This window comes from Paraburkholderia fungorum, from assembly GCF_046027215.1.
In the GTDB taxonomy this organism is placed as follows: Bacteria; Pseudomonadota; Gammaproteobacteria; order Burkholderiales; family Burkholderiaceae; genus Paraburkholderia; species Paraburkholderia fungorum_D.
The window spans coordinates 2,699,762-2,930,447 of the sequence record NZ_JAQQEN010000001.1 but is presented as its reverse complement, the minus strand read 5'-3'; the positions used below and the strand labels follow the sequence as shown (position 1 = coordinate 2,930,447).

Sequence of the window (230,686 nt, the reverse complement as noted above, 5' to 3'; positions counted from 1 at the left end):
TGGACGCATGCATGGTGAAGTTCGATCTCAAGGACGAAACTCGAAAGCGTGGAACTCGAAAGCGCTACGGGCTTCCCATTGTAGGTGTTGCATCCGGCGACGTTGCATAATGTCCCGATTGCACCGACCCCCGAGGAGAACCCCATGAGCTTTGCCACCGCGGACTTATGCGACGCGCACGAGGACCAGCTGGCGCTGGGCACATTGCGTGTGCTCGAGCCGGTGTTTCATCTGTTCAGCCGCGCCGAGTGCTTCAGCGGCGAGGCGGTGACGCTGAAAGTGTTCGAGGACAACGCGCTCGTGCGCGCCACACTCGAAGAGAAGGGCGCGGGCCGCGTGCTGGTGGTCGACGGGGGCGGCAGCCTGCGCTGCGCGCTGGTCGGCGGCAACCTCGCGCAGATCGCGGAACAGAACGGCTGGGCGGGTATCGTGCTGAACGGCTGTGTGCGCGATACGCTCGAACTCAATGAAGTCAACGTCGGCGTGGCGGCGTTGGCCACCTGCCCGCGGCGCGGTCAGAAGCTCGGCGTCGGCGAGCGCGACGTGCCCGTGCAATTGCCGGGCGCGATGGTGCGCCCCGGCGAATGGATCTACGCGGATATAGACGGCGTGCTGGTGGCCAGCGCGCCACTGAACTGAAGCGCTACAGCGGTAGCAATCGAAACACACTTTCAAAGGAGAGCAAACGACGATGCAGAACGTCTTTGTATACGGCACGCTGCGCGCCGGTGAGGTGAACGATATCGCCGAGGCCGCGGCGCGGCACGAGATCGCTGAGCCGGATTGGCTCGGCACGGCCACAGTCCGTGGCCACCTGTTCGACTTCGGCTCGTATCCGGGCCTGGTGGTCGATGAAGCAGGCGTCGATGTGAAAGGCGACGTGTACGAAATCGACGATGACCTGGTCGCGGTGCTCGATGAGATCGAGGCGGTCTATCCGGGCGTCGAAGGGCGGTTCGTCGCGCGCGAGGTCATGGTGAAGGTGAACGACGACGTGGTGAATTGCCGCTTCTATCCCGTCGTGCCCCATGCGGTGAAAGGCCTGCAGGAAATCAAGTCGGGCGACTGGGTCGTGCACCGCAGCACGCGCTAGCCGGGCGCATAAAAAAACGGCCCGGCAAGCAAGCGCCTGTCGGGCCGTCCGGTCGGTCAGCCTTGCGACCCAAGCTGCTTTCACGCCATGCGTGATGGGTGAGAGCGGGCTTGCTACTGCGTCGTCCGTTAGTGATGCATGGGGCGCGCCAGCGGCCTCAGATTTCCTCGTACAGCGGCAGCGTCAGGAAGTCGGTGAACTGTTCCGAGGTCGACATCTCTTCGAAGATCTGCGCGGCGCGATCATACGGCGCGGTATTGCCGCCCACCGCCTGCTTCACCTTGTCGAGCTCCTGCGCGGTCAGCGCGCGCACCAGTTCTGCCGTGACCTTGCGGCCGTCTTCGAGCTTGCCCTTCGGCGAGCGGATCCATTGCCACACTTGCGAGCGTGAGATTTCCGCGGTGGCCGCGTCTTCCATCAGGTTGTGAATCGGCACGCAGCCATTGCCCGTGAGCCACGAACCCAGGTAGTGGATCCCCACGTTGATGTTGTTGCGCAGGCCGCCTTCGGTGATCGGTGCTTCCGGGCGGAAGTCCATCAGGTCGGTGGCGGTGACGAGCACGTCGTCGCGTTGCTTGCCGATCTGGTTCGGCTGGTCGCCGAGCACCTTGACGAACTCTTCCATCGCGATCGGCACGAGGCCCGGGTGCGCGACCCAGCCGCCGTCATAACCGTCGCCGGCGTCACGCGCCTTATCGGAGCGCACACCGCCCATGGCCTTGTCGTTCGCGGCCGGATCGTTCCTGATCGGGATCAGCGCGCTCATGCCGCCGATCGCCGGCGCATTGCGGCGATGGCAGGTCTTCAGCAACAGCAGCGCGTAGGCGCGCATGAAGGGCGCGGTCATGGTGATCTGCGAGCGGTCGGCGAGGCAGAAATCGCGGTCGTTCCTGAACTTCTTGATCGCCGAGAAGATGTAGTCCCAACGGCCGGCGTTCAGGCCCGAGCTATGTTCGCGCAATTCGTACAGGATCTCGTCCATTTCGAACGCGGCGACGATCGTCTCGATCAGCACCGTCGCGCGAATGGTGCCGCGCGGCACGCCGACGGCTTCCTGCGCCGCAACGAAGATGTCGTTCCACAGGCGCGCTTCCAGATGGCTTTCCATCTTCGGCAGATAGAAGTAGGGCGCCGTGCCGCGCGCGACCTGTTCCTTCGCGTTGTGAACCATGAAGAGGGCGAAGTCGAAGATGCCGCCGGACACGCGTTTGCCGTCCACGGTCACATGCTTCTCGTCCAGATGCCAGCCGCGCGGACGCACGATCAGCGTCGCGATCTTGTCATTCAGCGTGTACGACTTGCCGTTCTGTTCGAGCGAAATTGTGCGGCGCACCGCGTCGCGCAGATTGATATGGCCGGTGATCTGGTTATCCCAGCTCGGCGCATTCGAATCTTCGAAATCGGTCATGTACGAGTCCGCGCCCGAATTCAGCGCGTTGATGATCATCTTGCGCTCGACCGGACCAGTGATCTCCACGCGGCGGCATTGCAGGTCCTGCGGCAGCGGCGCGATCTTCCAGTCGGCTTCACGCACGCTTTTCGTCTCGGCGAGGAAGTCGGGGCGTTCACCGGCGTCGAGCCGTTTGGTACGTTGCGCGCGCGCCTGCAGCAATTGCTGACGGCGCGGTTCGAACGTGCGGTGCAGCGCAGCGACGAGTTCGAGTGCTTCGCGTGTGAGGATCGATTCGAAACCCGGCTTGATGTCGGCCGTGATGTTCATGCCTTGCGGCAACTGCGACGATGAAAGCGTGTTCGCCATGTTTTCTCCCTGGTCGGTCAGATTGCAAAGATGCAAATGTTGAAAGTGCGGTTGAGGTGCGTTGCGTGGTCCAGTGCGGTTGCCGTTATGCGCCAGGGCTGTGGCGCGTGCGGCTGCCGCTGGCGCCGCCCTTGCGGGCGGGCGATGGCGAGTGCGAGGACAACGCGGGGGTCTTCAGAAAAGCGAGCAGATCAGTCATGCCTCCGCCCGCGCCATGCGGCGTGACGCCCAGTTCTTCGGCTGGTGCGTTTTGCCGGTTGAGCCAGAAAGTGGTGAAGCCGAACCAGCTGGCGCCCGCAACGTCCCAGCCGTTCGACGACACGAAGACGATCTCGCGCGGCTCTGCGCCGAAGGCTTGCGTGCCGAGCGCGTAAGCGGCGGGCGAGGGTTTGTAGGCGCGCACGGCGTCGACCGATAGAACCCGGTCGAACAGGCCGGTCATGCCGGCGCTCTTCACCGCGATGTCGAGCATCTGCGGATTGCCGTTCGAGAGGATCGCGAGGTTGCGTTGTGCCTGAGGCCCCTTTGCCGTGCGCGCCGCGGGCGTCTCGCGCAACTGGCGCAGTGCGGGCACGGCATCGGGAAAGGCGGAGAGGCACGCGTATTCGTCCATCAGGCGCTTCTCGGCGGCGCGTCCGAGCGTGAGTTGGAGCTTCTTCGCGGCGAAGCGCAGCGCGTCGAGCGTGATCTCCCAAAACGGCCGGTAGCGTGCGCCCGCCGGGTCGGCGAGGGTACGCAACTGCGTGTATTCGATCTGTTTTTGCCGCCACAACTGCGACAGCGCATCGCCGTGGCCCGGGAACATCTGCTCCGCGGCAGCGATCACCGAATGCACGTCGAAAAGCGTGCCGTAGGCGTCGAAAATCACTGCTTTAGGGGAGAGTGTCGTTGTGGCCGACATTGCCGTGCACTCCTATCAGAGGTCAGGACGGATTGTATTAGTGGTGATATGCGCTAAAAAAGAGGCTAAAGATCACTTGATCTTTTACTTTCATCCACCTAATCTGACGCGCACCGACCACTTTCCCGCAGCGCCTCCCGAGCGGACTTCCTTCGGGGCATTGCGGCTCCTCCCTTATGGACCGTTTCAAGCAGATCGAAACTTTCGTGACCGTCGCGGCCAAGGGTAGTCTGTCCGCCGCGGCATCGGCCGAAGGCGTCGCGCCCGCGATCATCGGTCGCCGCATCGACGCACTGGAGGAGCGCCTCGGCGTCAAGTTGCTGGTGCGCACCACCCGCAAGCTCACGCTGACCTTCGAAGGCTCCGCGTTTCTCGAAGACTGCCAGCGCGTCATTCACGACATGCAGAACGCCGAGGCCAGCGTGTCGGCGGGCGGCGTGAAGGCGAGCGGCCACTTGCGGCTGTCGGCGCCGGCCGGCTTCGGGCGCCGGCACGTTGCGCCGCTGGTGCCGGCCTTCACGGTTGCGCATCCGGACGTGTCGATCACGCTCGATCTGTCCGACCGGCTGGTTGATCTGGTCAACGAGGGTTTTGATTGCGCGGTGCGTCTCGGCGAGTTGCCGGACTCGTCGCTGGTCTCGCTCAAGCTCGGCGAAAACCGCCGCGTCTGCGTGGCCTCGCCCTCGTATCTGAGCCGGCGCGGCGCGCCACATACGCTGGCCGATCTTGCGCATCACAACTGCCTCGCGCTCGGTGCGAGCGCCAACCAGCAGCGCGGCTGGATGTTCCAGCAGGGCGACAAGGTCGTGTCGATCAAGGTGTCCGGCACGATGGAATGCTCGGATGGCGCGGTGCTGCACGAGTGGTGTCTCGATGGGTATGGGCTTGCGTGGCGCTCGTGGTGGGAGGTCGGTTCGGATATCGCGGCCGGACGGCTGGTGAGCGTGCTCGACGAATTCGCCGCGCCGCCGATCGGCATCCATGCGGTATTTCCGCAGCGCCGCCATTTGCCGCTGCGGGTCCGGCTGTTTCTGGACTTTCTCAAGCACACCTACGGGCATCCTGGTTACTGGGGCTGACGCTGGCCGCGTCCGGGCGACCGGCGCAGCGGGTTTCCGATATGCGGACAGACCCGGAGGTTTTTCTTACCGGCCATTTCGGCGCACTACAATCGATTGCAGTGGCTTGCATGCCGAGCCTTGTTGGACGCTGACACCGTGCTGCGCGCAGCCGGCGACGGAGGACATCATGTTCAGGCACATCCTGGTTCCGACCGATGGTTCAGACCTGTCGCGCAAGGCGATGGACGGCGCCATCGATCTCGCGCAGGCCGTCGGCGCACGCGTGACCGCCTACGCGTGTCTGCCGCAATATCCGTACTCGCCGTTCTCCGACGTGGTGATCGAGCCGCCGGTCGAATTCCTGCAGCGCAGCGAGCGCGAAGCGCAGGTGCATCTGCGCGAAGTCGAACTGGCCGCGCGCCGTGTGGGTGTGGCATTCGACAGTCGCACCAGCGTCCATCCCGCGCCGTATCTCGGCATCATCGAAGCGGCCGAGCAGGGCGGCTGCGACGTGATCTTCATGGCTTCGCACGGGCGGCGCGGTCTCGGCAGCCTGCTGATCGGCAGCGAAACGCAGCGCGTGCTCACGCATACGAAAATCCCGGTGATCGTGTATCGGTGATACGTGGCAAAAAAACGCGCCGGCGAATCAGCCGGCGTGCGGTGTGCGAGAGGCGCACGATCACTCGTGCAGGTTCTGTCTCCCAGATCCCGGCCTTCTGCGGCCTGTCGTATTCCTGATGGTTCTTCCTCCCTGACGGCGGCCCTCTGACGGGGCCGCTCTGATCAGTCTGCCTTGTCGTTCCTGCAATCAGACCGCGTGGTGAATTACGCGACCTTCTTGTCGAAGAACTGTTCGTCTTCCGTCGAGCCGTGCAGCGCGGTTGTCGATGCGTCGCGTTCGACCGTTTGCGTCACGGCGTCGAAGTAGCCGGTGCCGACTTCGCGCTGGTGCTTCACGGCGGTGAAGCCCTTGTCGGCCGCGGCGAATTCAGCCTGCTGCATTTCGACGAAAGCGGTCATCTGGTTGCGGGCATAACCGTGAGCCAGGTTGAACATCGAGTAGTTCAGCGCGTGGAAGCCGGCCAGCGTGATGAACTGGAACTTGTAGCCCATCGCGCCGAGTTCGCGCTGGAACTTGGCGATCGTCGCGTCGTCGAGATTCTTCTTCCAGTTGAACGACGGCGAGCAGTTGTACGACAGCAGCTGGTCCGGGAACTCCTTATGGATCGCGTCGGCGAATTTCTTCGCGAACTCGAGGTCCGGCTTGCCGGTTTCGCACCAGATCATGTCGGCGTACGGCGCATAGGCGAGGCCACGCGAGATCGCCTGTTCCAGACCCGGCTTCGTGCGATAGAACCCCTCCACCGTGCGTTCGCCCGTCAGGAATGGCTTGTCGTTGTCGTCGATGTCCGAGGTGACGAGGTCGGCGGCTTCAGCGTCCGTACGCGCCAGCAGGACGGTCGGCACGCCCGAGACGTCGGCGGCGAGGCGCGCGGCGGTCAGCTTGGCGATGTTTTCGCGGGTCGGCACGAGCACCTTGCCGCCCATGTGGCCGCACTTCTTCACCGAAGCAAGCTGGTCTTCAAAGTGGACGCCCGCCGCGCCGGCTTCGATCATCGCCTTCATCAGTTCGAATGCGTTCAGCACGCCGCCAAAACCGGCTTCAGCGTCGGCCACGATCGGCTGGAAGTAGTCGATGTAACCTTCGTCGCCCGGATTCTTGCCTTCCGACCACTGGATCTGGTCAGCGCGGGTCAGCGTGTTGTTGATGCGCTTCACGACGAGCGGCACCGAGTTCGCCGGGTACAGCGACTGGTCCGGGTACATTTCGCCGGCGACGTTCGCATCGCCCGCCACTTGCCAGCCCGACAGATAGATCGCCTTGAGGCCGGCCTTGACCTGTTGCATGGCCTGGTTACCGGTCAGCGCGCCCAGCGAGTTGACGAACGGCTCGTTGTTGACGCTTTCCCAGAGTTTTTCCGCGCCGCGCTTGGCGAGCGTGTGTTCAACTTGCACCGAACCGCGCAGACGCACCACATCTTCAGCCGTGTAGGTGCGCTTGATGCCCTTCCAGCGCGGATCGGTTGCCCATTGTTGCTGGAGTTGCTGTGCTTGTTGTTCGCGGGTCATGGTGTGCTCCTTGGTTGCCTGTTAGATGTGAACTCTTTCTTCGTCGAAGCGGCTGGCCGGTTGGGCGTTTCGTTTCGTGAAGTCTTGTATAAGAGTCTAGGCAAATCGATCGCCGCGCAACAGTCGCCGGGAAGCGTCTTTTGAATATTTATTGTTATTTAAAATCAGTGTGTTATGAAGTTCGTTCCGCATTAAGAAACGTCTTCTTCCATCTTGCAATAGGTGTTCTTGTGCCGTGCAGCACGATTTTTTACGACGCAAAAAAATTTTCCACATCGTGAAATATGGGCGTTGACCAGCCATTGGCCACTCATTGACCACCGTACGGGCGAAAAAAAACCGGCGCCTGAGCACCGGTTTCTTTCGACTAACGGACGGCGCGGGGCCGTCCAGGTCATTTCAAGCTGATTTCCGCGTTACTTCAACTGCACGTTGGGCCGCTAATTAGCTGCCGCGACGTGCCGTACGGGGACCATCGCTGCGGCGTGCGCCGTAGCCGCCGTCACGCGAGCCGCCGTAGCCTTCGCGCGAACCGCCACCGAAGCCGCCTTCACGCGAACCGCCGCCAGCCGACTTGCCGGCCCAGCCGCCGCCATTGCCGCTACCGCTGCGCGAACCGCCGCCGTTACCGGCCGGCTTGCCAGCGCCGCTGCCGCTACCGAAGCGACGGCCACCGCCGTTGCCACCGCCCGGACGGCCACGGCCGCCGAAGCCAGGACGGCCACCGCCTGACGGAGCCGACTTGCGCGGCTCGAAGCCTGCAACGACGTTGACCGGCAGCGGGGTGCGCACGAAGCGCTCGATGCGCTTCAACGCGCCTTGTTCGGCGTGATGCACGAGGCTCACGGCGATGCCCGAGCGACCAGCACGGCCGGTACGGCCGATACGGTGCACGTAGTCTTCAGCGAACTTCGGCAGGTCGTAGTTGAACACGTGCGTGATGCCCGGGATGTCGATACCGCGAGCGGCGACGTCCGTTGCCACCAGCACGCGCACACGGCGCTCGCGCAGGGCGCGGATGGTGCGGTTACGTGCGCCTTGCGGCAGATCGCCGTGGAGCGCTGCCGATTCGAAACCGGCGTCGGCCAGACGGCCGGCCAGTTGGTCCGCGTCCATTTTGGTTGCTGTGAAGACGATAGCCTGGTCGAGGCCCTCGTCACGCAGCAAATGGTCGAGCAGACGATCCTTGTGATCGCGGTCGTCAACATAGTGGACGGTTTGCGCGATGTTGGTGCGCTGTTCGAGGCGTTGAACGATCTCGATACGTTCCGGATCCTTCAGCAGGCGGCCGGTCAGCGAGCTGATCTTGCCGTCGAGCGTAGCCGAGAACAGCATGGTTTGACGCGAAGCCGGCGTAGCCGCGACGATCGTTTCGATGTCTTCGATGAAGCCCATGTCCAGCATGCGGTCGGCTTCGTCGAGCACGAGGATCTGCAGTTGCGACAGATCGATACGGCCGCGTTCCAGGTGGTCGATCAGACGGCCCGGCGTAGCAACCAGGATTTCCGGGTTCTTTGCCAGCAGCATCAGTTGTTGACCGTAAGCGACGCCGCCCAGGATGCTGACGGTGCGCAGACGCTTCAGGTGCTTGCCGTACGTGGCAGCGGCGGTGGTGACCTGCATGGCGAGTTCGCGGGTCGGCGTCAGAACAAGCATAGTCGGACGGGCAACCGGTTGCGGGCGGCGCGTGCGGGCGCCGTCAGCCGGACGCGGCTCACGCGGCTGGCTGGCTTGTGCTTTTTGCAGTTGCGAGAAACGTTCGATAGCGGGCAGCATGAACGCGGCGGTCTTGCCCGAACCGGTCGGGCTCGAGACCATCAGATCGCGGCCGGCGATGCCAGCGGGGATCGCGCGTTGCTGAACCGGAGTCGGGTTCTGATAACCAGCGGCGGTCAGGGCGGAGACGACATCCGCCGAGAGACCGAGCGACGCGAACGACGGGCCGGCCGGTGCTGCGGCTTCTGCGGCGACAGCTTCCGGAGCGGCAGCAACAACTGCGGCTTGTGCGGGGGTGTCGGCGAGACCGAGGGCTTGGTCGGCGATGGCGTTCAACGGGCTGCTGGGGGTATTGCTCGAAGTCATGAGAATCCTTGGTAAATCCTTGGTACACACGGAATTAAAACGTCGGCGCCAATCGGCATACCCAAGTCGTCGGATTCAGCGAGCAAAGAAGCAGCGAGCAAATCGAAAAACGGGGGCAGCTCGCGACAATGAAGGCGAGCTTTTCGTTAGAAGCTGTATCGGATGCGACATGCCAACACGGCGTGCCGCCAGCCTGGGACATGATCGCCCGTAGGGGGCTAGGCAGGAGGGGACAGGTTCTAAACTGGATTGGAGCAAAACGCTACGAGGCGCTGCGCCGCAAAGGCCGCTAGAGGAAAGCCGGGCAAAGCAGTGAAGCGCAGGCAGCATTGTATAGGGTTTTGTTGCACTGCGCCACTATTAGGACATTTCCTGGCGGAAATTGTGGGATCGACATGAACCGGTCACGGGGCCGGTGTCGTCGCCATGCGGTGGGGTTCAGGCGGAAGCGCCGCTTTTCAGGGATTCGACGAGGTCGACGTATTGCTGTTTTGCGGTGTCTTGTGCAGTGCCTTTCAGGGCGGCCCATGCGTCGTATTTGTATTTGCCGACGATGTCGGTGAAGCCGGGCTTGTCGCCGTGGACGTCGCCCTCGGTGGCCTGCTTGAAGAGCGCGTAAAGGCGCAGGAGGGTGAGGTTGCCCGGACGCTCCGGGAGTTGCTTGACGTCTTCCTGCGATTGGGCGAATTGAGCGTTGATATCGGTCATTTGGGTTTTTTGCCCTCCGGGTGGGTTTGGGTTTTTTTGCTGCTGTTTCTGGTGGCCGATGATCATAGCAATTGGGGGCTGAGGCGGGGCTGAGGGGTTATTCCAAATGGAGTTGGGTTCGGTTTTTTGCCTACGGCGTTTTTTTGGCCTTTCCTTGTTTGCTTATTGGTCTATTAGCGTTCCCCCTGTGCGGGGGGGCACCTACTTTTCTTTGTCCACCAAGTGGACTTCCTTCGGGGCGCCGGCCGCAAAGAAAAGTAGGCAAAAGAAAGCGGCTCAAACCGCTAACTCTTAAGCAGGTCCCCTGGCTTGGAGGGGATTGTGGTGCGATTAACGGATCACACCGCGGTCCATTAGGGCCAGTGACACAGCCATCATCCGCTCCCACTCCGCACTGCGTGCGTCGCGGACGGGTTCGCGAGGGAAACCGGGTGCTTCGTTTGACCGCGGTGGGGGCCATCGGCTTCGCCTCGGCGAGCCGCTGAAAAACACGGATGGTTTTGGAAGTGCTGGTGTCAGCACCAAAGTAAGCGAGCCAGCGCATTGGGCAAGCCGCATATGTAAATCCGGGGGGCGGTTTGATGAAGTACCGCCTCGGCGCGCGCAGCGCCGCCGGAAGCATGACGGCCTGGTCACTCAGGCGGGAAGGTGCGCGGGCCCAATCTCTACGGAGCCACTACACCCTCCAAGCCAGGAGACTCGCTTAAGAGTTGGCGGTTTGAGCCGCTTTCTTTTGCCTACTTTTCTTTGCGGCAGGCAAAGAAAAGTAGGTGCCCCCCCGCACAGGGGGAACGCTAATAAACCAGAAACAAAACAAGGAAAGGCCACCGTCGCAGGCAGAGGAAAATGCCGCCGCCAAAGGCAAAAAAGACCAAAACCCCATCGGCACGCGCAGCGCCTATTACAATACGCCTCATGACTCAAACAGTGCTCCTCGCCCTCGATACTTCGACTGAATTCTGCTCGGTAGCGCTGCTATCCGCCACCAGCGAACCATCGCCCGACGCTCCAGCGGGACCCCACCTTTGGGTCCGCCACGAGCAAACCGGCGCAGTCTCCAGCACGCGCCTGCTCCCCGCAATTCGCGAACTCTTCGCCGAAGCCGGTCTGCAACTGGCCGCCTGCAACGCCATCGCCTTCGGTTCCGGCCCCGGTTCGTTCACCGGACTTCGCACCGCAACAGGTGTCGCACAAGGCCTCGCGTTCGGCCTGAATCTGCCCGTCGTGCCGGTCAGCACCTTGCTAGCCTGCGCGGAAAGCGCCCGGCTACGCGATCCGTCGGCCACCCGGGTGCTCGCCGCCCTCGACGCCCGCATGGACGAAGTCTATTGGGCCGACTACGCATGGGACGACGCACAAGGCGAATGGCGCACGCTTCACCCGGCTTCGCTCGATGCGCCCGATCGCCTTGTCTTGCCCGACACGCCCTTTACACTCGCCGGCAATGCCGCCGCGGCCTTCGGCGCGCGTCTGCCCGCGCTCGCCGCGGCGCGGACCGTCGACGGCGAAGCGCTCCCGCATGCGTTGCCAGTCGCGTATGCCGCGCTGCGCGCGTTCCGCGCCGGTCGCACGGTGCCCGCCGACCAGGCCGCCCCGGAATACATCCGCGACAAAGTCGCCCAGACCACCGCCGAGCGCGTCGCCGAAAAAGCCGCCAAGGCGGAGCAGGCCGCGAAGGTCGCGCACGACGCGCAGCAGGGCGAGGGCCGGTGATGAGCGGCGTGTTGCTAGCGGACCGCTACATGTCGCCCATGACCGATGGCGATCTGGACGAAGTGGCGGCCATCGAAAAAATTGCTTACGAATTCCCCTGGAGCCGCGGTAATTTCGGCGACTCGCTGCGCAACGGCTATTTCGGCATCTGCCTGCGTCATGTGACTGGCGCGCTGATCGGCTACTGCGTGCTGATGCCGGTTGTCGATGAAATGCATCTGCTCAATTTATGCGTGACGCCCGCCGCGCAGGGCGCCGGTGCCGGGCTCTCGCTGTTGCGCGAAGCCGTGCGCATCACGCGCGCCGAAAAACTCGACGGTCTGCTGCTGGAAGTGCGGCCGTCAAATCATCGGGCGATCCGGCTCTACGAACGCTTCGGCTTTACGTCGATAGGCCGGCGCAAAAACTATTATCCGGCGCGGCACCGCAGCCGGGAGGACGCCATCGTGATGCGTTTCTCATTTGCCACGGAGGGCGCGGATGGCGCTGCATGAATCGGTACTGGAAGAGTTCGGACTCGCGCCATTGTGGGTGCGTCGCGGCATGGCGTCGCCCCAGCAACCCGTCGCTGGAGACGTCGCCGCGGATGACGCTGCGGTCTCGCCGGCAAAGATAGTCGACCGGGCCGGGCCGCGCGTGAGCGCGCCTGAGTCGTCCGCATCAGTCGACGAACACGACGACCGGCGGCCCGCGATGCCAGCCGGCGAGGGTCAGCAAGCCGCTTCCGTGAAAGCGCCAGTTGAACGTCGGGCGCCAGTTCGCATGGACGAAATGCAGCAGCCGGCCCAGACGCAGAACCAGCTTGAGCGCCAGGCACCGGTGCGCGCGAACGAGTCTTCGCGAGCTGGGCAGGGGCAGCGACTCGACGAACGTCGCGCACCTCCCGAGCAGAGCGAAGCTCGCCCGCCCGCACAGCAGCCTCGCGAGCCTGAACCACAGGCATTCGACGCTCCATCCGACGACGATTTCGCCTGGTTCGACGATCTGCCCGCCCATCCGCCCGGCGAAACGCACCGCGAGGCCCCGCAACCACCGGCGATCCAGACGCTCGATTGGAACGCGTTGAGCGAACGCGTCGCGGCCTGCCAACTCTGCCGCCTGTGCGAGAAACGCACGAACACGGTATTCGGTGTCGGCGACCGCAATGCCGACTGGATGCTGATCGGCGAAGCGCCCGGCGAGAACGAAGACCGTCAGGGCGAGCCGTTCGTCGGTCAAGCCGGCAAGCTGCTGGACAACATGCTGCGTTCGCTCGCGCTCGCACGCGACACCAACGTCTACATCGCTAACGTCATCAAGTGCCGCCCGCCTGGCAACCGCAATCCCGAGCCGGACGAAGTCGCGCGTTGCGAACCGTATTTGCAACGCCAGGTGGCGCTGGTCAAGCCGAAGCTGATCGTCGCGCTCGGTCGCTTCGCCGCGCAAAGTCTGCTGAAGACGGAGGCGAGCATTTCGTCGCTGCGCGGCCGCGTGCACGAATACGAGGGCGTGCCGGTAATCGTCACGTATCACCCGGCCTATCTGCTGCGCAGCTTGCCCGACAAGGCGAAGGCCTGGGCCGATCTGTGCCTCGCGCGCGACACGTGGCGCGCGGCGGGCGGCGCCGCACCGAACGACGCGAAGTGATGCCTGTGACCGGGCCGGGCGCTCGTCACGTCGCGGCCGACCCATCCGCCGGATTGCTCGACGCGCTTCTCCCCTCCTTGCGCGACCCGCTCGTGCGTGATCTCGCGTGGTTGCTGCTGAGCGCCGATTTGTTGCGGGCACAACCACCCGTCGGCGTGCTCGCCCATCCGTTCGACACGCCCGATGAAGCCACGGCAACACTCGCCTGGTTGCGCGCGCTCGACGCCGATCCGGTCGAATTGCATCGCGACCTCATGGCCACGCGCATTACGCGTCTGGGCCGGTACGCCGAACGTCTGCTCGCATGGTTTCTTCAGCATGGGCCGGCCGCGCGCCTGGTGGCGGCCGGCGTCCCGCTGCGGCGCGCGGGCGTGACGCTGGGCGAAGTCGACTTTCTGGTGCAGACGCAGCAGGGCGCGCGGTTGCATTGGGAGTTGGCCGTGAAGTGCTACCTGCATGCCGGCGAAAGCCGTGCGCAATTGGCGGACTACGTCGGCCCGAATCTGAAAGACCGTTTCGACCTGAAGCTCGCGCATGTGTTGAGCCATCAGTTGCCGCTGAGCGCGCGCGAAGAGTTTGCGTCGGTTGGCTATGTGGGTCCGTGGGCGCCGCGGATGTTCATCAAAGGATGGCTGTTCTACCGGCATGGCGAGATGCCGGCCGATCCCGTCGAGCTCGATCCGTCACACGGACGCGGCTGGTGGGTGACGCGCGGCGACTGGCCGGATTTCGCGGCCGCGCATGCGCAAAGCTGGCGTGTGCTGCCGCGGCTGGAATGGCTCGCGCCGCGGCGTCATGAACCCGGCGGAGCAGAGGCAGCAGGCATGGCGTTCGTCGACGCGCAAACGCTCGTGGCGCAACTTGCGCATCTGCATGGGCCGACGATGGTTGCCGCATTTACTCACGACAGCGCCGGCAATCGCATTGAACGCTCGCGTGGTTTCATCGTCCCGGACGAATGGCCGCAGCAGGCGCAGGCCTACGCTCGGCAATAGGCGAAGCCGACCTCAGCGGCTCGCCAGCTTCTCACCACCAGCGGTAAAAATGATGCACAGGCCCGACGCCGCTGCCGACGTCGAGCAGATCGCTCGCCTGCAACGCGCCGGTCAGATAGAGCTTCGCATCGGCGACGGCGCTCGCCAGATCGCTCCGTTGCGGAATCAGCGCGGCAATCGCCGACGACAACGTGCAGCCTGTGCCATGCGTATTCTTCACCGGCACGCGCGGGCCGCCCAGGCGCAGTGTGCCGCTGTCCTGCACCAGCCAGTCGGGACTGTCCGCCGCGCTCAGATGGCCGCCTTTCATCAGCACCGCGCGCGCGCCGAGCGCACGCAGCGCTTCGCCTTGCGCGATCATGCCGGCTTCGTCGGTCGCGGCGCTCACGCCAAGCAGCGCGGCCGCTTCTGGCAGATTGGGCGTCAGCAGACTGGCGAGCGGCAGCAGCTCTTCACGCACCACCGCGACGGCATCAGGCAGCAGCAACGCGTGATTGCTCTTCGAAATCATCACCGTGTCGAGCACGATGTGTTTCGGTTTGTGGCGCCGCAGCGCATCGGCAACCGCGCGCGCGATCGGCGCGTTCGCGAGCATGCCGATCTTCACGGCGTCGATGCGGATGTCGTCGAATACAGCATCGAGCTGCGCGGTGATGAAGTCCGGGTCGGGCGTGTGGATGGCCGTGACGCCGCGAGTGTTCTGCGCCGTGAGCGCGGTAATCACGCTCGCGCCATAGACGCCGAGCGCCGAGAAAGCCTTCAGATCGGCCTGAATACCGGCGCCGCCGCCGGAATCGGAACCGGCGATCGTCAGCACGTTGGAAATGGGTTGAGTCATGGCAAAGCGGGAGTGAGGGAAGGCGCGGGCGGCCGGACGAATCCGGGCACGCCGCGGGTCAGTGCTTGACTTCGCCGATCAGCGCGACCGAGTCGAACGCGCGCTGGTTCGCCTGGTGGCGACGCATCACGAACCACATCATCAGACAGACGAAGGTGCCGAACAGCACGATCACTGCCGCGACCGGTACGTCGAGCCACACCAGTACCGCGTACAGGCACAGCATCACCAGCACCGAGAGATTCTCGTTGAAATTCTGCACGGCAATCGAGTGACCGGCCGACAGCAGCACGTGCCCGCGATGCTGGAGCAGCGCGTTCATCGGCACGACGAAAAAGCCTGACAGGCCGCCGACGATCATCAGGAAGATATACGCGACGATCAGATAACCCGGCACATGCACGCGGCCGAAATACAGACCCCAGTGCGCGGGGAACATGTTGCGCGTGTAGAACGCCATCAGCATCACGGCGATACCCATCATGATGCCGACCGGCAGGACCGACAGCGACTTCTTCAAAGGCACGCGCGAGGCCGCGAAGATCGCGCCGGCCGCCACGCCGACAGCCACCACCGCCTGCAGGATCGCAGCCTCGGAGAGCGACATGTTGAGCGACACCTCGGCCCACTTCAGCACGATGAACTGCAGTGTCGCGCCGGCGCCCCAGAACAGCGTTGTCACGGCAAGCGAGATCTGACCGAGCTTGTCACGCCACAGGACGAGAAAACAGTCGGCGAAATCGGTAACGAGCTTGATCGGGCCGCGTTCCTGTTTCGGATAACGCGCGCCGGTGTCGGGAATGCGCAGATTGAAGAGCGCGGCGATCACATAGATCGCCATGATCACCAGCATCGCCGCTTCAGCGGGCGTATTGACGGTGGGAATGTGATACTTAAGGATCGGCGCGGCAATATGCGGACTGATCAGGGCGCCGCCGAGCACGGTGCCGAGAATGATCGAGCCGACGGTCGTGCCTTCGATCCAGCCGTTCGCGGCGACCAGCCGGTCAGGTGGCAGCAGTTCGGTGAGAATGCCGTATTTGGCGGGCGAGTAGGCCGCCGCGCCAAAGCCGACGATCCCATAAGCGAGCAGTGGGTGCGCGCCGACCAGCATCGTGATGCAACCGACCACCTTGATGGTATTGGTGATGAACATCACGCGCCCTTTCGGACGGGAGTCGGCGAAGGCGCCCACGAAGGCGGCAAGGACGACGTACGACAGCACAAAGAACAGCTTGAGCAGCGGCGTCATCCAGTTCGGGGCGTGAAGATCTTTCAGCAGTGCGATAGCAGCGATCAGAAGCGCATTGTCGGCCAGCGACGAAAAAAACTGCGCGGCCATGATGGTGTAAAAGCCTTTTTTCATCTGATGCGATGCTGTCCTCGCTGCGGTCTGTCCGCCCCGGCCGCTGGTTGAGCGTCCGGGCTTATGCCGTTCGAAATGGGTTGTGCGCACGGCTTTATATCACGAAAATAGCTGGATTCGGACTAGCAGAATCCTTGATCGCACCGCCCAGCGGGCTACCGAGCGCTGAAAACGCCCTGTAAGCTGCTGATTCGCAAGCGTCTTTACTAAAATTTCCCATGCCGCGCCCCCTTTCAGCCACGATTCACACCTCCGCACTCGCCAATAATCTCGCCGTCGCCCGGCGTTACGCGCCGAAATCCAAAATCTGGGCCGTCGTCAAGGCAAACGCCTACGGACATGGCCTCGCACGCGCTTTTCCAGGCTTGCGCGCAACTGATGGCTTTGGGTTGCTGGACCTCGAAGAAGCCGTGAAGTTGCGTGAATTGGGCTGGGCCGGCCCAATTTTGCTGCTCGAAGGCTTCTTTCGTCCGACCGATATCGACGTTATCGACCGCTACAGCCTGACCACCGCGCTGCATTCCGACGAGCAGTTGCGAATGCTGGAAATGGCGCGCCTGTCCAAGCCCGTCAATATCCAGCTGAAGATGAACACCGGCATGAACCGTCTCGGCTACACGCCGGACAAGTTCCGCGCCGCATGGGAGCGCGCGCGCGCCTGCCAGGGCGTTGGCCAGATCACCCTGATGACCCATTTCTCGGACGCCGACGGCGAGCGCGGTGTCGAACACCAGATGGAAGCATTCGAACGCGGTGCGCAGGGTATCGCCGGCGCGCGCAGTCTGGCGAACTCGGCGGCCACGCTGTGGCACCCGGCCGCGCACTTCGACTGGGTGCGCCCGGGCATCATCATGTATGGCGCGTCGCCCTCGGGCGTGACGGCGGCCATTGAGGGCACCGGCCTGCAACCGGCCATGACGCTCGCGTCGGAACTGATCGCCGTCCAGACCCTCACCGAAGGCCAGACGGTCGGTTACGGCTCGTCATTCAAGTCGCGCAGTTCGATGCGCATTGGCGTGGTGGCCTGCGGCTATGCCGACGGTTATCCGCGAGTCGCGCCGGAAGGCACGCCGGTGATCGTCGACGGCGTGCGCACGCGGGTCGTCGGGCGGGTGTCGATGGACATGCTGACAGTGGACCTGACGCCGATTCCAACGGCCAACGTCGGCTCGCGCGTCGAATTGTGGGGCAACTCGCTGCCGATCGACGACGTCGCGCAAGCCTGCGGCACAATCGGCTACGAGCTGATGTGCGCGGTCGCGCCGCGTGTACCGGTGCGCGCCGAGTAAGGCGCGGTAGCGGCCGGTTATTCCAATAGAACAGCAAGACAGGCAAGGGCGCGTGGCTAAACAGAAGACGTTGTACATCTGCAGTGAATGCGGCGGGCAATCGCCGAAATGGGCCGGGCAGTGCCCTTCATGCAATGCGTGGAACACGCTGGTGGAATCGGTGGCGGAAGCGCCGTCCACGCATCGCTTCCAGTCGCTCGCGAAGAGCGCGCCGGTGCGGCGTCTCGCCGATATCGAAGCGTCCGACGTGCCGCGCTTTTCCACCGGCGTGAGCGAATTCGATCGCGTGCTGGGCGGCGGCCTGGTGCCGGGCGGCGTGGTGCTGATCGGCGGCGACCCGGGGATCGGCAAATCGACGCTGCTGCTGCAGTCGCTCGCGGAAATCGCCGCGGACAAACGCGCGCTCTATATCAGCGGCGAAGAATCGGCGGCGCAGATTGCGTTGCGCGCGCAACGGCTTTCATTGCTGGAGCCCGGTTCGAAAGCCAGCGAGTTGCAGCTGCTCGCGGAAATCCAGCTCGAAAAAATCCAGGCGACCATCGCGGATCACCAGCCCGATGTCGCCGTGATCGACTCGATCCAGACGGTCTATTCCGACGCGCTGACCTCGGCGCCAGGTTCGGTCGCGCAGGTGCGCGAGTGCGCGGCGCAACTCACGCGTATCGCCAAGCAGTCGGGCACCACCATCATCATGGTCGGCCACGTGACCAAGGAAGGTGCGCTGGCGGGGCCGCGCGTGCTCGAGCACATCGTCGATACGGTGCTGTACTTCGAGGGCGACACGCACTCGTCGTATCGCCTCGTGCGCGCGATCAAGAACCGTTTCGGCGCGGTCAACGAACTGGGCGTTTTCGCCATGACCGAACGCGGTTTGCGCGGCGTTGCCAATCCGTCGGCGCTGTTTCTCTCGCAGCATGAGCAGTCCGTGCCCGGTTCATGCGTGCTGGTCACGCAGGAGGGCACCCGGCCGTTGCTGGTCGAGGTGCAGGCGCTGGTGGATGCGGCGAACGCGCCCAATCCGCGGCGGCTCGCCGTGGGCCTCGAGCAGAACCGGCTGGCCATGCTGCTGGCGGTGCTGCACCGGCATGCCGGCATCGCGTGTTTCGATCAGGACGTGTTCCTGAACGCCGTGGGCGGCGTCAAGATCACCGAGCCCGCCGCCGATCTCGCCGTGCTGCTCGCGATCCATTCGTCGATGCGCAACAAGCCGCTGCCCAAGGGCCTCGTGGTGTTCGGCGAAGTCGGGCTGGCAGGTGAGATCCGGCCTTCGCCGCGAGGTCAGGACCGCCTGAAGGAAGCCGCCAAGCTAGGTTTCTCGATTGCGCTGATTCCGAAGGCCAATGCGCCCAAACAGCCGATCGACGGCTTACAGGTCATCGCGGTCGAACGCATCGAACAGGCCATCGACCGGGTCCGCACGCTCGAATAGACGGGGCCGCGGCGCTTTCGGGCGCCGCGCGTCGCGTAATGGCCGGTAAATATCCCCATATTGGTTGTAACCTGGCCGACATCCCTTTTTTCTAAGCTGGGAGGGTTATTGCATCCCTTCTGATGCCGAAAAAAGGATCGCGTCTTGAAACAGTCATATGAAACCGTAGCCGAGCGGCCTATGCAGGTGCGCGGCTGCCGCGTCTCCGAGCCGATTCGCCAGCCTTGGGGCGGCGCTTGCCGGATTGTCGAATGGATCGACCCGGCGGGGCAGATTTCGCTGCGGGTGGTGGCCGAAGATGTAACGGCCGCAGAAGTGCGCGCCACTATCAACCGCCACGTGGAGGGCCGTAAACACCTGCTCTACGATGACGAAAAGACCCCGCGCCAGACCTTGCCGCGGCAAACGGCGGCGCGGCGCTGACCTGACACGCAGATATTGAGCTTCTGCCTGCGCGGGTCCTTGCCTTAACCGGCAATCATGCTGTCATCGCCATGAGCGGTGCTTTCGTCCGCGGTCGTCCAGGCTTGTGGATTGAACAGCGGGTGCTGGGCGGCTTCCGCGGCGGTCAACACGGGGGAGACGCAACAGTCGAGCGCTTCCAGCAACTGCACCCATTCCTCCAGCGGCTGCCTCGCGATCGTGTCGGCCAGTTCCTGCGTGAGGGCGACGGCATCCGGACCGCCGATCGCCTGGCCGAGGCTCCAGTGGCGCGTTGCCCACTCGGGCCGGTCCAGCGCCATACACAGCGTTTCCCAGAACTTCAGTTCGAGCGCGCCGACCGCGAGCCAGCGGTGATCGAGCGTCCGGTAGAGGTTGTAGCAGGGCACACCGCCGTTCAGCAGGCCCTGGCCCGCCGCCGGCGCCGCCCCTTCATTGGCGAGCGCGACTTGCGCGACGACGTTGTGCGCGTGCGTGGCATGCGTCATTGATACATCGACGAAGCGGCCAGCGCCGCCGCGCGACACGTGCCACAACGCGGCGAGAACCTGCGTGACCGCGCTCAGTGCACCGCCGAGCAGGTCGGCGATCTGGAAGTTCGGCAGGATCGGTGCGCCGTCGTGGCTTGTCAGCTGATCCAGCACGCCCGCATAGCCGATGTAGTTCAGATCGTGGCCGGCGTGGTCGGCAAACGGACCGCTCGTGCCATAACCACTGATCGCACAGTAGACGAGCCGGGGATTGACCACACGCAGGGTGTCGTAGCCGATGCCCAGACGCTCCATCACGCCGGGACGAAAGCTCTCGATCAGTACGTCCGCCTCCGCGGCGAGCGCCCGCAGCACGTTGCGTCCCGCTTCCGATTTGAGGTCGAGCCGCGTCTCGCGCTTGCCGCGATTGACGAGGCGATAAAACGCGCCGGGCCGGCCGGCCACACGGTCGCCTGACGACTGCATCATCGTGCGGGTGGGATCACCCGCACCGGGCGCTTCGATCTTCAGCACGTCGGCGCCCATTTCCGCGAGCCGCAACGCGGCGACCGGACCGGGCAGCAGACGCGTCAGATCAAGCACGCGCAGCCCTTGCAGCGCGGCGGGCGCTGCCACAGACGATGACACGGATGAAGTCGCAACTGGCAAGTCCCACCTCTCATCGATGCCGGCGCGGACCGGAAACAGCGTGCCGCTAGCCGATTTGTTCGAGTTCCTCGTGAGTCTCGAGCCATTCGGCCTCGAGCGCTTCGAGGCGCGCGTTCACATCTGCCTGACGGCGGATCGCCTCCGTCAGTTTGCTTTTTTGCTCAGGCTCATAACTCGCCGGATCGACGACGAATGCATCGAGCGTCGCCTTTTCCGCGTTGAGCGAGTCCATTTCCTTTTCGATCTTCGTGATGCGGCTTTGCAGCGGCTTTTTCAGATGCGCGAGCTTCTGACGTGTTTCCGCTTCCAGACGGCGCTGCTCCTTGCGATTGACGCCGTTATCCGCGCTCTCGGCATTGTTCGACACCGTGCCTGCCTTCAATGCGGCGCGCTGCTCAGCCGCATGCTGCAGCAACCAGTCGCGGTAGTCGTCGAGATCGCCGTCGAATTCCTGCAGGCGATGCTTCGCGACCAGCATGAACTGATCGGTGGTGGCGCGCAGCAGATGCCGGTCGTGCGACACCAGAATCAGCGTGCCTTCGAACTGCGCGAGCGCCATGGTCAGCGCGTGGCGCGTTTCGAGATCCAGGTGATTGGTCGGTTCGTCGAGCAGCAGCAGATTGGGTTTTTGCCAGATGATCAGCGCCAACGCGAGGCGGGCTTTCTCGCCGCCCGAGAAGGGGGCGATTTTTGCCGTGGCCATCTCGCCGGAAAAGTTGAAGCTGCCGAGGAAATCGCGCAGTTCCTGTTCGCGCGTGTCCGGCGCGAGCCGTGCGAGGTGCTGCAGCGGCGAGTCGTCGGGGCGCAGCGTTTCAAGCTGATGCTGCGCGAAGTAGCCGATGCGCAGGCCTTTGCCCTCGCGCACATGGCCGCCGAGCGCTTCGAGCGTGCCGGCGAGCGTCTTGATCAGCGTGGACTTGCCCTGGCCGTTCGCGCCGAGCAGGCCGATGCGCTGACCGTTCTGGATCGACAGCGTCACATGGTCGACGATCGGAATTTCGATGCCTTCGTTGCGGTAGCCGCAGCGCACGCCTTCCATCACCATCATCGGATTCGGCGCGGAATCGGGCGTGCGGAATTCAAACGTAAATGGCGAGGAGGCATGGGCCGGCGCGATCAGCTCCATCTTTTCCAGCGCCTTCACCCGGCTTTGCGCCTGGCGCGCCTTGGTGGCCTGCGCCTTGAAACGGTTGATGTAGCTCTGCAGATGCTCGACCGTGCGCTGCTGCTTCTCGTACGCGCTCTGCTGCAACGCAATCTGTTGCGCGCGCAACACTTCGAACTGCGAGTAGTTGCCGCCGTACCGCTTGACCTGCTGATACTCCAGATGCAGCGTGACATTGCAGACGGAATCGAGAAATTCGCGGTCGTGCGAGATCACGACCAGCGTACCCGGGTAACGGTTTAGCCAGTCTTCCAGCCAGACGATGGCGTCGAGGTCCAGGTGGTTGGTCGGTTCGTCGAGCAGCAGCAGGTCGGAGCGGCACATCAGCGCCTGCGCCAGATTCAGCCGCATGCGCCAGCCGCCAGAGAAACTACTGACCGGCTCGCGCGTCTGCTCCATGGTGAAACCCAGACCGAGCAACAGCGCCTCCGCGCGCGCCGGCGCCGTGTAGCCGTCGGCGTCCGCAAAGGCCGCGTGCGCTTCACCTTCGGCGGCGCCGTCATGCGCAGCGGAGGCAGAGGCAATGCACGCCTCGATCGCCCGCAACGCGGCGTCGCCGTCGAGGGTGTAGTCGAGCGCGGTTTTGTCCGCGGCGGGGGTTTCCTGGGCGACGTGGGCGATCTGCCAGTTCGGCGGGATCGAAAAATCGCCGCCGTCCGCGTGCAGTTCGCCGAGCAGCACGGCAAACAGGGTCGACTTGCCCGCGCCGTTCGCCCCCACCAGGCCGGCCTTTTCGCCGGGATTGAGGGTGAATGTGGTGTTTTCGAAGAGCGGCTTGGTGCCGCGCGCGAGGCTGAACTGATTAAAGCGGATCACGAAGAGGCCGGCGGAAGAAAAACGCTATTTTAGACTGCCGGGGCTGACGCCGTGCGCTTAGCGGGGATCGGCCATTCGGCCGGCTGTACCGGCGAGGCATTTGGCTTAGACTAAAGGCTTTCCCGGGGAGAGCACATGACATCGATTTATTCGTTTTCGGCAAACACGCTGGGCGGCGAGGACGTGAGCCTCGAACGCTACCAGGGCAAGGTACTGCTGATCGTCAATACGGCAAGCGAATGCGGATTCACGCCGCAGTACGCAGGCTTGCAAAAGCTATTCGACACCTACGCGGCGCGCGGCCTCGCGGTGCTCGGTTTTCCGTGCAACCAGTTCGGCAAGCAGGAGCCGGGCGATGCCACGCAAATTGGCAGCTTTTGCGAAAAGAACTACGGCGTGACCTTTCCAATGTTTGACAAGGTCGACGTGAACGGCGCGAACGCGCATCCGCTATTTCGCTATCTGACGGGCGAGGCGCCCGGTTTGCTCGGACTGGAGGCGATCAAATGGAACTTCACCAAGTTCCTGATCGGCCGCGACGGCAGCGTGGTGAAGCGCTATGCGCCGCTGACCAAGCCCGAGGCGATTACCGAGGACATCGAAAAGCTGCTGCAAGCGGCGCCACGCGGTTAAAGGATCGGCGAGAACAGCCGCGCCACGTGCATCAGCACGCGCCGCAGCGCGCTCGCCCCCCGGTACTCGTTGCGGTCGATTTCGAGCGACAGGGCGAAGTCATTGAGCAGCATCGTCTCGACCTCTTTGGCAAAGCCGCGGTCCACGGTCAGCACCATGATCTCGAAGTTCAGCCTGAACGAGCGGTTGTCGAGATTGGCGCTGCCGATCGCGGCGGCCACGCTGTCGATCAGCACGACCTTCTGATGCAGGAAGCCCGGCTGGTAGCGGAAAATCCGGATGCCCGCGCGTAGCGAATCGTACGCATACAGTTTCGAGGCCTGGAATACGACCACGTGATCGCGCCGGCTTGGGATCAGAATGCGCACGTCCACGCCGCGCAGTGCGGCGAGCCGCAGCGCTGCAAACACTGCCTCGTCGGGCACGAGGTAGGGCGTGGTGATCCAGATCCGTTCGCGTGCCGCGTTGATCGCTTCGACGAAGAAGAGCGAGCAGGTCTCCTGCTTGTCGGCCGGACCGCTTGGCACCACGAGGCAATGCATGCCTTCGGCGGCCGGATCGAACGGCGGCATGTCGAATTCGGGCAACTGCTGGGTCGCCCAGTGCCAGTCCTCGGTGAACACAAACTGGATGCTGGCCACCGCCGGGCCGCGCACTTCGATATGCGTGTCGCGCCACGGCGAGAGTGGCGGCTTGCCACCGAGATATTCGACGCCCACATTGTGTCCGCCGACAAACGCGCGCTCGCCGTCGACCGAGACGATCTTGCGGTGATTGCGGAAGTTCAGTTGCAGCCGGTTGACGAAGCGGCGGTTGGTGGCGAACGGGTGCGTTTCCACGCCGCCCGCGCGCAGCGCCGCTACATAGCGGTGAGGCAGATCGTAACTGCCGATGCTGTCATACAGGAAGTAGACCCGCACGCCTTGCTGCGCTTTCGCGATCAGCGCGTCTTTGAGCATTTCGCCGAGCGCGTCGTCGCGCACGATGAAGAACTGCACGATCACATAGCGGCGCGCGTTTTCGATGGCGTCGAAAATCGCCTCAAAAGTGGCCTCGCCGTTCACCAGCGTGCGAACCGAGTTGCCGGGCAGGAACGGCATGCCGCCCAGACGCGTCAGCGAATGCACGAGACGCGGGCCCAGCGTCGTGGTGGGTACGCCGGCTGACGAAGCCTGCGTGTCCCATTCGGGAGGATGGGCGCGGGTCCGCAGCAATTCGTTCTCGACGCGGCGTGCATCCGCATAACCGGCAAATTTACTGCGGCCGAGGAACAGGTACGGCACCAGCGTCAGATACGGCATGGCGACCAGGGATACGGCCCACGCAATCGCGCCTTGCGATGTCCGGGTGTTCAGAATCGCGTGGCACGCCGCCACCACGCCGAGAATATGGGCGAGGGCGACCAGCGTGCCGATGTGAAGCAGGTCGAATTGCATAGGCGGGCGCAGGGTTGGCGAAGTGCTGCCGCGGCGGCCCGAAGGCGTCGCGGGCAGCCGACCGCGCCCATCTTACCGAACGTGCGTGCGTTGAGGTGGAGCGCAGCGTCAGACCGGCAGATCGGCGGCCTGAATCAGGAACACGTTGTCGTCGCCCGCGCTGGTCGACAGCCAGACCAGATCGAGACCGCCGAAAGCGGCTTCGACATTCGCGCGCTCGTTGCCGATTTCGACGACCAGCACGCCGTCTTCGGTCAGCCAGTTACGCGCTTCGCCGATAATCCGGCGCACGATATCCATGCCGTCCGCGCCGCCGGCCAAAGCCATATCCGGCTCGTGCTTGTACTCGGCGGGGAGTTCCTGCATCGAAGCCGCGTTCACATACGGCGGATTGCTGATGATCACGTCATAGCGGCGCTCGGCGAGCGGCGCGTACAGATCGCCTTCGAACAGGGCGACGCGGTCGTCCAGCTTGTAGTCCGTGACATTGCGCGTCGCGACTTCAAGGGCGGGCGCCGACAGGTCGACCGCATCGATATCGGCATTCGGGAATGCGTGCGCCGCAAGAATGGCGAGGCATCCGGAGCCAGTGCACAGTTCGAGCACGGCGCTGACCTGTTCGGGATCCTCAACGTACGGTTGCAGGCCGTCCTGCAGCAGTTCGCCGATGAACGAACGCGGCACGATCACGCGTTCATCCACGTGGAAGCGGAAGCCGTGCATCCACGCTTCCTGCGTGATGTAGGCAGCCGGCACACGCTCGGTGGCGCGGCGCTCGATCACGTTCAGCACGGCGTCGATTTCGGCCGCGCTCAACCGCGCGTCGAGGAACGGCTCGAGCAGATCGAGCGGCAGATGCAACGTGTGCAGCACCAGATAAGCGGCTTCGTCGTAGGCGTTAGCCGAGCCGTGGCCGAACGAAAGTTCGGCCTGGTTGAAGCGCGACACCGCAAAACGCAGCAGGTCGCGGACGGTGGAGAACGGGAGCGTCATCGCAAATAGTCCTTGGTCAGGCGATCAGTTGTTCGAGCACGCGGCGATACACGTTTTTCAGCGGCTCGATGTGTGCGACTTCGATATGTTCGTCGATCTTGTGGATGCTGGCGTTCAGCGGACCGAACTCGACCACCTGTTCGCAGATGCGGGCGATAAAGCGGCCGTCGGAAGTGCCGCCGGTGGTCGACAGTTCCGTGGCGATGCCGGTTTCGTCCTTGATGGCTTTCGCGAGCGCGTTCGACAGATCGCCACGCGGCGTGAGAAAGGGCAGCCCGCTCACGGTCCACTGCAGATCGTATTCGAGATCGTGCTTGTCGAGGATCGCGTGAACGCGCGCCTGCAGACCTTCTACCGTGCTCGCGGTCGAGAAACGGAAATTGAACAGCACGTCTGCGTGGCCCGGAATCACATTGCTTGCACCAGTGCCGCTGTGAATGTTCGACACCTGCCAGGTGGTGGGCGGGAAGTATTCGTTACCGTCGTCCCAGCGTTGCGCGACCAGTTCGGCCAGCGCGGGCGCGAGCAGATGGACCGGATTTTTCGCCAGATGCGGATAGGCGATATGGCCCTGCACGCCCTTGACGATCAGCTTGCCGGACATCGAGCCGCGGCGGCCGTTCTTCACCGTGTCGCCGAACTGCGCGCTCGAAGTCGGCTCGCCGACGATGCAATAGTCCATGCGTTCGCCGCGCGCCCGCAGCGCTTCGACGACCTTGACGGTGCCGTCGGTGGCGGGGCCTTCTTCATCGCTTGTGATCAGGAACGCGATCGAGCCGCGGTGCGCCGGGTGCGCGGCGACGAATTCCTCGCTCGCCACCACGAAGCCGGCAATCGACGTCTTCATGTCCGCCGCGCCGCGGCCATACAGTTTGCCGTCGCGATGGGTCGGCTCGAACGGCGCCGAGTTCCATTGTTCGAGCGGGCCGGTCGGCACCACGTCGGTATGGCCCGCGAACGCCAGCAGTTTGCCGCGCGTGCCGTCGACGCCGCGTTTGACGGCCCACAGGTTGGTCACGCCATTCGATTCGATCGTCTCGTGCTCGAAGCCGAGCGCGGACAGGCGTTCGATCAGGAGGCGCTGGCAATGCTGGTCGTCGGGCGTCACGGACGCGCGTGCGATCAGTTGTTCGGTAAGGGCGAGGGTGCCGGACATGGATTCAGTACAAGCCACTTTGAAATGAAAAAATGCCGGCTGGCGGTGGAGCACCGCAGCCGGCAACAGCTTTTAAGCAACGCGGCGAAGCCGCGTTTTACCGCTTGATACGTTCGCTTGATGCGTTCGTTCGACGCGTTCATTTGACGCGTTCGTCGCCTCTCGCGCTGCCGCTCAGGCAAACAGCGCGGTGTATTCGTCCGCGGCAAAGCCGAGCGATTTGACTCGCCCGTTGACCACCAGCACGGGCCGCTTGATGACCGACGGCTTGTGGATCATCAAGGCGATCGCGCCCGATTGCGTGTCCGCCGCCGCCTTCATGTCGTCGGACAAACCGCGCCACGTGGTGCCGCGACGGTTCAGCAGCGCATCGAGCTTGACGTCTTTCAGCCAGTCCTGCACGAGCGGCTCGGTCACGCCATGCTTCTTGAAGTCGTGGAACTCGAACTCGACGCCGTGCTCTTCCAGCCACACGCGGGCCTTCTTCACGGTGTCGCAGTTCGGGATGCCGTAGACCACGGTTTTGGTGCCGCGTGCCATCAGTCGCCTCGCAGCAGCTCGTTCAGGCCGACCTTCGCGCGCGTCTTCGCGTCGACCTTCTTGACGATCACGGCGCAGTACAGGCTGTGCGAACCGTCTTTCGACGGCAGGTTGCCCGCCACCACCACCGAGCCCGCCGGAATGCGGCCGTACGTGACTTCACCGGTTTCGCGATCGTAAATCTTGGTGCTCTGGCCGAGATACACGCCCATCGAGATCACCGAGTTTTCTTCGACGATCACGCCTTCCACCACTTCCGAACGCGCGCCGATGAAGCAGTTGTCTTCGATGATGACCGGATTGGCCTGCAGCGGCTCCAGCACGCCGCCAATGCCCACGCCACCCGACAGGTGGACGTTCTTGCCGATCTGCGCGCACGAACCGACCGTGGCCCACGTGTCGACCATGGTGCCTTCGTCCACATAGGCGCCGATGTTGGTGTACGACGGCATCAGCACGACGTTCTTCGCGATGAACGAGCCGCGGCGCGCGATGGCCGGCGGCACCACGCGGAAACCGCCGGCGGCGAAATCTTCAGCGGTGTAGTTGGCGAACTTCGACGGCACTTTGTCGTAGAACTGGGAATAGCCGCCAGCGGGCATCGGCGCGTTGTCTTCCAGACGGAACGACAGCAGCACGGCCTTCTTCAGCCATTGGTTGACGACCCAGTCGCCGTCCTTCTTTTCGGCCACGCGCAGCGCGCCTTTGTCGAGCTGTTCGATTGCATGCGCAACGGCTTCGCGCACGTCGGCCGGTGCGGCCTTAGGCGAGAGCTCGGCGCGGTTTTCCCAGGCGGTATCAATGATCTGCTGAAGTTGTTGCGACATATGCGTGCTTTATCGAAGAGTTGAAGTCTGAAGAAGGAGGTGCGGTGCGCGTGGGCTTTGGGCGATCAAGCCTCAACCCGCGAGCGCGCGGCAAAAATCGACGATCCGTTGCGCGCCTTGCGTGCATTCGTCGACGTCGGCGACCAGCGCCATGCGCACGAAATTGCGGCCGGGGTTCACGCCGTGCGCAGTGCGCGCGAGGAACGAGCCGGGCAGAACCGTCACATTATAGTCGGCGTAGAGGCGCTGGGCGAACTCGGTGTCCGACAGGCCCGTGCGCGAGACGTCCGCCCACAGGTAGAAAGCAGCGTCGGGCAGGCGTACGTCGAGCACCCCGGCGAGCATCGGCGTCACCGTGGAAAACTTCTGCACGTACTTCGCACGGTTCTCGCGCACGTGCGTTTCGTCATTCCAGGCCGCGATGCTGGCACTCTGGAACACCGTCGACAAGGCCGCGCCGTGGTATGTCCGGTATAGCAGGAAGGCTTTGAGGATCGCCGCGTCGCCCGCCACGAAGCCCGAGCGCATGCCCGGCACGTTCGAGCGCTTGGACAGGCTCGACAGCATCACGAGACGCTCGAAGCCGCGGCCGAGCTGGTGCGCGGCTTCCAGGCCGCCGAGCGGCGGGTTGGCTTCGTCGAAGTAGATTTCCGAATAGCATTCGTCCGAGGCAATCACGAAGCCGTAGCGGTCCGACAGCGCAAACAGTTCGCGCCAGTCCGCGAGCGTGAGCACCGCGCCGGTGGGGTTGCCGGGCGAACACACGTACAGCAGCTGCGTGCGCGCCCAGATCCCGGCCGGTACCGCGGAATAGTCGCAGGCGAAGTTGCGCGCCGGGTCGCTATTGACGAAGTAAGGCTGGGCGCCGGCGAGGATCGCCGCGCCTTCATAGATTTGGTAGAACGGGTTCGGACAGAGTACGATCGCAGGCTCGCCGTCAGCATTCTTCTTCGGGTCGATCACCGTTTGTGCCAGCGCGAAGAGCGCTTCACGCGAGCCGGAAACCGGCAGCACCTGGGTGGCCGGGTCCACCGCTGGCAGGTTGTAGCGCTGCGTCACCCATTTCGCAATCGATTCGCGCAGCGGTTGTGAGCCGATGGTGGCCGGATACGCCGACAAGCCGCCGAGCGAGGCGACCACCGCGTCGCGAATCAGCGCCGGTGTGGGATGTTTCGGTTCGCCGATGCCAAAGCTGATGTGCGCGAGGCCGGCCGGCGGCGTGACGTCCTTGAAAAGCGCACGCAGCTTTTCGAACGGGTAGGGCTGAAGGGAGTCGAGTAGCGGGTTCACGGGGCGGATCGAGCCTGATCGAAGATGGGCGCAGATGGATGCTTTGTACGCGCTGACGGCCAAACGCGAAAAACCCACGAAACGCACGTGGATGCGCGGCAGGACGGCAGCGAGGACGGGGCAGCGGCGAACGGATGATTATAGCGTGGCCCAACGGCCACGCGGCGCGGGCAACGGCGCAACCCGCCAGGTAGCGCACGCAATGTGCCGCAGCGGGAACGACACGGACCATACACGGCCCGTGAGCAGAGAAGCAGGAGCAGCAATGTACGTAGCAACCATCCGGAGCGGTGTCGGACGAAACGCGCACAAGGACGCCGTGGTGCGGGGCAAACACACCGCGGGCGGCTCCGCCAGGAGCACCACGCCATGACCAACTGGTTTCGCAATGGCTGGCCGACGCTCGCGATCATGCTGGGCGCATCGGTGTGGGGAATGATCTGGTATCCGTTGCGCATGCTCGCCGCACTCGGTGTGACCGGCACGGCGGCGAGTGCGCTCACGAGCGGCGCCGGCTGCCTGTTCGTCCTGCTGGTGCGCCACCGCGCGCTCAAAACCGTGCGCTGGCACTGGCTGTTGCCGGCGCTTGCGCTGGCGGCCGGCATCACCAATCTCGGCTTCGTGTGGGGTTCGATCCACGGCCAGGTGATGCGCGTGCTGCTGCTGTTCTATCTCACCCCCGCATGGACCGCGCTGTTCGCGCATTTCATCCTGCACGAACGGCTGACGTGGGCCGGTGCGGGTCTCGCCGGGCTTTCGCTGGCCGGTGCGATGACGATGCTGTGGTCGCCGCAGCTCGGCCTGCCGATGCCCGGCAACCTCGCCGAGTGGGCGGGCCTCGCCGGTGGCATGGGCTTCGCGATGAGCAATGTGCTGATCCTCAAGACGAGCCGCGTGCTGCCCGACATGAAGCCCGAAATGCGCACCGCGACGATCTTTGGCGGCGCAGCGCTGTTCAGCGCCTGTGCGTCGCTGTTCGAAGCAATGCCCACGCCGCCCGCTGGCGCCCATCTTGGCACGGCCGCGCTGCTGGTGCTCGGCCTCGGTTTTCTGCTGGCGTCGAACAATATGCTGGTGCAGTACGGCCTTGCACGCGTGCCGGCCAATCGGGCCTCGATCATCATGCTGTTCGAGATCGTGATCACGGCGTTGTCCGCCTGGTTGTTCGCCGGCGAAACGCCTGGCCCGCGCGAATGGGCTGGCGGTGCGTGCATCGTGTTGGCGTCCGCATTGTCGAGCTGGGTGCATCGGACGAGAGCCGGCGCGGCTGATCAGACCCATGCGGAGGCGGGCCACGATGGCGGCCATGGCGCCGACCACGATACAGACCGTAAGGACGGTAAAAACCGCCCACGCGCGATGGTATGATTGCCCCTCATTAGCCGCCGCACGTTTTGCCGCGTGCGGTGGGCGCCCGTCTCGCGGGGCTTCTCAAGCTGGCTTGCCGCATCGGCAAACGGCTTGCGCGGCCAGCACGAGCCACCTTATTTTTCCCTTTTCAATCAGCGATATCGCCGTGCGTCTGACCTCGATCAAACTCGCTGGCTTCAAGTCATTCGTCGATCCCACGCATTTCCAGGTCCCGGGCCAGCTAGTCGGCGTGGTCGGACCGAACGGGTGCGGCAAGTCCAACATCATCGACGCCGTGCGCTGGGTGCTCGGCGAATCGCGCGCTTCCGAGCTGCGCGGCGAGTCGATGCAGGACGTGATCTTCAATGGCTCGACCGCGCGCAAGCCGGGTAGCCGCGCCAGCGTCGAACTCGTGTTCGACAACGCCGACGGCCGTGCCGCCGGCCAGTGGGGCCAGTATGCCGAAATCGCCGTGAAGCGCGTGCTCACGCGCGACGGCACCTCGAGCTACTACATCAACAACCTGCCGGCGCGCCGCCGCGACATCCAGGACATCTTCCTCGGCACCGGCCTCGGGCCGCGCGCCTACGCGATCATCGGGCAGGGCATGATTGCCCGCCTGATCGAGGCGAAGCCGGAAGAACTGCGCGTGTTCCTCGAAGAGGCCGCGGGCGTGTCGAAGTACAAGGAACGCCGCCGCGAGACCGAAAACCGTCTGCACGACACGCGCGAGAACCTGACGCGGGTCGAGGACATCGTCCGCGAACTGGGCGCGAATCTCGAGAAGCTGGAAGCGCAGGCGGTTGTCGCGACCAGATACAAGGATTTGCAGGCCGACGGCGAAGAGAAGCAGCGTCTCCTGTGGCTGTTGCGCAAGAACGAGGCCGGCGGCGAGCAGGAACGCCAGCAACGCGCGATCGAACAGGCGCAGATCGACCTCGAAATGCACACCGCGAAGCTGCGCGAAGTCGAAGCGCAACTCGAAACGCTGCGGGTGGCGCATTACTCCGCCAGCGACGCGATGCAGGGCGCACAAGGCGCGCTGTACGAGGCGAATGCCGAAGTCAGCCGGCTCGAGGCCGAGATCAAGTTCATCGTCGAATCGCGCAACCGCGTGCAGGCGCAGATCGCGGCGTTGACCGCGCAGCGCGAGCAGTGGCAGTCGCAGGCCGAAAAGGCGCGGGGCGACATCGAAGACGCGGAAGAACAACTGGCCGTCGCCGAAGAAAAAGCGGCGCTGGCCGAAGACGAAGCCGCGGCGAAGCACGACGCGTTGCCGGCGCTCGAAGCGCGCTGGCGCGATGCGCAAACCGAGTTGAACGCCGAGCGCGGCGGTATCGCGCAGACCGAGCAGGCGCTCAAACTCGAAGCCGCGCATCAGCGCAATGCCGATCAGCAATTGCAGCAGTTGCAACAGCGCCACGAGCGGCTGAAGTCTGAAGCGGGCGGTCTCGACGCGCCCGACGAAGCGCAGCTCGAAGACCTGCGCATGCAGCTCGCCGAGCACGAAGAAATCCTGCACGACGCACAAGCCCGTCTTGGCGAGGCGCAGGAAACGCTGCCGCGTCTGGACGGCGAACGCCGCAGCGCGCAGGAGCGCGTGCAGACGGAAAGCGCGCAGATCCATCAGCTCGACGCGCGCCTCGCGGCCCTCAAGCAGTTGCAGGAAAACGTCCAGACCGAAGGCAAGATCCAGCCGTGGCTCGAAAAGCACGAACTGGGCAGCCTGCCGCGTCTGTGGAAGAAGCTGCATGTCGAGGCCGGTTGGGAGACCGCCCTCGAGTCCGTGCTGCGCGAGCGGCTCGCCGCGCTGGAAGTCTCGAATCTCGACTGGGTCAAGGCGTTCGCAACCGATGCGCCGCCCGCCAAGCTCGCGTTCTACGCGCCGCCGCTGGCCGGTCAGCCGGCTGCCACGCCGCCTTCGCTGCGTCCGCTGCTGTCGCTGGTTCGCATTGACGATGCAGGCATCCGCGCGGTTCTGAACGACTGGCTCGGCCTGGCTTTCGTGGCCGACGATCTGCAGCAAGCCCTCGCAACGCGCTCGCAGTTGCCGGAAGGCGGCTCGTTTGTCGTCAAGGCCGGTCACGTGGTGACGCGCGTCGGCGTGCAGTTGTACGCGGCGGATTCGGAGCAGGCCGGCATGCTGGCCCGTCAGCAGGAAATCGAAAACCTGGCGCGCCAGGTGCGCGCGCAAGCCTTGCTCGCGGATGAGGCCAAGTCCGCTGCGATCCGTGCTGAAGCCGCCCACACGCAAGCGGCGCAAGCCTTGACGGATGTGCGTCGGCAGTCCGAGCGCGCCACGCAGCGTGTGCACGCATTGCAGATGGACGTGCTCAAGCTCACGCAGGCGCACGAGCGCTACATGCAGCGCAGCACGCAGATTCGCGAAGAACTCGAGGAAATCACCGCGCAGATCGAAGAGCAGCGCGCGATGCGAACCGAGTCGGAAGCGAACTTCGAGCGCCACGATGCCGAACTCGCCGAATTGCAGGCGCGTTTCGAAGATCATCAGATGGCCTTCGAAGCACTCGACGAAGCACTCACCGCCGCGCGCGCGCAAACGCGCGATTTCGACCGTGCCGCCACCGACGCGCGTTTTGCCGCGCGCAATATGGCGAACCGTATCGAGGAATTGAAGCGCAGCATCCAGGTCGCGCACGAGCAGAGCGAGCGCGTCGCGGCGTCGCTGGAGGATGCGCGCGCCGAGCTGGAAACGATCAACGAGCAAACCGCGCACACCGGCTTGCAGGACGCGCTCGATATCCGCGCGGTCAAGGAAGAGTCGCTGCACGCCGCGCGTCTCGAACTCGACGATCTGACCGCCAAGCTGCGTGCCGCCGACGAAACCCGTCTGAGCGCCGAGCGTGCGTTGCAGCCGCTGCGCGACCGCATCAATGAATTGCAGTTGAAGGAACAGGCGGCGCGCCTGAACGGCGAGCAGTTCATCGAGCAACTGGCCGCGGCCGGTGTCGACGAAGCCGAACTGCAGGCCAAGCTCACGCCGGACATGAAGCCGTCGTATCTGCAAGGCGAAGTCACGCGCATCAACAACGCGATCACCGCGCTCGGTCCGGTCAATATGGCCGCGCTGGACGAACTGAAGGCGGCGACCGAGCGCAAGACATTCCTCGATTCGCAATCGGCCGACCTGAACAACGCGATCGAAACGCTCGAAGACGCAATCCGCAAGATCGACGGCGAAACGCGTACCTTGCTGCAAGGCACCTTCGACGAAGTGAACCGTCATTTCGGCGAACTGTTCCCGCGCCTGTTCGGCGGGGGCCAGGCCAAACTGATCATGACCGGCGACGAAATTCTCGACGCCGGCGTGCAGGTGATGGCGCAGCCGCCGGGCAAGAAGAACTCGACAATTCACCTGCTCTCGGGCGGCGAGAAGGCGCTGACCGCCACCGCGCTGGTGTTCGCAATGTTCCAGCTGAATCCCGCGCCGTTCTGTCTGCTCGACGAAGTGGACGCGCCGCTCGACGACGCCAATACGGAACGCTTCGCGAATCTCGTGCGTGCGATGTCGGACAAGACTCAGTTCCTGTTCATCTCGCACAACAAGATCGCGATGGAAATGGCGCAGCAACTGATTGGCGTGACGATGCAGGAGCAGGGCGTGTCGCGGATCGTGGCTGTGGACATGGAATCCGCCGCTGGTTTCGCCCAGAATATCGTTTGAATTTTCGGTTAAGTTGATCATCGCGGGCGTCCGCGTTCACCGCGGCGGCCATCGGCCGCGCGACACGTGGGGCGGGCGCATAGCCGCGCAGACAGAAGAATTGCTGATGGAGCATGCATGGACGAGTTGACCCTCGGTTTGATCGGCGCGGGCGCCGTGGTGGTCGGTGGCGTGGTGGTGTACAACGCCTGGCAGGGCGCGAAAGTGCGCCGCAAGATGCCGCGGCCAATGCCGGCCGATGCCGCCGAAACGCTGGCGCGGGACGATCAGCAGGAACAGAGCCCGTTCATCGAGCCGGCCCGGCCGACCACGCGCCGTGAGCCGGTGGTCGGCTCCGATGCGCCGCAAACGTCTGCTGCGCGGGTCGAACCGACCTTCGGCACCGCCGCGCCGCTCGATACGCCGGCCGATATTCAGGCTGAGACGACCACACCGAATGGCTATCCGGAAGCTGAAGGCGTGGCGGCCGCCGAGGCCTCGACAGATGTGCAGGAACCGGCCGAGCCGATCCTGCCGGCGGCCACGACCATTTCGTCGGCGCCGCCGGCCATTGTCGATCGCCGCATCGATTGCATCGTGCCGATCCGTCTGAACGGCCCGGTAGCCGGCGACAAGGTGATTCCGTTTGCGCAGCGTCTGCGTCGCGCGGGCAGCAAACCGGTGCATATCGAAGGCAAGCTCGAAGGTGGTGCGTGGGAACTGCTGCAAAACGGCGCGCGCTATGAAGAGTTGCGGGCGGCCGCGCAACTGGCCAATCGCAGCGGCGCGCTGAACGAACTGGAGTTTTCGGAGTTCGTGACAGGCGTGCAGCAATTTGCCGACGCGCTGGACGCTGCGCCGGAATTCCCCGACATGCTCGAAACCGTGGCGATGGCACGCGAGCTCGACGGCTTTGCCGCGCAGTGCGACGCACAACTGTCGATCAACGTGCTCTCCGACGGCGCGCCGTGGTCGGCCAATTATGTGCAGGCGATTGCCTCGCAGGACGGCCTGCTGCTCTCGCGCGATGGCACGCGCTTCGTCAAGCTCGACGCGAAGCAAAGCCCGGTGTTCATGCTGCAATTCGGCGACACCAACTTCCTGCGCGACGACCTGACCTACAAGGGCGGCCAGATGATCACGCTGGTGCTCGACGTGCCGGTGGCCGATGAGGACATCCTGCCGTTCCGCCTGATGTGTGACTACGCGAAATCGTTGGCCGAGCGCATCGGCGGACGGGTGGTGGACGACGGGCGGCGGCCGTTGCCGGAAACCGCGCTGCTGGCCATCGAAAAGCAGCTGATGACGCTCTACGCGAAGCTCGAGCAAGCCGGCATTCCGGCGGGTTCGCCGGCCACGCGGCGCCTGTTCAGCCAGTAACGATTCTGTTTATCCTGTTGTACGCGACGGCCGCACGATGTGCGGCCGTCGGCGTTTGCAGCAACGCTTTCGGGTAGCGCCGGGCGCGGCGATTGCGTGCGTGAAATTGGCCATGACTGGCCATTCGGCCGATGTAAAGGGGCACGCTTTCCTGCGATAATCCAATGTCTGAATCTCACCAAAGAACCTTCCGACAGCATGGCCCGAACTTCCGCCTCACATTCCGCAACCAGCGCTCCGGCAGAGCGGGCCGCGTCGTTGCGCGCTGAACTCGAACGCGCCAATTACGCGTATTACGTGCTCGACCAGCCGGATCTGCCGGACGCGGAATACGACAAGCTCTTCAAGGAACTGCAGCAGATCGAGACGGAGCATCCCGACCTGATCGTTCCGGATTCGCCCACCCAGCGTGTGGGCGGCGAGGTGTCGAGCGGGTTCGAGCCGGTCGTGCACGATCAGCCCATGCTGTCGCTGAATAATGGCTTTGCGGATGAAGACATCGTCGCGTTCGACAAGCGGGTGGCCGACGCGCTGGGCAAGAGCGCGGCCGAGCCGCCCATGCCGGTGGATTACGCCGCCGAGCTGAAGTTCGACGGTCTGGCTATTTCACTGCGTTATGTCGACGGCACCTTCGTCCAGGCGTCCACGCGCGGCGACGGCACGACTGGCGAGAATGTCACGGAAAACGTCCGCACGATCCGCTCCATCCCGCTGAAGCTCAAGGGCAAGCGCGTGCCGCACGTGCTCGACGTGCGCGGCGAAGTGCTGATGTTCAAGCGCGATTTCGAGCGCCTGAACGAACGGCAGCGGGCCGCGGAGCAGAAGGAATTCGCCAATCCGCGCAACGCCGCCGCGGGCAGTCTGCGGCAACTCGATTCGAAGATTACCGCGCAGCGGCCACTGTCGTTTTTCGCTTATGGCATTGGCGTGCTCGAGGGCATGGACATGCCGGCCACGCATAGCGAATTGCTCGACTGGTACAAGGAGCTTGGCTTGCCGGTGAATGGCGAGCGCGCGGTGGTGGAAGGCGCCGAAGGCTTGCTGGGGTTCTTTCATGCCGTAGGCGAGAAGCGCGAAAGCCTGCCCTACGATATCGACGGTGTGGTCTACAAGGTCAACCCGCGCAATGAACAGGAGGCGCTCGGCTATGTATCGCGCGCGCCGCGTTTCGCGCTGGCGCATAAATTCCCCGCGCAGGAAGCGCTCACCAAACTCGTTGCAATCGACGTGCAGGTTGGCCGCACCGGCGCGATTACGCCGGTCGCGCGGCTCGAACCGGTGTTCGTCGGCGGCGCAACGGTGACGAATGCCACGCTGCATAATGAAGACGAAGTGCGCCGCAAAGACATCCGCATCGGCGACACGGTGATCGTGCGGCGCGCCGGCGACGTGATTCCCGAAGTGGTGAGCGCACTGCTCGACCGCCGTCCGGACGACGCCCGCGAATTTGTCATGCCCACGCAATGCCCGGTGTGCGGTTCGAGCATCGAACGGCTGCCGGACGAGGCGATCGCGCGTTGCACGGGGGGCCTGTTCTGCCCGGCGCAGCGCAAGCAGGCGCTATGGCATTTCGCGCAACGCCGCGCGCTGGATATCGACGGGCTCGGCGAAAAGATCATCGATCAACTGGTCGAGCAGAACCTGGTGCGCACACCCGCTGATCTGTTCAACCTCGGCTTTGCCACGCTCGCGGAACTCGATCGCTTTGCTGAAAAGTCGGCGCAGAACCTGCTCGATTCGCTCGAAAAAGCCAAGCACACCACGCTAGCGCGCTTTATTTATGCGCTGGGTATCCGGCACGTGGGCGAATCGACGGCGAAAGATCTGGGCAAGCATTTCGGGTCGCTGGATCCGATCATGGATGCTTCGGTGGAAGCGCTGCTGGAGGTGAACGATGTCGGGCCGGTGGTTGCCGAGTCGATTCATCAGTTTTTCGCCGAAGAGCACAACCGCACGGTGATCGAGCAACTGCGCGCGCCAGGCAAGGTCACATGGCCGGAAGGGCCACCCGCGCCGAAGGCGCCGCAAGGCGTCCTGGCCGGCAAAACGGTGGTGTTGACCGGTACCTTGCCGAGCCTCGCCCGCGAGGAGGCGAAGGAAATGCTTGAAGCGGCCGGCGCGAAAGTCGCGGGCTCGGTGTCGAAGAAAACCGACTATGTGGTGGCCGGCGCCGAAGCGGGCAGCAAGTTGGCGAAAGCGGAGGAACTCGGCATCCCCGTACTCGACGAAGATGGTATGCGTAAGCTCCTGGAGGGGCAGTCATGATCCGCGAAATTCTCAAGATGGGCGATCCGCGTCTGTTGCGTATTGCCAATCCGGTCGATCACTTCGACACGCCCGAACTGCATGAACTCGTCAAAGACATGTTCGAGACCATGCACGACGCCAATGGCGCGGGGCTTGCCGCACCGCAGATCGGTGTCGACCTGCAGGTGGTCATTTTCGGCTTCGGGCACAACGAACGCTATCCGGATGCGCCACCGGTACCGGAGACGGTGCTGATCAACCCTACGGTCACGCCGATCTCGCAGGATATGGAAGAGGGCTGGGAAGGCTGTCTGTCGGTGCCGGGACTGCGTGGCGCGGTCAGCCGGTTTTCGATGATCCGCTATCACGGCTTCGATCAGTACGGCAAGCCGATCGACCGCGTGGCCGAGGGCTTTCACGCGCGTGTCGTGCAACACGAATGCGATCACCTGATCGGCAAGCTTTATCCGATGCGGATCAACGATTTCGCGAAGTTCGGCTTTACGGAGGTCCTGTTTCCGGATATGGACCCCAATAGCGACGATTGAAACCCTTGATGAAGTTGCTGTTCGTCCGGCGGCTGCGGGTTCGTTCGGCGGCCGTCGGTGGCATAAAAAAACCCACGCATGCGTGGGTTTTTTGTTGAATGGGCGTTAAACCCCGGGCGTTAAACCCCGGACATTAAAACGCTTCGTCCGGCGCCAGGTAGCGCCATTGCCCCGGCGGCAGGGCGCCGAGCATCACACGACCCATTCGCACGCGCTTCAGGCCGATCACTTCGAGGCCGACCAGTTCGCACATGCGGCGGATCTGGCGCTTCTTGCCTTCGCGCAGCACAAAACGGAGCTGTTCGCCGTTCTGCCAGCTGACCTGTGCGGGCTTCAGCGGCACGTCGTCGAGCGAGAGGCCGTGGCGCAGCAACGCGAGGCTTTCGGGCGGGAAGTGGTTTTCGACGTCGGTAGCGTGCTCGCCATACGACACGCGCACCAGATACTCCTTGTCGATCTCCGAATGGCCGCCGATCAGTTGCTTGGCGATGCGGCCATCCTGCGTCAGCACCAGCAAGCCCGTCGAATCGATGTCCAGACGTCCCGCCGGCGCGAGCTGGCGCAGATGCGACACCGAGAAGCGGATGTCCGAGCGATCGCCTTCCCAGCGGTTTTCCGGCGTGACCAGCGTGATGGCCGGCTGATAGCCGTCTTCCGCCTGACCGGACACGAAGCCGACGGTCTTGTGAATCAGCACCGTGACCTGGCTCGCTTGCGCGGCTTCTGCGGCAGGGTCGATTTCGATGCGCTGGTCCGGACGGACCTTGGTGCCGAGCGTGTCGATTCGCTCGCCATCCACCAGCACCCAGCCCTTCTCGATCCATTCATCGGCTTCACGGCGCGAGCACAGGCCGAGTTCGGACATCAGCTTGGACAGGCGCAGGGTGCCGGGTGCGTCTTCGTAATCGCGACGCGGCGTGCGCGGAGCGGCATCCGCGTCGCGCTCGGCTCTGGCCGGCGCGGGGCCGCGCGGCTTGTCGGCGCGAGCGGGGCGCTCGTTATCGCCGAAGCGGCGTCCGGCAGCCGGCAGTGTCTTGTCGAAGCTACGGGCAGGGCGCTCACCGCGGTCCGTACGCTCGCTCCGTTCGGCGCGCGCCGGACGGTCGCCGAACTCACGTTTGGCGGGGGCGCGCTCACCGCGGTCGTCGCGCGGTGCACGTGCAGGACGCTCCGCGCGATCGCCGTAGCCGCTTTTCACGGGTTTCGCGAAGCTGCTGCGCTCGCCGCGCTCGGACGCGCCGCTACGTTCACCTTCGAAGCGGCGTGGTGCGCTTTCACTGCGCGGCGCGCGCTCGCCTGTACGGCGCTCTGACGGGGCGCCACGGTCGCCGCCGAAGCGCGGCCGATCGGACGCGCCACCTTCCCGGCGCGCGGGGCGCTCGCCACGCGGGCCGCCTTCCGACGGGCGGCCTGCGCCCGGGCGGGGACCGCTGAACGAGCGGCGTTCGCCGTCGTCCCGGCGCGGTGCACGCTCGCTACGATCCGCGCTGCCCTCAAAGCGACGCGGGGCTCGCTCAGCGCGCTCACCGGAGTCGCGACGAGGTGCGCGTTCGCCACGGTCCGAGCTGCCTTCGAAGCGGCGTGGCGCTCGCTCACCGCGATCGCCGCCACCTTCAAACCGGCGCGGCGCGCCCTGGCCGCCGCGTTCACCGTCCGCGCGTCGCGGGGCGCGTTCGCTACGGTCCGTGCTGCCTTCGAAGCGGCGCGGAGCACGCTCGCTGCGCTCGCCGTTATCGCGACGCGGAGCCCGGTCGCTATTGCCTTCAAATCGGCGCGGAGCGCTCTGACTGCGTTCGCCTTCGGCACGCCGCGGACCACGTTCGCCTCGCTCGGCACCGCCTTCGGCACGCCGCGGACCACGTTCGCCTCGCTCGGCACCGCCTTCGGCACGCCGCGGACCACGTTCACCTCGCTCGGCACCGCCCTCGAAGCGACGCGGCGCACGCTCACTGCTACCCTCAAAACGACGCGGCGCACCTTGAGCTCGCTCACCTTCAGCGCGGCGCGGCGCGCCAGCGGCACCCTCACGCCGTGGCGGGCGATCCGAAGCCGGCCGACGCGACGCGCCGGCGCTGCCTGCATCCCGCTCGCGCGAAAACGACCCTTCAGCCCGTGGCGGACGCGCGCCAGCGCCCGCTGCCTTGCCGGCCGGCCGCTTGCCAGCGCCCGCGGCAGCGCCTTCACCCCGCGCCCCGCTAAAACCCGCCGTGGATGGCGATGGTTTCGGTCCGGCCGGACGCGTCGGCTTGCGCGCCGAGGTGCTTCCGGTACGGACAGGGGCGCGTTCGGACGAAGCCGGCCGCGGGTGCTTGGCTGTTAATTTGACTCGCATGAAATCTCACACTGCAATCGCGCGCAGCAGCTCGGTCTCGACCTGAATTTGCAGGCGGTTGTCCGACAGGCCGTGTCCATCTAGCAGGAACACGTCTTCGACGCGTTCGCCGAGCGTATTGATCCGCGCCGAAGCGACGCCGACCCGGTGCTCGGCCAGCACGCGCGCGATCGAATAAAGAAGGCCTGGCCGGTCATTCGCCGACACGGACAGGATGTAGTATTGGCCGCGCTCGTCGGCCCGAAGATCGACGCGCGGCGTAACAGGGAAGGTCCGCGACAGCCGCGACAAACGGCCTTTCGACGGTCCCGGAAGCAGGGTGCCGTCGCCGGTGAGGCGTGCGGTCAGTTCTTGTTCGACCAGATTGGCAATATCGCGATAATGCACGTCTTCTTCGGTATGCGCGACGAGGAAATTATCGAGCGCGTACCCGTGACGGGTCGTGCTGACTCGCGCATCGAGCACCGACAGGCCGTTGCGGTCGAAATAAGCGCAAATGCCGGCAAACAGATCGGGCTGGTCTTTCACATAAACCAGCACCTGCAACGCTTCGCCGATCGGCGACGGACGCGCTCGCACGATCGGCGTCGCGGTTTCGACATGGCGGTACAGCACGCGGGTCTGCCACGCGATATCCGCCGCGTCGTGACGCAGGAAATAGCCAATATCGAGCTTGTCCCACAGGGCCTTTTGCGCGCCTTCCGGCACGGTTTCGAGGCGCAGCAGCGCCAGCGCCTCTTCCTGCCGCGACTTCAGTTCCGAATGCGCGTCGGGCCTTGCGCCGCCGAGCACCGCCAGGGTGGCGCGGTACAGATCTTCGAGCAGTTTGCCTTTCCACGTGTTCCAGACTTTCGGGCTGGTGCCGCGAATGTCGGCCACGGTCAGCAGATAGAGCGCGGTGAGACGGCGCTCCGTGCCGACCAGTTCGGCAAAGCGCTTGATGACCTCGGGGTCGCTCGTGTCCTGCTTCTGCGCGACCTGGCTCATGGTCAGATGCTGCTGGACCAGCCACACCACCAGTTCGCCGTCGTCGCCCTCGATGCCGTGATTGCGGCAAAAGCGCCGTGCGTCGGCCATGCCGAGCGTGGAATGGTCGCCGCCACGGCCCTTGGCGATGTCGTGAAACAGCGCGGCCACGTACAGCACCCACGGGCGGTCAAAGTTGGCGATCAACTGGCTGCAGAACGGATATTCGTGCGCGTGCTCGGCTACCGCGAAGCGGCGCAGGTTACGCAACACCATCAGGATGTGCTGATCGACCGTGTAGACGTGATACAGGTCGTGCTGCATCTGCCCGACGATACGCCGGAAGTTCAGCAGGTAGCGCCCGAGTACGCTGGTCTGGTTCATCAGGCGCAGCGCGTGCGTGATGCCGGCCGGCTGCTTCAGGATCTCCATGAACAGGCGGCCGTTTTCCGGGTCGCGCCGCCAGTGCTGGTCCATCAGGTCGCGGGCGTTGTAGATCGCGCGCAGCGTGCGGGCGGACAACCCTTTCACGCCAGGCGTCTGTTCATAGAGCAGGAAGGCCTCGAGGATCGCGTTCGGCTCGCGCTCGAATACGTCGTCGCCGGCGATTTCCAGCATGCCCTGCTTTTCGACGAACCGATCGGACAGCACGCGCGTAATGCCGCTCGTGCTGGGGAAGAGTTGCGCCTCGATGTTCTGGATCAGAATGGTGGCGAGCTGCGTGACAGCCTTGGCGGACCAGTAGTAGCGGCGCATCAGCTGTTCACTGGCGCGCTTGGTGGCGGTCGGTTTGTAGCCGAAGCTTTCCGCCACTGGCGTTTGCAGATCGAACACCAGAATGTCCTGACGACGCCCGGCGGTCACATGCAGGCGGGCGCGCAGCGCCTTCAGGAAGCTCTCATTGCGGCGCAGTTCGCGTGCTTCGCGCTCGGTAATCAGGCCGCGGGCTTCGAGCTCGCGCCAGCTGCTGCCGAAGCCGGCCGCCTGGGTGATCCACAGGATCAGCTGCAGATCGCGCAATCCGCCCGGGCTTTCCTTGATGTTCGGTTCGAGCGCATACGGCGTGTCCTGAAACTTCGCGTGCCGCTGACGCATTTCCAGCACTTTCGCCTGGAAGAACGCACGCGGGTCGAGCGCTTCGCGGTAACGCTGCACGAAGTCGTCGAATAGCGGGGCGCTGCCCGTGATGCGCCGCGCTTCGAGCAGCGAGGTGCGCACGGTGACGTCGTTCGCGGCTTCTTCGAGACATTGCGACACGCTGCGCACGCTGCTGCCCAGTTCGAGCCCCAGATCCCACGCGAGGCTGATGAAGCGCTCGATGCGCGCTTCGAGATGCGCGATCGGCGCGTCCGGCAGCAGTACCAGGATGTCGATGTCGGAGTGCGGCGCGAGTTCGCCGCGCCCATAGCCTCCGACGGCCAGCAGCGCCAGCTCGGACGGCAGCTCGCAGGTGTCCCAGGCGGCACGCAGCGACGCGTCGGTCGCGCGCGCCAGCGCGGCCATCAGCGCGTCGACATTGGTGGCGGTCTTGAAGCGTTCCAGCAACTGGGCTTTGGCCACTTTGTAGTCCGCCTTGAGCGACGTGGCATGGGATTGGGCGACGGCTGGAACACTACTCATTGGCAGGTGGACGAGTGAAGGCGGAAGTCGGTCAGGCCGTGGCGGCCACGACCGGCGGGCGCGCGGGCGTGCCGGCGGAGACGGTCAGCACGTCGTAGCCGGTTTCCGTGACGAGCACCGTGTGCTCCCACTGCGCCGACAGGCTGCGGTCTTTGGTCTTGACGGTCCACTGGTCCGGCATGGTGCGGATATCGCGCCGGCCGGCGTTGATCATTGGCTCGATCGTGAAGATCATGCCGGTCTGCAGTTCGAGCCCGGTGCCTGGGCGGCCATAGTGCAGAACCTGCGGATCTTCGTGGAACACCGTACCAATGCCGTGGCCGCAATATTCGCGCACCACGCTGTAGCCCTGGCCTTCGGCATGTTTCTGGATCGCATAGCCGATGTCGCCCAGATGGGCGCCCGGGCGCACCTGGTCGATGCCGAGCCACATGCATTCGAAGGTGGTCTGCACGAGGCGTTTGGCCATGATCGACCCCTCGCCGACAATGAACATGCGGCTGGTGTCGCCGAAATAGCCTTCCTTGATCACGGTGACGTCGATGTTCAGCGCGTCGCCGTTCTTCAGCGTCTTGTCGCCCGGAATGCCGTGACAGATCACGTCATTCACGGAGATACAGGTGGCTTTCGGATAGGGCGGGTAGCCAGGCGGCTGATAGTTCAGCGGCGCCGGAACCGTTCCCTGTTCCTTGAGCATGTATTCGTGACACAGCCGGTCGAGTTCGCCGGTCGTGATGCCGGCCGCGACGAACGGCGTAATGTAGTCGAGCACTTCGCTAGCAAGCTTGCAGGCGACGCGCATTTGCGCGATATCGTGTTCGTTTTTGAGCGTAATAGCCATGAGTCGGGCCTGAAATGCGATTTATTGATTGTCGGATTATCGCACCATATTCCCGCTGCCGCAGGCTTTTGCAATAGGGCTGGCGCTGTTTGCAGGGCTGTTCGCGGCGCCTGGCGGGCCTCTTGTACGAGCCGTCGGGCCGGGTTTCGCGGGTTTGCGGCGAAACTGTCACTTAGTCGTGGTTCCATTCGGATAAAGCCGTGAGCAACGGCCCGGGTGCAACCCGGCGGCAGTAACTGAGAGCTGCCGTGCAGGTTGAGTCGGCTGATAGTCGCGTGCTATAATCGCTGGCTAAGTCGATCTTTGTCTTATCTACTGTTGATAAGCACAAGGCGAGGCCGCTCGCGGTGATAGTTGCCTGCGCCGGGAGTGAAAGCAGTATCAAGGCAGCAGACTCGCAAGCCGGCGCACCCAGGGTGTCTGTCGCGTCCAGCCAATAGATGGAAATGGCGGCGCGGCCGATACGGCAGCCGGCTTAAGACCCAACCCTCGCGGAGAATTTCATGGCAGTTACCATGCGTCAAATGCTGGAAGCCGGTGTCCACTTCGGTCACCAAACGCGCTTCTGGAACCCGAAGATGGCTCCCTTCATTTTCGGTCATCGCAACAAGATTCACATCATCAACCTCGAAAAGACGCTGCCGATGTACAACGACGCGCTGAAGTACGCGCGTCAACTGGCAGCGAATCGCGGCACGATCCTGTTCGTCGGCACGAAGCGTCAATCGCGCGACACGATCGCTGAAGAGGCGCAACGCGCTGGCATGCCGTATGTCAACGCACGCTGGCTCGGCGGCATGCTGACCAACTTCAAGACGCTGAAGGTCTCGATCAAGCGCCTGAAGGACATGGAAGCAGCGCTGGAAGCAGGCGAAACCGAACGCATGAGCAAGAAAGAAGCGCTCCTGTTCGAGCGCGAAATGGCCAAGCTGCAAAAGTCGATCGGCGGCGTGAAGGACATGGGCGGTATTCCGGACGCGATCTTCGTGGTCGACGTCGGCTACCACAAGATTGCCGTCACCGAAGCAAACAAGCTCGGCATTCCGGTCATCGCAGTGGTCGACACGAACCACTCGCCGGAAGGCATCGACTACGTGATCCCGGGTAACGACGACGCCAGCAAGGCTGTCGCTCTGTACACGGCTGGCGTGGCTGACGCAATCGTCGAAGGCCGTGCAAACGCGGTCAACGAAGTGGTGCAGGCTGCCCGTGGCGGCGACGGCGACGAGTTCGTCGAGGTCAACTCGGAAGCGTAAAGCTGCCCCGTGTCCGGCAAAAAAGGGGGCTTTCTACAGGCCCCCTTTTTTTAAGCCGCGACATTGTAGTGGTGTGCTATGAGCAGTGCCTAAGCGTTGTTCGTAAAAAAGTACGCATAACGCTGAAACGAATTCTTGCCGCCGGTATCGAAGTCCGGGCGGCGTGTGACAGACGGAACTCAAGGAGCAAATGATGGCGGCAATTACCGCAGGCATGGTTGCAGAACTGCGCGCAAAGACCGACGCGCCGATGATGGAATGCAAGAAGGCGCTGACGGAAGCCGAAGGCGACATGGCGCGCGCTGAAGAGCTGCTGCGCGTGAAGCTGGGCAACAAGGCCAGCAAGGCAGCGTCGCGCGTGACGGCTGAAGGCGTGGTCGCATCGTTCATCGGCGGCAACGCCGGTTCGCTGGTCGAACTGAACTGCGAAACCGACTTTGTTTCGAAGAACGACGACTTCCTGGCTTTCTCGAAGACGATCGCTGAACTGGTCGCAACGCAAAACCCGGCTGACGTCGCTGCCCTGTCGGCACTGCCGCTGGAAGGCTCGACGGTCGACGCAGTGCGTCTCGCGCTGGTCGGCAAGATCGGTGAAAACCTGTCGATCCGCCGTTTCGTGCGTTTCGAGACCTCGAACAAGCTGGCAGCGTACTTGCACGGCACGCGCATCGGCGTGCTGGTCGAGTACACGGGTGCAGACGAGCAGATCGGCAAGGACGTGGCAATGCACATTGCCGCCATGAAGCCGGTTTCGCTGTCGTCGGACGACGTGCCGGCCGACCTGATCGCCAAAGAACGCAGCATCGCTGAGCAAAAGGCTGCCGAATCGAACAAGCCGGCTGAAATCGTCGCCAAGATGGTCGACGGCAGCGTGCAGAAGTACCTGAAGGAAGTGTCGCTGCTGAACCAGACGTTCGTTAAGAACGACAAGCAGACGATCGAACAGATGTTGAAGGCTGGCAACTCGAGCGTGCAGAAGTTCGCGCTGTTCGTGGTTGGTGAAGGCATTGAGAAGAAGCAGGACGACTTCGCAGCCGAAGTGGCCGCTCAAGTCGCTGCTGCAAAGCAACAATAAGTTTTACCGCAATACCGTTGGACCCGCGGCGGAGCAAGACTTTGCCGCGGTCGGCGGCGCCGCAAGGCTGCGCGCGGGTTGACCCTCGTTGTGCAGCCGCCTCTGGCGAACCTCTGGGTTCGTCAATTTGGCGACGCTTGCCCGAATCAGTATTTCACCCCTACATTAGTCCCTTGTTGTTGCCCTGTTCTGCGCGATCTGGATACCCCTATGCCCACTGCCTACAAACGCGTCCTGCTCAAACTCTCCGGTGAAGCTCTGATGGGCGACGATGCCTTTGGCATCAATCGTGCGACCATCGAACGAATGGTGGCGGACGTGGCCGAGGTAGTTCGGCTCGGTACGCAGTTGGCCGTGGTGATCGGCGGCGGCAATATTTTCCGCGGCGTCGCGGGCGGTGCGGCCGGTATGGATCGCGCCACGGCTGACTACATGGGCATGCTGGCCACCATGATGAACGCCCTGGCGCTGCAGGACGCGATGCGCCACGCGGGCATCGAAGCGCGCGTGCAATCCGCGCTGCGCATGGACCAGGTCGTTGAGCCGTACATCCGGCCCCGCGCGATTCGCCAGCTCGAAGAAGGCAAAGTCGTGATTTTCGCGGCCGGTACCGGCAACCCGTTCTTCACAACGGATACGGCCGCTGCGCTGCGCGGCTCGGAAATCGGTGCTGAAGTCGTACTGAAAGCCACCAAGGTGGACGGCGTCTATTCGGCCGACCCCAAGAAAGACCCCAGCGCGACCCGTTACACCACGATCAGCTTCGACGAAGCGATCGGCCGTAATCTGCAGGTAATGGACGCCACGGCGTTCGCGCTGTGCCGCGACCAGAAGCTGCCGATCCGGGTGTTTTCGATCGTCAAGCCGGGCGCGCTCAAGCGCATCGTACAAGGCGAAGACGAAGGCACGCTCGTCCACGTGTAAACTCTCGTTCACATAACGTGGGCTTTAACGCGAGCCCAGGCCGCCGCTTTTTGCGCGCGCTGGCCGGCTCGCACCGTTTTGAAGGTTCGGAGGTTTAAAAATGTCTGTGGCTGATATCAGGAAGGGCGCTGAACAAAAGATGCAGCGTTCCATCGACGCGTTCAAGAACGACCTGTCGAAGATCCGCACGGGCCGTGCGCACACGGGTTTGCTCGATCACATCCAGTGCGACTACTACGGTTCGCCGGTGCCGATTTCGCAGGTTGCGAACCTGACGCTGATCGACGCACGCACGATCGGCGTGCAGCCGTGGGAAAAGAAAATGGTGCAGGTCGTCGAAAAGGCGATCCGCGAGTCGGATCTGGGTCTGAATCCGGCCACGCAAGGCGACGTGATCCGCGTGCCGATGCCCGCGCTGACCGAAGAACGCCGCCGCGAACTGACCAAGGTGGTCAAGAGCGAAGCCGAAACGGCCAAAGTGGCGGTGCGCAACCTGCGCCGTGACGCAAACGAGCAACTCAAGAAGCTCGTGAAAGACAAGGAAATTTCAGAAGACGATGAGCGTCGTGCGGGTGACGACGTTCAGAAGCTGACGGACAAGTTCGTCACTGAAATCGACAAACTCGTCGTGACGAAAGAAGCCGAGATCATGACGGTCTGAGGCCGGTTGGGCACTCAGCACTTTCAGGATTTCCACTTCTTTATTTGCAGTCACTGTCCCGACGGCCATGACCTATACCAGCTCAACCGTGCGCGTGCCAGATGTCGCCGCGGTGCCGCGACATATCGCGATCATCATGGACGGCAACGGCCGTTGGGCAACCCAGCGGCGCCTGCCGCGCGTCGCCGGCCATACACGCGGCGTCGACGCGGTGCGCGCAGCCGTCGAGGCCTGTGCGCGGCAGGGCGTCGAGTATCTGACGCTGTTCGCTTTCAGTTCCGAAAACTGGCGCCGTCCGAATGACGAAGTGTCGTTCCTGATGCGCCTGTTCGTCACCGCGCTGGAGCGCGAAATCGGCAAGCTGCACGCGAACGGCATCCGCCTGCGCGTGGTGGGCGACCTGTCGAAATTCGATGCGCGCATTCGCGATCTGATCAGGCGCGCGGAAACCAAGACCGCGCGCAACACCCGTCTCACGCTGACCATCGCCGCCAACTACGGTGGCCGCTGGGACATCATGCAAGCCACCCGCAAGCTCGCCGAGCAGTCGGCGCAGGCCGGGCAGGCGGTTGAAGTCAGCGAGGAATCGTTCGCCGAACATCTTTCAATGGCTTACGCGCCGGAGCCGGACCTCTTCATCCGCACCGGTGGGGAGCGTCGTGTGAGCAATTTCCTGCTCTGGCAGCTCGCCTACACCGAGTTCTACTTCACCGATACCTTCTGGCCGGATTTCGACGCCGACGCCCTCGGCCACGCCATCGCTTCGTATGCGGAGCGTGAACGCCGCTTCGGCCGCACCAGTGCTCAACTCGAGCCGCAATCGCAAAACGTCGATTCGCTTCCATGCTAAAAACCCGTGTCATCACGGCGATCATCCTGCTGGCGGTCCTGCTGCCGGTCACGTTGTTCGCGCCGGTGGGCGCGTTCGGCGCGTTGATCGCCTTCGTCGTCGTGTTCGCGGCGTGGGAATGGGCTCGTCTGCTCAAGCTCGGCGGTGCCGGACCCGTGGTCTACGCCCTGGTCACGGCGGTGGCGCTGGTCGCAAGTACGCGCCTTGGCAGTGGGGTCGAGGCGCCGCGGCCGCTGTTTCAGGCGGCCGCCATCTTCTGGGTGATTGCCGGTCCGTTCGTACTGTTGCGCAAGCCCACTCTCGCGCGCGGCGCGTGGCGGACCTTTCTGTTTCTGGCCGGCATTGTCGTATTCGTCGCGTGCTGGCATGCTCTCGTCGCCGCGCGCATGGAGGGTGTGCCGTTCGTGCTGTCGCTGCTGCTATTGGTATGGCTGGCCGATATCGGCGCATACTTCTCGGGAAAAGCCTTCGGAAAACACAAGCTGGCGCCTGCCATCAGTCCGGGTAAGACTTGGGAGGGCGCGATCGGCGGCTGGCTGGTGGTCATGATCGTCGCGGCGGCGGCGGTCTTCTTGCACGCGTTCGAGCCGACCCTGTATTCTGCGCTGCTGGCGCAATTGGGCGCCGTACGCACGCTGCTCGCACTGACCCTGCTGGTGGCATTCAGCGTGGTGGGCGACCTGTTCGAATCGATGCTGAAACGCCAGGCCGGAGTGAAGGATTCAAGCGGCCTGTTGCCGGGACACGGTGGCGTGCTCGACCGCATCGACGCATTATTGCCTGTGCTGCCGCTTGCCATGCTGCTGCTCGGCTAGAGAAAGAGATATGCAAAAACGTCTGACATTGCTCGGTTCCACGGGCTCGATTGGAGACAGTACGCTCGACGTCGTCGCGCGTCATCCCGAGCGCTTTTCGGTCTACGCGCTCACTGCGCATCGCAACGGCGACAAACTCGTCGAACAATGCCTGCGCTTTCAGCCCGAAGTCGCGGTGGTCGGCGACGCCGACACGGCCGCGCGGGTCGCGGCGAAATTGCGCGAGGCGGGCTGCAAGACCGAGGTCACGTACGGTCCGCAGGCGCTCGTCGACGTCTCGAAGAGCGACGGCTGCGATACGGTGGTGGCGGCGATCGTCGGCGCGGCCGGCCTTGCGCCCAGTCTTGCCGCTGCGCGTGCCGGCAAGCGCATTCTGCTCGCCAACAAGGAAGCGCTGGTGATGTCCGGCGCGATCTTCATGGACGCGGTGCGCGACCACGGCGCGGTGCTGCTGCCGGTGGACAGCGAACATAACGCGATTTTCCAATGCCTGCCGCGTGAAGCCGAGTTGCACGGCGGCGTCTCGAAGATCATCCTGACCGCCTCGGGCGGCCCGTTCCGCACGCGCGAACCGGCCACGCTCGTCGACGTCACGCCGGACGAAGCCTGCAAGCATCCGAACTGGGTCATGGGCCGCAAGATTTCGGTCGACTCGGCCACGATGATGAACAAGGGTCTCGAGGTGATCGAGGCGCACTGGCTGTTCAATCTGCCGGGTGAACGCATCGAGGTGCTGATTCACCCGCAGAGCGTGATTCATTCGATGGTGTCGTACGCTGACGGTTCGGTGCTCGCGCAACTCGGCAACCCCGATATGCGCACGCCGATCGCGCACGCGCTGGCGTTTCCGGAGCGCGTCGATTCGGGCGTCGCGCAACTCGACCTGCTGCAGGTCGCGTCGCTGTCGTTCGAAAAGCCCGATTACACGCGCTTCCCGTGCCTTGCGCTCGCCGTGAAGGCATTGGCCGAGGGCGGCGTGGCAAGCGCGGCGCTGAACGCCGCCAATGAAATCGCTGTTGAAGCATTCCTGTCGCGCCAGATCGGTTTCATGGCGATCGCCCAGGTCGTCGACGCGGTGCTCAATGCATTGCCCAACCGCAGCGCACACGCTCTTGAAGATGTGATCGAGGCCGACGCCGCCGCGCGCCGCGCCGCTGCTGAATTCATCGCGCGTCTGCCGGACGGCGCCCGTCGCACGGAACGCGCCGTCCAGTGAGGCGCTTATGAATCTGCTGATCGAACTGCTCGCCTTCGCGGTAGCGATCGGCGTACTCGTGGTCGTCCACGAGTATGGCCATTACAGTGTCGCGCGTTTGTGCGGCGTCAAGGTATTACGCTTTTCAATCGGCTTCGGCAAGCCGCTGTTCCAGTGGGTGAGTCCGAAGACGGGCACGGAGTGGACGATCGCCGCGCTGCCGCTCGGCGGCTACGTGAAGATGCTCGACGAGCGCGAAACCGGCGGCGCGCCGATTCCCGACGAGGCACTGGCGCATGCGTTCAACCGGCAGTCGGTATGGCGCCGTTTCGCGATTGTCGCGGCTGGGCCGGTCGCGAACTTCCTGCTTGCCATCGTGCTGTTCGCGCTCGTCTTTGCCACGGGCGTGACGGAGCCCGCGGCTGTGGTTGCTTCGCCCGCGCCTAACACGCCGGCGGCGGTGGCCGGTTTCGATGGCGGGGAAACCATCGTCGCGGTACGTGCCGAAAACGCCGGCGAATCCGAGCCGGTGCGTTCGTGGTCCGACTTGCGCTGGAAGCTGCTGGGTGCGGCATTCGATCACAAGCGGGTGGTGTTGAGCGCAAAGGATGCCCACGGCACGTCCGATTTCCAGCTCGACCTGCGCGGTATCACCGAGAAAGAGGTCGACGACGACTTTATGTCGCATCTCGGTTTCGAGCCGGGTGGTGGCAAGCTGACGGTCGCGGGTGTGCAGCCGGGCAGCGCGGCGCAACAGGCCGGTCTCGTCCCGGGTGACCGTCTGCGCGCGGTCGACGGCATCCCCACGGACAATGCCACAGCCTTCATCGCCTATGTAAAATCGCACGCCGGCAAGCCTGTGACGCTGCAAGTGGAGCGTGGCGCTCAAGGCGCGCAGGCAGCGGGCCGGTTGCAAGACATCCGCATCGTTCCGCAGGCCCAACGTGACGACGTATCGGGCCAGCAGATCGGCCGTATCGGCGCGGAACTGGCCACCCAGGTGCCGTCGATCGACGTGCGCTACGGGCCGGTCGAAAGTCTGCAACTGGGCGCGCGCCGCACGTGGGATCTCGCGGTGTATTCGGTGCGCATGTTCGGCAGGATGATTGTCGGCGAGGCATCGCTAAAGAATTTGTCGGGCCCCGTGACGATTGCCGATTACGCAGGAAAGAGCGCACGTCTAGGCCCTTCTGCATTTCTGTCGTTCCTGGCCCTTGTCAGTATTAGTCTCGGCGTACTGAACCTGTTACCAATTCCGGTATTGGACGGGGGTCATCTGTTATATTATTTGGTTGAAGCTGTAACCGGCAAAGTTGTCTCCGATCGCTGGCAACTCGTTTTTCAGAGGGCGGGTCTCGCCTGCATCGTCGCATTGTCGGCGATCGCGCTGTTCAACGATCTGGCTCGTTTAATCCATTTTTAAAGTGTCCGGCGGCGCTCACGATGGCGACCGTCTGACCTGATGCAGCTATACACACTGGGGAAGCACGTTGTTTAAACCTCATCGCTTTGTTCCAAAGACGGTTATAGCCGCGGCATTCGCCGCGCATGGGCTGGTTGCTCACGCAACGACGCCCTTCGTGGTGCAAGACATCCGGATCGAGGGATTGCAACGCGTCGAACCTGGTACCGTGTTCGCGTACCTGCCTATCAAGCAAGGCGACACCTTTAGCGACGACAAGGCTTCAGAAGCCATTCGCGCGCTGTATGCCACGGGCTTTTTCAACGACGTCAAGATCTCGACCGAAGGCAACGTCGTCATCGTGCAAGTGCTGGAGCGTCCGGCTATCGGCACGATCGATTTCTCCGGCATTCATGAGTTCGACAAGGAAAACCTGACCAAGGCGCTGCGCGCGGTTGGTCTGTCGCAAGGCCGTTATTACGACAAGGCGCTCGTCGACAAAGCGGAGCAGGAACTGAAGCGCCAGTATCTGACGCGTGGCTATTACGCAGCGGAAGTCACCACCACCATCACGCCGATCGACCGCAACCGCGTGGCGGTGCTGTTCTCGGTGGCAGAAGGTCCGAGCGCGAAGATCCGCCAGATCAACTTTATCGGCAACAAGGCATTCAGCACGGGTACGCTGCGCGACGAAATGCAGCTGTCCACGCCGAACTGGTTCTCGTGGTACACGAAGAACGACCTGTACGCGAAAGACAAGCTCACCGGCGACCTCGAAAACGTCCGCTCGTATTACCTGAATCGCGGCTACCTCGAGTTCAACATCGAGTCGACCCAGGTGTCGATCACGCCGGACAAGAAGGACATGTATCTGACGGTCACGCTGCATGAAGGCGAGCCGTACACGATCAACAGCATCAAGCTGGCGGGTAACCTGCTCGATCGCGAGCCGGAGCTGGCCAAGCTCATCAAGATCAAACCAGGTGACCGCTTTTCGGCTGAAAAGCTGCAGGCTACCACCAAGGCGATCGTCGACAAGCTCGGCGAATACGGCTACGCGTTCGCCACCGTCAATGCGCAACCGCTGATCGACCAGGAACACCACAAGGTCGACCTGACGCTGCAAGTGGACCCGAGCCGCCGCGTGTATGTGCGCCGCATCAACGTGGTCGGCAATACGCGTACCCGTGACGAAGTGGTGCGTCGCGAAATGCGCCAGCTCGAAAGCTCGTGGTTCGATTCGAATCGCCTCGCGCTGTCGAAAGACCGGATCAACCGTCTCGGCTATTTTACGGATGTCGACGTGACCACGATCCCGGTCGAAGGCACGCCGGACCAGGTCGATGTGGACGTCAAAGTGGCTGAAAAGCCGACCGGCGCGATCACGCTGGGCGCGGGCTTCTCGTCGACCGACAAGGTGGTGCTGTCCGCGGGCGTGTCGCAGGACAACGTGTTCGGCTCGGGCACGAGTCTCTCGGTGAACGTGAATACCGCCAAAACGTACCGAACATTGACGGTCACGCAGGTCGACCCGTACTTCACGGTCGACGGCATCAAGCGGATTACCGACGTCTACTACAAAACGTACCAGCCGCTGTACTATTCGACCGACTCGAGCTTCAAGATCGTCACGATCGGTGGCGATCTGAAGTTTGGTATTCCGTTCTCCGAAGTCGACACGGTGTATTTCGGTGCCGGCCTCGAGCAGAACCAGCTGGACGTCGACGCGAATACGCCGGCTTCGTACAAGTTGTATGTTCAGGAATTTGGGCGTGTTTCGAACAACGTACCGCTCACGGTCGGCTGGTCGCGCGACGCGCGTGACAGCGCGCTGGTGCCGAGCCGCGGTTACTTCGCGCAGGCGAACGCCGAGTACGGCACGCCGATCGGCGGCACCCAGTACTACAAGGCCGACATCAACGCGCAGTACTATTATTCGTTTTCGCGCGGCTTCGTGCTTGGCTTCAACTTCCAGGGCGGTTACGGTAACGGCCTCAGCGGCAAGCCATACCCGATTTTCAAGAACTACTACGCCGGCGGTATCGGATCGGTGCGGGGCTACGAGCCGAGTTCGCTGGGTCCGCGCGACGCAACCACGAACGACCCGATCGGTGGCTCCAAGCTGCTGGTGGGTAATATCGAGCTGACGTTCCCGTTGCCGGGCACGGGCTACGATCGTACGCTGCGGGTCTTTACGTTCCTGGATGCGGGTAACGTGTGGGCCGACGCGAGTACTGCTGCTACGTCGACCGGCGCGAACGGCCTGCGTTACGGCTACGGTATCGGTCTTGCCTGGATTTCGCCGATCGGCCCGCTCAAGCTCAGCCTGGGCTTCCCGCTCGTCAAGCACACCGGCGACCAGTATCAGAAATTCCAGTTCCAGATCGGGACGGCGTTCTGATCCGGCGGTCCGGCGATCCGGCGGTCCGGCGATCCGGCGGTCCGGCCAAACTACAGTATCGAGAGGGCGACTTTGCTAACTGGTATGTTTTCGAAACGTGTGGCGTGCGCGCTGGCGCTGGCAATGACGCTGGGCGTCGGCGTGGCGCACGCGCAGGAAGCCAGGATCGCTGCGGTGAATTCGGATCGTATCCTGCGTGAATCGGCTGCCGCGAAGGCCGCGCAGGTCAAGCTCGAGGCTGAGTTCGCCAAGCGTGACAAGGATCTGGCCGACATGGCGCAGAAGCTGAAGTCGATGTCCGATTCGCTCGACAAGAACGGCGCATCGATGTCGGCGGGCGATCGCGCGCAGAAGCAGCGCGATCTGTCGCAACTGGATACGGATTTCCAGCGCAAGCAACGCGAGTTTCGCGAAGACCTGAACCAGCGCCGTAATGAAGAGCTGGCAGCAGTGCTCGACCGGGCCAACAAGGTGATCAAGCAGATCGCCGAGCAGCAGCACTACGACCTGATCGTTCAGGAAGCGGTGTATGTGAGCCCGCGTATCGATATTACCGATCAGGTGCTGAAGGCACTTGCCGCGTCGGGTAACTAAGCAGGGTAGCCCCGGGCATTGATCGGCTCGGACGGCTCGGTTGTAGAGGTGACAGGTTGGATTGAACGGCAGCGACCATGTTGCATGGGAGCGGGGTAAGCGCTGAAGCGGAAACTCCGATCGACAGCGTTGCTTGGGATCGGAGTAAGCACTAAAGCGTCAACTCTGGTCGACAGCGTTGCTTGGGACCAGAGTAGGCGCTAAAGCGCCAACTCTGGTCGACATGCTCTGCATGGGATCGGAGTAAGCGCTAAAGCGCTAACTCCGATCGACAGCGTTGCTTGGGACCAGAGTAGGCGCTAAAGCGCCAACTCTGGTCGACACAGGAGACAGGAAAGGCATGGCATTTACGCTCGAGGACATCGTCCAACAGTTCGGCGGTGAAGTAGTCGGAGACGGTTCGCAGCGCGTCGGCAGTCTCGCGCCGCTCGATCAGGCAGGCCCGAACCAGCTGGCGTTCCTCGCCAATCCGAAGTACCTGTCGCAGGTCGAGACGACCCGTGCGGGCGCCGTCTTGATCAATGCCGACGACCTCGCCAAGCTCGCTTCCCGCGAGAATCGTAACTTCATCGTCACGCCGAATCCGTACGCTTACTTCGCACGCATCGCGCAAACCTTCATCGACATGGCTGCACCGAAACCGGTGCCAGGCGTCCATCCGAGCGCAACCGTCGATCCGTCGGCGCAGATCGCCGCGAGCGCGGTGATCGGTCCGAACGTCACGGTGGAAGCGGGTGCGGTGATCGGCGAACACGTGCGGCTGGATGCCAATGTGTTTATCGGCCGCGGCACGCAGATCGGCGCAGGTTCGCACCTGTATCCGAATGTGGCGGTGTACTACGGCTGCAAGCTCGGCGAGCGCGCCATCGTGCACGCCGGCGCGGTGATCGGCTCAGACGGCTTTGGCTTCGCGCCGGATTTCGTCGGCGAAGGCGACGCGCGCACCGGCAGCTGGGTGAAGATTCCGCAGGTGGGCGGTGTGTCGATCGCGGCAGACGTCGAAATCGGCGCGAATACCACGATCGACCGTGGCGCCATGGCCGACACGATCATCGAAGAGTGCGTGAAGATCGACAATCTCGTACAGATCGGCCACAACTGCAAGGTCGGTGCCTATACGGTGATCGCCGGTTGCTCGGGCATCGCGGGCAGCACGACGATCGGCCGCCATTGCATGATCGGCGGGGCGGTCGGCATTGCCGGGCACGTCACGCTGGCGGACTACGTGATCGTCACGGCGAAGTCGGGCGTGTCGAAGTCGCTGCTCAAGCCCGGCATGTACACCAGCGCGTTCCCGGCCGTCAACCATGCGGACTGGAACAAAAGCGCCGCGTTGCTGCGTAATATCGACAAGCTCCGCGACCGGATCAAGGCACTCGAGGCCACCGCCACAACCGATAAGCAGGCAGACGCGACAAGCAACTCCGCAGGCGACAAAGCCTGAGATATCACGGCGGCCCGCCCAGTACCGCGTAAAATAGCGGGCGAGCTTCAGGAAACAAGTCGGTTGCCGTGACCGGGTGGCATGGCCTCCGGGTCACGGCAAGCGCCGGCAGCATGCGTTACCAACCCACCTGCACCAGCATCCGCAGTCATCATCGCGCAGTCAATGCGTGAGTAGAAACACCATGAGCACCGAAAAAATCAATCTCGACATTCACAAGATTCTCACGCTGCTGCCGCATCGCTATCCGATCCTGCTGGTGGACCGGGTGCTCGAACTCGAGCCGCACAAGAGCATCAAAGCGTTGAAGAACGTGTCGATCAATGAGCCGTATTTCCAGGGTCACTTTCCGACCCGTCCGGTGATGCCCGGCGTGCTGATCCTCGAAGCGCTCGCGCAAACGGCAGCCCTGCTGACGTTTTCGGAAGAACCGAGCGATCCGTCGAACACGCTGTATCTGTTCGTGGGCATCGACAACGCGCGTTTCAAGCGCGTGGTGGAACCGGGCGATCAGCTGATCCTGAACTGCACGTTCGAGCGTCATATGCGCGGCATCTGGAAGTTCAAGGCGCGCGCCGAAGTGGATGGAGCCGTGGCGGCGGAAGCCGATCTGATGTGCGCGGTGCGGCACACGGACAAGGACGCGTAAGGCAGCGTCCGGCGTCCACAGCGGCTCACTGCACGCGCAGCGAGGGCGCCCCAGGTCCATCCAGACAACGCAACAGAATCAGAAGCGAGGACGCATGAGCAGGATTCATCCCACTGCGATCGTCGAACCGGGCGCACAAGTCGACGAATCTGTCGAAATCGGACCGTACGCCGTGATCGGCGCGCATGTGACGATCGGCGCACGGACCACGGTCGGTTCGCACAGCGTGGTCGAAGGTCACACCACGATCGGCGAAGACAACCGGATCGGCCACTACGCATCGGTCGGCGGCCGGCCGCAGGACATGAAGTACAAGGACGAGCCGACCCGTCTCGTGATTGGCAACCGCAACACGATCCGCGAATTCACCACGATCCACACCGGCACGGTGCAGGACTCGGGCGTGACGACGCTCGGCGACGACAACTGGATCATGGCGTACGTGCACATTGGGCACGACTGCCACGTCGGCAATAACATCGTTCTGTCGAGCAATGCGCAGATGGCCGGTCACGTGACGATCGGCGACCACGCAATCGTCGGCGGCATGTCGGGCGTGCATCAATTCGTGCGCATCGGCGCGCATGCCATGCTGGGCGGTGCCTCGGCGCTGGTGCAGGACATTCCGCCGTTCGTGATCGCCGCCGGCAACAAGGCCGAGCCGCACGGCATCAATGTTGAAGGTTTGCGTCGCCGCGGCTTCTCGCCTGATGCGATTTCGGCGCTGCGCGCGGCGTACCGGGTGTTGTACAAGAACAACTTGTCGCTGGAAGAGGCGAAGGCGCAGTTGCGCGAGCTCGCGACCGCGGGTGGCGACGGCGATGCGGCGGTGCAGACGCTGCTGGCGTTTGTCGAAGCATCGCAGCGCGGCATTATCCGCTAACCGATGACATTGCAACCTAGTCCGCTGCGCATCGCCATGGTGGCTGGCGAGCCCTCCGGCGACCTGCTGGCGGCGTCGCTGCTCGACGGCCTCGCGAGCCGTTTGCCGGCCGGCACCCAGTACTACGGAATTGGCGGCCCGCGCATGATCGCCACAGGCTTCGACGCCCACTGGCCGATGGAAAAGCTCACGGTGCGCGGCTATGTCGAGGCCCTGCGGCACATTCCCGAGATTCTCGGCATCCGCAACGAACTGAAACGCCAGTTGCTCGCTGAGCCGCCGGCAGTGTTCGTCGGCGTGGATGCGCCCGATTTCAATTTCGGCCTCGAGCATCCGTTGCGTGAAGCCGGCATTCCTACCGTTCACTTCGTCTGTCCGTCGATCTGGGCATGGCGCGGCGGCCGTATCAAAAAGATCGCCAAAGCGGTCGATCACATGTTGTGCGTGTTCCCGTTCGAGGCGGCGCTGCTGGAAAAGGCGGGCGTCGCGGCTTCGTACGTGGGCCACCCGCTGGCCGACGAGATACCGTTCGAACCCGATACCGTGGGCGCGCGTCGCACGCTCGGTCTGGCGGAAAGCGGTCCGATCATCGCCGTGCTGCCAGGAAGTCGGCGCTCGGAAATCGATCTGATCGGTCCGACGTTCTTCGCCGCGATGGAGATGATGCAGCACCAGGAGCCGGGGCTACGCTTCGTCATGCCGGCGGCTACGCCGGCTCTGCGCGAGATGCTGCGGCCGCTGGTCGATTCGCACCCGGGCCTCGCACTGACGATCACCGACGGCCAGGCGCAACTCGCCATGACGGCGGCGGACGCGATCCTCGTGAAGAGCGGCACCGTGACACTCGAAGCCGCATTGCTGAAAAAGCCGATGGTGATCTCGTACAAGGTGCCCTGGCTGACCGGCCAGATCATGCGCCGCCAGGGGTATCTGCCGTATGTGGGCTTGCCGAACATTCTGGCCGGCCGCTTCGTGGTGCCGGAAATTCTCCAGCATTTCGCCACGCCGCAGGCGCTTGCGGAAGCCACGCTGAAACAGTTGCGCGACGAAGCCAACCGGCGCACGCTGACGGAAATCTTCACGGAGATGCATCACGTGCTGAAGCAGAACACAGCGCAGCGTGCGGCGGAAGTCGTGGCACGTGTTGTCGAAACACGCAAGGCGCGGCCGTGACCGCTGCGCGCGCGCCACGCCGTCAGGCCGCGACCGTTGCCGGCGCGGCCGCGCAACAGGTCGGCCTGAACTTCGAGACACCGGACGACGTCATCTGCGGCGTCGACGAAGCAGGGCGCGGGCCGCTGGCCGGCCCGGTGGTGGCGGCGGCGGTGATTTTCGACCCGTCCAGGCCGATGATCCGCGGTCTGGACGACTCCAAAGCCCTCACCGCCAAAAAGCGCGACGAACTGTATGACAAGATCGTCGATCGGGCGCTCGCTTACTGCATCGCGTCCGCGAGCGTCGAAGAAATCGATACGCTGAACATCCTGCACGCCACCATGCTGGCGATGAAGCGCGCGGTCGAAGGCCTGGCGGTCGTGCCCACGCTGGTGAAGATCGACGGTAATCGCTGCCCGACGCTGAGCATTCGCAGCGAGGCGATCATCGGCGGCGACGCGCTCGTGAAGAGCATTTCGGCGGCGTCGATCCTCGCGAAAGTCACGCGCGACCGCATGTTGCTCGAACTGCACCAGACTTATCCCGTCTACGGTTTTAACGCACATTCCGGCTACGGCACGCCACAGCATCTCGCGGCGTTGCGCGAGCACGGGCCGTGCGAGCATCATCGGCGCTCGTTTGCGCCGGTACGCGAAGCGCATTTGCGGCTCGGCACGGGCGTGGCGCTGCCTGGCATCGAGACGATGATCACCCTGCCGGGCATCGCCGATCCGCTATTCGACGACGACGCCTTCGGCGAACGCGCCGGCGCTTGAGCGCCGTGAGGTTCGTCGCGTCGCACTCTCACATTCTCACTGTCTTCGCTGCCTGTGAAAGCCATCACCTCGCGGGACAATCCGCTCTATAAGCGCCTGAAGGCGCTGGCCGGCTCGACGCATCAACAGCGCAAGAGCGGCCACGCGCTGCTCGAAGGATTCCACCTCGCGAGCGCGTATCTCGACGTCGCCGGGCAGCCGGACATGTGCATCGTCACCGACGGCGCGTTGCGTCATGACGAAGCGCAGGCGATCGTGTCGCGCATCGATGAGCAACGCATCGTTACGTTGCCGGATGCGTTGTTCGGGCAGTTGTCGAACGTCGTGCACGGGGTGGGAATTCTGCTGCTGGTCGAAAAGCTGGAGACACCGCTGCCGGAGCAGGTCACGCAGACCTGTCTCGTGCTCGATGGCGTGCAGGACGCGGGCAACGTCGGTTCGATTCTGCGCAGCGCGGCCGCCGCCGGGATTCAGCAGGTATTTTGCGCGCCGGGCACGGCATACGCGTGGTCATCGAAGGTATTGCGCTCAGGCATGGGGGCGCATTTCCTGCTGCAGATTCACGAGGACGTGGAAGCGCAGGCGCTGATCGAGCGTCTCGCGGTGCCGGTTGTGATCACCGATTCGCACGGCGCCGAAGCGATCTACGACTGCGACCTGAGTGGGCCGTTGGCCTGGGTGTTCGGCAACGAAGGGGCGGGCGTGTCGCAGACGTGGCGTGACGCGGTTTCGCTGCGGGTCACCATTCCGCAACCGGGCGGCATGGAATCGCTGAATGTGGCGGCTGCGGCGGCCGTATGCGTATTCGAACAGTGCCGCCAGCAGCGTCGCCGCGCGTGACATGAAGCCACGCGCAGCCCTGCGCGTTCCGACTTCAGGCCGCTTCAATAAGACGGCCGGTCCAGCTTGATCTCCTGCAGGATCGTCGTCGCGATCTCCTCGATCGACTTATGCGTCGACGACAACCACTTGACGCCCTCACGCCGCATCATCGCTTCCGCTTCATTGATCTCGTAACGGCAGTTTTCCGGCGCGGCATATTTGCTGCCCGGCCGGCGCTCGTTACGAATCTCCGACAAACGCTGCGGATCGATCGACAAGCCGAACATCTTCTGCCGATGCGGCAGTAACGGCGTGGGCAGCTTGCCGCGCTCGAAGTCTTCCGGGATCAACGGATAATTAGCCGCTTTCACGCCGTACTGCATGGCCAGATACAGGCTCGTCGGCGTCTTGCCGCTGCGCGACACGCCCACCAGAATCACGTCGGCGTCGGCCAGATTGCGGTTCGACTGACCGTCGTCGTGCGCAAGCGAGAAATTGATCGCCTCGATCCGGTTCTTGTACTCCTCGGTGTCCGCGTTCTGGTGGCCACGGCCCATTGCGTGGCTCGACTTCAGTTCCAGTTCCTGCTCGAGCGGCTCGACGAAGGTCTGGAACATATCGAGCACGAGCGCGTTCGAGCCTTTCACGATCTGATTCGACGCGCTGTCCACCAGCGTCGTAAACACGATTGGACGGCGGCCGTCCTGCTGGATCGCTTCGTTGATCTTTTCGAGCGTGGCGTACGCTTTTTCCGTCGAGTCGACGAAGGGCACGCGAACCAGGCGGAATTTCTGGTCGAACTGGGAGAGGATCGAATGCGCGAAGGTTTCGGCAGTGATCCCGGTCCCGTCGGAGACGATGAATACGGTGGGCGGCATCAGTGGGCTGGGGAACGTGGGAGAAAAAAAGCGCTCGAATGAAACATCGCTATAGTGACTCGTGCTGCACCGTGGCTAACCGGTCTTGCAGCGGAGCCGGCACAGCGCGCCGTGGGCACCGCAACCGCGCCCGGCTCAGGCCCGGGCCTTGCGGGAAGCCCGTCGGCCGGTCCGGGCGCGATTCGAGGCGCAATTCTCGTCCGACTGTCACATTTTGAGAGTCGGCACGGTAGAATAGCGGCAACCTGTTGGATAAGCAATTGCGGGCGATTGGCGTCTAACTTACTGCGAACAGTCGGTTAACGCCTCGCTATCAGTCGGTAACGTGCGGTGAATGGGGTGAATTGGCGGGCAAATTCGCTCAATCCCTTCCTTCGTCGTGCTTCTGACGTTTCTGACGTTTCAGGCGATTGCTTCTCCAACAGGTTGTGCAAGACGCGAGGTCACGCTTCCAATGAGCGTCTCGCGTTCAAGCCCACTTGCACAGCCGTGAATTTCTTTCACACTTAGGGGCTTGTATGACTAACGCAGTTACCGTCGCAAAGGAAGAGGCGTATGTAGTTCCGTTCGAGCAGTTGCGGATGACCGATGTGGAGATTGTCGGCGGCAAGAACGCGTCGCTTGGTGAGATGATCAGTCAGCTCGCCGAAGCCGGCGTGCGCGTGCCGACTGGTTTCGCCACCACGGCGCTGGCTTTCCGTGACTTCCTGCAGCACAACAACCTCACCGAACGCATCGCAAAACGTCTCGAAACGCTCGACGTCGACGACGTGAAGTCGCTCGCCGAAGCGGGCAAGGAGATCCGTCAATGGATCATCGATGCGCCGATGCAGCCGCGCCTCGAAGCGGATATCCGCGCGGGGTTCGACACGCTGCAGAACAGCTCGCCTGAAGAGCTGTCGTTCGCCGTGCGTTCGTCCGCAACGGCGGAAGACTTGCCGGACGCTTCGTTCGCGGGTCAGCAGGAAAGCTACCTCAACGTGGTCGGCATCGACGACGTGCTCGATCGCATGAAGCACGTGTTCGCGTCGCTATATAACGACCGCGCTATCTCGTATCGCGTCCACAAAGGCTTCACCCACGCAGAAGTCGCGTTGTCGGCGGGCGTGCAGCGCATGGTGCGCTCGGACGTCGGCGCAGCAGGCGTGATGTTCACGCTGGACACGGAATCGGGCTTCAAGGACGCCGTCTTCATCACGTCGAGCTACGGTCTCGGCGAAACGGTGGTGCAGGGCGCCGTGAATCCGGACGAGTTTTACGTCTACAAGACCACGCTCGCGCAAGGCAAGTACCCGATCATTCGCCGCTCGATCGGCTCGAAGCTGATCAAGATGGAATTCACCAAGGCGGGCGAAGAAGGCCGCGTGAAGACCGTGGACGTGGCGCACGAGCAGCGCAACCGCTTCTCGATCACCGACGAAGACGTAATCGAACTCGCGAAATATGCCGTCATCATCGAAAAGCACTACGAGCGTCCGATGGACATCGAGTGGGGCAAAGATGGCCGCGACGGCAAGATCTTCATTTTGCAGGCGCGTCCGGAAACGGTGAAGAGTCAGGCTGCGGGCAAGGCCGAGCAGCGTTTCAAGCTGAAGGGGCAATCGAACGTACTGGCCACCGGCCGTGCCATCGGCCAGAAGATCGGCGCGGGTCCGGTGCGCGTGATTCACGATCCGTCGGAAATGGACCGTGTGCAGCCGGGCGACGTGCTGGTGGCCGACATGACCGACCCGAACTGGGAGCCGGTGATGAAGCGCGCTTCGGCAATCGTCACGAACCGTGGCGGCCGGACCTGCCACGCGGCGATCATCGCGCGTGAGCTGGGCGTGCCCGCCGTGGTGGGCTGCGGCGACGCAACCGACGTGCTTAAGGAAGGCGCGCTGGTGACCGTATCGTGCGCCGAAGGCGACGAAGGCAAGATCTACGACGGTCTGCTCGAAACCGAAATCACCGAAGTGCAGCGCGGCGAACTGCCGCCGATTCCGGTGAAGATCATGATGAACGTCGGCAACCCGCAACTGGCTTTCGACTTCTCGCAACTGCCGAACGCAGGTGTGGGTCTGGCGCGGCTCGAGTTCATCATCAACAACAACATCGGCGTTCACCCGAAGGCGATTCTCGAGTACCCGAACATCGATCAGGACCTGAAGAAGGCCGTGGAAAGCGTGGCACGCGGCCATGCATCGCCCCGCGCGTTCTACGTCGACAAGCTGACCGAAGGTATCGCCACAATCGCGGCGGCGTTCTATCCGAAGCCTGTGATCGTGCGTCTGTCGGACTTCAAGTCGAACGAGTACAAGAAGCTGATCGGCGGTTCGCGTTACGAGCCGGACGAAGAAAATCCGATGCTGGGCTTCCGTGGCGCATCCCGCTACATCGCTGACGACTTCGCTGAAGCCTTCCAGATGGAATGCATCGCGCTGAAGAAGGTGCGTGAAGAGATGGGCCTCGACAACGTCGAGATCATGGTGCCGTTCGTGCGTACGCTGAAGCAGGCGGAGCGCGTGGTCGGGCTGCTGGCGAAGTACGGCCTGAAGCGCGGCGAGAAGGGCTTGCGGCTGATCATGATGTGCGAAGTGCCGTCGAACGCGATCCTCGCTGAAGAATTCCTGCAGTTCTTCGACGGCTTCTCGATCGGTTCGAACGACCTGACGCAGCTCACGCTCGGCCTCGATCGCGATTCCGGCATGGAACTGCTGGCAGTCGACTTCGACGAGCGCGATCCGGCCGTCAAGTTCCTGCTGAAGCGCGCGATCGACACGTGTCTGCGACTGGACAAGTACGTCGGTATCTGCGGGCAGGGCCCGTCGGACCATCCGGACTTTGCACAATGGCTGACCGATGAAGGCATCAAGTCGATCTCGCTGAACCCGGACACGATCATCGAGACGTGGCAGCAGTTGGCGAAGGCGTCGGCGAAGTAATTCGCCGGATCGACGCCCGCAAGCGGTTGGCAGAACGGGTGGTGCGGTATGTCAAGCGAGCGCTGAAAAGCTTGCTGTGCCGCCCGATAAAACCTTCCCGCTTCGTGCTATAAACACCCCGGTAGATCCGGGGTGTTTTGTTTTGTGGAGGTCAACGTGGCGCCAGGTGGATTGTTCTGGTGGATCGGGGCGGGCGTGCTTATCGCGCTGGAGTTGATCAGCGGCACGTTCTACCTGTTGATGATTGCGCTGGGCTTTGTCGCGGCCGCCCTTGCGCATATGGCGGGCGCGGCTGCCGACCTGCAGTTCGCGGTTGCCGCCGTCGTGGCGCTCGCGGCGGTGGTGATCTTGCGGCGTTCGCGTTTTGGCCGCAGGCAGCGCAAGGAGGCTTCGCGCAATCCGGACGTCAATCTGGATATCGGCCAGACCCTGGCGGTGCCGGCCTGGCATGAGCGCCGGGCGCGCGCCAATTATCGCGGCGCGGCATGGGATGTCGAACTGGCCGCCGGCGAACCGGAAGACGCAGGGGTCTATGAAATTGCCGAGATGCGCGGCAGCTGCCTCGTTGTCATAGCAGGCAGGCAAGCCAGGGCGGCCTGAACGCGTACACGCTACGCACAACTATTCGAATAGCAAACGGGAGTGTAGTAATGGATTCGACCATCGTCGGGGCGGTGCTTCTGCTCATCGTGATCATACTGGCGGCGCAGACGCTCAAGATCGTGCCGCAGCAGCATGCGTGGGTGCTGGAGCGGCTCGGCCGCTATCACCGTACGTTGACGCCAGGCTTGAGCTTCGCGTTTCCATTTGTCGACCGGATCGCGTACAAGCACATCCTCAAGGAAATTCCGCTCGAAGTGCCGAGCCAGGTCTGTATCACCCGCGACAACACGCAGTTGCAGGTGGACGGCGTGCTGTATTTTCAGGTCACCGATCCCATGAAAGCGTCGTACGGGTCGAGCAATTTTGTGTTCGCGATTACGCAGTTGTCGCAAACCACGCTGCGTTCGGTGATCGGCAAGCTCGAGCTCGACAAGACGTTCGAGGAGCGCGACTTCATCAATCACAGCATCGTATCCTCGCTCGACGAGGCGGCCTCGAACTGGGGGGTGAAGGTGTTGCGCTATGAGATCAAGGATCTGACACCGCCGAAGGAAATCCTTCATGCAATGCAGGCCCAGATTACCGCCGAGCGCGAGAAGCGCGCACTGATCGCCGCATCGGAAGGGCGCAAGCAGGAGCAGATCAATATCGCCTCGGGTGGCCGCGAAGCAGCGATCCAGAAGTCCGAAGGCGAGCGTCAGGCGGCGATCAATCAGGCGCAAGGTCAGGCATCGGCGATTCTCGCGGTGGCGGAAGCCAATTCGCAGGCGATTCAGAAGATCGCCGCAGCCATTCAGTCGAACGGCGGCATGGAGGCGGTGAACCTGAAGGTGGCCGAGCAGTATGTGAACGCATTCGCCAATCTGGCGAAGCAGGGCACCACGCTGATCGTGCCGGGCAATATGTCCGACATGAGTTCGATGATTGCCTCGGCGCTGACCATTGTGAACAAGGGCAAGGGCGTTGCTGACGCACGCTGAACGCATGCTTTGCTATAAAAAATGGCCCGCAGAATGTGCGGGCCATTTTTATTTAACCATTGGGACGGCAGGCGGTAAGAGCGAAGCGCGGCAAATCCGCGCAGTGCTCGGCGCCAGTCCGATCAGGAGGCCGAGCGCATCAGGCGGGCTTTTTCACGTTCCCAGTCACGCTTCTTCTCGGTTTCGCGCTTGTCGTGCTGCTTCTTGCCCTTGGCGAGGCCGATCTCGCATTTGACGCGGCCGCCCTTGTAGTGGAAGTTCAGCGGCACGAGCGTGTAGCCGCGCTGCTCGACCTTGCCGATCAGTTTGCTGATTTCCTCGCTGTGCAAAAGCAGCTTGCGAGTGCGCACCGGGTCCGGATGGATGTGGGTCGAGGCTTCGGGCAGCGGGCTGATGTGCGTGCCGATCAGGAACAGTTCATTGTCGCGGATCACGACATAACCTTCCTTGATCTGGCCGCGCCCGGCGCGCAGCGCCTTGACCTCCCATCCTTCGAGCACGAGCCCTGCTTCATAGCGTTCTTCGACCGAGTAGTCGTAGAAGGCTTTTCTGTTGTCGATGATGCTCATGAATGGAAAGTGCCCAACTCGTTTAAAATCACGATTTTAGCAAAGCGGGGCAAGGAAAGCCCGCGGCGCTTGTCCACCCTTGCCACGCGCTGTTCAATTTATGGCAGATGTCCAGAAAACCGTGTTGATCCGCCATTCGGCGGAACAGATGTTCGACCTCGTCACCGACGTCGCCGATTACCCCAACTTCCTGCCCTGGTGCGGGGGCGTCGAAATTCGCCGCCAGGACGAAACCGGCATGGAGGCGAAGATCGATATCAACTTCAAGGGCATCAAGCAGCATTTCGCCACGCGCAACAGCATGGAGCGGCCCACGCGCATCGATATGGAGTTCGCAGACGGCCCATTTCGCAAATTCACCGGTTTCTGGCGTTTCACGCCGCTGCGGGCCGACGCCTGCAAGATCGAATTCGCGCTGCACTACGAATTCACCAACATCATTCTCGAGAAGATCATTGGCCCGGTGTTCAGCCACATCGCCAACACCTTTGTCGAATCGTTCGTGAAGCGCGCCGATCAGCGCTACGGTAAGGCATGAGCGCGCGCCTGTCGATTGAAGTTTGCTACGCGCTTGCCAGTGAGCAGGCGTTGATCACCGTGGACTTGCCCGAAGGCGCCACGCTGCAGCAGGCGCTCGAGGCGAGCGGCATCCTGCAGCGTTATCCGCACATCGATCTGGCCACGCAGAAGGTCGGCGTGTTCGGCAAGCTCAAAACGCTGGATACGGTCCTTGCCGATCACGATCGGGTGGAGATTTACCGGCCGCTGCTGGTGGATCCGAAGCTCTCGCGGCAGCGGCGCGTCGAGAAAACCCGCAAGGCGGGCTCGATCGAAGGGCGTCGCTGGCAGAACCGGGATTCGCGTTAAGCGGGCGCCATAGAGGCTCGCCGCCAGAGGTTCAGCCGCCGCGCAGCCTTGTTGGGCACAGGTTCACGCGGCGCGCCACGCCGCGGCTCAATGCGCCGGAACCTGCGCCTTTTCCTCGATCGACGTCGTGTCGGACGAATCGCCGTCCGCATGCTGGCGCACCGACCAGCTGACCCCCGCCACCAGTAGCAGGATCGCCGCCGTTTCCAGCGGACGCGGCAGCCGGTGGTCATAGATAAACGCATAGAGCAACGCGAAGAGCGTTTCGAACACGATCATCTGCCCGGATAACGTGAGCGGCAGGCGCTTGGAGGCGGCATTCCACAGGCCGTTGCCGAGCCACGAGGCGCCGACTGCGAGCCCCAGGTTAAGCATCCAGAAGGTATGCCAGCGTTCGTCTGCGAGCGTCGCCTGCAGGCTGCCAGACGGCATCACGGCCACCACCAGCCACAACACCGCGCCGAGCACGCCCGTCACCACGCCCCACAACACTGACCATTCGTTGCCGCTGAAATGCGTCTGGCGTTGCAGATAGCGGGCGTTTTCGACCGCGAACCAGCTCCAGCAGATCAGCGCGCCGGCCGCGCAGGCAAGCCCGGCGAGCCGGGTTGCGGTGCTCACCGGCGTGCTGTCCGCCGCGGTGAACACGTCGACATTGATGCAGGCGATGCCCGCCACCACCATCGCGAGCGGCCATGCGAGGCGGGCGAGCGGCACCGCGCCATGATCGCGCCGGCCCAGCAGGGTGATCGTGACCGGCAGCACGCCGATGATCAGCGACGCCGGTGCGATGCCGATCATATGCACAGCGGCGGAGAGCAGCAGGTAATAGAGCAGGTTGCCGGCCAGCGCCAGTTTGACGAGCGCGCCGAGGTCCTCACGCGTCAGACGCCTGATGAGCGAGCGTGCCATCGGCAGCGCGGCGGCCAGCGAGACGATGCCGTACATCGTGTACCGGCCGGCGCTCAGCAGCAGCGGCGAAAAATCGGGCAGCACCCGCGGCGCCAGAAACACCATGCCCCATAAAGCCCCGGCCATTACCCCATATGCCACACCGCGCTGCATCGACTGCCCCTGCAAGAAAACTGGAATTGGTCGGCAGAATAGCGTTTTTGCGCGCGGGGTGTCTTGTTTGATTCTGCATTCCGGGCCGATTCGCCGGAATGGGCCCGAACGCGCAAACGAAACCGGATCGAACCCGAGGCGAACAATCAAGCGAAATAGAAGGGCGCGAAGTCACGAAAAAAATTGCCTGAAATTCGCTAAGCTGCTGTTAGTGCAGTGAAAACCGGGGAGGTATCGCGTATAATTCGCTTTTGCGCCTATAGGATTTGCCATGCGTCTGATCCAAACAGCACTCACGTTCGATGACGTGCTCCTCGTCCCGGCTTTCTCCGACGTTCTGCCGCGCGACACCAGCCTCAAGACCCGGCTGACCCGCAACATCTCCCTGAATATGCCGCTCGTGTCCGCCGCCATGGACACCGTCACCGAAGCCCGCCTTGCTATCGCGATGGCGCAAATGGGTGGCGTGGGCATCATCCACAAGAATCTCACGCCGGCCGAGCAGGCGCGTGAAGTGGCCAAGGTCAAGCGCTTCGAATCGGGCGTCGTGCGCGATCCGATCACGGTGCCGCCGCAAATGAAGGTGCGCGACGTGATTGCGTTGTCGCAGCAGCATGGCATTTCCGGCTTTCCGGTAGTTGAAGGCGCGCAGCTGATCGGTATCGTCACCAACCGCGATTTGCGTTTCGAAGAGCGTCTGGACGAACCGGTGCGCAACATCATGACGCAGCGCGAACGCCTCGTCACCGTCAAGGAAGGCACGCCGCTCGCCGAAGCCAAGGCGCTGATGCATAGCCACCGCCTCGAGCGCGTGCTGGTGATCAACGACGCATTCGAACTGCGCGGCCTGATGACCGTCAAGGACATCACCAAGCAAACCGAACACCCGGACGCCTGTAAGGACGAACACGGCAAGCTGCGCGCGGGCGCGGCAGTCGGTGTGGGCGAAGACAACGAAGAGCGCGTTGAGCTGCTGGTGCAGGCGGGCGTGGACGTGATCGTCGTCGACACAGCGCATGGCCACAGCAAGGGCGTGCTCGAGCGCGTCAAATGGGTCAAGCAGAAGTTCCCGCACGTCGAGGTGATCGGCGGCAACATCGCCACCGCTGCGGCAGCCAAAGCGCTAGTCGAGTACGGTGCGGACGGCGTGAAGGTCGGTATCGGCCCGGGCTCGATCTGTACGACGCGGATCGTCGCCGGCGTGGGCGTGCCGCAGGTCACCGCGATCTCGAACGTGTCGGAAGCGCTGAAGGGCACGGGCGTGCCGGTCATCGCCGACGGCGGCGTGCGTTTCTCGGGCGACGTCAGCAAGGCGCTGGCCGCCGGCGCGAACGCCGTGATGATGGGCAGCATGTTCGCCGGCACCGAAGAAGCGCCGGGCGACGTGTTCCTGTTCCAGGGCCGCCAGTACAAGTCGTACCGTGGCATGGGCTCGGTCGGCGCGATGAAAGACGGCGCGGCAGACCGCTACTTCCAGGACAACTCCGCGAACATCGACAAACTCGTGCCGGAAGGTATCGAAGGCCGCGTCGCCTACAAGGGCTCGGTCAACGCGATCCTGTTCCAGCTGATCGGCGGCGTGCGCGCCAGCATGGGTTATTGCGGCTGCCGCACCATCACGGAAATGAACGACAAGGCCGAGTTCGTGCAGATCACGGGCGCGGGCTTGCGCGAGTCGCATGTGCATGACGTGCAGATCACCAAGGAAGCGCCCAACTACCACGTGGACTAAACGCCAATGAAGCCATTGCTGCGCGCTGTACTGATCATCGATGCCTTGCTGCTGCTGGCGTTCGGCCTGCTGTTTCTGCTGACGCCCTGGACTTCGTTGTACAACGCGCTGCAACTGGTGCAAACCCAGCCGGCTCTGATCGGCCAGGGGTTTGGCGTTGCGCTGATCGGACTCGCGTGGCTGGCGTTGCACGCGTCGATCGACGGTGCGCTGACGTCCAGTGTCGCCAAGGTTATCGGGCATGTGAACTGGCTGACCGGCTTACTGATGCTGGTGTGGCTGCTTGGCTTGCATACGCCCGCGCTGACCGGTTTCGGGCAGATCGTCGCCGTGTTGACCGGGGTGGTGTTGCTGCTGATCGGGCTGGGCGGCGTGCGCTTGTCTGGCGCGGTGCGGCGGCGCGAAAGGGTGCGGCTGACTGAAGCCGCGGCGGCCGGGCGCGCAGAACGCCAGGCCGCGAAAGATGCCGCCAAAGACCCCGCCAGCAGGCGCGATCCTGGTCGCGTGACGGCGGGCTTTCCGGTCTATCACGCCGAACCGGTCGTCGAGCCCGTCATGCCGGTCGCACGGCCGGTGAGTTCCGTTTCGTCTGCGCCGGTGCACCCGGTGGTCGACGAGCCGGGTCTGAGCGCTTCGGAGCGGGCCGCGAGGGCAGAAGCCGCAGCCGCGCGCGAAGATGCCCGTAACGCCGCCGCTGATGCGTCGGACGCACCCCGGCCTCCGCTTCATGGCTGACGCGCTGAGCGCGATCCCGTCTGCCAAAGCTACTGGATTGCGTTCGTGCGTGCCGTCGGCGTGGACCCGCGGCGCCGGCTTGCACAGTGCGCTTCATCGCTTCCCGTCATGCCCCATGGTCCCTTATGTGGACCGCTTTGAATTCATCGCTGCGCTTCGTGCGCGGCATCCCGTATCCGTTCACTTTTGACTCCGTCCGCTGCCATGCATGACAAGATCCTGATCCTCGACTTCGGTTCGCAAGTCACCCAACTGATTGCACGTCGCGTTCGCGAAGCCAACGTGTACTCGGAAATTCATCCGTACGACGTGGATGCGTCGTTCATTCGCGACTTCGCGCCGAAGGGCGTGATCCTGTCCGGCGGCCCGAGCTCGGTCACCGAAACAGATACGCCGCGCGTGCCACAGGCGGTGTTCGAACTCGGCGTGCCCGTGCTGGGCATCTGCTATGGCATGCAGGCCATGGCTGAGCAACTCGGCGGCAAGGTCGATATCGGCCACCTGCGTGAGTTCGGCTACGCCGAAGTGCGTGCGCGCAACCACACGAGTCTGCTCGAAGGCATCAGCGATTTCACCACGCCGGAAGGTCACGGCATGCTGAAAGTGTGGATGAGTCACGGCGACAAGGTGTTGGAAATGCCGCCGGGCTTCGCGCTGATGGCGTCGACGGATTCGTGCCCGATCGCGGCAATGGCCGACGAAAAGCGCCATTTCTACGGTCTGCAATGGCACCCGGAAGTTACCCACACCGTGCAGGGCCGCGCGATGCTCGAACGCTTCGTGCTGCAGATTTGCAAAGCGCAGCCGGATTGGGAAATGGGCCACTACATCGACGAAGCCGTCGCGAAGATTCGTGAGCAGGTTGGCAAGGAACACGTGATCCTGGGTTTGTCGGGTGGCGTGGATTCGTCGGTGGCGGCGGCGCTGCTGCATCGCGCGATCGGCGATCAGCTCACCTGCGTGTTCGTCGATCACGGCCTCCTGCGCCTGAACGAAGCCGAGCAGGTGATGGCCACCTTCGCCGATCACCTGGGCGTGAAGGTGATTCACGTCGACGCAAGCGAAGTGTTCCTTTCGAAGCTCGCCGGCGTGACCGATCCTGAAGCGAAGCGCAAGATCATCGGCGCGGAATTCGTGGAAGTGTTCCAGACGGAAGCCGGCAAGCTCACCGACGCAAAGTGGCTGGCACAAGGCACGATCTATCCGGACGTGATCGAATCGGCCGGCAAGGGCAAGAAGGCGACGCAGACGATCAAGAGCCACCACAACGTCGGTGGCCTGCCGGAAACGTTGAATCTGAAGCTGCTCGAACCGCTGCGCGAACTGTTCAAGGACGAAGTCCGCGAACTCGGCGTGAAGCTGGGTTTGCCGCCGGCAATGGTATATCGCCACCCGTTCCCGGGCCCGGGTCTGGGCGTGCGGATTCTCGGCGAAGTGAAGCGCGATTTCGCCGACCTGCTGCGCCGCGCGGATGCGATTTTCATCGAGACGCTGCGTACGTTCATCGATAAGGAAACCGGCAAGTCCTGGTACGATCTGACGAGCCAGGCGTTCGCGGTGTTTCTGCCGGTGAAGAGCGTCGGCGTGATGGGCGATGGACGGACTTATGAGTACGTCGTTGCGCTGCGTGCCGTGCAAACGTTGGACTTCATGACGGCGCACTGGGCGCATCTGCCGCATGACCTGCTGGGGCATGTGTCGAACCGGATCATCAATGAAGTGCGCGGTATTAACCGGGTTGTGTATGACATCTCGGGTAAGCCGCCGGCGACGATCGAGTGGGAATGATTCGACGTTAGTCGCGTACTTTCGGCGACTATCGGAAAACCCAGAAAACGCCGCGCTCTGCGCGGCGTTTGCTCGTTTTTAGATTCGCCATATATCGCCTGCAAGCGCCAATTTTTGACGGTATTTCGAAAAGCCCGTTCGTCAGGAAAATCGTATACCGTCAGATGCGCAGGCGCGCTCTGACGGTATTTTTTCATTGAGATCCTTTGCTGGGCGGACGTTGCGCAGTGCTGGATGACGGTATAGAGTTTGACGGTCGCAGCTACCCAGCGGCCAAGACTGAGATCCCGGAACTTGCGAACGTGAAGCACGTGTTCGTCAAAGCTGCAGCCCGGCTGAACAACCGCGCAGAGAACAGTTACCAACCGACACGTGAGCGCGAACGTCGCATGCGTGGCTTCCGCGACCCGAAACGCACACAGCGTTCGTCTCGTGCTTCGGGCCGATCAGGCAACATTTCGCGCTCAAGCGGCATCTGCTGCGCGCTTCGCTTTATCGCAAACAACTCGCTGCTCGGTTCGCCGCTTGGCGCGAATTCACCGAAGTCACCCAAAATCCGCCGATCGCTTTCTGACCAATCGTCACACCCGCCATCATGCCGTATCACTCCCGGCAAGTTGACAAAGCCCGCGACAGTCACCACGTCGCCGACACCGGGCCTGTGCACAGACGAGATGCGCAAGTCCACTCCTCGAACCCGCAGCTCAAGCCTTTCTCTCTTTACGTCGACCATAGATGCTCCCCAAAAAAAGCAAGGTGATGGCGCAGCGGAGCACCGCGTGGCGGCCCACACCTCAGTCGGGTATCCTGGAGTCGTGAGGTTGATAAGTAAAGATTCGATTCCGTATCTCTGTGATACGAATCTCCAATCCGTCGTGGACGTAAATCGCGCTGGGTCGAACGCCAAACGGATACCATAATTCAGACCTTGGGGAACGACAGCCCGGACACTGGACGGGCTATTCACGCAGATCATCACGCTGTGCTTATATACAGTGTTTTGGCGGGTGCCACGTATTGCCATCGGACAAAGGTCATGATCCGCAAACCTGCACGAACTTTGTGGACGGCTGTATGGGTGACAGCGGCTTTGTCGGCTTGTGTGCAGACGGGGCCAACGTACTCCGTGCCGGCGCCGCCGCGGTTGATCGGCGGCGATATCGAGGTGCAGTCCGATAGCGCTCTGTCGAGGGCGGTCCGGCAAGCGCTGGATCGGGCGCCTGGATTCAACGTCGCGGGAGTGTTTGTCCGTGCGCACGACGGCGCGGTGTTCCTGAGCGGGACGGTGCATAGCGCCGATCAGATCCGCCAGGCTGAGCAAATTGCGCGAACTGTCCCGGGGGTACTTGTCGTGTCGAACAAACTGACGTTGTGGCACGGTGGGAATGGCTAAGCGCGCGCGTTGCGTTGCGAGTTGTCGCGCGGCGGGCGGTGCGTGTTGGGCACGTCGTCCAGCGGCGCAAGGTTCAAGTCCGACCATTTGAGCATTTGTGCTGCGCTTTCGTGATATTGCGATCAAGCTGAGGCGTACGGTCCGCGAGTATGTCGCGGCAGCCGGCAAACATTGTGCCCCTCGTTGAGCGGAAAACGGTCCAGTGGCTACGTGCGGCCGATGCTGTTGAAAAGGTCGTTGACTGTCTCTCTCGCGAGGTTTTCGGGCGTCCTCTTGCCCTTACCCACGTTCGTGAGCGGCTTATAGAGCGATCTGAGAGGCCGTTTTTCGCCAACGAATTGAAAACGCCGGGCAGCGACTTTTTCAACAGCATCGGCCAGTGTCGGCCGACCGTCAATGTCCGTTAGGGGGTAGCCCAGTTCAAGGACGAACATCGTAGGCGGCTTTGTCAACTTGTCGAGACTGAGGCGGAAAGACGGCAGGAAAGAGCAACCCTCAGAAAGCGTAGGACGGATTTCGGGTGACTTCGGTGATTTTGCACCACGCAACGAAACGCGCCGCGAGTTGTTTGCGATAGAGTGAAGCGCGCAGCAGATGCCGCTTGAGCGCGAAATGTTGCCGGATCGGCCCGAAGCACGAGAGAAATTTCTGTGTGCGTTTCGGGTCGCGAAAGCCGCGCATGCGACGCTCGCGTTCGCGCGTCGGTTGGTGGCTGTTCTCTGCGCGGTTGTTCAGTCGGGCTGCAGCTTTGACGAACACGTGCTTCACGTTCGCAAGTTCCGGGATCTCGGCTTTTGCCGCCGGATAGCTGCGCAACTGATCGGCGACGATCTTGCGCGGCACCGGGCTTGAGCGCAGCACACGCTTGAAGAAGCGTTTGGCGGCGGCCTTGTCGCGTCGCTTTTGCATCAGGATGTCGAGTTCGGCGCCGTGCTCGTCGACCGCACGCCACAACAGGTAAGGCTCGCTGCGCAGTGTGACGAACATCTCGTCAAGATGCCACGTGCCACCCGGCTTGCGGCGCGCCGCTTTTGCCCGGTGGGCAAAGCTCACGCCGAATTTGTCGCACCAGCATTGGATCGTCTCGTAGGTCACAAACACGCCGCGCTCGAGGAGTAACTCCTCAATGTCGCGCAAGCTCAACTGGAAGCGGAAGTACCAGCGCACGGCGCAACTGATGACGCCGGCTGGGAAGCGGTGACCGTGATAGAGCGATTTCGATTTCTTCATCGCGCCATCTTACGCGACCGATCCCGCAACTTGACAATGCCGTAAGGCGCCCACGCCTCGAAGCATCTGGCCGGACGCCTATGTGCTCGCAATCCTATTCAGCAATATCATCATTTCGCAGACTCACGAAAATCAGCGCGAGGGCAAATGTCGCGAAGAACCGGAAGGCACTTTCTTCGCCATTCCACGTAGAGGACATCCACATTCCGAACCATTCACCGCCTATCGACATGAACGCGACCTGCCACGTGAGGAACCCGAGCGTGAGTCCGGCAATCGCCCATCGTTTCGACCGGTTGAATACGGCGTGGTCCGCACGGCGCGCGCACCACATCTTGAAGGCACCGATCCAGCAGCATGCGGCGGTAGCGGTTTCCAGCGCAATGATCAACACGTACCCTGCGTTCTGCACCACTGGCGACGTTATCGCGCGATACCGGATCGCGCTGTCCGGGAAAATCGTGTCCATGCGGAATACGTGCTGCACGAACGCGAGGTTGCTGCCATAGTCGGTGATATTGCCGAAGCTCACCAGCAACGCAAGCAGCCCCATCGACATCACGAGCAGGAGCTTGGAAACGCGGATAATCACAATGACCTCGCTTCGGCGAAAACGTCATCTCCCTCATGCCTCGGCAGTTCAGTCAAACGCTTCCACGCCCAGACGCTGCGCCGTCCGCCGCAAAACAAGGTAAACGCGGCCATGCAACCTCCAGTTAGTGATCACAAATCTGGGTGACCGGCAGGGCGAAGCCCGTGCCAATTCCGGCGTCGCACAGTTGGACAATAGCCGGCAATCGGTGGGTGCGCTCGCGAGTCGGACACGCATCACTCAACTCCCCGGGTAAAAGGGTTGATCGACGTTTCGCGGCCAGCGCCCAGCCACGCGGCGGCATGCTGAATTTTCAACGTCCACAATTAGCGAAGAATTATCTTTTCTTTGCCCGCACCGGCCTGATTCCCTGGTCATATAACGACCCGGGTTGCTTCCGTGTTCATTAGCTGTGTTCGGGAAAATGGTCGAGTACTTTTGATGAAGCCCATGCACCGGGAATCGCATCGCCGGGCGCAACTCATTTGGGGGGATTCGTGAGGTCAAAGTGATGAATTAATTTTTGCTTAACTCTCGTTGCGTAGTTTCCGGTTCCGAAGATCACGGGATTGATCGTGAGCATCAACGCACACGTCCGAACCGTTCGGACCCGAAGCAACGCAAGGAGATTTTGTATGTCAGATGCTGTCACCGCAACGCTGGAATCAAAGCCCGGGCGACGCTCATTTCGGGCAGCCATTGCGGGCGCCATCGGCAACGCAATGGAGTGGTACGACTTTACTGTATACGGCTTCTTTGCGGCCACCATTGGCAGCTTGTTTTTTCCCTCTCACAGTCATTTCATGTCGTTACTGGCGTCGTTCGCTGCTTTCGCCGTCGGCTTCGTCGTGCGGCCGTTCGGGGCGCTCGTATTCGGCCATATCGGCGACAAATTCGGCCGTCGTGTCGCGCTGTGGACCTCGGTCGTCTGTATGGCCGTGCCCACATTCATGATGGGTCTGCTGCCAACCTATGCGCAAGTCGGCGTCGTTGCGCCCATTTTGCTCGTCCTGTTGCGTTTGCTGCAGGGGCTCGCCGTCGCGGGAGAAATGGGCACTTCCGTGACGTTTCTCGTTGAGCAGGCAGGTGAAAAGCGGCGCGGCCTGATCGGTAGCGCCGCGATGGTGAGCGCAGCAATCGGGACGCTGGCTGGTTCTGCAATGGGTGCGGTGCTCACAACGCTGTTGAGCGCCGAATCTATCAGCGCCTGGGGCTGGCGCGTTCCGTTCCTGATCGGAATCCTGATTAGCGCGGTTGCCTTGTATCTGAGACGGACGATTCCTGACAGCGAAGTACCGGCGAAGAGAGCAGCTTCCCCATGGCGCGAGTCATTGAGGACGCAGTGGCGCACCATGCTGCTTCTCGTGGCTATGAATGCAGTCGGTTCGGTGGGCTTCTATCTGTGTTTCGTCTTCGTGACGACGTACCTTCGGCAGACTGAGCATATGGCGACGTCCACCGCGCTCGACATCAACACGCTGGCTGTCCTCGTCCAGATGGCAACGTTTCCGCTCGCAGCGGCGCTCTCGGACAGGATCGGAAGGCGACCGGTTCTGCTGATTGCGGCGGCCAGTCTGCTGGTCTTCGGCCTGCCGCTCTTCTGGCTGATACATCACCCTGATCCGATGCTCGCGGTCGCCGGTCAATGTGCGCTGGCGGCATTGATCGGCTGCTTCGTCGGCGTCTCTCCGACGTACATGGCGGAAATTCTGCCGGGAAAATTGCGATGCACGACTGTTTCGCTTGCCTACAACGTCGGCTTCGGCGTGCTGGGCGGGTTGACGCCACTGACGGCGCTGTGGTTCATGCATCTTGACGAAAACGCGCTTTCGCCCGCCTATCTGCTCATGGCCGCAGCAGCGATTTCGCTGCTCTCCGTGTTGCGCATGCCAGAGACTTCCACCTCGCGGCTCTCGGGCGTGGATCGAAGCTAGATATGCGTCGGACTGGCCGCGGGGCGACCCTTGGTATCTCGTTCCGCGCGATCTGCTACGCACGTAATGTTGGCGGCCGATCGGCAGCAGTATCGCCGAGTCTGCGGTGAACCACGTTGTCAGCTACCGTATGGCCAAGAAGCGGCAGATGCGCTGGACTGACGAAGGGGCGCACTGCATGGCACAGGTCAGAGTCGCGGTTTTGAACGGGGAGTTCTCGTCCCATCGCATTTGGGCGCTCAAAATTGCCGGCTCGCGTTACGGCAAATCCATCGGGCCAACGTCGGCAGGCGGCCGCTGGCCAGCGGACGGAACAGACAGTGCAGTCATACCGTAAGGCATGGACGTCTGATGATATGCACCTCCCTAACTTTTGCACGCGCTCAATTGAGCCCCGCGCCTGAAAAATAATCTGCGACCGTGGCGCTGCCGGCGAGGTTGTCGCTAGTGACCTGATCACAGGCCCAGCGCGGCACCGACCGGTTGATCAACACCACCGGCGCGTTCAGTTCGAGCGTTTCGTAAAGACGGGAACTGGCATCGGTCGCAGTTGTCATGATCACGCCGTCGACCAGACTTTCGTAGATCGCGTCCATCGCGAGCTTTTCGTTGATCTCCTCGGTGCTCCACATGACCATACGTAAGGAGTGAGCGCTCAGACGCCGCCCTATGGCCTCGAGCATTTCGGGGTAAAGCGGATTGATTAGACGCGACACCAGCATGCCGACGTTGCCGGTCCGGCGGGTCCGCATGGCGCGCGCGTTGCCGTTGGGGCGATATTTGAGTTCGCGGGCCGCAGCCAGAACACGCTTGCGTGCTTCGGGATTCACGCGGTCGTTGCCGGTGAGCACACGCGAGACCGTCGGCTGTGAAACACCCGCCAGACGAGCGATATCGTGGCTGGTTACGGTTCGCTTCTGGCTGTGTGCTTTCACTGTCACCTCACGTCGAGTTCGCCATCGGTAAGCTGAGTGAATTGTGAATACGTATTCACGCAAGGGAGCGCGCGCTTATTTGTTATGTCGTCAAAGTGGGTATGTGCCTGACCTGGAAATGGCGGTTCGTACACACGAGCCTCCGTCGCTGAGGCGGGTGATGGCTCAACAAGTGTCTCGCCCGTGCGTTCATCGGTCGGCAGCAATTGCACTGCGCTGCTGCCCGCAGGCGCGACACGTTTATGAACGCGAGAAGGCGAAGCGACTGCCGGTCGACGGATGAAGCCCTCGCGCACAATCCAGCGTTCGCCTGGATCCCGATGTGTCACCGGTGCGGATAAGTTCGGCAACCACATCGACGAGAATCCCGGCACTACAGGGCGAGAAAGCGTGCCGACAATCAATGGTCGACCAGTTTCGCCGGAACCCAGATCAGAATCATGACGACCGCCAGGACAAGACTGCCCGATACCACAAAGAGGCCAGTGGCAAGCGAGTGAGTCAGGCTCTGGATCCATCCCATGAATGCGGGGCCGACGAAACTCGCGAGATTCCCCGTGAAGTTGATCAAGGCCACCCCGGCCGCCGCGCCGGCGCCGCCGAGAAAGGAGGTGGGAAGGACCCAGAACATCGGCAGCGATGTGATGATGCCGGCTGTAGCTATGGTGAGCCCGATCATCGCGATCAAGGGCTCATTACCAAATGAAGCGCAAAACAGAAACCCGGGTATCGACACGGCGATCGGGATCATCACATGCCAGCGCCGCTCGCGCCGACGATCCGAACTGCGTCCTGCCCAGAACACTCCAACGAGCGCCGCAGCATAGGGGATCGTCGTCAACAGACCGATGGTCAACGGGTCCGATACGCCCGAGCTTTTGATGATCGTAGGCTGCCAGAAGCCGACGGTGCTGGTGCCCATCACGATCAGGAACAGAACGGCGCAGAGAAGCCACACACGTCCGCCCGTCAGACCGTAGCGGATCGACGTATGCTGTTTCGTCGCGGCGTCCGCATCGATTTCTTCTTTCGCCACCGCCTGTTGTCCTACGTGATGCTGGCGCATGTGACGAGCAAGGAGAACGTGCTGTGGGGGGGCGATGATCGGCTCGGCCATCGGCCTTGGCAGCCATCTGCTGTACGGCGCGTTAAGCGACAGACGGGGACGGCGCCCGCTCTTCCTGTTTGGCTCGCTGTTCACGATCATCTTCGGCGTGCCGATGTTCCTGTTGATTAACACCGGCGCGGGCGTCATGGTCATTACGGCGGTGTCGCTGTCGCTGCTGTTCAGTCATGATCCCATTTTCGCGGTCGAATCCCGCTGGTTCTCCGAGCAGTTTCCAGCCAATGTGCGATCGTCGGGGATTTCGCTGGGCTACAACGGCGCCTCGGTCGTGGCGGGACTGCTGCTTTTCATCGCCACCGGACTGTTTGGCGTAGTCGGCTGGATGGGGCCTGCCATCATGTTCTCACTGCTTGGCGTCGTCTCCAGCCTGTGCGCGTTGTCCATGCGTGAGACCGCGCCGGCGGTGGTGGAGAAACAATCTCTCATGCCCATGAACCCGCATGAAGTGGGCAGCCGTTGAGCGTCGAGACGGATCATTCATAGCGTACGGAAACCCATGCCGCAACCTACGTTGCGGCATGGGTGCATTCAGGTACAGAGTCGATCCGGCAAGTCGCCGGCCATTCTCGGCGATCCGCGTAAGCGTCAGTCCGGCATTCCGTTATGGTCCCCGAGCGGTCGGGCGGGCCAGTCCGCCCAGCGGTCCGCGCGAGTCAGCTCGTACGCTTCGTTGAGCGGGTAACGAATACGGTTGTCGTCGCGCGGACGTTCGCCGATCACCATCAGCCTGACCTCGTCCTTCGTATTGTTGATGAAGGTGTGGCAGATTCCCGTGCCCGCCGGAAACGCGACGGAATCGCCTTCGGCAATCGGATGAAGCACGCCGTCGATCCAGACATCGGGCTTGCCTTCGAGCACGTACACAAACTCCTGCTCGGTACTCTCGGCGTGCGGATATGACGTCCGCCGGCCGGGTAGAAGCCTCACGTGATGAATGCCAATGCGCGTAATGCCGAGTGCCGCGGACAGCGGCGCGTCTAGCGCCATGAGCTCGGTGTCGCCGCGATAGGAATGCGCATCCGGTTCTTCGAGTTCAGTCCAGTGTTTGATGAAATCTGGTCGGCTCATTGGTTGGTTTCCTTAGCTGCACAGCGGGCAGTGGAGCGGCTGCTTTGCTCCGGCAACGCTCAACATGCCAGCCCATGCTAGGCCAGCAACAACAGGGCGTCAGCAAGCGAGAGCACCGTCGTGCGCGAATCGAACGCGGTTGAAAAAAGATGATCGTGCACGACCTGATCCGGGTCGTAGCAGCAATCCTTGACCGTGAATAAACGAAAATCCGCATCGCTCGCGTACGCAACCGACGACAGCACGACACCGGTCGATGCTATGCCCACCATGAGCAGCGTATCGATGCCCTGCGCGGAAAGCCGGACCTGCAGATCGGTGCCAAAGAACACGCTAGCACGATGCGCGATGATGAGCGGTTCGGTCGCCTGCTGGCCGAGTTCGGGCGTGATCTTGTCGCCGACGAAAAGGCCAAGCTGCCTGATTCCCTGTCCGTTCCTGTTCAACGGACTGACTTCCGGATAGCCCGGACTAAACTGGATCTTGGCGAAATAGACGCTGACGCTTTTGGCCCGCGCGGCGTCACACAGCTTGCGCGTATTGGCGAGCAAAGTGGGCGCGACTGATGGAAATAACCCGAGGATGTCAGTCTGATAATGCATGACCACCAGAGCGGTTTGCGCTGGAACGATTGCCTGTGTCTGCATGTTCACGCTTTGCGCGGCGGCGGCGCTTCCCGTGTCCTGTTGATGCTCTGCCGGATTGGCGAGTTCAGATTCAATGCGTGGCGACATAAGGGCTACGCGATCAGGAGAGATGCTCGACTCTATCACGACCACCCAATCAGGGCGTGGCGCCCGCGCTGCGTAGCGAGGCGCCGAAGATGCGAATTGCCTCCTTCATCGATGCGTCGCGTACGCGCGTGTAGACGGCAATCTCGATCGGCGCGAGTGGCGGGAGTCCGAACCGGCTGCCGACGTCGATCGCGCGCGGTGGACATCCGCGTCTCGTCATTGGCGCAACGGCCAGGCCTGCCATGACGGCCGCGCCGACGGTGCCGATGCCGCCGCCAACGAAAACTTCCGTCCATTGGATGCCAGCTTCGTCCAGTGCTTTCAGGGCGTTCGCGCGAAGGCCGCAGGGCGCGGATAGCGAAGCAATTCGCAGTGGTTCGTTTGAATGATGGGTCCACTGAGGCGCCGCGAACCATCCGCATTGCTCGACGAACAAACGCTCCGCGTCACGCCGTGTCGGATCGCGTCGGGCAAACGCGGCGTCGAGCTCGCCGGCGTCGTACGCGGCGAGCATTTCACTCGAGGCACCAATCCTGACTTCGACACGTAAAGTCGGGTCGTAGCTCGACACGCGCGCAAGCAACGGAATCAGCTCATCGGTGGCAGTGTGATCGATGACACCAAGGCGCAGGCTTCGTTGCTCGCGTACGTCGACGGCCACTGCGCGGTCATGGGCGCTCAGAAGTTCTCGAGCTGCCGATAAAAAAGCCACGCCTTCGGGCAGAAGTTGAATATGCCTGGGTGTGCGTTCAAGCAGGCGCCGGCCGAGTCGCTCCTCAAGCCGTTTTATTTTCAGACTGATAGCCGACTGAGTCGTGTTCTGCACCTCGGCCGCACGCGTGAAGCTGCTCAGATCCGCGATCAGGACAAAGGCCTGCACTGCATCGAGGTCGAGCAGGCGAGCAGAAGGTGGATACCCAGGGTTCATGGCTGGCGGCAGGATCGGAATACGGAATGAAGTGAATCAGTCGATAACGGTCTCAATGAGGCCAGGGCCTCGCCAGGCGATGTTCGCCCGAAACGCCCGCTCGAAAAACCAACCATACGATCTTGTCGGATCCGGAACTGCCAGAAATCCAACAATCCAGGGTTTTTTGTTGGGGCGTTGGAAGTGGAGCTACTCAGCGTAAACCCGGGGTTTGCCTGATTTCTGGCAGTTCCAGATCCGGTGCGGCGGCATGGTGAGTCTCCTGTGATTCCCACAGACGCAACATGCCCTGGAACTGCAAGCGATCGTGGCCTTCTCCTTCAGAGAGGCAAGTAGCATCGGTTCGATTCAAGCGGAGTGAGACAATGTCCGCATCGATTACCTGCATCGAAGCACCGATGCGTGCATGTGACCATGAGGAGCGGGAAATGCAGTTCAAGTGGCGTCGGGGAATCTGAAAATGCGTCTGTCAAAGGTCGATCTGAATCTCTTCGTTGTCTTCGAGGCCGTCTACAGAACGCGAAACCTGACGCGCGCAGCGGAGACGCTGTTCATCACTCAGCCTGCTGTCAGCAACGCGTTGGCGCGGATGCGCAAAACATTCGACGACCAGCTCTTTGTCAGTACGTCGGCCGGCATGGTACCGACCGCTGTTTCGGAAAACATCATCGGCCAGGTTCGTGAGGCCCTGCAGTTGCTCGACTCGAGTACTCACGTTGGCGGACGCTTCGACCCAGCGTCGTCTGAGCGTACGTTCCGGCTCAGCATGACCGACCTCACGGAGGCGCTCCTTCTGCCCGCACTGGAGGAGGTGCTGCAGCGGCTGGCACCCGGCATCCGGATCGAAAGCTACTTCACCACGCGTAAAGAGGTGCCGGAAGCGCTAGCCAGCGGTGCGGTCAATCTGGCGATCGACGCGCCGCTGATTGACGATCCCTACCTCGAGCAGGAGCCGCTGGGCCGCGACCGCTATGCATGCATGCTGCGTCACGATCATCCGTTTGCAAAGAAGAAGCTGACGATCGATGACTACCTCGGGTTCGGTCATATCCACGTATCGAGCCGCCCGCAGGGGCCGGGTCTCGTCGATGCGGAACTGACCAGGCTCGGCCTCCGGCGGTCGATTCGGACGCGGGTTCAACACTATCTGGTCGCGCCGTTGGTCGCGATGCGCACCGATCTCGTCCTCACGGCCCCCCTCGTGCTGCTTCAGCGCTATGACGCGCGAATCCTGGCGTTGCCGTTCGATCTTCCGGATCTCCAGTCTCATTGCTATTGGCATCGCAGCGTGAGCGGCGACCCGGCTCATCGCTGGCTGCGCGAGCAGGTTGGCCGCCTCATGCGGGAAATGAACCAGTAGCCGGAGACTGCGGGGACCGTACGCGTCTGGTGTCACCAAAAGTTATAGTCGGGTATCACAACAATAAATTTCCTGAATGACGCGACGCTGGGTATTCTGCTAGTCATGTTGAAGCGAGGATGACATGGCAGAACTCCATCTTGTACGGCACGGTCAGGCGTCTTTCGGCGCCGACAACTATGACGAGCTATCACCTTCCGGTCGTACTCAGTCACTGTGGCTCGGCGAGTACTTCGCGCAGGCGAACGTGTGCTTCGATCGGGTTGTCATCGGCACGATGCAGCGGCATCGTCAAACGGCCGATGCCATTCTCGCGGGAATGGGTGGCTCGCAAGTCGAGATCGCGCAAGACGCGGGTTTGAACGAATACGACTTCCAGGCATTATTCGCAGCCCTCGGCGAAGAGGGTTTGCCGCTCCGTATGTCGGCCGCAAATTCCAAGAAGGACTTTTACAAAGGGCTCCGGCACGTGCTGCAGCTTTGGGCCGATGACCGCTTGCCGGGCCGTGTTCCAGAGACCTGGCAGCAATTCCAGACGCGTGTCCAGCGTGCGCGCAGCGAAATCCAGCGGGCCGGCGGCAAGCGCGTTCTGGTCGTGAGTTCGGGTGGTCCGATCGCGGTCACGGCTCAACAGATTCTGCAGGCGCCTGCTGCGACCGCGATTGCACTCAACATGCAGGTTCGAAACAGCAGCGTTTGCCAATATGTCTTTAACGACAGCGCGATGTCACTCGTCAGCTTCAATGCGGTGCCTCATCTCGAACGTGCCGAGCGGCATGAATTTGTCACTTATGGCTGACCTCAGTCGGGAATCAATACTCGTGAATACAAGCCTTCACTTCGACATCGAAGATCTCACCCGTTATCTGACGGCACATGTGCCCGGGTTTCAAGGGCCGTTGTCCGTCGAGAAATTTCCCGGCGGACAATCCAATCCAACGTTTCTTTTGACGGCGCAAAGCGGCCGCTACGTGCTCAGGCGTCAACCGCCTGGCACACTGCTCAAGGCCGCACATGCGGTTGATCGTGAGTTTCGCGTGCTCTCGGCGCTCGGGCAAACAGCGGTCCCTGTGGCCCGTGCCTATCACCTGTGCGAGGACCGTGAGGTTATTGGCAGCCTGTTTTACGTCATGAGCTACGAAGATGGGCAAATCTTCTGGAATCCGGCGCTGCCGGAAGTACCCATGGAGGAGCGCGGTTCCATCTATGACGCCGTGCTCAGCACAATGGCGGCGCTCCATGATGTGGACGTTGACGAAGTCGGATTATCGGACTACGGCCGCCCTGGCAACTATTTCGCGCGTCAGATCGACGTCTGGACCCGGCAATATCGCGCCGCGCAGACCGATACATTGCAGGCGATGGACTCGCTGATCGAGTGGCTGCCTGCCCATTGTCCGGCGGAAGCCGGCAAGCCGTCGCTCGTGCACGGCGACTTCCGTATCGACAACCTCATTTTCATGCGAGGCGCGCCGCAAGTTCGCGCGGTTCTCGACTGGGAGCTGTCCACGCTCGGTAATCCACTGGCTGACATCGCGTACTTCTGCATGTGTTTGCGGCTCCCGCCCGACGGCCATATCGCCGGACTCGAGGGCTTGAATCGCGGGCTGCTGGGCGTGCCGGACGAGGCGTCGATTATCGAGCGGTATTGCGAGCTGCGGGGTATTGCGTCGATTGAAAACTGGAACTTCTATCTGGCGTTCAGCTTCTTCAGGCTCGCCGCAATTGCACAGGGCGTGAAGAAACGGGCTTTGGGCGGTAACGCGTCGAATGAGAAGGCAAGACAGGTGGGCGAGATGGCCGGGGTGCTTGCGAAGATGGGCATTGACCTGACCTGAATAGGGTAAGGAAAACGGAACGCGACATAGTGGAGATGATTGTGACTACTGATTTGTTTGATCTGAAAGGAAAGATTGCTCTGGTGACGGGCGCCAGCCGGGGTATTGGCGAGGAGATCGCCAAACTACTCGCCGAGCAGGGCGCCCATGTGATTGTGTCGAGCCGCAAGCAGGAAGATTGCGAATCCGTGGTGCGCGCAATCAAAGACGCGGGCGGAAGCGCTGAAGCGCAACCGTGCCATGTGGGCCGTGTCGAGGACATTCTCGCGATCTTCCAGCATATTCGCGCACGGCATGGCCGTCTGGACATCCTCGTCAATAACGCGGCGACAAATCCGTATTTTGGCCACATTCTCGACACCGATCTGTTGTCTTTCGAAAAGACGGTGGAAGTCAACCTGCGCGGTTACTTCTTCATGTCCGTGGAGGCGGGCAAGTTGATGCGGGAGCACGGCGGCGGTGCGATCGTCAATACGGCTTCGGTCAATGCACTGCAGCCTGGCGACAAGCAGGGAATCTACTCGATCACCAAAGCCGCCGTTGTCAACATGACGCGGGCATTCGCGAAGGAGTGCGGGCCGTTGGGGATTCGCGTGAATGCGCTGCTCCCCGGATTGACCAAAACCCGTTTTGCGGGGGCGCTGTTCGACGATCCGGCCACGTACGAAAACTGGACGTCGCGCATCCCGCTGCGGCGTCACGCGGAACCTCGTGAGATGGCGGGTACGGTGCTTTATCTGGTATCCGACGCTGCGAGCTATACCAATGGAGAGTGCATCGTCGTCGACGGTGGACTGACGATCTAGCCAGCTGGTCGACGCGCTGTTCGCCAACGCCTCGACGACATTAACCAGCATTAAGGAAGCGTAAAAATGGATTTCTCATATAGCCCGAAAGTCGAAGCGTTGTGCACGCAGGTGCGTACGTTCATGGACACTCACATCGTGCCGCGCATCGGGCAATGGCACGAGGAAGTGAACGCCGGTCAATATCCGGTTTCCTTTATGGAGGACCTGAAGGAGAAGGCGCGTGAAGAAGGTCTCTGGAACCTGTTCCTGCCGCATCTGCGCGATGACGAACCCGGTACCCGCCTGACCAATCTCGAGTACGCGCCGCTGGCTGAAATCATGGGGCGGGTGTCGTGGGCGTCCGAGGTGTTCAACTGCAATGCGCCGGATACGGGCAATATGGAGTTGCTCCATATGTTTGCCACGCCCGCTCAGCGCGAGGAATGGCTCAAGCCCCTGCTCGACGGCAAAATCCGTTCGGCGTTTGCGATGACGGAGCCGGCTGTGGCTTCCTCGGATGCGACCAATATCACGACGTCGATTCGTCGTGACGGGGATGACTATGTGATCGACGGCCGGAAGTGGTTCATCACGAATGCAGCACACCCGAATTGCACGATCTTCATCGTGATGGGTAAAACGGACCCGGACGCGCCGAGCCACCGTCAGCAGAGCATGATTCTCGTGCCCCGCGATACGCCCGGCGTCAAGGTGATCCGCAATATCACGGTGGTCAATCACGTCGCACCGGAAGGTCACTGCGAGATCGAGTTCAAGGGCGTGCGCGTACCCCGCTCGAATCTCCTCGGTGAAGAGGGGGGCGGCTTTGCGCTCGCGCAGGCGCGCCTCGGCCCGGGACGGATTCACCACTGCATGCGTTCGATCGGCGCCGCGGAACTGGCGCTCGAATTGATGGTGGAGCGCGCCCAGGCACGCACGGCATTCGGAAAGAGGCTGCATGAGCATGGAGCCGTCGGCGAATGGATCGCAAAGTCCAGAATTGAAATCGATCAGGCGCGGCTGTTTGTTCTCAAAGCCGCGTGGATGATCGACAACGTGGGGGCGAAGGAGGCGCGCAAGGAGATCTCGATGATCAAGGCGCTCGTACCAGGTGTCCACACCGCCGTTTGCGAGCGGGCGATTCAGGTGTTCGGCGCGATGGGGCTGAGCCCCGACACACCATTGGCCGATAGCTGGACGTGGGGCCGTGCGTTACGGTTCGCGGATGGCCCGGACGAGGTTCACTTGCAGAACATTGCGCGAATGGAAATCAAGGCGCAGCCCTATGAGCCGGGAAAGAATAATCCCTACCTGACGGCGTCGGTGTAATGCATAGCGCCAGTTTTAAAGCGTGAACTTTGTGGGGGGCCTGGCGCGAGGGCGGCATGGCGAAGATATCGGCCACGCCCCCACGCGTCAGCCCAATGCCGCCGTTATCGAGAATACTCGATTGAGGCGGCAGGAGCGCGCCTGAACACGACCCAATCTCTGTTCCATTTACTGAACCCAACTTCCCTCCCATGCGTCTATTCGCGGCTTTTCCGTTGCGGCACGATTGGCTCGGCGTCAATAAAAGTACAACTAGAGCCGCAATCGTGGCGAGGAATGGAGACAGCAATGAACAGTCGGCTTGTGAGCAGGTTTGCCATCCTGTGGGTGGCTGGAGGTGGCGTCTGGATAAGTAATGTGGCCCACGCGCAGTCTGGCGTCACGCTCTATGGCATTCTCGATTCCGGGGTGGAGTATTTGAGCAACGCGGCAAGCGCAAGCGGCGGGGCCAATCTATTCCGTCTAAACACAGGTAATCGAATCTCCAGCCGATTCGGCTTTCGGGCGGAGGAAGACCTGGGTGGCGGCCTGAAAGCGATCGTGAAACTCGAGTCGGGAATCAACATGACGAATGGCACCCTGCAACAAGGGGGGCGATTGTTCGGGCGAGAAGCATCGATTGGTATCGCTTCTAATTACGGCCAGATCACGATGGGGCGTCTGATGACGCCGATTTACGAGTATTTCCTGCCGCTCGATCCGTTGAATTACTCGAGCTATGGGCTACCCGCGCAGGATGGCCAATTCATCGGCCGCGCGGACAACGCCGTCAAATTCACTGGAACCTATGGTGCGTTCGACGTCAACACGCTGTACAGCTTCGGATACGATTCAACCGTGGCGGGCGGCGGCCCAGTTCCCGGATCTTTCCGTGTCGGCAAGCAATACGACATTGGCGCCCGCTATAGACGCAACGGTTTGCAGTTCGCCGCGGTGTATGAACAGCGGCAGGGGCAGAGTGTCGCGCAGTCTGGCAAGGATGAGCAGCGTGCGGCGTTTGGCGGCTCGTACAACTTCGCAAACTGGACGCTCTATGGCGGATACGAGTGGTTCCAAAGCGATCTTCCCACGACCGCACAGCATCATGTGATGGCGTTTGGCGGGGTGCGCTACAACGTCAGCGCGCCGCTCTCGGTAGCCGCTGCCGCCTATTACCATGACATTAGTTCCGCGTCTCAACGACCATACAGTGTGGGTCTGAACGCAGACTACCTGCTGTCCAAGCGTACCAGTCTCTATGCAGACGTGACGTACGTGCACAACGGCAATAAATCACAACTTGGCGCGACCGGGTTTGGCTCCGCCATCCAGCCTGGAAAAGATCAAGCTGCTGTCGCGATCGGTGTGGTCCACCGGTTCTGAGCCGTGGTCCCGCTATTTCTCGTCAGTTGTCCGAGAGCTTTTCGGATATGAAATCGAGAAATACGCGGGTCTTTCGCGTAATGCCTTTTCTGTTAAGGATAAGGGCACTTGCAGTCATCGACGGGCTTTCCCAGTCAGTCAGGACGCGAACAAGGCGGTTTCCGTTTACATCGTTCGTGCACATGATGTTAGGCAGCATGCTCAGGCCGGCGCCTCCGAGTGCCAGCTCACGCGCGATACCGATGTTGTTGACCACAATCTTGCTTTCGACCTCGACAAAGCGCTGCTTCTCGTGGTTCCGGAATGCCCATACGCCGTCCTGACGCTGCTGATCCGTTGTGATGCAGCGGTGGTTGTGAAAATCGTCGACAGTACGTGGTAAGCCCCTGCGCGCCAGATATTCGGGGCTGCCGTATACGCCGCGCGTGATGGTCGCTAGCCGGCGATAGGTGACGCCCGATTCTCGCAACTGACCGAGTTGGATGGCGAGGTCGTAAGGATCCTCCCGAGGATCGATCGCACGACTATTGACCTCGACCTCGAGGTCAATTTCCTCGTATCGTCGCGCGAATTCAGCGAGTGCGCGCCCAATCCAGGAAATGCCGAAGTCCACCGGGATGCTGATGCGCAACGTCCCGCGCAATTCGCTCTGCATCTCCATGGCGTCAAGCCCCGCATTCTCCACTGCGGCGACCATGCGTTCGCAGTGCTTGTAGAGAACCGCGCCGATGTCGGTTGGAACGAGTTTGCGAGAACCTTTGCGCAGCAGGGTGGCACCCATCGAGTGTTCGAGGAGCGTGAGTCTTCTGCTAATGGTGGATTTTGGAGTGCGTAACTGTTCTGCAGCGCGAGTGATGCTGCCGGCATTGACGACCTGGTAGAACAGGCGCAGCGAATTGAGGTCGAGCTCACTCATGTTGCTCCCCGATAAGGGGTGGATGACGTGCCGCCATGTCGGCCCCCGTCTTGCCACTGCGTAGTTTGCCTGGGCGCTATGGACGAATCGTCCCGGACGACGAAATCCTGTGCAGTTTAGTGCCGCAAAAATGGAACCTGACATCGGGTTAAACCCGTAAGTCTTTCACTATCCCTTCATGTGACCATGTTGCGTTCCAAAAATGGCACGGAGGGTCCCGAAAGTGCGGCTTCCTTCCAACTTTGGACTGTTTTAGTATTTTCACAACCGGTTCGCCACAGAGCAGAACCTCGGTGCGCGTCGCAGCTCGCAACGCGATGCCAAACATTGGAGACAGCCATGTTTAGTGATGCCAGAAGAAGCTTCCTTAGGCACGCCGCGTACGGAGGGACGTTGATAGGAGCGTCGTGTGTCGGCCTCGGCACACCGCTCCGTGCGTTCTCAGCGAACGATGCTTACCGTTGGGCAAACCTGACGCCGGGCTTTACCTTGTTCATGACGGAGTTCATTCAGGCAACAGGGCTGGATAAAAAGTATGGTTTGCAATTGGGCAAACCGACCTCATACACATCGGTCTCAACCTATTACAACGACTTCGTCGCGGGAAACTACGACGTCTGCATCGGCAGTTGGGACACCTTCGCATCCCGATACCTCGCGGGTGTTCCGCTTGCACTGGTATGCGGTGTGAGCACCGCATCAATGATCGGCCTGGTGGCTCGAAAGGGGGGAGTAAAGGATATTCGCGAGCTCGCTGGCAGGCTGGTTGCAGCTCCGCAATCGACCGGGACATACCGTATGGCCCGTGCCGTCATCAAACAGTTGGACGGCTACGATCTGGAGGGCGGTAGCAAGATCCAGAACGTGGACAATCCCGCCGCTGCCATTTCCATGGTCATGGCAAGCCGGGCGGATGCGGCGTTGACATGGGAGCCGAATATCAGCGCGGGCATGTTGCGGGACACCGGCTTGGGCATGCTCTATAACGTGGGCGATCGCTATCGTCAAAAGGTCGGCGTAGACCTACCGTATTTCGGTGTTGCCGTGCGCAAGTCCGCGCTCAAAGCCGACCCGCAACTGGCTTCCCGGGTGGACCAGGTCTTTGCCGCGGCTTCGGCTGCGATTGCGGCGGATCCCAGGCGCGCGGTGCAAATCGCCGGGTCGAAATCGGGCGTACCGCCGGAAGTTCTGACTCTTTCCATCCAATCGGGGCGGACCGGTTTCTCACACATATCGATGTCTGACTCCCAAGGGCGTCAGACGATGCGTGTCGCGAGCGATTTCCTTGTGCGAGGTGGATTACTACCCAAGGTCATCGACGACGGATTTTTCGCATAGCGACTGATAAACCGGAGACTTCTATGAAAGCAAAAGCGGAAGCATTCGCAGTACCGCCGGTCCGCGCAGTAAAGACGCTGGCGGCGCCACAGCGCACCTCGGATATGCGTGCGCTCCTGATTGTCGTGATCGGTCTGATTGTTGCGATTGAGGTCGCGAGCCGATTCGTACCCGCATACATCATGCCGTCGCCTGCTTCCATTGGCGTGGCGCTACTGGAACTGCTTCAGACCGATTACGTGCACGTCGCCGTCACGATCCTGCGCCTTGCGGGCGCGATTGTGTTTGCGATGATCGCGGGCGTGCTCGTGGGCCTGCTGATGGCCACGTCGCCTCGCGTCGGAGCCTATCTCAAGTCGCTCGTACTGATTGATACCGGTATCCCGGCATTGTCATGGATGCTGATTGCGGTTTTCTGGTTCAAGGATGCGGAGCTGCGGATTTTCTTCATTCTGGCAGTCATCCTGTTGCCGTTCTATGCCCTCAATGTTTACGAAGGGATCAAGGCACTGCCAAATGAATGGCTCGACATGATTCAGAGCTTTAGACCTACGCGTCGCCAGGTCATGCGCTATCTGATTCTCCCGCATGTCGTCTCGTACATCTTCCTCACGACCAAATCGGTCATTGGTTACGCCATTCGTATGGTTGTCTTCGCGGAGCTGGTTGCGTCGGCCGTTGGCATCGGATCTCGAATGAGCCTCGCGCAATCGACGTTCCGCATTGATTCGGTGCTCGCCTGGACCGTGCTCCTTGTTGTTCTGAATCTCGTTCTGCAGTGGCTCGCCGGTGTTGCCGAACGACGTCTTCTGCCGTGGCGTATCGAAGCGAACGTTCGCTGACTGGAGGCTGTATGGAAACCTTGATCGAATTTAGCCGGGTGTCCAAGCGCTTTGGTACCCACACCGCTGTCGACGGTCTCGACCTCCGGGTCGAGCGAGGCGAAATCGTCGCGCTGCTGGGGCGCACCGGTGCCGGAAAGAGCACGGTAATGAATCTGCTGATGGGTACGCTCGCCGCCGACAGCGGCACGGTGACGGTAGCCGGCGTCGACCCGTCGCGCCAGTTTGCCAGTCTGCGCGGCCAGTTGGCGGTGAGCTTTCAGACGGACCGGCTTCTGCCGTGGCGCACGGCGCGCGAAAACGTGGAACTGGGACTGCTTCTGCTCGATCGTTCGAAAAAGGAGGCTCGTGCGATTGCGCTCGAATGGCTCACGCGAGTGGGCCTCGCGGCAGCGGAGAAGAAATACGCGCACGAGATGTCGGGCGGAATGAGGCAGCGCGTTTCACTTGCGCGTGCGCTCGCGGTCGATCCGGAAATCGTCTTGCTTGACGAGTCGTTCAGCCAACTCGACCCGGTGACCTCACGCGAGCTGCGTCACGATTTCCGCGAAATCGTGAAGACCTATGCAAAGACCTGTGTATTTGTCACGCACAACATCGACGACGCGCTTGAGATTGCCGATCGCATTTTTGTCCTCGCCGCGCCCGCTCGTGTTGCATGCGAGTTGACGATTTCGGAAGAAAGCCGGCATGACGCGATCGTGACAACACGGATGCGAGCGGAGATCGAAAGGGCCATTGGCTCGCCATAACGTGGGGCGCCGTGCTGCGCTCGCGCGGCGAGATATCTAACCCGGCGGCCTTGTCCGCCTCATTTGAGAGCTTTCGATGGACTACACCGACATTACCGTCGAACACGTCGAGCATTGGCTCGAGATCGGGATCAACCGCCCCGACAAGATGAACGCGCTGCGTGAGCGTACGGCGGAGGAAATTCTGAACGCACTCGAAACCGCGGAGCATGACAGGCAAGTCAGGACTGTGATCTTCACGGGTTCAGCGAAGGCGTTCTGCACTGGAATCGACACCAGCGAATTCCAGCTGAAAGAGAACGAATACTTTGATTTCTTCCGCAAGCGCAAGCGCAACCGGAAAGTGAACCAGCTGTTTCGCGAAATCTCGCAGTACACCAAACCCGTGATCAGCGCGGTCGAAGGACTCGCACTGGGTGGGGGATTTGAACTGGCGCTGGTCGGCGACCTGATCGTGGCAGGTGCCGAGGCGCAGTTTGCCTTGCCGGAGGTTCGCCTTGGCCTGATGCCGGGCGGTGGCGGCACGCAGACACTGGCACGCCTCGTGGGCCCGTCGATCACCAAGGAACTGGTATGGACCGGCCGGCGCGTCCGGGCGGAAGAGGCGCACGCGCTGCGCATTGTGAACTATGTGGCTGACGCCGGTGGTGCACTTGAACGCGCAAGAATGCTCGCGCGTGACATTAGTGCGAACGCGCCCGTCTCGGTCATGTTGACCAAGTCGTCGATCGATCGTGGCATGGACGTCCCGCTTTCCGAGGGGATGGACATTGAAAGCGACGTGTCTTTCATGCTGTATTTCTCGACGGATCGGAATGAAGGGCTACAGGCGCTGCGCGAGAAACGTAAGCCGAATTTCAAGGGGGAGTGAAATCATGAGTAAGCGTGACATGGTGATCGCGGGGTACGCTGAGACCCCCATTGGCTTCCGGACTGGCCGGAGCGCGTACGACATTGCCGGCGAGGCACTGGATCAGTTGCTTGCAAGGACCGGTATTGAGCGGAGCATGATTGACGGACTGTCGGTTACGACCGCGCTCAGCGAAGCTTCGAACCCGTTCTTTGCCGTGTACATGACCGAAGCGCTCGGGCTCACGCCGACGTGGCTCAACTATGGCGGCATGGGTGGGTGTTCGGCAACCGGTGGCGTTGCCCGTGCCATGTCGGCCATTCGTGACGGGATGTGCGAAATAGCGGTGGTGATGTCGGCCGACGCACCGAGCACCGACTGGCGATCCAACTATGGTGCATTCCGTTCGGAGTTTCAGGATCCGGCAGGTGTTCAGGGCCCGCCAGCCACCTTCGGCTTGTTGATGAGTCGCTATGCCCACCAGTACGGGCTGAAGGAAGAGGCGCTCGGAAAGATCGCCATCACGCAGCGTACCCACGCGCTGACGAACGTGAACGCCTGCGAGAAGTTCAAAAAGCCGTTGACGATGGAAGCCTATCTCGAGTCCCGCATTGTCGCCGATCCTCTACGCGTGCTCGATAGCGTGATGTTCTGCGACGGGGCCAACGCGTTTCTCGTCATGACCGAAAAGAAGGCGCAAGAACTGGGCATTTCGAAAGTCGTGTATCCGGTTGCGTATGGCGAGGTGACGAACTTCAACGGTGACGACCCGCTGGCGGATATCACCCAGTCTGGCTTCACTCGCATTGGACCGCGTGTGTTGAACGAGGCCGGTCTCAAGCCGGCTGACGTCGACATGTTTCAACCATACGACGACTTCACCATCGCTGTGATGATGCAAATGGAGGCGTTCGGCTTCTGCGATCGCGGTCAGGGCTCGGCTTACGTCCTGGCGACCGACCTCTCGCACAAGGGCGAGCTGCCACTCAATACGGGCGGGGGGCAAATTTCGGCGGGACAGCCCGGTCTGGCAAGTGGCGGCCTGAATCTCGCCGAAGCTGTCCGCCAGTTGTTTGGAGAAGGCGGCGCCACCCAGGTCCCTGATGCCCGTAATGCGCTGGTGACCGGCATTGGCGTGATCCCCTATGGCCGGAACTGGGGAACCAGCTCTGCAATGATTCTGGAGGTATGACATGAGCCAAGTTCAATCCGTTGCCGAAAAGACCACTGAAGCGGCAGCACGACCAGTCCCGCGTGCGAATGTTTACACCGACACCAAGCCGTTCTGGGATGGGATCAAACAAGGCAAGCTAAAGCTGCAATACTGCACGGAGGCCGGACGGTTTCAGCACTATCCGCGTCCGGTCAGCGTCTATACGGGTCGGCGCACGCTTGAATGGCGCGAGGTCAGCGGTAACGGCCAGATCTACGCCTTCACGGTCGTTCGCATTCCCGGCCCAGGCCTCGATGGCCGCCTGCCGTTGTGTGTCGCGACTGTCGAACTGGACGAGGGCGTGCGCATCATTGCAAATGTCCTCGGCTGCCTCCCGGAGGATCTGGCGATTGGCAAGCGCGTGAAGCTCGAGTGGGACACGCTCGACGGTGACAGCCGGTACCCGGCCTTCAGGCTGGCCTGAGGAGGCACGATGAGACTCGAAACCTTACTGCGGGCCCGTGCGCAGCGCGTTCCCGACAAGACGTGCATTCGTGTCGGCGCGCGTCGGCTCACGTATCGTCAGTTCGTCACGGACTGCCATGCATTGGCGAGCGGTATGCATCATTGGGGTGTCAAGCCGGGCCAGCGGGTGCTGATCTATCTGCCGAACAGCATTGAATTCGCGCAGGCGCTATATGCCGCCTTCATGCTAGGTGCCACGGTCGTGCCGGTGAACACGAGGCTGACACTGCAGGAACTCAGCTATTTCCTCGAAGACAGCGTGCCGGCAGTCGCCGTGGTGCCGTCTGGCAACGTGGAGGCAATCGCGTTGCTTCGCGCTCGCTTCCCGCAGGTTCGTCTGCTGCTGGCGGGGAATTCAGAGGCTCCGGGCCTCGAGGGTGCGAAGACGGTTGCTGAGCTGGCGCAATCAACCGACGAGTCTCTCCCGGAGGTGCCGCTGACTTGCGACGATTGCATGATCCTCTATACCTCGGGCACGACCGGGCGTCCCAAGGGAGCCGTGATTACGCACGCAAATTGCGTTGTGCAACACGGGTTCCTGAATGCCATGGAATGGGGAATCAGCGACAGCGATACCTTCCTCGTCACCACGCCGCTTGCGCACCGGACGGGCCTGGCACGCCTTCTTAACGCGTTCAATCTCGGCGCGACCCTGGTGGTGATGGAGCGCTTCGACGCCGAAGAGGCGGTGTCTGTCATAGAGCGCGAAGCGGTCACCGCGTTGGGCATGGTGCCGACGGTCGCCCGGATGTTGCTGCCGGTGCTGAAAGCAGCGCCGGCGCGTTGCGCCAGCTTGCGTCACGTGATCGTCACCGGCGAGGCGTTTCCAGTCGAACTGAAGCGTCAGATGATCGATCTGTTGCCGGCGGTGCAACTCCATTCGTTTTTCGCCATGACGGAAGTTGGCTCTATCACGAGTCTGACGCATGACGAACAGTTTTCGCATCCGGCATCCGTGGGGCGGCCGACGGTCGGCGTTGAGGTGAAACTCGTAGATGAGCGGGACAACGTGGTCCCTGTTGAGACGGTCGGCGAGATCCTGGTGCGCTCGGGCGAACCGGGGCGCTTTACAACCATGCGTGGTTACTACAACCGGCCTGACGAAACGGCTGCGGCGATTACGGATGGGTGGGTACGTACCGGCGATCTCGCGAAATTCGACGTGGATGGATACCTGTACATCGTCGATCGAAAGAAGGACATGGTGCTGAGCGGCGGCTTCAATGTCTACACAAAGGAAGTGGAGTTGGCTCTTATAGAACACCCAGCCGTGGCTGATGCCGCAGTCATTGGCGTACCTGACGAAATCTACGGGGAAGCGGTCGCGGCGTTTGTCGAATTGCGCGCGGGCACCGCTGTCACTGAGGCGACGTTGATCGAGCACACGAAGGAGCGTATCGCCGGTTACAAAAAGCCGCGCCATGTGTTCTTTATCGACACGCTCCCTCGTAGTTCACTGGGAAAGGTGTTGAAGGCACAGCTTCGCGAACTCGCGCGCGAGCGCCTCGACGAAGCTACATCGAACCAGGCATGCGCCGTGTTGCGACACGGCGTTCTATAGCTGATCGCAAGGGACACCTATGTTGAGGCAGGAATCGGCAGGGGAGGCCGCGTTTCGCAAGGAAGTGGCTGAGTGGTTGGCTGGTGCGGTGCCCCCCGAGCTTCGGGACTTGACGTTTCGTCCATCACACGCGGAGGCGCTCGGATGGTACCGCAAGCTGTCCGGGCGCGGATGGGTTGCTCCCCACTGGCCGCAAACCTTCGGCGGGATGGGCGCATCGCCGGTGGAGCAGATCATCCTGATGGAGGAGTTGGCGCGTGCGGGGGCACCCGATTTCCCGACTCAAGGTTTAAACCACATCGGTCCGACGCTCATGGCGCGCGGCAACCCGGTGCAGCAGACGCGCCACCTGCCGCCGATTCTTGCCGGTGATGTGATCTGGTGTCAGGGCTATTCCGAGCCCGGCGCCGGGTCCGATCTTGCGAACTTGCGCACACGTGCCGAGGTGCGAGGCGACCGGCTCATCGTCAACGGCCACAAGATCTGGACCACCTGGGGTCATCACGCTGACTGGATGTTCGCACTCGTGCGCACGGGGCAGGAAAGCGCAGGTCGGGACGGCATTACATTCGTACTGATCGACTTGCATAGCGACGGCGTCACACGCCGTCCAATTGAAACGATTGCGGGTGATGACGAGTTCTGCGAGGTGTTCTTCGACGACGTCGCCGTGCCACTCGAAAACGTGGTGGGCGAGCTGGGAGACGGATGGTCAGTAGCGACTGCCGTGCTAATGGAGGAGCGTCTTCGGCTCGGGGCTCCGGCGTTGGCGTTCAAGGCGATGGAGCGTCTGCGTCGCGTTGTTTCTCACCTGGGCAGGAATGATGCGCATACCCGGCATCGTCTCGCGCAGGCAGAGGTCGCCGTTGAGACGCTGGTCGCAGCCTATCTGAGCGCAGCGGAAACGCAAGGCGAGGGCACGGATGGGGCCACCGCATATCTGAAGATCCTCTCTACGGAAACGGTCCAACAGATTCTGGCCTTCGCGCAGGAATTGGCTGGCGAGTACGCTGCTTTAAAAATGCCGCTGCGCGACGGCGACGGGAATCGTGTCGATCTGTCGGAAATGTATCTGCAATCGCGCCGGCTATCGATCTACGGTGGCACGAACGAAATCCAGCGCACGCTCATCGCATCGAAAGTGCTTGAATTGCCGCGTTCGGCGCGACCGAAGAAGGGAACGTCATGAATATCCGCGAAAAACAAGCCATTCACGCCGTCAGCGAAGAGATCCTGATGATCAGTCGCAGTGCCCGTGACTTCGCTACGGGAATAGGAGGAGTCGCGCGAGCGCGCAAGGTGCGCGACCAGTGGCCGGCGCCCGACTTGTCGGCATGGCGTCAAATTGCGGCGATGGGGTGGTTCGGCATGCTGGTGCCCGAATCTCAGGGGGGACTGGGTCTTGACGCTCGGGCGGTGGTGGTACTGGGTGACGCCATTGGCAGCGCGCTCATGCCGGAACCGGTCATCTCCACCATTGCGGGTGCCTGGCTTCTCGCGCGTGCCAATGCCATTGAGCTTCCGGCCGTCATGGAGGGGACCAGCCGAATGACAATCGCCGAGGCCAGCCTCCATGAGGAGAGCTTTCTTGCGACGGTTCCCGACCTTGCCGGAGGTTCGATGATCGCGGTGTCCAGCGCGGAGGAGGATGGCGTCCACCTGATCGGACTCGATGCACAAGGATTGACGCGGCTGGACCATGAGTGCGTGGATGGTTCAACCTTATCCGATGTCACCCTTTCGCGCGACACCTGGCGCGACGGAAAGATACTCGACGTCGGTGCCGATGACTTCGCGTTTGCGAGCGACATCACATTGCTCGGCGATTCCGCTCAGTTGGTCGGCGCGATGGACGCAGCGTTGGCGCTGACGGTCGAGTATCTGAAGACACGGACGCAGTTCGGTGTGCCAATCGGCACCTTCCAGGCGCTGCAACATCGCGCGGCTTCGGCGTATGTAGAAGTGGCAGCATGCCGGGCGCTGGTCGGTGAGGCGGCCCATGCGTTTGGCGCGACGGGAAAGCGCCGCGCTCTGGCGGCGGCCGCCGCCAAGGCGCGTACAGCTGAGGCGGCGACTCGAGTCATGGACACCTGCATACAGTTACATGGGGCCATCGGGTTCGCTGATGAACATGACATCGGTCTGTACTATCGACGCGCGATGACGTTGAGTGCTAGCGGCGGGAATGCATGGACGCAATACAACCGTTATGCGTCTTTGGCAGCCAGTAATGGTGTGTAGTGCACTGGCAGATTGAATACGACACGAGGGAAGCGCCATGGATCTTCGTCAGATCGAATACTTCGTCGCGCTCTTCGAAGACGGCTCGGTTACTCGCGCCGCGAAGCGCTTAGGTATCGTTCAATCCGCGCTTAGCATGCAGATTGGCCGGCTCGAGAAAGAGCTAGGGCAAGCCCTCTTCGAACGTGGAGCGCATGGCATGTCGCCGACTCCGGCCGGCGGGCGCATGTACAAACTGTTCGTGCCGATTTTGAGTGATATCGCCGGTGCGCGGGACGAGCTGTTGCACCGCGAGAGCGAAATCTCCGGCCACGTGTCGCTTGGTTTGATCTCATCGATTGCGGAGAGCGTCCTGGCTCAGGCCATGATGCGCTTTCACGAACGCTACCCGCATGTGCAAGTGACCATTTCGGTCGGCTACAGCGCGACGCTGATCGATTGGGTATCCAGCGGTCAACTGGACGCGGCCATCATCAACAGTCCCAGGAACAAACTGCGACTGAACACTGAGCCCCTGCTCGACGAAGAGATGGTGTTGATCACGAGCCGGCGTCAGAATTCGCCGCTGCCTCCGGGTCTTGAACTATCCCGCCTCCAGGACTTCGAGCTGGTGCTGCCCACACGTCGGCACGGGCTTCGCAACGTGCTGGACGAGGTTACCCGGCAAGCGGGTATCGTATTGACACCCAAGTTCGAGATTGACGCGCTCAACGCGATTGTGGAGCTGGTTGCGACGACGCGATTTGCAGCAGTCCTGCCGAGCGTCGTGGTTCAGCGAGCGGTGAGAGACGGGAGGGTCGATATGTGTCCAGTCGGGACGCCCCCAATAGCGCGCCGGGTCGTACGGATTAGTCCTGCCGAGCGTCCGCTCGGGGCGGCGGTACAAGTGCTGATCGATACGATCGTTTCACAAATCCGGGTTGGTTCCGCTGCGCCCAGCGAGTCATTTTCTTCTGCAGTCGAGGCGTCGTGTTCAACTGATTGACGGGGCGCTTATGCGCCCCGTCAATCGCTCACTTCCCTGTCGTTTGGTCGGGTAACGACACGCCAGCCGTTAGACAGATGTGCTTGAGTTCCGTGAAATCGGCCAAAGCCTCGTAGCCGTGAAGCCGTCCTAGCCCGCTTTGGCGGTAGCCACCCGTCTCCGCTTCGGCGAACAGCTTGTTATGGTCGTTGATCCATACCGTACCGTTACGCAGCGCCCGGGCAACACGCATGGCACGGGCGCCGTCGTGCGTCCAGACACTTGCCGACAGGCCAAAGATGGCGTTGTTCGCCTTTGCCACTGCCTCCGCTTCCGTCTCGAAGGTTTCAAGCGTAACGAACGGGCCGAAGATCTCTTCCTGGCAAAAGAACGCATTCGGGTCGCGATGCTCGACGAGCGTTGGGCTCAGGAATGAACCATGGCGGAGGGCTCCGTCAGGAACGCCCCCTCTCAGTAATACCGAGTCAGCCTGGTCACAGGCTTCTTCGACCATTCGGGCGACTGCATTGCGCGCCGTCTCGTCGATGAGCGGACCCATCTGCGTGTCGGGCGCAAGCCCGGGACCGAGTCGCAATGTTCCGAGTGCAGTGCGCAGCGAGTCGCGCATCGCCGGCGCCAGCGAGGCATGAACAAGCACGCGGCGCGCCGCGGTGCACTGTTGGCCGGAAATGATGGTGGCCGCCTGAGCGAGACGCGGTGCGACTGCCTGAACGTCAGCGTCTTCGAACACCACACAGCACGACTTTCCGCCCAGTTCAAGGGAGAGCTTCTTGACGCTCTCCGCGGCCGTCGCCATGATTTTCTTTCCTGTGGCGGTGGAACCGGTGAAGCTGATGACGTCGATATCTGTGGACCGCACCAGATATTCGGCGACCTCGTGACCGCTCTCCGCTACCACGTTGACGACGCCAGGCGGAATAGCAAGTCGCACTAGCGAGTCAAGTAACGTACAGAGGAAGAGCGCCGTCTGCGCTGCCGGCTTGATGACGAGCGTGCAGCCTGCTGCGAGCGCCGGCGCCGCCGATCGGACTAATAGAACCGCAGGGGCGTTCCAGGGGACGATAATGCCGACGGTGCCGGCGGGCTCTCGCAGGATCGTAGAGAAAACCCCGGGTTCGGGCTCGAGTACGTGGCCCGGAATGTGGCGCGCGAGCCCAGCGTAGTAGCGGATTTCGGAGATTGCAGCGAGCATTTCGCCGCGCGCCTGGGCAAGCGGCTTACCATTCTCCCTTGTCAGCAGTCGCGCCAGGCCTTCCACGTCGCGCTCGAGAGCGTTGGCCCAGTCGAGCAGGATCCGTTGGCGATAGCGGGCGTCCTGAGGCCAGGTCGTACGGTCAAATGCGTGACGCGCGGCGGCGACGGCAGCGGCTGCTTCAATGGCGCCGCCCGCGGCGAATTCGCCGATCAATTCCCCGTTGGATGGGTCGAAACTCGGTGCGAGGGGACCTCCTGCTCGTTCACCATTGATCCAGTTGTGAACCTTCATCGTGTGTTCCTTGTGTGGTGCGATCGGAGTCGCTTGCTTGCTTATTTGCTTGCCTGGCAGAATGTGGGGTTGTTATCGGCAATTCGTGCCAATGCGCTCGAAATGGCGGAGTAATACCTGATTGAACGCGTCCGGTTGGTCGATGTTGGGCAGGTGCCTTGCGCCGCCTATGACTTCCAGCCTTGCGCGCGGCATGAGCGCAGCGATCTTTGCCATTTCTTCCGGAAGCACGCCGTCTTTTTCCCCAACAATCAAGGTCGTCTCGATCTCGATTCGATTGACTTCAGCCAGATAGTCGAGCGCCTGAATTGCGCGGGCGCAGCCGGTGAAGCCTGCCGTCGACGTCGACGCCGCGATTTCGCGGAAGGAGGCGGCAATACTCGGGGACCGCTCGAGAAACTCGCGGCCGAACCAGCGTTCGAGCGTGGAGTCCGCGAGCGCCTCACATCCCTCGCGCTCGGCGATTGCAATGCGATCGGTCCAGGGGGCGGCAACATCGGGCGGAGCATCCGCGCGTGCATCGCACAGGCAAAGGCTTTGCAGCCGCTCGGGATGGTGCAGTGCCAGCCCGAATCCGGCCATGCCTCCGAGCGAGAGGCCTACGTAGTGGACTTTCTCCAGCCCGAGGGCGTCGAGGACGGTGACGGTATCCGACACGATGTCGCTCATCGTGTCGGGCGAGCGGCGCGCGAACGAGGCGCCATGGCCGCGTGCGTCGATACACAGGACTTGCCAGCCGCGCGCGGCGAGCAGCCTGGCTTGCGTGGCCCACATCGCGCTGCTCGAGAGAATGGAATGCGTCATGACGATGGCGGGGGCTCCCGCATGGCCGCTTCGATAGACGCATATTTCTCCTGCGGCGTTTGCGAGCGGCACGTGTGTCACTGCGGTCGTTTCATCGGCCGATTCCTGATAGTCGGACATGTCAGTACCCCGCGAAAAATTCGATCGTGACGTGCCCGGGCGGAACGCCGCAGTCGTCGAGGCAGTCTTGCATGACTGCAACCATGGCGACTGGGCCGACAACGAAGTACTGACTCTCGCGCCAACCGTCAATCTCCTTGATGACGTCCGCAGTGATGAGTCCACCACGTATGCGTGGGTTGGCGTCCAACTCGCTGCTAGTCCACGCTTCGCCGTCGCCATAGACGTGCACCAGCTGGAAGTTCGCAAGTGTCTGGGTTAGCTGTTCGAGCGCTTCGCGCCACGACGCGGCGGCTGGCGTGCGGTTGCCGTAGACCAGTGTCACCGGCGGGACCACCAGGCCCTGTTCCGCGCGATGCCGCAGCGTATTCAACATGCTGTAGAACGGCGTGATGCCAATGCCGCCCGCGATCATGACGATTGGCGTAGTGGGATCGTCCGGTAGGACGAAGTCCCCCATTGCCGGACTAAGCAGAAAGGTTGTGCCGATGTCGCACGCCGCGAGTTGCCGTTTGAATGGTGTGTCCCGCATGCGCATCGCGAAGATGAGGCGCGACTCGTGCGGCGTACTGGCAACGGACAGCATCCGTTCTCCGTCATCCTCGCCGGCTAACGCAAAATCGGAAAGCCGCAAGCTCACGAACTGGCCCGCTTCGAATGCGAAATCGGCAGGGCGTTCGAGCTCAAAGGCCACAGTGTCTTCGGCGATGGTAGTTCGTGCGATGAGTCGGGTCTGATAGCTGGTTGGGGTGGACATGGCTCGCTCGGATAGTCATAACGCGACGCCTTGATGGGCGACGCCAGGGTTCATGAGGATGGGGTATCAGGATGGCTTGCCCGCCTCACCAGGAAACGCCGACATTGCCATTGACGAAGGTCTGGCAGGCTAGCCGATAGCCTCCGGCAAGTTCCTCGGTGCTGAGATGCTGGCGCTCTTTCGGCTTGACAGCGTCGGCATGCTCAACGCCCGTTTCGATGCGGCACTTGCAAGTCCCGCACAGGCCACCGCCGCATTTAAATGGAATACCACCCTGCCAACGAAGCGAAGCGCGGAGCAGGTTGGAATTCTCCGGTGCCTCAACCACCTTGTTCTGGTTGCTGATGAAAGTAATGCAGATCATGTCTGTCACCCGTTTTAAGACTAAGGGAGAACCTTGACGAGTTGCGCGTCAAGTTGGGCGAATGAAGTGAGTTCGGCGAGCGCGTGACGCGCTGCCGTCAAATCGTCGAAGCGAGGAAAGAACTTCGATGGAACGAGGTTGATGGCTTCGGGTGGTCCCTCGTCGATCACCCGAATCTTCGTGGCCTCCGCAAGCTGTGCAATCACGAATTGAATACGCACAGAGCCGCAAAAGAGATAGTTGTAGATCTCCGCGGCGACGAGGCCGTGGCTGATTTCGGTTCGGTAATGTCCTTGCTTGCTCGTTAGCAGGATGTACATGGTGGTCTCCTTCATCACTCGCTCAGGGCTCGCTCAGGAAACGCGCTCGTGCGCTTCCTGGCTAAGCTCGACATCGTGTTCGATCCAGATCTGACAGGCGAGCCGATAACCGTCTCCAAGACGCTCGCCTAGCATTTGCTTCTCCTTCCAGTTGGGCTCGGCGAGATGCTCCGCGCCCTTGAGCACCTTGCACATGCATTTGGAGCACTTGCCCATGCCGCACTCGTAGTCGAGGTGCGGATAAGGAAACTGCTTGATGCCGGCGCGCACAACGAGGTTGGTATGGGGGCGCACTTCACCCTCAATGATTTGCCCACCTTTGTGGAAAGTGATCTTGGGCATAGACGTGTCTTGGCAATAGGTAGACCGATGTCGGGGACAGCGCTGCGAAACGCGTTGCCGGTTGACACTCAATGTCGTCTAGCGGAAGGAGCCGTGTCAACGCCATCATCAATATCGGGGGGAGACATCAGAAACGTAGATGACGTGTCAATGCTGGCCTGCCACGCCTATGATGAGTTCACTCGCCAACGTCGGCGATCAGCATCACGCAAGTCGATGCTGTTTGACCACCTAACAGGAGTTGGGCATGACTGCTTTGTTGAATCAGGAAGACTTTCGAACGGCGCTTGAAGAGCGGGTTCGCGGAAGGAGTGCTAATCAGTCACCGTTCAGTATGGCGTGGGCTCAGGGAAAGCTGAGTCGCCAGCACCTGGCAAGCTGGGCGGAGAATCACTATCACTATGTGGGGCCTTTCGCCGATTATCTCGGCTACATCTATTCGCGGGCGCCGCAAGAGTACGTCGAAATGAAGGACTTCCTGCTCGCGAATATGTACGAGGAGGAGATTGGTGGCGTGCGCCATACCGATCTCCTGATTCGCTTCGCCGAGGCCTGCGGATCATCCCGCGAACGTGTCGTCAGCGGCGCATCCGTGCTGCCGGCAGCGCGTGGCTTGCAGAGCTGGTGCTATTCGATGGCGATGCGTGAGAATCCGGTTGTTGCTGTCGCGGGGATTGTCATCGGACTGGAGTCGCAGGTGCCGTCGATCTATCGCAAGCAGGCGCCCACCCTGCGCGAGCAGTACAAGTTCACCGATGAAGAGGTCGAGTTCTTTGACCTCCACATCGTCTCGGATGAAATCCATGGGGAGCGCGGCTATCAGATCGTGTTGACCCAAGCCGATACCTATGAGCTCCAGGCGCGTTGTCTGCGCGCCTGCGAGATCGGAGCGCAAATGCGACTGCTTTATACGGGTGCGCTGTATAGCGAGTTTGTCGAGCGGGACGTGCCGTACGAAACGCTGTCTATCGCGGCGTAACGCGGCGTGGCCAGTTTTAAAGCGTGACCTTGCGGGGAGGGGGATTCCCGGTGCGTTGGTGAACCGACCAGCGCCCCCCGTCAGCCGCCCAGCAGGGACCGCGTTTCTTCCGATGGCTCGCCCGTCAGTACGCTTTCAAAGGTGTCCATCAAGCTGGACACCGCGTATGGCGGCGACCAGAGTCCTCCCGCCTCGTCATGGTCCCGACTCGCTTCCCACGCTGCCAGTGCGGCATTGCCGTATATACCGATGAGCGACAGTCGGTGATCGACGATTGCAGGCGGAATAGAGGAAAGCAGGCTGCGGAGCTGGGCGTTGCAACGCTGATAACCCAGATTCCATTTGTTTTCCAGCGCCTCGCGCAAGAACGCGCGGTTGTTCAACTGCAAGTTGGCGATCATGCGAATGTAGGTTGCCTGACGCGTACGATCCGCCAGACCAAGCATCGGAAAAAGTAGCGCGCCCAACACCGCTCGCACGCTTATCCCACCCTCTGCCTCCAGCCTGTCGAGCCGCGCCTGACGGTCTTCGTCTATCAGGCGCGCACCGTCGACGACCAGCTCGCGTGCCAGTTCAAGTTTGTTTCCGAAGTAGTAGCGCAGCGAGGCGCTATTGCGCTGCCCCGCGGCGGAAATGATGTCCTGTACCGAAACCCCGTCCAGTCCGCGCAGCGCGAACAGGCGTTGGGCTTCTTCTTTCAGGCGAATTCGTGTCTCCGCCCCATCCGAGCGAAGGGTTTTCCCTGGCGTCGTCATTACTTTACCGTGTCGAGTTAATTAACTACACTGCAATAACTAACCAGACAGGAGAAACTTAGCATGAAGGTCATAGTTGTTGGAGGAGGCATTGGTGGGTTAACAACCGCTCTGGCGCTGCTGCGCCACGGCATCGAGCCGATTGTACTGGAGCGTGCCCCGCAATTGACGGAGGTCGGCGCAGGCATCCAGATCGCTGCGAACGGCACGATTGTGCTGCGGGAACTGGGACTCGAACCTGCGCTGGCGAGCATTGCAACTGTGCCGGCGCGCTTTGACTACCTCGAGTTGTCGACCGGGCGTCTTCTGTACGTTGCGCCACTCGGCGAGGAGGCTGCGGCACGTTACGGCGCGCTGCTTTATAACGTCCACCGTGCCGACCTGGTCGCGCTGCTCGCGAAGGCCCTGCCGCCCAATGGGATCCGGCTCGGGGCGGAATGCGCGTCGGTGTCTCAGGACGAGGAGGGTGCTTACGTCACGCTGCAAAATGGCGAAGTGATTCGTGGCGACGCCGTGATCGGCGCCGATGGCATTCACTCTGCCGTTCGCACGGCCCTACGGGGACCCGAAGAGAAGCAGTTCGCCAACATCCTGATGTGGCGCTCGCTCATTCCCGCTGACCGGCTCGCAGGCCTGAACTTGCCGGTGGCCGGGAACAACTGGTTCGGCGTGGGCAGGAATATCGTCTCTTACTGGGTTCGCAAGGACCTCTACAGCGTGCTTGCGTCGGTGCCGGCAACCGAAGTGAGCCGGGAGTCATGGACGCAGTCAGGGGACGTCGCGCAACTGCGTCGCTCGTTCGAGGGCTCTGAACCGACCGTCCAGAAAATGCTGAAGGCCGTGGACTCAACCTTCATCACCGGGATGTACCACCGGGATCCGATCGAAAACTGGAGTACCGGCCGGATCGCCCTGCTCGGAGACGCCGCGCATGCGATGGTGCCTTACCTGGCGCAAGGCGCCTGTCAGTCGATCGAAGACGCCTGGGTTCTCGCCACCTGTCTCGCGAATCATGGCCCGGCTGGCGTTCAGGACGCGCTGCTGGAATACGAACGGCGCCGCCAGCCGCGTACGACGCGGATTCAGGCGGGCGCGCGTTTTGTCGTCGACTGGGCACACGAGCCCGACGAGGCGCGTGTACACCAACGCAACGGACGACTGAAGGGACTCTCGCGTATCGATCCGCTGGCTGAGGCATCGTGGTCGTTTGCCTGGGGGCACGACATCCTCGAGGCCGTCAAGCTGCCGCCGGGCGAGGTCGTGGGCCTGAGCGCGGCACGCGAAGGAAAGCGCATGGCGCGCCCCGAGAGCCAGCGCGCTTTCGATCTCTGGAAGGGCGTGTTCAAACCGGATGACATTGCGCGTGGCGACCGGGGGCAGCGTGCAGCCTACGAACGGTTCCTTCTGGAGCAGTTCCCGGCACCCGCAGGCACCGAGGTGACGGATGTCGATCTGCACGGCGTGAGCGCGTTGCGGGTGGTTGCAGCGGGAGCAGCGCAGAAGGCAACTGTATTGCACTTCCACGGTGGCGGCTACGTGCTGGGGTCGGCGCAGAGCTCGGCTGAATATGCAAGCCGTCTCTCGCGTGCGCTCAATGGTCCGTGCTACACGGTCGACTATCGCCTCGCGCCCGAGCATCCGTATCCGGCGGCATTCGATGACGCATTCAGCGCCTATCGTGGTTTGCTCGCCTCGGGTGTCGATCCGTCGACGGTATTCCTGAGCGGCGAATCGTCCGGGGGCGGCCTCGCTCTGGCGCTGGCTGCTGCGCTACGTCGCGCGGCTCTGCCGTTGCCGGCCGGTGTCATTGCAATCTGCCCGCTCACCGACCTCACGCTGAACGGCCCCTCCGTCAAGGCCAATTCGGGAGACGATCCGGCGGCGAATCGCGAAACGCTGTCCAATCTCGTCGCGTCTTACTTCCAGGGCCATGAGCCAACCGATCCGATGGTGTCGCCGCTGTTCGCGGACCTTGCGGACCTTCCACCAGTGTTCCTTTCAGCGGTCGAGGGCGAGGTACTGGAAAGCGACACGACCCGCTTTGCGCAGCGGGCAAGGACAGCCGGCGCGAACGTGACATTGAAGATGGTGGCCGACTCGGTTCATGTCTTCACGCTCTTCCCGTTCCTGCCGGAAGCCGCCGGGACGCTCGAAGAAATCGGCCAGTGGAGCCGCCAGTTCCTTCAGAACTAGAGAGACGCATCCGCCAGGTACGGATGCGACAACCTGCTCACGCATCGTCGGCGTGGGCAGATCCTGCCTGCGTCACGGACGCTTGCCCGTGACGCGGGCAAGCGCTTTCAAGGCGCTACGCCATATCACTGAATTCGTCTCATGCTCGGAGTAGACATGACGGCAACATCAACGCGTCAGCCGGTCAGCATGCCGCGCCATTTATCCGCGCCGCAGACATCGCTGTACACGAACCTCGAAGTCACCTCGAACCGCCATCCGGAAAAGACCGCAATCCTCTATTACGGTAGTGCCGTAAGCTACCGGCGGTTGCGATCCGAAGTCGACGCAATGGCGGGATTCCTGCAGCAACACTGCGGGATCGCCCGAGGTGAGCGCGTCGTCCTGTACATGCAGAACAGTCCGCAATTCGTTATCGCCTTCTATGCGGTGCTGCGCGCGGATGCGGTTGTCGTGCCCGTCAATCCGATGAACCGGGCTTCGGAACTGCAACACATTCTTGAAGATAGCGGGGCGAGAGTCGCCTTTGTCGGTGAAGAGCTTCTGGAACACGTACGGCCGCTCCCAACCACTCACGTAGGCCATGTTATCTCCGCCCGTTACGCCGACTATCTTCGCGACCCGACCGATCTGCCGCTGCCCGACGTCCTGACATCGGCCGGGTCGCAGTGTCGTGCAGAATCTGCCGACGGCCATGCTGCTCTCATCAGCTGGAACGACGCGCTTGCCCGTGCGTGTGTGCCGCGCGACCACGAATCCGGGCCCGACGATCTTGCGGTCATTCCGTACACGTCCGGCACCACGGGGCGTCCCAAAGGGTGCATCCACACCCATCGTAGCGTGATGCATTCAACGGTCTCATGCGCCGAATGGCCGAATCTCGCGAATGAGAGCGTGATGTTGTGCTCCGTGCCATTGTTTCATGTCACCGGCATGCAGAACTGCATGAACATGCCGATATTCATCGGCGCGACGATGGTGATCATGACCCGCTGGGACTCGGGGTGCGCCGCACATCTGATCGAACGCTATCGGGTGAGCACGTGGGTAAGCGTTCCCACCATGGTCATCGACCTGCTGAACCTTGCGGGCGTCGGCAAGTTCGATCTGAGTTCCATGACATATCTGAGCGGGGGCGGGGCGGCGATGCCGCAGGCTGTCGCGCAGCAGATTCAGGCGCGCTGGGGCGTGCCGTACGTAGAAGGGTATGGTCTCACCGAAACAATGGCGGCGACTCACATCAATCCGCCGCGGCACAGCAAGCAACAGTGTATGGGCGTGCCAATCTTCAATACGTATTCACTCGTCGTCGATCCAGACACGCTGAAACCACTTGGCGAAGGAGAAACGGGTGAAATCCTCGTAAGCGGACCGCAAGTGTTCGATGGCTATTGGAAGTCGCCAGAAGCCACGCAAGATGCCTTCGTTCTGATCGATGGGAAGCGATACCTGCGCACCGGCGACCTCGGCTACGTGGATCGGGACGGCTACTTCTTCGTTGTCGATCGACTGAAGCGCATGATCAACGCATCCGGCTACAAAGTCTGGCCGGCTGAAGTTGAGTCCATGCTATTCGAGCATCCTGCCGTACAGGAAACCTGTGTCATTGCGACTCATGATCCGCGCCGAGGCGAATCGGTCAAGGCCATCATCGTGCTTCGGAACGGCGAACACGTAACGGAACAGGAAATCATGTCATGGGCCCGCGAGCGCATGGCCTCCTATAAAGTCCCGCGTGTCATTCAGTTTGCCGCCAGCTTGCCTCGTACGGCGAGCGGAAAGATCCAGTGGCGACTGCTACAGGAAGATGAAACGCGATCTCGGGAGGTTTCCTAGGGTTATCCCCGTGTGCCTTTCCAATGCGACGGCATAAGGCGCGCCGCGGCGTTCGATGGGTTCGCGGCGCGGAATGTAAAGTTTCTGGCAGTTGTAGTGAAGGTTTCCGGGCAACGTGTGGTTGTGGGCGCAACGCCTTGATCCGTACCAGGCCATCCGAGGGCGAAGCTTTCGTCAAACCGGCAGGTTAATCAAGTCGTCCCGGCCGGTGAGCCACGCAATAAAAAGAATTCAGCAAGCAAGCGAGCGCTCGTACCCGGCTGGCAATAAGCAGGTTGGAAATACGGTTCATATGGTTCGTAGTACGACATAAACACAATATCTGGAGTCTGGAGATGAGGAAGGTAAGGAGAGTGCTGGGAAAAGAGCGGCATCGACGCAAGGCCGGCCTGCTGGTTGGCATTCTGTCCGCTGCAACGCTGTACTCCGTCTCAGCCGCGGCGCAGTCGTCGGTCACGCTTTTCGGCGTCGTCGATGAAGGCATTCGCTACACGACTCATGCGGATCCGCAAGGCGGTTCTCGCGTGCAGCTCGCCAACGGCGCAAACGAGAGCCTGTGGGGATTCAAGGGCACGGAAGACATTGGTGGCGGCACAAAGGTCGTATTCCAGCTGGAAAATCGCTTCTTTCCGAACACCGGGGCGACCGACCCCGCCTATCCGTTCTTCAATACGGCTTTTGTAGGCTTGCAGTCGAGCAGTTACGGTAAGTTGACCATGGGGCGTCAGATCAACCCATTTTCCGACGCTGTTCTGAGCGCCTTCGTGAGCAATGCATGGCTGCCGACCTTCTACCAGTTCCGGCCCGAGGTCATGATGGCTCAGGGTGTGTGGACCAGCAACATGGTCAAATATGCGGCGCGATGGCAATACCTGACGGCTGAGCTGTCGTATGCGTTTGGCGGCAATGCAGGCGCATTTGGTTCGGGAAGTCAGATTGGGGCATCGATTCTCTTTTTGCCCGGCGCACCAATACGTCTGGCTGCCGCGTACCTCGACTCGCGCGATGCCGTGAACAGTTCCGCGCACTTCAAATCCTGGACCGCTGGCGGATCCTATTCGTTCGGCGATACGACAGTCAATGCCGGCTGGGCCGTGAACAGGCAGGATGCCGGGTTTGTCGGCAATTTTCCTAACGGTCCGTTCACCGCGCCGGAACTGACCGCGCTTAAATTCAATACATTCAGCGCCCGGCAAATGTTTTATGGCGGGGTCACGCAGCTGATAGGGGACGCGACGCATCTCTCCGCGAACGTATGGCGCACGATTCAGACCGGGAAGACGCCAGCAGCCGACGGGAACTCGACACAATTCCAGTTGCTCGCAGACTATAACTGGTCGAAACGCACGGATACCTATCTTGAAGTCGACTACTCGCTGTATCGCGGCGGAATGGTTGGCGCCCAGTTCCAGGGCATCAACGCGTTGAGTTCGGCGTATGGCACGACCCAGCTAGGCATCACGGCCGGCTTGCGGCATCTGTTCTAGGGTGACGGCGGGAGCGATCACTGACCATCCTGAAAGGACGAGAGGATATCTTTCGAGCATATTTCAATTCGACCATACCGGAGAGCGATCGCTCCTTTTTCGGCCATTGCCTTGAGCTCCAGCGACAGCGTCTGGCGTGTGATGCCGAGCATCATGGCCAGGGTGTCCTGGGAGACGCTGATGTCTTCGCGACTCTCCTGCCACGTTGTCACGTCGCCCGAAGCGAGCAGCAGCAGGCGCCGGGCAATGCGCGCGCGCGTCGAATGGAGGGTGGCGTCTTCGACCAGGCGATAAAGCCAGTTCATGTGGATGGACTGCAATTCGGCGATGGCCCGGACGAACACCTGACTCTGCATCAGCTCGTCAAAGGCGGGTGTCCTGACCACGAAGACGGTGGCGCGCTCGATCGCTACGACATCACGCGCGCGTGGCTGACGACCGGTCATGGAGGTCTGTCCAAACCAGTTGCCGGGTTCGATGACTGCGAGGATCGCTTCCTTGCCGTCTTCGCGAAGCGTGAAGGCTTTCAGTCTGCCATTCTTGAGCCCACAGAAGCCGCTCGGCATATCGCCGCGGCGAAACAGATATTCGCCAGGGTGCAGCGTGATCAATTCGCTTCGCTGGATAAGCGCCTCCTGCTCGTTCGCAGGCAAGGAGCAGAACCACTCGTTTGTCCGCATCTCCGCGGACGTGTCGGTCATGAACGCCATCTGAAGCAGTCAATGTCCATAAGTGCTGAAAGCGCGACGGAAAACCACAGGTCTGTGCAGCTTCCAATGCGTTCGTATCAAACCGCCCGGCCGTAGGTCTCCAACCCGTTATCGGGTTCGGGCCGCTGAACGGGAATATCGCGTCATTCTATACGTGTGGAAAATTGCAATGCAAGATTGGAGCAAAGTGGGCGGAGAGCGTCCGCTGGACCACGCGCCATGCAAGCGCCCGCCGCGGCTGTCGATTGGCCCTGTGGGTCGAGGTACCGACCACTTTTAGTATGTGGATGGCTAAATGACGGGCGACAGGCGGAAATCTTCGGCCCGTGAGAGTGTGATCCACATGCGAAACGCTCCCCTCGAGCAAACGAGGGGAGCGTGACGAACCCTACGCTTCACGCGTTACTGGTTCGTGTTGTCGACGAGGGTTTTGAGGTCGGTCACGGTATAGGACATGGAGCCGCGAAACCCGGCGCCGACCCGAACCGGCTGCAGATCGGAAACTTCCTCGCCCTCGGCGAACGGCAACGAGAGCTTGCCCTCACCGCCCCATACATCGGTGATCTTCGCGTTATCCATGACGGACATAACGAGCTCGTTGACCGCGGGGTTTTCATGTTGCCCCGCGGCGAGACGCGGGAAGTACCGCAAATTGACCACCGGACGACCCGCAATGGCGAGCTTCGATGGGTCGCTGAGCGCGGATTCCAGCTTGACCTCGGCGCGAACCAGACGTTGCCCTGCAGCGGACGCCGAGGCTGCGAAGCGCGCGCCCGGCGCGACTTGCGCAGCTGCCGCGCTCGGCGCCGAGAACGTACGAGTCTGATGCACCTGGGCGAGGCGCTTCGGGAAGCCCTGAATCAGACCACGCATCATCGCCGAGTCATTGTCGACAAAAATGTAAGGGCACCACGAAACCGGCTTGCCCTCGTACACGGCATCGAGCAGGATGAAAAACTCGCGATATTGGTAGCGCGCCGGGTCGAGATACTCGTCATTCTCACCCGTGAATTGCCAGTCGATAAACATGGCGCTCGCGTGGCCGGGCGATGCCGGATCCGCGCTCAGACCTTTCGGGAGGACGGCAGCCACGGCGGCTGGATCTGCCCAGAACTCGATCGCAAGGAAGTCTCCGGAATAATGCCAGGGCGGCGGCGGTGCCACGCTGGATAGACCGCGAGGCGAAAGGGGCGTGGCGTACTGTTTAGACATTTCGTTTTCCTACATGAAAGCTGCGTTGCGACACGAATATCGGAAATGATGGATCAGGTGGCGTCCGCTGTTGCCGGAGCGGCGGGGCTGCTAATGACAGAGTTTCGGCCTGCGAGGCCATTACCGGGAGACCAGTTTTCGCTGGCCACCTCGATCATGTTGATAAACACATCGGCGGGATCGACGCCGGGGTCGGCCTGAAGCTTTGCGACGAGGCGTTCATAGAACCGCTTCTTGTCGTCGGCGCTTCGGCCGGCGGTCAGCGTGATCTGAATCAGCAGAAGATTCGGGCTCCGTTTGAACGGAAAGGTCATGTTGGCGAGGAAATTGGCGTCTTCGTGCTCCGTCATGGTCATGAAGAATGCCTCTGGGTGGACGCCCATTGCCTCGTGGAGAGTCTCGTGTATTCCCTTGAGAACGGCGCTGCGAAATTGCGCAGGCTTGCCGCTGCGCATCGATACATGTGTCATGGGCATGGAAAGGATCCAGTTGGTCATTGCTGGACTCAATCATAGGTGCATCGACCGATGTCATTCAACAATCGTCCCTGATTGTTGTGATGAGATTTATCAATCATCGACCACTCCTTGAGGCTCGCGTCTCCCCCGGCTGTATTCACGTCTCTCCCCCATTCAGGGGGTACTTTCCGATCCCCGACACTTGCATCATTGTCCCAATGCGAAGTCAGAGCAGGCCGAGAAAAATAACCAGGGCGGCAATTGCTTGCAATCCAATTCTGGAACTAGAGGAGATATCGATGCACAACGAAGTCAAGACGCCAGCGTCCAATGCTTACGCCTATCCGTTGCTGATCAAGCAGCTGTTGCTCACGCCGTTCGCTCAGGCGCAGGACGAAGAGATCGTCTACCGGGATCAGTTCCGCATGACCTATGCGACGTTGCGCGAGCGTATCGCACGCCTCGCCAACGGCTTGAGCCAACTTGGCGTGCAGCACGGCAGCACCGTCGCGGTGATGGATTGGGACAGCCACCGCTACCTCGAATCCTATTTCGCTGTGCCGATGATGGGCGCGATCCTGCAGACCGTGAACGTGCGTCTGTCCCCGGCGGAAATCGCCTACACGATCAATCACGCCGGCGCTGAAGTCCTGCTGGTTCACACCGATTTTCTGCCGGTCGTCGAAGCGATCAAGGACAAACTGGAAACAGTGCGTACTTTCATCTGGATCGATGAGCCGGGCAGCGAAGTTTCTGCACACAGTATTCCCTTCTCGGCTGAATACGAGGCGATGCTGGCGGCGCATAGCACGAGCTACACGTTCCCTGACTTCGACGAGAACACGCGTGCAACGACGTTTTACACCACCGGCACGACTGGTCTTCCCAAGGGCGTCTACTTCACGCATCGGCAACTGGTTCTGCACACCCTCACTCTGATGGGCGCACTGGCGAGCCCTGTCTCGGGACAGCGTTTCCATCGTGGCGACGTGTACATGCCGCTCACCCCGATGTTTCACGTCCACGCCTGGGGCATGCCGTATATCGCCACGCTTCTGGGTGTGAAGCAGGTCTATCCCGGGCGCTATGTGCCGGATCGGCTCGCACGGCTCGTGCGCGAAGAGAAGGTCACGTTCTCGCATTGTGTCGGCACGATCCTGCACATGCTGCTCTCGTGCGAGGAGGGCAAGGCGACCGACATGAATGGATGGAAGATCGTCATCGGCGGCGGCGCGTTGCCGCAAGGCCTCGCCAAGGCGGCGGTGGACCGGGGCATCGATGTGTTCGTCGGTTACGGGATGTCGGAAACGTGCCCCGTACTCAGTCTCGCGCAACTTCCGCCGGGCGCCGAAAAGCTCGACGCCGATGAACAGCTGCGCCTGCGCTGCAAGACCGGCCGGCCGATTCCTCTGGTTGACCTGCGTGTCGTCGACGACAACATGGACGATCTCACCCACGACGGTAAAGCCACCGGCGAGATCGTCGCGCGCGCACCATGGCTCACGCAGGGCTATCTGAACAATCCCGAGGCTTCCGAGCAGCTTTGGGCCGGCGGCTATCTGCATACGCAGGACATCGCCAATATCGATCCGACGGGCAACGTCCAGATCACCGATCGTCTCAAGGACGTGATCAAGTCCGGCGGCGAGTGGGTGTCATCGCTCGAGGTCGAAAACCTGATCTCGCGCTACGACGGCGTTTCCGAAGTGGCCGTCATCGGCATCAAGGATGACAAGTGGGGCGAGCGGCCGGTGGCGCTGGTCGTGCTCAAGGAGGGATTCGCCGTCACGGAGGACGACATCAAGCAGCACGTCCTGTCGTTCAGCACATCTGGAAAGATATCGAAATACGCGGTGCCACAGACCGTGAAGTTCGTCGAGTCGCTCGACAAGACGAGTGTCGGCAAGATCAACAAGAAGTGGTTGCGCGAGCAGTTCGCCTGATTGGCAAGCAAATTTCCAGGAGCGAAAGCGATGAGTTTGGAAAATTACAGCGTTGCCACCATCGGCGACTTCGTGGGGCGCGAGCTGGGCGTATCGAACTGGGTGGTGGTCGACCAGGCGCGCATCAATGCCTTCGCCGAATGTACCGGCGACAAACAGTGGATTCACGTGGACGAAGGGCGTGCGAAGCGCGAGAGCCCGTTCGGCGGCACGATCGCACACGGCTATTTGACCCTGTCGTTGCTGGGGGGCTTCGCGATCGAGATCGGCATCGTTCCCAAGGATGCGTCGGCGGGCCTCAACTACGGGCTGGACAAGGTGCGTTTCATGGCGCCCGTCAAAGCGGGCGCGCGTGTGCGGAGTCGTGTCACGCTCGTCTCGGCGGAAAGCAAGGGCGGCGGCCGCATCCTCATCAAGACGATGAACGAGTTGCAGATCGATGGCGAAGATAAACCTGCACTCGTTGCAGAAACCCTCGCGATGCTGGTGGCGTGAGCCATGACGTTTGGCGCAGCGGAAGACATTCCTGAAGGAGCAGCAAAATGGCTGTAACCACTGAAAGCTCGCAACAAAGTCAGCAACCGAGCCAGCAACCGAGCCAGCAACCGAGCCAGCAACCAGGCGAGAAGGCTGATGATCTCGCGGCGTCGGCTGCCGAGGGAATGCTGGGCCCCAATCCCTTTGTGGGCCTGCGGCCTTGCGATATCGTCGCAACCGCGCAGAAAATCGGCGCACAGGCATTGCGGCAACCCGGCCTGGTCATGGAGCAGGAAGCGGCTCTCGCTCGCGAGCTTTTCGGGCTGTTCTCGGGCAATGCCGAAGCCACGCCGCCAAAGGGCGACAAGCGCTTCACCGACGCCGCATGGCAGAACAATTCGCTGTATCGCATGACGCTGCAAGGCTACCTTGCGTGGCAACGCGCGCTTTCGGGTTTCGTGGAGCGCTCGGGACTGGATCCCGCTAACAAGGAGCGTGCGCGCTTTGTGATGTCGCTCCTTACGGACGCGGCGTCGCCGACGAATACGCTGTTGGGCAATCCCGCGGCGCTCAAGAAGGTCATCGATACGGGCGGCGCCAGCTTGCTGGACGGCGCCAACAACATCGTGATGGATCTGCTCAAGAATCAGGGCATGCCCGCGCAGGTCAACAAGTCGGCGTTCGAGGTGGGCAAGAACCTCGGTACATCCAAAGGCGCGGTCGTATTTCGCAACGAAGTGCTGGAGCTGATCCAGTACGCGCCGACGACGCAGCAGGTCCACAGCCGGCCGCAACTGATCGTGCCGCCGCAGATCAACAAGTTCTACATCTTCGATCTCTCCGAGGGCAAGAGCATCGTCGACTATCTGGTCAGGAACGAGCTCCAGGTGTTTGTCGTCAGCTGGCGTAATCCGACCGCGGCTCAAAGCCACTGGGATCTGGACACGTACGTCACTGCGCTCATGGAAGCCATTGCGGCTGTGCGTGAGATCACTGGCTGCGACGACGTCAACCTGCACGGCGCCTGCTCGGGTGCGATGACTATCTCGGCCTTGCTTGGCCATCTCGCCAGCAAGGGCGAAAAGACAGTCAACGCCACCACGCTGATGGTCGCCGTACTCGACAATACCGCCGACTCGCAGCTCGGCCTCTTTGCCACGCCTGAGGCGATTGCGGCCGCCAAGCAGCACAGCATTTCACGCGGAGTGCTGGCGGGTGAGGAAATGGGACGGGTCTTCGCGTGGATGCGGCCCAACGATCTGGTGTGGAATTACTGGGTCAACAACTACCTGCTGGGCAATGCACCGCCTGCCTTTGACGTGCTTTACTGGAACAACGATACGACCCGGCTGCCGGCGAAGATGCATGGGCAATTGCTCGACATTTTCACGCAGAACCTCTTCAGCAAGCCGGGTGCGCTGACGGTGCTGGGCACGCCGATCGACCTGTCCGAGGTCAAGTGCGACAAGTATGTGGTGGCGGGCATCACGGATCACATTACGCCGTGGAAGGGCGTGTACAACACGGCCATAACGTTTGGCGGCGATACGCGATTCGTTCTGAGTTCGAGCGGCCATATCCAGAGCCTGATCAATCCTCCGGGCAATCCGAAATCAAAGTACTACCTCAACGCCAGGTTGCCGGCTAAAGCCGAAGCGTGGCTTGACGGCGCCACGACTGAAGCGGACTCGTGGTGGGGCAACTGGCGAGACTGGCTGGTCGCCCGGTCCGGTGAAAAGCGGGCAGCGCCTGCGACCCTTGGCAGCAAACAGCACCCGGCCGGCGTGAAAGCACCCGGCACCTATGTTTCGGAAGCCTGACCGGTTTCCTTGCCGGATAGCGAAAGCAATTTTTTTGCAGCTACTTTAATGGAGTCATTATGACAGCAACCAATCCCAGCAATATCTTTGGTGAATATACGAAGCTCATCACGCAGTTCAAGCTGCCGGGCATCGATATAGCCGCCATCCTCGAATCGCGTCGCAAGGACATTGAAGCGCTCGCCGAGGCGAATATGACGGCGCTCGCCGGGGTCCAGCAACTCGGTCAGAAGCAGGTGGATATCGCGCGTTCGACGATGACCGAACTGCAATCGCTCGTGACCCGCTTGAGGTCCCCCGGCAGCGAATCCGCTGTGGCAACGGGAGAAGGCGTGCAGAAGGCACTGCAAAAGGCATTCGTGGACATGCAGGAACTTGCTGACGCGGCGTACCGCGCTCAAACCGACAGCATTGCTGTGGTGACGAAGCGCTTCGCGGAGCATGTCGAGGAACTGAAAGCGCTCGTGCAGCCGAAGAAGTGATCTGGCGGGCGGGCGCGAGCCCGCCGCCATGAGCAAACTAAACGAAGCGAAGCGTCCACGCAACCCTGTTGCATGGGATCGGAGTAACGCGCTAAGGGGCTGGAGTAAGCGCTAAAGCGCTAACTCTGGTCGACACAAGGAACCACCAGATGACCGAACAACAAACAGGCGCGGAGTGTGTCGACGCCATGCAAATTCAGACGATCGATCTGGACGGCCAATTGCTGCGCGTCGGAGTCCGGCGCGGTAGCGACGCGTCGCCGCCGCTGCTGCTGTTCAATGGCATTGGCGCGAATCTCGAACTGGTTGAGCCGTTCGTCGCGGCACTGGATGACGTGACAGTCATCGTCTTCGACGTCCCCGGCGTAGGCGGCTCGCCCGTCCCCTTGATCCCGTATCGGTTCTCGACGCTTGCCGTCCTGTCCGACAAGCTCCTGACGCGGCTCGGTTACGCCGGCCCGGTAGACGTGCTCGGCGTATCGTGGGGTGGGGCGCTGGCCCAGCAGTTCGCGCACCTTTACCCCAAGCGCTGCCGCAGGCTGATTCTCGCGGCCACGTCTCCCGGCGTAATCATGGTGCCTGCCCGGCTGTCGGTGCTTTCAAAACTGATCGGGCCGCGCCGCTATACCGATCCGGCTTACCTTCGGCAGATCGGGGCGGAGATATACGGCGGCGCGTACCGGCACGATTCCGCGCTGCTTGAGCAACACAGCCGCCATATCCAGGCGCCGCGCGGCCGTGGATATCTCTATCAATTACTGGCTGCTTCGGGTTGGACCAGCTTGCCCTGGCTGGGCGGGTTGCGGCAAACGACGCTTGTCATGCATGGAAACGACGACCCGATCGTGCCGCTCACGAACGCGAAGATTCTCGCGGCAAGGATCAAAAATGCAACCTTGCACGTGATAGATGACGGCCATCTGTTTCTGATCACCCGGGCAAGTGAAGTCGCTCCGGTAGTGAAGCGGTTCTTGCAGGAGGCGCGTTGAGTGTCGTGTCTGGCAGAGACGGGAATTCGGGGCGCGCGAGGGGTGACCTGGTTGGAGACGAGAAGCTTGTCCGCCTGAAGCGGATGCGCACGACGGCGACCTGTCTGCTCGCCGCGATGATCGCGCTCCTATTCACCTGCGTGGCCTGGCAGGCCGCGCATCCGTGGCTGGCATGGCCACGTGCTTTTGCCGAGGCTGGGACAGTCGGTGCGATTGCAGACTGGTATGCGGTGGTCGCGTTGTTCCGGCACCCGTGTGGGATCCCGATCCCACACACGGCCATCATCGCGAAGAACCAGCAGCGCATCGCCGAGAGTCTGGCCAGCTTCGTCGAGGAAAACTTCCTCACCCCCGAAGTCATCGTTGCGCGACTGAGTGGTTTCAACGCTGCGCAGGCGCTGGCGGGGTGGCTCGCAGTACGTGAAAACAGTGGGGTGATCGCGGATGTGGTGGCGGGCTCGCTGCCCCGATTGCTTAATGGCCTGGACGAGACGGACGTCGAGCATCTCTTCGACCGACTCGTGATTCCGCAACTGCGCACGCTCGAGGTGTCTCGCCTCGCGGGCCAGGTCCTGGATATCCTCACCGAAGGCAACCGTCATCAGCCTTTGCTGGATCGTGGACTGGGCGCCGTAAAAACGTGGTTAAGCACCAACGCGGACCTGATCAAGGCGAAGTTCAGCGAGGCGTCGAAATATACGCCGGCGCCGCTCGACGCCTACATCGTCAACAAGTTTATCGAAGGCATCATCGCCCTCATCCATGAGGTCGACGCGAATCCGGAGCACGAGCTTCGACGTCAGTTCGACGCGGCGGTGCACGATCTATCCAGCAACCTGCGCACGTCAGCTGTTTATCGCCGGTTTGGTCGAGTGATGCTGCGCGACTGCCTTCGGCATATCAAGGAAGGGGACTACTACCGCGTCCTGCTCGATCACGTCCGCGCGCATGTGCTGGCTGATCTTGGAAGTGGGCGCTCCACGGTGCGCGAGATGATCGCCGGCAGCTTCGTATCCATCGGCAAAGGCATTGCGAGGGAGCCTGCCATTCAGCACAAGTTGAACGCATGGTGGCTTGATATTGCCGGCCTGCTCGTGCTGCGTCATCGCCATCAGCTGTCGGCGCTGATAACCGACGTCGTGAAAGGCTGGGATACGAAGGAGGTGAGCCACAAGATCGAGGCCGAGATAGGTCGGGACCTGCAGTACATCCGGATTAACGGCACGTTTGTCGGCGGCACGGTGGGCGTCCTGATTCATGCGTGCGTATCCCTTGTCTTGCGGTAAGCCGAACACGGTCCGCGTAGCATGAGCGACGGTGTGTGCTAACTATGTTTGACCAGTCCGAGCGCCTGGGCGCGCGAGACGGCTTGAGCGCGTTTTTCGACTTCCAGTTTGGTGAAGATGCTCTTCAGGTGGGACTTGACCGTTTCAGGGGTTATCCCGAGCGTGCGCGCAATTTCCTTGTTTGATTGTCCCTGCGCGATCAACGCGACGATACCGCGCTCCCGCGAGCTGAGCCGCTCCCGCTCGCCTTCGGGTCGAGGCTTGCTGTCGGGTTCGTGCTGTGCTCGCCAGCTATCCAGTAGACGGTCCAGCCAGGTCACGATTTCCTGCGCCTTGGCAGGAGGGCGCGCGCTTTCGCGCGCCAGCTTCAATAACGGGCCGATCTCCGACCCTTGATCGACAACGGACTGACAGACCCCGGCAGGTGCTGCGAGCGTCGCCACCTCGTGGAATATCTCGAGCGCCCGATCGCGCTCGCCTGCGTTCAGCCATGCCAGCGCGAGGAGGGTCCGCAGCCGCAGCGCGAAGTAATTGCCGTGGACGCGTTCGAGGCGCTCCAGGGTACCGCTCAATATCTCGACCGCCTCGTGCGTCTGCTGCCGTTGTATCGCCAGGCACGCAGCCGCGAGATCGCGGTAGTTTTCAATCTCCTGCGACACCGGCGAGGATGACCCGCTGTTGGAGGCGGCCAACTGACGTAGCTGCGCCACGCACGCGCCTGCTTCGGCAAGCCTGCCTTCCGCAAGATTCAGTCGGGTTCTTTCCGCGAGCGCGGCGGCAACCAGCCGGTTCCATCGGCGTGCCTGCCCCAGCGCCTGTGCACTGTCGAGCAGGGCATACGCGTGGGCAAAATTGGAGCCCGCCACGGCGATGCGAACGAGTACGCGATAGCTGATCAGCACGCTGTCGAGAAACACGGCGAGTTCAATGACCGGCATGAGTTCGACGAGCAGTGTTTGAGCTTCATCCAGCCGGCCCTGCTCATAAAGCAATTGGGCGACCATCGGCGCGCACAACGCCGCCGCTATCGAGTGCGGGCCCGAATGGCGCTCCGCGAGTTCCATCGCTTCGTTGAAGCGGCGCTGCGCAAGCGGAAGGTGCAGTTGTTGCATTTCCACATGGCCAAGCAGGCAAAGCCGATAGACCGAGGAAAAGACGCTGCGCTGGTCTTCCTCGATCGAATCGGGAATCCACGGTACGGCGTGCAGGGCTTCGAGATTGCCCGCTTTCCAGTGGGCAAAGCGCGCCACGTTCGAGACCGCATTGGTGGCCCACGAGTCGCGCGACGGTCGGCTCAGATAGTCCTGCGCGAGCGTGAGCGCCCTTTGCGGGTCATCCTGTAAGGCTGCAAGTGCGGAGCGAATCGCGACGCACTCCCACCGCACGTGGTCAGCGTCGATACCCTTGTCGGCGGCACCGCGTTCGATCGAATCCAGCATCGGGACGGCGGCATCGAAACGCAGGGCGAGTACCGTGCCCCAGGCGATCGCAAGCGTGACGGTGGTCTGGGCCCGCATCAGATCGGCTGGGAATTGACGCTGCCAGCCGACCAGCGTGAGCAGATCGCCTCCTTTGAGGAGGGACTTGGCGCAGTGTTCCATGAGACGAATGGCATCGTCGGCTGCATCGGCCGCAATGGCATGCCTGACGGCGTCTGTCCACTGCTGCTGGCCCGCATACCATTGCCACGCGCGGCGATGCAGTTCGGTGATCTCCTCGGGGTAGCGCAACTCCAGCCGGCGCTGCAGATACTCGGCCATCAGCGGGTGATAGCGGAACCAGTGTCCTTCCAGATCCAGCGGCTCCAGTAGCAACTGGCGCGCGACAATCGCATCCAGCATGAGCTGGCTCGGTTTGAGGCCGATGAGCGCCTCACACAGCGGCGCGCTCAGACGATCGAGGATTGCCGTACGCAGCATGAACTCGAACATCGCCGTAGGTAGGGACTGGAGTATGTCTTCGAGATAGTCTGCAAGCGGTCTGGATGCGCCAGTCGGCGCGCTGGGCCGCCAGCCTCGGGGGCGATCGTCACGGGCCAGCGCCGACGCGGAAATGCGCAGCGCGGCAGCCCAGCCTTCGGTGGTCGCGAACAGCGACTTCACTTCCGTGCTGCGGAGCTTGCCGGGACATTCGTGCTCGACGAAGCGGCGCGTTTCGTCGAAGTTGAATCGCAACGTCGAGGCGTCGATTTCCAGCAGCTCGTTTCGGGCGCGCAGCCTGGCCGTAGGAAGAGGGGGATCCGTTCGGGTGCAAAGCACCACGTGGACCTGCGAGGGCACGTTGGCGATGAAGAGCGACATCGCTTCGTGAATCGGCGCCTCGCTGATCAAGTGGTAATCGTCGATGAAAAGGAAGACCTCGTCGTCGACGTCGACAAGCTCGTTAATCAGCGTCGACGCGAGTGAATTCGCCGGCACAAACGACGCTTCGGCGGTCAGGCCGATCACCGAGGCGCCGACGTTGCCACAGGCTTGCCTTAATGCGTGCGCGAGATGGTTGAAGTAGCGGGCGGGTTCGTCATCTTCGGCGTCGAGAGATAGCCAGGCGATCCGCGCGCTGCTGGTCCCGAGCACGCTTAGCCAGGTGAGCGCGAGCGACGTCTTGCCAAATCCGGCGGGAGCCTTGATCACCGTCAGGCGCTTCTTTTCTGTCTGCGCCGCGAGAGAGGCGAGGCGTGGCCGATCGATCAGGCCGGCGGGCAGACGTGGCGGGACGATCTTGGTGGCAAGCAGGACGGGTTGCCTCGTTGAGGGCAGCGCTTGCGTCACGTCTGAGCAACTCCTGACATACCGGTTGAACCTGACTATCCTGACTTTTCGCCCGTTCCGTCTTCGTGGTTTGGCGCGTCGCCAGCCATCATACGGCTCAATCAATCATACACGCCCACCCATTCCAGGTAGGCCCGTCAAAGCGGGGCAATCTTACTGCGGCGCATCATGTAAAGCACCAGGTGAAAGACCGGACTTTCCGGAGCAGGAAATCTAATGCTCAGGGGCGGGAGTTCAACCGGTAAGATTGGCGATCGACCAACGACTCGTCCGCGTGATACTCGCATGCTCTCGCCCAGCGCCACCGTTCCCATCTCGCTCGTCAATGGCTTTCTGGCCGGCGCGCGCGCTCAGCCCGAGGTGATCCGCCGCTATCTCGACGAAGCCGGCATCGCGCCCGACCTGCTCGCGCGACCCGGTGCGCGGGTCACGGAAGAACAGTTCTCGACGCTGTACCGCATGCTCGCCATCGAGCTCGACGACGAGATGCCCGGCGTCTTCAGCCGCCCGTTGCGCAGCGGCACGCTGAAGTTTATCTGCCTGAGCCTGCTCGATGCGCGCAACCTCGAAACAGCGCTGCATCGCTTCGGCCAGTTCTTCCACATCGTTCTGGACGATTTCCATCTCGAGTCGCGGCGCGATGGCGCCGTCGCTCAGGTCGCGTTGCGTCCGAACCCGGCTTACGGCGAGATCGGGCCGCTTGGCCAGGAGCTGATGCTCAAGCTCGCTCACGGCGTGTCGTCGTGGCTCATCGGCCAGAAGATTCCGTTTCTGCAGGTTGACTTTGCGTGCCCGCGGCCCGCACATGCGCTCGATCACCGGTACTTCTTCTCGGGGCCGCTGCGCTTTGGCTGCGAGCGCACGCTGATGCGCTTCAGCGCGGACTATCTCGACATGCCGCTCCGGCAGAACAAGCGCAACCTGAGCAGCTTCCTCGCCCGCGCGCCCGGCGACTGGATCTTCGAATCGTCCAGCGAACAGCTGGTGAGCCACAGGGTGCGCCAATATCTTGCCGCGCAACTGCCCGACCTGCCGACCATCGACGGGGCAGCGCAAAGACTTCATTGCTCGGTTCGTACGCTGTGCAGGCGGCTCGTTGCCGAGGAAACCAGCTTCCAGGCACTCAAGGACGAATTGCGGCGCGACATCGCGATCCAACGGCTCGCCGATACGCACGATACGATCGCCGCCATCGGGGCCGACCTCGGCTTTGACGATCCCAGCGCGTTTCATCGCGCCTTTCGCCAGTGGACGGGCAGCACGCCCGGCACCTACCGCACGCGTAATCGGCACCGGGTGTGACACCCGTCGAGGATCCGCAGCCGCCTGAGCGGGATGGCCGGATTTGTCACCATGTGGTCCGGTTTTGACAATTCGGACGGGGCATGTCGATGCTACGATTTGCCCTACACCCTTCGCGCCTGGCCGGGTTTGCCACACTGTCGCATCCTGGCGCGCGTGCTTCTGGTTCCGCCGCTGTTGCGCTTCTGCTCGCGGCCTGAACCGCCCTGAACCGCCCCGACTGGAAGTCAACCATGAGCTACATCGCCCCCGTTAAGGACATGCTATTCGTGCTGAAAGAGCTGGCCGGCATCGACGACATGTCGAAGCTGCCAGGTCTCGAAGAGGCCGGCATCGACACCGCCCAGGCCGTGCTCGACGAAGCGGCAAAATTCTGTGGCGAAGTGCTGGCGCCGCTAAACGTCGAAGGGGACCGCAACCCGAGCAGCTGGAAAGACGGCAAAGTCACCGCAACGCCAGGCTTTGCCGATGCGTTCCGGCAGTTTGCCGAGGGCGGGTGGCAAGGGGTCCAGCATCCGGCCGAATACGACGGCCAGGGGCTGCCCAAGTTGATCGCCGCGCCGTGCATCGAGATGCTCAATGCTGCGAACCTGTCGTTCGCGCTGTGTCCGTTGCTGACCGACGGCGCCATCGAGGCGCTCCTTACCGCAGGTTCCGAAGAACAGAAGCAGCGCTACGTGCCGAAGCTCATCTCGGGCGAATGGACCGGCACGATGAATCTGACCGAGCCGCAGGCCGGCTCCGATCTGGCGCTCGTGCGCACGCGCGCCGTGCCGCAGGGCGACGGGTCGTACAGGATCTCTGGCACCAAGATTTTCATCACTTGGGGCGAACACGATATGGCGGAGAACATCGTGCATCTCGTGCTGGCCCGCACGCCCGATGCGCCCGAAGGTGTGAAGGGCATTTCGCTGTTTATCGTGCCGAAGTTTCTCGTCAACGAAGACGGCTCGCTCGGCGAGCGTAACGACGTGCATTGTGTATCGATCGAACACAAGCTCGGCATCAAGGCAAGCCCGACCGCGGTGCTGCAATTCGGCGACCACGGCGGCGCGATCGGTCATCTGATCGGCGAAGAGAACCGCGGCCTCGAGTACATGTTCATCATGATGAACGCGGCGCGTTTCGGCGTCGGCATGCAGGGCATCGGGCTCGCGGAGCTTGCGTACCAGAAGGCGGCCGCCTATGCGAAGGAGCGCGTGCAAAGCCGGCCGGTCGACGGTTCGGCGAAGCAGGCCGTCAGCATCATCCATCACCCCGACGTCCGGCGCATGCTCGCCACCATGCGCGCGATGACCGAGGGCGCGCGTGCTCTGGCGTACGTGGCGGCGGCGCACAGTGACCACGCGCACCATCATCCTGTCGAAGCGCAGCGCGCGCGCCATCAGGCGATCTACGAGTACCTCGTGCCGGTCGTGAAGGGCTGGAGCACCGAGATGGTCAACGAAGTCGCGAGCCTCGGCGTGCAGGTGCACGGCGGCATGGGCTTTATCGAGGAAACGGGTGCCGCGCAGTACTTGCGCGACGCGCGCATTCTCTCGATCTATGAAGGCACAACGGCGATTCAGGCCAACGATCTGGTGGGCCGCAAGACACTGCGCGACAACGGCGCGGTCGCGAAGGCGCTCATCGCCGAAATCGCGGGGACGGTTGAGGCGCTTGCGCAGATCGACGGTGCGGCGGCCGCATCGATGAGAACCGAGCTGGAGAAGGGGGCGCAGGCGTTGTCGAATGTGGTCGACTTCGTCATTGCGAACGCGAAGGGCGATCCCAACGCGGTGTTCGTTAGCAGCGTGCCGTACCTGAAGCTCGCCGGCGTCGTGCTGTGCGGCTGGCAGATGGCGCGCGCACTCGTCGCCGCGCAGCGCAATCGCGCAGACGATCCCGCGTTCTACGATACGAAGATCGCCATCGCGCAGTTCTACGCCGAACATATCCTCGTGCAGGCGAGCGGCATCGAAGCTTCGATCGTCCGGGCGAACAGCCGTCACGGCGTGCTCGCGCTTGGCGAGGATCAGTTCTGAGGCGGCAGGCGATCGTGTCCGCTGGGCAAGCCTTGTTCTGTCCGGCGATGCGGAGGTAGCCGCAGCCATCAACGTAAAAAAGCCCGCAAATTCTGCGGGCTTTTTTACGTCTTGTGCAAGCGTGTTTCCAGCAATCGCTCGCAAATTACCCAATCAGCTCGCGATGCAACGCCATGAACTCCTGAGCGAGCTTGTGTCGAGGGTCGAAGTGCACCATCGGTTTCGCATACTGATGAGATTCACGGATTTTCACGGAAGAGGACAGCCGGGACGCCAGCACCGGCAAACCCTCGCTTACGAGCTCCTCGACCAGTTGGAGCGGCAGGCTCGCACGGGGCTGAAACTGATTGATCACAATCCCTTCGACTTCCAGCCCGGCATTGTGGTCCTGCTGAATTTCCTTGACGTTATCAAGCAGCGTGTACAGGGCTCGACGAGAAAAGTCGTCGCAGTCGAACGGGATCAGGCAGCGTTCAACCGCGATCAGCGCGGAGCGGGTGTAGAAATTAAGTGCCGGCGGCGTGTCGATATAAATTGCGTCGTACGCATCCAGTTCGTTCAGTGCGTCGCGCAGCTTGTAGATTTTGTAGCGGGATTCGAGCTTGCCGTGCAAAGCGTCAAGTTCCGGATGGGAGGGCATCACATCGAGGTTCTCGAACGGCGTGGGATGGATGAAAGTCGACACGGGTGTCGGCCTGAAGCTGAAGCTCAGGGCTGTCTCGAAGAAGTCCGCCACGCTGGGCTTGAGCTCGCGTGCCTGCTCGCCGAGAAGATACTGACTGGAATTGCCCTGAGGATCGAGGTCGATCACTAGCGTGCGCAAACCTTCGCTGGCGCTGATCGCCGCGAGGTTGCAAACGATGGTCGATTTGCCCACTCCGCCTTTCTGATTGAAGACGACACGCCGCATCTGATTCAGCCCCTTTTTTATTGCAAGAACACGCGAAGCCCACAGCTTACCCTGGCGAAAATGCCGCTGTACCGAACATTTCTCGACCGGGCTGCATCGCCCGCGAGTGTGCCGCTGCTCGTGTGCGACACGCAAATTTGCGACCGCGGCGTCAACCCGCACCTCAGCTTTTTTGAGCGTTTCGAGATTGCCTCGAATACTGTATGAATGTACAGTAATACAGCGGCGGCCAGACCACGAATGCTGTGCATTCTGGTGCGCGGACATGATGCAGTGATGACGCGGCTAATAGTGTGCGATAGGCGGAGCTATACATTACGAACCGAATTTCGCCGCCGTGTGCCGGCGAAGGCGCACCGTGATCCGGGGTCACCGCTGACCAGTTTTCCCAGGCGCGCGGCAAGCGCGCACGATTGAACGGAGATTCGACCTGATGCCGGCTTCACCCACGCAGGCGCACCATGCCTGAACAACTCTGGTTGCCCGGGCTCGAGGCGCCGCCTGTTCCGACCGACGGCCTGTTCTTCGCGGTCTTCCCCGACGCCAATACGGCGAGCAGTATCGCGAAGCTAGCGCAACAGCTCTGCGGGGAGACACGTTCGAAAAGCAAGCCTCTGGTGGCCAACCGTTTGCACGTCACATTGCTTCACCTTGGGAATTTCGCAGGCGGTTTGCCGCAAGCACAGGTGGATGCGGCGATGAAAGCGGCCGCGTCGATCCGGATGGAACCGTTCAGCGTCGAGTTTGACCGTGCTTTGAGTTTTGCGTCGAGGCCGCGACCTGGCCCTCTGGTGCTGGGAGGCGGCGAGGGCGTGGCCGGCCTCCACACGCTCCACGATGGGCTCACGCGGGAATTGCAGAACGCGGGATTTGGTAACCGCAGCGTCTCGCCGAATGCGGCGCCGTACACACCACACGTGACGCTGGCTTACGGCATGCCCTGGATCGCGACGCGTCCTGTTGACCCCGTCAGTTGGAACGTGCGTGAGTTGGCTCTGATGCACAGTCTGCTCGGGCGTACCCGGCATGTCGCGCTGGCGCGTTGGCCTCTGGCTGGAGAGAAGTGAAACGCAGGCGGGGCGCCGCTCGCTCGCATAGACCTTATTGGAGCCGCGACCCTGCATGCCAGGCGTTAGAACCGCATGCCGGTGGCGCAACCGCCGGCAAAACCGCCGCCGCTGCCGCCTGCGCCGCCGCAGAACACACCGCAGCCGGACAACGCGACCGCCATCATGACGCTTGCCAACGTGACGCGTAGATGCGGGGCCGGAATCCGTTCCCGCTTCCGCCTGAATGGTGAGGATGCCGCTGGCAGCGCGTCAGGAAGTTCCGCATCAGGGCTGTGATTGATCATTCCGGTTTGCATGGCGTAAATCGTGTCGTTGACTGTCGATGAATAAGGGTGTCTATCAGCGGCCGTTTCTTGCGTCGCGTGTTGAAAGAATTTCGTAATTATTTGCCCGCACCCTACAGCGCTGCGGCAAACCGGTCAGGCTAGCGCGGGGCGTGCATCCCGCAATTGCGAAAAATCTGAAAACCAGAAGGTTTCGTCGGTCAGACTGTCAGAACGGTCGTGCGCTCCCTGATAGAATGCTTGGGCCGCAACGTAGTGGACTGCAGATGAAATTGCTTGATGCGTTAGTCGAACAGCGTATTGCCGCCGCAGCCGCGCGCGGTGAGTTCGATGATTTGCCGGGCGCCGGCGCGCCGCTGCCCCTGGAGGACGATGCGCTCGTCCCCGAGGAAGTGCGGGTCGCCAACCGGATTTTAAAAAACGCGGGTTTCGTGCCGCCGGCTGTCGAACAGCTGCGCGCATTGCGCGACCTGCAGGCGGAGTTGAATGCCGTGAGTGACCGTACCGCCCGTTGCCGTCTTCAGGCACGCATGCTTGCGCTCGACATGGCACTTGAATCGCTGCGCGGCGGTCCGCTGGTCCTGCCGCGCGAATACTGCCGGCGAATCGCTGAACGGCTTTCCGAGCGCGCCGGCAACCTCGACACGGCCGACGCGGGATCGCAGTGAGCGCGCCGCTTGCCTGCGGCGCCGCGCCGAACCCGGAGTCGGCGGACGGAATGCCAGCAACGGCTTCTCAGGTTGAGCCCATCAGCGGCAACGCTGCCGACGCCGTCGCGAGTCATCTGGCGGCCGCCAACGCCACGCTGAACCGCTCCCCCGCACCTGGCGAAGTGTCGGCGCTAGCTGTTTCCGAGCGTGATCGTCACTTCATGGCACTGGCCCAGGCTGCCGCCGAAGAAGCGCGCGCGGCGGGCGAAGTGCCGGTCGGCGCAGTGCTCGTACGGGGCGATGAAGTCATCGCCAGAGGTTTCAATCATCCGATTGGCGCGCACGATCCGTCCGCGCATGCTGAAATGGCCGCACTGCGCGCTGCCGCGCAGGCCGTCGAAAACTACCGTCTGCCGGGCTGCGAGCTTTACGTGACGCTCGAGCCGTGTCTGATGTGCGCCGGCGCGATCATGCACGCACGCATTGCCCGCGTGGTGTTCGGGGCGCGTGATCCGAAAACGGGCGCATGCGGCAGTGTCGTCGATGCATTCGCGAATCCGCAGTTGAATCATCACACCACGGTGACCGGCGGTGTGCTCGAGGATGAATGCGGCGCGGCGCTCAAATCGTTCTTTGCGGAGCGCCGGCGCGCAAGCCGCGAGGCACGCGCAGCGGCCCGCGTCGAACCGGGGCCGGCTGAGCCGATCTAAAACAACAACGTCCAACAGGTCTCGCCAATGACCGTCCATCGCACCATTGAACTGATTGCGCCGTCCGGCTATCCGCATGATCCCGAGATACTCCATCGCGCATTGCGCCGCTTGCATGCGCAGGGGCATCGCGTCGACGGTGTGGAGGCGACGCGGCGCCGCTACCAGCGTTTCGCCGGTACCGACGGCGAGCGCGCGGCCGACCTGAACCGGCTGGCCGACCCCTCGCGCAAGTTACCCGACATCGTGCTGGCGGTGCGCGGCGGCTATGGCGCGGTGCGCATTCTGCACGGACTCGACTACGACGCGCTGCAGCGGCGGCTGACCGATCAGCCGGTGGCACTGGTGGGGCACAGCGATTTCACCGCGGTCCAGCTTGCGTTGCTTGCGCGGGCCGGCGTGAAAACATTCGGCGGGCCGATGTTGATGAGCGATTTCGGCGCGGAAGAGGTGAGCGAATTCACCATGCAACACTTCTGGTCCGCGTTGACGAAACCGACCATGACAGTGTCAGGCAATGTGCCGCAAATGCAGCCGGTCGACGTATCGGGCATGTTGTGGGGCGGCAATCTGGCGGTGCTGACTTCACTGATCGGCACGCCGTACATGCCGCCGGTGCAAGGCGGCATCCTGTTTATCGAGGACGTCAACGAACAGCCGTTCCGGATCGAGCGGATGATCTATCAGTTGCACCTGTGCGGCATTCTTGCTCAGCAGCAGGCGCTGATACTGGGCGATTTCTCCGGCGGCAAATCGTACGACTACGACAACGGTTATGACCTGCACGCGGTGATGGAGCAGGTGCGGTCGGTGGTCGGGATCCCGGTCATCACCGGTCTGCAATTCGGCCATGTTCCCAACATGCTGACGCTGCCCGTGGGCGCGGACGCACACCTCGTCGCTGACGCGCATGGGTTCAAACTGACGCTATCGGGTTATCCGTATCTGGCGTGAGCCCGGCGAATCACGGAGCGGGCAGAGTTCTGCCCGTTTCTTTTTAGAGCAGAAACGCAACTAACGGTCAAGTATTCCGGTCGCCTGCGTGCAGGCGAGCCAGTGAAGGTCCAGAGGTTTTGTTGACAAAACCAGCCCTCAATCGGCGGGGCGAACCCACGTTAATTAAACTGGTAGTGAAGCTGGTTGTAGCCCGCACGGTGTTCCGTCTTGCCCGCAGCCCAACACCCTCATGAAGATTGTCGAAATTCTTAGCAAAAATTGTTGACAATTTTTATGTCCATCCTATGATGACCAACATACCGAGACGCACATCATGTCCGATACAGATTCCGCCAACGCAAATAGTTCGAAACCCGAAGCGATCGCCGAGCGCATCCGCGCCGCGATTCTCGAGCATCGGCTCGCGCCTGGCGCCAAGCTGACCGAAGCACAGTTATGCGAAGTATTTGGTGTGAAACGCGGCCCGATCCGTCAGGCGCTGTCGCAGTTGGCGACCGACCACCTGGTCGATCTCGAACCGAATCGAGGCGCGTTTGTGGCGAGCCCCTCGTTGCAGGAAGTGCATGAGGTGTTCGAGATGCGCCGCATCATTGAACTGGCCGTGGTGGAGCGTATTTGCAACGGGCACGGCACACGGCGGTTGAAGAGTATCGGCAGCATGATTGGCCGCGAACGCAAAGCGTTCGAAACACGTGATTTTCCGGCGTGGATCCGCCTGTCGGGCGAGTTCCACACCGAGTTGGCCGGACTAACCGGCAACACCGTGCTGTGCGACTGCCTGAACGGACTGGTAGCGCGCTCCACGTTGATTTCCGCACTGTATGAATCGCTCGGACGCAGCCCATGCTCGTTCGAGGACCACGAAGCGATTCTCGCCGCGCTCGACGCCGGCGATGCGAAGGAGGCGGCGGCCTTGATGTCGCGCCATCTGCAAAGCGTCGAGTTGAAGATGCTGGACCGCCCCGCGCGTGGTGCGGCCGATCTGCATGAGGTGTTCGGTGCACGTAACGGTGCACCCAAACAGGCGGTTAAAGACAAGTCCGCGCCAGGCTGAGGCAGGCGGCCGGTGTGCGCCCGTTGCTGGTGCGCGCCGCACTGAAGTGAACTGAACCGGATCAAGCGTTGCAAGGCGGCTCGGCGTGAGCGCTGCCGGCTTGCGCACGCGTGGACGCCGCTGAGACGGCATAGAAGTAGCAACGCATCGTCGGGACCCCGCGGCCGCTGGCGGTGCGATAACCACAAGTACATCAGTACGGAGACGTCCGCGGGGCGGCTAGCCAGGCAGCTTCATTTTCCTTTGACCCTTCGGGGCAGGAGAGCGTGCATGGCATGGCTGATGCAATGTCCTTCGATTCTTTATCGATGGTCCCTATCTCAAGGAGGAGTCATGGCTCAGTTCAGTGCAGCGCCCAGCAGCCCCACCATTTCCACTTACGCAGACAGCGCGCCCGGCGATTCGCCGATACCGGCAGGCTACAGCGACAGGTTGTATAACGAAGATCTTGCGCCGCTGCGCCATCAAACCTGGGGCGCCTATAACATCTTCGCGTTCTGGATGTCGGACGTGCACAGTGTCGGCGGTTATGTGTTCGCGGGCAGTCTGTTCGCGCTTGGACTGACGAGCTGGCAGGTGCTGATCGCGCTGCTGGTCGGCATCACGATCGTCAATCTGCTATGCAATCTCATCGCGAAGCCGAGTCAGGCCAACGGTGTGCCTTATCCGGTGGCGTGCCGCGCGACCTTTGGCGTGCTCGGCGCAAATATTCCCGCGGTCATTCGTGGTTTGATCGCGGTGGCGTGGTATGGCATTCAGACATACCTGGCGTCGAGTGCGCTGGTCATCGTGGTGCTGAAATTCGTGCCGCAACTGTTGCCGTATGCCGACGTGCACCATCACGGCTTCATGGGACTCTCGACCCTCGGCTGGGCCGGTTTCATGTTGCTGTGGGTCTTGCAGGCACTGGTGTTCTGGCATGGCATGGAGACCATCAAGAAGTTCATCGACTTCGCTGGCCCGGCGGTCTACGTGGTGATGTTCATTCTCGCGGGCTACATGGTGTATCGCGCAGGATGGCGAAATATCGGCATCAACCTGGGCGGTGTCAAATATCACGGCATGGAAGTGGTCCCGGTGATGATCACGGCGACTTCGCTGGTGGTGTCGTACTTCTCCGGGCCGATGCTGAATTTCGGCGACTTCTCCCGCTATGGCAAGAGTTTTCGTAGCGTGCAGCGCGGTAATTTCTGGGGGCTGCCGGTCAACTTCCTGGCCTTCTCGCTGGTGACGGTGGTTACGACCGCGGCCACGCTGCCGGTGTTCGGCCAGCTGATTACGGACCCGGTCGAAACGGTGGGCCGTATCGACTATCCGACCGCGGTGATTCTCGGCGCGCTGACCTTCACGATTGCCACCATCGGTATCAACATCGTCGCCAACTTTGTGTCGCCGGCTTTCGACTTCTCGAACGTGGCGCCGCGTCTGATCAGCTGGCGCGCGGGCGGCATGCTCGCAGCGGTGGCGTCAATCTTCATCACGCCGTGGAACCTGTTCAACAATCCGGCCGTGATTCACTACACACTCGACGTGCTCGGCAGTTTCATCGGCCCTTTATATGGTGTCCTGATCGTTGATTATTTCCTTGTGAAGCGTCAGAAGATCGTGCTCGATGACCTCTACTCGGTTTCACCGGCTGGTTCATACTGGTACAAAAACGGCGTCAACTACCGTGCTGTGGCTGCATTGCTGCCGGCCGCCGTCATCGCCGTGGTCTGTGTGATGGTGCCGACGCTCGATGGTCTGGCGAATTTCTCGTGGTTCATCGGCGCCGGACTGGCTGCGGTGTTCTATCGGATGCTGGCTCGCTGAGCCCATGTTGCAACAGGAGTCGATATGCGTATCAAACTGATCAATCCGAATACCACGCAACGCATGACGGACGCGATGGGCCGCTGCGCGCGCGAGGTCGCCGCACCCGGCACCGAAGTGATCGCGGTCAATCCGACCATGGGGCCGCCGTCGATCGAAGGCTATTACGACGAAGCTCTCGCGACCCCCGGCTTGCTCGCCGAAGTGATCGCCGGGGAACGTGAAGGTTGCGACGCGTACGTGATCGCCTGCTTCGGCGATCCAGGCCTGTACGCGGCGCGCGAGTTGGCGCGCGGCCCGGTGATCGGCATTGCCGAAGCCGCAATGCATGCCGCGAGTGTGCTGGCCCCGGGCTTCTCGGTGGTGACGACGCTGGCGCGCACTTGCGGCATGGCGTGGCACCTTGCCGAGCGCTACGGTATGAAGCGCTTTTGCCGCAACGTGCGAGCCACGGATGTGGCGGTGCTCGATCTCGACAAACCCGGCTCGGCGGCACGTCGCATCATCCTCGATGAATGCCGGCGGGCGCTGGATGAGGACGGCTCAGACGCGATCGTGCTCGGGTGCGCGGGCATGGCCGAGTTATGCGCCGAGATTGAGGATGCCCTGGGGGCGCCGGTCATCGAGGGCGTGACGGCGGCCGTCAAATGGAGCGAGGCGTTGGTCGCGCTGCGCCTGTCGACGGCCAAGCGCGGCGACTATGCGCGGCCGTTGGCCAAGCGCTACGACGGCGCGCTGGCGGCCTTCAGCCCGGCCGATGCGGACCCAAATCCGGCGCCGCCGCGTCCGGCGGCCACGGGCGCGGCACCCAGCGCGAAATCGGCGAAACCGGCGAATCCAGCGGATATGGCGCGGGTAAACGCCAGGGAATTCGCGCCGGAAGTGGTCCCGGAAGTGGCGCCGCACATACATTCCGTCTGACACGCACTATCTGCCCGGGTGTATGGGCGCACCCGGGCGTTTTCGCTACACTGGTCCCACTCGGCGCTGGCACCCCAATGACCTTTGGGTGCTGTTTGTGGGACTGCGTTCTGGTGCTGCTTCAACTCGCGCCAGCAGCATAAACTTGCCGGCACTACATGCAAGCCCACGCGAATTTTACGTACTGTCACCACGCATTCGTCAAACCATGCCACTCGACTCGAACTATCCACGCGATCTGATCGGCTACGGCCGCCACCCGGTGCAGGCGAACTGGCCTGGTCGAGCGCGTGTGGCGGTGCAATTCGTCCTGAACTACGAAGAGGGCGGCGAGAACTGCGTATTGCACGGCGATCCGGGCTCTGAACAGTTCTTGTCGGAAATCGTCGGCGCGGCGGCTTACCCGGCTCGCCACATGAGCATGGAGTCGATCTACGAATACGGCTCGCGGGCAGGCGTGTGGCGCATCCTTCGCGAATTCGAAAAGCGCGGTTTGCCGCTCACGGTGTTCGGCGTCGGCATGGCAATCGAGCGTCATCCTGATCTTGGGCGCGCATTCGTCGAACTCGGTCATGAAATCGCCTGCCATGGTTACCGCTGGATTCACTATCAGGACGTATCGCCGGAGAAAGAGGCGGAGCACATGCGCCTCGGCATGGAAGCGATCGAACGTGTGACTGGCGAGCGCCCGCTCGGCTGGTACACCGGTCGCGACAGTCCCAATACGCACCGGCTGGTCGCCGAGCATGGCGGCTTCCTGTACGACTCGGATTACTACGGCGACGATCTGCCGTTCTGGATGGACGTCGAGGTGACAGGCGGCGCGAAGGTGCCGCAACTGATCCTGCCGTACACGCTCGACACCAACGACATGCGTTTCGCAAGCCCGCAAGGCTTCAACACGGCGGACCACTTCTTCACGTATCTGCGCGACGCATTCGACGTGCTCTACGAAGAGGGCGACGAAGCACCGAAAATGCTGTCGATCGGCATGCACTGCCGGCTGCTCGGCCGCCCAGGGCGCTTCCGTGCGCTGCAACGTTTTCTCGACCATATCGAACAGCACGATCGCGTGTGGGTGACGCGGCGCGTCGATATCGCGCGGCACTGGCGCGAACATCACCCTTACCAGCAAAACAACCGCGGGGCTGCGGCATGAAGGCGATGCAATACACTCTGGACCAACTCAACAGCATCTCGACCGACGCGTTCGTCGCAGCGCTGTCGGGCATTTTCGAGCACTCGCCGTGGGTCGCGGAAATTGCTGCGAATCAACGGCCGTTCGCCAGCATCGAGGAGTTGCATCGCAAGATGTCGAATCTCGTCGAGACGGCTGGTGAAGAAAAACAGCTCGCGCTGATCAACGCCCACCCGGAGCTCGCCGGCAAGGCTGCCGTGCGCGGCGAACTGACAGCCGAATCGACGCGCGAGCAGAGCGGCGCGGGCCTCGCCCAATGTACGCAGGAAGAATTCGACAAGCTGGTCGCGCTGAACAGCGCCTATCGCGAGAAGTTCGGTTTCCCGTTTATCCTGGCGGTGCGCGGTTATGACCGCCACGGCATCATCGCGAACTTCGAAGCGCGCGTGAACAACAGCCGCGTCGACGAGTTGCGCGCCAGCCTTGATCAGATCTACCGCATCGCACGTTTCCGGCTCGACGACCTGATCGACGCGTAAGGATTTAGCCACGCGTCGCGAACCTCGAGCTGAAGCGTTTTTTCAGCACTAACGAACACTAAGGAAGACAAAGATGGCACTCCCGATTCTCGACCCCAACGCACCGGACTTCACGCGTCGCTATGTGAACCTGGCGGACCCGCGTCTGGGCGCGCAGGCGCTCGAGGCCAGCGACGATTTCTTCGCGCCGAAGGAACGCATGCTGAATCCGGAGCCGGCCGTCTTCATTCCAGGCAAGTACGACGATAACGGCAAGTGGATGGACGGCTGGGAAACGCGCCGCAAGCGCGCCAATGGCTACGACTGGTGCGTGGTCAAGCTTGCGCGTCCGGGCGTGATCAAGGGTTTGGATCTCGATACCAGCCACTTCACCGGCAACTTCCCGCCGGCGGCCTCCGTTGAAGCCGCGCGCGTGGTGGACGGCGTGCCGAACCAGTCGACCCAATGGACTGAAATCGTTCCGTCCACGACGCTGCAAGGCAATAGCCACCACTATCACGAAGTCAGCGACGCGAACGCGTACACCCACTTGCGCGTGAACATCTACCCGGACGGCGGCATTGCGCGTCTGCGTGTGTATGGCCAACCACAAGTCGACTGGGCAGGCGCGAGCCGCACTGAGCAATTCGATCTGGCGGCGATGGAAAACGGCGCGTATCTGGTCGCGGCGAACAATCAGCACTTCGGCGCTGCCTCGACGATCCTGATGCCGGGCCGCGGCGCGAACATGGGCGACGGCTGGGAAACGCGCCGCCGCCGTGAGCCGGGTAACGACTGGGCGATCGTCGCGCTGGCGCAACCGGGTGTGATCAGGAAGATCGAAGTCGATACCGCGCACTTCAAGGGCAACTTCCCGGATCGTTGCTCGATCCAGGCCGCGTACGTGACGGGTGGCACTGACAGTTCGCTGATCACGCAAGCCATGTTCTGGCCGGTGCTGCTGGGCGAACAGAAGCTCAAGATGGACAACCAGCACTATTTCGAAAGCGAAATCGCGGCCTTGGGCCCGGTCACGCACGTGCGCTTTAACATCATTCCGGACGGCGGCGTGTCGCGTCTGCGTCTGTGGGGCACGCTCGCATCATGAAAACGCTGGCGATCGAACCGTTGACGAAGGAAGCGTTCGCCCCGTTTGGCGACGTGATCGAACTCGAAGGCGCGAAACAGATCCCGATCAACCTCGGTACGACGATCCGCTATCACGATCTCGCGAAAGTCGACGTGACTGAGGAGAACGGCCGCACGCTGGTGAACCTGTTTCGCGGGCAGCCGCGTACGCTGCCGTTCGAGGTGAAGATGCTCGAGCGTCATCCGCTCGGCAGTCAGGCGTTCGTGCCATTGAACGACAAGGCCTATCTGGTCGTCGTGGCGCCGGCGGGCGATCTCGATCCGAAGCAGATTCGCGCGTTCGTGACGAGCGGCTGGCAGGGCGTGAACTATGCGAAGGGCGTTTGGCACCATCCGCTGATTGCATTGGGTGAGGTGAGCGACTTTATCGTTGTCGATCGTGGCGGCGATGGGTTGAACCTGAACGAGCAGGATCTGGCCGAGTCGCTCTGGCTCACCGAAGATGCGTTGAGCGCGGTCGTCATGTGAGGTTTCGCGCATCGACGTAGTATTCGCGCAAGTCGACTCTGCAAAAAGGCCCACAGTGCATGCTGTGGGCCTTTTGTTTTTGCCGACGAGGATTGCAGGCGCGCCGCCGTATGTCAGCCACGCTTGCCAAGCAGTGGCGAACGCCCGATTACTTCGCGTGGTCGTTCCGCCGGTTCGGGTGCGGAAAATCCTGCCGCTTCGATTGCCGGTTTAAGTCCTTTGAATTGCAGACTTTTCTTCGGCGATCTCAACGACGTCATGCCTTCGTCCCACGCATGCAGCATCTGCTTGGCGACTTGGCGCCACTGCGGTTCGTTGCGCGCCGCTTCAATCACTTCATGGCCGACCTCGAGCGCCGAATCGCATAGCGCTTCCACCATCTGCGCGTATTGCCGCGGCGCGATTCCCATGCGCGTGTTGAAAAAGCGCTCAAGCGTTTTGCCGGCCGCCCAGGTTTTGCGGCCGTCGATGGGCAGACCCGGCGGATTGGCCGCGAAACGCGGATAGGCCTGGGTCGTGACGATGTCGTAGACCGGCGTGAACGCGACATCGTCGACCGACGTATAGAGCAGCGCGACATTCTTGGTATGACAGTCCGCGTTGCGCACCACATAGTTCGTCAACAGATGCCAGCCCAGTTGTTCGAGTTGCAGTCGCATACTGTCGCGATCGAGCAGATACGCTTTGGCGGCATTGAGCATCTTTTCGCTGGTCGAGTTGTATTTTTCGTGTGGCGGCAAGCCCAATAGTCCGCACATATCCTCGACGCCGTACGCGGGCAGTCCATTGGCATCCACGTCAAAACGTTCGACGATCAGCGCCCGGCCGTCATCCGACATCTGCGTGCGCGCGACCGGTGCCACGCCGACGCGTTCCAGTACACGCATCGAATAAAACTCGTTGAAGCCGAGAAACGGTGTGTTGTCGTCGGAGCCTTTGACGATGTGGCGGCTCGTTCGAATGGTCGGTTTGCCGAGCGGCGTCGGCGTGGACGTGCTGGCGACTTCCGCCTGCGGGGCGATGAACTTCGGTACGGCACCCGAGATGGCCGCGCGCGCATATTCCCGGACCAACGCGGCGAAATGCTCGGTGGTGTTGTCGCCATGCAGAATGTCCTGCACGTCGAGCGCTTGCAACTGGGTGCCCGGCGCGACGCCTTCTGGCGTAACGGTGACACGGCCAATCCCCATTGCCCCTACCACCGCAAGCAGCGACAGGTCGGTCCCGTCGAGCAAAGGACCGAATTGCTCGCGGATCAGATTCAGGAGATAGCCCTCTGGCAGGTTCTGCCGGAAAAACGGATGCAGGTCGCGCGGCCAGCGCCAAGCTTCTTCGCGCACCGGCATTGTCAGGCTGACGAAGTCGTTTGCCGTCGCGTCGCGGTTGTATTTGAGGACGTAGTCGTCGCGCTCACGGAACAGTGTGGCAATGTTCTTGCCCAGCACCTGAACATCGAGCCTCATGAGTTGGAATCCGGCATGCGCTGCTCAGCCAGGATGTCCTCGAGGGTTCGTCCATGTCCATGCGGAACGAATTTGAGGTCGTAGCCTGCTGCTTCGAGTAGACGCACGAGGGCCGACACGCTCATGTCGTTCCTGGCGAGCGTCTCCATGCGCGCTACCGTGGTACGCGCGACCCCGGCCCGCTGCGCCAGCTCTTCCTGCGACAGGTTGCTGCCGCGCCGAACGGCCTTCAGCATGTCTGCAACGTCGGCGAGGTTGGTCATTTGTATCCCCATGGCATCAATTTGGTGGATCGTAGGTCATATTGTAGCCCAAGAGGCACAAAGCACGCGTGCGCAATTTGTGCCCTTTGGGCTACAAAATAGTAGCATATAGCCAATATTGTGTCCTGTGGGCTACATTATCAAGCTGCGCCGTACCACTATCCTATCCAGTCGTCGCGAATGAAAAAGCGGACCTCCCGCTCGCGCGAAAAGCCCGCTTCACGTTTCCTTCCAAAGCCGGGCACCACACCCGGCCTAGCCATTACTTCACCGCACCGCCCTGGAACCACGCGGCGATCTTCATCCGCTCGTCGTCGGTCATGTGCGTGACATTGCCCAGCGGCATGGCCTTCAAGGTCACTGCCTGTTGATAGATCCGCTGTGCGTTCTGCGAGATCTCATCCGGCGTATCGAGCAGCACGCCGGCCGGGGCGCTGCCCATCATCGTCGGATGGGCCGAGTGGCATGCCACGCAACGTTGTTGCAGCACCGGCGCGATATCGGCCACCTTGACCACCGGCGCGTTCGCGGCTTGCGCTACCGGCACGACCGGCTTTGGCATCGTCGAGAAGAGGGCTGCGAACATCAGCACGATACCGACCAGCGGCAGATACCACAGCACCTGGCCACGGTGACGCATCACGAAGAACTGGCGAATCAGCGCGCCGGCCAGCATGATCATCAGGAGCACGACCCAGTTGTACTGATTCGTGTAGGTCATCGCGTAGTGGTTCGACAGCATCGCGAACACGACCGGTAGCGTGAAATACGTGTTGTGCACCGAACGTTGCTTGCCGCGCTTGCCGTAGATCGGGTTCGGCGTTTCGCCCTTGAGCATTGCGGCAACCATCTTGCGCTGACCCGGGATGATCACGAAGAACACGTTCGCCGACATGATCGTTGCCAGCATCGCGCCCATGATCAGGTAAGCCGCGCGGCCCGCGAAGATATGGCACGCCAGGTACGCCGCGATCACCACATAAATGCCGACGCAGATGCCGAGCACTTTGTCTTTATTGCCGAGCAGACGGCACAGCGAGTCGTAGACGATCCAGCCTGCGGCGAGGAAGCCGAGCGCCGAAGCAACCGCGACCACCGGGCCCATGTCGAGCACGTTCTTGTCGATCAGATACGTGGTCGGCGAGAGCAGATAAAGCACCGTGAACAGGCTCGCGCCCGACAGCCACGTGGTGTACGACGGCCACTTGGACCAGTGCAGGTCGTCCGGCATTTCCGGCGGCGCGACGGTGTACTTCTGCATGTTGTAGAAGCCGCCGCCGTGCACGTGCCACAGCTCGCCGAACACGCCACGCCTGCGCTGGTTCGGATCCGTGGGCGGTTTCAGGCTGTTGTCGAGTGCGACGAAGTAGAACGATTCGCCGATCCAGGCGATGGCGACGATGACGTGGAACCAGCGCAATGCCAGGTTCAGCCAGTCAGTGATAAAGCCTTCCATGAAACTCCTCCACTTCTGATTCGTTGTACGCCCAACGACGCTTGTGCCTTGGTTCCGCCTTCGGTGACCCGGCTGGCGGGTCGTCGGCATGCACGGTGTCGCTGCGCAGACTGCGGGGTGAGAGACGCGGTGCGCTCAGTTCGCACGGCGCCATTTTTTATTGGAAATTCGGGGCGAGTCGCTCGCGTTCGATTGCGCTTCGCGGGTGTCTCCAAGGATCCGCACAGTGCAATCGGGCGCGCTCGCAAATACAGCGCGACTTCAACCTCGTCTTCCTCCAACGCCTGGCGATACGCTCAGTTCAGCTTAGCTGCCCCGATACGTACTGTACGACCACGGCGACACCAGCAGCGGCACGTGATAGTGCGCACCGGCATCGGCTACGCCAAAGCGCAGCACGACGCGATCGACGAAACGCGGCTCCGGCACTTTCGTGCCGATCGAAGCGAAGTAGTCGCCGGCGCCGAACACGAGTTCGTATTCGCCCGCAACCAGTGCGTCGCCTTCGAGCAGCGGCTGATCGCAGCGCCCGTCGTCATTGGTGGTGGTGGTTTTGAGCGCGCGGCGGACGTCGCCCGAGAGCGCAAAGAGTTCGACCTTGATGCCCGCGCCAGGACGGCCGTTCGCGGTGTCGAGCACATGGGTAGTGAGCTTTCCCATTCGCAATTTTCCTTATGTGAATGCGAGGTTTCGGCGGCAGCCCGATCCAGAATACGTTTGCGGCGGATCGAGGCTCCACGTCAGTGGCTACATACCCGTCGGCGAATTGAAGCGAGCGCCGTGACAGCCATTGTAAAAAGGTTGTTGTGCTCAGCGCGCGCGAGATAGGAAAGATAATAGCTGGCGCATGACAGACAGTCTTCTGAAAGCTGCGGCAAGTCGATTCATTCGACTATTGCCGCGTGTAAGGTGTACCGCCAGATCGTACCGGCGCCAAAAAACGCCCACTATATCGACAGCGTGAAGTCGGGTATCGCACCGGCATGAGTTGTCAGCATTATTTTGGCCGTCGAAGGTTACACCTGTGCGCAGCGGCGAACACGGCGAATCATGACCGCCACGTCCCGCGCGCCCCCCGAAGACGGCGGAATACGCCGGGTAACCGGGCCAACGGCGTTCGACGGGACGCGGCGGCACGGTGGCGTGCCGTCACATCGCGTTCGAACGACTTTGCACGGAAGCATTGAAGCGGAGAAACGAATGGCGATGGAACAGACGGCGCAAAAGCCGAAGAAAACGATGCTGGTCAAGCACGCGGACGTGCTGGTCACGATGGACGGCGCCCGGCGCGAATTGCGCGACGGCGGCCTGTATATCGAGGACAACCGCATTGTCGCGGTAGGACCGACGGCGGAACTGCCGCAAACGGCCGACGAGATGCTGGACATGCGCGGGCACCTGGTGATTCCGGGCCTGGTCAATACGCATCATCACATGTACCAGAGCCTGACGCGCGCGATCCCCGCCGCGCAGGACGCCGAGCTGTTCGGCTGGCTGACCAGCCTCTATAAGGTGTGGGCGAACCTCACGCCGGAGATGATCGAGGTTTCGACGCTGACGGCGATGGCCGAACTGCTGCTGTCCGGTTGCACGACCTCGAGCGACCATTTGTATATCTATCCGAACGGTAGCCGCCTCGACGACAGCATCGCCGCGGCGCGCCGGATCGGCATGCGTTTTCACGCGGCCCGCGGCAGTATGAGCGTGGGCCAGAAGGACGGTGGTTTGCCGCCGGATTCGGTGGTCGAGCGTGAAGCGGACATTCTCAAAGACACGCAACGCCTGATCGAGACGTATCACGACGAAGGCCGTTACGCGATGTTGCGCATAGTGGTGGCACCCTGCTCGCCGTTCTCGGTGAGTCGCGACCTGATGCGCGAATCGGCGACGATGGCGCGGCATTACGGCGTGTCGCTGCATACGCACCTCGCGGAGAACGTCAACGACATCGCCTACAGCCGCGAGAAGTTCGGCATGACGCCGGCCGAATATGCGGAAGACCTGGGCTGGGTCGGTCACGACGTGTGGCATGCCCACTGCGTGCAACTCGACGACGCCGGGATCGCGCTATTCGCGCGCACCGGCACGGGCGTCGCGCACTGTCCGTGTTCGAACATGCGTCTGGCGTCAGGCATCGCGCCGGTCAAGCGGATGCGTCTCGCGGGCGTGCCGGTCGGGTTGGGTGTCGACGGTTCGGCCTCGAACGACGGCGCGCAAATGGTTGCCGAAGTGCGCCAGGCGCTGCTGTTGCAGCGCGTCGGCTTCGGACCGGATGCGATGACCGCGCGTGAAGCATTGGAGATCGCCACGCTAGGCGGCGCGAAGGTGCTCAATCGCGACGACATCGGCGCGCTGGCGCCGGGCATGGCGGCGGATTTCGTGTCGTTCGATCTGCGTCAGCCGCTGTTCGCGGGCGCCTTGCACGATCCGGTCGCGGCGCTGGTGTTCTGCGCGCCGTCGCAGGTGAGCCATAGCGTGATCGGCGGCAAGGTGGTGGTGAAGGACGGGCAGTTGACGACGCTGGAACTGGCTCCGGTCATCGAGCAGCACAACCGGCTGGCAAAGACGCTTTACGAAGCGGCGGCGTAACGAAGCAGGTCGGCGAGTTTATCGGCATCCACGCGAAAGGGATGTCGATAAACGGTAGCGCACAGAATCAAGGCTTGTCGATCAGGGTTTTGGTTGCCTCGGCAACCAGACTGCGCAGCCAGCGCACTTCGTCGGAGTAATGCACGCGCTCGTGCCACAGCTGGTAATACTGCATCGGCGGGAAGTCGAGCGGGGCCGGCACCACGGTCAGCGGCAGGAACTTGGCGTAGTAATCGGCAAACAGACGCGTCGTCGTGAAGATCAGATCCGACTTGATCAGCACGTAAGGCGCCAGATTGAAGTACGGCAGCGTAACGACCACATGACGCTTTAGCCGCTCGCGCGCAAGATGCACGTCGATCGCGCCGCGTTGGCCCACCGAATAGGGAGTAGGCGCAAGATGCGGAGCATTCAGGTACTGGTCGAGCGTCAGTCCGCCGCGTTTGGCGAACGGATGCGTGTTGCTCATCAGGCAGACGATCTGATCGACGAACAGGTTCGACAGGTGCAGTTGCTCCGGTGGCTCAGGCCAGTTGCCGACCACGATGTCGAGCTTGCCGTCTTCGAGCGCGAGTTCGTAGTCGAACGCGGGTCCGAGCGAGTGAAACTCGAGCGTCGCGTTCGGCGCGGCCTGGCGAAAGCGTTCCACCACCGTCGGCACAAACAGCACGTTCAGGTAGTCCGGGCAGCCGATCCGGTAGCAACGAATGGAGGTAGCCGGGTCGAAGTTGTGCTGCTGGAATTTGATGCGTTCGATCTCGCGCAGCGCGTTCTGCACCGGTTCGAGCAGGCGCAGGCCGTACTCGGTCGGCACCATGCCGGACTTGCCGCGCACCAGCAGCGGGTCGCCGGTGATGTCGCGCAAACGGCGCAGCGCCGCGCTAATGGCGGGTTGCGATTGATTCAGTTTGACGGCCGCGCGCGTGACACTGCGCTCCATCAACAGGGTATGCAAGACGCGTAGTAAGTATGTATCGATCGCCTCGCGTTGCTGACTCATGACTTCTCCGAAATATATGTTCTGGCTGATCGAACGGGCGTGGGGGTATATGACTTTTAATATGAACGCGAAGCCGCGTCAAGAGTGGGATACCCGCAGAGCTCGCTGCGGCGGGGGTTTGCGGGAATTTTGTCGGCTCGACTGAGCGGGTCGAATTAGGTATTGTCATCCGGTTGTGGTGACGGATCGCTCGCTGGTAGGGTGGGCGGACGCGCTGCAAGCGGCAGTCACTGACGTACTACGGAATCACATGAGCGACTCTTATAGCAACGGCGCCGCCGCGCAGTCGGCAAGCAGGCCGGAACAGACGGCGCCCCGGTTGGTGCTCGAAGGCATCACCAAACAGTATCCGGCCGTGCGCGCCAACGACGACGTCACGTTGATCGTCGCGCCGGGTGAAATCCATGCCGTGCTCGGCGAAAACGGCGCCGGCAAAAGCACGCTGATGAAGATCATCTACGGCGCGGTACGGCCCGATGCCGGCGAGATCCGCTGGGAAGGCCAGCCGGTCGAGATCGCCAGCCCGGCCGCCGCGCGCAAGCTCGGCATCGGCATGGTATTCCAGCACTTTTCGCTGTTCGAGACGCTCACGGTCGGCGAAAACATTGCGCTCGCACTCGACGAGCCGTTCGATCTGAAGACGCTCGGCAAGCGCATCCGCGAAGTCTCCGCCGACTACGGCCTCGACATCGACCCGCAGCGCCATGTGCATAGCCTGACGGTGGGCGAGCGGCAACGCGTCGAAATCGTGCGCTGCCTGTTGCAGGACCCGCGTCTTCTGATCATGGACGAACCGACCTCGGTGCTCACGCCGCAAGCGGTTCGCAAGCTGTTCGAGACGCTGCGGCGTCTGGCTGCCGAAGGCTGCAGCATTCTCTACATCAGCCACAAGCTCGATGAAATCCAGGAGCTGTGCGACACCGCGACAGTGATGCGCGGCGGCCGCGTGACCGGTCACGTGAAGCCGAAAGAGGAAACCCAGGCGTCGCTCGCGCAGCTGATGGTCGGTCATTCGCTGCCTGATTACACGCGCCGCGAGCACACGCCGGGCACCGTGCTGCTCGACGTGAAGCAATTGTCCGTGGCGAGCGACGATCCGTTCGGCACCTCGCTCGATAACGTCTCGTTCGGCGTGCATGCCGGCGAAATTTTTGGCATTGCGGGCGTCTCGGGCAACGGGCAGGCGGAATTGCTGTCGGCGCTATCGGGCGAAAAGCGCGGCGTGCGGGCCGACGCGGTCACGATCTGCGGCAAGGCCGCGGGGCGTCTCGGTGCGGGCGGGCGGCGCGCGCTCGGCTTCGGCTTCGTGCCGGAAGAACGCCTGGGCCGCGGTGCGGTGCCGGCCATGACGCTGGCGGAAAATGCGCTGCTGACCGCTCATCGTCAACAGATGGTGAATTCCGGCTGGATCAGGTCAGGCGCGATGCGCGCATTCGCCAAACGCTGCATCGAGGCATTCGACGTGCGCTGCGGCGGTTCGGAAGCGCTGGCGCAGAGTCTCTCGGGCGGCAATCTGCAGAAATACATCATGGGCCGCGAGATTTTGCAGGCGCCCAAGGTGCTGGTGGTCGCGCAGCCGACCTGGGGTGTCGATGTGGGCGCGGCGGCTTTCATTCGTCAACAGTTGCTCGATCTGGCGGCGCGCGGCGTGGCGATACTGGTGATTTCCGAAGAACTGGAAGAATTGTTCGACATTTGCGACCGCCTCGCGGTGCTTGCCCGCGGCAGGCTCTCGCCGGTGCGTGCCACCGGCGCGACCAATGCCGAGGAAATCGGCCGCTGGATGGCGGGGCTGTTCGGCGACCGCGAGGGCGCGGCGCCGTCGGCGGAACAACCCGCCCACGCGTGACGTTCCTCAACGCCAGAAACCAACATAACCACACGCTCCCATGATTCTTCCGTATCGACTCGAAGCACGCACGACGCCCTCGCGCACGATGCAGATTGCCGTGCCGCTGATCGCCGCGTTGCTCACACTCGCGATCGGCTTTCTGATCTTCAGCCTCGTCGGCCGCGACCCGCTGCAGGCCATGCACGCGTTTTTTATCGAACCGCTGTCCAGCGTGAACGGCTGGTCGGAACTGCTGCTGAAGGCGTCACCGTTGTGTCTGATCGGCCTTGGCCTCGCGATCGGTTATCGCGCGAACGTCTGGAATATCGGCGCCGAAGGGCAGATGCTGCTCGGCGGGATTGCCGCCAGCGGCGTCGCGATCTATTTCGATCAGGCCAGCGGCTGGTGGATTCTGCCGGCCATGATGCTCGCCGGTGTGATCGGCGGCATGGTGTGGGCGGCGATTCCGGCGCTGCTAAAAAGTCGCTTCAATACCAACGAAATTCTCGTCAGCCTGATGCTCACGTACGTGGCGACGCAGTTGCTGATCTATCTGGTGAGCGGACCGTGGCGCGATCCGCAGGGCATGAATTTCCCGCTCTCGGAGATGTTCAGCGGCGACGCGCTTTACCCCACGTTCTCCGGCGACTGGCACTGGAAGTGGTTCCGCGGCACGCGTCTGAACGCGTCGGTGTTCGTGACGCTGATTGCAATTCCGCTGGTGTGGCTGTTCATGCGCAAGAGCTTCGCGGGCTACCGGATGAACGTCGGCGGTCTCGCGCCGCTCGCCGCGCGCTACGCTGGTTTCTCCGACAAGAAATCCATCTGGACCTCGCTGCTGATTAGCGGTGGTCTAGCGGGCCTCGCGGGCATGGGCGAGATCGCCGGCCCGATCGGCCAGTTGCAGGCGACGTGGTCGCCGGGCTACGGCTTCACCGCGATCATCGTGGTGTTCGTCGGGCGGTTGCATCCGGTGGGCATCGTGCTGGCGAGCCTGTTGATGGCGCTGCTGTACCTGGGCGGCGAAGCGGTGCAGACCTCGATGCAGTTGCCGCAGGCGCTTTCCGGTGTATTCCAGGGACTGTTGCTGTTTTGCCTGCTGGGGGCTGACCTGTTCGTGAACTACCGCGTGCGCCGCCGCTCGTTGGCCGCTCAGGCTCACTAATTCGCCCACTGATTTTTCGCCGGATCTCCATGGATATTCAACAAGCCAGCGCGCTCACCTCGAGCGCCGTCACCGCCGCGATTCCGCTGATGTTCGCGGGCGCGGGCGAACTCGTCGCCGAAAAGTCCGGTGTTCTCAACCTCGGTGTCGAAGGCATGATGCTGATGGGCGCCGTCACCGGCTACGCGGTCACTACCATCACCGGCAACCCGTGGCTTGGCGTGGTCGCTTCGATCGGCGCCGGCCTCGCGATGTCGATGCTGTTCGCGTTCCTCACGCTGACCATGCTCGCCAACCAGGTCGCCACCGGCCTGTCGCTGACGATCTTCGGCATCGGCCTGTCCGCCTATGTCGGCAAGCCGTACACTTCGGCGGCCGTGCGCGCGACGATCGACACATGGACCATTCCCGGTCTCTCGAAGATCCCGGTGCTGGGACCCGCGCTGTTCAGCCTCACGCCGCTCGACTACCTTGCCTTCCTGATGTTCGCGGTGATCGGCTGGTTCCTGTACCGCACGCGAGCCGGGCTCGTGCTGCGCTCGGTCGGCGAATCGCCGCAGGTCGCGCACTCGGTCGGGTTTCCGGTGGTAGGCGTGCGTTACGGCGCGGTGGCGTTCGGCGGCGGCATGGCCGGGCTCGCAGGCGGCTATTACTCGATCGTCAACCTGCATCTGTGGCAGGAACAGCTCACCTCCGGCCGCGGCTGGATCGCGCTCGCGCTGGTCGTGTTCGCGACGTGGCGGCCGGGGCGTCTGCTGATCGGCGCGTTGCTGTTTGGCGCCGTGACCGGCTTGCAGTTCTACGCGCAGGCAATCGGCGTACCGGTGCCGACGCAGTTTCTCGCGATGCTGCCGTATGTCGCGACGGTCGTCGTGCTGGTGCTGATCTCGCGCAATCCGAATACGATTCGCCTGAACGCACCGGCGTCGCTCGGCAAGCCGTTTTTTTCGGCCGGCTGACGCCCAGGTTATTCCAGTTGCCGCCTCACAGGACCGACCACACGTTTCACATCATTCGATATACACGACAGGAGAAAACATGAAGAGAAGAAATCTGCTGACCGCATTCGCCTGGGGCGCGGCCTCGCTCGCGCTCGCCGCGCCGCTCGCGCAAAGCGCGCAGGCCGCCGACGCACCGGGCGTGGCATTCGTCTACCTCGGCAATCCGGGCGATGCCGGCTGGACCTTCGCGCACGACCAGGGTTCGAAGGAAGCCGAAGCGAAGTTCGGCAGCAAGATCAAGATCACCCGCATCGAAAACGTGCCGGAATCGGCCGACTCCGAGCGCGTGTTCCGCGATCTGGCGAACAAGGGCAACAAGATCATCATCGGTTCGAGCTTCGGCTATCAGGACTTCGAACTGAAGGTCGCGAAGGACTTCCCGGATACGGTGTTCCTGCACGCAACCGGCTACAAGAAGGCGCCGAACTTCGGCACCTATGACGTGCGCATGTACCAGGGCGCGTATCTGGCCGGCGTCGCCGCGGGCTATGTGACGAAGACCAACACGCTCGGTTTCGTCGCGTCGGTGCCGATTCCGGAAGTGGTCCGCAACATCAACGCGTACACGCTCGGCGCGCGTTCGGTGAACCCGAAGATCCACACCAAGGTCATCTGGATCAACAGCTGGTTCGATCCAGGCAAGGAAAAGCAGGCGGCCGAAACCCTGATCGGGCAGGGCGCCGACGTGCTGCTGCAGAACACCGATTCGAGCGCGACGCTCGCGACCGCATCGGAAAAGCACGTGCATGCGTTCGGCTGGGATTCGGACATGAAGAAGTTCGGTCCTGAGGCGCACCTCGGCTCGGTGGTCGCGCATTGGGGCGTGTACTACAACGCGGCGATCCAGCAGGTGCTGGACGGCAAGTGGAAGAACGATCCGGTGTGGTGGGGCATTCCGCAAAAGGCCGTCAACCTGGAAGATCTGAATACATCGGCGATTTCGGCTGATGCGCAGAAGCAGGTCGCAGCCAAACGTGACGAACTGGCGGGCGGCAAGTGGGACGTGTTCACCGGCCCGATCAAGGATCAGAGCGGCGCGGTGAAGGTGCCGGCTGGCAAGACGCTGACCGATCCGGAACTGCAGCGCCTGAACTGGTACGTGGAAGGCGTGGACGGTTCGCTGCCGAAGTGACGCATAGGTAATGGTCGACCAGGCGGCGGTCTCAGTAACCGCTGCTTTAAGAGCTGCGTCCAGTACGGACGCAGCTTTTTTTACGCCGGTTGTTGCGGCGGGTGTTGCGTCGAGTCTCCTTCGGGCTGGCGCGCTAGTCGATGCGCAAGCCGACCTTGATCGTCACCTGCCAGTAAGCGACTTTGTCGTCTTCGATCTGGCCCCGCGTTTCCGTCACCTCGAACCAGTGCAGATTGCGCAGTGTCTTCGACGCTTTGGTAATTGCGGTGCTGATTGCGTCGTCGATCGATTTGGTCGATGAGCCGGTCAGTTCGATTTGTTTGTAGACGTGTTCCGACATGAACTTCCTCCTTTGATCTTCGTTGGTGTGAAAAAAGTATAGGCAATGGATTGAGGCCGGCGCCCGTTGAGTGTGCGAATCATGTTGCACATCGCGTGCCCGATATGCCGGCGCCAAACGTGGCCGTTATCATGTCCGCGCAACTCAATCTGAAACCTGACGAGGCTCGAAAGTGGAAATTGGTTTTTGCGGTCCCGGCCTGATGGGCGCGCCGATGATCCGGCATCTGCTGCGCGCGGGGCATGCCGTGCATGTCTGGAATCGCACGCGGGCCAAGGCTGAGGCATTACTGGCGGATGGCGCGCAGGTGGTCGATACGCCGCGCGAACTGGCCACGCGGTGCGAGGCGGTGCTGTTGTGCGTCGCGGATGCGGCGGCGGTCGAAGAGACGGTGTTCGGCGCGGCAGGGCTTCTCAGCGCCGACGCGCCCGGACGTCCGCGCTGGATCGTCGATCATTCGAGCATCCCGCCAGCCGCAACGCGCGCGTTCGCGCGGCGTGCGGCGGCGCATGCCGGCACGGGCGCGGGCGCTGCCATTGGCTGGATCGATGCGCCCGTGTCCGGCGGCGTGGCCGGGGCGACCGCGGGCACGCTGGCGATCATGGCGGGCGGCGCGAGAGCGGATGTCGAAGCGGTCAGACCGCTGCTCGACACGTATTCAGCCCGCGTCACCCATATGGGCGAAGTCGGCGCGGGGCAGACCACCAAACTCTGCAATCAGACCATCGTCACCGCAACACTGGCGGCGATCGCCGAGGCGGTGAGCCTTGCGCAGCGCAGCGGCATCGACGCCGCAAAACTGACCGAGGGCCTTGCCGGCGGCTGGGCCGATTCGGTGCTACTGCAGATTTTCGTGCCGCGCATGACGCAAAGCGGCCTCGCGCCGATCGGCGCGTTGCGCACGTTCCAGAAGGACATCGACACGGTGGCCGCGACCGCCTATGAGACCGGCACACCGATGCCCGTGTCGTCGACGGTTCAGCAACTGCTGCGACTGGGCGCGGCGATGGGGCTCGCAGAGGCCGATCTGTCGGCTTTTATCGACGTTTTGCAGACCCCGCGCGACCGCCAGAACCCGTGACAGCACTGCGAAAGCGCCGCCAGGACGGCGTTAAAGCGCGGGCGTGCGGGTTGAATTCGCGATAACCTGCTAAAATATTGGGTTGTTCGCCGATATCACATTCAAAGGGACGCGCCGTGCTGTCTACCGCCAATATCACCATGCAATTCGGGCCAAAGCCCCTCTTCGAGAACATCTCGGTCAAATTCGGGGAAGGGAACCGCTACGGCCTGATCGGTGCGAACGGCTGCGGCAAGTCCACCTTCATGAAGATCCTGGGTAGCGATCTGGAACCGAGCTCCGGCAACGTGATGCTCGAACCGAACGTGCGCCTCGGCAAGTTGCGCCAGGACCAGTTCGCCTATGAAGACGTGCGCGTGCTCGACGTCGTGATGATGGGCCACACGGAAATGTGGGCCGCCATGACCGAGCGCGACGCGATCTACGCGAACCCGGATGCCACCGACGACGACTACATGCACGCGGCCGAGCTCGAAGCGAAGTTCGCCGAGTACGACGGTTACACCGCTGAGGCGCGCGCGGGCGAACTGCTGCTCGGCATCGGCATCGCGATCGAAGACCATAACGGCCCGATGAGCAACGTGGCGCCGGGCTGGAAACTGCGCGTGCTGCTCGCGCAGGCGCTGTTCTCGAAGCCGGACGTGCTGCTGCTGGACGAACCGACCAACAACCTGGACATCAACTCGATCCGTTGGCTGGAAGACGTGCTCAACCAGTACAACTCGACGATGATCATCATCTCGCACGATCGCCACTTTCTGAACCAGGTCTGCACGCACATGGCCGACATGGACTTCGGCACGCTGAAGGTCTATCCGGGCAATTACGACGACTACATGCTGGCGAGCACGCAGGCGCGCGAGCGTCAGCAGAACGCCAACGCCAAGGCGAAGGAACGTGTTGCCGACCTGCAGGACTTCGTACGCCGCTTCTCGGCGAACAAGTCGAAGGCGCGTCAGGCCACTAGCCGTCTGAAGATGATCGACAAGATCAAGATCGAGGAATTCAAGCCGTCGTCGCGGCAGAATCCGTTTATCCGCTTCGAGTACGAAAAGAAACTGCACAACATCGCGGTGGTGGCCGACAAGATCTCGAAGAAGTATGAGCGCCAGATCTTCAACGATTTCAGTATCAGCGTGCAGCCGGGCGAGCGTATCGCGATCATCGGCGAGAACGGCGCGGGCAAGACCACGCTGCTGCGTTCGCTACTCGGTCGACTCACGCTCGATCACGGCGTGGTGAAGTGGGCCGAGAACGCGAATGTCGGTTACATGCCGCAGGATACGTACGAAGAGTTTCCTGACGATGTCACGCTGATGGACTGGATCGACGGCTACCGCAAGGAAGGCGACGATGAGCAGATGGTGCGTGGCACGCTGGGCCGCCTGCTGTTCAATGCCGATGATATCCGCAAGTCGGTCAAGGTGCTTTCTGGTGGCGAGAAGGGTCGCATGATCTGGGGCAAGCTGATGCTGGGCCGCCACAACGTGCTGCTGATGGATGAGCCGACCAACCACATGGATATGGAGTCGATCGAATCGCTGCAGATCGCGCTTGATAAGTATGAAGGCACGCTGATTTTTGTCTCGCATGATCGCGAGTTTGTGAGCGGACTTGCTAATCGCATTATCGAAGTGAAAACCGATGGAAGGCTGAACGACTTCGGCGGGAATTATGAAGATTTCTTGTTGAGCCAAGGGGTTCAATAAGTTTTTTGCCGTACTTCTGTTTTGTTTTTGTTTGCGAAGCCTGCTCGGAGTGAGTGGGCTTTTTTTTTTTGCCTTTTGCGGCGGCATTATTGCTGGATGCCTACGGCGGTGGTTGTTTCATTTTTTATTGGTTTATTAGCGTTCCCCCTGTGCGGGGGGGGCACCTACTTTTCTTTGCCCACCAAGTGGACTTCCTTCGGGGCGCCGGCCGCAAAGAAAAGTAGGGGCGGTTTCAAAATACAAGTGCAACAGCATCAGTTAGGATGCGTGGCATGGGAAAAATATACGAACATCTGAGCGCCGAAGAGCGCGGCGTGATCTTTGCGATGAAGCTCGAGGACCGTACGACAAGCGAGATTGCGCTGGTATTGCAACGTTCGCGCAGTACGATCAGCCGGGAGTTGAGGCGCAATAACTGGAAGCCGAAGCACGAACGCAGCGCGCTGGGCAGGCCCCCGGTTGCGGGTGGATACAATGCGACTTCCGCCGGGCGCCGGGCGACGCAGCTTCGCCACAAGCCGCGTCGTGAGCGCAAGCTACGGCCTGAGGGAAGCCTGTGGAGTGAAGTGCGTGAGCATCTGGACGAGTGTCACTCGCCTGAGCAGATTTCTGCCGAACTCAAACGTAATCATCCGGACAAGCCCGCCTTGAACGCGTCGCATGAAACCATCTACAAGGCCATCTATGCGATGCCGCGCGGCGAGCTCAGGCGCGAGCTGGTAGGCCTGTTAAGACAGGGGCGTAGCGCGCGCAGGCCGCGCACGCGAGGCGAGGACCGGCGCGGCAAGCTGGTCGATATGGCAAGCATCCATATCCGGCCTCCCGAGGCCAATGAGCGGCTGATTGCCGGTCATTGGGAAGGCGATCTGATCAAGGGCGCGGGCAACGGCTCAGCCGTGGGCACGCTGATTGATCGCAGCACGCTGTTCGTGATGCTGGTGAAGATGGAAGACAGCACCGCAGAAGCCGCGTTGAAAGGCTATAGCGCCGCGTTTGCGCCGCTGGATCCGCAACTGCTCAAGACCCTGACTTACGATCAGGGCAAGGAAATGGCGCTGCACAGAAAGCTGGCAGAGGCAACCGGTATCAAGGTCTACTTCTGCGATCCGCATAGCCCCTGGCAACGCGGAATCTGCGAGAACACCAACGGGCTGCTGCGCCAGTTCCTGCCCAAGGGAGCCGACCTGTCAAAGTTCTCGCAGCGCGAGCTTGATGCCATTGCTCTGAACCTGAACCGGCGTCCTCGCAAAACCCTTGGATGGCGCAGGCCTGGAGAGGTCTTCATTGATAACTGCGCAAAGCAGGGTATTGTTATCGACCCCGCTGTTGCACTTGGTATTTGAAACCGCCAGGCAAAAGAAAGCGGCTCACCCCGCTAACTTTTAAGCGGGTCCCCTGGCTTGGAGGGTGTCGTGGCTCCGTAGAGATTGAGCCTGCGCAGCTTCCCGCCTGGGTGACAAGGCCGTCATTCCTCCGGCGGCGCTGCGCGCGCCGGGGCGGTACTTCACAAAACCAATTGGTGTGTTTCGGCGCCTCGCCGAGGCGAAGCCGATGGCGCCCACCGCGCGCAAACGAAGCCGATGGTTTCCCTGGTGGACCCATCCGCGACGCACGTAGTGCGGAGTGGGAGCGGATGATGGCTGTGTCACTGGCACTTATGGACCGAGGTGTGATCCGTTAATCGGACCACCAGCCCCTCCAAGCCAGGGGACCCACTTAAATGTTGGCGGTTTGAGCCGCTTTCTTTTGCCTACTTTTCTTTGCGGCCGGCAAAGAAAAGTAGGTGCCTGCCCCGCACAGGGGCGACGCTAATAAACCAATAAGAAAACAAGAAAAGGCCACCGCCACAGGCGAGCCAAATAAATGCCGCCGCCAAAGGCAACCAGAACGACCTACAGCCTATCGTTCACAAACCGCATGGCCGAGCCTTCCCGCTCGATGCGAACCCACACGGCGCGTTTTTCCTCTTCGCTCAGGAACACCCAGTTGGACACCTCGGCGGCCGTGCGGCCGCATCCTTTGCAGACGTCGTCAAACAGCGTGGAACAGACACCAATGCACGGGCTGTCGGGAAGATCATGGAGATTCGAGGCCATCGGAAACCTTGGGGCGGAGAAGCGAAGTTCCGCTATGTTAACCGATGCGCGCGATGCACCTCGCCACGCGTGACCAGCATGGCCGCGCTTCGCGCACGGTTGGCAGCATCCGCTGCACGTTTTGCCGCATGTTTCGGCACACGGTAGCGCCCGCCCGCATCATCGCGCGATGCTGTAGCCGATCCGCGCGATCCAGTGCTGGCGGTTGTTGTAGTCGAGCAGGTCCTCGCCGTAGCCGTTGAAGTAGCCCACCCAGACATAGCCGCCCCACGCGCTGCCCAGCAGTTTGGCAAGCGGATAGGTGAATTGCGTATCCACGCTGCCGTACCAGTGCTTGGTGCCTTTGCGCAGCGTGGTCGCAAGTTGCCAGCCGTCCGGACTGCCGTACTTGACCAGCAGGTCGACGTAGCCGCGGTAGTCGGCGATATCGGGGTTGCTGCTCGTGCCGACGTAATAATAGATCTTCGGCGAAACGGTCAAATGGTTGGCCGTCAGATCGCCGAATTCCCAGGTCGGCCGGATAAAGGGCATGTTGATGCTGCGCGAGTCCGCGCCGGCCTTGCCATTCGATTTGAAGGGCGCAAAAAATGGGCACAAAAACGGCTGCCGCAAGAAACCCGGCAGCCGGAATGAAACGGGCCGCACGGCCGGCGCGCCGCAGCAGCGGGCAGCGTCGCCGGTCATGGCGAGATACTCAGAGAATACTTACAAAGTCACTTCATTGACAGAACGGTCGAGAAACGGTCTTTCAGTTGCCGAACGCCAGTTGCCACAACAACGCGCCGTTCAGCACGATGATGAAAGCGGCAGAAAGCCAGGCGAGCACGAGCGGCACGCCGCGCACGCGCCAGTTGCCCATCAGGCTCGCATCCGACGTGTAGCGGATCAACGGCACGACCGCGAGCGGCAATTGCAGGCTCAGCACCACCTGGCTTGCCACCAGTAGCTGATTCGAGCCGTGCTGCCCGAACAGCGCGACGGCGAAGAGTGCCGGCCCGATCGCCAGCGCCCGGGTGAGCAGGGCGCGCTTCCAGCGCGGCAGCCGGATCCGCAGAAAACCTTCCATCACGGCCTGACCTGCCAGCGTGCCGGTAACGGTGGCGCTCAGGCCGCACGCGAGCAGTGCGGCCGCGAACAGGATGCCCGCCCAGTGCGTGCCGACGAGCGGGGCGATCAGCCGGTGGGCGTCCGCGAGATCGGTGACGTCGCGATGGCCGCTGGTGTAGAACACGGCCGCCGCGACAATCAGCAACGCCGCGTTGATCACGAAAGCAAATGCAAGCGAACCGAAGGTGTCCAGATTGACGACCTGTAGCGCGACCCTGATCTCGGCATCGCTGCCTTCGGGCGCATGATGTTTGACGAGCGCCGAATGCAGATACAGGTTGTGCGGCATCACCGTGGCGCCGACAATGCCCGCCGCCAGCCACACCATGCCCGCGTTGCGCAGCAGTTCGAGGTTCGGCGCGGCGCCCGCCAGCGCGGCGTGCCAGTCGGGCCGCGCCAGCGCCAGTTCGACCACGAAACACAGGCCGACAAAGCCGATCAGCGCGGCGACCACCGCTTCGAGTTTGCGCCCGCCCTTCTGCTGGAGCGCCAGCAGCGCGAAGGTGCAGACCGCGGACATCAGCACGCCGGTCGTCAGCGACACGCCGAGTAGCAATTGCAACGCGACGGCGCTGCCGACCACTTCGGCGACATCGCACGCGATGATCGCGACCTCGCTGGTCAGCCAGAGGAACAGGGTGCCGCGGCGTCCCGTGCGTTCGCGACAGATCTGCGCAAGGTCACGCCCGGTGACGACGCCGAGGCGCGACGACAGCCATTGCAGCAGCATCGCCATCACGCTCGCCAGCATCACGATGCCGAGCAGACGGTAGCCGTAGCCCGCACCCGCGCCGAGCGCGGTCGCCCAGTTGCCCGGGTCGATATAGCCGACCGCGATCAAGGCCCCCGCGCCGACAAACGAGAACCAGTGCGCGGGACGGGGCGCGCCATTACCCGGCACACGCCGACGGCGGTTCGGACGTAACGCGAACGGATTTGTGTTCATCGATGCCTTGAGGTTCAAGACTGCAACCGCTCGCAAACGACGTGCCCGCGACGCACGCGGCACGCTGCGCTGCAAGGCCTGGCGCGTCTGCCTGCGCGCGCCGCGCCGTCTTTCAAACTTCTGTCAGCTATTGTGCACCGTGCGGCGGCAGGCGGCTGACTGTCGCGTCGATGTCAGCCGCTCCGCATAGAATTGACCGGAAGCGGCCATACGCATTGCACCTATGCGGCCTGAGCGCCGCGCGTGCGCCGTCACCTGGCGGCGTGGTGGCCACTGGTGTTTATTTCGGGTAGACAGGCGCTCATAACCGGCTAAAATTGCGCCCATTTTGTAGCGGGGCGGCTGACGCTGTACCGTTTGTGCGACATCCAGGTATTTTTTTTGGAGCGCACGATAATTAATGGTAGTTTTCGGGTTTTTCAGGGGAGCCGCGCGCGGTGTGCCGCGGCGTGAGTGAGGACGACGGTCGGCTCGGGCCGGTCAGGATCGGAGAACGGAATGAAAAGACGCGTAGTGGGGCAAATGGCGGCGCTGGTCTTGTGCGCGACGCCGTGGTTGACGGCGGCAGCGAAAGACACGCAGCTGAACGTGTATAACTGGTCCGATTACATCGCCAAGGACACCATTCCCAACTTCACCAAGCAGACCGGGGTCCAGGTCAAGTACGACAACTACGACAGCGACGACACGCTGCAAGCCAAGCTCCTCACCGGCAATTCCGGCTACGACATCGTCGTGCCGACCAGCAATTACGCCGGCAAGCAGATCGCCGCAGGCATCTTCGCGCCGCTCGATAAATCAAAGCTGCCGAACCTGAAGTACCTCGACCCGTCGCTGATGGCGCTGGTCGCGGGCGCCGATCCGGGCAACAAATTCACGGTGCCCTGGGCATACGGCACGACCGGCCTCGGCTACAACGTCACCAAGGCACAGCAGATCCTCGGCAAGAGCGTGCCGCTCGATAGCTGGGACGTCCTCTTCAAGCCGGAGAACATTTCGAAGCTGAAAGCATGCGGCGTGTCTGTGCTCGACGCTCCGGACCAGATGTTCGCCGCGGCGCTGCATTACATCGGCAAAGACCCGATGAGCACGAACCCGGCCGACTATCGCGCCGCGCTCGACATGATGAAGAAGATCCGCCCGTACATCACGCAGTTCAACTCGTCGGGCTACATCAACGATCTGGTTGGCGGCGACGTGTGCTTCGCGTACGGCTGGTCGGGCGATGTCGTGATCGCCAAGCATCGTGCGGTTGAAGCGAAGAAGTCGTACAAGGTCGAGTATTACATTCCGAAGGGCGGCGCGCCGGTGTGGTTCGACGTGATGGCGATTCCGAAAGACGCGAAGAACAAGGAAGCCGCGCTCGAGTGGATCAACTACATCGAAACGCCGCAAGTGCACGCCGCGATCACCAACGCCGTCTACTATCCGAGCGCCAACCTCGAGGCGCGCAAGTACGTGGACAAGGACGTGGCGAACGATCCGGCCGTCTATCCGCCGGCCGACGTCATCAAGACCCTGTTCCTGCTCAAGCCGCTGCCGCCGGAAATCCAGCGGCTGCAAACGCGGTTGTGGACTGAATTCAAGTCCGGCCGCTAAAGCGCGGCCAGAGTGAACGGGTAAGCATCATCATGAAGCCCTCGGTGTCCACCGGGGGCTTTGTTCGTCAAACGCCGGAGTAAAGCATTGTGATGAGTAGTGACCAGTCGGGCGCGCTGGCGGGGGCCGCGGCGCCGTCCCCGGGCCTGAACGCCGTTGCGGGCGACGCAGCGGACAATTTCGTCCAGATCGTCGATGTCGTGAAGAAATTCGGCGAGACCGTGGCGGTCAAGGGTGTCAATCTGTCGGTGAAAAAGGGCGAGCTGTTCGCGTTGCTCGGCAGTTCGGGCTGCGGCAAGTCCACCTTGCTGCGCATGCTGGCCGGCCTCGAGAGCGTCACCTCGGGCAAGATCCTGATCGACGGCGAAGACCTCGCGCAATTGCCGCCGTACCGCCGGCCGATCAACATGATGTTCCAGTCGTATGCGCTGTTTCCGCATATGAGCGTGGAGGCCAACGTGGCCTTCGGTCTCAAGCAGGAAGGCGTGCCGAAAGCCGAGATGAAGGAGCGCGTGGCGACTGCGCTCGAACTCGTGCAGATGAGCCGCTTTGCGAAGCGCAAGCCACATCAGTTGTCCGGTGGCCAGCAGCAGCGCGTGGCGCTGGCGCGCTCGCTGGTCAAGCGGCCGAAGCTGCTATTGCTCGACGAACCCATGTCCGCGCTCGACAAACAGATCCGTCAGCGCACGCAGATTGAACTGGTCAACATTCTCGACAAGGTCGGCGTGACCTGCATGATGGTGACGCACGATCAGGAAGAGGCGATGACGATGGCCAACCGTCTCGCCGTGATGAGCGAAGGCGAGATCGTGCAACTCGGTACGCCGCACGAAGTGTACGAATATCCGAACAGCCGCTTTTCGGCGGAGTTCATCGGCTCGACCAATCTGTTCGAAGGCAACGTCGTCGAAGATGAACCGGATCACGTGTTCATCGAAACGCCCGATCTGCCGTGCCGCCTTTACGTGAGCCACGGCATCACCGGTCCGCTCGGCATGCCGGTGACGATTTCGGTGCGGCCCGAGCGCATCGCGCTGACCCGCAAGCCGCCCGAAGGCGCGTACAACTGGGGCAAGGGTATCGTCACGAATATTGCCTACATGGGCGGCTATTCGCTGTACCACGTGAAGCTCGAGGCCGGCAAGACAGTGATCGCGAACGTCACGAGTCTCGCGCTCACAGAAATCGATCCGCCCACCTGGGGCGACGAAGTATATGTGCGCTGGAGCGCTTCGGCCGGTGTGGTGTTGACGTCATGAAGCGCACACTCAGTTCTCTGGCGGCGTGGCCCGTGCGCCGCTTCAATCTGACTGGCCGCACGGCGGTGGTGGCCGGCCCGTTCATCTGGCTGCTGCTGTTTTTCCTTGTGCCGTTCCTGCTGGTGGTGAAGATCAGCTTCGCCGATCTGCAGCTTGGCATTCCGCCTTATACGGAACTGACGAGTTTCACGGACGGCGCGATTCATATCGCGCTCGACCTGTCGCATTACGCGTTCCTGCTCACCGACAGTCTTTATTTCGCCACCTATGTAAATTCGGTGGTGGTCGCCGCGATATCGACACTGCTGTGTTTGCTGATCGGTTATCCGATGGCGTACTACATTGCACGATCGAATCCGGCGAGCCGCAATCTGCTGATGATGGCCGTGATGCTGCCGTTCTGGACGTCGTTTCTGATTCGCGTGTATGCGTGGATCGGGATTCTGAAAAACAACGGTCTGCTGAATAATTTTCTGATGTCGATCGGATTGATTCATTCGCCGATCGAGCTGTATCACACGAACACCGCAGTTTATATCGGCATGGTGTATTCGTACCTGCCGTTTCTCGTAATGCCGCTCTACGCGCATCTGGTGAAGATGGACATGACCTTGCTGGAGGCCGCCTACGACCTCGGCGCAAAGCCATGGAAGGCGTTCTGGCAGATCACGTTGCCGTTGTCGAAGAACGGCATTATTGCCGGTTGTTTGCTGGTGTTCATTCCGGCGGTGGGCGAGTATGTGATTCCTGAGTTGCTGGGTGGTGCGAACACGTTGATGATCGGCCGCGTGATGTGGAATGAGTTCTTCGACAATGCCGACTGGCCGATGGCTTCCGCGGTGACGTGTGCGATGGTGTTGTTGTTATTGGTGCCGATGGCGTTTTTCCAGTACGCGCAGGCCAAGGCGATGGAGGAAAGGCGCTGATGAAGCCGAACCGGATGTTGCAGTTCGTTGCACTGGGGATTGGATTTTTGTTCCTGTATGTGCCGATCGTGAGTCTGATTGTGTATTCGTTCAACGAATCGCAACTGGTCACGGTGTGGACGCGGTTTTCGACGCGCTGGTATGCGGCGTTACTGCAGGATGACGAGCTGATTGCGGCGGCCTGGCTGTCGTTGCGAGTGGCGTTGCTGACGGCGTTTGCTTCGGTGATTATCGGCACATGGGCGGGGTTTGTTCTGGCCCGGATGGGGCGGTTCCGTGGCTTCACGCTGTATACGGGGATGATCAATGCGCCGCTGGTGATACCCGAGGTGATTCAGGGGATTTCGCTGCTGCTGTTGTTCATCGAAATGGCCAAGTGGTTGGGATGGCCTGCCGGGCGTGGCATTTTTACGATCTGGATCGGGCACGTGATGCTGTGTATTTCTTATGTGGCCATCATCGTGCAGTCACGTGTGAAGGAGTTGAATCCTTCGCTTGAGGAAGCCGCGCTGGATCTTGGGGCTACGCCGCTTAAGGTGTTTTTCTTTATTACGTTGCCGTTGATTTCGCAGGCTCTGATTTCTGGGTGGTTGTTGTCGTTTACCTTGTCGATCGATGATCTGGTTTTGTCGGCGTTTCTGTCCGGGCCAGGGTCGACTACGCTGCCGCTGGTTGTGTTTTCCCGGGTCAGGCTTGGGTTGAATCCGGAGATGAATGCGTTGGCTACTCTGTTTATTGCCGTTGTCACAGTTGGGGTGGTGGTGGTTAATTATTTTATGCAACGGGCAGAGAGGAAGAGGTCATTGATAGGTTTCGCGTAGCGGGGATGGTTTTTTTTGCCTTTGACGGCGGCATTTCCTTGTGCCTTCGGCCAAAGAGGCAAGAACCAGGAAATGCCGCCTGCCAAAAGGCAAAAAAAAACCTTAAACCTTATACCCAATCCGAACCCCACCCCAATGCCGCCCGGCAACAAACACCGGCGCTGAAGCGTCCTTCATCAAAACAAACTCCCCGCCGCCCATATCGCGGCGATACGTTTGCAACAAAAACTTCTTAACATTCAAGGCGGCCGCCATCCCCGTCCGATCATCGAACATCCGCCGGTTACGGCAGTTAGCCATATTCCAAACCACATCCTCGCGCTGCGGCAAAGAAAACTTCCGATTGTGAGTCGGCAAATACCCCCGCGAATCAATCGCGGCACAAAACGCGACACGTGGATCAAGCCCGAGCAAAGGCTCCTGAATCGCCGGCAAAACCCGGTCGGTAAAAGCAGTAAACCGCGTCATGAACTGCGCAGGATTGCTCCCGGCAACGGGCACATAGTTCTGATCGAACAGATCCTCAATCGACACCTCACCCCGGGCAACCGCCGCTTCAAATAACTTGCTGACCGTCGCCGCCGCCTGCTGCACCGCTTCGATAAACCGCGTGTCCGCCGTCTCCACGCCCGTCGCGGCGGTCAGTTCGATCAACGTCTCGGACACGTCAAGCAGATTGCCCAGCCGGTCCTTCGCCTGCACGAAATTCTCGCTCGAATCCTCGACGCCGCTTGCCATCTCCAGCACCTGCGCCTCAAGCCCGTTGCATTGCGTCTCGATCTCGCCGGTCAGCGCGGCAATCTGCCCGGCCTCGTCGTTCAGCTGCGTAATCGCATCGCCAGTCGCATGCACGACGTCACCGAGCTTGCGCGTGCCTTCGCGCACCCGGTGCGCCCGGGCCGTGTTGACGGAACCCTCGCTGATCAACTGCTCAGTCTGCTGGGTGAGCTGCGCCAGCGTCGTTTCGATCTGGCCAGTCGCTTTCGCGGTCTTCGCCGACAGATTCTTCACCTCGGCCGCCACCACCGCGAAACTCTTGCCGGAGTCGCCCGCACGAGCGGCTTCAATCGCCGCGTTCAGCGCCAGCAGATGGGTCTGGCGGGCGATCAGCGAGATCTCCTCGGAGACGCGGCTCACGTGCGCGAGCGCGCTGCGCAACGCGCCGATCTGGCTCTCGATCACCGTCACGCCTTCCACCAGCCCGTGGATGTCGGCAAGCGATGCCTCCAGCGTCTGCTGCGACGCCTCCACGCCTGTGGCAGCCTCGGCCGTCACGCTGCGCATCTCGCGCGCGGCAGCGGCAATCCGGTGATTGCCCGCCATGGTCTGCGCGGCGGATTCGCGCAGCGCCCGGCAGACCTGCGCCTGGCGCTGCACCCGTGCGGCGACTTCTTCGACGTGGCCCGATACGTCGCAGATTTCAATCCCCAGTTTGCCGGCTTGCGCAGCAATGTCGCCCACAACCGTGTGCGAACGGCCGCCCCGGCGAAAGCTGAATCGCGACATGGTCGTCTCCTTGATGGCGCGGATTTGTCTTCTCGATTGGCACGGCTATCCGACTCGGATGCCGCGTCTTCTCGCTACGTTTACGGCAAACTTGCAGCCGACTTGATGCGGGGTATCCCGGGGTCGTTATGATGTGCGGTCGACGTGCGAAGTCGCCACCTCCCTTCGCCGCCGTTCCTTTCTCTCACCAGCGAACCATGATCGATTCCTTCGCGCGCGTCTCGGGCTGGCAGCAGCTCTATCACCTGTGGGAGCTGATCGTGATGCTCTGCAAATTTCTCTGGGGCTTGTTGCGCTTGCTCGGCGGCGGTTGAAAACGCACGCAGGAGCGCTTGCGGCCGAGCGCGCCGATACGCGTCGCAGCTGCCCCTCAGCCGCCTGCGGCATCAGGGTGCGAAGCGATAATCGTGCGGTCGCACGCGCCGCGCGCGCTTGCGAAAACTGAAGGAAAAGCCCGGCCAGATGGCGGTCACCTTGCCGCTCTTCGTCTGATAATAGCTATGGCAGCCGCTGGCCCAGACGGAGTGCTGCATCGCTTTCTGCAAACGGGCATTGAAGTCGCGCTGGACATCGGGCCGCAGGTTCATCGTGCGAGCCTTGCGTCGACGCAACACGCGCAGGCAATCGGCGATGTATTGCACCTGCGACTCGATCATGTAGAGCAACGAGTTGTGGCCGAGGCCCGTATTCGGGCCGACGATCATGAAGAAATTCGGGAAGTTCGCCACGCTGGTGCCGAGGTAGGCCTCCGGGCCGTCGCGCAGCCACATCGCGCTGAGATCGGCGCCGTCGATGCCGGTTAGCTCGAACGGCGCGGGCACGTCGTTGACCTGGAAACCCGTGCCGCAGATGATCGCGTCGGCGCGATGGTGCACGCCGTCTTCGGTGAGGATGCCATCGGCAACGATTTCGCGGATGCCAGTCGTCACCACGTCGACGTTCGGCTGGCCGAGCGCCGGATAATAATCGCTCGAAAGCAACACGCGCTTGCAGCCGAACCGGTAGTTCGGCGTCAGCTTGGCGCGCAGCGCCGGATCCTTGACGCGCCGCTCCAGATAGCTCAAGCCGAATTTCATTGGAAACTTCAGCAGCTTTGGGTTGACCACGAAGGCGATCGCGCGCGATTCGAGTTGCCAGTAGATCGCACTGCGCACGAAACGCTGCGTGAACGGCAGATGCTGGAACAACCAGCGTGCCCGCGCGCCGATCGGCTTGTCGGGCTTCGGCATGATCCAAGGCGCGGTGCGCTGGAACAGTTCGAGTTGGGCGACGCGTGGCTGGATTTTCGGCACGAACTGGATCGCGCTCGCGCCGGTGCCAATCACCGCGACTCGCTTGCCTTCGAGCGGATACGCATGGTCCCAGCGCGCCGAATGAAACAGCTTGCCCTCGAAACGCTCGAGCCCGGGAATCCGCGGCATGGCCGGCCGTGACAACGGACCGCTCGCCGCGATCAGCACGTCGGCCTCAATCTGTTCGCGCAGGCCGTTCGAGTCGATTTCTATTTGCCAGCTCTGCCGTGCTTCGTCAAAACGCGCGGCAGCCACGCGCGTATTGAAACGCACGAAACGCTCGACGCCGTACTTGCGCGCGCAATGCTTCAGGTAGGCGAAAATCTCCGCCTGATTGGCAAATGCGCGCGACCACGCCGGGTTCGGTTCGAATGAAAATGAATACAGATGCGAGGGCACGTCGCAGGTGGCACCCGGATAGGTGTTGTCGCGCCATGTGCCGCCAAGATCGGCGGCCGCCTCGTAAATGGTGAACGACGTGATGCCCATCTGCTGAAGGCGAATTGCCATGCCGATTCCCGCAAAACCGCTGCCGACAATGGCGATGCGTGGCGCGGCGGGCAGGGCGGATGAGGCTGGCGTCACGGCGGGGTCTCCGGAGTCGGGCGGATTCGGATGTCTACACATGTCGCACGTCTACACGTGTCTGCTGCAGCATAGCGCGCAGGGTAGGCAACTGTACACTTCGCGTCAAGATCGCATAGGGTATGGCTATTAGACGTGCATGCCGCACTCCGATTGAATGCTCATGAAATCATGAAGCGTTCCTGAGCGCGCTGGCCGAGTATCACGGCACATCGCCGGCGCTGCGGGAAGCGGTGCGCCGCGCTGGCTGGGTATGCGGAGCGTTTCATTGTCAGGCTGTTTGCCGGCGCGGTGCCGCTTCGGCAGCATGAAACGGCAAGGGCGTGAGGCGCCGCGAACACGTAAAGGACATTGCAAAAAAAACAGGCTCCATGACGGAGCCTGTTTTCATTGCTGTCTGCCTGATCGAAGCGCGATCAGGTATCGTTCCAGCCGCTGGAGTCGTCATTGTTGCCCATGTCGACGCCGCCGTTGTTATCGCTCCAGTCGTTCGACCCCTGGCCGAAGTCCAGGCCACCACCATCATTGCCACGGCGACGCGCTTCGTCATCGACGATCACATCGCGCTCCACCACGCGCTCACGTCCGGAATTCAGCGCTTCGCCGAGCAGCACGCCCGTCAGCAAGCCACCCATGCCGCCGCCGAAACCGCCACCGCCTTGCTGCACGATGACCTGCGGTTGCTGCTGATAGGGTCCTTGCTGCGGATAGGGCGCTTGCGGCGGATTGCCGAAACGTTCGGCTTCCTGCGCATACGGCGACTGCTGTGTGGCGGCAGCCGGCGCCGCGTACGGATCGGGCTTGCCGTCGGCGCGAGCGCGCAGGCTGCCAATGCGCTGCTCCAGTTCATCGAGCTGATAGGGCGGCACCGGGTTCTTGCTGTTCGAGAGCGTTTCGACGAGGCCGCGCAGTTGATCTTCGGTCCCTTCGACCTCTTTCTCGAGCGCCTCGTGACCCGGCGCAGTAGAAAGCTTCACGTCGAGTTTCATCGAACGCACAGCGTTGAGCATCTCGGTCGCGCGCTTGAGTTGCACGCGACGGTCGTCGTCGGCACGCGAATTGTCTTGTGAACGGGCGCGGCGCAAGGTCCAGCGCAACACCAGCGCGATCACGCCGACCAGGAGGATCATGCCGACCCACAGGCCGATCCCGGGGCCATGCCGTTGCGGCGCTTGCGGCACCATGGCTGATTGCTGCTGCTGCACCGCCGGCGCGGTCTGCTGGACGAACGGGTTGGCCGCGCGGCTCGTGGTATTGCCCCCGGCGGCACCGGCACGTTCCGCGTCTTTGCGGATACGCGCCTCGGTTTGCGCGAAGCGGGTCGGGTCGGTGAAGCGGATTTGCGGGTCGAGCGCCTTGGCCTGTTGCACCTGGGCCAGCGCATCGGCATAACGGCCTTCGCGATCGAGCACCTGGGCATACAGATAGTGCGCCCGCGCATTGTTCGGGTGCGCCTGCAGCACTTCGCTCAGGCCAGCATCGGCCTGCTGCCAGTTGCCTTGCGACATGGCGGATTCGATCTGCTGAACCGTCGGTAGGGCGAACGCCGCGCCCGACACCAGCAGCAGCGATGCGAACACGCTTGCGAGAAATTTTTTCATGTACGGGCCGGGCGCTGAGCGCCCGTCTCCTTGGCAATCGATTCCGGCGGAAAGGCGGGCCGCCGCGACGTGAGTCGCGCGGCGAGAGTGGCCCGAACCGCCGGTGAAACGCGCAGCGCCGCATACCATGCCGACGCCGCGTAACACACCATAGCAAACTGACCGTTCTCTACTCCAACACCATCAACACCACGTCATGCAATGACTACGCGGACGTGTTGATCTGCTTCTTCAACGCTTCAAGACGGTCTTCGACCGAGGGGCCGCGATTCAGGTCCGCGAGCTTGTCCTCGAGCGCCTTGCCGCTTTTCACGTCGGCCGAATTCAGGCGCGCGTCAGAACGTGCATTCGACAGCGCGACCTTGTCTTCGAGCTTCTGAAAATCCTCGGACAGATTCTTGCCGCCGATACCGCCCAACGCGGTTGCCGCGACATCCTTGGCCTGGGCGATCTGCTGCTTGGCTTGCAGAATGTTCGAGCGCGCGTTCAGGTCGTTGCGACGCGTGCGCATGTCTTCGATCTGACTCTTCAGCTGCGCAACCGATGGTTCCAGCGTGGTCAGTTCTCGCGCCAGCGCGTCGCGCTCGGCTTCCGCTGTGGCTTGCGCGCCGAGGGCTTCACGCGCGAGCGCTTCGTCACCTGATTGCAGCGCGCGCCTCGCGCCGTCTTCGTATTTCTTCGCCTTGTCCGCGGCAACATCGCGCTTGCTTTGCTGTGTGGCGACCTGAGCCTGGATCTCGATCAGCGAGTTCTCTGCTTTCGCGATGCTGTCGTCGAGTTCGCGCACGATCTGGCGCGAATCACGCGACGGGTCTTGCACCGAATCAGCCGCATCGTTCAGGAGACCTTTAAGCGTGCGCGAAATGCTGTCAAAAAGCGACATGAATACCTCCATAGAATGTAATCGGCGCTGAATAATTCCGGCGCACTTAACTGCTTTCAACTGCTACTTTACGCCGCTGCGCGTGAAGCTGCGCAGGCGTTCGGACCGGAGTTCGGGGCGCACGCGCTGATTGCAATAGCGCCGCCGTAAATTGTCCGGGCCGGCAAAGCCGTTTTACAAAAATGCCCGCTGCGATCAGACACACTGCGGCGATTCTGCAGCCCGCGGATATTACACCACGTGATCTCTTAAAAACGCCTTAAAGGGCGCGATGAAGTGTGAATGAACTGTGCGCGCGCCCGGTGTCGTGAATGTGAATGGCAGATGGCTTGTGACGCGCGTGAACGAGCTGCCACCGCGCGAGGGCGGGGCAGCGAGGCTGGTTTTTGTGAAGCGCGCCGGTCGCTGCGATGCGTTTCAAATACTGCATAGCTTGCAATACCGAAAGGCCGGCCGCGTTCATGTCAGGCGAAGCGGCCGCCTTCGGTGCTGGGGTCGCTCGGCGAATCGTTTTCGTCGCGCACGTTGTCGATGCGCGGGCGTTTGAGCACGCGGCGCAGCTGCGCATCCGCTTCTGTCTGCTGCGACGTGGATTCCGTAACCTCCGCCGCTTTGGCTGCCGCTACGCGCGCCACCGCTTCGGCAGCGGCAGCGGTTTCCTGGTCGGCAGCGGCGGCGAGTGCGGCCAGTACTCCGGCTGGCAGGAGCGGTGGCGCGGGATCGGTCGGCGCGGGCGCGTGCGCCTGCTCGTCGGCACTTGCTGCCGCGGCGCCATCCACGGACACGCCAGGCTGACTGCCGCCGCGCGTTTGCAAGGCGGGTGGCAATGCCGCCCTCGCGTGCCGGGTACCGCGCGCGACCCGTTGCAGCGCGGCGTCGAGCGCGTCTGGCGCGCGTGGCGCGCGCAACCGGTCGACGATGCTGGCTGCCTTCACCTGCTCGCTGGTCGCCCCGAAACTCAGCACCGCGCGGCGCATCAGCTCGCTGACGCTAATGCCCAGGTTTTCGGCGGTGGAGGTGATCGCGCGTTTCTGCGCGGTCGTGACGAATACGACGATGCGTTCGCTGGGCTTGTTCATGGTCGGCTCGCGTACTTGTTGGCATTGGCGGTTTAAGGCGTGCATCTGTCGCACGCCGTTCGCGCGTCGGTGGCGACTCGAGCGCAGCGTCCATCATATGACGAGTTGCATCAACGCGGAACGGGCGCGACATGAAAATCCCGTGACATCAACGAGTTGTAGCGTTCCCGGCGGACTTGTCCACAGGCCTTTCAACAATTTCTGTTGATAACCCGGGCGGTCGACGCCAGACGCCTGAGCGGCCGCCGCGATATATCGTAACGACGCAGCGCGAAGGGAATTCTTACAAAAAAACTGTCTTGGACCGTGCTTGATTTCTTTAAAATGCGCTGTTACGTTGCGCCGGACACTGTCCCGGGCGTGCCGTGCGGCCGGCCGGGGGCGTAGGGCCGCGCGGTGTTGTCACGCTACGACCACGATCCATGCGCGCGCCAGGAGCGTGCGCAGAAAGGCGTTCAGTTACGCGCCCACTATTCCAGTCATGCCAATCATCAAACGACCGCATTCCTCAAACTCTCCGGCTGGTGAAGACCGGGATTCCTACCACCGCACTCCAGGACGCAACGCTGCTTCGCGCGACGCCGAGGACGGCCGCCGCTCGTTCGGCGCCACCCTCGTGATCTGGTTTGTCGGCTTGCTGGCGACCCTCGCCGTGGTGGGCGCGCTGATCGTCGGCTATGCGCTGGTGGTGATGGGCCCGCAACTGCCGTCGCTCGACGCGCTCACGGATTATCGTCCGAAAGTGCCGCTGCGCGTCTACACCGCGGATCACGTGCTGATCGGCGAATTCGGTGAAGAGCGGCGCAGCATCGTGCGCTTCCAGGACATTCCCGACCAGATGAAGAAGGCCGTGCTGGCGATCGAAGACTACCGCTTCTACGAGCACGGCGGCGTCGACTTCGTCGGCATTCTGCGCGCGGGCGTCTCCGACCTCACGCATGGCGGCGCTTCGCAGGGCGCGAGCACGATTACGATGCAGGTGGCGCGCAACTTCTTCCTGTCGAGCGAGAAGACCTACACGCGCAAGATCTACGAAATGCTGCTGGCGTACAAGATCGAGCGCGCGCTGACCAAGGATCAGATCCTCGAGGTCTACATGAACCAGATTTATCTGGGCGAGCGCTCGTATGGTTTCGCAGCGGCCGCGCGCGTGTACTTCGGCAAGGATCTGAAAGACATCACGCTGGCTGAAGCGGCAATGCTGGCCGGTTTGCCGAAGGCGCCGTCCGCCTACAACCCGGTGGTCAATCCGAAGCGCGCCAAGATCCGCCAGGAATACATCCTGCGCCGCATGTTCGAGCTGAAATACATCAGTCAGGAACAGTACGACCAGGCGGTGAAGGAGGAGATTCACACCAAGAATCCTGGCAACGAATACAGCGTGCACGCCGAGTACATTGCTGAAATGGTCCGGCAGATGATGTACGCGCAGTACAAGGACGAAACGTATACGCGCGGCCTGAACGTCACCACCACGGTCGATTCCGCCGACCAGGATGCCGCCTATCGCGCGGTGCGCAAGGGCGTGATGGATTATGAGCGGCGCCACGGCTACCGCGGGCCGGAAGGCTTCGTGCAGCTGCCCGCGCCGGGCGACGACCGCGATCAGACGATCGACGACGCGCTCACCGATCATCCCGACAACGGCGAGATCATCGCGGGCGTGGTGACGGATGCGAATCCGAGGCTGGTGAAGGCGCAGCTGGTCGACGGCACCGAGGTGACGATCAGCGGCGACGGGCTGCGTTTTGCAGCCAGCGCGCTAAGTGCGCGAGCCGCGGCGGCCACGAAAATCAAGCCGGGGTCGATTGTGCGTCTCATGGCCGACGACAAGGGCAACTGGCAGATCACGCAGCTTCCGCAAGTGGAAGGCGCGCTGGTTTCGCTGACGCCGCAGGACGGCGCGATTCGCGCGCTGGTGGGCGGCTTCGACTTCAACAAGAACAAGTTCAACCATATTACGCAGGCGTGGCGCCAGCCAGGTTCGAGCTTCAAGCCGTTCATCTATTCGGCCGCGCTCGATAAGGGCCTCGGACCGGCGACCATCATCAACGACGCGCCGTTGTCCTTTCCGTCGAGCACGCCGGGTGGCGACGCGTGGGAGCCGAAGGACGACGACCAGCCGGATGGTCCGATGCCGATGCGGCTTGCGCTGCAGAAGTCGAAGAACCTGGTGTCGATCCGTATCCTGTCGTTCATCGGCACCAAGTACGCGCAAGACTTCGTCACGCAGCGTTTCGGATTCGACGCCGACAAGACCCCGCCGTATTTGCCGATGGCCCTCGGTGCGGGCCTCGTCACGCCGCTGCAATCGGCGGGCGCGTATTCCGTGTTCGCGAACGGTGGCTACCGCATCAATCCTTACCTGATCAACGAGGTGACGGATGCGCGCGGCGAGCCGCTCTCCAAAGCGCAGCCGCTGACGGCCGGGCGTGATGCGCCGCGCACGCTCGAACCGCGCAACGCGTACATCATGAACAGCCTGTTGCATTCGGTCGCGACGGCGGGCACGGGCGCGGGCACCAACGTGCTGCATCGCTCGGACCTGCAGGGCAAGACGGGCACGACCAACGACGCGAAGGACGGCTGGTTCGCCGGTTACCAGCAATCGCTGGTGGCGGTTGCGTGGATGGGCTACGACCAGCCGAAGAGCCTCGGCAGCCGCGAATTCGGCGCACAACTGGCATTGCCGATCTGGGTCGAGTACATGCAGCGCGCGCTGCGTGGCGTGCCGCAGGGCGAGCCGGCGCAACCGGACGGCGTGACTTCCGTGGACGGCGAACTGTTCTATACCGACATGACGCCGGGCAATGGTTTCGTCGCCAGCATCGGCCTGGATTCCGCGAATCCGACCGCGGGCGTGAGCGACGCGGTGGGCGGCGTCGGGCCGGCAGGCATGACACCGCCGGCGGTGCCGCCGCCGAGCGTGTCGTCGAACGAAAAGAAACAGATTCTCGACCTGTTCGAATCGAACAAACCTTGATGTCGGGCGTGCGCCCGGGCCGCTGTGGCGCGGGCGCCGTCCTCGTCTTTGCGAACGGGGGGCGGCATGCGAACTCACGCCACATCAGGTCCACACGTGCTTGCCGGGCAGATTTTGTAGCCACGGTGCAGGGTGTGTTTTAATCACGCCTGCGTCGCTTTACATGGGTCCCAAAGGGACGCTCGATTGCGGACCGGTTTCAGGCTCCAGCACGCTTCGTCTCACCGCGAGTGAGATGTCCATCTTCGCCCCTCGCGCCGCGCGAGACCCGGTTTGACGCGCGCGCATGTCACTTCGTCTGTCGGCGGTCGTTACGCTGCCGCAGCCGGCGTGTTTGCCATCCAGCACCTACCGGGTCTCCGCTTGTGAAAAGTCGAATACTCATCTGTCTGATGACAGGTCTGCTGCGCGCGTTTGCTTTCTTGCCGTATGGCGTTGTGGCGCGGATCGGCACCGCGATTGGTTCGCTGCTGTACCGGATTCCGAGCGCGCGCCGTCGCGTCGTGCATACCAATCTGAAGCTGTGTTTTCCCGACATGAGCGGCGAAGCGCGAGAACGGCTCGCGCGCGCGCATTTCCGTCATGTGATCCGCAGCTATGTTGAACGCGGGCCGCAATGGTTCGGCAATGCGCGGGCGCTGGCCCGGCTTGTCGAAGTGGAGAGCGCGATCGATCTTGCCGATATGCAGGGACAGCCGACGATTTTTGTCGGGTTTCATTTTGTCGGCATCGAGGCGGGTTGCATGATGTATTCGACGCGGCATCCGGTTGCTTCGTTGTACACGCCGATGTCGAATCTTTTGCTGGACGCGATGGCCAAGCGGCAGCGCGGGCGCTTTGGCACGGAGATGATTCCGCGCAGCGATAGTGTGAGGCGTGCTTTGCGCGTATTGCGGGAAGGGAAGCCGGTGATGCTGGCCGCTGACATGGATTTTGGGTTGCGGGATTCGGTGTTTGTACCGTTCTTTGGCGTGCCTGCGTGCACGTTGACTTCTGTTTCCCGGTTGGCCCGTGCTGGGGGGGCACGGGTTGTGCCTTTTGTTACTGAAGTCTTGCCCGACTATCGCGGCTATAAGCTGACTATCTTTGACGCGTTAAGCGACTTTCCTTCGGATGATGTCGCTGTGGATGCGCGGCGGATTACCGCTTTTCTGGAGACGCAAGTGCGTCGGATTCCTGATCAGTATTATTGGGTGCACAAGAGGTTTAAGAATCGGCCTATCGGGGAGGCAGGGGTTTATTGATTTTTTTGCCTTTGGCGGCGGCATTTCCTTGTTCTTGTTTCTTTGGCCTTTCCTTGTTTTGTCATTGGTCTATTAGCGTTCCCCCGCACAGGGGCGACGCTAATAGACCAATAGCAAAACAAAGGAAAGGCCAACGCCGCAGGCACAAGGAAAGGCCAACGCCGCAGGCAAAAAAACAACCCCATGCCCACCTCACACCTAACCCAAATTCCGTTGATAATTCAACCACTTACCTGGTATGTCCTAACCTTATCAACAACTCTGTCAACAAAATCTGTGGATAAAAAACACCCCTGCGGCACGCCAGTCATCAAGCGTTGTGCGCAAAAACATCCTTGCACGACACCGCGCCGCGAGCATTAAACTGAGTCCCATCAGGCACTTACCCCTCTAGCCCCGTAGTTATCAACAGCCCTGTCAACAAAGTCTGTGGATAAATTCGTCCCGCGACGCACAAGGGCTACAAACATCTGTTCCGTTTGAATTCAACAACTTGGTTGTTGGCACACGGCCTCTGGTTGTCCGTATCATCGTGACGCCGCAGGTGTTTTGTGGGGAATATCGTGGGGAAAATCGCTCGCAATCAATCAGCGAAGGGGCGCTCCTTAAACTCAGCGCCGCCGATCATGGCCGCGTCGTCAGCAACATTGATGTGACCAACCATGAGTCGCTGTTCAACGGGTGCACGATCAGGACACTCGACGGCAAGCGTCGCGTGGACCATGGCGACTTCGGTCGCCCTTTTGCTTTTGTGGACGGTCACGGTTTCCCGGATTTGTCCTGCGGCAGTTCGGAGTCCGTTACGTGTGGAGTACCTGGCGTATTCAACCGTCTATCCCCAGCCTGCGTTGACACTCCCCGTTGACATGGCTGTTTCGCCCGCCTAATGCGGGCCTTTTTGCCCGCTCAGGCAACGCGATATCCCGTTGATCCTCTATAGGAAAAGGACGATTTGTTAAAAACGTTGCAGCACTGCCAATTTTGCGAATTGTTGACAAATCGTTAGCCTGATTTCCGCTAGTTTACGGCCGGTTAATAATCCGTAATACGAAGCATAAGAATGAACCGGAAGACATACAGGCTGGTGTACAGCCGACTGAGAGGAATGCTTGTCGCCGTCGAGGAAACCGCCACGGCAACCGGAAAGCAGGCAGGAAAGTCCACGGTACGCAGCAGAAAATCACAGGGTGCGATTTTTTCGTTGCGGCAGATTGCGCTCGCCGCACTCGCGCTCATTGGCGCGCTGCCGTCGCTGTCGGGCGCACAGATCGTTCCGGGCGGCGCGCACGCACCGTCCGTGGTTCAGACGCAGAACGGCCTGGATCAGGTGAACATTAACCGGCCCTCCGGCGCGGGCGTGTCGATGAATATCTATGGCCGGTTCGACGTGCAGCCGAAAGGCGCGATCCTGAATAACTCGTCCACCATCGTGCAGACGCAGCAGGCGGGCATGATTAACGGCAATCCGAACTTCGGCCCAGGTCAGTCGGCACGCGTCATCGTCAATCAGGTTAACAGCAGTGCGGCCAGCCAGATCAATGGGCATCTTGAAGTTGCGGGCCAGCGCGCGGAGGTCGTTATCGCGAACGGAAGCGGGATTTCCGTGAACGGGGGCGGCTTTGTCAATACGTCCAGGGCCATCCTGACCACGGGCACGCCGAACTTCGCCCCGGATGGCTCGCTCACAGGCTTTAACGTGACGGGCGGCAGCATCAGCATCCAGGGCGCCGGGCTGAATGCAGGCGATACCGACCAGGTTGACCTGTAGTCGCGCGCAGTCCAGGCGAACGCCGCAATCTATGCGAAGAACCTGAATGTCGTGACCGGTGCGAACAGTATCAGTCATGACACGCTCAATGCAACGCCTATCGCGGGCGATGGTCCGGCGCCGGGTGTCTCCATCGACGTGAGCCAGCTTGGCGGTATGTACGCGAACAGGATCGTTCTGGTCGGCACGGAAAATGGCGTTGGTGTCTCAAATAAAGGGGTTCTCGCGGCACACGCAGGTGACCTGGTACTGAGCACCAATGGCCTGCTGACGCTTGCCGGACAGACCAATGCGAGCGGCAACATGGCGCTCTCTGCAGCAGGCGGCATCAACAACAGCGGCACGACCTATGCGCAGCAGAGCGTCACGGCGAGCACATCCGGTGCGCTCACGAACAGCGGCGTGCTGGCCGCGCAGCAGAACACGACCGTCAATGCGGGCAGCGTCGCCTCGACCGGTACGCTAGGTGCAGGCGTGAACAGCGACGGCAGTCTGGCGCAATCGGGCGACCTTTCCGTGACGGCTGGCGGCACGCTTGCCGCGACCGGTCGCAACGCGGCGGGCGGCAATGCGGCGCTGAACGGCGCGGCGGTCAGTCTCGCCGGAAGCAGTACCTCGGCCAATGGGTCACTCCAGCTCGCGGCCAGCGGCGGCGACCTGAACCTGTCAGGCGCAACCGCGACGGCGGGCGGTGCGCTGGATACGCGCGTCTCCGGGACGCTCACGAACGACGGCGGTGTACTGTCCTCGGGCGGTCCGCAGACCGTCACGGCGGGCGCACTGTCCAACCGCAATGGGCAGATTGTGTCGGGCAGTACGCTCAATGTCGCGGCAACAAGTGACTTGCAGAACCAGGGCGGCACGCTGCAGGCAGCAGGCGCACTTTCCGTCAATGCCGCTGAACTCGACAATTCGGGCGGTCATATTGCAGCGCTTGGGGCGAATGGCCTGACGCTGGCGACTGTCGGCCTGCTGAACAACAGCACGGGCGGCATCATCGGCGGCAACGGCAATGTGACCGTGCAGGCCGGACAGATCGCGAACGCCGGCTCGATCACGGCGGTGCAGTCGCTGATTGCCAGCGCCGTGCAGACGCTGTTCAACAGCGGCACCCTGGCGGCGAACAGCAATGTCACGCTGTCCGCAGGTTCGACGCTGACGAACGCGAACACCATCGCGGCAGGCCATCTTGTGACACTGACGGCGGCGACGTTCGACAACAGCCACGGCAACCTTGCTGCGGACCAGCTCGCGCTGCATGCGGCGAACCTCGTCAACCATGGCGGCAGCATCACGCAGACAGGCAATGGCGCGACGACCGTCGATATAACCGGCACGCTCGAAAATTCGGGCGGCACGCTGCAGACCAACAGCGACAGCCTGGCGCTCGGCCCCGCTGCGCTCGTCAACGACGGCGGCACGATTGCCAGTTCCGGCACCGACACGCTGTCGGTCAGTAGCAGCACGCTTTCAAACAACGGTGGCACCATTGCGACAAATGGCGCACTCGATATCCGCTCGGGTACAGCGTCTAATCGCGGCGGCACGCTGGCCGCGCAAACGGGTGCGACGCTCCACGTTGCCTCACTGGACAACAGCGCAAGCGGCTACGTCGGCGCGCAGACTGTTTCGGTGACGGACACGGGTGCACTGAACAACGTAGGTGGCACGATCCAGGCAGACGACATGCTGTCCGTCTCCGCGCAGTCGGTAGCCAACGATGGTGGTTCCATCGCGAACGGCGGCACCGGTACGACGACGGTTGCCGCCAGCGGCGCAATCACGAACACGGGCAACGGCCTGATTGGCGGTAACGGCGACGTGTCGGTGTCGGGCGGCAGCATCGGCAATGCGGGCGGCATGGTCACGGCGGGTGGCACAGCGACAGTTGAATCCGACGGTGTGCTCGACAACCGGGCAGGCCTGATCCAGGGTAGCGGCAACCTGTCGGTGGCGGCGCAGGGGGCAATCGACAACACGGGTGGGCAGATCGAGGCGGATGGCACGAACGCTACCTTGCAGGTAACAGGCGCATCGCTCGACAACACGAGCGGTCGCATCGCGAATACCGGCTCGGGTGCGACGACCGTCAGCGCGGCCACCGTCACGAACAGCAACGCGGGCGGTGTCGCTGGTGCGGGCACCATCGGCGGCAACGGCGATCTGAGCGTGAAAGCGGGCACGCTGTCGAACACAAACGGCGCGCAGCTCGTGTCGGGCCATGACCTGATCCTGAATATCGCCCAGCTTGCAGACAACACTAACGCAACCCTGTCAGGTTCGAACAACGTCACGCTCAACGGCCCCAACGCAGGCATCATCAATGCAGGCGGTTCAATCCACGGGAACGGTGCGGTCGCGCTGAATGTCGCGTCGCTGGACAACACGTCCGGTCGGATCGGCAACGATACGGGCAGTGGCGGCTCGGTATCCGTCAATGCCGGCACGCTGGCGAACCAGAATGGCGCAATCGGCAGCGACCAGAATCTGTCGGTCGTGACGAACCAGCTCACGGGCGATGGCCGGATCATCGCCGGGAACGACGGCGCGGTCGCGATCAACAGCGACTATACGCTCACCGGCAGCAACCAGATTCAGGCTAACCACGATCTGACGTTCACGACAGCGGGCAGCTTCACGAATCAGGGCACGCTCAGTGCGGTGAACGCACTGACGGTCAACGCTGCGAACGTCGATAACCGGGTGGGCGCGGACCTGAACTCGTCAAGCACGACGGTCAATGCGACGGATACGATCACCAATCAAGGCCGCATTGAAGGCGATACCGTAGAGACGAACAGCGGATCGCTGGTCAACACGGCTGCGATCATTGGCAACACGGTCACGCTGAACGCCGGCTCGATCGCCAACACGGGCGCTGCCGCCGTAATGGCCGCCGCTTCGCAACTGAATCTGTATTCGCCTGGCGATATCTCCAATACGGGCGGCGCGAACCTCTTCAGCCTGGGCGACATCAACATCGCGGCGGATGGCACGCGCGATATGAACGGACTGCTCGCCAACCGCAGTAATTCCGTTACCAACGACCAGTCCACCATTGAGGCGCAGGGCAACATCGAGGTCGCCACGCAGACGCTGACCAACACGCGTCCTGCGCCGACGATCGAGACCGTGACAACCGATGTCGATACGGTTCGCCAGACCAAGCGTAGCAAGTACATGGCCTGTACGACGACGAATGCCGACAAGGGTTACTGTACGCAGGCCATGTGGGACAACGGCTATCTTGCGCCACTCGACACGACCGTCTCCAGTGCAGATGTTGTGTCGCAGACGTTCGGCCCGAATCCGACCGACAAGGTGCTGGTTGTGAACGTCAACGGCCAGCCGCAGACGATCTACTACAACACGCTGACAGCCAATACTGACGGCACGATCACCGTCAGCTACTGGGACGGCTACGATCCGAACGTCAACTACGATCCTGGCACCGAATACGCATCGCGCAACGACGCCCATAAGGGTTACCAGCGCGTCGAGATCGCACGCGACACGACTACTACCACGCAGCAGGACCAGGTAACCGGTCCACAAGCGCAGCAGGCGCAGATCATGGCGGGCGGCAACATGGTGCTCGCTAACGTTGGCACGCTGAACAACGAGTACAGCGCAATCGGCGCGGGCGGCTCGATCCAGATTGGCAGTGCCGACGCGCACGGCGATGTGGCAAGTGGCAACTATGGCGGCACACTCGTCAACAACATTGGCCAGACGCTCTACCAGTACCAGAAGCAGGACATCGTTTCGACCTACGCATGGAACGAGAATATCTCTCGCGACGTGGGTACGGTGGTCGAGCCGTCAATTGTGCTTTCACCCGTCGCCATTGGCGGAACGGGCGGCACTATCATCGCGAACAACTCGGTGCAGATAAGCGCGACCGACATCAACAATACGAACGTGGCGGCGACGAACTCCGCGACCGGCGCGACGGGCGGCACACTTGGCGCGAATGGCACGGTGGGTGGCATCACGGCACAGGTGCGCAGATGGTCAGCCTGGCAACCGGCCAGGCACAGACTATTAACGCGCCGCAGTCCATCGCTGGACCTGGTGACACGCTCAGTATCACGCTACCTTCGAGCGGCCTGTACACGTTCGACACAGCCCCCGGCGCGTCGTACCTGGTCGTCACCGTTCCTCGACTGACCAGCTACACGAATTTCATATCGAGCGACTACATGCTTGGTGCGCTCGGCCTCGATCCGTCGAAGACCATCAAGCGCCTCGGTGACGGCGTGTACGAGGAGCAGATGGTACGCAACCAGATCACGCAGCTCACGGGGCGCGTCTATCTGCAGGGCTACACGAGCAACGAGGACGAGTACCGCGCACTGATGAACAACGGCGTGAACGTCGCGAAGGAATTTAACCTCGAACCGGGCCTGGCGCTGACCGCTGCGCAGATGGATGCGCTCACGAGCGATATCGTCTGGCTGGTCAGCCAGACTGTCACGCTGCCGGACGGCAGCACGCAGCAGGTGCTGGCACCGGTCGTCTATCTGGCACAGACACACGCGAACGACCTGCAGCCAACCGGTGCGCTGATCGCCGCCGATGATGTGGAGATTCACGCCACCGGCAGCGCGACGAACTCAGGCGTCATCAAGGGCGGTACGCAGACTGTTGTCAGTGCGACCAACATCCTGAACCGGGGCGGCGCGATTGGCAGCAGCACGGACAGTGGCACGACCGTGGTTTCCGCGACCAATGACGTGGTGAATGCGTCGGGACGCATCATGGGCAACCGGGTTGCCGTGCTCGCGGGTCACGACATCGTGAATACGACGCTGGTGGATACGGTGGGCGTCAGTTCGGCGGTCGGCAACAGCAAGGTCAGCCAGAGCCTGCTCGGTGCACAGGGCACGATTGGATCGATGGGCGACCTGCTTGTGGTGGCAGGCAACGACCTGGCTGTTCACGGCGCGAGTATCGCCGCAGGCGGCAACGCGCAGATCGCCGCTGGGCACGACATCACGGTGGATACCGTGCAGTCGGACACGTCGCAGTCGGTCACGAAGAATGCCGACCATCATTGGGAAGCGTCCAGCACGATCAACCAGACCGGCGCAATCACGTCTGGCGGCAGTCTCGCGATGCAGAGCGGCAACGATACGACGCTCAAGGGTGCGACGATCAGCGCGGGTGGCGATATGGCGGTGGTCGCGGGTGGCAACCTGACGGCAACGACCGTCACGAACACCGCGACCTATAACAACGTTGCAACTGACGACAAAACCCGCAAGCAGTCCGACCGCAGCTACGACGAGCAGGCAGTCGGTACGAGCATTTCCGCAGGCGGCAATGCGACGCTCGCGGCCCTGAGCGCCGATCCGGCAAAGGGCAACGTCACGCTCACAGGTTCGTCGCTGGCGGCGGGTAGCGGCGCGGCAACCATTGCGGCCACCGGCAACGTGACTATCAACGAAGGCCGTGAGGAACACGATTCGTACTCGTCTACCGAATCGAAACGCGGCAGCTTCGTGCACGGTTCGACTACCGATACGATGCAGAACACGCAGGCAAACATCGGCGTGGGCAGTACCGTGTCCGGCGATACGGTTACAGTCGGCGCAGGCAAGGACCTGAGCGTGAAGGGTTCGACTATCGCGGGCACAAACGATGTGAATCTGGCTGCGGCAGGCAACGTGAACATCACGACCTCGCAGGACACGCAGAGCACATCAAGCTACTACCAGAAGCACGAGTCCGGCCTTGGCACGGGCGGCGGGATCGGTATTTCGGTGGGCAGCAAGACTCAGACCGACACGGCCAATGACGCACAGGTGATGAACACGGGCAGTACGGTCGGCTCGCTGAATGGCAGTCTGAACATCACCGCAGGCAAGGACCTGCATGTGACAGGCAGCGATCTGATTGCCGCGCAGAATGTTACGGGCACCGGGGCGAACGTCACGATTGATTCTGCCGTCGATATGATGCACCACGACGAGATGCACGAGGTCAAACAGAGCGGCTTTACGCTTGCGATCAAGGCCCCGGTGATTGACGCGGTGTCCAACACCGTAGACCAGGCACATGCGGCCAGCCACAGTCAGGATGACCGTGCTGCGGCATTGCACGGCATGGCGGCGGCAAGTAGCGCGGTGGATGCAATCGGCGCAGGCGGGGCCGCAGCGGGCGCGCTTGCCAGCGCCGAGAAGCCGGAAGCAAAGATCGAACTCAGTTACGGCAGCAGCCACAGCAAGAACACCTACACCGAAGACAGCACGACCAATCGCGGCTCAAGTGTCACGGCGGGCGGCACGGCTGCATTTGTCGCGACCGGCGACGGCACGCCGGGAAGCGGCAACCTGACGATTGCAGGTTCGAACGTGAACGCGAATGACGTGATCCTGGCGGCAAAGAATCAGGTCAATCTCGTGAACACGACCGATACCGACTCGACGCGCAGCAGCAATGAGTCCAGCAGCGCAAGTGTCGGCATCTCCTATGGCACGCAGGGCTTCGGTGTCGATGCGTCGATGTCGAAGGCGCACGGCAATGGCAGCAGCGATGCCGCCATGCAGAACAACACGCATGTGACGGCCGCCAACACGGCGACGATCATTTCAAGGGGCGACACGAACATCATCGGGTCGAACATCAATGGTCGTCAGGTGAACACCGATGTGGGCGGCAACCTGAACATCGCGAGCGTGCAGGACACGATGTCGAGCGCCGCCCATCAGGAGAGCATGGGCGGAGGTTTTGCGATCAGCCAGGGCGGCGGCAGCGCGAGCTTCAGCCACACCAATGCGAACGCCAATGGCAGCTACGCGGGCGTGAACGAACAGGCTGGTATACAGGCCGGTGACGGCGGGTTCAATATCAGCGTCAAGGGCAATACCGACCTCAAGGGCGGGGTGATTGCGAGCGATGCGGATGCGGCGAAGAACAACCTGTCCACGGGCACGCTGACCTTCAGCTATGTCCAGAATCAGTCCAGCTACGACGCGCACTCGGGCGGCTTCAGCGGAGGCGTGACGACAGGTGACGGCGGCGCGAACTACAGTACCCACGGCCCGGGTTCAACGGCGAACGGACCCAATGCAGGCGGCGGTGCGCCGATGTTGAGCCAGAACGACAGCGGCAGCGACAGCGCAATCACGCGTAGTGGCATCAGTGCAGGCACCATCAGCGTGACCGACGCAGCCAGCCAGACGCAGGACATCGCAAGCCTGAACCGGGACACGTCGAACACGAACGGCACCGTTGCAAAACTGCCGGACGTGAACAACCTGCTGGACCGGCAGGCGGACATGATGGCGGCGGCAAGCGCTGCCGGTGAAGCGGTGTCGCGGCGCATTGGTGACTACGCCGACTCGAAGGCGAAGGAAGCCGGTGGTGACGGCGGCGGCTGGGATGAAGGTGGTAAGTACCGGATTGGGATGCATATTGCTGGAGGCGCGCTCACAGCGGGTCTGGGTGGCGGGAGCATAGGTAGCGCGGCGCAAGGCGCAGCTGGCGCGGGGATCGCGTCAATTGCAGCGGGCGAGCTGAATCAACTGAGCGGCGCAATTGCGGGTTCGGACCCGACCGGCAATTCAGATATGAATAAGGCTCTCGGCAACATCGTGGCAAACGCGATTGCTACGGGCGCGGGTGCGGCAGTGGGCGGCAATGCGGGTGCGTTCGAAGGTTATAACGTGGACCGTTACAACCGGCAGTTGCATCCAGAGGAAAAAACAGTCGCCAGGCAGCTCGCGGATAAGAGCGGCGGCAAATATACAGAGGCGCAGATCGAAGACCAGATGCGCATCATGGGTGCAACCTCGAACGGGACCAACGAATCGGGCGCACCGACGACCTTAATTGGTCAGGCACCCACGGACTCTGACGCACAGTGGATGTCGGCAGGAACAACCGCCGACGGCAAGCCGATCCTGACGCAGATAACGGCACTGGCGAATCCGGAGTTGCAGTCATATATTCTGTCGAACTATGCGACCGACGTGCCGGGCACAGTTTCATACGACCCGTTGTCCGGCTCGAAGTCATCAACTATAACGGGACCGTTTACCAAGTTCGACAAGAGCGACGCGGACTTTATGCGTAACACTACGGCAGATGCGGCGGGGATGGCCTCTAACACAGCGGGATGGATTTCATCGGCAGCGGCTACAGGCGCGGCAGTGCCTTCACCTTACACGCCGGTATTGGGCACGATTGCATTTGGATCAACAGTTGTGGGTATTGGTGCCGATGCTGTATCCCAATTGGTGAATCCGAGCGTCGGTCAATATTCGTTTGAGGGTGCTGTGGCTTTAGGCGCACAAGTAGCAGGCGATCGAGTTCCCTTAGCATCGCTGGTGATTAATGGCACGGCGGAAAGCGTGAAGAAGCGACCAATCTCAACGGCGGTTGAAAGTTGGATAAGTCAGCAGTGGGAGTCCATCGCTAATCCGAATACCAGCGGAGCGAAGAAATGAAGTTGATTGAGGACGGCAATTTTTCCGGTTGGCTGCGCATGGCTTTTTATGTCGGAGGCGTAGCTCTTGCTGTGGGTGGTCTAGCCTTTGATGAGTTGCCTCGTTGGATTAGAGGATGCGCATTTTTGCTCGGCTTTGCAGTAATGGCAGTAGGCGGCATTTCGAGTCGCGCGCACATGCTGAAAATCAAACCATTCGACAACAGCTACAAAAAGGCCAGCAAGAGCTACGAAGTGAACGATGACGAGCAGGACTCGAGCAGTAAAAAATGAAGGTCAGATTCATCGACAACGGCAACCTAGCTTCATGGCTTCGCTTGACGCTAATCGTTATCGGAATAGGGCTTGCCGCAGTCACGCTTGAATGTGAACTCCCGGTTTTTTGGGCGAGAGCTTTTTTGTTAGTCGGCTTTTTCTCAGTTCTCGTCGGCGGAATGACCAGTCGAGCTAAATTGATAAATATCAAGCCCTTCGATAACAGCTACAAGAAAGCGCGCGATAGCTACAAGTCGAAAGACGACGGGAGCGGCAAATGAGCTGCTGAGACAGCAGCGGGCTAACGATGCCCGCTGTTGCGTGTCGTATCGAATCACGGAATGAAACACCCATGAAAATCCGAAAGAGTGGCGGCGCTGCCGCTCACAGCCTTGGTATCGCTCGCGTCGAACGCGCAGCATGCGCCGACGCCAGCCGATGAAGCCGCCGCCGCACGGGCCAATGCCGAGCAGAACCAGCAGATACAGCAGCAGCGGGACGCACAGCAGCGTGACGCAACCGTGCAGGCACCCGCCGTGCGTTCGACGCTGCCAGAGATCGAGGGCTATCCGCTGTTACCGGTCGAGACACCATGCTTCCGCATCGGCAGATTTGCACTCGACGTTCCGACGACTCTGCCCGATGCCTTGCGTAGCAAGGGAGCATCGGCCCTATCACTGGACCGGTTCGCCTTTGCGCGTGAGTGGCTTGACCACTACAAAGGCCAGTGCGTCGGCAAGTCCGGCATCGACACACTCACGAAGGGGCTGCAGCAGGCCATCCTGAGCCGTGGCTATGTCACGACGCGCGTGCTCGTTCCCCAGCAGGACCTGTCCAGCGGCACGCTGGCATTTGCGCTCGTTCCCGGCGTCGTGCACCAAGTCCGCTTTGCCGATCCCGACACGCGCGGCACCCTGAAATCCGCATTCCCGGCAAGCGATGGCGACCTGCTTGACCTGCGCGATCTTGAGCAGGGCTTGGAGCAGATGAAACGTGTCGCGTCGCAGGACGTGGACATGAAAATCGAGCCGACCGACACACCGGGCGAAAGCGATGTCGTGGTGACGGTCAAGCGTTCGAAGCCATGGAGCTTCGTCGCATCCGTCGATAACTCGGGCACGGACGCGACCGGCAAGTGGCAGGGTAACGTGAGCCTCGGCATCGACAATCCACTGGGACTCGACGACATATTCACAGTCGGCGCAAATCAGGACCTGTCGTTCGGTAACAAGTCACTCGGCTCGCACGGCTTCAACGGCTCGTATTCCGTGCCGTGGGGCTACTGGACGGCCACGCTGTTCGGAAACACGAACACGTACTACCAGAACATTGCGGGCGTGAACCAGACATTCGTTTCCAGCGGCAACTCGCAGACAGCCGCACTGAGGCTCGCGCGTGTACTCAGCCGCAGTCAGAGCGACGTATTCGGTGTGGAGTTCCAGCTATCGAAGCGTTTCGGTGAGAGCTTCATTGACGACACCGACATTCCGCAGCAGCGGCGCAACAACACGTTCATCGAAGCAGGCCTGACCGACCGGCACTACTTCGGCGCGTCGCAGTTTGACGGCACGCTCGCGTACCGTCAGGGGACCGGCGGCCTCGGCGCGACGCCCGACCCGTATCCTGATGGCCCTACGTATCATTACCACATGGCCGTGCTCGACGCGAACCTGTCGGCGCCGTTCGCCGTCGCCCGCCAGAACTTCCGGTATGTCGCGACCGTTCACGCGCAGTTCACCAACGACACGCTGTTCTATCTGGACGACCTGACCATCGGCAGCCGTTACACAGTGCGTGGCTTCGACGGGGAAACCATGCTGGCGGCAGAGAAAGGTTTTTACTGGCGTAATGAGTTGCAGTGGCCCGTTGGCCAGACCGGACAGGCGCTGTATGCGGGAATTGACTACGGGCGCGTGTTCGGACCTAATACGGCGTTTCTGGCCGGCACACAACTGGCGGGCGCGGTGATCGGCATCCGCGGTGGTCTGCCTTCCCGCTTTGTTGGCATCTCCTACGATCTGTTCATCGGGACGCCAGTCTACAAACCCAGCGGCTTCCCGACCTCGCGCGTGACGGTCGGAGTGCAGGGGACTGCGCAGTTCTAGCGTGGCGTGGGGGAACGCGAGGGACATCGCCCACTCGACGTGCACCGCAGCATCGACAACTCACCTGTCTAGCCTTCAGACAAGTCACCTGTCTTGTTAGTCCGCGTTAAGGGTCGCCGTTAGCTTGAATCTCAAACGCGACACATGACTAATATGTAGGACCGTCCTTCTGTCAACACAAACTGGGGATAACGTCGAGGCATCCCAGCCGCCCGAATTGGCAAAATCACCCCACACGGAACGCGTTGTATCATTCCGCACCGCGGACAAAATACCCAACGCGTTCAAGCGCTTAGCCCGCTTGTCAGAAAGTTTTCAACAGGCTCATCAACATAAACTGGGGATAACTACGGAAGCATCCGTACGGAATCCCAGGTTTAGTTGGAAGTACCCGAATTCACGCCAGGCACCGCCGCCGCGGCAGACGATGCCGACTCCACCGGCGGATTACCCATCGCCTGGAACAAAGCCGCCGTATCCGTCAGTCGCGCGCTCGTATAACGGATCTCATCGAGTTGAGCGTTACGAAACTGCTGCTCGCTCGAACGGCTCGACGCGATCGGCACGGCCCCCAGCCGGTAGCGCCCCGACGTTTCGTCGAAAATCCCCTGCGCGGAACGCGCCGCAAGGTTCGCCGCGTCCAACGCCTGCGCGTCGTGCTCGAGCGCGGCGAGCGTGTCCGCGACATTCTGGAACGCGGCCAGCACGGTCTGCTTATATTGCGAAACCGTAGCGTCATAGGTATCGACCGCCGCGCGGCGCTGGGCGAACAGTGCGCCGCCATGAAACAGCGGTTGTGACAAAGACGCGCCGATGCTCCAGATCGCCCCCGCCCCTGAAAGCGCTACCGGCCAGCTAAAGCCGCCTTGTCCCATCGATGCATTCAGCGACAGGCTAGGAAACATCTGCGCCGTCGCCACGCCGACATCGGCCGCTGCCGCTTTCAAAGCGGCGTCCGCGGCCTGGATGTCGGGCCGGGTGCGCAACAGCTCGGACGGCACCACCACCGGCACCTGTTCCGGCACGTGCAATTGCGCGAGCTCGAGGTCGTCCGGCGCGGCGTCCGGCGTGCGGCCGAGCAGCACGGCGAGCGCGTGACGCGTCGTCAGCCATTGCTGCTTCAGACCCGGCAAACTCGCCGACAGACTCGCCGCGCTCTGTTGCGCACTCAACTGGTCGGCATGCGAGACCGCACCCAGCGCGTAGCGACGCTGCGTGTCGCGCGCCTGATCGTTGGCAATCGTCACGAGCCGCTCGGTCGTATCGATCTGCGCGTGCAAGGCGGCACTCGTGATCGCCGCCGTGACGATGTTGGCGGCCAGCGCGCGGCGCGCGGCATCGAACTGATACGCCTGCACGTTCACACGCGCGGCGAGCGCGGCGTCCGCCAGACGCGCGGCGCCGAACAGGTCGAAGGTGTAGTGCGCCTGCAATTGGCCGACAAACACGTTGTAGAGAAACGTATTCGGTCCAATCTCGGGAATGGCCAGCGCGCGATTGCGGGTCGCCTGGCCGCCCGCGTCGATGGTCGGCAAAAGCGAACTGCCGATCTGCGCGCGCAATTGCTCGCGCGCGGCGGCAAGGCTTTTATCGGTAGCCGCGAGGGTGGGGCTGTTGCGCAAGCCTTCGTCGACCAGCGCATTCAACGCGTCCGATTGATAGAGCTTCCACCATTCGGGCACCGCCTTCGCACCGACCACGAACTGCTGCGTGACACCTTGCGCGGGCACGGTTTGCGTCGGCTGCGCCTCAGCGCCGTAATGAGCCGGCTGTGGCATGGCGGGTGCCTCGCCGCTCGGGCCAAACGAACAGGCGGCGAGGGCGAAGGTGGCGCCGATGAGCGCCGCGGTCCGCGTGTACCGGGAATTTGAGGAAGTAGCCATGATCAGTTCCCCGTGTGCATGGCGCCGGAGGACGGCGGCGTTTGCGGCTCGCGTTCGTCGCCGCGCACCCGGAACGATGCGGCGTAGAGCGCCGGCAGATAGAACAGCGTGAGGATGGTCGCGCTCGTGATCCCGCCCATCAGCGCGGTCGCCATCGGGCCGAAGAAGTTGGAGCGCAACAGCGGGATCAGCGCGAGCACGGCGGCCGCCGCGGTCAGCGTGATCGGCCGGAAACGCCGCACCGTCGCGCCGACAATCGCATCGAAACGTTTATGCCCGGCGGCAATATCCTGCTCGATCTGATCGACCAGAATCACCGAGTTGCGCATGATGATGCCGAACATCGCGATCACGCCGAGCATCGCGACAAAGCCAAAGGGCTGGCCGAACAGCAGCAACGTAACCACCACGCCGATCAAACCAAGCGGCGCTGTCAACACCACCATCAGCACGCGCGCGAAACTCTGCAGCTGGATCATCAGGAGCGTCAGCACGGCGATGATCATGATCGGCATCTGCGCGTTGATCGACGTCTGCCCCTTGCCGCTCTCCTCGACGGAACCGCCCACTTCGATCCGGTAACCAACCGGCAGCGTCTCGCGTATCTGGCTCAAGGCCTTGTCGACAGCATGCGTGACGTCGATCCCTTGCGCACCAGCGCCCACGTCGGATTGCACGGTGATTGTCGGTTGCCGGTCGCGTTCCCAGATCACGCCGTACTCGAGGTCGTTGCGCAGATGGCCGAGCGTGCCAAGCGGCACCGGGCCATTCGGTGTCGGCATGGCCAGCGTGACGAGTCTGGCGGGGTCGACGCGTTCCGCTTTCGGCGCGCGCAGATCGACGCTGATCAGCTTGTCGCGTTCACGGTACTGCGTGACGGTATAGCCGGACAGCGTCATGGCGAGAAAGCTCGACACGTCTTCGGAGCTCACGCCGAGTTCGCGCGCCTTCTTCTGATCGACCTCGAAGCGCACCGAGCGCTCGGCGGGCTCGTCCCAGTCGAACTGGACGTTGCGGGTGCCGCGGTCGGCACGCATGGTCGCGGCGACGCGCTCGGCGATCGAGCGCACGGTGGCGATGTCGTCGCCACTCACGCGGAACTGCACCGGATAGCCGACCGGCGGCCCATTCTCCAGGCGTGAGAGCCGGGTGCGGATCGCCGGGAAGTTGTTGCGCAATTCCGGCTCGAGCCATTGCGCGAGCTTTTCGCGGTCCTTGACGGACTTCGCCGTGATCACGAACTGCGCGAAATTCGGCTGCGGCAATTGCTGATCGAGCGGGAGATAGAAACGCGGCGCGCCGGTGCCGACAAAGTCCACCGTGTGATCGATTTCCGGACGACCCACCAATGCCTTCTCGAGGCGCTGCGCCTGCTGCAATGCCGCTTCGAATGACGCGCCTTCGGGCAGTCGCACATCCACCAGCAGTTCCGGGCGGTCGGAACTCGGGAAGAACTGCTGTGGCACCAGCGTGAAGCCGGCCATGGCCAGAACGAACAGCGCGACCGTGATCGCCAGCACGACAAAGCGCCGCTCGATGCACCAGCCGATCCAGCCACGCAGACGCTTATAAAAGCGCGTGTCATAGATGTCGTGTTCGTGATCGTGCGCTTCGTGTTCCTGACGTTTGCGCTCTGGCAGCATGTGATAGCCGAGCAGCGGAATCAGCACCACCGCCGCAAGCCACGACGCAATCAGCGCGATCGCCGAGACTTCGAAGATCGAGCGCGTGTATTCGCCGGTGCTCGACTTGGCCAGCGCGATCGGCAGGAAGCCGGACACGGTCACGAGCGTGCCGGTCAGCATCGGAAACGCGGTGCTGGTGTACGCATAGGCCGCGGCGCGCGTGCGGTTCCAGCCTTGCTCGAGTTTCACCGACATCATTTCGACCGCGATGATCGCGTCGTCGACCAGCAGACCGAGCGCCAGCACCAGCGTGCCGAGCGATACCTTGTGCAAGCCGATGTCGAACAGGTACATGCACAGCGCGGTGACCGCGAGCACCACCGGGATCGAGATCACCACCACCATGCCGGTGCGCACGCCCAACGATACGAGGCTGACCACCAGCACGATCGCAATCGCCTCGGCGACCGCTTCGAGAAAGTCGTCGACCGAGCGCGCGACGGCGTGCGGCATGCTCGATACTTCGACCAGATGCAGGCCGACGGGCAGATAGCCACGCAGCCTGAGGGTCTCCTGATCGAGCGCCTTGCCCAGACGGATCACATCGCCGCCCGGCTGCATGGTCACGCCGATGCCGAGCACGGGTTTGTCGCCGAACCGCATTTGTGTGACGACCGGATCGTCGTAGCCGCGCTTAATGGTTGCGATGTCGCCGAGACGGAACGAGCGGTTGTTGATACGGATAAGCGTGTCGGCGAGCGCGGCGACGTCCTTGAACTGGCCGGTGGGGCGCACGAATACGCGGTCGTCGGTGGTGGTCAGCGTGCCCGCCTGCGCGACGCTGTTCTGCGAATTGATGGCCTGGCCGAGTTGCTGCGGCGAGATGCCCAGGCGCGTCAACTGCGTATTGGTGATCTCGATGTAGATGTGCTGATCCGGATCGCCGAAGTAATCGACCTTGCCGACGCCGGGCACGCGCAGCAATACCGTGCGCAACTGGTCGGCGTAATCGTGCAGCTGCGCGGCGGAAAAACCGTCGCCCTCCAGCGTATAGATGTTGGTGTAGACGTCGCCGAATTCGTCGTTGAAGAAGGGGCCCTGGATGCCCGGCGGCAAGGTTGCCGCGATATCGCCGACTTTCTTGCGCACCTGATACCAGGTTTGCGGCACGTCCTTGACCGGCGTCGAGTCTTTCATCGAAAAAAACATCAGCGATTCGCCGGGGCGCGAATAGCTGCGCACGAAATCGATGGCGGGCGTTTCCTGCAATTTCCTGCCGATGCGGTCGGTGACCTGTTCCTGCATCTGGCGCGCGGTCGCGCCGGGCCAGAAGGTGCGGATCACCATCACGCGGAACGTAAAGGGCGGGTCTTCGGATTGCGCGAGGCGCGTGTAGGCAAGGATGCCGAATGCCGTGGACAACGCGATCAGGAAGACGACCAGCGCCTGATGGCGCAGCGCCCATGCGGACAGGTTGAAGCGTCCTTCTTCATGCGCGGTGCTCATGAAGCGAAGTCCTCGGGATGCAGCGGCGCAATCACGTGGACTTTTTCGCCGGCTGTCACCGTGTGCACGCCTTGCAGCACGACGCGCTCGCCTTCGTTCAGGCCCTGGCCGATCACGATCGTGCGTTCGTCGTAGCGCGTGACGGTGACGCGGCGCAGTTCCAGCGTGCCGACGCCCGACGTATCGACGCCCGGCGCGTGGTCCCCCGCGCGTACGACCCATACGGCCGGCTGCGCGCCGTCGTGAAACAGCGCGGTGGCGGGCACGGTGAACGAACGGGTTTGGCTCGCGCCGGCATTGGCGGGCGCGAGCGCGATGTCGGCGGTCATGCCGAGGCGCACCTCCGGGCCGGGGTTGTCGAGCGTGAGTCTGGCGCGGTAGGTGCGGCTTTGCGGGTCGGCGGCGGGCGACAGTTCGCGCACGCGCGCGACGAACGTGCGCCCCGGCAACGCGGCCAGGGTCACTTTGGCGGTTTGCCCGACCGACAGCGCGGCCAGCGCGCTTTCCGGCACGTCGCACACTACGTCGATATCGCCGGTCCACGCGAGGTTGTAGACCGCCTGGCCGGCGGACACGTTCTGGCCGGTATCGGCCTGCTCAGCCGTAATGACGCCCGCGTGATCGGCGACGAGCGTGGTGTACTGCAACTGGTCTTTCGACAAAGCCGCCTGCTGCGCGGCCTGGTCGCGCTGCGCCGCGGCGGACGCATAGGCATTGGTGGTCTGTTCGAGCTGTGCCGGTGCGATCAGGTTTTCTTTCGCCTGCGCCTGATCACGGTCGAGCTGCTGCTTCGCATACACGAGACTGTGCTGCGCAGCCACGAGCTGGGCCTGTGCGCTGGCGGCATTCTTCTGCGCATCCGCGGGATCGAGCCGGGCGACGATCTGGCCGTTCTTCACGACGTCGCCCAGGCGTACGCGCCGCTCGATGATCTTGCCACCGACGCGAAACGACAGCGGCGTCGCGTAGCGCGACTGGACTTCGCCAGGCAGCGATGCCGCCGATGTGACGTTGCCGTCCGCGTGCACGGCAACGGCAACCACCGGACGCGGCGTGGGCGCGGCGACTTCTTTCTTCGAACACGCGGCCAGCATGAGAACACCGGCGAGTGTGAGGGCGAATGCCGCGCGGCGCATCAGCGCGAGCTGGCCATGGCGATGAAACTGGTGACGCATCGCAGACGATGCGGGAGGACCGGGACGCTTCACAATTACCCCAACTGGAGACAGCGAACGAACAGTGCAAGCCGCGGTGGCCCGCCAGTCAGGACGTACTGGCTGACTCATGCAATCAGCATACGCACCTGACTTTAAATGATGAAGTGCATTCTAATACACACCTGTATTTGAATGTTGCCATGAATTTGAATTCTTTTCGGTGCTAGACTTGCGCCCATGAAACGGCAACGACTTACCCGCGAGCAGAGCAAAGACCAGACGCGTCAGCGTCTGCTCGACGCCGCGCAGGCAATTTTTATGAAGAAAGGCTTTGTCGCGGCGAGTGTCGAAGACATCGCCGGAGCGGCAGGCTATACACGCGGGGCGTTCTATTCGAACTTCCGCAGCAAGAGCGAACTGTTTCTTGAACTACTGCGGCGCGATCACGAAACCATGCAGGCGGGGCTGCGCGCGATCTTTGAAGACGCCGCATCGCGCGAAGAAATGGAAAAGCGCGTGCTGAGCTACTACAGCACGCTGCACCGGGAGAACAAGTGCTTCCTGTTGTGGGTCGAGGCGAAGCTGCTTGCAGTGCGCGACGGCCGCTTCCGGGTCCGTTTCAACGCGTTCATGCACGAGAAACTCGAGCAACTGAGCGCATACATCCGCGAGTTTTCGGCGCGGGTCGGCACGCCGCTGCCGTTGCCGGCCGAGACACTGGCGATGGGTTTGATGGGTTTGTGCGACGGCGTGCAGTTTTTCCACACGGTCGATCCGCAGAATGTGCCGGCGGAGATGGCGGAAACAGTGCTGGCGGGATTTTTCGCGCGCGTGGTGTTCGGGCGCGACGCGTGACAGGCGCGCGGCAGGCGCACCGTGAAGGCGTGCTCAAGCCGCTTGTGCGTAGCGAGCGGGCAGGAAATGTTCGTGGGTCGCTTCAGGTACCCGGCAATTGAGCGCAGGCATCCGCGACCGGCGTCGCGCAGACGTACGAATACTGCCCGCTGTAGCGCAGGGCTTCTTCCCCGACATGCAGGACAACCTTGATATCCGGGCACCGCTCGTAAGCGATGAAGGCTGAACAGGCGGCGGCGGACCAGCAGATCAGCGAAAACGCGATCTTTTCGAGAAGCTGAAAACGATTTGACATAGCGATAAGTTCCTTTCGGGCGCTATGTTACCAGCAACCTAGGGTTTATACCTAGTCAAGTGTCGCGAATAAGCGTCCCAATAGCGCTGCGAGCGCCTCGAATAGGTGACCGGATTGTCATCTTCGGGTCAGGGTTGGGACATGATCGGGTCGATACAATCAGACCGTTGGGCAAGCCCGCGCGCCTGTCGCCGCGCAGGTTCGACACAGGCGGCATGATCGCGCCCGGCCCGAAGGAGTCGTCCCATGAATCAATTGCAGTCGATGCGGGTGTTCGTCAAGGTTGCCGATCTCGGCAGTTTCGTCGGCGCGGCTGGCGTGCTGAATCTCTCTACCGCGGTCGTCACGCGGCATGTCGCGGATCTCGAGGGGCGGCTGGGCACGCGTCTGCTCAACCGCACGACACGCCGTCTTTCGCTGACCGAGTCCGGTTCGACGTATCTGGAGCGTGTGCGCCGCATTCTCGACGACCTCGAAGGCGTCGAGCAGATGGTGGTGGCGCGCAATCACGAGCCGGTCGGCACCTTGCGCATCGTCGCGCCGGTGGTGTTCGGCTTGCACAGCTTCGCGCCGGTGGTGCAGTCGTATGCCGAGCGTTATCCGGATGTGGTGCCCGATGTCACGTTGGTGGACCGCCATGTCGATCTGGTGGAAGAGGGCTTCGACGTCGGCATTCTGGTGGCGCGGCAGATGCGCAGCGCGAGCATCGTCACGCGGCGTCTGACCACTGCCTATATGACGGTCTGCGCGACGCCCGCTTACCTGGAGCAGCACGGCACGCCCACGCACCCTGAGCATCTGCTGGCGCATCCGTGTCTGAGCCGGCCGACCGAGCAAAGCGGCGATGAACGGGTGTTCACCGGACCCGAAGGCGAAATCCGCGTCAGGCCGACCAACGCGATCGCCGCGAACAACACCGAGATGCTGCGGCAGTTCGCCTTGCTGGGCATGGGCGTGGCGATTCTGCCGAGCTACCTGATTGGGCGCGATCTGGCGTCCGGGCGGCTTGTGCCGTTGCTCAAGGATTACCGTCTGCCGCAAATCGAAATTACGATTGCCTATCCGAGCCGCCTTCATCTGCCGGCGAAGGTCCGCACGTTTATCGATCACCTCGTCGAGCATTTCCAGCGCGGCGAACAACTGCCACTGCAGGGTCGGCGAACCATGGCCTCGACGCGGACACTCGCCGTCCCGCCGGCATATGCCGACGACCTGCCGGTGTCGGCCTTGCCGGGCGAAGCGGCGCGGCCTTTGCACAAGACTTCGCGGTCGCAGGTCGAGGCTTCGTCAGCGATCTGAGCGGGCCGAAGCACGCCGGTGCCCGGCGCGCTTCGCCTTGCATCGCTGAACGCCGGGCATCGCGTTGAACCGCTCCGGCGCGACTTGCCGCAAGCCTGAATTCACACGTCGTTTCTAGCCGGCGCCGGGCTCCCAGGCGCCGGAGGCGTTAGCAGAGGAAAGCGGATGCGCCGACGCTGCCGGTGCTTCGTTCATGCGCCCAGACCGGGCCCATAATTTCCGCCGATCAGGCGGGTGATGGAGGTCACGTCGGCATAATCCTGTTCCGGCAAACCGTCGAGCATCGACAGCACTTCATTGCTCGCACCGGCTTCGCGCGCGGCTTCGACGAGCGCGTCCTTGTAGGTCGGGAAATGGACTTCGCTCAGAATGTCGGCGATCTGCAGATCAATCGATTCGCCAGGAATAGCCGATGCGGTCATGCAAGCGCTCCTTTGTTGATGGGAATTCTGCCGCGGGACGTTCGCCAAAGGCCCGGCGGGAAGCCGCTCGAATCGCTTCCTGAAGACAGGCTCGCGCCGACAGGTCGCAAAAACCGCGAACAGCGCGCGAGCGCTCGCTCTCAGGTCTGCAGGTGTTCGTTCTGGCCAGTGAAGCTTCGCGCCGGATGTCGCGACTTGGGCAGCGCGATATGCTGCCATTGTTGCGGACGAGTGCTGTCCGTGGCAGCGACGTCCGGCGCCGCCGGGGCGACGGGTGCGGCGTTGGCGCGTTCGGCAAGGCTATTGGCGGTCGTGGTGTCGTACGCGGTATGCACCGGCGCGGCGAAGCACGAGGCCGACAAAGTCACCATGGTCAACAGTGTCGAGGTTTTCATCGCCCGACCTCCTAAGCTCATACGGCGCTGACAGTTGAGCAAGCGCTGTGCCATCCCCGCGTCGAAAGGACGGCTCAAGCTGCACGCCGCGCTGTTGCTGCGGGTGGCCGGCGCACATTTACCATCTTAGATGGCAAATCCTGCAACGCCCCCACAAAAGCAACAAAACGGTATTGTAGATTTCAGATGATGGCAGGAAAGAGGCAGCGTCGTCGCGCACGATCGTGCCCGTTCTGTGTTGCGGCGCACTATGCCGGCACGATTGGTTCCTCGAGGCCGAATCGGGCGCCGCGAACAGGCCGCCGGCAGGACGGTCTAGCGCAATACCTCGAAACGCGTCCAGGGCCACGAGGGCCGGTCGCGCATATAGCCGTTGAGCCAGTTCCATTGCGGATGGCGCTTCATGAACGCCTGAGCATCGAACGGCCTGCCGCACGGGTGCCCCCAGCGCGCGCTGAATGCCATATGGCTGGCCATTTCGCTGTCGACTACCTTGCCGTCGTTGGCGCCCCATGGATTGAACGGCCCCTGATCGGAGCCGCCGAAGCGCGCGTCGTCCAGTTCCAGATGGCCGCAGATGGTGCGCGAGCAGGGGTTGTCGTTGCGGTCGAGATAGACGTCGTGATGGTCCGCGATCATCTGCTTGGCCAGTTCGACGTCGATCTTGCCGTGATGCATTTCTTCGAGTTGCATGAAGCGCAAGCGCCGCGCGCCGTTCTTGCGCACGTCCGTATAGTCTTCGCCTTCGCCGATGCATTCCTGGTTGCGGATCTTCAGATCGGTTGCCGTGTTGTAGCCGCTGTAGAAACCGTCCTTCGTGCTCTCGAAGCCGGAATAGTGCAGCCCGAGTTCGTAGCGGGCAATTTCGCCGGTCTTGGCGTCGCCGAGCAGCCAGCTGTTCGCATAGCCGCCGTTATTGGCGATCGCAAACATCTCGCACCATTCGCCGATGCTCTTCGCGTACTGCGAGGCCCGCCGCGAGCGATAGAACTCCGGTGCGCCCGACGCGTTGTAGCCGACAAAGTCGGAGATGGTGGTCTCGGTCACCATCAACCCGGCGCCCGTTACCCAGAAATCGGTGAGACTCGAGATGCAGCCGGGCAGGCCCTGCATCAGGATGCGGTTGCCGCGATCCGGCACGATGTCGAACACCACGTTGAAGGCGTCGCCGGCGGCGTACCGGTCCCACGAGTTGTGCGCCATCACGATGCGGCCGTCGCGCGTGGCGTTGCCGGTGGCGATGAATGCGCTGCAATGATGCCCACGCCGTCCGCGCCAGGGTTTGAGGCCGAGCCGCGGCTGTTCGGCCGCTGCGTGGCTTGGCCACCAGCTTTGCAGCAGATCCATGTAGCCGTTCCATGCCAGCACTTCGGCGAACGGCAGTTTGGCGCCGTCGGCGATACCCTGGATTTCGTCGGCGAATTCGGTGTCGAGTTTGGGGGCGAACTGTGAGACCGCGGCGTTGACGAAGGTGTCGAAATCTTCGCCGGTGTCCCATTTCGCCAGATAGCGGGCGGTGCGGATCGCGTTCTGGATTTCAGTGGCAAGCAACTGGCCGTGCTGCTCGCCGCGATCGTATGGCTCGCCTTCGATATGCAGAAAAATCCAGCCCGCCTGGTCGCGGCGCACGGCATCGAGGGACGGTTCGCTCATCTTCGCTCCGATCGAAGGGCGGGCGTCTCGGTGCGCCCGTCTTGGCGTAACGCGCGCTGCGCGCAATCGCTGCAGCGGTTTCCCCATTGTAGAGAATCTGACGCGCTTTGCACGGCACGGGACGGAGCGGTTGGTGCGGCAGCGCGCGCTGCCGGGCGGGCCGGACCCGGCAACCCGCGCGGCTCATGAAGCCGTCAATTGAAGCAGCGGCTGAAGGCGCGGTTGAAGCCGCAGTTGAGCCCGCAGTCAAACCCCGGCCTAGCGGGTCGGATTCATGCGGAAATAGGCATCGAGCAGCGAAGTCTTATAGACCACGCCCGCCAGCGTGGGATGCGCCGTGCTCTCAACCACCGGCAGCCGCTCACCCTGAAATGCCATGAAGTGCTGCAACGCAACGCCAAGCGGCATATCGGGCGTCAGCACATCGAAATGCGGCTGAAGATAATCGGCGGCGGTCTTCGTGGCGGTGTCGCGCTTGTCGAGCAGATCGGACGTGATGTCCTTCAATGCAACGACGCCGAGAAACGCACCTGACTCGTTGGCGACATACAGATACTTCACCGGATATTCGAGGAACACGCGCGTCATGTCCTGCACGGTTGCATTCGGCGGCACGACGGTTTCCGCGGGACGGATCAGCTCGCGCATCTGCGTCCCGCGCAGACGCGTGCGTTCCTGTTCCTCCTGATTGCGGTGCAGCGTGATTTCATACATCGAGGTCTTGCCGATCGCGCGCGAAACGAAATAGGCGACTACGCACGAGAGCATCAGCGGCAACACCACCTGATAACTGAGCGTTATTTCGAAGATCATCAGGATCGCCATCAGCGGCGCCTGCGTCGCGCCGGCGAGAAACGCGCCCATGCCGACCATCGCGTAGGCGAACGGCGCCGAGGTGCCGTGCGGCCACAGCGCGTGCATGCCCTGGCCGAACAGACAGCCGACCACCGCGCCGACGAACAGCGTCGGCGTGAACACCCCGCCGATCGCGCCTGAACCCACGGTCGCCGACGTTGCGACGATCTTGAACACCAGCACGAGGACGAGCGCGGTCCACGTCCACGGCGAATGCAGAATGGAATTGACCACGCTGTAGCCGTTGCCCCAGACCTCAGGCGTCCATACCGACAGAATGCCGACCACGAGGCCGCCCAAAGCCAGCCGGATGGGCAGCGGCACGGGCAGCTTGCGAAAGCTGGTTTTCGAGAAATCCATTAGCCGCAGAAACTGCGGCGCGGCCGCGCCGCATAGCAGCCCGAGCACGACAAAGAGCAGGACTTCGGCGCCCGTTACCGGCGGAAAGACCGGCATTTCGTAAGGCGGCTTGTAGCCGGTGAACTCGCGCATGGTGATGTTCGCGACCACCGCCGCGACCACCACGGGTCCAAAGCTTTCCATCACGATCGAACCGAGCACGATCTCGGTGGCAAAAAACGCGCCGGCGATCGGCGCGTTATAGGCGGCGGTAATCCCCGCCGCCGCGCCGCACGCCACCAGCAGGCGCAGGCGTGGCGGATCGAAATGCACCCAGCGGCCGATCAGCGACGCGGCGAGCGCCGCCAGTTGCACCATCGGACCTTCGCGGCCGATCGAGCCGCCGCTCGAAATCGTGAACAGCGACGACACGCTGCGCCAGAAGCTCAATTTCACCGGTACCACGCCGTCGCCGATCGCCACCGCTTCCATGTAATCGACGTGATTGCACTTGTCCGCATAGCGCTGCGCGATCAGGAGAAAGCAACCGGCGACCAGGCCGCCAGCCGCGGGCAGCCATACGCGCACCGTCCACGGCAGGCCGCGGGCCATCTCGACAAAGCTGCCGGGCTTGCCGACGATCGCCGTTTGCAGCAGGGCAATACCTTCGCGAAAGGCAATCGTGGCGAACGCACCCGCGACACCGACGACCACCGACCAGACCAGCATCGTATGGGCATCCGAAAGACGGAACAGGCGTTGGGCGCGGGTGCGCAGTTTCAGCAGGAATGAAAGCACGTCGGTGGGAAAGGGCGTGATGGGTGGATAAAAAGCGTGCACGGCAACAGCATCGCGCCCGCTGTCAAAAGCGGGCGCGAAGAAGCGACTGGGCAAACGCCGGCGGCGTGGGTCAAGTGGCCGCCTTGTCGAGTTCCGGGTAGTGCCGGAAGATGCAGGCCTCGTTATGCGCAATGCGCCGGTCGGACTCGAGATAGGCGGCGATGTTCGGCCGCGCGATCACCGCGTCGTGCAGCGCGGCGAGCCGCGGATAGTGCTCGCCGAACCGCTTGAGGGCCCGCGGAAATGCGTACAGCAGGCCGTCGATCAGCTGGAACATCGACAGGTCGACGTAAGTGAGCGCGTCGCCGACCATGAACTGGTCGCCGGCCGGATTCTGTTTCAGCACGCGCTCAAAATACTTCATGAACTTCGGAATCCGGTTGTCGATGAAATCGTGCGCGCGGATTTTGGCGGCGTCTTTCTGGTCTTCGTAGTAGAGATCGCTGGCAAGCGGGTGATGCGTGTCGTGAGCCTCCGTGACGACATCGGCAATGGTTAGTTGCAGACCGTTGGCGACGTAGCGCAGGCTGTCAACCTGGGGCGCCAGGTTCAGGCGCGGCCCGAGATAAAACAGGATGTTGGCGGTCTGCGCGATCAGCAGATCACCGTCTTTGAGAAACGGCGGCGCATAGGGTGGATACGGCTCGCCTTTGCTCTTCATCACGGACAGCATGGCGTTCGTGCCGAGTCCTTCGGAATCGTCGCCGCGCGCCACTTCAACATATTCCGCGCCGGCTTCTTCCAGCGCCAGCCGCACGAATTCGCCGCGGCCCTGCAAACCGTCCCAATAGTAAAGTTCCAGGCTCATCGATCGATCCTCATTCCGGGTGCGTGAATGGGCTGCATGACCGGAGTCATGTCGGTGATCAGTATGACGCCTGAGTTCGCCGGATTGTTCTCCTGAACGCACAAAACCCCGCGCACGGCGGGGCTGGTCTGAAGGCGAGGGCGGCTTAGCCGAGCAGGTGCTGGACAGTCCATGTGATACCCAGTCCGCCGGCAATCAGCCACACATACAGGATGAAGCCGGTGGTCAGTGCGCGGGGCCCGGCCTGACGGATCTGCGCGATCCGCGTTTCGATGCCGAGCGCGGTCATGGCCATGGTGAGCGCGAAGGTGTCGAGCATGTTCAGCGTGTTCGTCGCGCCTTCCGGCAGGACATGCAGCGAATTGATCACGACGAACGCGAGGAAGCCGACTGCGAACCAGGGAATCGCCAGCTTGCGCGGAGCCTGCGCATCCTGAGTGCCTTCCTGAGCGCCAGCCGATGCTGTTGCGCTGCGCGCCGAACGGTTTACCCACATGCCGACCACCAGCAGCACCGGCACCAGCAGCATCACGCGGGTCATCTTGACGATGGTGGCGATGTGGGTCGCTTCCGGGCTCACATTGCTGGCCGCGCCGACCACCTGCGCCACTTCATGAATCGTGCCGCCGAAAAACAGACCCGCGCCGACCGTGTCCAGATGCAGCCAGCCCGCCTTGAAGAGCACCGGGTAGAGGAACATCGACAGCGTGCCGAACAGCACCACGCTGCCCACCGCCATCGCGCTCTTGTGCGGCTTGGATTGCAGCGTCGATTCGAAAGCGAGCACGGCGGCCGCGCCGCAGATCGCGCTGCCGGCGGCGGTGAGGAGCGCCGTATCGCGGTCGAGCTTCATGATCTTCATGCCGGCCCAGGTGCCGATCACGAGCGTGCTGACGACGATCAGCAGCGATTCCGCAAGGCCTGGCAAACCGACCTGGGCGATTTCCTGCAGGCTCACGCGCAGTCCGAAGAAGGCGACGGCGATGCGCAGAAGCTTGCGCGCCGAGAAGTTGACACCGGCCGCCCAGCTTGCGGGCATGCCGTCGCGCAGGGCGTTGCCGTAAATGGCGCCCGCCACGATACCGACGATCAGCGGACTCAGCCCCAGCCCGGCAATGGCGGGGATCGAGGCGATGCGGGTGACGGCGGCGGCGAACAGTGCGACGAACAGAATACCGTTGAGCTGGCCGCGGGTTGACGACCCGGCGGACTCGGCGGAACTGGCCGTGGCGGTGAGATGAGCGGTGGTCATGGCTTAACGCCTTCCTATGACTGTCTTGATTCGATAGGCCCAATCCTAAATTAGATATATCGATATGAAAAATCATGATTTAGAATGTAATGTATCAGTCACGCCGATATATTCCACCTCATGACCCCGGATCAACTTATAACGTTCGCCGCCGTAGCCGAGCATCGCAATATCAGCCGGGCGGCCGTGGCGCTGCATCTGTCGCAGCCCGCTGTGTCCGGGCAACTGCGGCAGTTGCAGGACGAATTCGGCGAACCGCTATACCAGCGTGACGGCCGCGGGGTGCGGCTCACGCCCGCCGGTGAGCAACTGGCCAGCTATGCGACGCGGTTGCGGGATACGTGGCGCCAGGCGCATGCGTACCGCGACGCCTTGCGCGGCATGGAGCAGGGCACGCTGCGGATCGGCGCGAGCACCACGCCGGCGAGCTACCTGCTGCCCTACCTGATCGCCGACTTCCATCGCCGTTATCCCGATGTCACGCTGCATGCCGCCGACGGCAACACCACCGAAATTGTCGGCGCGCTCGGCTCGGTGGATGTCGCGATGATCGAAGGTCCGGTTGGCATGGATCTGCCGCCCGATACCGCGGTCCATGCCTGGCGCGAGGACGAGATCGTCGCCATCATGCCGCGCACGCATCCGTTAGCGCAGATGGCCAGTTCGGACGCCAAGGCTGGGGAGGACTTGCGGGTAGACCTGGCCGCCTGCGGTACGCACCCACTGGTGTTGCGCGAAACCGGTTCGGGCGTGCGGCAGATCGTCGAGCGGGCTTTTGCACGGGCAGGTGTGCCGATGCGCGTGGCGCTGGAGATTGCCGGCGTCGAAGGCGTCAAGGAGGCGGTGCGGGCCGGAATGGGCATCGGCTTCGTTTCGGCCATGTCGATGCGCCATGAAAATGGCGCGCTGTGTCTGTTTTCGCTGAGTCCCGAGCCATTGACGCGGCGCTTATCGATCCTGGTGCCGCATGCGAGCGCGCCGGCGCGCGTGGTCGAGCAGTTCCTTGCGCTGTGCCTTAACGAGGGCCCCTGAGCCCCACGGCCTTTCCCATACGACATGCATGCCAGACTCGCCTGGGGATTTCCACTATGGTGCATGACGCATGGCTCGGCGCACTATTCGGGCATCCAAGCGCCTCGGCGCTTTTTTTAGAAACGCATTTGGAACCGGTTCCAAATGCCGATCATCGGACGAAATTGAGTAAATTCGACATGACTGACGCAGTTGACGTGGTGGTCGTCGCAAGCGCATTCGGGATGGACGCGGTCCGCTCGGGCGGTCATCTGAAATGGGCCGACGTGAGCCGGCAAGCCGGCGCGGCGGGTTTCGAAGTGCGCCGCGAACTGTTCGCGAGCGAATCCGATGCCGCGCCGCAGGCGTTGCGCGCACTCGGCCGGTCGATTGCGGATCTGGGCTTGTGGACGGTGTATTCGACGCCCGCCGCGCTGTACAGCAGTAACGGCAAGCTCGATGCCGACGCATTGCGCCTCTCGCTCGAAGAAGCGTTCGCGCTCGGCGCACGCTTCGTGAAGCTGCAACTCGGCGGTTTCGTCACCGATGCCAACGCTGCGGTCATCGCCGATCACGTGCGTTGCGCGGATATGCGGCTCGTCGTCGAAAACGGCCAGCTGGCCGAAGGCGGCTCGCTCGCGCAATTTACCGGCCTGTTCGATGCGTTGTCGCGCGAAGGCCACGCCGACGTGCTCGGCATGACCTTCGATATCGGCAACTGGGCGTGGCGCGACGTCGCTCCGCTCGATGCCGCGAAGCCGCTTGCCGCGCACGTCGAGTACATCCATTGCAAGACGGTAGCGGGTGAGGGCGCGCGGCGCTTTCCTGCCGCGCCGGCCGCCGGCGACGCGCACTTTGCCGCGGTACTGGACAGCTTGCCGCGCAACGTGCCGCGCGGCATCGAATTTCCGTTCGATACGAACCGCATCGATGCGGACGCCGCGCACTACGTCGCGTGGTTGGGCACCGCGTGAACCGCGCACAGAACCTGAGAGAGCCGTACAAAACCAGACACACGGCACGAGCGCATACCCAGCACACGCAAAAAAACACGTGTACAGGAACAGGCAGGAGCAAAGCATGAGCAGCACAAGCACAGCACTCGATGTCATCACCTACGGCGAAGCAATGGCCATGTTCGTGGCCGCCGAGACCGGTCCGCTAGCGGGCGTCGGGCAGTTCACGAAGCGCGTCGCCGGTGCCGATCTGAACGTGGCGATCGGTCTCTCGCGGCTCGGTTTCAGGGTGGGCTGGATGAGCCGCGTCGGCAACGATTCGTTTGGCCAGTACGTGCGCGACACCTTGACGAAAGAGGGGATCGACCAGCGCGGCGTCACCACCGACGAGTGCTATCCGACCGGTTTCCAGCTGAAGTCGAAAAACGACGACGGCAGCGATCCGGCGATTGAATACTTCCGCAAGGGTTCGGCGGCGAGCCATCTGTCGCTCGCGGACTACGCGGCCGACTATGTGCTGGGCGCGCGCCATCTGCATCTGACGGGCGTGGCGCCGGCGATCTCGGCCAGCTCGCGCGAACTCGCGTTCCATCTGGCGCGCGAAATGCGTGCTGCCGGTAAGAGCATTTCGTTCGACCCGAACCTGCGCCCGACGCTATGGCCGTCGCGCGCCGCGATGGTGGAAGGATTGAACGCATTGGCCGCGTTGGCCGATTGGGTGCTGCCCGGTATCGGCGAGGGCGAGATTCTCACCGGCTACACCCAGCCGGATGACATCGCCAGGTTCTATCTCGACCAGGGCGCGCGCGGCGTGATCATCAAGCTCGGCGCGCAGGGCGCGTACTTCCGCACCGCCGACGACGCCGCCGTGATCGCCGGCCAGCCGGTCACGAAGGTGGTGGACACGGTCGGCGCGGGCGATGGCTTCGCGGTCGGCGTGGTCAGTGCCTTGCTCGAAGGCAAAACGTTGCCGCAAGCCGTGGCGCGCGGCAACCGCATCGGCGCGCTCGCCATTCAGGTGATCGGCGATTCGGAAGGCCTGCCGAGCCGCGCCGAACTCGACGCGCTCGAACAGGCTGACGCAGCATCTGTCGCGAGCGCCGCCTGAGCGTGCGCCAGTGTGACGGCCAACCAGTGAGTCGTCGCGCTGGATCGATAACAGGAAGAGCGCTCAGACGCGCCGTATGACCGCCCATCATTGTTTCGGGAAGCCGACAGCAACTATCTTGCACGGGACCAGAGTAAGTGCTTTGCACCAACTCTGGTCCACAAAGGAGACACCCATGACCTCATCGCTTGCGATTCGCCGCTGGTGGACGATCATGCCGATCGTATTCATCACCTACAGCCTCGCTTATCTCGACCGCGCGAACTTCGGCTTCGCATCGGCCGCCGGCATCAACCAGGATCTCGGCATCAGCAAGGGGCTGTCGTCGCTGATCGGCGCGCTGTTCTTCCTCGGCTATTTCTTCTTCCAGCTTCCCGGCGCAATTTACGCGGAACGTCGCAGTGTCAAGAAACTGGTGTTCTGGAGCCTCGTGTTGTGGGGCGGCTGCGCGTCCCTAACCGGCATGGTCAGCAATATTCCGTCGCTGATGGTGATCCGCTTCGTGCTCGGCGTGGTCGAAGCCGCGGTGATGCCGGCGATGCTGATCTTCATCAGCAACTGGTTCACCAAGAGCGAGCGCTCGCGCGCCAACACGTTTCTGATTCTCGGCAATCCGGTGACGGTGCTGTGGATGTCGGTGGTGTCGGGTTATCTGGTGCATTCGTTCGGCTGGCGTCATATGTTTATCGCCGAAGGTGCGCCCGCGATCCTGTGGGCCGTGTGCTGGTGGTTCATCGTGCAGGACAAGCCGCAGCAGGTGTCGTGGCTCACGCAACAGCAGAAGGACGATCTCGCCGAAACGCTGCGCGCCGAACAGGCCGCGATCAAGCCGGTGCGCAATTACAGCGAAGCGTTCCGCACGCCCGCGGTGATCAAGCTGTGCGCGCAATATTTTTGCTGGAGCATCGGCGTGTATGGTTTCGTGCTGTGGCTGCCGTCGATCCTGAAGAATGGTTCCTCATTCGGCATGGTCGAAACCGGCTGGCTCTCCGCGCTGCCCTATCTGGCCGCGACCATCGCGATGCTGGCGGCCTCATGGGCATCGGATAAACTCAACCGCCGCAAAGTATTCGTGTGGCCGTTTCTGCTGATCGGCGCGGTTGCCTTCGCCGCATCGTATGCGCTCGGCTCCTCGCACTTCTGGATCTCGTATGCGCTGCTGGTGATCGCCGGCGCCGCGATGTACGCGCCTTACGGGCCGTTCTTCGCGATCGTGCCGGAACTGCTGCCGAAGAATGTCGCGGGCGGCGCGATGGCGCTGATCAACAGCATGGGCGCGCTGGGTTCGTTCGTTGGATCGTATGTGGTCGGCTATCTGAACGGCGCGACCGGTTCGCCCGCTGCATCCTATGCGTTCATGAGCGTCGCGCTGGTTGCGGCCGTGATTCTGACGCTGGTTGTCAAACCGCAGCCGCTGGGTTCGCCCGCGCTCGCCACACCGTTGCAAGGGAAATAAGTTGATGAAGAAAATCGTCGCCTGGAAATCGCTGCCCGATGACGTGCTCGCGTATCTGCAACAACATGCCGATGTCGTGCAGGTCGACGCCGCGCAACATGACGCCTTTGTTGCTGCGTTAAAGGACGCGGACGGTGGCATCGGTTCGAGCGTGAAGATCACGCCGGCGATGCTCGAAGGCGCGACCCGTCTGAAGGCGCTCTCCACGATCTCGGTGGGCTTCGACCAGTTCGACGTCGCCGACCTCACGCGCCGCGGCATTTTGCTCGCGCACACGCCTGACGTACTGACCGAATCCACCGCGGATACGGTGTTCTCGCTGATTCTCGCGTCCGCGCGCCGGGTGGTCGAACTGGCGGAGTGGGTGAAGGCAGGGGAGTGGCGTCACAGCATCGGGCCGTCGCTGTACGGTGTCGATGTGCAGGGCAAGACGCTTGGCATCGTCGGACTCGGGCGGATCGGCGGCGCGGTCGCGCGGCGCGCGGCGCTCGGCTTCAACATGAAGGTGCTGTACACGAACCGCAGCGCGAACCCGCAGGCGGAACAGGTGTACGGCGCACGGCGCGTCGAGCTGGCGGAACTGCTCGCTACCGCCGACTTCGTCTGCCTGCAAGTGCCGTTGACACCCGAGACGAAACACCTGATCGGCGCGGCCGAACTCAAGTCGATGAAAAAAAGCGCGATCCTGATCAATGCTTCGCGCGGCGCGACGGTCGATGAAACGGCGCTGATCGAAGCACTGCAGAACGGCACGATTCACGGCGCGGGTCTCGACGTGTTCGAAACCGAACCGCTGCCGGCCGATTCGCCGCTCCTGAAGATGCCGAACGTGGTGGCGCTGCCGCATATCGGTTCGGCGACGCACGAAACCCGTCATGCGATGGCGCGCAATGCGGCGGAGAACCTCGTCGCCGCGCTCGAAGGCACGCTTGCCATCAACATCGTCAACCGCGACGTTCTGAAGCAATGAGCACCCCGCCGCTTGCCACCACGCGTCGCGCGACGATCACCGACGTCGCGCGCGAAGCCGGCACCGGCAAGACCAGCATCTCGCGCTATCTGAACGGCGAGATGAGCGTGTTGTCGCCCGAATTGCGCGCGCGCATCGAGGCGGCGATCGAGCGCCTCGACTATCAGCCGAACCAGATGGCGCGCGGTCTGAAGCGCGGCCGCAACCGTCTGATCGGCATGCTGCTCGCCGATCTGACGAATCCGTACACGGTCGAGGTGCTGCAAGGCGTCGAAGCGGCGTGTCATGCGCTTGGTCTGATGCCGTTGATCTGCCACGCGGCGAACGAAGTCGAAATGGAGCGGCGCTATCTGCAACTGTTGACGACATATCGCGTGGAAGGCGTGATCGTCAACGCGCTTGGCGTGCGCGAAGAGACGCTGCGGCCAGTGGGCGACGGCGGGATTCCGGCGGTGCTGGTCGATCGGTCGGTGGATGGGCTCATCACCGACATGGTCGGGCTGGACAACCGGGCTGCGGCTGAACTCGGCACGCGCCATCTGCTGGAGAACGGTTTCGACGAGATCTGGTTCGTCGTGCAGCCTTTCGAGCAGGTCAGTTCGCGGCAATTGCGCGAGGCGGCGTTTCGCGACGTGATGCGCGACGCGCACGGCGCGCGTGGCCATACGCTGGTGCTGAACCTCGCGGATGCCGCGGCGGTTGAGCGCGGCCTTGCCGAACTGGATCGCGCACTCGATGCAGCAGGAAGCGCAACAAGAAGCGCAGCAGGAAGCGCCGATGATGCGACGGGCAAGGCTAGCCGCGTCGCCCTGTTCGCCGCCAACGCGCCGGTTGCGCTGCGGCTTGCGCTGCATCTGAAGGCCCGTTACGGCGCGCACTGGCAGGCGCGCGTGGCGCTCCTGTCGATCGACGATCCTGAATGGGCCGAACTGACCGGCGTCACCACGATTCGCCAGCCGACCTATGAGATCGGCTACCGGGCGGTCGAGTTTCTGCATGAGCGTATCGAGGGTGTCCAGACCACCGCGCGCGACTGCCTCCTGCCAGGCGAATTGATCGTTCGCGCGTCAACTTCGCGCTGATCTGCGATCATTCGGGCTGCGGCGCGCAGCGGGTGCGCGCCGGACATCGCAAGGAAACTCATGGTTGTTGCACCGCTTACCCTGTCGAGCCTCGCCCTCGCGACGCTGCTGGTCGCCGCTTTACCCTTCCTGATCTATCGCCGGCTGCGCCGGCCCCTCGCACTGAACCCGCGCGACGCGATTACTGGCGTTGCCGTGTTCGCGCTGTTCGCCATGGTGATCGAGCGCGCGCTGAACGACTATGTGCTGCACCGGAACGAAGCGACGGCCACCTTCCTGACCAATCCGCTGGCGTTCGTGGTTTATGGCGCGCTCGCCGCGGGCGTCTGCGAAGAAGTGGGGCGCTTCATCGGCATGCGCCTGCTAATGAAGCGCGCGGCGGCCAAGGCCACGTCCGCTGCGGACCGGGGTGACGGTACGGCGCTGACCTATGGCCTCGGTCATGGCGGCGCGGAAGCATGGCTGGTCGGCGTGCTGGTGCAGGTGCAGTGGCTCCTGTTCGCGGTATTCGAAAACCGCGGCGAACTGGACGGCTACCTGAGCAACCTGCCGGCCGATTCGTTGATGCGCATTCACCTTATCCTCGCCAGCCTGACGCCGCAGACCGCCGGCATTTTCGCGCTCGAGCGGGTTGCCGCGCTGGTGTTCCAGATTGGTCTATCGGTGCTGATGTGGCGCGGCTTGCGGGCAGGCTGGCGTGGCATTCTGCCGCTCGCGATCGTGCTGCATGCGCTCGTCGACGTGCCGGCCGCGTTATTCCAGGCCAACCTCGTGCCGCTCGCGGCGGTGGATGGCGCGTACGCGCTGGGCGCGGTGGTGGTGACCGGCGTGTTGTTCAGCGTATTCCGGCGACCGGCCGTTGCCGCATGACCCGTCTGCGGCGCACGTCATCGACAAATCTCTAACCTCCGGCCTATTCCATGGAAGCTTACCAATACGACTGTGCCAATCCCGAGTTCGAGGAATTGGCGCGGGTCATCAGCGATCTGTTTCCCGAGCAGACCCAGTTTATCCAGCGTGCTGCCGAGGACGGCACCCCGACCCTGGCGATTCACTGGGTCGCGATGCGCTTCGGCGCTGCGGCACGCCGTATCGTGATGACTGTGGTGATTGCGCCGGCGGCGCTGGTGCGTTATCGCGCGTTTCCGGCGCGACTACGCGGGCGCAGTTTTGCGGTGCTGCGGGCGTATGTCGAAGCGAGCATCGGCTCGCTTGAGGAGCAGTATGCGAATGGCGAGGCGGTGCCGCGCGATGTGACTGTCGATCTCGGCGACGAGTTTGCGTGACGGGATTGGCGCGGTGCGACGCCGGGTGGAATCAGTCGGCGCGGCGATAGACTTTTGCGAAGCGCGCGGCTTGCACGACGCCGTAGTCGCCGGGGGCGTATTGCATGATCCAGTCACCGGCTGTGCCGTGCAGGATGTCGCCGCCTTCTGCTGAACGGGCGAGCGAGAATGCTTCATGCATCTGCTTGGCGAGGACGATTGCCGGACGATTGCGGTAGGCGCCTGGTTCGCCATGCCGGAGGGCGGCGTCTGCCGGCAGGTACTTGGCGTCGAAGCGTTCGCGTGAGACGACCCAGCGGTCGCCGGTGGAACCGGTGATGAGCGCGTCACCGCGGGTGTAACGGTTTGGGCCTTCCAGGCTCATGAGTTCACCTTCGGTGGAGGCGAAGGCTACGGTGACTGTTTCGTCTTTGACGACGGGGGTGGCTGCTGCGTCAGTGCGCAGGTCTGGGGATTGGATGTTTTGCATCGCGGTATTGTAGGTTTTTTTGCCTTTGGCGGCGGCATTTCCTTGTTCTTGCTTCTTTGGCCTTTTCTTGTTTTCTTATTGGTTTATTAGTGTTCCCCCTGTGCGGGGGGGCACCTACTTTTCTTTGCCGCCGCAAAGAAAAGTAGGCAAAAGAAAGCGGCTCAAACCGCCAATTCTTAAGTGGGTCCCCTGGCTTGGAGGGGATTGTGGTGCGATAAACGGATCACACCTCGGTCCATAAGCGCCCGTGACACAGCCGTCATCCGCTCCCACTCCGCACTGCGTGCGTCGCGGACGGGTCTGCCAGGGAAACCGGGCGCTTCGTTTGTACGTGAGCGGGGGCCATCGGCTTCGCCTCGGCGAGGCGCCGAAACACACCAATGGTTTGATGAAGTACCGCCTCGGCGCGCGCAGCGCCGCCGGAAGCATGACGGCCTGTTCACTCAGGCCAGAAGGTGCGCAGGCTCAATCTCTACGGAGCCACTACACCCTCCAAGCCAGAGGACCCACTTAAAAGTTAGCGGTGTGAGCCGCTTTCTTTTGCCTACTTTTCTTTGCGGCGGCGTAACTATTCAGCTGTTGTAAACCTGAGGCAGGCCGTGCATAGTGAAGGACATGACGAAGATGCCCGACATCAAGGACCTGACACCGGAGCAGAAGGACGCGCTCATCGTTGATCTGGTGAGACGTCTGAACGAGCTTGAGGCGAAGCTTGAGAAGGACAGTCATAACTCCAGCAAACCACCGTCAGGCGATGGGCCCAGGCGCAAGCCGAAGTCATTGCGCGGCACGAGCGGCGCAAAGCCCGGCGCGCAGCCCGGGCACCCGGGGAAGACGCTCAAACGCGTGGCGCAGCCCGATCACATCGAGATTCATCCGGTGGCGCCGGTGTGCGACGCCTGTGGACAGCGGATCGACTGCGCTCACATCACCGTGCTGCCTGAAGGTCGTCAGGTGATCGATCTGCCGCCCACGCGCCTTGAGGTGACCGAGCATCGCGTGCAGATCGCGCAGTGCCGCTGCGGCAAGCACCATTCAGGCGCGTTTCCCGAGGGCGTGAGCCAGGCGGTTCAGTATGGTCCTCAGGTGCGCGCCGCTGCGGTCTATCTGACGCAATACCAGCAGTTGCCGGTTGCGCGTACCGCCCAGGCGCTGGCGGATCTGTTTGGCCTGCATGTGAGTACGGGTACCGTGCAGCACAGCATTGATCAGGCGGCCCGGTTGCTGGCGCCAGCGGTTGAACAGATCAGGCAGACGCTGCGCGAGCAGCCCGTGGTGCATTTCGATGAGAGCAGCATGCGCGTAGGACGCACGCCTTACTGGCTGCACGTCGCCTCGACCGGCGCGTTGAGCTGGTATGGCTCACACCGCAAGCGTGGTAGTGAGGCGCTGGACAGCTTCGGCATTCTGCCTGGCTTTCCGGGAATCGCGGTACATGACGGCTGGGGGCCCTACGCGCGCTACGAGTGTGAACATGCACTATGCAATGCACACCATCTGCGCGAACTGGTCTTTGTGCTGGAGTCCACGGAGCAACCGTGGGCCCAGCAGATGATCGACCTGCTTTGCCAGGCAAAGCGGGAAGTTCAGCTCAGTCAGGCCGCGGGCGCCACAGCGCTGGATGAGCCGCGTCAACGCTATTACAGGCGACGCAACGGGGCACTGCTTGCCCAGGCGCGAAGGCTCAATCCGCGGCAGGCGCGCGAGCCGACCCGCAAGGAACGCCGCGGCAGGGTCAGGCAAAGCTTCACCTACAACCTGCTCGCGCGCCTGCGCACGCACGTGCGCGAGGTGTGGCGCTTCATTACGGAGTACCGCGTACCATTCGACAACAACCAGGCCGAACGCGATATCCGCATGCCCAAACTCAAACAGAAAATCTCCGGATGCTTCCGCGCAGAGTCGGGCATGCAGGCGTTCTGCACGATCCGCTCCTACCTCGCTACCCTACGCAAACAGGGCCGTTCGCTCATCAATGCGCTGGCCCTGAGCTTCGCGGGGTTCGTCGTTTCGCCTCTGGCTGCTGCTGAATAGTTACGCGGCGGCAAAGAAAAGTAGGTGCCCCCCTGCACAGGGGGAACGCTAATAAACCAACAAGAAAACAAGGAAAGGCCAACGCCGCAGGCGAACCAAACAATGCCGCCGCAAAAGGCAAAAAACAGACCTCTCTACGGCTTCACAACCGCATCACCATCCGGCGCAGCCTTCCCCGAACTCTTGCCATGGTGGCGATGACCGCCACCACCACCTCCTGGTTGATGGAAAGTCACATCAGCCAGTTTCTTCTGCTCCGGCGAGAAGCTCGTATACAGCGGGTCAAACGCATCAACCAGTTTCTTCATGCCGTCAGCATGCGCCTGCGTAATCGTCGCGTATTGCTTCATGTCGTCCAGCGCGGACAGGTTCGTCTCAGCCCGGCGCTGCTGGAACAACTGGCCCATCGTCTGGCCGTTGTTGCGCATCACGTCGGCGAACGCGTTCCATTGCGTTTCCTGCGCGGCAGTGATCTTCAATTGCGAGTGCAGGTAGGCGATGCGGTCTTCAACATTACGCTCGTGACCGGCTTTCCCGGCAGGCGCCGCAGCCGATGCACTCATCGGTGCCGAAGCCGGCGCGGTAGTTTGAGCGAACGCGCCACTCATGGCGACTGCGGAAGCCAGCATTACCAATGCTTTTTTCATCGAAACTCCTGATCTCTATTCGAATTGGGACAAGGCGCGCAAGGCGAGCGGCCCGTCACGCGTCTGCCATAGCAACGCAAGGCGGCCGGCTGCCCACTTCGCCGTCGCCGCTATTAGTATCACGATATCCCTACAATGCGGTTCTTGTGCGACAAACGCTTACAACCGAAACGAACAGGAAATAGCGGGTGGATAAATTCGTCAGCATGGAAGTCTTCGTCGCCGTCGTCGAGGCAGGCAGCCTGACCGCGGCCGCGGAGCGATTTAACATTTCATCCGCCATGGTCGGCAAGCACATCCGCTCGCTCGAAACCCGGCTCGCGACAAGGCTCCTGACACGCACCACGCGTCGGCAAAGTCTGACCGAGATAGGGCGGCAGTACTACGAGCAATGTCGGCGGATTCTGGTCGATGTGAAAGACGCGGAATCGGTGGCCGAGGCGATGGCGGCGGCGCCGCGCGGCGTGCTGAAGGTCACCGCGCCGCTGACTTACGGCGTCGAGGTCTTCGCTCCAGCCATGACCGACTATCTGAGCGCCTGGCCCGATGTCAGCCTCGAACTCGATCTGTCGAACCGCGTAGTCGACCTGGTGGAAGAGGGCTTCGACGCCTCGGTGCGCATCGGCCGTCTGCCGGATTCGGGTTTCGTCGCGCGGCCGTTGAAGCCGTACCGGATGCGCGCCTGTGCGTCGCCGGCCTATCTGGCGCGCGCGGGCACGCCGCGCACGCCGGCCGATCTCATGCAGCATGAATGCCTCGGCTTCCTGCACTGGGGCCGCGAAGGTTTGTGGCGCCTCGGCGGCGAGAGTGGGGACGAAAACCGGCTGCGCGCCGGCCGGTTTCGGGCGAACAATGGCCAGGCGCTCAAGGTCGCCGCCTTGCGCGGCTTTGGCCTCGTGTTGCAGCCTGAGGTGCTGCTCGCGAAAGAAATTGCGAGCGGCGAACTGGTGTCCGTGCTCGAAGACTATTTGCCCGAAGGCGCGCCCGTGCATCTGGTCTATCCACGCGATCGCCGCGCCACGCCCAAGCTCACCAGCTTCATCGATTTCGTCATCGAGCGCTTTGGCGTGTAGGCGCGGCGCATCGCATTGAAGGCGAGGCGCGCACCGCGCGAAGCCGAAGACGCGCGATAATCCGCTGCATTGTTGACTACTTCCTTCGCCCTCGATGAGACCTCCGCGCCTCGATCAACTCGACGACCTCGACCGCAACCTCGTTGCACTGCTGCAAGTCAACGCCCGTGAGAGCGTTGCCAATCTCGCGCGCCAGCTGGACGTGGCGCGCACCACGGTGATCGCCCGGATTGCCCGTCTCGAACGCAGCAATGTGATCGCGGGCTATAGCGTGCGGCTCGGCCAGGACGTGCTCGATGCGAGCATCTATGCATACGTGGGCATCATCATCGCGCCCAAGCACGGGCCCGCGGTGCAGAAGCGCCTTAGCAGGATGCCCGAGGTGCAGTTGCTATGCGCGGTGAGCGGCGAGTTCGATTACGTCGCTTGGCTGCGCGCCGATTCGCCTGACCGGCTAAACGATCTGCTTGACCAGATCGGCGGCCTGGAAGGGGTGGAGCGGACGACGACCTCGATCATTCTGGCGCGCAAGATCGATCGCGGAATGGTGTGATCGTCGCCGCGATTTTTACAGCTTTTTAATACGTTTTCGACATATCGACTGATCGGTTCGTCATAACGTCGAAGGCGATGGTCATATCGCAGCATTTTGTGCGTATGAACTGTTTTTGCTTCTCCGTAAACTGTGTCTTAAGGGCTTAGCCCGCCGGGCGTCGCGCCAAGCGCAGCGCACTTCCCACGCTGGTGACAGCGTACAAAACATGGGACCGGAGTAAGTGCGCTGAAGCACTAACTCTGGTCGACAAAGGAGAAGCGTATGAAAGTAGCCATCGTTGGCGCAGGTTTGATCGGTCACACTATCGCCCACATGTTGCGCGAAACCGGCGACTACGACGTCGTCGCGTTCGACCGCGACCAGAACGCGCTCGACAAGCTTGCTGCCCAGGGCATCCCGACCCGCCGTGTCGACTCGGCCGATGCCGCCGCACTGCGCGCCGCAGTGCAGGGTTTCGACGCGCTCGTCAATGCCTTGCCGTATTACCTGGCGGTGAATGTGGCTTCGGCGGCGAAGGGCGCCGGCGTCCATTACTTCGATCTGACCGAAGACGTGCGCGCCACCCACGCGATCCGCGCGATCGCCGACGACGCCGACCATGCCTTCATGCCGCAATGCGGTCTCGCACCGGGCTTCATCGGCATCGCCGCGCATGAACTGGCGAACCGCTTCAGCGAAATCCGCGACGTCAAGATGCGCGTCGGCGCGCTGCCGGAATTCCCGACCAATGCGCTGAAATACAACCTGACGTGGAGCGTCGACGGCCTGATCAACGAGTATTGCCAGCCGTGTGAGGCGATCCGCGACAGCCGCACGCAGTGGGTGCAGCCGCTCGAAGGCCTCGAACATTTCTCGCTCGACGGCACCGAATACGAAGCCTTCAATACCTCCGGCGGTCTTGGCACCTTGTGCGAAACGCTGTCGGGCCGGGTCGAATCGCTCGACTACAAGTCGGTGCGCTATCCCGGTCACCGCAACCTGATGCAGTTCCTGCTGGAAGACCTGCGCCTCTCCAGCGACCGCGACACCCTCAAGACCATCATGCGCCGTTCGGTACCTTCCACCGCGCAAGACGTCGTGCTGGTATTCATCACCGTGTCAGGCATGCGCGACGGGCAACTGGTGCAGGAAGTGTTCACCCGCAAGATTTTCGCCAAGACGGTATGCGGTGTGCCGATGAGCGCGATCCAGATCACCACGGCCGGCGCGATGTGCGCGGTGCTCGATCTGTTCCGCGAGCAGAAGCTGCCGCAACGCGGCTTCGTGCGTCAGGAGCAGGTGTCGCTGCGTGATTTCCTGGCGAACCGCTTCGGCCAGTTGTATGAAGGGCATTCGCTGGACGCAATGGCGACGGTCTAGGCGGTCCTCGCCGTCACGCTCGACACCGAGGGCCGTGCGGTAACGCGGCAAAGTCTGCCGCGAGTAGGAAGAAGGCCCCGCAGAGGGCCGCGCCAACGCCCCGTTTTCCGGGGCGTTGGCGTTTGATGGCGAGGCTAGACGGGTAAGGGCGGCAGCATCGTAGCCGGCGTGTAGGAGTCGCCCACGATCCGCACAAGTAACGCTTCGTAATCCGCGGCAGTGGAGGCCGTGTTGTCGAACATCAACAGGTCGCCGCAGACGTCGCCGCTCGGCACGAAGCGGCGTTGACGATATTCTTCCCAGTGCGCGAGCTTGTAGGCATCGTTCGGATTGCCGCGTTCGACAATGCGCTGATGCGCTGTCTCTTCCGACACGTAGACCCACACGACGCGCAGCGTCACCTCTGCGCTGACACCCAGCCATGAGCGATCGAACAGACGCCGTTCGCGCACTTCGCGCGACAGCGGCCCCACGACGAGCGCGCTCACGCCGAGCTCAAGATTGTCGCGGGCTGTATCAAGCAGGCTGCGGTACTCCGGATCGCGCAGATGCTGCAGGAAGAGCGGGCTGTCGCGGTCGTTCGGATCGCCGGTCAGCATGCCCATGGCGGCTGCGCTATAGCCGCCGTACAGCGTATCTTTGTCGAGCAGACAGAAGGGCGTGGCGCACGCCTGCATGAGGGGGCCGTGCAGTTTCTTCGCCAGGGTAGTCTTGCCGGTGCCTGCGTGACCGCAGAAAAACACCAGATGGGTCATGAAGACGTATCCTCAGGCGCGGCAGACGGCGTGCCGGGTGAGCCGGCGCGCTGCGGATCGCGTGCGAATGTGCCGTTGGCGTCCAGCCACATCACATTGATGATGCCGAAGCCCAATGCCACGCCGATGCCGAGAATCCAGGTGAAATACCACATTGCAGTCTCCTTGATCGTATCTCTGGCGAGGCGCGCCCGGACGTTCGTCGTTTGCACCGATCATGAACAAGAACGCTGCATCGCGCAAGAGGGGGCGTCGACCCTGGCCGTTCGGCCAGGATGGCAGGCGGGCCGTGCGTTGCTATGATGCATGGCAGTGTGAGCGGCATAGGCGGGAGAGATCAGGATGGCAAATCCATGGGTTCGCGGCGTTGATGAAACGCTCTGTGAGGCGCTCGTTTCCGACGACAACGGGGCCTGAAAAAAGCGTCGCGCTACGCTTCAATAACAGAAGTCGCACCATAACCAACAACAGGGGGACCCAGCATGCCGACGCGCTCGCATTCCCATTGCAAAGCCGTGCTCCTCGCGTTCGTCATCGCTTCGCTCGCCGGTTGCGCCTCGACCCCCGCCGAGCCCGTGCCATTCAAGGAAGTGCCCGCCGCGCGCATCGTCAAGCCGGGTTACAACCAGCCCGGCGCCGGGCTGGTCGCCGTGGACGTGAGGCGTGAACGGTCGCGCGACCTGATCGTCCGGTTTCGTGACGCATTGGTGTACATCGACGGCGAGCAGGTCACCGATCTGATGAACGGCGAGCACGTGGTCTTCTATCTGAGCCCCGGCGTGCATCGGATCGGTGTGTCAACGCAATTCGATCCCATCGTCGAGATACGCTTCACGGTAACGGACGATACCCGCTATACCAATCGCGCTTCGGTCACGTTCAACGACGATCATCGGATCGCCTTGCACAGGGTTGCCCAATAGCGCCCGGTGCCGGGCAGGGGGTGGTCTGGCTTGGCCTCGCGCCAGCAGGCACGGTTTAACAATTGGATACATGACCGTCACGCGGAGCCCTTAACATGGCGGCTAACGCCCATTCGTCCATGCGGCCCTCCGGTGCTGCGCCCGCCGGCGTCGGGTCCGTTTCCGCTTTCAAGGTAATCCAACATGCTGATCAATTGCGCCGCCTACCAGGATGGCCGAAAGCTGGCTGACATCGAAATCGATAACATCAGCGACTACGTGGCGCGTCCCGAGTGCTTCGTCTGGGTCGCGCTGAAAGATCCAGGCCCCGGCGAACTGGCCGTGATGAAACACGAGTTCAATCTGCACGAACTCGCGATCGAAGACGCACAGAATGGCCACCAGCGTCCGAAAATCGAGGAATACGGCGAGTCGCTATTCGCCGTGATGCACACCGTCGAGATGGATGAAGAGGGCGAACTGCTGATTGGCGAAGTCGACGTGTTCGTGGGGCGCAACTATGTGCTCTCGGTGCGCCGCGGTACCCGCGCCGGCTTCCAGAATGTTCGCGCCCGCTGCGAACGCGAGCCGCAATTGCTCAAGGAAGGTGCGGCGTTCGTGCTGTACGCGCTGGCCGACGACATTGTCGATCGCTATTTCCCGATTATCGAGGCAATGAACACCGAGATCGAAGCCCTCGAAGACCGCATCTTCGACCGGAACAATTCGACGGCGTCGCGCGCGATCATTCAGGACCTGTACTCGTTGAAACGCCGCCTCGTGATCCTGCAGCACCACATCGCGCCATTGCAGGAAGCGGTCGGTAAGCTGACCGGCGGCCGGATTCCCAGCGTGTGCGGAGGCATGCAGGCGTACTTCCGCGACGTCTACGACCACCTCGAGCGGATTGTCAGAATCATCGAAGGCCGGCGCGAAATGGTCGTCACCGCGGTGCAGGTCAATCTCGGGATGATCTCGCTCGCCGAGAGCGAGGTGACCAAGCGGCTTGGTTCGTTCGCCGCCCTGTTTGCCGTGCCAACCATGATCGCGGGCATCTACGGGATGAACTTCCAGACGATTCCCGAGTTGCACTACAAGTACGGCTATCCAGTCTGTCTCGCGGTCATGCTGACGGTCGACCTGATCCTGTTCTTCCGCTTCCGCAAGGCCGGCTGGCTCTGAGCAGCGTACGTTTGAACACGGCGGCGGCATGCGAACCCGACCTGGAAGTCGAACCGCCCAGCGTTGTCCCCGCTTGCAGCGCGCGCAATAAAAGTCCAGCATAGGCGGCCCGCCGGCAGCGGAGTGCAGCCAGCGGGCACATCCACTACGCACGGACCGAGCGAGGAACCCTTGCCGAAACGCTATCTACCGGCGCGCCTACCGCGCGCGCCGGGTCGAGTCGATCGAGCGCATAGCATCCACGCATATTCTGCGTGCCGGTGCACTGCAACACTGCGAATCGTTGACAATCCGAATGGACTGCGCTGAGAATAGCCCTCGCAAACGTTTGCGCGCAACTAAAAATACGGCTCGCTCGCGAGCTCACAAGCCTTGGAGATACGCATGAACCATCGCATTCGCCGCCGCATCCTGACGGCCGCGGTCCTCGTTACCGCCGCTGCCGCCTTGCCGATTTCCTCCGCGTACGCGCAAACCGCGCCGGCGCACAAGCCGAAGGTCGCGCTGGTGATGAAGTCGCTGGCCAACGAGTTCTTCCTGACCATGGAAAACGGCGCGAAGGACTACCAGAAGCACAATCCCGCGCAGTTCGACCTGATCACCAACGGCATCAAGGACGAAACCGATACCGCGAACCAGATCCGTATCGTCGAGCAGATGATCGTCTCCAAGGTCGATGCGATCGTGCTGGCTCCAGCTGATTCGAAAGCGCTCGTGCCGGTCGTCAAGAAAGCGGTGGACGCGGGCATCATCGTCGTGAACATCGACAACCGGCTCGACCCGGACGTGCTCAAGTCGAAAGACCTGAACGTGCCGTTCGTCGGCCCGGATAACCGCAAGGGTGCGCAGAAGGTCGGCGATTACCTGGCCAAGAAGCTGAAGGCGGGCGACGAAGTCGGCATTATCGAAGGCGTATCGACCACCACCAACGCGCAGCAACGCACTGCGGGCTTCAAGGACGCGATGCAGACCGTCGGCGCGAAGGTCGTCTCGGTGCAGTCGGGTGAATGGGAAATCGACAAGGGCAACGCGGTGGCGTCGGCCATGCTCAACGAATACCCGAACCTGAAGGCGCTGCTGGCCGGCAACGACAACATGGCGATCGGCGCGGTCTCGGCCGTGCGCGCGGCGGGCAAGCAGGGCAAGGTGCTGATAGTCGGCTATGACAACATCGGCGCGATCAAGCCGATGCTCAAGGACGGCCGCGTGCTGGCCACCGCTGACCAGTACGCCGCCAAGCAGGCCGTGTTCGGTATCGACACCGCACTGAAAGCGCTCAGCGAGCACAAGAAGCAGTCGCAGTTGTCCGGCGTGATCGAAACGCCGTGCGACCTGGTGACGAAGTAAGCGTCACCTGATCACTCAGGCACGCGGGTTTGCGCCTTGGGTCATCTTCATGCTGAATGCATAAAAAATGACCGTAAATCCGCGTCAATTCAATAAACGCTCAAGAAAGCCGCTGCGCCGCCGTTAATTCCAGAGATAAGCGTCATGACGGTGGCTGAGCGGCGGGAAGGTGCGTGGTCGAAGCGCCTGCGCATCCGCTGATTGGGCCGGAATGACACGTGGCGGTCGGTGGCCGCTTCATTCGAGCGCATCGCGTGAAGCAGGCCCTGCCGCCCCGGAACCAGGATCGCAATGGATTCAACCGACCACGACGCGTTGCCTGCCGTACTGTCCGTCAGCGGCATCGGCAAGACCTATGCCGAACCGGTGCTCGCCGGCGTTTCGCTGTCGCTGCGCGCCGGCGAGGTATTGGCGCTGACCGGCGAGAACGGTGCCGGCAAGAGCACGCTGTCCAAGATTATCGGTGGGCTCGTCGATCCGACCGCGGGCACGATGCGCCTCGGCGGCGTGCCCTACGCGCCGGCAAGCCGCACGGAAGCCGAAGCGCTCGGCGTGCGCATGGTGATGCAGGAGCTGAATCTGCTGCCAACCTTGTCGGTGGCGGAAAACCTGTTCCTGAACCGCTTGCCGCAGACCGGCGCGTTCCGCTTCGGCTGGATCGATCGCCGCAAGCTGCGCGAAGACGCGCGCCAGGCGATGGCGCAAGTCGGGCTCGACGCGATCGATCCGGACACACTGGTCGGCGAACTCGGCATCGGCCATCAGCAGATGGTGGAAATCGCGCGCAATCTGATCGACGACTGCCGCGTGCTGATCCTCGACGAGCCGACCGCGATGCTGACCGCGCGCGAGGTCGACCTGCTGTTCGAGCAGATCGACCGGCTCAAGGCACGCGGTGTCGCGCTGGTCTATATCTCGCACCGGCTCGAAGAGCTGGCCCGGGTGGCCGAGCAGATCGCGGTGCTGCGTGACGGCAAGCTGGTGCACGTCGACCAGATGGCGAACCTCACGAGCGACCAGATCGTCACGTGGATGGTCGGCCGGGAACTGGGCGAGCGGATCGATCTGGGCGTGCGCAACATCGGCGCGCCGCTTCTGAAAGTGGACAGGCTCACGCGCGGCAAAGTGGTGCGCGAGGTGTCGTTCGAAGTCCGCGCGGGCGAGATTTTCGGCATCAGCGGGCTGATCGGCGCGGGCCGCACCGAGCTGATGCGGCTGATTTACGGCGCCGACCCGAAGGACAGCGGCACGGTTTCGCTGGCAAAGGCGCCCGGCGCCGCGCCGACCGTGGTGCAGATCGCAACGCCCGCGGATGCGGTCCGTCAGGGCATCGCGCTGATCACCGAAGACCGCAAGGGCGAAGGTTTGTTGCTGCCGCAACCGATTGCCGCCAACGTGTCGCTCGGCAATATTGGCAGCGTGGCGCGGCACGGCATCATTGATGCGAAACGCGAGAACGCGCTGGCGCAAAAGCAGATCGACGCGATGCGGATTCGCAGCTCGGGTCCGGGCCAGATTGTCGGTGAGCTGTCGGGCGGCAACCAGCAAAAGGTCGTGATCGGCCGCTGGCTCGCGCGCGATTGCCGCGTGCTGTTATTCGACGAACCTACGCGCGGCATCGACGTCGGCGCGAAGTTCGATATTTATGGCCTGATGGGTGCGCTGGCCCGGGAAGGGCGCGCGCTCGTCGTGGTGTCGAGCGACCTGCGTGAGCTGATGCTGATCTGCGACCGGATCGGCGTGATGTCCGCGGGTAGCATGACGGGTGTGTTCGAGCGCGACAGCTGGTCGCAGGATGCGTTGCTGGCCGCGGCTTTCGCCGGCTACCGCAGCCGCGAGGCGTTGCTGCATACCGCCGACACCAACGAAGCAGGGAGTCTGTCATGACCGATCAATCGTTGCGTGAAGCATCGAATGGCAAGCCGGGCGCCGCGAATGCCGGCAACGTCACGCCGCCGGCCGACCCGTCCGCGCCGCTTGCGAGCGGCAAGCCGGCGGGCACCCGGCTTGGCTTTTCGAACTATCTGGGTCTCGCCGGCGCGTTGCTGGCCATGATCGTGCTGTTCTCGCTGCTGAGTTCGCACTTTCTGAGCTACGACACCTTCAGCACGATCGCCAATCAGATTCCGGATCTGGTCGTGATGTCGGTGGGCATGACCTTCGTGCTGATCATTGCGGGGATCGATCTGTCGGTGGGCTCGGTGCTGGCGCTGGGCGCCTCGGTGGTGAGCGTGGCCGCTCTGAAATGGGGCTGGGGCCCCTTGCCGTCGGCTGCACTGGGCGTGGCCGCGGCGGCGTTGACCGGCACGATTACCGGAGCGGTGACGGTGGGCTGGCGGATTCCGTCGTTCATCGTCTCGCTGGGCGTGCTCGAAGCGGCGCGCGGCATGGCGTACCAGATGACCAATTCGCGCACCGCCTATATCGGCGACGCATTCGATTTTCTGTCGAATCCGATCGCGCTTGGCATTTCGCCCGCGTTCCTGATCGCGGTGGCGGTGATGATCGTCGCGCAGCTCGTGCTCACGCGTACGGTATTCGGCCGCTATCTGGTGGGTATCGGCACAAACGAGGAAGCGGTGCGGCTCGCCGGCGTCAATCCGCGGCCGTACAAGATCATTGTGTTCGCGTTGATGGGCGCGCTTGCGGGGCTGGCGGCACTGTTCCAGATTTCGCGTCTGGAAGCGGCCGATCCGAACGCGGGTCAAGGCGTGGAACTGCAGGTGATCGCGGCGGTGGTGATCGGCGGCACGAGCCTGATGGGCGGGCGCGGTTCGGTCATCAGCACCTTTTTCGGCGTGTTGATCATTTCGGTGCTGGCGGCCGGCCTCGCGCAGATCGGCGCGAACGAACCGACCAAGCGGATGATCACCGGCGCGGTGATCGTGGTGGCGGTCGTGCTGGATACGTATCGCAGCCGGCGCAAGCGCGTCTGATGGCGGCACGCTCGCGACATTGTTACGGGCAGGGCAGAAACAGCGGTAAAGGGCTGTAAAGGGTCGGTATTCATGGTTTTGGTCTGTCATTGATGAAAACGTCCGGTGGGTCGCCAGGTGGCGCGGCCGGCGGGAAAAACAGGCAGGAGAGCAACAGGTTATGGCGACGATCAAGGATGTAGCGGCCGTGGCGGGTGTGTCGTTCACGACGGTATCGCACGTGGTGAACAATTCACGGCCGGTGTCGGCCGACGTGCGAGCGAAGGTCGAGCACGCGATCCGTCAGCTTCACTATGTGCCGTCGGCGGTAGCCCGCTCGCTCAAGGCGAAGGCGACCGCGACGATCGGACTGGTGGTGCCGAACAGCACGAACCCGTATTTCGCGGAGCTGGCGCGCGGCATCGAGGACGGTTGCTCGCGCAACGGCTATTGCGTGTTCTTCTGCAATTCCGACGACGATCCGGCCAAGCAGCGTAACTATCTGCGCGTGCTGCAGGAAAAGCGTATCGACGGCCTGATCGTCGCCTCCGCGGGCGATGACGCGGTGCTCGCGCAGACCCTGGCTGACGCCCGCGAGCCGCTGGTGGTGGTGGATCGCAACATCGAAGGCCTGAACGCGGACCTGGTGCAGATCGACCACGAGAAGGGTGCGTATCTCGCTACCCGGCATCTGCTCGAACTGGGGCACGTGCGCATCGGCTGCATTACCGGGCCGGTCAAAACCGCGGTGAGCGCCATGCGGGTGCACGGCTTCATCCGCGCGATGACGGAGCGCGGTATCGAGATTCCGCCCGATGCGATCGTGGAAAGCGATTTTTCGGGCACGGGCGGCTATCGTGCGGCGGGCCAGTTGTTCGACACCGTGAAGCCTTCGGCGATTTTTGCCGGCAACGACATGATGGGCATCGGCGCGCTGCGCGCCGCGGCCGAACGCAATATCAGCGTGCCGCGCGATTGCTCGATCATCGGTTTCGACGATATCGAACTAGGGCGGTTTACCTATCCGGCGCTCTCAACGGTTGGGCAGTCCGTGCGCGCGCTCGGCGATATGGCCGCGCAGACGCTGATCGAGCGCATCGCCGGGACCTCGTCGGGCACCGTGCGCGCGCCGGGGCGCCGGCGTGTCGTGTCGCCGCGGCTGATCGTGCGCGAATCGACCGCGACCTGGGCCGGCGCGGCCAAACGTAATCTGGCGGCATGAGCGCCAGGAGGGAATTGCAGTGACAAGTCATGAAACGCGCGGGCAGGTGGCGGTGGTCGGCAGTCTGAACATGGACCTCGTTGCCCGCGCGCCGCGTCTGCCGCACCCCGGTGAGACGCTTGCCGGGCATACCTACGCCCAGGTGGCGGGCGGCAAGGGCGGCAACCAGGCGGTGGCGGCCGCGCGTCTTGGCGCGCAGGTGGCCATGCTCGGCTGTGTCGGCGCGGACGCCAATGGTGCGCAATTGCGCGCCGGACTCGAAGCGGAAGGTATCGACTGCGCGGCCGTCGGCACGGGGACGGCGGCGACCGGTGTCGCACTGATCATCGTCGACGATGCGAGCCAGAATGCGATCGTGATTGTGGCGGGCAGCAACGGCGAACTCACGCCGGAAACGATCGCTCGCCATGAAGCCGTGCTGGCGAGAGCCGACGTCGTGATCTGCCAGCTCGAGACGCCGCCCGAGGCCGTGCACGCGGCGTTGGCCGCAGCGCAACGATTGGGCAAGACGGTCATCCTCAATCCCGCGCCCGCGACCGGCCCATTACCCCCCGACTGGCTGCCGCTAGTCGACTACCTGATTCCGAACGAACTCGAAGCGGCCTCGCTCACCGGTTTGCCGGTCGTCACCCCGGCCGATGCGGCTCAGGCGGCCGCCGCGCTGCGCGCAGCCGGTGCGCGCAACGTGCTGGTGACGCTCGGTCCGCGCGGCGTGCACGCGGCGCTCGAAGGCGCGCCTGACGCGCTCTACGACGCCCCGCAGGTCAAAGCCGTCGACACGACCGCGGCCGGCGACACTTTCATCGGTGGTTTCGCCGCGCAACTCGCGCGCGGCGCGAGCGTCGATGCGGCGATCCGCTTTGCGCAGCGCGCTGCGGCACTTTCCGTGACCCGCGCGGGCGCGCAACCTTCGATTCCCACGCACGCCGAGCTGGACGCGTCGGCCTGATATAAAAATGACCCGATGTGACGGGGCGAGTGCTGAAAGGCCTCGCGTCGTCCGCGTGAGATTGCAGCGGCTGTCGCAGCAGTCCGGTGCGTTCCGACCGAAGCAGTCAGGCCTTCACACTTTCACGCCTTCGCCCGAGCGCAACAGGGCGCAATAGGGCGCAATAGGGCGCAACAGGCACCCAAATTCCCATTCCCTCATCCATAAAGACGCCGTGCGCCTTTGACCAGTCGCGGGCGGTCAGCCGTTTGTAATTGTTACCAACTGCTTACAACGCGTTTCCTCATACCATATAAAAGCTTCAAGTATGGTGTCCCAGCGCCGTAAACATTACTAGAGCGCCGCACCAAATAAGCGCCACTAGACGCAGACGCCACACGCTATCCCCGCGCTGCGCAGCAGCCTCTCATTAGTTATGCACAGGAACAAGCATGTTGAACAAAGGCATCACGATCAAGGCGCGGATTGGCCTCACGATGGCTTTTCTTGCCGCGCTGCTTATCGCCACGGGCGTGTTCGGCCTGGTCGGCATGAGCCGCTCTAACGACACGTACCGCGATACTTTCACCAACGCGATGCCGGGCGCGGTCGATATCGGCAATGCCGAGATGTACGCGGCGCGCGAACGGCTCGCACTCGATCGTGCCGCGTTCATGGCCGGCACGCCGGAAGCCGCTGCGACGCTCGAGCGCGGACGCTTGATGCGCACGACTTCCGACACATGGTGGAAGAAGTACATGGACCTGCCGCGCGATCCCGATGAGGATCGCCTGGCACAAGTGGTCATCAGCAAGCGCGACGCGCTGCACCAGTTATTGGACGGTTTCGCCGCTGTCATTACCGAGAACGACCAGTCGAAGATCCTCGACAACGCCAAGCGTCTGCAGGTCTCTTACAACGAACTGGCCGAAAGTGACGAGACGCTGCGCAAATACCAGTTCGATTCGGCCAAGGAGGGCTTCGACGCCGCGCAGAACAGCTTCGAGGTATTCCGGATGATCAGCTTCGCCGCGCTGTTTGCGGGTGTGATCGCCGCAGTGCTGTCCTACCTGACACTCAGCCGCGCGATTGGCCGTCCGCTCGATCAGGCGCTCGATCATTTCGAGGCGATCGCCGCCGGCGATTTGCGCCGTCCTGTCGTGATCACTTCGCGTGACGAGATGGGCCAGCTGCTCGAAGGCATCGCCAGAATGCAACGCAGCCTCACCGAAACGGTGCGTAGCGTGCGCAGCGGTAGTGAATCGATTGCAACCGCGACGCGTCAGATTGCCGCCGGCAACATCGACCTGTCTTCACGCACGGAAGAGCAGGCCTCCGCCTTGCAGGAAACCGCGTCGAGCATGGAAGAGCTGACCGGCACGGTCAAGCAGAACGCCGACAACGCCCGCCAGGCGAGTGCGCTGGCGGCCAATGCATCGGAGATCGCCAATAAGGGCAGCGCGGTGGTCGGTGAAGTGGTCGGTACGATGGGCGACATCAACCAGAGCTCGGCAAAGATTGCCGACATCATTTCGATCATCGAAGGGATTGCGTTCCAGACCAACATCCTGGCCCTGAATGCCGCGGTGGAAGCAGCGCGGGCCGGCGAAGAAGGGCGCGGTTTCGCGGTCGTGGCAGGCGAAGTGCGCAGCCTCGCGCAACGCTCGTCGGCGGCGGCCAAGGAAATCAAGGAACTGATCGACACGTCGGTGGAGCGCGTGCAGTCCGGGTCCGCGCTGGTCGACGAAGCCGGCCGCACGATGACCGAGATCATCGGTGCGGTGCAGCGCGTGACCGACATCATGGGTGAAATTGCCGCGGCGTCGGAAGAACAGAGCAGCGGTATCGACCAGGTGGCGCGCGCCGTCACGCAGATGGACGAAGTCACGCAGCAGAATGCGGCGCTGGTCGAAGAAGCCGCAGCGGCCGCGCAATCGCTCGAGGATCAGGCCGGCAAGCTGCGCACGGCGGTGGCGGTGTTCCAGCTCGAAGAAGGTGGCTACAAGGCGCCGGTGAACGCAGTCCCGAAGCGTGCGACAGCGCCGGTGCGTGCCACGGTAGCGCGTCAGGCGGCGCACCCGCGGCCTGTGCCGCAGGCCGCGGCGAAGCCGCCTGCTGCCCCCGCAGCGGCACCGTCCGCTGCGCCGGCCCGGGCGCCCGCCAAGGCAGTGGCGAGCACCGGTAGCGACCAGGATTGGGAAACGTTCTAAATCCCGTTCAGGGTCCGACCGAGCCGCGCTGACTACCGCAACATCTGTTCCCGATCCCGCAACAGATCGAACCACGCTGGCGCAGAGCCGCAGCACGACCGTAAAAGACCGCGATTGCGCACGCAACCGCGGTCTTTTTGCATGGTCTGTGGACTAAGTAGCGTTCGCGATGGCAGGCCGGCCCCTGGCGAGCGTCGCGATCCGGTACATTGACGGGCGCGACCACGATTTGTCCCGGCGATATTGCCGGGGCGACCACCCAGCGCGCGTGGCCCGGATGCCGCGCATGTGATGCGGGCGCCGCGAATCCGCTGATGTCCACCGCTCAATCAACCACTGCAACCACCGCTCAACGCGCCAGCCCTAAAGGACCGACATGACGCCACACGACCTCGCGCACCGCCTCGTCGAAGCACGCCGGCAGCATCGCCCGATCGATGCGCCCGCACCCGACAGCCTGCCGCCCGATGCCGCGACCGCGTATGCGATCCAGCAGGCTGTCATCGCGGGCCTGGGCGACTCGACCGGTGGGTGGAAGATCGGTGCCAAAGCGCCTGGTGGGGCTGCCTCGGGCGCGCCGATTCCAGCGTCGCTGGTGCTGCCGTCGCCGGCGAGGGTCGCTCACGCGGGCTTCTTCCGCGTGCTGCTGGAACTGGAGATCGCCTTCCGTTTCGCCGAGGCGGTCGAACCGCGCGGCCGTGCCTATGCGCGCGACGAGGTGCTCTCAAAGGTCGGCGTGGTGCTGCCGGCGATCGAGATTGTCGATAGCCGCTTTACCGAGTGGCCAAATGTCGCACCGCTCGCGCAACTGGCCGACGCGCAGAACAACGGCGCGCTGATCACCGGTCGGCCGGTGGCCTATGCGGGGCTCGCACGCGGCTTCGATTTCGTGTCGCCCGAACTGGAGCTGAGCTTTGACGGCGACTCATTGGTGCCCGAAGCCACCGGCAATCCAGCAGGCGATCCACGCGAACTGCTGGTGTGGTTCGTCAACCACTGTGCGGCCATGGGTATCACCATAGAACCGGGCTGGACACTCACCACCGGTTCGTACGTCGGCGCACACAGGGTGGACAAGCCCGGCATCGTGCGCGGACATATCGACGGTCTGGGCGAAGTGGAGATTGAACTGACGTGAGCTTGTAACGTGAGCTTGTAACGCGAGCTTGTAACGGCTTATTACGACACACGATTGAACGGCTGCCTGCGGGCGGCCGTTTTGCTTTGCGGCATCCGCACTGGCTGCTTAGCCGTATACACCTATGAAAGCGAGCCGCGGCACTGTCGTCATCCAGTTATGCAGGCGGCAAACCATGCCGGTAACGCGGTTATACGAAGCGCGCCACATGCACGGCGAGCGCTCGACGAGTACGGCAATCGATGCGCGATGGCACGGAACAAATCGGCCGGTGCGTTGACGAACAGCTTGACGATACGACGGTGGACCCCGCTGCAGACGAGCAGGGGTGAACAAACATGTAACACGCGCCTTTTGGTGTAGGCGCAAATGTCACGCCGCGCGTTGATGAAAAAATAGCGTGGTCAGTACAAAACGCATGACGTCCACGCTTAATGCGACAAAGTGTGCGCATGCAGACACGCTGTGGGGTGCGGCGATGGGATCGTTCGATGAACGAGAGTACCCGCGCAAACGGGCAGTAGAGGCAGAGGGTGCCGTGGAAATGCTATGGCAGTGGAAACGCAGCAACGTAGGTCCACAATCGCTGCGATGTGAGCGGAAGATTGTAGGTGAGCGAATCTGTGTTTCCAAGTGAGGAATGTTGGGAGGCGGGTACGGCGCGATTTTCGCAACGTAGTTCGTGAAAAAAAATTTAAAAGGGTTTAGGATGAATTCGAGCGATGTCGTTTCCGAATAGCGCGCCGCGCACGACATCGGTCTAGACTTCGGCGAGGAGGTAGCATGGATATCTACAGCAGTTTCGCGACCCGCTTCGAGAAAACGCGAGAAGATGAACTCTCGCTCGAGGAGTATCTCGCGCTCTGCAAAGACAATCCCGCCGCGTACGCTACGGCTGGCGAACGCATGTTAACGGCAATCGGAGAACCGGAACAGATCGACACTCGCAACGATCCGCGCACCTCGCGTATCTTCGCGAACAAGGTCATCAAGGTATACCCCGCATTCCGTGAGTTCTACGGAATGGAAGACGTGATCGAGCAGGTGGTCGCGTACTTCCGGCATTCGGCTCAGGGGCTCGAGGAAAAGAAACAGATTCTGTATCTGCTGGGCCCGGTCGGCGGCGGTAAATCGTCGATCGCGGAGCGTCTGAAGCAACTCATGGAAAGGGTCCCGTTCTACGCGATCAAGGGCTCGCCTGTGAACGAGTCACCGTTGGGGCTTTTCGATTACGACGAGGACGGTCCGATTCTCGAAGAACAATACGGTATTCCACGCCGCTACCTGAAAAGCATTCTGAGCCCGTGGGCAGTGAAACGCCTGCACGAATACAATGGCGACATCCGCAAGTTCCGCGTGGTGCGCCGCTATCCCTCGATTCTTCGCCAGATCGGTATAGCCAAAACCGAGCCGGGTGACGAAAACAATCAGGACATTTCGTCGCTGGTCGGCAAGGTAGACATCCGCAAGCTCGAACAATATGCACAAGACGACGCCGACGCGTACAGCTACTCCGGCGGCCTGTGTCTTGCGAATCAGGGCTTGCTTGAATTCGTCGAAATGTTCAAGGCGCCGATCAAGGTCCTGCATCCGCTGTTGACCGC

At 62.3% G+C, this 230,686-nt stretch carries 194 protein-coding genes and 4 pseudogenes (2 of these 198 cut by a window edge); 127 read left to right on the top strand and 71 right to left on the bottom strand.

Features of this window, described 5'->3' with window-relative positions:
- Positions 1-13, bottom strand: partial view of an AraC family transcriptional regulator gene (locus PQR27_RS12970; RefSeq protein ID WP_408524040.1) — the beginning only. Its footprint begins 869 nt before the window's first position; the window shows 13 of its 882 coding nt (coding positions 1-13); its start codon is at positions 11-13; the stop codon falls past the left edge of the window.
- 131 nt (positions 14-144) lie between these two features.
- On the opposite strand from PQR27_RS12970, the gene rraA reads away from it, so the two are divergent.
- Together rraA and PQR27_RS12960 are read left to right on the top strand one after the other, a co-directional pair.
- Positions 145-639, top strand: a complete 495-nt coding sequence (gene rraA / locus PQR27_RS12965; RefSeq protein ID WP_408524039.1) for a ribonuclease E activity regulator RraA — start codon at positions 145-147, stop codon at positions 637-639.
- 52 nt (positions 640-691) lie between these two features.
- The gene (locus PQR27_RS12960; protein WP_408524038.1) at positions 692-1,093 is read left to right on the top strand and encodes a gamma-glutamylcyclotransferase family protein; all 402 of its coding nucleotides are present in this window, start codon (positions 692-694) and stop codon (positions 1,091-1,093) included.
- Between the two features lie 157 nt (positions 1,094-1,250).
- Here PQR27_RS12960 and aceB read toward each other — a convergent pair whose 3' ends face one another.
- Together aceB and PQR27_RS12950 are read right to left on the bottom strand one after the other, a co-directional pair.
- Positions 1,251-2,852, bottom strand: coding sequence for a malate synthase A (aceB, locus tag PQR27_RS12955; protein ID WP_408524037.1), 1,602 nt, complete (start codon positions 2,850-2,852; stop codon positions 1,251-1,253).
- 85 nt (positions 2,853-2,937) lie between these two features.
- A complete protein-coding gene (locus tag PQR27_RS12950) occupies positions 2,938-3,753 on the bottom strand; it encodes a haloacid dehalogenase type II (RefSeq protein WP_408524036.1) in 816 nt (271 codons plus the stop codon).
- Positions 3,754-3,929: 176 nt separating this feature from the next.
- Between PQR27_RS12950 and PQR27_RS12945 the strand changes: the two genes are divergently transcribed.
- Both PQR27_RS12945 and PQR27_RS12940 read left to right on the top strand, forming a co-directional pair.
- On the top strand, positions 3,930-4,832 hold the full coding sequence (locus PQR27_RS12945) for a LysR family transcriptional regulator (protein WP_408524035.1): 903 nt from the start codon (positions 3,930-3,932) through the stop codon (positions 4,830-4,832).
- A 169-nt stretch (positions 4,833-5,001) separates the two neighbouring features.
- Entirely contained in the window at positions 5,002-5,436 is a 435-nt protein-coding gene (locus tag PQR27_RS12940; protein WP_408524034.1) for a universal stress protein, read from the top strand.
- Positions 5,437-5,642: 206 nt separating this feature from the next.
- Here PQR27_RS12940 and aceA read toward each other — a convergent pair whose 3' ends face one another.
- The 3 genes from aceA to PQR27_RS12925 all read right to left on the bottom strand — a co-directional run bounded on the left by aceA (position 5,643) and on the right by PQR27_RS12925 (position 9,737).
- Positions 5,643-6,947, bottom strand: coding sequence for an isocitrate lyase (gene aceA, locus PQR27_RS12935; protein ID WP_408524033.1), 1,305 nt, complete (start codon positions 6,945-6,947; stop codon positions 5,643-5,645).
- A 444-nt stretch (positions 6,948-7,391) separates the two neighbouring features.
- The gene (locus PQR27_RS12930; protein WP_408524032.1) at positions 7,392-9,029 is read right to left on the bottom strand and encodes a DEAD/DEAH box helicase; all 1,638 of its coding nucleotides are present in this window, start codon (positions 9,027-9,029) and stop codon (positions 7,392-7,394) included.
- Positions 9,030-9,467: 438 nt separating this feature from the next.
- Positions 9,468-9,737: an acyl-CoA-binding protein gene (locus PQR27_RS12925; protein ID WP_408524031.1), complete on the bottom strand. Its 270-nt coding sequence runs from the start codon at positions 9,735-9,737 to the stop codon at positions 9,468-9,470.
- Between the two features lie 915 nt (positions 9,738-10,652).
- Here PQR27_RS12925 and tsaB point away from each other — a divergent pair.
- From tsaB to PQR27_RS12905, 4 genes are read left to right on the top strand one after another with little or no spacing between them, the layout of a single operon-like run.
- The gene (tsaB, locus tag PQR27_RS12920; RefSeq protein WP_408524030.1) at positions 10,653-11,450 is read left to right on the top strand and encodes a tRNA (adenosine(37)-N6)-threonylcarbamoyltransferase complex dimerization subunit type 1 TsaB; all 798 of its coding nucleotides are present in this window, start codon (positions 10,653-10,655) and stop codon (positions 11,448-11,450) included.
- Entirely contained in the window at positions 11,450-11,944 is a 495-nt protein-coding gene (rimI, locus tag PQR27_RS12915; RefSeq protein WP_408524029.1) for a ribosomal protein S18-alanine N-acetyltransferase, read from the top strand. The genes tsaB and rimI overlap by 1 nt, the downstream gene beginning before the upstream one ends.
- A complete protein-coding gene (locus PQR27_RS12910; protein WP_408524028.1) occupies positions 11,931-13,076 on the top strand; it encodes a uracil-DNA glycosylase family protein in 1,146 nt (381 codons plus the stop codon). Before rimI ends, PQR27_RS12910 begins: the two co-directional genes overlap by 14 nt.
- Complete coding sequence (locus PQR27_RS12905) at positions 13,076-14,071, top strand: DUF1853 family protein (RefSeq protein WP_408524027.1); 996 nt, start codon at positions 13,076-13,078, stop codon at positions 14,069-14,071. Before PQR27_RS12910 ends, PQR27_RS12905 begins: the two co-directional genes overlap by 1 nt.
- 31 nt (positions 14,072-14,102) lie before the next feature.
- Here PQR27_RS12905 and thiD read toward each other — a convergent pair whose 3' ends face one another.
- Both thiD and lplT read right to left on the bottom strand, forming a co-directional pair.
- Complete coding sequence (gene thiD / locus PQR27_RS12900; RefSeq protein WP_408524026.1) at positions 14,103-14,909, bottom strand: bifunctional hydroxymethylpyrimidine kinase/phosphomethylpyrimidine kinase; 807 nt, start codon at positions 14,907-14,909, stop codon at positions 14,103-14,105.
- Between the two features lie 58 nt (positions 14,910-14,967).
- Positions 14,968-16,275, bottom strand: a complete 1,308-nt coding sequence (lplT, locus tag PQR27_RS12895; RefSeq protein ID WP_408524025.1) for a lysophospholipid transporter LplT — start codon at positions 16,273-16,275, stop codon at positions 14,968-14,970.
- A gap of 218 nt (positions 16,276-16,493) precedes the next feature.
- On the opposite strand from lplT, the gene alr reads away from it, so the two are divergent.
- The 3 genes from alr (at position 16,494) to PQR27_RS12880 (ending at position 19,416) form a co-directional block, all read left to right on the top strand.
- Positions 16,494-17,564: an alanine racemase gene (gene alr, locus PQR27_RS12890; RefSeq protein WP_408524024.1), complete on the top strand. Its 1,071-nt coding sequence runs from the start codon at positions 16,494-16,496 to the stop codon at positions 17,562-17,564.
- Positions 17,565-17,616: 52 nt separating this feature from the next.
- Positions 17,617-18,993: a DNA repair protein RadA gene (radA, locus tag PQR27_RS12885; protein ID WP_408524023.1), complete on the top strand. Its 1,377-nt coding sequence runs from the start codon at positions 17,617-17,619 to the stop codon at positions 18,991-18,993.
- A 144-nt stretch (positions 18,994-19,137) separates the two neighbouring features.
- Positions 19,138-19,416 (top strand): DUF2866 domain-containing protein, encoded by a 279-nt coding sequence (locus tag PQR27_RS12880; protein WP_408524022.1) that lies wholly within the window; start codon positions 19,138-19,140, stop codon positions 19,414-19,416.
- A 44-nt stretch (positions 19,417-19,460) separates the two neighbouring features.
- Here PQR27_RS12880 and PQR27_RS12875 read toward each other — a convergent pair whose 3' ends face one another.
- On the bottom strand, positions 19,461-20,522 hold the full coding sequence (locus PQR27_RS12875) for a CaiB/BaiF CoA transferase family protein (RefSeq protein WP_408525480.1): 1,062 nt from the start codon (positions 20,520-20,522) through the stop codon (positions 19,461-19,463).
- A 97-nt stretch (positions 20,523-20,619) separates the two neighbouring features.
- Complete coding sequence (locus PQR27_RS12870; RefSeq protein WP_408524021.1) at positions 20,620-22,554, bottom strand: ATP-binding cassette domain-containing protein; 1,935 nt, start codon at positions 22,552-22,554, stop codon at positions 20,620-20,622.
- A gap of 135 nt (positions 22,555-22,689) precedes the next feature.
- Between PQR27_RS12870 and PQR27_RS12865 the strand changes: the two genes are divergently transcribed.
- Positions 22,690-23,187: a glutathione peroxidase gene (locus PQR27_RS12865; protein ID WP_408524020.1), complete on the top strand. Its 498-nt coding sequence runs from the start codon at positions 22,690-22,692 to the stop codon at positions 23,185-23,187.
- Here the strand turns inward: PQR27_RS12865 and cls are convergent.
- The 6 genes from cls to dapC all read right to left on the bottom strand — a co-directional run bounded on the left by cls (position 23,184) and on the right by dapC (position 29,429).
- Entirely contained in the window at positions 23,184-24,623 is a 1,440-nt protein-coding gene (gene cls / locus PQR27_RS12860) for a cardiolipin synthase (RefSeq protein ID WP_408524019.1), read from the bottom strand. The two genes, PQR27_RS12865 and cls, sit on opposite strands and share 4 nt — an antisense overlap.
- A gap of 108 nt (positions 24,624-24,731) precedes the next feature.
- Positions 24,732-25,616 (bottom strand): 50S ribosomal protein L3 N(5)-glutamine methyltransferase, encoded by an 885-nt coding sequence (gene prmB / locus PQR27_RS12855; protein WP_408524018.1) that lies wholly within the window; start codon positions 25,614-25,616, stop codon positions 24,732-24,734.
- Between the two features lie 16 nt (positions 25,617-25,632).
- Positions 25,633-26,772 carry a succinyl-diaminopimelate desuccinylase gene (gene dapE / locus PQR27_RS12850; RefSeq protein ID WP_408524017.1) on the bottom strand — a complete coding sequence of 380 codons (1,140 nt, stop codon included), beginning with the start codon at positions 26,770-26,772 and terminating at the stop codon, positions 25,633-25,635.
- Between the two features lie 174 nt (positions 26,773-26,946).
- Positions 26,947-27,312, bottom strand: a complete 366-nt coding sequence (locus PQR27_RS12845) for an ArsC family reductase (RefSeq protein ID WP_408524016.1) — start codon at positions 27,310-27,312, stop codon at positions 26,947-26,949.
- The gene (gene dapD, locus PQR27_RS12840; protein WP_027213332.1) at positions 27,312-28,139 is read right to left on the bottom strand and encodes a 2,3,4,5-tetrahydropyridine-2,6-dicarboxylate N-succinyltransferase; all 828 of its coding nucleotides are present in this window, start codon (positions 28,137-28,139) and stop codon (positions 27,312-27,314) included. Before dapD ends, PQR27_RS12845 begins: the two co-directional genes overlap by 1 nt.
- A gap of 72 nt (positions 28,140-28,211) precedes the next feature.
- Positions 28,212-29,429, bottom strand: coding sequence for a succinyldiaminopimelate transaminase (gene dapC / locus PQR27_RS12835; protein WP_408524015.1), 1,218 nt, complete (start codon positions 29,427-29,429; stop codon positions 28,212-28,214).
- 369 nt (positions 29,430-29,798) lie between these two features.
- Between dapC and PQR27_RS12830 the strand changes: the two genes are divergently transcribed.
- From PQR27_RS12830 to def, 5 genes are all read left to right on the top strand, one after another.
- Complete coding sequence (locus PQR27_RS12830; RefSeq protein WP_408524014.1) at positions 29,799-30,797, top strand: DMT family transporter; 999 nt, start codon at positions 29,799-29,801, stop codon at positions 30,795-30,797.
- A gap of 148 nt (positions 30,798-30,945) precedes the next feature.
- Positions 30,946-34,464 (top strand): chromosome segregation protein SMC, encoded by a 3,519-nt coding sequence (smc, locus tag PQR27_RS12825; protein WP_408524013.1) that lies wholly within the window; start codon positions 30,946-30,948, stop codon positions 34,462-34,464.
- A gap of 117 nt (positions 34,465-34,581) precedes the next feature.
- Positions 34,582-35,823 carry a cell division protein ZipA C-terminal FtsZ-binding domain-containing protein gene (locus PQR27_RS12820; RefSeq protein WP_408524012.1) on the top strand — a complete coding sequence of 414 codons (1,242 nt, stop codon included), beginning with the start codon at positions 34,582-34,584 and terminating at the stop codon, positions 35,821-35,823.
- A 198-nt stretch (positions 35,824-36,021) separates the two neighbouring features.
- Positions 36,022-38,088, top strand: a complete 2,067-nt coding sequence (ligA, locus tag PQR27_RS12815; RefSeq protein ID WP_408524011.1) for an NAD-dependent DNA ligase LigA — start codon at positions 36,022-36,024, stop codon at positions 38,086-38,088.
- On the top strand, positions 38,085-38,618 hold the full coding sequence (gene def, locus PQR27_RS12810; protein ID WP_408524010.1) for a peptide deformylase: 534 nt from the start codon (positions 38,085-38,087) through the stop codon (positions 38,616-38,618). The genes ligA and def overlap by 4 nt, the downstream gene beginning before the upstream one ends.
- Before the next feature lie 133 nt (positions 38,619-38,751).
- Here the strand turns inward: def and PQR27_RS12805 are convergent, their stop codons facing one another.
- From PQR27_RS12805 to map, 3 genes are read right to left on the bottom strand one after another with little or no spacing between them, the layout of a single operon-like run.
- Positions 38,752-40,950, bottom strand: coding sequence for a pseudouridine synthase (locus PQR27_RS12805; protein ID WP_408524009.1), 2,199 nt, complete (start codon positions 40,948-40,950; stop codon positions 38,752-38,754).
- 6 nt (positions 40,951-40,956) lie between these two features.
- On the bottom strand, positions 40,957-43,536 hold the full coding sequence (locus PQR27_RS12800) for a [protein-PII] uridylyltransferase (RefSeq protein ID WP_408524008.1): 2,580 nt from the start codon (positions 43,534-43,536) through the stop codon (positions 40,957-40,959).
- Between the two features lie 31 nt (positions 43,537-43,567).
- The gene (gene map / locus PQR27_RS12795) at positions 43,568-44,377 is read right to left on the bottom strand and encodes a type I methionyl aminopeptidase (protein ID WP_408524007.1); all 810 of its coding nucleotides are present in this window, start codon (positions 44,375-44,377) and stop codon (positions 43,568-43,570) included.
- A gap of 503 nt (positions 44,378-44,880) precedes the next feature.
- Here map and rpsB point away from each other — a divergent pair.
- The 16 genes from rpsB to PQR27_RS12715 all read left to right on the top strand — a co-directional run bounded on the left by rpsB (position 44,881) and on the right by PQR27_RS12715 (position 61,297).
- A complete protein-coding gene (gene rpsB, locus PQR27_RS12790; protein ID WP_408524006.1) occupies positions 44,881-45,633 on the top strand; it encodes a 30S ribosomal protein S2 in 753 nt (250 codons plus the stop codon).
- Between the two features lie 193 nt (positions 45,634-45,826).
- On the top strand, positions 45,827-46,708 hold the full coding sequence (tsf, locus tag PQR27_RS12785; protein WP_408524005.1) for a translation elongation factor Ts: 882 nt from the start codon (positions 45,827-45,829) through the stop codon (positions 46,706-46,708).
- 210 nt (positions 46,709-46,918) lie between these two features.
- On the top strand, positions 46,919-47,632 hold the full coding sequence (pyrH, locus tag PQR27_RS12780; protein WP_011488865.1) for a UMP kinase: 714 nt from the start codon (positions 46,919-46,921) through the stop codon (positions 47,630-47,632).
- A 100-nt stretch (positions 47,633-47,732) separates the two neighbouring features.
- Positions 47,733-48,293, top strand: coding sequence for a ribosome recycling factor (frr, locus tag PQR27_RS12775; RefSeq protein WP_054035184.1), 561 nt, complete (start codon positions 47,733-47,735; stop codon positions 48,291-48,293).
- A 67-nt stretch (positions 48,294-48,360) separates the two neighbouring features.
- Entirely contained in the window at positions 48,361-49,143 is a 783-nt protein-coding gene (gene uppS / locus PQR27_RS12770) for a polyprenyl diphosphate synthase (protein WP_408524004.1), read from the top strand.
- On the top strand, positions 49,137-49,958 hold the full coding sequence (locus tag PQR27_RS12765; protein WP_408524003.1) for a phosphatidate cytidylyltransferase: 822 nt from the start codon (positions 49,137-49,139) through the stop codon (positions 49,956-49,958). The genes uppS and PQR27_RS12765 overlap by 7 nt, the downstream gene beginning before the upstream one ends.
- Before the next feature lie 10 nt (positions 49,959-49,968).
- Positions 49,969-51,174 carry a 1-deoxy-D-xylulose-5-phosphate reductoisomerase gene (locus PQR27_RS12760; RefSeq protein WP_408524002.1) on the top strand — a complete coding sequence of 402 codons (1,206 nt, stop codon included), beginning with the start codon at positions 49,969-49,971 and terminating at the stop codon, positions 51,172-51,174.
- A 7-nt stretch (positions 51,175-51,181) separates the two neighbouring features.
- Positions 51,182-52,576: an RIP metalloprotease RseP gene (gene rseP, locus PQR27_RS12755; protein WP_408524001.1), complete on the top strand. Its 1,395-nt coding sequence runs from the start codon at positions 51,182-51,184 to the stop codon at positions 52,574-52,576.
- A gap of 67 nt (positions 52,577-52,643) precedes the next feature.
- A complete protein-coding gene (gene bamA, locus PQR27_RS12750; protein ID WP_408524000.1) occupies positions 52,644-54,956 on the top strand; it encodes an outer membrane protein assembly factor BamA in 2,313 nt (770 codons plus the stop codon).
- Between the two features lie 72 nt (positions 54,957-55,028).
- Positions 55,029-55,550 carry an OmpH/Skp family outer membrane protein gene (locus PQR27_RS12745; protein ID WP_408523999.1) on the top strand — a complete coding sequence of 174 codons (522 nt, stop codon included), beginning with the start codon at positions 55,029-55,031 and terminating at the stop codon, positions 55,548-55,550.
- 340 nt (positions 55,551-55,890) lie between these two features.
- Positions 55,891-56,994, top strand: a complete 1,104-nt coding sequence (lpxD, locus tag PQR27_RS12740) for a UDP-3-O-(3-hydroxymyristoyl)glucosamine N-acyltransferase (protein ID WP_408523998.1) — start codon at positions 55,891-55,893, stop codon at positions 56,992-56,994.
- A 184-nt stretch (positions 56,995-57,178) separates the two neighbouring features.
- Positions 57,179-57,643: a 3-hydroxyacyl-ACP dehydratase FabZ gene (gene fabZ / locus PQR27_RS12735; RefSeq protein ID WP_020065638.1), complete on the top strand. Its 465-nt coding sequence runs from the start codon at positions 57,179-57,181 to the stop codon at positions 57,641-57,643.
- A 94-nt stretch (positions 57,644-57,737) separates the two neighbouring features.
- Entirely contained in the window at positions 57,738-58,526 is a 789-nt protein-coding gene (gene lpxA / locus PQR27_RS12730; RefSeq protein WP_408523997.1) for an acyl-ACP--UDP-N-acetylglucosamine O-acyltransferase, read from the top strand.
- Positions 58,527-58,529: 3 nt separating this feature from the next.
- Positions 58,530-59,699 carry a lipid-A-disaccharide synthase gene (gene lpxB / locus PQR27_RS12725; protein WP_408523996.1) on the top strand — a complete coding sequence of 390 codons (1,170 nt, stop codon included), beginning with the start codon at positions 58,530-58,532 and terminating at the stop codon, positions 59,697-59,699.
- Entirely contained in the window at positions 59,696-60,457 is a 762-nt protein-coding gene (rnhB, locus tag PQR27_RS12720) for a ribonuclease HII (protein ID WP_408523995.1), read from the top strand. The genes lpxB and rnhB overlap by 4 nt, the downstream gene beginning before the upstream one ends.
- 54 nt (positions 60,458-60,511) lie before the next feature.
- Complete coding sequence (locus PQR27_RS12715; RefSeq protein WP_408523994.1) at positions 60,512-61,297, top strand: TrmH family RNA methyltransferase; 786 nt, start codon at positions 60,512-60,514, stop codon at positions 61,295-61,297.
- A 44-nt stretch (positions 61,298-61,341) separates the two neighbouring features.
- Here the strand turns inward: PQR27_RS12715 and ppsR are convergent, their stop codons facing one another.
- On the bottom strand, positions 61,342-62,157 hold the full coding sequence (gene ppsR, locus PQR27_RS12710; protein ID WP_408523993.1) for a phosphoenolpyruvate synthetase regulatory kinase/phosphorylase PpsR: 816 nt from the start codon (positions 62,155-62,157) through the stop codon (positions 61,342-61,344).
- 518 nt (positions 62,158-62,675) lie between these two features.
- On the opposite strand from ppsR, the gene ppsA reads away from it, so the two are divergent.
- The 3 genes from ppsA to PQR27_RS12695 all read left to right on the top strand — a co-directional run bounded on the left by ppsA (position 62,676) and on the right by PQR27_RS12695 (position 66,664).
- Complete coding sequence (gene ppsA, locus PQR27_RS12705) at positions 62,676-65,081, top strand: phosphoenolpyruvate synthase (RefSeq protein WP_408523992.1); 2,406 nt, start codon at positions 62,676-62,678, stop codon at positions 65,079-65,081.
- Positions 65,082-65,237: 156 nt separating this feature from the next.
- Positions 65,238-65,681 carry an NfeD family protein gene (locus PQR27_RS12700; protein ID WP_408523991.1) on the top strand — a complete coding sequence of 148 codons (444 nt, stop codon included), beginning with the start codon at positions 65,238-65,240 and terminating at the stop codon, positions 65,679-65,681.
- A gap of 50 nt (positions 65,682-65,731) precedes the next feature.
- Positions 65,732-66,664 (top strand): SPFH domain-containing protein, encoded by a 933-nt coding sequence (locus PQR27_RS12695; RefSeq protein ID WP_408523990.1) that lies wholly within the window; start codon positions 65,732-65,734, stop codon positions 66,662-66,664.
- 122 nt (positions 66,665-66,786) lie between these two features.
- On the opposite strand, the gene smpB is transcribed toward PQR27_RS12695, so the two are convergent.
- On the bottom strand, positions 66,787-67,233 hold the full coding sequence (gene smpB / locus PQR27_RS12690; protein WP_408523989.1) for an SsrA-binding protein SmpB: 447 nt from the start codon (positions 67,231-67,233) through the stop codon (positions 66,787-66,789).
- 100 nt (positions 67,234-67,333) lie between these two features.
- On the opposite strand from smpB, the gene PQR27_RS12685 reads away from it, so the two are divergent.
- Both PQR27_RS12685 and PQR27_RS12680 read left to right on the top strand, forming a co-directional pair.
- On the top strand, positions 67,334-67,771 hold the full coding sequence (locus PQR27_RS12685; protein ID WP_028199353.1) for a type II toxin-antitoxin system RatA family toxin: 438 nt from the start codon (positions 67,334-67,336) through the stop codon (positions 67,769-67,771).
- The gene (locus PQR27_RS12680) at positions 67,768-68,100 is read left to right on the top strand and encodes an RnfH family protein (protein WP_408523988.1); all 333 of its coding nucleotides are present in this window, start codon (positions 67,768-67,770) and stop codon (positions 68,098-68,100) included. Before PQR27_RS12685 ends, PQR27_RS12680 begins: the two co-directional genes overlap by 4 nt.
- An 87-nt stretch (positions 68,101-68,187) precedes the next feature.
- Here PQR27_RS12680 and PQR27_RS12675 read toward each other — a convergent pair whose 3' ends face one another.
- Positions 68,188-69,165 (bottom strand): DMT family transporter, encoded by a 978-nt coding sequence (locus tag PQR27_RS12675; protein ID WP_408523987.1) that lies wholly within the window; start codon positions 69,163-69,165, stop codon positions 68,188-68,190.
- Between the two features lie 271 nt (positions 69,166-69,436).
- On the opposite strand from PQR27_RS12675, the gene guaB reads away from it, so the two are divergent.
- The 5 genes and pseudogenes from guaB to PQR27_RS12650 all read left to right on the top strand — a co-directional run bounded on the left by guaB (position 69,437) and on the right by PQR27_RS12650 (position 74,813).
- Entirely contained in the window at positions 69,437-70,897 is a 1,461-nt protein-coding gene (gene guaB / locus PQR27_RS12670) for an IMP dehydrogenase (RefSeq protein ID WP_408523986.1), read from the top strand.
- Positions 70,898-70,903: 6 nt separating this feature from the next.
- On the top strand, positions 70,904-71,632 hold the full coding sequence (locus tag PQR27_RS12665) for a hypothetical protein (RefSeq protein ID WP_408523985.1): 729 nt from the start codon (positions 70,904-70,906) through the stop codon (positions 71,630-71,632).
- Between the two features lie 204 nt (positions 71,633-71,836).
- Positions 71,837-73,420 (top strand): glutamine-hydrolyzing GMP synthase, encoded by a 1,584-nt coding sequence (guaA, locus tag PQR27_RS12660; RefSeq protein ID WP_408523984.1) that lies wholly within the window; start codon positions 71,837-71,839, stop codon positions 73,418-73,420.
- A 257-nt stretch (positions 73,421-73,677) separates the two neighbouring features.
- Positions 73,678-73,994: pseudogene (locus PQR27_RS12655) on the top strand (DDE-type integrase/transposase/recombinase); the annotation flags it as partial.
- Positions 73,995-74,456: 462 nt separating this feature from the next.
- The gene (locus PQR27_RS12650; protein WP_408523983.1) at positions 74,457-74,813 is read left to right on the top strand and encodes a BON domain-containing protein; all 357 of its coding nucleotides are present in this window, start codon (positions 74,457-74,459) and stop codon (positions 74,811-74,813) included.
- Positions 74,814-75,308: 495 nt separating this feature from the next.
- On the opposite strand, the gene PQR27_RS12645 is transcribed toward PQR27_RS12650, so the two are convergent.
- Positions 75,309-76,043 (bottom strand): IS6 family transposase, encoded by a 735-nt coding sequence (locus PQR27_RS12645; RefSeq protein ID WP_408523982.1) that lies wholly within the window; start codon positions 76,041-76,043, stop codon positions 75,309-75,311.
- Positions 76,044-76,137: 94 nt separating this feature from the next.
- Positions 76,138-76,635: a DUF2165 family protein gene (locus PQR27_RS12640; protein ID WP_408523981.1), complete on the bottom strand. Its 498-nt coding sequence runs from the start codon at positions 76,633-76,635 to the stop codon at positions 76,138-76,140.
- A 635-nt stretch (positions 76,636-77,270) separates the two neighbouring features.
- On the opposite strand from PQR27_RS12640, the gene PQR27_RS12635 reads away from it, so the two are divergent.
- Entirely contained in the window at positions 77,271-78,569 is a 1,299-nt protein-coding gene (locus tag PQR27_RS12635; protein ID WP_408523980.1) for an MFS transporter, read from the top strand.
- 383 nt (positions 78,570-78,952) lie between these two features.
- Here PQR27_RS12635 and PQR27_RS12630 read toward each other — a convergent pair whose 3' ends face one another.
- Positions 78,953-79,504, bottom strand: a complete 552-nt coding sequence (locus tag PQR27_RS12630; RefSeq protein ID WP_408523979.1) for a LacI family DNA-binding transcriptional regulator — start codon at positions 79,502-79,504, stop codon at positions 78,953-78,955.
- Between the two features lie 400 nt (positions 79,505-79,904).
- Positions 79,905-80,540, bottom strand: coding sequence for an MFS transporter (locus PQR27_RS12625; protein ID WP_408523978.1), 636 nt, complete (start codon positions 80,538-80,540; stop codon positions 79,905-79,907).
- Between the two features lie 64 nt (positions 80,541-80,604).
- Here PQR27_RS12625 and PQR27_RS12620 point away from each other — a divergent pair, with 64 nt between their 5' ends.
- Positions 80,605-81,090, top strand: a complete 486-nt coding sequence (locus tag PQR27_RS12620; RefSeq protein WP_408523977.1) for an MFS transporter — start codon at positions 80,605-80,607, stop codon at positions 81,088-81,090.
- A 125-nt stretch (positions 81,091-81,215) separates the two neighbouring features.
- On the opposite strand, the gene PQR27_RS12615 is transcribed toward PQR27_RS12620, so the two are convergent.
- The 3 genes from PQR27_RS12615 to PQR27_RS12605 form a co-directional block, all read right to left on the bottom strand.
- Complete coding sequence (locus PQR27_RS12615; protein WP_408523976.1) at positions 81,216-81,698, bottom strand: cupin domain-containing protein; 483 nt, start codon at positions 81,696-81,698, stop codon at positions 81,216-81,218.
- 77 nt (positions 81,699-81,775) lie between these two features.
- Positions 81,776-82,345: a cysteine hydrolase family protein gene (locus tag PQR27_RS12610; RefSeq protein WP_408525479.1), complete on the bottom strand. Its 570-nt coding sequence runs from the start codon at positions 82,343-82,345 to the stop codon at positions 81,776-81,778.
- A gap of 136 nt (positions 82,346-82,481) precedes the next feature.
- A complete protein-coding gene (locus tag PQR27_RS12605; protein WP_408523975.1) occupies positions 82,482-83,360 on the bottom strand; it encodes a LysR substrate-binding domain-containing protein in 879 nt (292 codons plus the stop codon).
- A 460-nt stretch (positions 83,361-83,820) separates the two neighbouring features.
- Here PQR27_RS12605 and PQR27_RS12600 point away from each other — a divergent pair, with 460 nt between their 5' ends.
- The 6 genes from PQR27_RS12600 to PQR27_RS12575 all read left to right on the top strand — a co-directional run bounded on the left by PQR27_RS12600 (position 83,821) and on the right by PQR27_RS12575 (position 90,037).
- Positions 83,821-84,720: a LysR family transcriptional regulator gene (locus tag PQR27_RS12600; RefSeq protein WP_408523974.1), complete on the top strand. Its 900-nt coding sequence runs from the start codon at positions 83,821-83,823 to the stop codon at positions 84,718-84,720.
- Between the two features lie 124 nt (positions 84,721-84,844).
- On the top strand, positions 84,845-85,519 hold the full coding sequence (locus PQR27_RS12595; protein ID WP_408523973.1) for a histidine phosphatase family protein: 675 nt from the start codon (positions 84,845-84,847) through the stop codon (positions 85,517-85,519).
- A gap of 22 nt (positions 85,520-85,541) precedes the next feature.
- Complete coding sequence (locus tag PQR27_RS12590; protein WP_408523972.1) at positions 85,542-86,558, top strand: phosphotransferase; 1,017 nt, start codon at positions 85,542-85,544, stop codon at positions 86,556-86,558.
- Between the two features lie 41 nt (positions 86,559-86,599).
- A complete protein-coding gene (locus PQR27_RS12585) occupies positions 86,600-87,364 on the top strand; it encodes an SDR family oxidoreductase (RefSeq protein WP_408523971.1) in 765 nt (254 codons plus the stop codon).
- A gap of 66 nt (positions 87,365-87,430) precedes the next feature.
- Positions 87,431-88,675 carry an acyl-CoA dehydrogenase family protein gene (locus PQR27_RS12580; RefSeq protein WP_408523970.1) on the top strand — a complete coding sequence of 415 codons (1,245 nt, stop codon included), beginning with the start codon at positions 87,431-87,433 and terminating at the stop codon, positions 88,673-88,675.
- A 288-nt stretch (positions 88,676-88,963) separates the two neighbouring features.
- Positions 88,964-90,037, top strand: coding sequence for a porin (locus tag PQR27_RS12575; protein ID WP_408523969.1), 1,074 nt, complete (start codon positions 88,964-88,966; stop codon positions 90,035-90,037).
- A gap of 22 nt (positions 90,038-90,059) precedes the next feature.
- On the opposite strand, the gene PQR27_RS12570 is transcribed toward PQR27_RS12575, so the two are convergent.
- Complete coding sequence (locus tag PQR27_RS12570; protein ID WP_408523968.1) at positions 90,060-90,953, bottom strand: LysR family transcriptional regulator; 894 nt, start codon at positions 90,951-90,953, stop codon at positions 90,060-90,062.
- A gap of 339 nt (positions 90,954-91,292) precedes the next feature.
- Here PQR27_RS12570 and PQR27_RS12565 point away from each other — a divergent pair, with 339 nt between their 5' ends.
- From PQR27_RS12565 to PQR27_RS12520, 10 genes are all read left to right on the top strand, one after another.
- Positions 91,293-92,291, top strand: a complete 999-nt coding sequence (locus PQR27_RS12565) for an ABC transporter substrate-binding protein (protein ID WP_408523967.1) — start codon at positions 91,293-91,295, stop codon at positions 92,289-92,291.
- 23 nt (positions 92,292-92,314) lie between these two features.
- Entirely contained in the window at positions 92,315-93,133 is an 819-nt protein-coding gene (locus tag PQR27_RS12560) for an ABC transporter permease (RefSeq protein WP_408523966.1), read from the top strand.
- Positions 93,134-93,144: 11 nt separating this feature from the next.
- The gene (locus tag PQR27_RS12555) at positions 93,145-93,885 is read left to right on the top strand and encodes an ABC transporter ATP-binding protein (RefSeq protein ID WP_408523965.1); all 741 of its coding nucleotides are present in this window, start codon (positions 93,145-93,147) and stop codon (positions 93,883-93,885) included.
- Positions 93,886-93,961: 76 nt separating this feature from the next.
- Positions 93,962-94,756 (top strand): enoyl-CoA hydratase/isomerase family protein, encoded by a 795-nt coding sequence (locus PQR27_RS12550; protein ID WP_408523964.1) that lies wholly within the window; start codon positions 93,962-93,964, stop codon positions 94,754-94,756.
- A 4-nt stretch (positions 94,757-94,760) separates the two neighbouring features.
- Entirely contained in the window at positions 94,761-95,927 is a 1,167-nt protein-coding gene (locus PQR27_RS12545) for a thiolase family protein (protein WP_408523963.1), read from the top strand.
- 1 nt (position 95,928) lies between these two features.
- Positions 95,929-96,372, top strand: a complete 444-nt coding sequence (locus tag PQR27_RS12540) for a Zn-ribbon domain-containing OB-fold protein (RefSeq protein ID WP_408523962.1) — start codon at positions 95,929-95,931, stop codon at positions 96,370-96,372.
- 9 nt (positions 96,373-96,381) lie between these two features.
- Positions 96,382-97,974, top strand: a complete 1,593-nt coding sequence (locus PQR27_RS12535) for a class I adenylate-forming enzyme family protein (protein ID WP_408523961.1) — start codon at positions 96,382-96,384, stop codon at positions 97,972-97,974.
- Between the two features lie 19 nt (positions 97,975-97,993).
- Complete coding sequence (locus PQR27_RS12530) at positions 97,994-99,163, top strand: acyl-CoA dehydrogenase family protein (RefSeq protein WP_408523960.1); 1,170 nt, start codon at positions 97,994-97,996, stop codon at positions 99,161-99,163.
- A complete protein-coding gene (locus PQR27_RS12525) occupies positions 99,160-100,215 on the top strand; it encodes an acyl-CoA dehydrogenase family protein (RefSeq protein WP_408523959.1) in 1,056 nt (351 codons plus the stop codon). The genes PQR27_RS12530 and PQR27_RS12525 overlap by 4 nt, the downstream gene beginning before the upstream one ends.
- Positions 100,216-100,252: 37 nt before the next feature.
- Positions 100,253-101,200 (top strand): LysR family transcriptional regulator, encoded by a 948-nt coding sequence (locus tag PQR27_RS12520; RefSeq protein ID WP_408523958.1) that lies wholly within the window; start codon positions 100,253-100,255, stop codon positions 101,198-101,200.
- A 28-nt stretch (positions 101,201-101,228) separates the two neighbouring features.
- Here the strand turns inward: PQR27_RS12520 and PQR27_RS12515 are convergent, their stop codons facing one another.
- The 6 genes from PQR27_RS12515 to PQR27_RS12490 all read right to left on the bottom strand — a co-directional run bounded on the left by PQR27_RS12515 (position 101,229) and on the right by PQR27_RS12490 (position 105,393).
- Positions 101,229-102,686 carry an aldehyde dehydrogenase family protein gene (locus tag PQR27_RS12515; RefSeq protein ID WP_408523957.1) on the bottom strand — a complete coding sequence of 486 codons (1,458 nt, stop codon included), beginning with the start codon at positions 102,684-102,686 and terminating at the stop codon, positions 101,229-101,231.
- Between the two features lie 72 nt (positions 102,687-102,758).
- A complete protein-coding gene (locus tag PQR27_RS12510; protein ID WP_408523956.1) occupies positions 102,759-103,610 on the bottom strand; it encodes an alpha/beta fold hydrolase in 852 nt (283 codons plus the stop codon).
- Between the two features lies 1 nt (position 103,611).
- On the bottom strand, positions 103,612-104,367 hold the full coding sequence (locus PQR27_RS12505; RefSeq protein ID WP_408523955.1) for a ferredoxin--NADP reductase: 756 nt from the start codon (positions 104,365-104,367) through the stop codon (positions 103,612-103,614).
- An 85-nt stretch (positions 104,368-104,452) separates the two neighbouring features.
- On the bottom strand, positions 104,453-104,731 hold the full coding sequence (locus tag PQR27_RS12500; protein WP_408523954.1) for a 2Fe-2S iron-sulfur cluster-binding protein: 279 nt from the start codon (positions 104,729-104,731) through the stop codon (positions 104,453-104,455).
- 20 nt (positions 104,732-104,751) lie between these two features.
- A complete protein-coding gene (locus PQR27_RS12495; protein WP_408523953.1) occupies positions 104,752-105,051 on the bottom strand; it encodes a ferredoxin in 300 nt (99 codons plus the stop codon).
- Positions 105,052-105,084: 33 nt separating this feature from the next.
- A complete protein-coding gene (locus PQR27_RS12490; RefSeq protein WP_408523952.1) occupies positions 105,085-105,393 on the bottom strand; it encodes a 2Fe-2S iron-sulfur cluster-binding protein in 309 nt (102 codons plus the stop codon).
- A gap of 247 nt (positions 105,394-105,640) precedes the next feature.
- On the opposite strand from PQR27_RS12490, the gene PQR27_RS12485 reads away from it, so the two are divergent.
- Positions 105,641-106,372, top strand: coding sequence for an iron-containing redox enzyme family protein (locus PQR27_RS12485; RefSeq protein WP_408523951.1), 732 nt, complete (start codon positions 105,641-105,643; stop codon positions 106,370-106,372).
- Between the two features lie 80 nt (positions 106,373-106,452).
- On the opposite strand, the gene PQR27_RS12480 is transcribed toward PQR27_RS12485, so the two are convergent.
- Positions 106,453-107,127, bottom strand: coding sequence for a TetR/AcrR family transcriptional regulator (locus PQR27_RS12480; protein WP_408523950.1), 675 nt, complete (start codon positions 107,125-107,127; stop codon positions 106,453-106,455).
- Positions 107,128-107,190: 63 nt separating this feature from the next.
- On the opposite strand from PQR27_RS12480, the gene PQR27_RS12475 reads away from it, so the two are divergent.
- The 3 genes from PQR27_RS12475 to PQR27_RS12465 all read left to right on the top strand — a co-directional run bounded on the left by PQR27_RS12475 (position 107,191) and on the right by PQR27_RS12465 (position 112,643).
- Positions 107,191-109,320: an alpha/beta hydrolase fold domain-containing protein gene (locus PQR27_RS12475; RefSeq protein WP_408523949.1), complete on the top strand. Its 2,130-nt coding sequence runs from the start codon at positions 107,191-107,193 to the stop codon at positions 109,318-109,320.
- 156 nt (positions 109,321-109,476) lie between these two features.
- The gene (locus PQR27_RS12470) at positions 109,477-111,156 is read left to right on the top strand and encodes a long-chain fatty acid--CoA ligase (RefSeq protein ID WP_408523948.1); all 1,680 of its coding nucleotides are present in this window, start codon (positions 109,477-109,479) and stop codon (positions 111,154-111,156) included.
- Positions 111,157-111,491: 335 nt separating this feature from the next.
- On the top strand, positions 111,492-112,643 hold the full coding sequence (locus PQR27_RS12465) for a porin (protein WP_408523947.1): 1,152 nt from the start codon (positions 111,492-111,494) through the stop codon (positions 112,641-112,643).
- Positions 112,644-112,660: 17 nt separating this feature from the next.
- Here PQR27_RS12465 and PQR27_RS12460 read toward each other — a convergent pair whose 3' ends face one another.
- The 3 genes from PQR27_RS12460 to PQR27_RS12450 form a co-directional block, all read right to left on the bottom strand.
- The gene (locus PQR27_RS12460) at positions 112,661-113,344 is read right to left on the bottom strand and encodes a Crp/Fnr family transcriptional regulator (protein ID WP_408523946.1); all 684 of its coding nucleotides are present in this window, start codon (positions 113,342-113,344) and stop codon (positions 112,661-112,663) included.
- A 411-nt stretch (positions 113,345-113,755) separates the two neighbouring features.
- Entirely contained in the window at positions 113,756-114,565 is an 810-nt protein-coding gene (locus tag PQR27_RS12455; protein WP_408523945.1) for an acetoacetate decarboxylase family protein, read from the bottom strand.
- Positions 114,566-114,618: 53 nt separating this feature from the next.
- Positions 114,619-115,062: a tautomerase family protein gene (locus tag PQR27_RS12450; protein ID WP_408523944.1), complete on the bottom strand. Its 444-nt coding sequence runs from the start codon at positions 115,060-115,062 to the stop codon at positions 114,619-114,621.
- 260 nt (positions 115,063-115,322) lie between these two features.
- Between PQR27_RS12450 and PQR27_RS12445 the strand changes: the two genes are divergently transcribed.
- From PQR27_RS12445 to PQR27_RS12420, 6 genes are all read left to right on the top strand, one after another.
- Positions 115,323-116,966, top strand: a complete 1,644-nt coding sequence (locus PQR27_RS12445) for a fatty acid--CoA ligase (RefSeq protein ID WP_408523943.1) — start codon at positions 115,323-115,325, stop codon at positions 116,964-116,966.
- 30 nt (positions 116,967-116,996) lie between these two features.
- A complete protein-coding gene (locus PQR27_RS12440) occupies positions 116,997-117,461 on the top strand; it encodes a MaoC family dehydratase (protein WP_408523942.1) in 465 nt (154 codons plus the stop codon).
- A 167-nt stretch (positions 117,462-117,628) separates the two neighbouring features.
- Positions 117,629-119,263 (top strand): alpha/beta fold hydrolase, encoded by a 1,635-nt coding sequence (locus tag PQR27_RS12435; RefSeq protein WP_408525478.1) that lies wholly within the window; start codon positions 117,629-117,631, stop codon positions 119,261-119,263.
- Between the two features lie 59 nt (positions 119,264-119,322).
- On the top strand, positions 119,323-119,745 hold the full coding sequence (phaP, locus tag PQR27_RS12430; RefSeq protein WP_408523941.1) for a phasin family protein: 423 nt from the start codon (positions 119,323-119,325) through the stop codon (positions 119,743-119,745).
- A 149-nt stretch (positions 119,746-119,894) separates the two neighbouring features.
- Complete coding sequence (gene phaZ / locus PQR27_RS12425) at positions 119,895-120,734, top strand: poly(3-hydroxyalkanoate) depolymerase (protein ID WP_408523940.1); 840 nt, start codon at positions 119,895-119,897, stop codon at positions 120,732-120,734.
- A gap of 5 nt (positions 120,735-120,739) precedes the next feature.
- Positions 120,740-122,020 carry a DUF445 domain-containing protein gene (locus tag PQR27_RS12420; protein ID WP_408525477.1) on the top strand — a complete coding sequence of 427 codons (1,281 nt, stop codon included), beginning with the start codon at positions 120,740-120,742 and terminating at the stop codon, positions 122,018-122,020.
- A gap of 38 nt (positions 122,021-122,058) precedes the next feature.
- Here the strand turns inward: PQR27_RS12420 and PQR27_RS12415 are convergent, their stop codons facing one another.
- Complete coding sequence (locus PQR27_RS12415; RefSeq protein WP_408523939.1) at positions 122,059-124,788, bottom strand: winged helix-turn-helix domain-containing protein; 2,730 nt, start codon at positions 124,786-124,788, stop codon at positions 122,059-122,061.
- 285 nt (positions 124,789-125,073) lie between these two features.
- On the opposite strand from PQR27_RS12415, the gene PQR27_RS12410 reads away from it, so the two are divergent.
- Both PQR27_RS12410 and PQR27_RS12405 read left to right on the top strand, forming a co-directional pair.
- Positions 125,074-126,090: an AraC family transcriptional regulator gene (locus PQR27_RS12410; protein WP_408523938.1), complete on the top strand. Its 1,017-nt coding sequence runs from the start codon at positions 125,074-125,076 to the stop codon at positions 126,088-126,090.
- Positions 126,091-126,323: 233 nt separating this feature from the next.
- Positions 126,324-128,114 (top strand): acyl-CoA dehydrogenase, encoded by a 1,791-nt coding sequence (locus tag PQR27_RS12405; RefSeq protein WP_408523937.1) that lies wholly within the window; start codon positions 126,324-126,326, stop codon positions 128,112-128,114.
- Positions 128,115-128,259: 145 nt separating this feature from the next.
- Here PQR27_RS12405 and PQR27_RS12400 read toward each other — a convergent pair whose 3' ends face one another.
- A complete protein-coding gene (locus PQR27_RS12400; protein ID WP_408523936.1) occupies positions 128,260-129,024 on the bottom strand; it encodes a ParA family protein in 765 nt (254 codons plus the stop codon).
- Between the two features lie 461 nt (positions 129,025-129,485).
- On the opposite strand from PQR27_RS12400, the gene PQR27_RS12395 reads away from it, so the two are divergent.
- Positions 129,486-130,091 carry a 2'-5' RNA ligase family protein gene (locus PQR27_RS12395; protein WP_408523935.1) on the top strand — a complete coding sequence of 202 codons (606 nt, stop codon included), beginning with the start codon at positions 129,486-129,488 and terminating at the stop codon, positions 130,089-130,091.
- 65 nt (positions 130,092-130,156) lie between these two features.
- Here the strand turns inward: PQR27_RS12395 and PQR27_RS12390 are convergent, their stop codons facing one another.
- Positions 130,157-130,390 (bottom strand): hypothetical protein, encoded by a 234-nt coding sequence (locus tag PQR27_RS12390; protein ID WP_408523934.1) that lies wholly within the window; start codon positions 130,388-130,390, stop codon positions 130,157-130,159.
- A 254-nt stretch (positions 130,391-130,644) separates the two neighbouring features.
- On the opposite strand from PQR27_RS12390, the gene PQR27_RS12385 reads away from it, so the two are divergent.
- From PQR27_RS12385 to PQR27_RS12340, 10 genes are all read left to right on the top strand, one after another.
- Entirely contained in the window at positions 130,645-131,046 is a 402-nt protein-coding gene (locus tag PQR27_RS12385) for a DnaJ family domain-containing protein (protein WP_408523933.1), read from the top strand.
- 50 nt (positions 131,047-131,096) lie between these two features.
- On the top strand, positions 131,097-131,738 hold the full coding sequence (gene tadA, locus PQR27_RS12380; protein WP_408525476.1) for a tRNA adenosine(34) deaminase TadA: 642 nt from the start codon (positions 131,097-131,099) through the stop codon (positions 131,736-131,738).
- Positions 131,739-131,765: 27 nt separating this feature from the next.
- Positions 131,766-132,692 carry a muramoyltetrapeptide carboxypeptidase gene (ldcA, locus tag PQR27_RS12375; RefSeq protein WP_408523932.1) on the top strand — a complete coding sequence of 309 codons (927 nt, stop codon included), beginning with the start codon at positions 131,766-131,768 and terminating at the stop codon, positions 132,690-132,692.
- A gap of 316 nt (positions 132,693-133,008) precedes the next feature.
- Complete coding sequence (locus tag PQR27_RS12370; RefSeq protein WP_408523931.1) at positions 133,009-133,749, top strand: GntR family transcriptional regulator; 741 nt, start codon at positions 133,009-133,011, stop codon at positions 133,747-133,749.
- Between the two features lie 333 nt (positions 133,750-134,082).
- Positions 134,083-135,561: an NCS1 family nucleobase:cation symporter-1 gene (locus tag PQR27_RS12365; protein WP_408523930.1), complete on the top strand. Its 1,479-nt coding sequence runs from the start codon at positions 134,083-134,085 to the stop codon at positions 135,559-135,561.
- 24 nt (positions 135,562-135,585) lie between these two features.
- Positions 135,586-136,482, top strand: coding sequence for an aspartate/glutamate racemase family protein (locus PQR27_RS12360; RefSeq protein ID WP_408523929.1), 897 nt, complete (start codon positions 135,586-135,588; stop codon positions 136,480-136,482).
- 208 nt (positions 136,483-136,690) lie between these two features.
- Positions 136,691-137,641 carry an allantoinase PuuE gene (puuE, locus tag PQR27_RS12355; protein ID WP_408523928.1) on the top strand — a complete coding sequence of 317 codons (951 nt, stop codon included), beginning with the start codon at positions 136,691-136,693 and terminating at the stop codon, positions 137,639-137,641.
- Positions 137,638-138,159 (top strand): 2-oxo-4-hydroxy-4-carboxy-5-ureidoimidazoline decarboxylase, encoded by a 522-nt coding sequence (gene uraD, locus PQR27_RS12350; RefSeq protein ID WP_408523927.1) that lies wholly within the window; start codon positions 137,638-137,640, stop codon positions 138,157-138,159. The genes puuE and uraD overlap by 4 nt, the downstream gene beginning before the upstream one ends.
- A 73-nt stretch (positions 138,160-138,232) precedes the next feature.
- Positions 138,233-139,246: an allantoicase gene (gene alc, locus PQR27_RS12345; protein ID WP_408523926.1), complete on the top strand. Its 1,014-nt coding sequence runs from the start codon at positions 138,233-138,235 to the stop codon at positions 139,244-139,246.
- Complete coding sequence (locus PQR27_RS12340) at positions 139,243-139,755, top strand: ureidoglycolate lyase (RefSeq protein ID WP_408523925.1); 513 nt, start codon at positions 139,243-139,245, stop codon at positions 139,753-139,755. The genes alc and PQR27_RS12340 overlap by 4 nt, the downstream gene beginning before the upstream one ends.
- A 113-nt stretch (positions 139,756-139,868) precedes the next feature.
- Here PQR27_RS12340 and PQR27_RS12335 read toward each other — a convergent pair whose 3' ends face one another.
- The 4 genes from PQR27_RS12335 to uraH all read right to left on the bottom strand — a co-directional run bounded on the left by PQR27_RS12335 (position 139,869) and on the right by uraH (position 143,597).
- Positions 139,869-141,218, bottom strand: a complete 1,350-nt coding sequence (locus PQR27_RS12335; RefSeq protein ID WP_408523924.1) for a type II toxin-antitoxin system HipA family toxin — start codon at positions 141,216-141,218, stop codon at positions 139,869-139,871.
- Positions 141,215-141,481, bottom strand: coding sequence for a type II toxin-antitoxin system RelB family anti-toxin (gene relB / locus PQR27_RS12330; protein WP_408523923.1), 267 nt, complete (start codon positions 141,479-141,481; stop codon positions 141,215-141,217). Before relB ends, PQR27_RS12335 begins: the two co-directional genes overlap by 4 nt.
- A 262-nt stretch (positions 141,482-141,743) precedes the next feature.
- Positions 141,744-142,937: a urate hydroxylase PuuD gene (locus tag PQR27_RS12325; protein WP_408523922.1), complete on the bottom strand. Its 1,194-nt coding sequence runs from the start codon at positions 142,935-142,937 to the stop codon at positions 141,744-141,746.
- Positions 142,938-143,243: 306 nt separating this feature from the next.
- A complete protein-coding gene (gene uraH / locus PQR27_RS12320; protein WP_408523921.1) occupies positions 143,244-143,597 on the bottom strand; it encodes a hydroxyisourate hydrolase in 354 nt (117 codons plus the stop codon).
- Positions 143,598-144,137: 540 nt separating this feature from the next.
- On the opposite strand from uraH, the gene PQR27_RS12315 reads away from it, so the two are divergent.
- Positions 144,138-145,526 carry an 8-oxoguanine deaminase gene (locus PQR27_RS12315; protein ID WP_408523920.1) on the top strand — a complete coding sequence of 463 codons (1,389 nt, stop codon included), beginning with the start codon at positions 144,138-144,140 and terminating at the stop codon, positions 145,524-145,526.
- A 67-nt stretch (positions 145,527-145,593) separates the two neighbouring features.
- Here PQR27_RS12315 and PQR27_RS12310 read toward each other — a convergent pair whose 3' ends face one another.
- Positions 145,594-146,526, bottom strand: coding sequence for a LysR substrate-binding domain-containing protein (locus tag PQR27_RS12310; protein WP_074764203.1), 933 nt, complete (start codon positions 146,524-146,526; stop codon positions 145,594-145,596).
- A 250-nt stretch (positions 146,527-146,776) separates the two neighbouring features.
- Between PQR27_RS12310 and PQR27_RS12305 the strand changes: the two genes are divergently transcribed.
- The 4 genes from PQR27_RS12305 (at position 146,777) to PQR27_RS12290 (ending at position 151,655) form a co-directional block, all read left to right on the top strand.
- Positions 146,777-148,375 (top strand): ABC transporter ATP-binding protein, encoded by a 1,599-nt coding sequence (locus tag PQR27_RS12305; protein WP_408523919.1) that lies wholly within the window; start codon positions 146,777-146,779, stop codon positions 148,373-148,375.
- A gap of 40 nt (positions 148,376-148,415) precedes the next feature.
- Positions 148,416-149,522, top strand: coding sequence for an ABC transporter permease (locus tag PQR27_RS12300; protein ID WP_408523918.1), 1,107 nt, complete (start codon positions 148,416-148,418; stop codon positions 149,520-149,522).
- Between the two features lie 29 nt (positions 149,523-149,551).
- Complete coding sequence (locus PQR27_RS12295) at positions 149,552-150,481, top strand: ABC transporter permease (RefSeq protein WP_408523917.1); 930 nt, start codon at positions 149,552-149,554, stop codon at positions 150,479-150,481.
- A 79-nt stretch (positions 150,482-150,560) separates the two neighbouring features.
- Positions 150,561-151,655, top strand: coding sequence for a BMP family ABC transporter substrate-binding protein (locus PQR27_RS12290; RefSeq protein ID WP_408523916.1), 1,095 nt, complete (start codon positions 150,561-150,563; stop codon positions 151,653-151,655).
- Between the two features lie 133 nt (positions 151,656-151,788).
- Here the strand turns inward: PQR27_RS12290 and PQR27_RS12285 are convergent, their stop codons facing one another.
- A complete protein-coding gene (locus tag PQR27_RS12285; RefSeq protein WP_408523915.1) occupies positions 151,789-151,995 on the bottom strand; it encodes a dodecin in 207 nt (68 codons plus the stop codon).
- A 172-nt stretch (positions 151,996-152,167) separates the two neighbouring features.
- Between PQR27_RS12285 and PQR27_RS12280 the strand changes: the two genes are divergently transcribed.
- The 3 genes from PQR27_RS12280 to PQR27_RS12270 all read left to right on the top strand — a co-directional run bounded on the left by PQR27_RS12280 (position 152,168) and on the right by PQR27_RS12270 (position 156,128).
- On the top strand, positions 152,168-153,076 hold the full coding sequence (locus PQR27_RS12280) for an NAD(P)-dependent oxidoreductase (protein ID WP_408523914.1): 909 nt from the start codon (positions 152,168-152,170) through the stop codon (positions 153,074-153,076).
- Between the two features lie 116 nt (positions 153,077-153,192).
- On the top strand, positions 153,193-154,785 hold the full coding sequence (locus tag PQR27_RS12275; RefSeq protein ID WP_408523913.1) for an ABC-F family ATPase: 1,593 nt from the start codon (positions 153,193-153,195) through the stop codon (positions 154,783-154,785).
- 272 nt (positions 154,786-155,057) lie between these two features.
- Positions 155,058-156,128: an IS30 family transposase gene (locus PQR27_RS12270; RefSeq protein ID WP_408523912.1), complete on the top strand. Its 1,071-nt coding sequence runs from the start codon at positions 155,058-155,060 to the stop codon at positions 156,126-156,128.
- Between the two features lie 549 nt (positions 156,129-156,677).
- Here PQR27_RS12270 and PQR27_RS12265 read toward each other — a convergent pair.
- From PQR27_RS12265 to PQR27_RS12255, 3 genes and pseudogenes are all read right to left on the bottom strand, one after another.
- On the bottom strand, positions 156,678-156,881 hold the full coding sequence (locus PQR27_RS12265; protein WP_408523911.1) for a DUF1289 domain-containing protein: 204 nt from the start codon (positions 156,879-156,881) through the stop codon (positions 156,678-156,680).
- Between the two features lie 159 nt (positions 156,882-157,040).
- Positions 157,041-157,454 (bottom strand): annotated as a pseudogene (locus PQR27_RS12260) (phospholipase A); the annotation flags it as partial.
- A gap of 175 nt (positions 157,455-157,629) precedes the next feature.
- Positions 157,630-158,934, bottom strand: coding sequence for an Nramp family divalent metal transporter (locus PQR27_RS12255; protein ID WP_408523910.1), 1,305 nt, complete (start codon positions 158,932-158,934; stop codon positions 157,630-157,632).
- Between the two features lie 498 nt (positions 158,935-159,432).
- On the opposite strand from PQR27_RS12255, the gene PQR27_RS12250 reads away from it, so the two are divergent.
- From PQR27_RS12250 to PQR27_RS12235, 4 genes are all read left to right on the top strand, one after another.
- The gene (locus PQR27_RS12250) at positions 159,433-160,533 is read left to right on the top strand and encodes a polyamine ABC transporter substrate-binding protein (RefSeq protein WP_408523909.1); all 1,101 of its coding nucleotides are present in this window, start codon (positions 159,433-159,435) and stop codon (positions 160,531-160,533) included.
- A 92-nt stretch (positions 160,534-160,625) separates the two neighbouring features.
- On the top strand, positions 160,626-161,792 hold the full coding sequence (locus PQR27_RS12245; RefSeq protein ID WP_408523908.1) for an ABC transporter ATP-binding protein: 1,167 nt from the start codon (positions 160,626-160,628) through the stop codon (positions 161,790-161,792).
- Positions 161,789-162,718, top strand: coding sequence for an ABC transporter permease subunit (locus PQR27_RS12240; protein WP_408523907.1), 930 nt, complete (start codon positions 161,789-161,791; stop codon positions 162,716-162,718). Before PQR27_RS12245 ends, PQR27_RS12240 begins: the two co-directional genes overlap by 4 nt.
- Positions 162,718-163,539 carry an ABC transporter permease subunit gene (locus tag PQR27_RS12235; protein ID WP_408523906.1) on the top strand — a complete coding sequence of 274 codons (822 nt, stop codon included), beginning with the start codon at positions 162,718-162,720 and terminating at the stop codon, positions 163,537-163,539. Before PQR27_RS12240 ends, PQR27_RS12235 begins: the two co-directional genes overlap by 1 nt.
- 102 nt (positions 163,540-163,641) lie before the next feature.
- Here PQR27_RS12235 and PQR27_RS12230 read toward each other — a convergent pair whose 3' ends face one another.
- Together PQR27_RS12230 and PQR27_RS12225 are read right to left on the bottom strand one after the other, a co-directional pair.
- Entirely contained in the window at positions 163,642-165,045 is a 1,404-nt protein-coding gene (locus tag PQR27_RS12230; protein WP_408523905.1) for a methyl-accepting chemotaxis protein, read from the bottom strand.
- 386 nt (positions 165,046-165,431) lie between these two features.
- Complete coding sequence (locus PQR27_RS12225) at positions 165,432-166,922, bottom strand: flavin-containing monooxygenase (RefSeq protein WP_408523904.1); 1,491 nt, start codon at positions 166,920-166,922, stop codon at positions 165,432-165,434.
- 167 nt (positions 166,923-167,089) lie between these two features.
- On the opposite strand from PQR27_RS12225, the pseudogene PQR27_RS12220 reads away from it, so the two are divergent.
- Positions 167,090-167,249: pseudogene (locus PQR27_RS12220) on the top strand (TetR family transcriptional regulator); the annotation flags it as partial.
- 89 nt (positions 167,250-167,338) lie between these two features.
- Here the strand turns inward: PQR27_RS12220 and PQR27_RS12215 are convergent.
- The 3 genes from PQR27_RS12215 to PQR27_RS12205 form a co-directional block, all read right to left on the bottom strand.
- Complete coding sequence (locus PQR27_RS12215; protein WP_408523903.1) at positions 167,339-168,523, bottom strand: tetratricopeptide repeat protein; 1,185 nt, start codon at positions 168,521-168,523, stop codon at positions 167,339-167,341.
- Between the two features lie 205 nt (positions 168,524-168,728).
- Positions 168,729-169,406 carry a PspA/IM30 family protein gene (locus PQR27_RS12210; RefSeq protein WP_408523902.1) on the bottom strand — a complete coding sequence of 226 codons (678 nt, stop codon included), beginning with the start codon at positions 169,404-169,406 and terminating at the stop codon, positions 168,729-168,731.
- Between the two features lie 464 nt (positions 169,407-169,870).
- Positions 169,871-170,485 carry a hypothetical protein gene (locus PQR27_RS12205; RefSeq protein WP_408523901.1) on the bottom strand — a complete coding sequence of 205 codons (615 nt, stop codon included), beginning with the start codon at positions 170,483-170,485 and terminating at the stop codon, positions 169,871-169,873.
- Between the two features lie 481 nt (positions 170,486-170,966).
- On the opposite strand from PQR27_RS12205, the gene PQR27_RS12200 reads away from it, so the two are divergent.
- The 6 genes and pseudogenes from PQR27_RS12200 to PQR27_RS12175 all read left to right on the top strand — a co-directional run bounded on the left by PQR27_RS12200 (position 170,967) and on the right by PQR27_RS12175 (position 187,292).
- Positions 170,967-173,468, top strand: a complete 2,502-nt coding sequence (locus PQR27_RS12200) for a penicillin-binding protein 1A (protein ID WP_408523900.1) — start codon at positions 170,967-170,969, stop codon at positions 173,466-173,468.
- A gap of 365 nt (positions 173,469-173,833) precedes the next feature.
- A complete protein-coding gene (locus PQR27_RS12195; RefSeq protein WP_459251655.1) occupies positions 173,834-174,712 on the top strand; it encodes a lipid A biosynthesis lauroyl acyltransferase in 879 nt (292 codons plus the stop codon).
- Positions 174,713-175,772: 1,060 nt separating this feature from the next.
- Positions 175,773-184,933 (top strand): annotated as a pseudogene (locus tag PQR27_RS12190) (hemagglutinin repeat-containing protein).
- Positions 184,930-185,205, top strand: coding sequence for a hypothetical protein (locus PQR27_RS12185; RefSeq protein ID WP_408523898.1), 276 nt, complete (start codon positions 184,930-184,932; stop codon positions 185,203-185,205). Before PQR27_RS12190 ends, PQR27_RS12185 begins: the two are co-directional and overlap by 4 nt.
- Complete coding sequence (locus PQR27_RS12180; RefSeq protein WP_408523897.1) at positions 185,202-185,468, top strand: hypothetical protein; 267 nt, start codon at positions 185,202-185,204, stop codon at positions 185,466-185,468. Before PQR27_RS12185 ends, PQR27_RS12180 begins: the two co-directional genes overlap by 4 nt.
- A gap of 87 nt (positions 185,469-185,555) precedes the next feature.
- Entirely contained in the window at positions 185,556-187,292 is a 1,737-nt protein-coding gene (locus tag PQR27_RS12175; protein ID WP_408523896.1) for a ShlB/FhaC/HecB family hemolysin secretion/activation protein, read from the top strand.
- 377 nt (positions 187,293-187,669) lie between these two features.
- Here the strand turns inward: PQR27_RS12175 and PQR27_RS12170 are convergent, their stop codons facing one another.
- Genes PQR27_RS12170 through PQR27_RS12160 form a run of 3 tightly spaced genes read right to left on the bottom strand, consistent with a single transcriptional unit; the run spans position 187,670 to position 193,481 of the window.
- Positions 187,670-189,175, bottom strand: coding sequence for an efflux transporter outer membrane subunit (locus tag PQR27_RS12170; protein WP_408523895.1), 1,506 nt, complete (start codon positions 189,173-189,175; stop codon positions 187,670-187,672).
- 2 nt (positions 189,176-189,177) lie between these two features.
- On the bottom strand, positions 189,178-192,306 hold the full coding sequence (locus PQR27_RS12165) for an efflux RND transporter permease subunit (protein WP_408523894.1): 3,129 nt from the start codon (positions 192,304-192,306) through the stop codon (positions 189,178-189,180).
- Entirely contained in the window at positions 192,303-193,481 is a 1,179-nt protein-coding gene (locus PQR27_RS12160) for an efflux RND transporter periplasmic adaptor subunit (RefSeq protein ID WP_408523893.1), read from the bottom strand. Before PQR27_RS12160 ends, PQR27_RS12165 begins: the two co-directional genes overlap by 4 nt.
- A gap of 219 nt (positions 193,482-193,700) precedes the next feature.
- Here PQR27_RS12160 and PQR27_RS12155 point away from each other — a divergent pair, with 219 nt between their 5' ends.
- Complete coding sequence (locus tag PQR27_RS12155) at positions 193,701-194,318, top strand: TetR/AcrR family transcriptional regulator (RefSeq protein ID WP_408523892.1); 618 nt, start codon at positions 193,701-193,703, stop codon at positions 194,316-194,318.
- A gap of 82 nt (positions 194,319-194,400) precedes the next feature.
- On the opposite strand, the gene PQR27_RS12150 is transcribed toward PQR27_RS12155, so the two are convergent.
- Positions 194,401-194,613, bottom strand: a complete 213-nt coding sequence (locus PQR27_RS12150; protein ID WP_408523891.1) for a hypothetical protein — start codon at positions 194,611-194,613, stop codon at positions 194,401-194,403.
- A gap of 246 nt (positions 194,614-194,859) precedes the next feature.
- Here PQR27_RS12150 and gvmR point away from each other — a divergent pair, with 246 nt between their 5' ends.
- Positions 194,860-195,912: a transcriptional regulator GvmR gene (gene gvmR, locus PQR27_RS12145; RefSeq protein ID WP_408523890.1), complete on the top strand. Its 1,053-nt coding sequence runs from the start codon at positions 194,860-194,862 to the stop codon at positions 195,910-195,912.
- A gap of 191 nt (positions 195,913-196,103) precedes the next feature.
- On the opposite strand, the gene PQR27_RS12140 is transcribed toward gvmR, so the two are convergent.
- The 6 genes from PQR27_RS12140 to PQR27_RS12115 all read right to left on the bottom strand — a co-directional run bounded on the left by PQR27_RS12140 (position 196,104) and on the right by PQR27_RS12115 (position 202,476).
- Complete coding sequence (locus tag PQR27_RS12140) at positions 196,104-196,334, bottom strand: DUF2795 domain-containing protein (RefSeq protein WP_408523889.1); 231 nt, start codon at positions 196,332-196,334, stop codon at positions 196,104-196,106.
- A 140-nt stretch (positions 196,335-196,474) separates the two neighbouring features.
- Positions 196,475-196,729 carry a hypothetical protein gene (locus PQR27_RS12135; protein ID WP_408523888.1) on the bottom strand — a complete coding sequence of 85 codons (255 nt, stop codon included), beginning with the start codon at positions 196,727-196,729 and terminating at the stop codon, positions 196,475-196,477.
- A 315-nt stretch (positions 196,730-197,044) separates the two neighbouring features.
- Complete coding sequence (locus PQR27_RS12130; protein ID WP_408523887.1) at positions 197,045-198,382, bottom strand: C45 family autoproteolytic acyltransferase/hydrolase; 1,338 nt, start codon at positions 198,380-198,382, stop codon at positions 197,045-197,047.
- 258 nt (positions 198,383-198,640) lie between these two features.
- Entirely contained in the window at positions 198,641-200,374 is a 1,734-nt protein-coding gene (locus tag PQR27_RS12125) for a ClcB-like voltage-gated chloride channel protein (RefSeq protein WP_408525475.1), read from the bottom strand.
- Positions 200,375-200,486: 112 nt separating this feature from the next.
- Positions 200,487-201,224 carry a glutathione S-transferase gene (locus tag PQR27_RS12120; RefSeq protein ID WP_408523886.1) on the bottom strand — a complete coding sequence of 246 codons (738 nt, stop codon included), beginning with the start codon at positions 201,222-201,224 and terminating at the stop codon, positions 200,487-200,489.
- A 145-nt stretch (positions 201,225-201,369) separates the two neighbouring features.
- Positions 201,370-202,476, bottom strand: a complete 1,107-nt coding sequence (locus PQR27_RS12115) for a YeiH family protein (RefSeq protein WP_408523885.1) — start codon at positions 202,474-202,476, stop codon at positions 201,370-201,372.
- Positions 202,477-202,596: 120 nt separating this feature from the next.
- Between PQR27_RS12115 and PQR27_RS12110 the strand changes: the two genes are divergently transcribed.
- The 8 genes from PQR27_RS12110 (at position 202,597) to PQR27_RS12075 (ending at position 210,345) form a co-directional block, all read left to right on the top strand.
- A complete protein-coding gene (locus tag PQR27_RS12110; protein ID WP_408523884.1) occupies positions 202,597-203,508 on the top strand; it encodes a LysR family transcriptional regulator in 912 nt (303 codons plus the stop codon).
- A 179-nt stretch (positions 203,509-203,687) separates the two neighbouring features.
- Entirely contained in the window at positions 203,688-204,461 is a 774-nt protein-coding gene (locus PQR27_RS12105; RefSeq protein WP_408523883.1) for a sugar phosphate isomerase/epimerase family protein, read from the top strand.
- Between the two features lie 106 nt (positions 204,462-204,567).
- Complete coding sequence (locus PQR27_RS12100; RefSeq protein ID WP_408523882.1) at positions 204,568-205,551, top strand: sugar kinase; 984 nt, start codon at positions 204,568-204,570, stop codon at positions 205,549-205,551.
- A gap of 175 nt (positions 205,552-205,726) precedes the next feature.
- On the top strand, positions 205,727-207,007 hold the full coding sequence (locus PQR27_RS12095; RefSeq protein ID WP_408523881.1) for an MFS transporter: 1,281 nt from the start codon (positions 205,727-205,729) through the stop codon (positions 207,005-207,007).
- 4 nt (positions 207,008-207,011) lie between these two features.
- Positions 207,012-207,977, top strand: a complete 966-nt coding sequence (locus PQR27_RS12090) for a 2-hydroxyacid dehydrogenase (protein ID WP_408523880.1) — start codon at positions 207,012-207,014, stop codon at positions 207,975-207,977.
- Positions 207,974-209,059, top strand: coding sequence for a LacI family DNA-binding transcriptional regulator (locus PQR27_RS12085; protein WP_408523879.1), 1,086 nt, complete (start codon positions 207,974-207,976; stop codon positions 209,057-209,059). The genes PQR27_RS12090 and PQR27_RS12085 overlap by 4 nt, the downstream gene beginning before the upstream one ends.
- A 60-nt stretch (positions 209,060-209,119) precedes the next feature.
- The gene (locus PQR27_RS12080) at positions 209,120-209,929 is read left to right on the top strand and encodes a YhfC family intramembrane metalloprotease (RefSeq protein ID WP_408523878.1); all 810 of its coding nucleotides are present in this window, start codon (positions 209,120-209,122) and stop codon (positions 209,927-209,929) included.
- A 50-nt stretch (positions 209,930-209,979) separates the two neighbouring features.
- The gene (locus PQR27_RS12075) at positions 209,980-210,345 is read left to right on the top strand and encodes a DUF3022 domain-containing protein (RefSeq protein WP_408523877.1); all 366 of its coding nucleotides are present in this window, start codon (positions 209,980-209,982) and stop codon (positions 210,343-210,345) included.
- 31 nt (positions 210,346-210,376) lie between these two features.
- Here the strand turns inward: PQR27_RS12075 and PQR27_RS12070 are convergent, their stop codons facing one another.
- Positions 210,377-210,814 (bottom strand): PGDYG domain-containing protein, encoded by a 438-nt coding sequence (locus PQR27_RS12070; RefSeq protein ID WP_408523876.1) that lies wholly within the window; start codon positions 210,812-210,814, stop codon positions 210,377-210,379.
- A 615-nt stretch (positions 210,815-211,429) separates the two neighbouring features.
- On the opposite strand from PQR27_RS12070, the gene tnpC reads away from it, so the two are divergent.
- Positions 211,430-212,848, top strand: coding sequence for an IS66 family transposase (gene tnpC, locus PQR27_RS12065; protein WP_408523875.1), 1,419 nt, complete (start codon positions 211,430-211,432; stop codon positions 212,846-212,848).
- Positions 212,849-212,982: 134 nt separating this feature from the next.
- Here the strand turns inward: tnpC and PQR27_RS12060 are convergent, their stop codons facing one another.
- Entirely contained in the window at positions 212,983-213,495 is a 513-nt protein-coding gene (locus PQR27_RS12060; protein ID WP_408523874.1) for a Spy/CpxP family protein refolding chaperone, read from the bottom strand.
- Between the two features lie 188 nt (positions 213,496-213,683).
- Between PQR27_RS12060 and PQR27_RS12055 the strand changes: the two genes are divergently transcribed.
- The 3 genes from PQR27_RS12055 (at position 213,684) to PQR27_RS12045 (ending at position 216,483) form a co-directional block, all read left to right on the top strand.
- Entirely contained in the window at positions 213,684-214,568 is an 885-nt protein-coding gene (locus PQR27_RS12055) for a LysR substrate-binding domain-containing protein (RefSeq protein ID WP_408523873.1), read from the top strand.
- 94 nt (positions 214,569-214,662) lie between these two features.
- Positions 214,663-215,121: an Lrp/AsnC family transcriptional regulator gene (locus PQR27_RS12050; RefSeq protein ID WP_408523872.1), complete on the top strand. Its 459-nt coding sequence runs from the start codon at positions 214,663-214,665 to the stop codon at positions 215,119-215,121.
- A gap of 264 nt (positions 215,122-215,385) precedes the next feature.
- Complete coding sequence (locus PQR27_RS12045; RefSeq protein ID WP_408523871.1) at positions 215,386-216,483, top strand: saccharopine dehydrogenase family protein; 1,098 nt, start codon at positions 215,386-215,388, stop codon at positions 216,481-216,483.
- 134 nt (positions 216,484-216,617) lie between these two features.
- Here the strand turns inward: PQR27_RS12045 and PQR27_RS12040 are convergent, their stop codons facing one another.
- Together PQR27_RS12040 and cydX are read right to left on the bottom strand one after the other, a co-directional pair.
- Positions 216,618-217,238: a P-loop nucleotide/nucleoside kinase family protein gene (locus PQR27_RS12040; protein ID WP_408523870.1), complete on the bottom strand. Its 621-nt coding sequence runs from the start codon at positions 217,236-217,238 to the stop codon at positions 216,618-216,620.
- Positions 217,235-217,393 carry a cytochrome bd-I oxidase subunit CydX gene (cydX, locus tag PQR27_RS12035; protein ID WP_408523869.1) on the bottom strand — a complete coding sequence of 53 codons (159 nt, stop codon included), beginning with the start codon at positions 217,391-217,393 and terminating at the stop codon, positions 217,235-217,237. The genes PQR27_RS12040 and cydX overlap by 4 nt, the downstream gene beginning before the upstream one ends.
- A 327-nt stretch (positions 217,394-217,720) precedes the next feature.
- Here cydX and PQR27_RS12030 point away from each other — a divergent pair, with 327 nt between their 5' ends.
- The 10 genes from PQR27_RS12030 to PQR27_RS11985 all read left to right on the top strand — a co-directional run.
- On the top strand, positions 217,721-218,161 hold the full coding sequence (locus PQR27_RS12030) for a hypothetical protein (RefSeq protein ID WP_408523868.1): 441 nt from the start codon (positions 217,721-217,723) through the stop codon (positions 218,159-218,161).
- Between the two features lie 183 nt (positions 218,162-218,344).
- Positions 218,345-219,322, top strand: coding sequence for a magnesium/cobalt transporter CorA (gene corA, locus PQR27_RS12025; protein ID WP_408523867.1), 978 nt, complete (start codon positions 218,345-218,347; stop codon positions 219,320-219,322).
- 384 nt (positions 219,323-219,706) lie between these two features.
- Positions 219,707-220,669: a sugar ABC transporter substrate-binding protein gene (locus PQR27_RS12020; RefSeq protein WP_408523866.1), complete on the top strand. Its 963-nt coding sequence runs from the start codon at positions 219,707-219,709 to the stop codon at positions 220,667-220,669.
- 291 nt (positions 220,670-220,960) lie between these two features.
- Positions 220,961-222,556: a sugar ABC transporter ATP-binding protein gene (locus PQR27_RS12015; protein WP_408523865.1), complete on the top strand. Its 1,596-nt coding sequence runs from the start codon at positions 220,961-220,963 to the stop codon at positions 222,554-222,556.
- A complete protein-coding gene (locus PQR27_RS12010; RefSeq protein ID WP_408523864.1) occupies positions 222,553-223,605 on the top strand; it encodes an ABC transporter permease in 1,053 nt (350 codons plus the stop codon). The genes PQR27_RS12015 and PQR27_RS12010 overlap by 4 nt, the downstream gene beginning before the upstream one ends.
- Positions 223,606-223,765: 160 nt before the next feature.
- Positions 223,766-224,806, top strand: coding sequence for a LacI family DNA-binding transcriptional regulator (locus PQR27_RS12005; protein WP_408523863.1), 1,041 nt, complete (start codon positions 223,766-223,768; stop codon positions 224,804-224,806).
- 19 nt (positions 224,807-224,825) lie between these two features.
- Positions 224,826-225,755: a ribokinase gene (gene rbsK, locus PQR27_RS12000; RefSeq protein WP_408523862.1), complete on the top strand. Its 930-nt coding sequence runs from the start codon at positions 224,826-224,828 to the stop codon at positions 225,753-225,755.
- A gap of 431 nt (positions 225,756-226,186) precedes the next feature.
- Positions 226,187-227,944 (top strand): methyl-accepting chemotaxis protein, encoded by a 1,758-nt coding sequence (locus tag PQR27_RS11995; RefSeq protein WP_408523861.1) that lies wholly within the window; start codon positions 226,187-226,189, stop codon positions 227,942-227,944.
- A gap of 376 nt (positions 227,945-228,320) precedes the next feature.
- Positions 228,321-229,082 (top strand): 2-keto-4-pentenoate hydratase, encoded by a 762-nt coding sequence (locus PQR27_RS11990; protein ID WP_408523860.1) that lies wholly within the window; start codon positions 228,321-228,323, stop codon positions 229,080-229,082.
- A 783-nt stretch (positions 229,083-229,865) separates the two neighbouring features.
- Positions 229,866-230,686, top strand: the 5' portion of a protein-coding gene (locus PQR27_RS11985; protein ID WP_408523859.1) for a PrkA family serine protein kinase. It continues 1,102 nt past the right edge of the window; only the first 821 of its 1,923 coding nucleotides appear in the window; it begins with the start codon at positions 229,866-229,868; its stop codon lies beyond the right edge, outside the window.

Bases quoted from the DNA above. Each gene is read 5' to 3' on its own strand.
- PQR27_RS12360 (WP_408523929.1), top strand. From the start codon at position 135,586: ATGCGTATCAAACTGATCAATCCGAATACCACGCAACGCATGACGGAC.
- PQR27_RS12545 (WP_408523963.1), top strand. From the start codon at position 94,761: ATGAGTAAGCGTGACATGGTGATCGCGGGGTACGCTGAGACCCCCATT.
- PQR27_RS12295 (WP_408523917.1), top strand. From the start codon at position 149,552: ATGGATATTCAACAAGCCAGCGCGCTCACCTCGAGCGCCGTCACCGCC.
- PQR27_RS12115 (WP_408523885.1), bottom strand. From the start codon at position 202,476: ATGACCACCGCTCATCTCACCGCCACGGCCAGTTCCGCCGAGTCCGCC.
- def (WP_408524010.1), top strand. From the start codon at position 38,085: ATGATCCGCGAAATTCTCAAGATGGGCGATCCGCGTCTGTTGCGTATT.
- PQR27_RS12665 (WP_408523985.1), top strand. From the start codon at position 70,904: ATGAAGCCATTGCTGCGCGCTGTACTGATCATCGATGCCTTGCTGCTG.
- PQR27_RS12945 (WP_408524035.1), top strand. From the start codon at position 3,930: ATGGACCGTTTCAAGCAGATCGAAACTTTCGTGACCGTCGCGGCCAAG.
- PQR27_RS12465 (WP_408523947.1), top strand. From the start codon at position 111,492: ATGAGGAAGGTAAGGAGAGTGCTGGGAAAAGAGCGGCATCGACGCAAG.
- PQR27_RS12290 (WP_408523916.1), top strand. From the start codon at position 150,561: ATGAAGAGAAGAAATCTGCTGACCGCATTCGCCTGGGGCGCGGCCTCG.
- PQR27_RS12205 (WP_408523901.1), bottom strand. From the start codon at position 170,485: ATGAACAAGCCCAGCGAACGCATCGTCGTATTCGTCACGACCGCGCAG.
- PQR27_RS12340 (WP_408523925.1), top strand. From the start codon at position 139,243: ATGAAAACGCTGGCGATCGAACCGTTGACGAAGGAAGCGTTCGCCCCG.
- thiD (WP_408524026.1), bottom strand. From the start codon at position 14,909: ATGACTCAACCCATTTCCAACGTGCTGACGATCGCCGGTTCCGATTCC.
- PQR27_RS12635 (WP_408523980.1), top strand. From the start codon at position 77,271: ATGTCAGATGCTGTCACCGCAACGCTGGAATCAAAGCCCGGGCGACGC.
- PQR27_RS12645 (WP_408523982.1), bottom strand. From the start codon at position 76,043: ATGAAGAAATCGAAATCGCTCTATCACGGTCACCGCTTCCCAGCCGGC.
- PQR27_RS12235 (WP_408523906.1), top strand. From the start codon at position 162,718: ATGAAGCCGAACCGGATGTTGCAGTTCGTTGCACTGGGGATTGGATTT.
- uraH (WP_408523921.1), bottom strand. From the start codon at position 143,597: ATGGGAAAGCTCACTACCCATGTGCTCGACACCGCGAACGGCCGTCCT.
- PQR27_RS12080 (WP_408523878.1), top strand. From the start codon at position 209,120: ATGGTTGTTGCACCGCTTACCCTGTCGAGCCTCGCCCTCGCGACGCTG.
- PQR27_RS12535 (WP_408523961.1), top strand. From the start codon at position 96,382: ATGAGACTCGAAACCTTACTGCGGGCCCGTGCGCAGCGCGTTCCCGAC.
- PQR27_RS12565 (WP_408523967.1), top strand. From the start codon at position 91,293: ATGTTTAGTGATGCCAGAAGAAGCTTCCTTAGGCACGCCGCGTACGGA.
- PQR27_RS12605 (WP_408523975.1), bottom strand. From the start codon at position 83,360: ATGAACCCTGGGTATCCACCTTCTGCTCGCCTGCTCGACCTCGATGCA.
- PQR27_RS12525 (WP_408523959.1), top strand. From the start codon at position 99,160: ATGAATATCCGCGAAAAACAAGCCATTCACGCCGTCAGCGAAGAGATC.
- PQR27_RS12215 (WP_408523903.1), bottom strand. From the start codon at position 168,523: ATGAAAAAATTTCTCGCAAGCGTGTTCGCATCGCTGCTGCTGGTGTCG.
- PQR27_RS12680 (WP_408523988.1), top strand. From the start codon at position 67,768: ATGAGCGCGCGCCTGTCGATTGAAGTTTGCTACGCGCTTGCCAGTGAG.
- PQR27_RS12160 (WP_408523893.1), bottom strand. From the start codon at position 193,481: ATGCGTCACCAGTTTCATCGCCATGGCCAGCTCGCGCTGATGCGCCGC.
- PQR27_RS12455 (WP_408523945.1), bottom strand. From the start codon at position 114,565: ATGTCTAAACAGTACGCCACGCCCCTTTCGCCTCGCGGTCTATCCAGC.
- PQR27_RS12435 (WP_408525478.1), top strand. From the start codon at position 117,629: ATGCTGGGCCCCAATCCCTTTGTGGGCCTGCGGCCTTGCGATATCGTC.
- smpB (WP_408523989.1), bottom strand. From the start codon at position 67,233: ATGAGCATCATCGACAACAGAAAAGCCTTCTACGACTACTCGGTCGAA.
- tsf (WP_408524005.1), top strand. From the start codon at position 45,827: ATGGCGGCAATTACCGCAGGCATGGTTGCAGAACTGCGCGCAAAGACC.
- PQR27_RS12030 (WP_408523868.1), top strand. From the start codon at position 217,721: ATGCCGACGCGCTCGCATTCCCATTGCAAAGCCGTGCTCCTCGCGTTC.
- PQR27_RS12450 (WP_408523944.1), bottom strand. From the start codon at position 115,062: ATGACCAACTGGATCCTTTCCATGCCCATGACACATGTATCGATGCGC.
- PQR27_RS12540 (WP_408523962.1), top strand. From the start codon at position 95,929: ATGAGCCAAGTTCAATCCGTTGCCGAAAAGACCACTGAAGCGGCAGCA.
- PQR27_RS12060 (WP_408523874.1), bottom strand. From the start codon at position 213,495: ATGAAAAAAGCATTGGTAATGCTGGCTTCCGCAGTCGCCATGAGTGGC.
- PQR27_RS12085 (WP_408523879.1), top strand. From the start codon at position 207,974: ATGAGCACCCCGCCGCTTGCCACCACGCGTCGCGCGACGATCACCGAC.
- PQR27_RS12510 (WP_408523956.1), bottom strand. From the start codon at position 103,610: ATGTCCGACTATCAGGAATCGGCCGATGAAACGACCGCAGTGACACAC.
- PQR27_RS12310 (WP_074764203.1), bottom strand. From the start codon at position 146,526: ATGAGTCAGCAACGCGAGGCGATCGATACATACTTACTACGCGTCTTG.
- PQR27_RS12580 (WP_408523970.1), top strand. From the start codon at position 87,431: ATGGATTTCTCATATAGCCCGAAAGTCGAAGCGTTGTGCACGCAGGTG.
- PQR27_RS12325 (WP_408523922.1), bottom strand. From the start codon at position 142,937: ATGGAAGGCTTTATCACTGACTGGCTGAACCTGGCATTGCGCTGGTTC.
- PQR27_RS12100 (WP_408523882.1), top strand. From the start codon at position 204,568: ATGAGCAGCACAAGCACAGCACTCGATGTCATCACCTACGGCGAAGCA.
- PQR27_RS12070 (WP_408523876.1), bottom strand. From the start codon at position 210,814: ATGCAAAACATCCAATCCCCAGACCTGCGCACTGACGCAGCAGCCACC.
- PQR27_RS12520 (WP_408523958.1), top strand. From the start codon at position 100,253: ATGGATCTTCGTCAGATCGAATACTTCGTCGCGCTCTTCGAAGACGGC.
- ligA (WP_408524011.1), top strand. From the start codon at position 36,022: ATGGCCCGAACTTCCGCCTCACATTCCGCAACCAGCGCTCCGGCAGAG.
- PQR27_RS12480 (WP_408523950.1), bottom strand. From the start codon at position 107,127: ATGACGACGCCAGGGAAAACCCTTCGCTCGGATGGGGCGGAGACACGA.
- PQR27_RS12600 (WP_408523974.1), top strand. From the start codon at position 83,821: ATGCGTCTGTCAAAGGTCGATCTGAATCTCTTCGTTGTCTTCGAGGCC.
- lpxB (WP_408523996.1), top strand. From the start codon at position 58,530: ATGACATTGCAACCTAGTCCGCTGCGCATCGCCATGGTGGCTGGCGAG.
- guaA (WP_408523984.1), top strand. From the start codon at position 71,837: ATGCATGACAAGATCCTGATCCTCGACTTCGGTTCGCAAGTCACCCAA.
- guaB (WP_408523986.1), top strand. From the start codon at position 69,437: ATGCGTCTGATCCAAACAGCACTCACGTTCGATGACGTGCTCCTCGTC.
- PQR27_RS12270 (WP_408523912.1), top strand. From the start codon at position 155,058: ATGGGAAAAATATACGAACATCTGAGCGCCGAAGAGCGCGGCGTGATC.
- lpxD (WP_408523998.1), top strand. From the start codon at position 55,891: ATGGCATTTACGCTCGAGGACATCGTCCAACAGTTCGGCGGTGAAGTA.
- lpxA (WP_408523997.1), top strand. From the start codon at position 57,738: ATGAGCAGGATTCATCCCACTGCGATCGTCGAACCGGGCGCACAAGTC.
- PQR27_RS12765 (WP_408524003.1), top strand. From the start codon at position 49,137: ATGCTAAAAACCCGTGTCATCACGGCGATCATCCTGCTGGCGGTCCTG.
- rraA (WP_408524039.1), top strand. From the start codon at position 145: ATGAGCTTTGCCACCGCGGACTTATGCGACGCGCACGAGGACCAGCTG.
- rpsB (WP_408524006.1), top strand. From the start codon at position 44,881: ATGGCAGTTACCATGCGTCAAATGCTGGAAGCCGGTGTCCACTTCGGT.
- frr (WP_054035184.1), top strand. From the start codon at position 47,733: ATGTCTGTGGCTGATATCAGGAAGGGCGCTGAACAAAAGATGCAGCGT.
- PQR27_RS12370 (WP_408523931.1), top strand. From the start codon at position 133,009: ATGTCCGATACAGATTCCGCCAACGCAAATAGTTCGAAACCCGAAGCG.
- cydX (WP_408523869.1), bottom strand. From the start codon at position 217,393: ATGTGGTATTTCACCTGGATTCTCGGCATCGGCGTGGCATTGGGCTTC.
- PQR27_RS12095 (WP_408523881.1), top strand. From the start codon at position 205,727: ATGACCTCATCGCTTGCGATTCGCCGCTGGTGGACGATCATGCCGATC.
- PQR27_RS12865 (WP_408524020.1), top strand. From the start codon at position 22,690: ATGACATCGATTTATTCGTTTTCGGCAAACACGCTGGGCGGCGAGGAC.
- PQR27_RS12470 (WP_408523948.1), top strand. From the start codon at position 109,477: ATGACGGCAACATCAACGCGTCAGCCGGTCAGCATGCCGCGCCATTTA.
- tsaB (WP_408524030.1), top strand. From the start codon at position 10,653: ATGACTCAAACAGTGCTCCTCGCCCTCGATACTTCGACTGAATTCTGC.
- relB (WP_408523923.1), bottom strand. From the start codon at position 141,481: ATGACCAACCTCGCCGACGTTGCAGACATGCTGAAGGCCGTTCGGCGC.
- PQR27_RS12110 (WP_408523884.1), top strand. From the start codon at position 202,597: ATGACCCCGGATCAACTTATAACGTTCGCCGCCGTAGCCGAGCATCGC.
- uppS (WP_408524004.1), top strand. From the start codon at position 48,361: ATGACCTATACCAGCTCAACCGTGCGCGTGCCAGATGTCGCCGCGGTG.
- puuE (WP_408523928.1), top strand. From the start codon at position 136,691: ATGCCACTCGACTCGAACTATCCACGCGATCTGATCGGCTACGGCCGC.
- PQR27_RS12460 (WP_408523946.1), bottom strand. From the start codon at position 113,344: ATGACCGACACGTCCGCGGAGATGCGGACAAACGAGTGGTTCTGCTCC.
- PQR27_RS11990 (WP_408523860.1), top strand. From the start codon at position 228,321: ATGACGCCACACGACCTCGCGCACCGCCTCGTCGAAGCACGCCGGCAG.
- PQR27_RS12400 (WP_408523936.1), bottom strand. From the start codon at position 129,024: ATGCGGCGTGTCGTCTTCAATCAGAAAGGCGGAGTGGGCAAATCGACC.
- PQR27_RS12610 (WP_408525479.1), bottom strand. From the start codon at position 82,345: ATGCAGACACAGGCAATCGTTCCAGCGCAAACCGCTCTGGTGGTCATG.
- PQR27_RS12120 (WP_408523886.1), bottom strand. From the start codon at position 201,224: ATGAGCCTGGAACTTTACTATTGGGACGGTTTGCAGGGCCGCGGCGAA.
- fabZ (WP_020065638.1), top strand. From the start codon at position 57,179: ATGAGCACCGAAAAAATCAATCTCGACATTCACAAGATTCTCACGCTG.
- PQR27_RS12445 (WP_408523943.1), top strand. From the start codon at position 115,323: ATGCACAACGAAGTCAAGACGCCAGCGTCCAATGCTTACGCCTATCCG.
- phaZ (WP_408523940.1), top strand. From the start codon at position 119,895: ATGACCGAACAACAAACAGGCGCGGAGTGTGTCGACGCCATGCAAATT.
- PQR27_RS12760 (WP_408524002.1), top strand. From the start codon at position 49,969: ATGCAAAAACGTCTGACATTGCTCGGTTCCACGGGCTCGATTGGAGAC.
- PQR27_RS12155 (WP_408523892.1), top strand. From the start codon at position 193,701: ATGAAACGGCAACGACTTACCCGCGAGCAGAGCAAAGACCAGACGCGT.
- PQR27_RS12285 (WP_408523915.1), bottom strand. From the start codon at position 151,995: ATGTCGGAACACGTCTACAAACAAATCGAACTGACCGGCTCATCGACC.
- PQR27_RS12845 (WP_408524016.1), bottom strand. From the start codon at position 27,312: ATGGCACGCGGCACCAAAACCGTGGTCTACGGCATCCCGAACTGCGAC.
- uraD (WP_408523927.1), top strand. From the start codon at position 137,638: ATGAAGGCGATGCAATACACTCTGGACCAACTCAACAGCATCTCGACC.
- PQR27_RS12315 (WP_408523920.1), top strand. From the start codon at position 144,138: ATGGCGATGGAACAGACGGCGCAAAAGCCGAAGAAAACGATGCTGGTC.
- corA (WP_408523867.1), top strand. From the start codon at position 218,345: ATGCTGATCAATTGCGCCGCCTACCAGGATGGCCGAAAGCTGGCTGAC.
- PQR27_RS12675 (WP_408523987.1), bottom strand. From the start codon at position 69,165: ATGCAGCGCGGTGTGGCATATGGGGTAATGGCCGGGGCTTTATGGGGC.
- PQR27_RS12075 (WP_408523877.1), top strand. From the start codon at position 209,980: ATGGAAGCTTACCAATACGACTGTGCCAATCCCGAGTTCGAGGAATTG.
- PQR27_RS12105 (WP_408523883.1), top strand. From the start codon at position 203,688: ATGACTGACGCAGTTGACGTGGTGGTCGTCGCAAGCGCATTCGGGATG.
- PQR27_RS12515 (WP_408523957.1), bottom strand. From the start codon at position 102,686: ATGAAGGTTCACAACTGGATCAATGGTGAACGAGCAGGAGGTCCCCTC.
- PQR27_RS12140 (WP_408523889.1), bottom strand. From the start codon at position 196,334: ATGACCGCATCGGCTATTCCTGGCGAATCGATTGATCTGCAGATCGCC.
- pyrH (WP_011488865.1), top strand. From the start codon at position 46,919: ATGCCCACTGCCTACAAACGCGTCCTGCTCAAACTCTCCGGTGAAGCT.
- PQR27_RS12180 (WP_408523897.1), top strand. From the start codon at position 185,202: ATGAAGGTCAGATTCATCGACAACGGCAACCTAGCTTCATGGCTTCGC.
- alc (WP_408523926.1), top strand. From the start codon at position 138,233: ATGGCACTCCCGATTCTCGACCCCAACGCACCGGACTTCACGCGTCGC.
- PQR27_RS12440 (WP_408523942.1), top strand. From the start codon at position 116,997: ATGAGTTTGGAAAATTACAGCGTTGCCACCATCGGCGACTTCGTGGGG.
- prmB (WP_408524018.1), bottom strand. From the start codon at position 25,616: ATGACGCTCCCGTTCTCCACCGTCCGCGACCTGCTGCGTTTTGCGGTG.
- PQR27_RS12150 (WP_408523891.1), bottom strand. From the start codon at position 194,613: ATGTCAAATCGTTTTCAGCTTCTCGAAAAGATCGCGTTTTCGCTGATC.
- gvmR (WP_408523890.1), top strand. From the start codon at position 194,860: ATGAATCAATTGCAGTCGATGCGGGTGTTCGTCAAGGTTGCCGATCTC.
- PQR27_RS12045 (WP_408523871.1), top strand. From the start codon at position 215,386: ATGAAAGTAGCCATCGTTGGCGCAGGTTTGATCGGTCACACTATCGCC.
- PQR27_RS12695 (WP_408523990.1), top strand. From the start codon at position 65,732: ATGGATTCGACCATCGTCGGGGCGGTGCTTCTGCTCATCGTGATCATA.
- rseP (WP_408524001.1), top strand. From the start codon at position 51,182: ATGAATCTGCTGATCGAACTGCTCGCCTTCGCGGTAGCGATCGGCGTA.
- PQR27_RS12805 (WP_408524009.1), bottom strand. From the start codon at position 40,950: ATGCGAGTCAAATTAACAGCCAAGCACCCGCGGCCGGCTTCGTCCGAA.
- PQR27_RS12390 (WP_408523934.1), bottom strand. From the start codon at position 130,390: ATGCAAACCGGAATGATCAATCACAGCCCTGATGCGGAACTTCCTGAC.
- aceB (WP_408524037.1), bottom strand. From the start codon at position 2,852: ATGGCGAACACGCTTTCATCGTCGCAGTTGCCGCAAGGCATGAACATC.
- PQR27_RS11995 (WP_408523861.1), top strand. From the start codon at position 226,187: ATGTTGAACAAAGGCATCACGATCAAGGCGCGGATTGGCCTCACGATG.
- PQR27_RS12550 (WP_408523964.1), top strand. From the start codon at position 93,962: ATGGACTACACCGACATTACCGTCGAACACGTCGAGCATTGGCTCGAG.
- PQR27_RS12475 (WP_408523949.1), top strand. From the start codon at position 107,191: ATGAAGGTCATAGTTGTTGGAGGAGGCATTGGTGGGTTAACAACCGCT.
- cls (WP_408524019.1), bottom strand. From the start codon at position 24,623: ATGCAATTCGACCTGCTTCACATCGGCACGCTGGTCGCCCTCGCCCAT.
- PQR27_RS12365 (WP_408523930.1), top strand. From the start codon at position 134,083: ATGGCTCAGTTCAGTGCAGCGCCCAGCAGCCCCACCATTTCCACTTAC.
- PQR27_RS12485 (WP_408523951.1), top strand. From the start codon at position 105,641: ATGACTGCTTTGTTGAATCAGGAAGACTTTCGAACGGCGCTTGAAGAG.
- PQR27_RS12930 (WP_408524032.1), bottom strand. From the start codon at position 9,029: ATGACTTCGAGCAATACCCCCAGCAGCCCGTTGAACGCCATCGCCGAC.
- PQR27_RS12615 (WP_408523976.1), bottom strand. From the start codon at position 81,698: ATGAGCCGACCAGATTTCATCAAACACTGGACTGAACTCGAAGAACCG.
- PQR27_RS12505 (WP_408523955.1), bottom strand. From the start codon at position 104,367: ATGTCCACCCCAACCAGCTATCAGACCCGACTCATCGCACGAACTACC.
- phaP (WP_408523941.1), top strand. From the start codon at position 119,323: ATGACAGCAACCAATCCCAGCAATATCTTTGGTGAATATACGAAGCTC.
- PQR27_RS12940 (WP_408524034.1), top strand. From the start codon at position 5,002: ATGTTCAGGCACATCCTGGTTCCGACCGATGGTTCAGACCTGTCGCGC.
- PQR27_RS12015 (WP_408523865.1), top strand. From the start codon at position 220,961: ATGGATTCAACCGACCACGACGCGTTGCCTGCCGTACTGTCCGTCAGC.
- PQR27_RS12200 (WP_408523900.1), top strand. From the start codon at position 170,967: ATGCCAATCATCAAACGACCGCATTCCTCAAACTCTCCGGCTGGTGAA.
- PQR27_RS12500 (WP_408523954.1), bottom strand. From the start codon at position 104,731: ATGATCTGCATTACTTTCATCAGCAACCAGAACAAGGTGGTTGAGGCA.
- aceA (WP_408524033.1), bottom strand. From the start codon at position 6,947: ATGACCCGCGAACAACAAGCACAGCAACTCCAGCAACAATGGGCAACC.
- PQR27_RS12135 (WP_408523888.1), bottom strand. From the start codon at position 196,729: ATGAAAACCTCGACACTGTTGACCATGGTGACTTTGTCGGCCTCGTGC.
- PQR27_RS12245 (WP_408523908.1), top strand. From the start codon at position 160,626: ATGAGTAGTGACCAGTCGGGCGCGCTGGCGGGGGCCGCGGCGCCGTCC.
- map (WP_408524007.1), bottom strand. From the start codon at position 44,377: ATGGCTATTACGCTCAAAAACGAACACGATATCGCGCAAATGCGCGTC.
- PQR27_RS12185 (WP_408523898.1), top strand. From the start codon at position 184,930: ATGAAGTTGATTGAGGACGGCAATTTTTCCGGTTGGCTGCGCATGGCT.
- PQR27_RS12165 (WP_408523894.1), bottom strand. From the start codon at position 192,306: ATGAGCACCGCGCATGAAGAAGGACGCTTCAACCTGTCCGCATGGGCG.
- rimI (WP_408524029.1), top strand. From the start codon at position 11,450: ATGAGCGGCGTGTTGCTAGCGGACCGCTACATGTCGCCCATGACCGAT.
- lplT (WP_408524025.1), bottom strand. From the start codon at position 16,275: ATGAAAAAAGGCTTTTACACCATCATGGCCGCGCAGTTTTTTTCGTCG.
- PQR27_RS12620 (WP_408523977.1), top strand. From the start codon at position 80,605: ATGATCGGCTCGGCCATCGGCCTTGGCAGCCATCTGCTGTACGGCGCG.
- alr (WP_408524024.1), top strand. From the start codon at position 16,494: ATGCCGCGCCCCCTTTCAGCCACGATTCACACCTCCGCACTCGCCAAT.
- PQR27_RS12490 (WP_408523952.1), bottom strand. From the start codon at position 105,393: ATGCCCAAGATCACTTTCCACAAAGGTGGGCAAATCATTGAGGGTGAA.
- PQR27_RS12650 (WP_408523983.1), top strand. From the start codon at position 74,457: ATGATCCGCAAACCTGCACGAACTTTGTGGACGGCTGTATGGGTGACA.
- PQR27_RS12305 (WP_408523919.1), top strand. From the start codon at position 146,777: ATGAGCGACTCTTATAGCAACGGCGCCGCCGCGCAGTCGGCAAGCAGG.
- PQR27_RS12090 (WP_408523880.1), top strand. From the start codon at position 207,012: ATGAAGAAAATCGTCGCCTGGAAATCGCTGCCCGATGACGTGCTCGCG.
- PQR27_RS12230 (WP_408523905.1), bottom strand. From the start codon at position 165,045: ATGTCGCGATTCAGCTTTCGCCGGGGCGGCCGTTCGCACACGGTTGTG.
- PQR27_RS12800 (WP_408524008.1), bottom strand. From the start codon at position 43,536: ATGAGTAGTGTTCCAGCCGTCGCCCAATCCCATGCCACGTCGCTCAAG.
- PQR27_RS12495 (WP_408523953.1), bottom strand. From the start codon at position 105,051: ATGTACATCCTGCTAACGAGCAAGCAAGGACATTACCGAACCGAAATC.
- PQR27_RS12950 (WP_408524036.1), bottom strand. From the start codon at position 3,753: ATGTCGGCCACAACGACACTCTCCCCTAAAGCAGTGATTTTCGACGCC.
- PQR27_RS12555 (WP_408523965.1), top strand. From the start codon at position 93,145: ATGGAAACCTTGATCGAATTTAGCCGGGTGTCCAAGCGCTTTGGTACC.
- PQR27_RS12405 (WP_408523937.1), top strand. From the start codon at position 126,324: ATGAGCTACATCGCCCCCGTTAAGGACATGCTATTCGTGCTGAAAGAG.
- PQR27_RS12385 (WP_408523933.1), top strand. From the start codon at position 130,645: ATGAAATTGCTTGATGCGTTAGTCGAACAGCGTATTGCCGCCGCAGCC.
- PQR27_RS12255 (WP_408523910.1), bottom strand. From the start codon at position 158,934: ATGAACACAAATCCGTTCGCGTTACGTCCGAACCGCCGTCGGCGTGTG.
- PQR27_RS12925 (WP_408524031.1), bottom strand. From the start codon at position 9,737: ATGACCGATATCAACGCTCAATTCGCCCAATCGCAGGAAGACGTCAAG.
- PQR27_RS12020 (WP_408523866.1), top strand. From the start codon at position 219,707: ATGAACCATCGCATTCGCCGCCGCATCCTGACGGCCGCGGTCCTCGTT.
- PQR27_RS12335 (WP_408523924.1), bottom strand. From the start codon at position 141,218: ATGAGGCTCGATGTTCAGGTGCTGGGCAAGAACATTGCCACACTGTTC.
- PQR27_RS12040 (WP_408523870.1), bottom strand. From the start codon at position 217,238: ATGACCCATCTGGTGTTTTTCTGCGGTCACGCAGGCACCGGCAAGACT.
- PQR27_RS12005 (WP_408523863.1), top strand. From the start codon at position 223,766: ATGGCGACGATCAAGGATGTAGCGGCCGTGGCGGGTGTGTCGTTCACG.
- tnpC (WP_408523875.1), top strand. From the start codon at position 211,430: ATGACGAAGATGCCCGACATCAAGGACCTGACACCGGAGCAGAAGGAC.
- PQR27_RS12530 (WP_408523960.1), top strand. From the start codon at position 97,994: ATGTTGAGGCAGGAATCGGCAGGGGAGGCCGCGTTTCGCAAGGAAGTG.
- PQR27_RS12905 (WP_408524027.1), top strand. From the start codon at position 13,076: ATGCCTGTGACCGGGCCGGGCGCTCGTCACGTCGCGGCCGACCCATCC.
- PQR27_RS12050 (WP_408523872.1), top strand. From the start codon at position 214,663: ATGAGACCTCCGCGCCTCGATCAACTCGACGACCTCGACCGCAACCTC.
- PQR27_RS12820 (WP_408524012.1), top strand. From the start codon at position 34,582: ATGGACGAGTTGACCCTCGGTTTGATCGGCGCGGGCGCCGTGGTGGTC.
- ppsA (WP_408523992.1), top strand. From the start codon at position 62,676: ATGACTAACGCAGTTACCGTCGCAAAGGAAGAGGCGTATGTAGTTCCG.
- PQR27_RS12570 (WP_408523968.1), bottom strand. From the start codon at position 90,953: ATGAGTGAGCTCGACCTCAATTCGCTGCGCCTGTTCTACCAGGTCGTC.
- PQR27_RS12685 (WP_028199353.1), top strand. From the start codon at position 67,334: ATGGCAGATGTCCAGAAAACCGTGTTGATCCGCCATTCGGCGGAACAG.
- PQR27_RS12830 (WP_408524014.1), top strand. From the start codon at position 29,799: ATGACCAACTGGTTTCGCAATGGCTGGCCGACGCTCGCGATCATGCTG.
- PQR27_RS12560 (WP_408523966.1), top strand. From the start codon at position 92,315: ATGAAAGCAAAAGCGGAAGCATTCGCAGTACCGCCGGTCCGCGCAGTA.
- PQR27_RS12210 (WP_408523902.1), bottom strand. From the start codon at position 169,406: ATGTCGCTTTTTGACAGCATTTCGCGCACGCTTAAAGGTCTCCTGAAC.
- PQR27_RS12240 (WP_408523907.1), top strand. From the start codon at position 161,789: ATGAAGCGCACACTCAGTTCTCTGGCGGCGTGGCCCGTGCGCCGCTTC.
- PQR27_RS12250 (WP_408523909.1), top strand. From the start codon at position 159,433: ATGAAAAGACGCGTAGTGGGGCAAATGGCGGCGCTGGTCTTGTGCGCG.
- PQR27_RS12960 (WP_408524038.1), top strand. From the start codon at position 692: ATGCAGAACGTCTTTGTATACGGCACGCTGCGCGCCGGTGAGGTGAAC.
- tadA (WP_408525476.1), top strand. From the start codon at position 131,097: ATGCCAGCAACGGCTTCTCAGGTTGAGCCCATCAGCGGCAACGCTGCC.
- PQR27_RS12395 (WP_408523935.1), top strand. From the start codon at position 129,486: ATGCCTGAACAACTCTGGTTGCCCGGGCTCGAGGCGCCGCCTGTTCCG.
- ppsR (WP_408523993.1), bottom strand. From the start codon at position 62,157: ATGCCGCCCACCGTATTCATCGTCTCCGACGGGACCGGGATCACTGCC.
- PQR27_RS12910 (WP_408524028.1), top strand. From the start codon at position 11,931: ATGGCGCTGCATGAATCGGTACTGGAAGAGTTCGGACTCGCGCCATTG.
- dapE (WP_408524017.1), bottom strand. From the start codon at position 26,772: ATGTCCGGCACCCTCGCCCTTACCGAACAACTGATCGCACGCGCGTCC.
- PQR27_RS12170 (WP_408523895.1), bottom strand. From the start codon at position 189,175: ATGGCTACTTCCTCAAATTCCCGGTACACGCGGACCGCGGCGCTCATC.
- ldcA (WP_408523932.1), top strand. From the start codon at position 131,766: ATGACCGTCCATCGCACCATTGAACTGATTGCGCCGTCCGGCTATCCG.
- PQR27_RS12130 (WP_408523887.1), bottom strand. From the start codon at position 198,382: ATGAGCGAACCGTCCCTCGATGCCGTGCGCCGCGACCAGGCGGGCTGG.
- PQR27_RS12410 (WP_408523938.1), top strand. From the start codon at position 125,074: ATGCTCTCGCCCAGCGCCACCGTTCCCATCTCGCTCGTCAATGGCTTT.
- PQR27_RS12575 (WP_408523969.1), top strand. From the start codon at position 88,964: ATGAACAGTCGGCTTGTGAGCAGGTTTGCCATCCTGTGGGTGGCTGGA.
- dapD (WP_027213332.1), bottom strand. From the start codon at position 28,139: ATGTCGCAACAACTTCAGCAGATCATTGATACCGCCTGGGAAAACCGC.
- PQR27_RS12265 (WP_408523911.1), bottom strand. From the start codon at position 156,881: ATGGCCTCGAATCTCCATGATCTTCCCGACAGCCCGTGCATTGGTGTC.
- PQR27_RS12595 (WP_408523973.1), top strand. From the start codon at position 84,845: ATGGCAGAACTCCATCTTGTACGGCACGGTCAGGCGTCTTTCGGCGCC.
- PQR27_RS12300 (WP_408523918.1), top strand. From the start codon at position 148,416: ATGATTCTTCCGTATCGACTCGAAGCACGCACGACGCCCTCGCGCACG.
- PQR27_RS12010 (WP_408523864.1), top strand. From the start codon at position 222,553: ATGACCGATCAATCGTTGCGTGAAGCATCGAATGGCAAGCCGGGCGCC.